At 71.1% G+C, this 223,023-nt stretch carries 192 protein-coding genes and 2 pseudogenes; 71 read left to right on the forward strand and 123 right to left on the reverse strand.

All coding sequences use genetic code 11. From position 1 onward, the window contains the following. Window positions 1–131: 131 nt before the first annotated feature. Complete coding sequence (locus ACIRRY_RS37585; RefSeq protein WP_403982056.1) at window positions 132–1,157, reverse strand: Lrp/AsnC family transcriptional regulator; 1,026 nt, start codon at window positions 1,155–1,157, stop codon at window positions 132–134. 113 nt (window positions 1,158–1,270) lie between these two features. Here ACIRRY_RS37585 and ACIRRY_RS37590 point away from each other — a divergent pair. The 3 genes and pseudogenes from ACIRRY_RS37590 to ACIRRY_RS37600 all read left to right on the forward strand — a co-directional run bounded on the left by ACIRRY_RS37590 (window position 1,271) and on the right by ACIRRY_RS37600 (window position 4,755). Continuing rightward, window positions 1,271–2,682 (forward strand): annotated as a pseudogene (locus tag ACIRRY_RS37590) (AbgT family transporter). Between the two features lie 36 nt (window positions 2,683–2,718). Further along, window positions 2,719–3,936 carry a M20 family metallopeptidase gene (locus tag ACIRRY_RS37595; protein WP_403982058.1) on the forward strand — a complete coding sequence of 406 codons (1,218 nt, stop codon included), beginning with the start codon at window positions 2,719–2,721 and terminating at the stop codon, window positions 3,934–3,936. A gap of 75 nt (window positions 3,937–4,011) precedes the next feature. Continuing rightward, a complete protein-coding gene (locus tag ACIRRY_RS37600; protein WP_403982059.1) occupies window positions 4,012–4,755 on the forward strand; it encodes a hypothetical protein in 744 nt (247 codons plus the stop codon). Window positions 4,756–4,834: 79 nt separating this feature from the next. On the opposite strand, the gene ACIRRY_RS37605 is transcribed toward ACIRRY_RS37600, so the two are convergent. Further along, the gene (locus ACIRRY_RS37605; protein WP_403982060.1) at window positions 4,835–6,058 is read right to left on the reverse strand and encodes a chitinase; all 1,224 of its coding nucleotides are present in this window, start codon (window positions 6,056–6,058) and stop codon (window positions 4,835–4,837) included. Window positions 6,059–6,293: 235 nt separating this feature from the next. On the opposite strand from ACIRRY_RS37605, the gene ACIRRY_RS37610 reads away from it, so the two are divergent. From ACIRRY_RS37610 to ACIRRY_RS37625, 4 genes are all read left to right on the forward strand, one after another. Then, entirely contained in the window at window positions 6,294–9,668 is a 3,375-nt protein-coding gene (locus ACIRRY_RS37610) for a pyruvate carboxylase (RefSeq protein WP_403982062.1), read from the forward strand. A gap of 100 nt (window positions 9,669–9,768) precedes the next feature. Then, the gene (locus ACIRRY_RS37615; RefSeq protein ID WP_403982064.1) at window positions 9,769–10,368 is read left to right on the forward strand and encodes a cysteine hydrolase family protein; all 600 of its coding nucleotides are present in this window, start codon (window positions 9,769–9,771) and stop codon (window positions 10,366–10,368) included. Window positions 10,369–10,378: 10 nt separating this feature from the next. Next, window positions 10,379–11,287 (forward strand): GlxA family transcriptional regulator, encoded by a 909-nt coding sequence (locus ACIRRY_RS37620; protein WP_403982066.1) that lies wholly within the window; start codon window positions 10,379–10,381, stop codon window positions 11,285–11,287. 75 nt (window positions 11,288–11,362) lie between these two features. Beyond that, a complete protein-coding gene (locus ACIRRY_RS37625) occupies window positions 11,363–11,977 on the forward strand; it encodes a DinB family protein (RefSeq protein WP_403982068.1) in 615 nt (204 codons plus the stop codon). A 3-nt stretch (window positions 11,978–11,980) separates the two neighbouring features. Here ACIRRY_RS37625 and ACIRRY_RS37630 read toward each other — a convergent pair whose 3' ends face one another. Next, window positions 11,981–12,232, reverse strand: a complete 252-nt coding sequence (locus ACIRRY_RS37630; RefSeq protein ID WP_403982070.1) for a hypothetical protein — start codon at window positions 12,230–12,232, stop codon at window positions 11,981–11,983. A gap of 7 nt (window positions 12,233–12,239) precedes the next feature. Between ACIRRY_RS37630 and ACIRRY_RS37635 the strand changes: the two genes are divergently transcribed. Next, window positions 12,240–12,740, forward strand: a complete 501-nt coding sequence (locus ACIRRY_RS37635) for a PucR family transcriptional regulator (protein ID WP_403982072.1) — start codon at window positions 12,240–12,242, stop codon at window positions 12,738–12,740. Window positions 12,741–12,768: 28 nt separating this feature from the next. Here ACIRRY_RS37635 and ACIRRY_RS37640 read toward each other — a convergent pair whose 3' ends face one another. Further along, window positions 12,769–13,761: a phospholipase D-like domain-containing protein gene (locus ACIRRY_RS37640; RefSeq protein WP_403982075.1), complete on the reverse strand. Its 993-nt coding sequence runs from the start codon at window positions 13,759–13,761 to the stop codon at window positions 12,769–12,771. A gap of 453 nt (window positions 13,762–14,214) precedes the next feature. Here ACIRRY_RS37640 and ACIRRY_RS37645 point away from each other — a divergent pair, with 453 nt between their 5' ends. The 4 genes from ACIRRY_RS37645 (at window position 14,215) to ACIRRY_RS37660 (ending at window position 17,796) form a co-directional block, all read left to right on the forward strand. Continuing rightward, window positions 14,215–14,763 carry an FABP family protein gene (locus ACIRRY_RS37645; RefSeq protein ID WP_403982077.1) on the forward strand — a complete coding sequence of 183 codons (549 nt, stop codon included), beginning with the start codon at window positions 14,215–14,217 and terminating at the stop codon, window positions 14,761–14,763. Between the two features lie 157 nt (window positions 14,764–14,920). After that, on the forward strand, window positions 14,921–16,318 hold the full coding sequence (locus tag ACIRRY_RS37650; protein WP_403982079.1) for a condensation domain-containing protein: 1,398 nt from the start codon (window positions 14,921–14,923) through the stop codon (window positions 16,316–16,318). Window positions 16,319–16,730: 412 nt separating this feature from the next. After that, window positions 16,731–17,435 (forward strand): DJ-1/PfpI family protein, encoded by a 705-nt coding sequence (locus ACIRRY_RS37655; protein ID WP_403982081.1) that lies wholly within the window; start codon window positions 16,731–16,733, stop codon window positions 17,433–17,435. A 55-nt stretch (window positions 17,436–17,490) separates the two neighbouring features. Beyond that, the gene (locus ACIRRY_RS37660) at window positions 17,491–17,796 is read left to right on the forward strand and encodes a hypothetical protein (protein ID WP_403982083.1); all 306 of its coding nucleotides are present in this window, start codon (window positions 17,491–17,493) and stop codon (window positions 17,794–17,796) included. A 51-nt stretch (window positions 17,797–17,847) separates the two neighbouring features. Here ACIRRY_RS37660 and ACIRRY_RS37665 read toward each other — a convergent pair whose 3' ends face one another. Then, entirely contained in the window at window positions 17,848–18,783 is a 936-nt protein-coding gene (locus ACIRRY_RS37665; RefSeq protein ID WP_403982085.1) for an ADP-ribosylglycohydrolase family protein, read from the reverse strand. Between the two features lie 56 nt (window positions 18,784–18,839). Between ACIRRY_RS37665 and ACIRRY_RS37670 the strand changes: the two genes are divergently transcribed. Continuing rightward, entirely contained in the window at window positions 18,840–19,361 is a 522-nt protein-coding gene (locus ACIRRY_RS37670) for an adenylate kinase (RefSeq protein WP_403982087.1), read from the forward strand. Between the two features lie 4 nt (window positions 19,362–19,365). Here the strand turns inward: ACIRRY_RS37670 and ACIRRY_RS37675 are convergent, their stop codons facing one another. The 11 genes from ACIRRY_RS37675 to ACIRRY_RS37725 form a co-directional block, all read right to left on the reverse strand. After that, on the reverse strand, window positions 19,366–20,541 hold the full coding sequence (locus ACIRRY_RS37675; protein WP_403982091.1) for an acyl-CoA dehydrogenase family protein: 1,176 nt from the start codon (window positions 20,539–20,541) through the stop codon (window positions 19,366–19,368). Between the two features lie 67 nt (window positions 20,542–20,608). After that, window positions 20,609–21,694, reverse strand: a complete 1,086-nt coding sequence (locus ACIRRY_RS37680; RefSeq protein ID WP_403982093.1) for an MSMEG_0565 family glycosyltransferase — start codon at window positions 21,692–21,694, stop codon at window positions 20,609–20,611. Beyond that, on the reverse strand, window positions 21,691–22,527 hold the full coding sequence (locus tag ACIRRY_RS37685) for a carbon-nitrogen hydrolase family protein (RefSeq protein WP_403982096.1): 837 nt from the start codon (window positions 22,525–22,527) through the stop codon (window positions 21,691–21,693). Before ACIRRY_RS37685 ends, ACIRRY_RS37680 begins: the two co-directional genes overlap by 4 nt. Beyond that, window positions 22,524–23,378: a carbon-nitrogen hydrolase family protein gene (locus ACIRRY_RS37690; protein ID WP_403982099.1), complete on the reverse strand. Its 855-nt coding sequence runs from the start codon at window positions 23,376–23,378 to the stop codon at window positions 22,524–22,526. The genes ACIRRY_RS37685 and ACIRRY_RS37690 overlap by 4 nt, the downstream gene beginning before the upstream one ends. Then, window positions 23,375–24,814 (reverse strand): MSMEG_0567/sll0787 family protein, encoded by a 1,440-nt coding sequence (locus tag ACIRRY_RS37695; RefSeq protein WP_403982101.1) that lies wholly within the window; start codon window positions 24,812–24,814, stop codon window positions 23,375–23,377. Before ACIRRY_RS37695 ends, ACIRRY_RS37690 begins: the two co-directional genes overlap by 4 nt. Further along, window positions 24,811–25,917 carry an MSMEG_0568 family radical SAM protein gene (locus tag ACIRRY_RS37700; protein ID WP_403982103.1) on the reverse strand — a complete coding sequence of 369 codons (1,107 nt, stop codon included), beginning with the start codon at window positions 25,915–25,917 and terminating at the stop codon, window positions 24,811–24,813. Before ACIRRY_RS37700 ends, ACIRRY_RS37695 begins: the two co-directional genes overlap by 4 nt. Window positions 25,918–25,927: 10 nt before the next feature. Then, window positions 25,928–26,449, reverse strand: a complete 522-nt coding sequence (locus tag ACIRRY_RS37705; protein WP_403982106.1) for an MSMEG_0572/Sll0783 family nitrogen starvation response protein — start codon at window positions 26,447–26,449, stop codon at window positions 25,928–25,930. A 42-nt stretch (window positions 26,450–26,491) separates the two neighbouring features. Next, window positions 26,492–27,307 (reverse strand): amidohydrolase family protein, encoded by an 816-nt coding sequence (locus ACIRRY_RS37710; protein WP_403982109.1) that lies wholly within the window; start codon window positions 27,305–27,307, stop codon window positions 26,492–26,494. Window positions 27,308–27,328: 21 nt separating this feature from the next. Continuing rightward, window positions 27,329–28,645 (reverse strand): MSMEG_0569 family flavin-dependent oxidoreductase, encoded by a 1,317-nt coding sequence (locus ACIRRY_RS37715; protein WP_403982111.1) that lies wholly within the window; start codon window positions 28,643–28,645, stop codon window positions 27,329–27,331. Next, window positions 28,642–28,947 (reverse strand): MSMEG_0570 family nitrogen starvation response protein, encoded by a 306-nt coding sequence (locus ACIRRY_RS37720; RefSeq protein ID WP_403982114.1) that lies wholly within the window; start codon window positions 28,945–28,947, stop codon window positions 28,642–28,644. The genes ACIRRY_RS37715 and ACIRRY_RS37720 overlap by 4 nt, the downstream gene beginning before the upstream one ends. Before the next feature lie 145 nt (window positions 28,948–29,092). Continuing rightward, the gene (locus ACIRRY_RS37725) at window positions 29,093–29,584 is read right to left on the reverse strand and encodes a hypothetical protein (protein WP_403982116.1); all 492 of its coding nucleotides are present in this window, start codon (window positions 29,582–29,584) and stop codon (window positions 29,093–29,095) included. A 200-nt stretch (window positions 29,585–29,784) separates the two neighbouring features. On the opposite strand from ACIRRY_RS37725, the gene ACIRRY_RS37730 reads away from it, so the two are divergent. Next, complete coding sequence (locus tag ACIRRY_RS37730) at window positions 29,785–31,932, forward strand: MMPL family transporter (protein ID WP_403982118.1); 2,148 nt, start codon at window positions 29,785–29,787, stop codon at window positions 31,930–31,932. Here ACIRRY_RS37730 and ACIRRY_RS37735 read toward each other — a convergent pair. The 4 genes from ACIRRY_RS37735 to ACIRRY_RS37750 are packed head-to-tail and all read right to left on the reverse strand — an operon-like array spanning window position 31,929 to window position 35,685. Further along, window positions 31,929–33,206, reverse strand: a complete 1,278-nt coding sequence (locus ACIRRY_RS37735; protein ID WP_403982120.1) for an NAD(P)/FAD-dependent oxidoreductase — start codon at window positions 33,204–33,206, stop codon at window positions 31,929–31,931. The genes ACIRRY_RS37730 and ACIRRY_RS37735 overlap by 4 nt on opposite strands. Further along, window positions 33,203–33,997 carry an amino acid ABC transporter ATP-binding protein gene (locus ACIRRY_RS37740; RefSeq protein WP_403982122.1) on the reverse strand — a complete coding sequence of 265 codons (795 nt, stop codon included), beginning with the start codon at window positions 33,995–33,997 and terminating at the stop codon, window positions 33,203–33,205. Before ACIRRY_RS37740 ends, ACIRRY_RS37735 begins: the two co-directional genes overlap by 4 nt. After that, window positions 33,994–34,743 (reverse strand): amino acid ABC transporter permease, encoded by a 750-nt coding sequence (locus tag ACIRRY_RS37745; RefSeq protein ID WP_403982125.1) that lies wholly within the window; start codon window positions 34,741–34,743, stop codon window positions 33,994–33,996. Before ACIRRY_RS37745 ends, ACIRRY_RS37740 begins: the two co-directional genes overlap by 4 nt. 9 nt (window positions 34,744–34,752) lie before the next feature. Beyond that, window positions 34,753–35,685: a substrate-binding periplasmic protein gene (locus ACIRRY_RS37750; protein ID WP_403982513.1), complete on the reverse strand. Its 933-nt coding sequence runs from the start codon at window positions 35,683–35,685 to the stop codon at window positions 34,753–34,755. Between the two features lie 213 nt (window positions 35,686–35,898). On the opposite strand from ACIRRY_RS37750, the gene ACIRRY_RS37755 reads away from it, so the two are divergent. Next, a complete protein-coding gene (locus ACIRRY_RS37755; protein WP_403982128.1) occupies window positions 35,899–37,077 on the forward strand; it encodes a CdaR family transcriptional regulator in 1,179 nt (392 codons plus the stop codon). 12 nt (window positions 37,078–37,089) lie between these two features. Here the strand turns inward: ACIRRY_RS37755 and pepN are convergent, their stop codons facing one another. Together pepN and ACIRRY_RS37765 are read right to left on the reverse strand one after the other, a co-directional pair. Next, window positions 37,090–39,525 (reverse strand): aminopeptidase N, encoded by a 2,436-nt coding sequence (gene pepN, locus ACIRRY_RS37760; RefSeq protein WP_403982131.1) that lies wholly within the window; start codon window positions 39,523–39,525, stop codon window positions 37,090–37,092. 164 nt (window positions 39,526–39,689) lie between these two features. Then, on the reverse strand, window positions 39,690–40,451 hold the full coding sequence (locus ACIRRY_RS37765; protein WP_403982134.1) for an IclR family transcriptional regulator: 762 nt from the start codon (window positions 40,449–40,451) through the stop codon (window positions 39,690–39,692). A gap of 199 nt (window positions 40,452–40,650) precedes the next feature. Between ACIRRY_RS37765 and ACIRRY_RS37770 the strand changes: the two genes are divergently transcribed. Beyond that, window positions 40,651–43,494 carry a BTAD domain-containing putative transcriptional regulator gene (locus ACIRRY_RS37770; protein ID WP_403982137.1) on the forward strand — a complete coding sequence of 948 codons (2,844 nt, stop codon included), beginning with the start codon at window positions 40,651–40,653 and terminating at the stop codon, window positions 43,492–43,494. Here the strand turns inward: ACIRRY_RS37770 and ACIRRY_RS37775 are convergent. Then, entirely contained in the window at window positions 43,412–44,698 is a 1,287-nt protein-coding gene (locus ACIRRY_RS37775) for a CynX/NimT family MFS transporter (protein ID WP_403982139.1), read from the reverse strand. The genes ACIRRY_RS37770 and ACIRRY_RS37775 overlap by 83 nt on opposite strands. 138 nt (window positions 44,699–44,836) lie before the next feature. Between ACIRRY_RS37775 and ACIRRY_RS37780 the strand changes: the two genes are divergently transcribed. Continuing rightward, window positions 44,837–45,313 (forward strand): Lrp/AsnC family transcriptional regulator, encoded by a 477-nt coding sequence (locus ACIRRY_RS37780; RefSeq protein WP_403982142.1) that lies wholly within the window; start codon window positions 44,837–44,839, stop codon window positions 45,311–45,313. On the opposite strand, the gene ACIRRY_RS37785 is transcribed toward ACIRRY_RS37780, so the two are convergent. The 6 genes from ACIRRY_RS37785 to ACIRRY_RS37810 are packed head-to-tail and all read right to left on the reverse strand — an operon-like array spanning window position 45,310 to window position 53,247. Further along, on the reverse strand, window positions 45,310–46,296 hold the full coding sequence (locus tag ACIRRY_RS37785; RefSeq protein ID WP_403982144.1) for a PDR/VanB family oxidoreductase: 987 nt from the start codon (window positions 46,294–46,296) through the stop codon (window positions 45,310–45,312). The two genes, ACIRRY_RS37780 and ACIRRY_RS37785, sit on opposite strands and share 4 nt — an antisense overlap. Next, window positions 46,286–47,722 (reverse strand): glutamine synthetase family protein, encoded by a 1,437-nt coding sequence (locus ACIRRY_RS37790; RefSeq protein WP_403982146.1) that lies wholly within the window; start codon window positions 47,720–47,722, stop codon window positions 46,286–46,288. Before ACIRRY_RS37790 ends, ACIRRY_RS37785 begins: the two co-directional genes overlap by 11 nt. Before the next feature lie 5 nt (window positions 47,723–47,727). Further along, window positions 47,728–49,080, reverse strand: coding sequence for a Rieske 2Fe-2S domain-containing protein (locus ACIRRY_RS37795; protein WP_403982148.1), 1,353 nt, complete (start codon window positions 49,078–49,080; stop codon window positions 47,728–47,730). 32 nt (window positions 49,081–49,112) lie between these two features. After that, window positions 49,113–51,059, reverse strand: coding sequence for a primary-amine oxidase (locus ACIRRY_RS37800; RefSeq protein ID WP_403982150.1), 1,947 nt, complete (start codon window positions 51,057–51,059; stop codon window positions 49,113–49,115). After that, window positions 51,056–52,597, reverse strand: coding sequence for a gamma-glutamyltransferase (locus ACIRRY_RS37805; protein ID WP_403982152.1), 1,542 nt, complete (start codon window positions 52,595–52,597; stop codon window positions 51,056–51,058). The genes ACIRRY_RS37800 and ACIRRY_RS37805 overlap by 4 nt, the downstream gene beginning before the upstream one ends. Then, window positions 52,594–53,247 (reverse strand): cyclase family protein, encoded by a 654-nt coding sequence (locus tag ACIRRY_RS37810; RefSeq protein WP_403982154.1) that lies wholly within the window; start codon window positions 53,245–53,247, stop codon window positions 52,594–52,596. Before ACIRRY_RS37810 ends, ACIRRY_RS37805 begins: the two co-directional genes overlap by 4 nt. A 137-nt stretch (window positions 53,248–53,384) precedes the next feature. On the opposite strand from ACIRRY_RS37810, the gene ACIRRY_RS37815 reads away from it, so the two are divergent. Continuing rightward, the gene (locus ACIRRY_RS37815; protein ID WP_403982156.1) at window positions 53,385–54,089 is read left to right on the forward strand and encodes a GntR family transcriptional regulator; all 705 of its coding nucleotides are present in this window, start codon (window positions 53,385–53,387) and stop codon (window positions 54,087–54,089) included. 20 nt (window positions 54,090–54,109) lie between these two features. On the opposite strand, the gene solA is transcribed toward ACIRRY_RS37815, so the two are convergent. From solA to ACIRRY_RS37880, 13 genes are all read right to left on the reverse strand, one after another. Continuing rightward, window positions 54,110–56,659: an N-methyl-L-tryptophan oxidase gene (gene solA, locus ACIRRY_RS37820; protein ID WP_403982159.1), complete on the reverse strand. Its 2,550-nt coding sequence runs from the start codon at window positions 56,657–56,659 to the stop codon at window positions 54,110–54,112. Continuing rightward, window positions 56,656–58,113, reverse strand: a complete 1,458-nt coding sequence (locus tag ACIRRY_RS37825; RefSeq protein ID WP_403982162.1) for an aldehyde dehydrogenase family protein — start codon at window positions 58,111–58,113, stop codon at window positions 56,656–56,658. The genes solA and ACIRRY_RS37825 overlap by 4 nt, the downstream gene beginning before the upstream one ends. An 11-nt stretch (window positions 58,114–58,124) precedes the next feature. After that, window positions 58,125–58,976, reverse strand: a complete 852-nt coding sequence (locus ACIRRY_RS37830) for a creatininase family protein (protein WP_403982164.1) — start codon at window positions 58,974–58,976, stop codon at window positions 58,125–58,127. A 29-nt stretch (window positions 58,977–59,005) separates the two neighbouring features. Then, entirely contained in the window at window positions 59,006–59,464 is a 459-nt protein-coding gene (locus ACIRRY_RS37835; RefSeq protein WP_403982167.1) for a cytidine deaminase, read from the reverse strand. Beyond that, entirely contained in the window at window positions 59,461–60,225 is a 765-nt protein-coding gene (locus ACIRRY_RS37840; RefSeq protein ID WP_266878957.1) for an amidohydrolase family protein, read from the reverse strand. Before ACIRRY_RS37840 ends, ACIRRY_RS37835 begins: the two co-directional genes overlap by 4 nt. A 49-nt stretch (window positions 60,226–60,274) precedes the next feature. Further along, the gene (locus ACIRRY_RS37845; protein WP_403982170.1) at window positions 60,275–61,237 is read right to left on the reverse strand and encodes an ABC transporter ATP-binding protein; all 963 of its coding nucleotides are present in this window, start codon (window positions 61,235–61,237) and stop codon (window positions 60,275–60,277) included. Further along, window positions 61,234–62,247 carry an ABC transporter ATP-binding protein gene (locus ACIRRY_RS37850; protein WP_403982173.1) on the reverse strand — a complete coding sequence of 338 codons (1,014 nt, stop codon included), beginning with the start codon at window positions 62,245–62,247 and terminating at the stop codon, window positions 61,234–61,236. The genes ACIRRY_RS37845 and ACIRRY_RS37850 overlap by 4 nt, the downstream gene beginning before the upstream one ends. After that, window positions 62,244–62,933 carry an alpha/beta hydrolase gene (locus ACIRRY_RS37855; RefSeq protein WP_403982176.1) on the reverse strand — a complete coding sequence of 230 codons (690 nt, stop codon included), beginning with the start codon at window positions 62,931–62,933 and terminating at the stop codon, window positions 62,244–62,246. Before ACIRRY_RS37855 ends, ACIRRY_RS37850 begins: the two co-directional genes overlap by 4 nt. Window positions 62,934–62,938: 5 nt before the next feature. Further along, on the reverse strand, window positions 62,939–64,009 hold the full coding sequence (locus ACIRRY_RS37860) for an ABC transporter permease (protein ID WP_403982178.1): 1,071 nt from the start codon (window positions 64,007–64,009) through the stop codon (window positions 62,939–62,941). Beyond that, a complete protein-coding gene (locus tag ACIRRY_RS37865) occupies window positions 64,006–64,923 on the reverse strand; it encodes an ABC transporter permease (protein ID WP_403982180.1) in 918 nt (305 codons plus the stop codon). Before ACIRRY_RS37865 ends, ACIRRY_RS37860 begins: the two co-directional genes overlap by 4 nt. Further along, window positions 64,916–66,571: an ABC transporter substrate-binding protein gene (locus ACIRRY_RS37870; protein ID WP_403982183.1), complete on the reverse strand. Its 1,656-nt coding sequence runs from the start codon at window positions 66,569–66,571 to the stop codon at window positions 64,916–64,918. The genes ACIRRY_RS37865 and ACIRRY_RS37870 overlap by 8 nt, the downstream gene beginning before the upstream one ends. A gap of 152 nt (window positions 66,572–66,723) precedes the next feature. Beyond that, window positions 66,724–67,530: an N-acyl homoserine lactonase family protein gene (locus ACIRRY_RS37875; RefSeq protein WP_403982185.1), complete on the reverse strand. Its 807-nt coding sequence runs from the start codon at window positions 67,528–67,530 to the stop codon at window positions 66,724–66,726. Window positions 67,531–67,747: 217 nt separating this feature from the next. Next, window positions 67,748–69,949 carry a 2Fe-2S iron-sulfur cluster-binding protein gene (locus ACIRRY_RS37880; RefSeq protein ID WP_403982188.1) on the reverse strand — a complete coding sequence of 734 codons (2,202 nt, stop codon included), beginning with the start codon at window positions 69,947–69,949 and terminating at the stop codon, window positions 67,748–67,750. Between the two features lie 139 nt (window positions 69,950–70,088). Between ACIRRY_RS37880 and ACIRRY_RS37885 the strand changes: the two genes are divergently transcribed. Then, window positions 70,089–70,709 carry a TetR/AcrR family transcriptional regulator gene (locus ACIRRY_RS37885; protein WP_403982191.1) on the forward strand — a complete coding sequence of 207 codons (621 nt, stop codon included), beginning with the start codon at window positions 70,089–70,091 and terminating at the stop codon, window positions 70,707–70,709. 186 nt (window positions 70,710–70,895) lie between these two features. Next, the gene (locus ACIRRY_RS37890) at window positions 70,896–73,286 is read left to right on the forward strand and encodes an ATP-binding cassette domain-containing protein (RefSeq protein WP_403982194.1); all 2,391 of its coding nucleotides are present in this window, start codon (window positions 70,896–70,898) and stop codon (window positions 73,284–73,286) included. Window positions 73,287–73,331: 45 nt separating this feature from the next. Here ACIRRY_RS37890 and ACIRRY_RS37895 read toward each other — a convergent pair whose 3' ends face one another. The 4 genes from ACIRRY_RS37895 to ACIRRY_RS37910 all read right to left on the reverse strand — a co-directional run bounded on the left by ACIRRY_RS37895 (window position 73,332) and on the right by ACIRRY_RS37910 (window position 79,255). Beyond that, window positions 73,332–75,440 carry a bifunctional serine/threonine-protein kinase/ABC transporter substrate-binding protein gene (locus ACIRRY_RS37895; RefSeq protein ID WP_403982197.1) on the reverse strand — a complete coding sequence of 703 codons (2,109 nt, stop codon included), beginning with the start codon at window positions 75,438–75,440 and terminating at the stop codon, window positions 73,332–73,334. Between the two features lie 52 nt (window positions 75,441–75,492). Continuing rightward, the gene (locus ACIRRY_RS37900) at window positions 75,493–77,670 is read right to left on the reverse strand and encodes a bifunctional serine/threonine-protein kinase/ABC transporter substrate-binding protein (RefSeq protein WP_403982200.1); all 2,178 of its coding nucleotides are present in this window, start codon (window positions 77,668–77,670) and stop codon (window positions 75,493–75,495) included. Further along, window positions 77,667–78,509 carry a hypothetical protein gene (locus ACIRRY_RS37905; RefSeq protein ID WP_403982202.1) on the reverse strand — a complete coding sequence of 281 codons (843 nt, stop codon included), beginning with the start codon at window positions 78,507–78,509 and terminating at the stop codon, window positions 77,667–77,669. The genes ACIRRY_RS37900 and ACIRRY_RS37905 overlap by 4 nt, the downstream gene beginning before the upstream one ends. A gap of 134 nt (window positions 78,510–78,643) precedes the next feature. Next, window positions 78,644–79,255 (reverse strand): TetR/AcrR family transcriptional regulator, encoded by a 612-nt coding sequence (locus tag ACIRRY_RS37910; protein WP_403982205.1) that lies wholly within the window; start codon window positions 79,253–79,255, stop codon window positions 78,644–78,646. Window positions 79,256–79,363: 108 nt separating this feature from the next. Here ACIRRY_RS37910 and ACIRRY_RS37915 point away from each other — a divergent pair, with 108 nt between their 5' ends. The 5 genes from ACIRRY_RS37915 (at window position 79,364) to ACIRRY_RS37935 (ending at window position 85,557) form a co-directional block, all read left to right on the forward strand. Continuing rightward, on the forward strand, window positions 79,364–79,915 hold the full coding sequence (locus ACIRRY_RS37915; protein WP_403982208.1) for an ester cyclase: 552 nt from the start codon (window positions 79,364–79,366) through the stop codon (window positions 79,913–79,915). Window positions 79,916–79,989: 74 nt separating this feature from the next. Next, window positions 79,990–80,604: a VOC family protein gene (locus ACIRRY_RS37920; protein ID WP_403982211.1), complete on the forward strand. Its 615-nt coding sequence runs from the start codon at window positions 79,990–79,992 to the stop codon at window positions 80,602–80,604. 93 nt (window positions 80,605–80,697) lie between these two features. Further along, window positions 80,698–84,438: a CHAT domain-containing protein gene (locus ACIRRY_RS37925; protein WP_403982214.1), complete on the forward strand. Its 3,741-nt coding sequence runs from the start codon at window positions 80,698–80,700 to the stop codon at window positions 84,436–84,438. A 32-nt stretch (window positions 84,439–84,470) separates the two neighbouring features. Continuing rightward, entirely contained in the window at window positions 84,471–84,830 is a 360-nt protein-coding gene (locus tag ACIRRY_RS37930; RefSeq protein WP_403982217.1) for a CATRA system-associated protein, read from the forward strand. A gap of 10 nt (window positions 84,831–84,840) precedes the next feature. Then, on the forward strand, window positions 84,841–85,557 hold the full coding sequence (locus ACIRRY_RS37935; protein WP_403982220.1) for a hypothetical protein: 717 nt from the start codon (window positions 84,841–84,843) through the stop codon (window positions 85,555–85,557). A 109-nt stretch (window positions 85,558–85,666) separates the two neighbouring features. Here the strand turns inward: ACIRRY_RS37935 and ACIRRY_RS37940 are convergent, their stop codons facing one another. Then, window positions 85,667–86,053, reverse strand: coding sequence for a hypothetical protein (locus tag ACIRRY_RS37940; RefSeq protein ID WP_403982223.1), 387 nt, complete (start codon window positions 86,051–86,053; stop codon window positions 85,667–85,669). 77 nt (window positions 86,054–86,130) lie between these two features. Beyond that, on the reverse strand, window positions 86,131–86,850 hold the full coding sequence (locus tag ACIRRY_RS37945) for a hypothetical protein (protein WP_403982226.1): 720 nt from the start codon (window positions 86,848–86,850) through the stop codon (window positions 86,131–86,133). 240 nt (window positions 86,851–87,090) lie between these two features. Here ACIRRY_RS37945 and ACIRRY_RS37950 point away from each other — a divergent pair, with 240 nt between their 5' ends. Further along, entirely contained in the window at window positions 87,091–88,044 is a 954-nt protein-coding gene (locus ACIRRY_RS37950) for a helix-turn-helix domain-containing protein (protein ID WP_403982229.1), read from the forward strand. On the opposite strand, the gene ACIRRY_RS37955 is transcribed toward ACIRRY_RS37950, so the two are convergent. After that, entirely contained in the window at window positions 88,005–90,395 is a 2,391-nt protein-coding gene (locus ACIRRY_RS37955) for an ATP-binding protein (RefSeq protein WP_403982232.1), read from the reverse strand. The genes ACIRRY_RS37950 and ACIRRY_RS37955 overlap by 40 nt on opposite strands. Window positions 90,396–90,640: 245 nt before the next feature. Then, the gene (locus tag ACIRRY_RS37960) at window positions 90,641–92,842 is read right to left on the reverse strand and encodes a CATRA conflict system CASPASE/TPR repeat-associated protein (RefSeq protein WP_403982235.1); all 2,202 of its coding nucleotides are present in this window, start codon (window positions 92,840–92,842) and stop codon (window positions 90,641–90,643) included. A 92-nt stretch (window positions 92,843–92,934) separates the two neighbouring features. On the opposite strand from ACIRRY_RS37960, the gene ACIRRY_RS37965 reads away from it, so the two are divergent. The 4 genes from ACIRRY_RS37965 (at window position 92,935) to ACIRRY_RS37980 (ending at window position 99,165) form a co-directional block, all read left to right on the forward strand. Then, a complete protein-coding gene (locus ACIRRY_RS37965) occupies window positions 92,935–93,258 on the forward strand; it encodes a CATRA system-associated protein (RefSeq protein ID WP_403982238.1) in 324 nt (107 codons plus the stop codon). Between the two features lie 19 nt (window positions 93,259–93,277). Further along, window positions 93,278–97,222, forward strand: coding sequence for a CHAT domain-containing protein (locus ACIRRY_RS37970; protein ID WP_403982241.1), 3,945 nt, complete (start codon window positions 93,278–93,280; stop codon window positions 97,220–97,222). A 513-nt stretch (window positions 97,223–97,735) separates the two neighbouring features. Further along, entirely contained in the window at window positions 97,736–98,608 is an 873-nt protein-coding gene (locus tag ACIRRY_RS37975; protein WP_403982244.1) for an MHYT domain-containing protein, read from the forward strand. A 176-nt stretch (window positions 98,609–98,784) separates the two neighbouring features. Next, entirely contained in the window at window positions 98,785–99,165 is a 381-nt protein-coding gene (locus tag ACIRRY_RS37980; RefSeq protein WP_403982247.1) for a hypothetical protein, read from the forward strand. 21 nt (window positions 99,166–99,186) lie between these two features. Here ACIRRY_RS37980 and ACIRRY_RS37985 read toward each other — a convergent pair whose 3' ends face one another. The 3 genes from ACIRRY_RS37985 to ACIRRY_RS37995 all read right to left on the reverse strand — a co-directional run bounded on the left by ACIRRY_RS37985 (window position 99,187) and on the right by ACIRRY_RS37995 (window position 103,652). After that, window positions 99,187–101,250: a restriction endonuclease gene (locus ACIRRY_RS37985; protein ID WP_403982250.1), complete on the reverse strand. Its 2,064-nt coding sequence runs from the start codon at window positions 101,248–101,250 to the stop codon at window positions 99,187–99,189. A gap of 138 nt (window positions 101,251–101,388) precedes the next feature. Beyond that, complete coding sequence (locus tag ACIRRY_RS37990; protein WP_403982516.1) at window positions 101,389–103,065, reverse strand: MFS transporter; 1,677 nt, start codon at window positions 103,063–103,065, stop codon at window positions 101,389–101,391. A gap of 146 nt (window positions 103,066–103,211) precedes the next feature. Beyond that, a complete protein-coding gene (locus ACIRRY_RS37995; protein WP_403982253.1) occupies window positions 103,212–103,652 on the reverse strand; it encodes a MarR family winged helix-turn-helix transcriptional regulator in 441 nt (146 codons plus the stop codon). A gap of 72 nt (window positions 103,653–103,724) precedes the next feature. Between ACIRRY_RS37995 and ACIRRY_RS38000 the strand changes: the two genes are divergently transcribed. The 3 genes from ACIRRY_RS38000 to ACIRRY_RS38010 all read left to right on the forward strand — a co-directional run bounded on the left by ACIRRY_RS38000 (window position 103,725) and on the right by ACIRRY_RS38010 (window position 106,507). Further along, complete coding sequence (locus tag ACIRRY_RS38000) at window positions 103,725–104,612, forward strand: PfkB family carbohydrate kinase (RefSeq protein ID WP_403982256.1); 888 nt, start codon at window positions 103,725–103,727, stop codon at window positions 104,610–104,612. 80 nt (window positions 104,613–104,692) lie between these two features. Continuing rightward, window positions 104,693–104,890 carry a hypothetical protein gene (locus ACIRRY_RS38005; RefSeq protein WP_403982259.1) on the forward strand — a complete coding sequence of 66 codons (198 nt, stop codon included), beginning with the start codon at window positions 104,693–104,695 and terminating at the stop codon, window positions 104,888–104,890. Window positions 104,891–105,040: 150 nt separating this feature from the next. Then, window positions 105,041–106,507: an FAD-binding protein gene (locus ACIRRY_RS38010; protein ID WP_403982262.1), complete on the forward strand. Its 1,467-nt coding sequence runs from the start codon at window positions 105,041–105,043 to the stop codon at window positions 106,505–106,507. A 12-nt stretch (window positions 106,508–106,519) separates the two neighbouring features. Here the strand turns inward: ACIRRY_RS38010 and ACIRRY_RS38015 are convergent, their stop codons facing one another. Both ACIRRY_RS38015 and ACIRRY_RS38020 read right to left on the reverse strand, forming a co-directional pair. Then, window positions 106,520–108,292, reverse strand: a complete 1,773-nt coding sequence (locus tag ACIRRY_RS38015; RefSeq protein WP_403982265.1) for a LuxR C-terminal-related transcriptional regulator — start codon at window positions 108,290–108,292, stop codon at window positions 106,520–106,522. Between the two features lie 166 nt (window positions 108,293–108,458). After that, the gene (locus ACIRRY_RS38020; RefSeq protein ID WP_403982519.1) at window positions 108,459–109,868 is read right to left on the reverse strand and encodes a DHA2 family efflux MFS transporter permease subunit; all 1,410 of its coding nucleotides are present in this window, start codon (window positions 109,866–109,868) and stop codon (window positions 108,459–108,461) included. 190 nt (window positions 109,869–110,058) lie between these two features. Here ACIRRY_RS38020 and ACIRRY_RS38025 point away from each other — a divergent pair, with 190 nt between their 5' ends. Next, window positions 110,059–110,490 carry a MarR family winged helix-turn-helix transcriptional regulator gene (locus ACIRRY_RS38025; protein ID WP_403982267.1) on the forward strand — a complete coding sequence of 144 codons (432 nt, stop codon included), beginning with the start codon at window positions 110,059–110,061 and terminating at the stop codon, window positions 110,488–110,490. A gap of 251 nt (window positions 110,491–110,741) precedes the next feature. Here the strand turns inward: ACIRRY_RS38025 and ACIRRY_RS38030 are convergent, their stop codons facing one another. Next, window positions 110,742–111,119, reverse strand: coding sequence for an NUDIX domain-containing protein (locus ACIRRY_RS38030; RefSeq protein ID WP_403982270.1), 378 nt, complete (start codon window positions 111,117–111,119; stop codon window positions 110,742–110,744). Between the two features lie 376 nt (window positions 111,120–111,495). Here ACIRRY_RS38030 and ACIRRY_RS38035 point away from each other — a divergent pair, with 376 nt between their 5' ends. The 3 genes from ACIRRY_RS38035 to ACIRRY_RS38045 all read left to right on the forward strand — a co-directional run bounded on the left by ACIRRY_RS38035 (window position 111,496) and on the right by ACIRRY_RS38045 (window position 113,445). Then, window positions 111,496–111,708: a hypothetical protein gene (locus tag ACIRRY_RS38035; RefSeq protein ID WP_403982273.1), complete on the forward strand. Its 213-nt coding sequence runs from the start codon at window positions 111,496–111,498 to the stop codon at window positions 111,706–111,708. Window positions 111,709–111,786: 78 nt separating this feature from the next. Next, window positions 111,787–112,218, forward strand: a complete 432-nt coding sequence (locus ACIRRY_RS38040) for a hypothetical protein (RefSeq protein WP_403982275.1) — start codon at window positions 111,787–111,789, stop codon at window positions 112,216–112,218. A gap of 108 nt (window positions 112,219–112,326) precedes the next feature. Beyond that, window positions 112,327–113,445, forward strand: coding sequence for a TDT family transporter (locus ACIRRY_RS38045; protein ID WP_403982278.1), 1,119 nt, complete (start codon window positions 112,327–112,329; stop codon window positions 113,443–113,445). 5 nt (window positions 113,446–113,450) lie between these two features. Here ACIRRY_RS38045 and ACIRRY_RS38050 read toward each other — a convergent pair whose 3' ends face one another. From ACIRRY_RS38050 to ACIRRY_RS38075, 6 genes are all read right to left on the reverse strand, one after another. After that, window positions 113,451–113,897, reverse strand: coding sequence for a DUF6884 domain-containing protein (locus tag ACIRRY_RS38050; RefSeq protein ID WP_403982281.1), 447 nt, complete (start codon window positions 113,895–113,897; stop codon window positions 113,451–113,453). Then, window positions 113,894–114,937: a GlxA family transcriptional regulator gene (locus tag ACIRRY_RS38055; protein ID WP_403982283.1), complete on the reverse strand. Its 1,044-nt coding sequence runs from the start codon at window positions 114,935–114,937 to the stop codon at window positions 113,894–113,896. Before ACIRRY_RS38055 ends, ACIRRY_RS38050 begins: the two co-directional genes overlap by 4 nt. Window positions 114,938–115,037: 100 nt before the next feature. Then, entirely contained in the window at window positions 115,038–115,181 is a 144-nt protein-coding gene (locus ACIRRY_RS38060) for a hypothetical protein (protein ID WP_403982285.1), read from the reverse strand. 112 nt (window positions 115,182–115,293) lie between these two features. Next, window positions 115,294–116,298 (reverse strand): alpha/beta fold hydrolase, encoded by a 1,005-nt coding sequence (locus ACIRRY_RS38065; protein WP_403982288.1) that lies wholly within the window; start codon window positions 116,296–116,298, stop codon window positions 115,294–115,296. 50 nt (window positions 116,299–116,348) lie between these two features. After that, a complete protein-coding gene (locus ACIRRY_RS38070) occupies window positions 116,349–116,996 on the reverse strand; it encodes a molybdopterin-dependent oxidoreductase (RefSeq protein ID WP_403982290.1) in 648 nt (215 codons plus the stop codon). A gap of 156 nt (window positions 116,997–117,152) precedes the next feature. Further along, a complete protein-coding gene (locus ACIRRY_RS38075) occupies window positions 117,153–117,572 on the reverse strand; it encodes a molybdopterin-binding protein (protein ID WP_403982292.1) in 420 nt (139 codons plus the stop codon). A gap of 213 nt (window positions 117,573–117,785) precedes the next feature. Between ACIRRY_RS38075 and ACIRRY_RS38080 the strand changes: the two genes are divergently transcribed. Next, window positions 117,786–118,475 (forward strand): M24 family metallopeptidase, encoded by a 690-nt coding sequence (locus ACIRRY_RS38080; RefSeq protein ID WP_403982295.1) that lies wholly within the window; start codon window positions 117,786–117,788, stop codon window positions 118,473–118,475. A gap of 47 nt (window positions 118,476–118,522) precedes the next feature. Here the strand turns inward: ACIRRY_RS38080 and ACIRRY_RS38085 are convergent, their stop codons facing one another. The 4 genes from ACIRRY_RS38085 to ACIRRY_RS38100 all read right to left on the reverse strand — a co-directional run bounded on the left by ACIRRY_RS38085 (window position 118,523) and on the right by ACIRRY_RS38100 (window position 120,908). Then, on the reverse strand, window positions 118,523–119,146 hold the full coding sequence (locus ACIRRY_RS38085) for a dihydrofolate reductase family protein (protein WP_403982298.1): 624 nt from the start codon (window positions 119,144–119,146) through the stop codon (window positions 118,523–118,525). Window positions 119,147–119,267: 121 nt separating this feature from the next. Continuing rightward, window positions 119,268–119,636 (reverse strand): roadblock/LC7 domain-containing protein, encoded by a 369-nt coding sequence (locus ACIRRY_RS38090; RefSeq protein WP_403982301.1) that lies wholly within the window; start codon window positions 119,634–119,636, stop codon window positions 119,268–119,270. An 85-nt stretch (window positions 119,637–119,721) separates the two neighbouring features. Next, entirely contained in the window at window positions 119,722–120,561 is an 840-nt protein-coding gene (locus ACIRRY_RS38095) for a hypothetical protein (protein WP_403982304.1), read from the reverse strand. Next, entirely contained in the window at window positions 120,558–120,908 is a 351-nt protein-coding gene (locus ACIRRY_RS38100; protein WP_403982306.1) for a hypothetical protein, read from the reverse strand. The genes ACIRRY_RS38095 and ACIRRY_RS38100 overlap by 4 nt, the downstream gene beginning before the upstream one ends. Window positions 120,909–121,070: 162 nt before the next feature. Between ACIRRY_RS38100 and ACIRRY_RS38105 the strand changes: the two genes are divergently transcribed. Beyond that, entirely contained in the window at window positions 121,071–121,436 is a 366-nt protein-coding gene (locus ACIRRY_RS38105; RefSeq protein ID WP_403982309.1) for a hypothetical protein, read from the forward strand. Window positions 121,437–121,598: 162 nt separating this feature from the next. Here ACIRRY_RS38105 and ACIRRY_RS38110 read toward each other — a convergent pair whose 3' ends face one another. After that, window positions 121,599–123,245, reverse strand: coding sequence for a CocE/NonD family hydrolase (locus ACIRRY_RS38110; protein ID WP_403982312.1), 1,647 nt, complete (start codon window positions 123,243–123,245; stop codon window positions 121,599–121,601). A gap of 49 nt (window positions 123,246–123,294) precedes the next feature. After that, window positions 123,295–123,888, reverse strand: coding sequence for a response regulator transcription factor (locus tag ACIRRY_RS38115; protein ID WP_403982314.1), 594 nt, complete (start codon window positions 123,886–123,888; stop codon window positions 123,295–123,297). Between the two features lie 381 nt (window positions 123,889–124,269). Between ACIRRY_RS38115 and ACIRRY_RS38120 the strand changes: the two genes are divergently transcribed. After that, window positions 124,270–125,208 (forward strand): hypothetical protein, encoded by a 939-nt coding sequence (locus ACIRRY_RS38120; protein WP_403982316.1) that lies wholly within the window; start codon window positions 124,270–124,272, stop codon window positions 125,206–125,208. Window positions 125,209–125,229: 21 nt separating this feature from the next. Here ACIRRY_RS38120 and ACIRRY_RS38125 read toward each other — a convergent pair whose 3' ends face one another. Continuing rightward, window positions 125,230–128,091, reverse strand: a complete 2,862-nt coding sequence (locus ACIRRY_RS38125; protein WP_403982318.1) for an AAA family ATPase — start codon at window positions 128,089–128,091, stop codon at window positions 125,230–125,232. Between the two features lie 219 nt (window positions 128,092–128,310). On the opposite strand from ACIRRY_RS38125, the gene ACIRRY_RS38130 reads away from it, so the two are divergent. Further along, on the forward strand, window positions 128,311–131,148 hold the full coding sequence (locus ACIRRY_RS38130; RefSeq protein WP_403982319.1) for an AAA family ATPase: 2,838 nt from the start codon (window positions 128,311–128,313) through the stop codon (window positions 131,146–131,148). Between the two features lie 72 nt (window positions 131,149–131,220). Here the strand turns inward: ACIRRY_RS38130 and ACIRRY_RS38135 are convergent, their stop codons facing one another. After that, window positions 131,221–133,668, reverse strand: a complete 2,448-nt coding sequence (locus ACIRRY_RS38135) for a glycoside hydrolase family 2 TIM barrel-domain containing protein (RefSeq protein WP_403982321.1) — start codon at window positions 133,666–133,668, stop codon at window positions 131,221–131,223. 59 nt (window positions 133,669–133,727) lie between these two features. Next, the gene (locus ACIRRY_RS38140) at window positions 133,728–134,675 is read right to left on the reverse strand and encodes an alpha/beta hydrolase (RefSeq protein WP_403982323.1); all 948 of its coding nucleotides are present in this window, start codon (window positions 134,673–134,675) and stop codon (window positions 133,728–133,730) included. Window positions 134,676–134,797: 122 nt separating this feature from the next. On the opposite strand from ACIRRY_RS38140, the gene ACIRRY_RS38145 reads away from it, so the two are divergent. Beyond that, on the forward strand, window positions 134,798–135,730 hold the full coding sequence (locus ACIRRY_RS38145; protein ID WP_403982326.1) for a LacI family DNA-binding transcriptional regulator: 933 nt from the start codon (window positions 134,798–134,800) through the stop codon (window positions 135,728–135,730). Window positions 135,731–135,952: 222 nt separating this feature from the next. Here ACIRRY_RS38145 and ACIRRY_RS38150 read toward each other — a convergent pair whose 3' ends face one another. From ACIRRY_RS38150 to ACIRRY_RS38180, 7 genes are read right to left on the reverse strand one after another with little or no spacing between them, the layout of a single operon-like run. Next, window positions 135,953–137,416: an aldehyde dehydrogenase family protein gene (locus ACIRRY_RS38150; protein ID WP_403982329.1), complete on the reverse strand. Its 1,464-nt coding sequence runs from the start codon at window positions 137,414–137,416 to the stop codon at window positions 135,953–135,955. A 46-nt stretch (window positions 137,417–137,462) separates the two neighbouring features. Next, window positions 137,463–138,287 (reverse strand): mycofactocin-coupled SDR family oxidoreductase, encoded by an 825-nt coding sequence (locus ACIRRY_RS38155; protein WP_403982332.1) that lies wholly within the window; start codon window positions 138,285–138,287, stop codon window positions 137,463–137,465. Between the two features lie 8 nt (window positions 138,288–138,295). After that, window positions 138,296–138,928: a histidine phosphatase family protein gene (locus tag ACIRRY_RS38160; RefSeq protein WP_403982335.1), complete on the reverse strand. Its 633-nt coding sequence runs from the start codon at window positions 138,926–138,928 to the stop codon at window positions 138,296–138,298. After that, on the reverse strand, window positions 138,919–139,146 hold the full coding sequence (locus ACIRRY_RS38165) for a hypothetical protein (RefSeq protein ID WP_403982337.1): 228 nt from the start codon (window positions 139,144–139,146) through the stop codon (window positions 138,919–138,921). The genes ACIRRY_RS38160 and ACIRRY_RS38165 overlap by 10 nt, the downstream gene beginning before the upstream one ends. Continuing rightward, the gene (locus ACIRRY_RS38170; RefSeq protein ID WP_403982340.1) at window positions 139,143–139,586 is read right to left on the reverse strand and encodes a Zn-ribbon domain-containing OB-fold protein; all 444 of its coding nucleotides are present in this window, start codon (window positions 139,584–139,586) and stop codon (window positions 139,143–139,145) included. The genes ACIRRY_RS38165 and ACIRRY_RS38170 overlap by 4 nt, the downstream gene beginning before the upstream one ends. Continuing rightward, window positions 139,583–140,794 carry a thiolase C-terminal domain-containing protein gene (locus ACIRRY_RS38175; RefSeq protein ID WP_403982342.1) on the reverse strand — a complete coding sequence of 404 codons (1,212 nt, stop codon included), beginning with the start codon at window positions 140,792–140,794 and terminating at the stop codon, window positions 139,583–139,585. The genes ACIRRY_RS38170 and ACIRRY_RS38175 overlap by 4 nt, the downstream gene beginning before the upstream one ends. Before the next feature lie 4 nt (window positions 140,795–140,798). Beyond that, window positions 140,799–141,923: an amidohydrolase family protein gene (locus ACIRRY_RS38180; RefSeq protein WP_403982344.1), complete on the reverse strand. Its 1,125-nt coding sequence runs from the start codon at window positions 141,921–141,923 to the stop codon at window positions 140,799–140,801. Window positions 141,924–142,081: 158 nt separating this feature from the next. Here ACIRRY_RS38180 and ACIRRY_RS38185 point away from each other — a divergent pair, with 158 nt between their 5' ends. The 5 genes from ACIRRY_RS38185 to ACIRRY_RS38205 all read left to right on the forward strand — a co-directional run bounded on the left by ACIRRY_RS38185 (window position 142,082) and on the right by ACIRRY_RS38205 (window position 151,388). After that, window positions 142,082–142,768, forward strand: coding sequence for a TetR/AcrR family transcriptional regulator (locus tag ACIRRY_RS38185; RefSeq protein ID WP_403982347.1), 687 nt, complete (start codon window positions 142,082–142,084; stop codon window positions 142,766–142,768). Window positions 142,769–142,994: 226 nt separating this feature from the next. Then, window positions 142,995–145,988, forward strand: coding sequence for a helix-turn-helix transcriptional regulator (locus ACIRRY_RS38190; protein WP_403982350.1), 2,994 nt, complete (start codon window positions 142,995–142,997; stop codon window positions 145,986–145,988). Between the two features lie 109 nt (window positions 145,989–146,097). Beyond that, window positions 146,098–146,226: a hypothetical protein gene (locus ACIRRY_RS38195; RefSeq protein ID WP_403982352.1), complete on the forward strand. Its 129-nt coding sequence runs from the start codon at window positions 146,098–146,100 to the stop codon at window positions 146,224–146,226. A 44-nt stretch (window positions 146,227–146,270) separates the two neighbouring features. After that, window positions 146,271–150,527: a carboxypeptidase regulatory-like domain-containing protein gene (locus ACIRRY_RS38200; protein ID WP_403982355.1), complete on the forward strand. Its 4,257-nt coding sequence runs from the start codon at window positions 146,271–146,273 to the stop codon at window positions 150,525–150,527. A gap of 288 nt (window positions 150,528–150,815) precedes the next feature. Further along, window positions 150,816–151,388, forward strand: coding sequence for a hypothetical protein (locus ACIRRY_RS38205; protein ID WP_403982358.1), 573 nt, complete (start codon window positions 150,816–150,818; stop codon window positions 151,386–151,388). A gap of 160 nt (window positions 151,389–151,548) precedes the next feature. Here the strand turns inward: ACIRRY_RS38205 and ACIRRY_RS38210 are convergent, their stop codons facing one another. From ACIRRY_RS38210 to ACIRRY_RS38255, 10 genes are all read right to left on the reverse strand, one after another. Further along, window positions 151,549–151,941, reverse strand: a complete 393-nt coding sequence (locus ACIRRY_RS38210; RefSeq protein WP_403982360.1) for a hypothetical protein — start codon at window positions 151,939–151,941, stop codon at window positions 151,549–151,551. Between the two features lie 147 nt (window positions 151,942–152,088). After that, a complete protein-coding gene (locus ACIRRY_RS38215; protein WP_403982363.1) occupies window positions 152,089–154,563 on the reverse strand; it encodes a CaiB/BaiF CoA transferase family protein in 2,475 nt (824 codons plus the stop codon). Between the two features lie 37 nt (window positions 154,564–154,600). Next, the gene (locus tag ACIRRY_RS38220; protein ID WP_403982366.1) at window positions 154,601–155,455 is read right to left on the reverse strand and encodes an SDR family oxidoreductase; all 855 of its coding nucleotides are present in this window, start codon (window positions 155,453–155,455) and stop codon (window positions 154,601–154,603) included. 30 nt (window positions 155,456–155,485) lie between these two features. Then, window positions 155,486–155,890: a MaoC/PaaZ C-terminal domain-containing protein gene (locus ACIRRY_RS38225; protein ID WP_403982368.1), complete on the reverse strand. Its 405-nt coding sequence runs from the start codon at window positions 155,888–155,890 to the stop codon at window positions 155,486–155,488. Beyond that, the gene (locus ACIRRY_RS38230; RefSeq protein WP_403982371.1) at window positions 155,887–156,309 is read right to left on the reverse strand and encodes a MaoC family dehydratase N-terminal domain-containing protein; all 423 of its coding nucleotides are present in this window, start codon (window positions 156,307–156,309) and stop codon (window positions 155,887–155,889) included. The genes ACIRRY_RS38225 and ACIRRY_RS38230 overlap by 4 nt, the downstream gene beginning before the upstream one ends. A gap of 61 nt (window positions 156,310–156,370) precedes the next feature. Next, window positions 156,371–157,039, reverse strand: a complete 669-nt coding sequence (locus tag ACIRRY_RS38235) for a PaaI family thioesterase (protein ID WP_403982373.1) — start codon at window positions 157,037–157,039, stop codon at window positions 156,371–156,373. Between the two features lie 105 nt (window positions 157,040–157,144). Continuing rightward, window positions 157,145–157,876, reverse strand: a complete 732-nt coding sequence (locus ACIRRY_RS38240) for an ABC transporter ATP-binding protein (RefSeq protein ID WP_403982376.1) — start codon at window positions 157,874–157,876, stop codon at window positions 157,145–157,147. Next, the gene (locus ACIRRY_RS38245; RefSeq protein WP_403982378.1) at window positions 157,873–160,671 is read right to left on the reverse strand and encodes an ATP-binding cassette domain-containing protein; all 2,799 of its coding nucleotides are present in this window, start codon (window positions 160,669–160,671) and stop codon (window positions 157,873–157,875) included. The genes ACIRRY_RS38240 and ACIRRY_RS38245 overlap by 4 nt, the downstream gene beginning before the upstream one ends. Before the next feature lie 30 nt (window positions 160,672–160,701). Further along, complete coding sequence (locus ACIRRY_RS38250; protein WP_403982381.1) at window positions 160,702–161,976, reverse strand: ABC transporter substrate-binding protein; 1,275 nt, start codon at window positions 161,974–161,976, stop codon at window positions 160,702–160,704. A 379-nt stretch (window positions 161,977–162,355) separates the two neighbouring features. Then, the gene (locus ACIRRY_RS38255; protein ID WP_403982384.1) at window positions 162,356–162,823 is read right to left on the reverse strand and encodes a hypothetical protein; all 468 of its coding nucleotides are present in this window, start codon (window positions 162,821–162,823) and stop codon (window positions 162,356–162,358) included. A gap of 135 nt (window positions 162,824–162,958) precedes the next feature. On the opposite strand from ACIRRY_RS38255, the gene ACIRRY_RS38260 reads away from it, so the two are divergent. After that, on the forward strand, window positions 162,959–163,429 hold the full coding sequence (locus ACIRRY_RS38260) for a cupin domain-containing protein (RefSeq protein WP_403982387.1): 471 nt from the start codon (window positions 162,959–162,961) through the stop codon (window positions 163,427–163,429). Between the two features lie 63 nt (window positions 163,430–163,492). Here ACIRRY_RS38260 and ACIRRY_RS38265 read toward each other — a convergent pair whose 3' ends face one another. Continuing rightward, window positions 163,493–164,920: an SRPBCC family protein gene (locus ACIRRY_RS38265; protein WP_403982389.1), complete on the reverse strand. Its 1,428-nt coding sequence runs from the start codon at window positions 164,918–164,920 to the stop codon at window positions 163,493–163,495. Between the two features lie 59 nt (window positions 164,921–164,979). Beyond that, the gene (locus tag ACIRRY_RS38270) at window positions 164,980–165,261 is read right to left on the reverse strand and encodes a ferredoxin (protein ID WP_403982391.1); all 282 of its coding nucleotides are present in this window, start codon (window positions 165,259–165,261) and stop codon (window positions 164,980–164,982) included. A gap of 257 nt (window positions 165,262–165,518) precedes the next feature. Between ACIRRY_RS38270 and ACIRRY_RS38275 the strand changes: the two genes are divergently transcribed. Further along, complete coding sequence (locus ACIRRY_RS38275; RefSeq protein WP_403982393.1) at window positions 165,519–166,502, forward strand: NAD(P)/FAD-dependent oxidoreductase; 984 nt, start codon at window positions 165,519–165,521, stop codon at window positions 166,500–166,502. A gap of 60 nt (window positions 166,503–166,562) precedes the next feature. Here the strand turns inward: ACIRRY_RS38275 and ACIRRY_RS38280 are convergent, their stop codons facing one another. Together ACIRRY_RS38280 and ACIRRY_RS38285 are read right to left on the reverse strand one after the other, a co-directional pair. Continuing rightward, entirely contained in the window at window positions 166,563–168,152 is a 1,590-nt protein-coding gene (locus ACIRRY_RS38280) for an FAD-dependent oxidoreductase (protein ID WP_403982396.1), read from the reverse strand. An 86-nt stretch (window positions 168,153–168,238) separates the two neighbouring features. Then, a complete protein-coding gene (locus ACIRRY_RS38285) occupies window positions 168,239–168,793 on the reverse strand; it encodes a VOC family protein (RefSeq protein ID WP_403982398.1) in 555 nt (184 codons plus the stop codon). A 139-nt stretch (window positions 168,794–168,932) separates the two neighbouring features. On the opposite strand from ACIRRY_RS38285, the gene ACIRRY_RS38290 reads away from it, so the two are divergent. After that, on the forward strand, window positions 168,933–169,409 hold the full coding sequence (locus ACIRRY_RS38290) for a hypothetical protein (RefSeq protein WP_403982401.1): 477 nt from the start codon (window positions 168,933–168,935) through the stop codon (window positions 169,407–169,409). A 31-nt stretch (window positions 169,410–169,440) separates the two neighbouring features. Then, window positions 169,441–169,947 carry a MarR family winged helix-turn-helix transcriptional regulator gene (locus ACIRRY_RS38295; RefSeq protein ID WP_403982404.1) on the forward strand — a complete coding sequence of 169 codons (507 nt, stop codon included), beginning with the start codon at window positions 169,441–169,443 and terminating at the stop codon, window positions 169,945–169,947. 22 nt (window positions 169,948–169,969) lie between these two features. On the opposite strand, the gene ACIRRY_RS38300 is transcribed toward ACIRRY_RS38295, so the two are convergent. From ACIRRY_RS38300 to ACIRRY_RS38375, 16 genes are all read right to left on the reverse strand, one after another. Beyond that, a complete protein-coding gene (locus ACIRRY_RS38300) occupies window positions 169,970–170,701 on the reverse strand; it encodes a histone-like nucleoid-structuring protein Lsr2 (protein ID WP_403982406.1) in 732 nt (243 codons plus the stop codon). Between the two features lie 93 nt (window positions 170,702–170,794). After that, window positions 170,795–171,940, reverse strand: coding sequence for a homoserine O-acetyltransferase (locus tag ACIRRY_RS38305; protein ID WP_403982522.1), 1,146 nt, complete (start codon window positions 171,938–171,940; stop codon window positions 170,795–170,797). Beyond that, the gene (locus ACIRRY_RS38310; RefSeq protein ID WP_403982409.1) at window positions 171,937–173,298 is read right to left on the reverse strand and encodes a bifunctional o-acetylhomoserine/o-acetylserine sulfhydrylase; all 1,362 of its coding nucleotides are present in this window, start codon (window positions 173,296–173,298) and stop codon (window positions 171,937–171,939) included. Before ACIRRY_RS38310 ends, ACIRRY_RS38305 begins: the two co-directional genes overlap by 4 nt. Window positions 173,299–173,424: 126 nt before the next feature. Beyond that, window positions 173,425–173,565, reverse strand: coding sequence for a hypothetical protein (locus ACIRRY_RS38315; protein WP_403982412.1), 141 nt, complete (start codon window positions 173,563–173,565; stop codon window positions 173,425–173,427). A gap of 23 nt (window positions 173,566–173,588) precedes the next feature. Then, complete coding sequence (gene ssuE, locus ACIRRY_RS38320; protein ID WP_200677855.1) at window positions 173,589–174,146, reverse strand: NADPH-dependent FMN reductase; 558 nt, start codon at window positions 174,144–174,146, stop codon at window positions 173,589–173,591. 56 nt (window positions 174,147–174,202) lie between these two features. Beyond that, the gene (locus ACIRRY_RS38325; RefSeq protein ID WP_403982415.1) at window positions 174,203–174,958 is read right to left on the reverse strand and encodes an alpha/beta hydrolase; all 756 of its coding nucleotides are present in this window, start codon (window positions 174,956–174,958) and stop codon (window positions 174,203–174,205) included. A gap of 1 nt (window position 174,959) precedes the next feature. Continuing rightward, window positions 174,960–175,994 carry an LLM class flavin-dependent oxidoreductase gene (locus ACIRRY_RS38330; RefSeq protein WP_403982417.1) on the reverse strand — a complete coding sequence of 345 codons (1,035 nt, stop codon included), beginning with the start codon at window positions 175,992–175,994 and terminating at the stop codon, window positions 174,960–174,962. Between the two features lie 20 nt (window positions 175,995–176,014). Continuing rightward, the gene (locus ACIRRY_RS38335; RefSeq protein ID WP_403982420.1) at window positions 176,015–177,751 is read right to left on the reverse strand and encodes an FAD-dependent monooxygenase; all 1,737 of its coding nucleotides are present in this window, start codon (window positions 177,749–177,751) and stop codon (window positions 176,015–176,017) included. 36 nt (window positions 177,752–177,787) lie between these two features. After that, window positions 177,788–179,128, reverse strand: a complete 1,341-nt coding sequence (locus ACIRRY_RS38340) for an LLM class flavin-dependent oxidoreductase (RefSeq protein ID WP_403982422.1) — start codon at window positions 179,126–179,128, stop codon at window positions 177,788–177,790. 65 nt (window positions 179,129–179,193) lie between these two features. Next, on the reverse strand, window positions 179,194–180,030 hold the full coding sequence (locus ACIRRY_RS38345; RefSeq protein WP_403982425.1) for an ABC transporter ATP-binding protein: 837 nt from the start codon (window positions 180,028–180,030) through the stop codon (window positions 179,194–179,196). Next, window positions 180,027–181,007, reverse strand: coding sequence for an ABC transporter ATP-binding protein (locus ACIRRY_RS38350; protein ID WP_403982427.1), 981 nt, complete (start codon window positions 181,005–181,007; stop codon window positions 180,027–180,029). Before ACIRRY_RS38350 ends, ACIRRY_RS38345 begins: the two co-directional genes overlap by 4 nt. Next, the gene (locus tag ACIRRY_RS38355) at window positions 181,007–181,912 is read right to left on the reverse strand and encodes an ABC transporter permease (protein ID WP_403982430.1); all 906 of its coding nucleotides are present in this window, start codon (window positions 181,910–181,912) and stop codon (window positions 181,007–181,009) included. The genes ACIRRY_RS38350 and ACIRRY_RS38355 overlap by 1 nt, the downstream gene beginning before the upstream one ends. Window positions 181,913–181,914: 2 nt before the next feature. Next, window positions 181,915–182,946: an ABC transporter permease gene (locus ACIRRY_RS38360; protein ID WP_403982432.1), complete on the reverse strand. Its 1,032-nt coding sequence runs from the start codon at window positions 182,944–182,946 to the stop codon at window positions 181,915–181,917. A gap of 47 nt (window positions 182,947–182,993) precedes the next feature. Then, the gene (locus ACIRRY_RS38365) at window positions 182,994–184,556 is read right to left on the reverse strand and encodes an ABC transporter substrate-binding protein (protein ID WP_403982434.1); all 1,563 of its coding nucleotides are present in this window, start codon (window positions 184,554–184,556) and stop codon (window positions 182,994–182,996) included. Between the two features lie 486 nt (window positions 184,557–185,042). Continuing rightward, a complete protein-coding gene (locus tag ACIRRY_RS38370) occupies window positions 185,043–185,972 on the reverse strand; it encodes a DsbA family protein (protein WP_403982436.1) in 930 nt (309 codons plus the stop codon). Beyond that, on the reverse strand, window positions 185,969–186,421 hold the full coding sequence (locus ACIRRY_RS38375; RefSeq protein WP_403982438.1) for an RrF2 family transcriptional regulator: 453 nt from the start codon (window positions 186,419–186,421) through the stop codon (window positions 185,969–185,971). The genes ACIRRY_RS38370 and ACIRRY_RS38375 overlap by 4 nt, the downstream gene beginning before the upstream one ends. A 152-nt stretch (window positions 186,422–186,573) precedes the next feature. Between ACIRRY_RS38375 and ACIRRY_RS38380 the strand changes: the two genes are divergently transcribed. The 4 genes and pseudogenes from ACIRRY_RS38380 to ACIRRY_RS38395 all read left to right on the forward strand — a co-directional run bounded on the left by ACIRRY_RS38380 (window position 186,574) and on the right by ACIRRY_RS38395 (window position 189,519). Next, on the forward strand, window positions 186,574–187,080 hold the full coding sequence (locus ACIRRY_RS38380) for a cupin domain-containing protein (protein WP_403982440.1): 507 nt from the start codon (window positions 186,574–186,576) through the stop codon (window positions 187,078–187,080). A 61-nt stretch (window positions 187,081–187,141) separates the two neighbouring features. Beyond that, window positions 187,142–187,759, forward strand: a complete 618-nt coding sequence (locus ACIRRY_RS38385) for a TOPRIM nucleotidyl transferase/hydrolase domain-containing protein (protein ID WP_403982442.1) — start codon at window positions 187,142–187,144, stop codon at window positions 187,757–187,759. Next, a complete protein-coding gene (locus ACIRRY_RS38390; protein ID WP_403982444.1) occupies window positions 187,756–188,418 on the forward strand; it encodes a class I SAM-dependent methyltransferase in 663 nt (220 codons plus the stop codon). The genes ACIRRY_RS38385 and ACIRRY_RS38390 overlap by 4 nt, the downstream gene beginning before the upstream one ends. A gap of 65 nt (window positions 188,419–188,483) precedes the next feature. Further along, window positions 188,484–189,519: pseudogene (locus ACIRRY_RS38395) on the forward strand (hypothetical protein). Here the strand turns inward: ACIRRY_RS38395 and ACIRRY_RS38400 are convergent. Beyond that, window positions 189,512–190,318: a class I SAM-dependent methyltransferase gene (locus ACIRRY_RS38400; RefSeq protein WP_403982446.1), complete on the reverse strand. Its 807-nt coding sequence runs from the start codon at window positions 190,316–190,318 to the stop codon at window positions 189,512–189,514. The pseudogene ACIRRY_RS38395 and the gene ACIRRY_RS38400 overlap by 8 nt on opposite strands. A gap of 105 nt (window positions 190,319–190,423) precedes the next feature. Beyond that, window positions 190,424–191,386 (reverse strand): nitronate monooxygenase, encoded by a 963-nt coding sequence (locus ACIRRY_RS38405; protein ID WP_403982448.1) that lies wholly within the window; start codon window positions 191,384–191,386, stop codon window positions 190,424–190,426. Window positions 191,387–191,475: 89 nt separating this feature from the next. Between ACIRRY_RS38405 and ACIRRY_RS38410 the strand changes: the two genes are divergently transcribed. Beyond that, window positions 191,476–191,925 (forward strand): ankyrin repeat domain-containing protein, encoded by a 450-nt coding sequence (locus tag ACIRRY_RS38410; protein WP_403982450.1) that lies wholly within the window; start codon window positions 191,476–191,478, stop codon window positions 191,923–191,925. A 333-nt stretch (window positions 191,926–192,258) separates the two neighbouring features. Here the strand turns inward: ACIRRY_RS38410 and ACIRRY_RS38415 are convergent, their stop codons facing one another. The 3 genes from ACIRRY_RS38415 to ACIRRY_RS38425 form a co-directional block, all read right to left on the reverse strand. After that, window positions 192,259–192,471, reverse strand: coding sequence for a hypothetical protein (locus ACIRRY_RS38415; protein ID WP_403982452.1), 213 nt, complete (start codon window positions 192,469–192,471; stop codon window positions 192,259–192,261). After that, window positions 192,458–193,000, reverse strand: a complete 543-nt coding sequence (locus tag ACIRRY_RS38420; protein WP_403982455.1) for a sigma-70 family RNA polymerase sigma factor — start codon at window positions 192,998–193,000, stop codon at window positions 192,458–192,460. The genes ACIRRY_RS38415 and ACIRRY_RS38420 overlap by 14 nt, the downstream gene beginning before the upstream one ends. 95 nt (window positions 193,001–193,095) lie before the next feature. Then, complete coding sequence (locus ACIRRY_RS38425; protein WP_403982457.1) at window positions 193,096–193,278, reverse strand: hypothetical protein; 183 nt, start codon at window positions 193,276–193,278, stop codon at window positions 193,096–193,098. Window positions 193,279–193,552: 274 nt separating this feature from the next. On the opposite strand from ACIRRY_RS38425, the gene ACIRRY_RS38430 reads away from it, so the two are divergent. Continuing rightward, window positions 193,553–195,847, forward strand: a complete 2,295-nt coding sequence (locus ACIRRY_RS38430; RefSeq protein WP_403982459.1) for an FUSC family protein — start codon at window positions 193,553–193,555, stop codon at window positions 195,845–195,847. 72 nt (window positions 195,848–195,919) lie between these two features. On the opposite strand, the gene ACIRRY_RS38435 is transcribed toward ACIRRY_RS38430, so the two are convergent. Continuing rightward, window positions 195,920–196,513: an NADPH-dependent FMN reductase gene (locus ACIRRY_RS38435; RefSeq protein ID WP_403982461.1), complete on the reverse strand. Its 594-nt coding sequence runs from the start codon at window positions 196,511–196,513 to the stop codon at window positions 195,920–195,922. A gap of 112 nt (window positions 196,514–196,625) precedes the next feature. On the opposite strand from ACIRRY_RS38435, the gene ACIRRY_RS38440 reads away from it, so the two are divergent. The 3 genes from ACIRRY_RS38440 to ACIRRY_RS38450 all read left to right on the forward strand — a co-directional run bounded on the left by ACIRRY_RS38440 (window position 196,626) and on the right by ACIRRY_RS38450 (window position 200,716). Continuing rightward, the gene (locus ACIRRY_RS38440) at window positions 196,626–197,462 is read left to right on the forward strand and encodes a helix-turn-helix domain-containing protein (RefSeq protein WP_403982463.1); all 837 of its coding nucleotides are present in this window, start codon (window positions 196,626–196,628) and stop codon (window positions 197,460–197,462) included. 116 nt (window positions 197,463–197,578) lie between these two features. Next, on the forward strand, window positions 197,579–198,358 hold the full coding sequence (locus tag ACIRRY_RS38445) for a hypothetical protein (RefSeq protein ID WP_403982465.1): 780 nt from the start codon (window positions 197,579–197,581) through the stop codon (window positions 198,356–198,358). A gap of 765 nt (window positions 198,359–199,123) precedes the next feature. Then, window positions 199,124–200,716 (forward strand): peptidoglycan-binding protein, encoded by a 1,593-nt coding sequence (locus ACIRRY_RS38450; RefSeq protein WP_403982467.1) that lies wholly within the window; start codon window positions 199,124–199,126, stop codon window positions 200,714–200,716. A gap of 238 nt (window positions 200,717–200,954) precedes the next feature. Here the strand turns inward: ACIRRY_RS38450 and ACIRRY_RS38455 are convergent, their stop codons facing one another. Then, window positions 200,955–201,323 (reverse strand): MerR family transcriptional regulator, encoded by a 369-nt coding sequence (locus ACIRRY_RS38455; protein ID WP_403982469.1) that lies wholly within the window; start codon window positions 201,321–201,323, stop codon window positions 200,955–200,957. 55 nt (window positions 201,324–201,378) lie between these two features. Here ACIRRY_RS38455 and ACIRRY_RS38460 point away from each other — a divergent pair, with 55 nt between their 5' ends. From ACIRRY_RS38460 to ACIRRY_RS38475, 4 genes are all read left to right on the forward strand, one after another. Continuing rightward, a complete protein-coding gene (locus ACIRRY_RS38460; protein ID WP_403982471.1) occupies window positions 201,379–202,530 on the forward strand; it encodes a serine hydrolase domain-containing protein in 1,152 nt (383 codons plus the stop codon). A 331-nt stretch (window positions 202,531–202,861) separates the two neighbouring features. Beyond that, window positions 202,862–204,061, forward strand: coding sequence for a hypothetical protein (locus tag ACIRRY_RS38465; protein ID WP_403982473.1), 1,200 nt, complete (start codon window positions 202,862–202,864; stop codon window positions 204,059–204,061). Between the two features lie 85 nt (window positions 204,062–204,146). Next, on the forward strand, window positions 204,147–205,634 hold the full coding sequence (locus ACIRRY_RS38470; protein WP_403982475.1) for a sensor histidine kinase: 1,488 nt from the start codon (window positions 204,147–204,149) through the stop codon (window positions 205,632–205,634). A 4-nt stretch (window positions 205,635–205,638) separates the two neighbouring features. After that, window positions 205,639–206,292, forward strand: coding sequence for a response regulator (locus tag ACIRRY_RS38475; RefSeq protein WP_403982478.1), 654 nt, complete (start codon window positions 205,639–205,641; stop codon window positions 206,290–206,292). A gap of 34 nt (window positions 206,293–206,326) precedes the next feature. On the opposite strand, the gene ACIRRY_RS38480 is transcribed toward ACIRRY_RS38475, so the two are convergent. After that, window positions 206,327–207,286 (reverse strand): NADP-dependent oxidoreductase, encoded by a 960-nt coding sequence (locus tag ACIRRY_RS38480; RefSeq protein WP_403982480.1) that lies wholly within the window; start codon window positions 207,284–207,286, stop codon window positions 206,327–206,329. A gap of 152 nt (window positions 207,287–207,438) precedes the next feature. Here ACIRRY_RS38480 and ACIRRY_RS38485 point away from each other — a divergent pair, with 152 nt between their 5' ends. The 3 genes from ACIRRY_RS38485 to ACIRRY_RS38495 all read left to right on the forward strand — a co-directional run bounded on the left by ACIRRY_RS38485 (window position 207,439) and on the right by ACIRRY_RS38495 (window position 211,705). After that, window positions 207,439–208,281, forward strand: a complete 843-nt coding sequence (locus ACIRRY_RS38485) for a helix-turn-helix transcriptional regulator (RefSeq protein WP_403982525.1) — start codon at window positions 207,439–207,441, stop codon at window positions 208,279–208,281. Window positions 208,282–208,424: 143 nt separating this feature from the next. Then, the gene (locus ACIRRY_RS38490) at window positions 208,425–209,447 is read left to right on the forward strand and encodes an LLM class flavin-dependent oxidoreductase (protein ID WP_403982483.1); all 1,023 of its coding nucleotides are present in this window, start codon (window positions 208,425–208,427) and stop codon (window positions 209,445–209,447) included. A gap of 623 nt (window positions 209,448–210,070) precedes the next feature. Next, window positions 210,071–211,705, forward strand: a complete 1,635-nt coding sequence (locus ACIRRY_RS38495; RefSeq protein ID WP_403982485.1) for a hypothetical protein — start codon at window positions 210,071–210,073, stop codon at window positions 211,703–211,705. Between the two features lie 443 nt (window positions 211,706–212,148). On the opposite strand, the gene ACIRRY_RS38500 is transcribed toward ACIRRY_RS38495, so the two are convergent. The 5 genes from ACIRRY_RS38500 to ACIRRY_RS38520 form a co-directional block, all read right to left on the reverse strand. Further along, the gene (locus ACIRRY_RS38500) at window positions 212,149–212,415 is read right to left on the reverse strand and encodes a DUF4235 domain-containing protein (protein ID WP_403982487.1); all 267 of its coding nucleotides are present in this window, start codon (window positions 212,413–212,415) and stop codon (window positions 212,149–212,151) included. Further along, window positions 212,412–212,882: a DUF3618 domain-containing protein gene (locus ACIRRY_RS38505; RefSeq protein WP_403982490.1), complete on the reverse strand. Its 471-nt coding sequence runs from the start codon at window positions 212,880–212,882 to the stop codon at window positions 212,412–212,414. The genes ACIRRY_RS38500 and ACIRRY_RS38505 overlap by 4 nt, the downstream gene beginning before the upstream one ends. Next, window positions 212,879–213,298 carry a phage holin family protein gene (locus ACIRRY_RS38510; protein WP_403982493.1) on the reverse strand — a complete coding sequence of 140 codons (420 nt, stop codon included), beginning with the start codon at window positions 213,296–213,298 and terminating at the stop codon, window positions 212,879–212,881. Before ACIRRY_RS38510 ends, ACIRRY_RS38505 begins: the two co-directional genes overlap by 4 nt. Before the next feature lie 289 nt (window positions 213,299–213,587). Then, window positions 213,588–215,348: a thiamine pyrophosphate-dependent enzyme gene (locus ACIRRY_RS38515; RefSeq protein WP_403982495.1), complete on the reverse strand. Its 1,761-nt coding sequence runs from the start codon at window positions 215,346–215,348 to the stop codon at window positions 213,588–213,590. 36 nt (window positions 215,349–215,384) lie between these two features. After that, window positions 215,385–216,953: an FMN-binding glutamate synthase family protein gene (locus ACIRRY_RS38520; protein ID WP_403982528.1), complete on the reverse strand. Its 1,569-nt coding sequence runs from the start codon at window positions 216,951–216,953 to the stop codon at window positions 215,385–215,387. Between the two features lie 576 nt (window positions 216,954–217,529). Here ACIRRY_RS38520 and ACIRRY_RS38525 point away from each other — a divergent pair. Then, window positions 217,530–217,874, forward strand: coding sequence for a hypothetical protein (locus ACIRRY_RS38525; RefSeq protein ID WP_403982498.1), 345 nt, complete (start codon window positions 217,530–217,532; stop codon window positions 217,872–217,874). Window positions 217,875–218,010: 136 nt separating this feature from the next. Here the strand turns inward: ACIRRY_RS38525 and tkt are convergent, their stop codons facing one another. Further along, window positions 218,011–220,185, reverse strand: a complete 2,175-nt coding sequence (tkt, locus tag ACIRRY_RS38530) for a transketolase (protein WP_403982500.1) — start codon at window positions 220,183–220,185, stop codon at window positions 218,011–218,013. Between the two features lie 392 nt (window positions 220,186–220,577). Between tkt and ACIRRY_RS38535 the strand changes: the two genes are divergently transcribed. After that, window positions 220,578–220,940, forward strand: coding sequence for a PRC-barrel domain-containing protein (locus ACIRRY_RS38535; RefSeq protein WP_403982502.1), 363 nt, complete (start codon window positions 220,578–220,580; stop codon window positions 220,938–220,940). Window positions 220,941–220,983: 43 nt separating this feature from the next. Then, complete coding sequence (locus ACIRRY_RS38540; protein WP_403982530.1) at window positions 220,984–221,157, forward strand: hypothetical protein; 174 nt, start codon at window positions 220,984–220,986, stop codon at window positions 221,155–221,157. A 25-nt stretch (window positions 221,158–221,182) separates the two neighbouring features. On the opposite strand, the gene ACIRRY_RS38545 is transcribed toward ACIRRY_RS38540, so the two are convergent. After that, entirely contained in the window at window positions 221,183–222,016 is an 834-nt protein-coding gene (locus ACIRRY_RS38545; protein WP_403982505.1) for a SigB/SigF/SigG family RNA polymerase sigma factor, read from the reverse strand. Between the two features lie 254 nt (window positions 222,017–222,270). On the opposite strand from ACIRRY_RS38545, the gene ACIRRY_RS38550 reads away from it, so the two are divergent. Beyond that, the gene (locus ACIRRY_RS38550; RefSeq protein ID WP_200682075.1) at window positions 222,271–222,441 is read left to right on the forward strand and encodes a DUF5670 family protein; all 171 of its coding nucleotides are present in this window, start codon (window positions 222,271–222,273) and stop codon (window positions 222,439–222,441) included. The last annotated feature ends 582 nt before the right edge of the window (window positions 222,442–223,023 follow it).

A 223,023-nucleotide genomic window follows, 5' to 3' on the forward strand; every position in this document is an offset into this window, starting at 1 on the left:
GGTGCTTTAAATAACCCCGGGTGGCCCCCCAACCGGGGGGGCGCGGCGCGGGGGGGGGGGCCGGGGGGGGCTTTGGGGGGGGGGGGGGGGGGGGGCCCCCCCCGGGGGGGCGCCCCCCCCCCGCCGTTCGCTCACAGCAGGGCCGGTGCGTGGAACGCGCCGAGGCCGGTGGTCAGGTCGCGGTCCAGCCAGTAGCGGCGCGGTTCGGCGAGCATCACCGCGACGCTGACGCCGAGGAGTCCGGGGATGCCCGCCAGTTCGTCGTCGACGAAGAGCGCCAGCGCGGAGCGGTCGGTGACCAGGCCGGTGGCGAGGACGGACATGTCGCTGGCGACATGCGCGGCGAGCCGCGTCTGCGGCAGCCGGTCGATGCGGCGCATGACGTCGGGGGTCGCGCCCGGCGCCACCCGCAGCCGGAGGATGAACGCCGTCCGGAAGCCCAGCCACTCCGACACGATCTCGAGCCGCGGCTTGACCCACCCCTCGTCCAGGACCCGGCGGACCACACGGTGCGCGGTGGAGGTGGCCAGGTCGGCGGTGCGGGCGATGCTCGCGGCGGACGCGCGGCTGTCCTGGAGCAACCGGGCCACGACATCCCGTTCGGCCTCGCTGAGCGGCTTCGCCGGGGGCGTCGCGGTCGCGGTGCCCTCGTGGCGGGCACCGGTGAGCTTCAGCAGGCCGGCGCGCTCGGCGGCCGTGAGGAACTGCGGGTCCCAGGTCCTGCCCCGGCGCAGGGTGCTGAGCGCGGGCAGGGCGTTGACGCGCCGGACGCCGGCGACGGAGAACAGCCGGTCGATCGCCTCGCTGGTCGCCGCCTCCGACGGGGCGTGCACGACGGCGTAGAGCGGGTAGTCGCCCGAGATCTGCGCCAGCAGTTGGACGTGGGGCAGGTCGCGGAGGCGGTGGAGGACGGCGAGAGGGCTCTCGCCGGTGATGTCCAGGAAGACGTGGACGGGCATCGCCGTGGAGTGGATGCCCCAGTCGGCCTGTCCGATCACGCGCACCATACGTGCCTCGTGCAGACGGTCGTAACGGCGTTTGAGCGTGCCGGCGTCGGCGGCCAGGATCTCGCCGATGTCGTCCCAGGTGGCCCGGGGCGCCAGATGCAGCGCGCCGATGAGGCGCCGGTCGAGCTCGTCGAGGAGAGGACGGGTCATGGCCTCACTCTAAGGTGCCGTTTAATCCCACTGTTACGTGCGAGATATAGAGAATCTCTCACTTGGATGCCATTGTTCGCAGGAACATCCCCCCATCGCGCCAAGAGGTACCGATGAGTGTCACCTCCGCTCAACCTCAGCCCCCGTCCACCGAACCGGGGTCGAGAGTCCTGCGCACAGCCTTCCCGGGCCTGACGGCGATCGAGAAGATCGGCAACAGACTCCCCGACCCGTTCTGGCTGTTCTGGATCCTCGCGGGCGTCGTCGCCGTCCTCAGCGCCGTCCTGGCGGCGACCGGTCCCAGCGCCGTGCACCCCGGCACGCACGAGACCATCACGGTGCGGAACCTGCTCGGCAGGGACGGCCTCACCACGGCCGTCGAGGGCGCCGTCGACAACTACGCGGCCTTCCCGCCGCCGGCCACCATCCTCACCGTGATGTTCGGCATCGCCGTCGCCGGGAAGAGCGGACTCTTCTCCGCCCTGCCGCGCCGCATGGTCGCGCGCGTGCCGGGCAGGTACCTCACCTTCGCCCTGTCGATGACGGCCATGGTCGGCCATGTCGCCGGCGACGCCGCCTACGTCACCCTCATCCCGCTCGGCGCCCTGGTCTTCCGCGCGGCCGGCCGCAGCCCGGTCCTCGGCTGTGTCGTCGCCTACGTCTCGATCGCCGCCGGGTACGACGCCTCCCCCTCGCTCACCACCACCGACGTCCTGCTGTCCGGGATCTCCACGGCCGCCGCCCACACCATCGACGCGCACTACGTCGTCACCCCGGTCGCCAACTACTTCTTCGGCCTCGGCTCGTCCGTCCTCGTGGCGGCGGTGATCACCCTCGTCGTCGACAAGGTCCTCGCCCGCCGCTCCGACCTGGAACCCGACGAACCGCTCGCCGCTCCCGACGCCGGGGAACTCGCGGAGATCGAGGTCACCGAGCGGCAGCGACGCGCCCTGCGTGCCACCGGGTCGGTCGCCGTCGGCTTCCTCGCGTTCCTCGCGGCGGCCATGGTCCCCGCGTCCTCACCCCTGCGCGGCGAGGGCGGCGGGATCGTCAACTCCCCGCTCATCGGCGGCATGGCACTCGTCCTTGGCCTGTTCTTCGCCGTGCTCGGCACCGTCCACGGCCGGATGACCGGCACCTTCACCGCCGCCCGCGACAGCATCGGCGCGATGGTGGACGGCACCCGTTCGATGGCGCCGATCCTCGTCCTGTTCTTCGCGATCGCCCAGTTCCTCGCCTACTTCAAGTGGACGAACATCGGCGACATCCTCGCCGTCAAGGGCGCCGAGCCCCTGCGAGACCTGTACCTGAACGGCTGGACCGGTACCGCGTCGCCGACTCGGTCACCAACTGCGTGACCCCGATGAGCCCTTACTTCGTCATGGCCCTGGGCGTCATCCAGCGGTACCGCAAGTCCGTCGGCATCGGCACCCTCGCCTCCTTCACGATCCCGATCGCCGCCGTCGTCTGGGTCGCGTTCTTCGTGGCCTGGTACCTGCTGGGCATCCCGCTCGGCATCGGCTGAACCCGCACCCCACACCGTCGTACGAGAAGGCAGATCATGACCGCGTCACCCGCACCCGCCGCCCTCACCACCCGCGCCCAGGATGTCTCCCCGCGGATCGTCGAGGACATCCTGACCCTCGTCCGCCACGAGACCGGCAGCTACGACCTTCCCGGCCTCGCGAGCGGCCTGGACCTGCTGCGCGAACTGACCGTCCAGCGGCTCGGCCGCCCCGACCACGAGCAGCGCCACCCCGGTGGGGAGTGCGGCGACACCCGCACCCTGACCTACCGCGGCACCGGCGCCGGACATGTCGCGCTCGTCGGGCACTACGACACCGTGTGGCCGACCGGGACCCTCGCCGGGTGGGCGCAGCCAGGGCCGTCCGAGGACGGTCGGGAGAGGCTGAGCGGCCCGGGCATCTTCGACATGAAAACCGGTCTGGCGCAGGGCATTTGGGCCCTGAAGCTGGCCCGGGAGGGCGGCGGGCCGCTGCCCACCGTGACCTTCCTCTTCAACGGCGACGAGGAGATCGGCTCGCTGTCCTCACGGCCGGTGATCGAGGAGGTCGCGCGGAAGGTCGACGTCACGCTGGTCCTGGAACCGAGTGCTCACGGCGCGGTGAAAACCGCCCGCAAGGGCACCGGGATCTTCCAGGTCACGGCCACCGGTGTCGAGTCCCACGCGGGGCTCGCGCCGCAGGACGGGGCGAGCGCGATCACCGCGCTGTCCGAGTTCGTGGTCGCCGCTGCCGCCGTGGCCGCCCCGGACAAGGGCACCACGATCAACACCGGGCTCATCAAGGGCGGTTCGGCCGTCAACGTCGTCGCCGGGCAGGCCACCGCGGGCGTCGACATCCGGGTCAGCAGCGCGGCCGAACAGGCCCGTGTGGACCAGGAGTTGGACGCCATCGAGGTCAGCGACCCACGCGTCCGCATCGAGATCGACCACGCCTGGAACCGGCCCCCGATGACCCTCAACGCGGCCTCCGCCCCGCTGCTCGACCTCGCCCGCGAGGTTGCCCGCGCACAGGGTCGCGACGCCCTGCGCGACACCGCCGTCGGTGGCGCGAGTGACGCCAACTTCGTCGCCGCGCTGGGGCTGCCGGTGCTGTGCGGCATGGGGGCGGTCGGTGACGGGGCGCATGCGCAGGGCGAGTTCATCTATCCCGACACGGTGCCCGGGCAGACGGCCCTGGTCGCGGGGCTGTTGGGGCGGCTGGTGGAACCGCTGCGGGGCCGAGCCGTCGGGTCCCGCCCGCACCGGGCAACGTGACCAGCCCGAACATCCGCGGGCATCCAGGGTGGGGCGCGTCGTGCGAGCGACACCCGACCGGGGACAATCGGTGCCATGACGGACGGTACGGACGACAGGGACGACCCCGCGAGCCGCTTGACCAGGATCGAGCGGCTGCTGGAGGACGGCAGTCGCGATGTGGTGCCCGCGTGGCGGCGGGTGACGCACGGGGAGACGCGGTGGGCCGTGTCGGCCGTGATCCTGGTGGCGGTCGCCGTGCAGCTGATGCTGCCGCTCCGGCTCGCCTTCCGGCCGTCCTGGCTGCTGCCGGCCCTCGAACTCGTCCTGATGGTCGGTCTGTTCGTCGCCAATCCCCGGCGGATCGAACCAGGCACCCGGTGGCTGCGCTGGCCGAGTCTGGTCCTGACGGGCGTGATCACCCTGGCCAATGGATGGGCGGCGGTCCGACTGGTGGTGGGCCTGGTCAGGGGCACCGACGAACTGGCCGCCGGACCGCTGCTGCTGAGCGGCGGGGGCATCTGGCTGACGAACATCATCGTGTTCGCCCTGTGGTACTGGGAGTGGGACCGGGGCGGGCCCATGGCGCGGGTCATGGGCAACCATCCCTACGCCGACTTCCTCTTCGTCCAGATGCAGAGCCCGGAGACCGCGCCACCGGACTGGGAACCGGCGTTCCTGGACTACCTGTACCTGTCCTTCACCAACTCCACGGCCTTCAGCCCGACCGACGTGATGCCGCTCTCGCGCTGGGCCAAGATGCTGATGATGGGACAGTCCTCGGTCTCCGTGTCGATCGTCGTCCTGGTGGTCGCGCGGGCGGTCAACATCCTTCGCTAGCAACGGACGGCGACGTCGAGAAGGCCCTTCCCAAGGCCTGCTCGACGTCGCAACCCGTCTCCCTGTCGATCCCGCCGGATCAGCAGGCGCCCTCGTCCTGCCAGGGGCCCCACTGGGAGGCACCGGGCACCTCGTTCTGGGTCCACCACTTGGCGACCCAGTTGTGGTTGCCGTACGACACCTCGTTGCCCTGCGTGTAGACGGCCGTGGAACTCCACGCCGTCTTGCAGGTGCCGGGGGTCGGCGTGGGAGTCGGGGTGGGCGTCGGTGTCGAGGTCGGCGGGGTCACGCCCGCGAACTGCACCGAGTACTTGGCGAAGTCCCACGCGTTCTGCGCCACGCTGGAGCAAGTCCCGGACGTGGTACCGCCGTTGTCGACCGGGCTGCACTGCCGGTCGCGGTTGAGGGACCAGAACGTGAAGCGGTCCATGTTGTGGCTGGTGGCGTAGTTCAGGACCGTCTGGAAGTCGGCCTGGGTGAAGTACTCGCCGGTGTCGCTGCGCCCGTTCATCCCCGAGAAGCCCTCGTGGGCGTACGCGGTCGCCTGGTCCCAGCCGAACGTGGACTGGAGGATGGAGTTGAAGTTGGTGAGCGCGCTGGTCTGCGAGGCCGCGCCGCTGAAGCCGCCGTCGAACGGCATGATGGAGAAGTTGTTCGGCGTGAACCCCTGCGACTTCGCCTCCAACAGCATCTGCTTGCCGAACCACCCGGTCCCGTCCGCCGTACCGGCCGTGGTGACGGAGACGTACAGACCCGCGTTGTTCTGCTGGAGGATCTTCGCCGCGCCGATCTCGTTGTGGATGGCCGCGGTGTTCTCGTACTCGGGCTCCTCCAGGTCGAAGTCGATCGCGTGCAGACCGTACTTGGTGATCACCTGCTGGTACGCCGCCGCCGTCGAGGCCGGGTCGGAGCAGGCCTGGCCGAGCTTGGTGCCGCCGTAGCCGCCGATCGAGACGGAGACGTCGCCGCCCTTGGCGCGGATCGTGTTGATGACCGACTGGACGGCGGTGTCCGAGGAGACCGGTGAGGTGCCGCCCCAGGTGGGGGTGCAGCCGCCGCCGTTGGGGGCGAGGACGAAGGCGAGCTGGAAGGCCTTGAGGCCGGTGGCGTCCATGATGGTGCCGGCGTCCGGCGGGTTGTTGTCCGTCGGCATCAGATAGGGGGCCGCGGCGTACCAGCGGTTGCTCAGCGCGGTGGCGGCGCTGGTGGCGCCCTGGGCGTTGGTCGCGACCAGTGCGGTCGTGCCCGCGGCGGCGGTCGTCACGGCGGCCGCCGCGACCAGACATGCACGAAGACGTGTCACGTTGTGCCTCCGGTGGGAGTGGGGGAGGCGCCCAGCTTCTGACCGTGTCGCGGCCACGTCAATGGATTGGACTGGACCAAAGCCCACTTTGGACTAGACCATACGATTTCTTTACCGGCGGCCCGGTGGAGCGCGTCGCGCGACACGTTTGCGACTAGTGTCCCGGCTCACATGGCGTTATAGGGGCGGCGCCGACACCATGGTGCACGTCACCGGCAGGCTGAAGGGATCGGGAATGTTCCGCAAGGTGCTGGTCGCCAACCGTGGAGAGATCGCGATTAGGGCGTTCCGCGCCGGCTACGAGCTGGGCGCGCGAACCGTCGCGGTCTTCCCCTACGAGGACCGCAATTCGCTGCACCGGCTCAAGGCCGACGAGGCCTACGAGATCGGCCAGCCCGGGCATCCGGTCCGCGCCTATCTCTCCGTCGAGGAGATCGTCCGCGCGGCGCAGCGCGCGGGAGCGGACGCGGTGTACCCGGGCTACGGGTTCCTCTCCGAGAACCCCGAACTCGCCCGTGCCTGCGAGGAGGCGGGCATCACCTTCGTCGGTCCCAGCGCCCACATCCTGGAGATGACCGGCAACAAGGCCACGGCGATCGCCGCCGCCCGCGCGGCCGGCGTACCCGTGCTCGGCTCCTCGGCGCCCTCCACGGACGTCGACGAACTGGTCCGCGCCGCCGAGGAGATCGGCTTCCCGGTGTTCGTGAAGGCCGTCGCCGGTGGCGGCGGTCGCGGTATGCGCCGTGTCGAGGACCCGGCCACCCTGCGCGAGTCCATCGAGGCGGCGGCCCGCGAGGCCATGTCGGCGTTCGGCGACGCCACGGTGTTCCTGGAGAAGGCCGTCGTCGACCCCCGGCACATCGAGGTGCAGATCCTCGCCGACGGCGAGGGCAACGTCATCCACCTCTTCGAGCGCGACTGCTCGCTGCAGCGCCGCCACCAGAAGGTCGTCGAGCTGGCCCCCGCGCCCAACCTCGACCCCGAGCTGCGTGACCGTATCTGTGCCGACGCCGTCCGCTTCGCCCGCGAGATCGGCTACCGCAACGCGGGCACCGTGGAGTTCCTCCTCGACCCGCACGGCAAGCACGTCTTCATCGAGATGAACCCGCGCATCCAGGTCGAGCACACGGTGACCGAGGAGGTCACCGATGTCGACCTCGTCCAGGCCCAGTTGCGGATCGCCTCCGGGGAGACCCTCGCCGACCTCGGCCTCTCCCAGGAGACGGTCACCCTGCACGGCGCGGCCCTGCAGTGCCGTATCACCACCGAGGACCCCGCCAACGGCTTCCGCCCCGACACCGGCCGGATCAGCGCCTACCGCTCGCCCGGCGGCTCCGGCATCCGGCTCGACGGCGGAACCACCCACGCGGGTACGGAGATCAGCGCGCACTTCGACTCCATGCTGGTCAAACTCACCTGCCGGGGACGGGACTTCACCACCGCCGTCAACCGCGCACGGCGTGCCGTCGCCGAGTTCCGTATTCGCGGTGTGTCCACCAACATCCCGTTCCTGCAAGCGGTGCTGGACGACCCGGACTTCCAGGCCGGGCGGATCACCACGTCGTTCATCGAGCAGCGCCCGCAGCTGCTGACGGCTCGTCAGTCCGCCGACCGCGGCACCAAGTTGCTCACCTACCTCGCCGACGTCACGGTCAACAAGCCGCACGGCGAACGCCCCGACCTGATCGACCCCACCACCAAGCTGCCGCCGGTCCCGACGGGCGAACCCCCGGCCGGTTCACGGCAGTTGCTCACCGAACTCGGCCCCGAGGGCTTCGCCCGCCACCTGCGCGAATCGCCCACGATCGGCGTCACCGACACCACCTTCCGCGACGCCCACCAGTCGCTCCTCGCCACCCGCGTCCGCACCAAGGACCTCCTCGCGGTCGCCCCGGTCGTCGCCCACACCGTGCCCCAACTCCTGTCCCTGGAGTGCTGGGGCGGCGCCACCTACGACGTGGCGCTGCGCTTCCTCGCCGAGGACCCCTGGGACCGGCTGGCCGCCCTGCGCGAGGCCGTTCCCAACATCTGCCTCCAGATGCTGCTGCGCGGCCGCAACACCGTGGGCTACACGCCGTATCCGACCCAGGTGACCGACGCCTTCGTGCAGGAGGCCGCCGCCACCGGCATCGACATCTTCCGCATCTTCGACGCGCTGAACGACGTCGGCCAGATGCGCCCGGCCATCGACGCCGTACGCGCCACCGGGACGTCGATCGCCGAGGTCGCCCTCTGCTACACCTCGGACCTGTCCGACCCCAACGAGCGCCTCTACACGCTGGATTACTACCTCCGGCTGGCCGAGCAGATCGTCGAGGCGGGCGCTCATGTCCTCGCGGTGAAGGACATGGCGGGCCTGCTCCGCGCACCCGCCGCCGCGACCCTCGTCTCGGCGCTGCGCCGCGAGTTCGGTCTCCCGGTGCATCTGCACACCCACGACACGGCGGGCGGTCAGCTCGCCACCTACCTCGCCGCGATCCAGGCCGGCGCGGACGCCGTCGACGGCGCGGTGGCCTCCATGGCGGGCACCACCTCGCAGCCGTCCCTCTCCGCGATCGTCGCCGCGACCGACTACTCCGAGCGCCCCACCGGCCTCGACCTCCAGGCCATCGGCGACCTGGAGCCGTACTGGGAGAGCGTCCGCAAGATCTACGCCCCCTTCGAGGCGGGCCTCGCCTCACCGACCGGCCGCGTCTACCACCACGAGATCCCCGGCGGCCAGCTCTCCAACCTGCGCACCCAGGCGATCGCGCTCGGCCTCGGCGACCGCTTCGAGGACATCGAGTCGATGTACGCCGCCGCCGACCGCATCCTCGGCCACCTCGTCAAGGTCACCCCGTCGTCGAAGGTCGTCGGCGACCTCGCCCTGCACCTGGTCGGCGCCGGTGTCAGCCCCGCCGACTTCGAGGCGTCCCCCGACCGCTACGACATCCCCGACTCCGTGATCGGCTTCCTGCGCGGCGAGTTGGGCACCCCGCCCGGCGGCTGGCCCGAGCCGTTCCGCACCAAGGCGCTCCAAGGCCGCGCCGCCCCCAAGCCCGTACAGGAACTCAGCCCCGAGGACCGCACGGCCCTCGACAAGGACCGCCGCGCCACCCTCAACCGCCTGCTGTTCCCCGGCCCGACCCGCGAGTTCGAGACCCACCGCCAGACCTACGGCGACACCAGCGTCCTCGACAGCAAGGACTTCTTCTACGGCATCCGGCCCGGCAAGGAGTACACGGTCGACCTGGAACCGGGCGTCCGGCTCCTCATCGAGCTGGAGGCAGTCGGCGAGGCCGACGAACGCGGACTGCGCACCGTCATGTCCGCCCTGAACGGCCAACTCCGCCCGGTCCAGGTGCGCGACACCGCCGCCGCCTCCGACATCCCCGTCACCGAGAAGGCCGACCGCGCCAACACCGGCCATGTGGCAGCCCCGTTCGCGGGCGTGGTCACCCTCGCGGTCGAGGAAGGCGACGAGGTGGAGGCCGGTGTCACCGTCGCCACCATCGAGGCCATGAAGATGGAGGCGGCGATCACCGCGCCCAGGTCCGGCCGGGTCTCCCGCCTCGCCATCAACCGCATCCAGCAGGTGGAGGGCGGCGACCTGCTCGTCGAACTGAGGTAGCGGCGACGGCGACAGGCCGCCTCACCGGTGACCGGATCGGTCCGCACCCGGACCCGATGCGGCCTGTCGCCGCCCCACCCGTACGGCGCAGGCTTGGGACATGACCCGAGCACTGATCGTCATCGATGTCCAGGAGTCCTTCCGCGCCCGCCCGCTGTGGGAGACCATCTCCGACCCGAAGATCGCCGAGCAGGCGAACCGTCTGGTGCGGCTCGCGCGCCGGGCCGGCGACCTCGTGGTGTGGGTACTGCACTCCGAGCCCGGCAGCGGCGACGTCTTCGACCCGGCCCTCGGACATGTCCGCCTCATCGACGGACTGGAGCGCGCGGACGGCGAACCGCTCCTCCACAAGACCTCGCACAACGCCTTCACCACCACCAACCTGCAACAACTCCTCACCGAACACGGCGTCCGCGAGGTCACCGTCTGCGGCATCCGCACCGAACAGTGCGTCGAGACCACCACCCGCGTCGCGAGCGACTTCGGCTACCAGGTCACCTTCGTCACCGACGCGACCGCGACGAACCCCATCCCGCACCGCGACGCCCCCGCCGACCAGACCGTCGCGCAACTCCTGGCCGACCCCCGCACCCTCCCCGCCGACGAGGTCATCAGGCGCACCGAGTACGCCCTCGCCGGCCGCTTCGCCACCATCGCGACGGTCGACGAACTGGAAGCCGCCGCCGCACATCAGGCATGATGACCGGATCGTGAGCCACGTCGTCTTCCTCCTGGTACCCGGAGTCCATCTGCTGGACCTGGCCGGCCCCGCGCAGGTCTTCTCCACGGCGGCCGACTTCGGACACCCGTACACGCTCTCCTACGTCGCCGAGCAGCCCCAGGTCACCAGCGCCCAGGGGCTGCCGCTGACGGCCGTGCTCGACTGGCCCGAACTGGATCCCGACGACCTGATCGTGGTGCCCGGCTGGCGTGCGCTCCGCCTCGCCCATGGGCCCGCCATCGGTGCTACGGCCCTGCGGGCCCTCCGGGACCACCACGCTCGCGGCGGAACGGTGGCCAGTGTCTGCGCCGGAGCCGACGCGCTCGGCCGGGCCGGACTCCTCGACGGCCGCCACTGCACCACCCACCACGACGTCCAGGACGAACTCGCCCGGCGCCACCCGAAGACGACGGTCGTACGCGACGTCCTGTTCACCACCGACGACCGGGTCATCACCTCGGCCGGCATCGCCAGCGGCATCGACCTCGCCCTGCACCTCGTCGCCACCCGGCACGGCCCCGCCGTGGCCGCCCAGATCGCCCGCGACATGGTCGTCTACGCCCGCCGCAACGGCCACGACCCGCAGACCAGCGCGATGCTCCGGCACCGCTCCCACCTCGACGACACCGTGCACCGCGCCCAGGACCTCATCGACACCCGCTTCGACGAAGCGCTGCCCCTGCCCGCCCTCGCCTCGGCGGTCGGCGTCAGCGAACGCACCCTCACCCGTCTCTTCACCCGGGCCACCGGACTCACCCCGCTGCGCTACCAGCAGACCCTCCGCGTCGAACGCGCCGAGCACCTCATCAGCCACGGCGCCACGATCGACACCGCAGCGCGCTCGGTGGGCTTCGAGGACCCGCGCATGCTGCGCCGACTGCGCGCCCGCAGCCAGTAATCGACGGGCGCTTCGGCGGGGACGCTGTTAGGTTGCCGGGTCGACGACCGACCGGCTCGCCCCCAGGAGTGCCCAGTGATCCCACCCCGTCTCGCTCCACTGCTCGACCAGTTCGACTTCGCGTGCGAGCGCCTGTCCGGCCGTCTGACCGGACCCGTCATGGACAGCGGCGACGGGACGGACACCCGGGTCGGGCCCATGACGGACGAGGAGTACTTCTGGGAACCGGTGCCCGACTGCTGGTCGGTGCGACGGCGCGCGGACGGTCCCGGAGCACGGGCAACTCTCCTTGCGGGACAGGGTGATTGGGGCCGGGACGCCGCCGCCTACCCGCATCCCTGGCCCCCGCCCTTCACCACCCTCGCCTGGCGCCTCAGCCATCTCACCGAGATGCTCGCCCTCCGCGCCGACCACACGGCCGGCAGCCGCACACTGACCCGCGACGTCCACTCCGTCAGCGGCGACGCCGCCGGTGCGGTCGCGGCCTTCGACGCCGCCGCGGGCGCCTGGCGGAAGGCACTGCTGAGCGTCGACGACACCGCGCTCGACACCGTCGGGTACTGCACCTATCCGCACGGCAGCGACGCGGAGGAGCCGTTCGTCGACATCGTGTGGTGGGTCAACCAGGAAGTGCTGCACCACGGAGCCGAGATCGCGATGCTGCGCGACCTGTACCGACAACGCGGCTGACCGTCACAGGACCGCTCCCATCCGCCAGGGGACGATCTCCTCCGTACCGAACCCGAGCGCCTCCGACTTGCTCTCCGCACCGGAGGCCATTTCCACGAGTGCCTCGAACAGGGCGGTGCCGTATGTGAGTTGATCGGCGTGGCTCATCGCGGGCCCGGCGTCGAAGTCGATGTCGCCGCGCATCCGCTCGTACAGCCCGCTGGTGGTGCTGATCCGGTCCGCCTGGCGACTGCGCCCCGAACTCCAGCTCGGCATAGTGCACTTGCGTACCTCACGGGATCTGCGCGCCCTGATCGAGGTGCTGCGGGACAGGGCCGAGCGGCGCGTGGGAGTGAGCCCCGCCTACGACGACCTGGACCACACGGGAGACGCCCTGCGCTTCGCCAAGGTCGCCCTGCGCGGCGGCGACGCGGGCGGCAGGGCCGTGACCGTCTTCGACGACTCGCCGCTCGCCGTCGCCACCGCCGGAGCGCCCGATGTCATGGCCCGCGTCGCCGCCAGGGTCCTCGGCCCGATCGAGGCCCTGCCCGCCGACGAACGCGCCCTGCTGCTGGACACGTTGGAGGCCTGGTTCGACTGCGGCGGATCCGCCGAGGAGGCCGCCAAGCAGCTCTACGTCCACCCCAACACGGTGCGCACCCGCCTGCGCCGCATCGCCGAACGCGCCGGCCGCTCACTGACCGACCCCCGCGGCATCACCGAACTCGCCCTCGCCCTGCGGGCCGTACGGCAGACTCCGAGGCCCCCGACCCCGGAGTCGTAGCGCGACAACCGTACGGCGCACTCTCTCCCTAGGCGGCGGTACCGCCCGCGTAGTCGCTCTTGAACGTGGTCTCGATGGTGGTGGCGACGGACTGGGCCACCCCCGTGCCGGTGAGGATGATGCCCAACTCCCGGTTGTTGGAGAGGGAGTTGCTGCTGATGTTCATCGAACCCGCCTCCACCTCCTGGGTGGACAGACCGTAGTCGGCGACCATGGCCTTGGCGTGGATGTAGAACCCGTCGGGGTCGGAGTACCCGACGACCGTACCGCCGGCCGCCTTGACCGCCGACACCTCGCTGGCGTAGCTCGACGGCGTCTCCAGCACCACCCGCACGGTCACGCCGGCCTTGGCCCTCGCGACGATCGCGTTGACCACCGTGCTGTCGCTGAACTCGAGTTCCTCCACGTCCAGCGTCTTGGTGGCCGCGTTGATCACCGTCAGCAGCCGGCTGCGGGAGTCGGTGGGGGACCAGAGCAGATGGTCTCCGTCGGTCGGGGTGATCGAGGTTCCGGCGTAGTCCGCGTTGAAGACCTTCTCGATCGCGGCGACATCACGGGTGTCGTCGGTGAAGACGCCGTAGTCGCGGCCGGTCGCGTAGTACTGCGAGGTCAGATTGCCGGTCAGGACAAGGGACTTGGCGGCGTCCACGGTGATCGTCTTCTGGTGTGTGTAGACGAAGCTCGACGGCGACCACACCACGCCGACGCCCGCGTTCGTCAGGGCCGTGTACGCGGAGCTGTTGGCCGACTGGTGCGCGCGGTCCAGGACCACCCGCACGGTCACGCCCTTCTTCTCCAGGGCGATCAGGTCGTTGACGGCGGTCGTGTCCTCCAGCTCGTACATCGTCATGTCGAGCGAGGAGGTGGCCGAGTCGATGAAGTCGTAGATGGTCGGTTCGCTGCTGCTCTGCGAGAAGGCGAACGCGGTGTAGGTCGCCGCGTTCGCGGGGACGGCGGTGACGAAGACGGCGGCGCCGGCCACCAGGGTGACGCCGGCACGTCCGAGGAACGTCCTCAACATGCGTGACTCCTAGTCGAGTTGATGCCCACGTGGGGTGTGGCGGGCAGGTGCATGACACCACGCGCGTAGAACGTGGAGGAAGGGAACCTCGGTGAACTCGGGATTACCCGCCGCGGACGCGACTGGACAAAGAGGACTTCGTGCAGGTGGGGGGTGGTTCATGGGGTCCCCGCGAGTAGGCAAAGACTTCGTAGCACGCGGTTTCTGCAGTGCCCTGGAGGAGTGCGGGGCTGTATCGATGTGCGGCTCCGCCGCGTGCGCGCGACCGGCGCCCTGGCGGATCGGGCAAGCTCGGCAGCGCCCCGAAGGGGCGCGGGGAACTGCGCGACCGGCCACGACGGCGCGGCAGCGAAACGACGGCCTGTCGGGGCCCGGCGCAGCCGAATACCACCACAGCCGGCGGAACGCCTACGCTGCGGCCCGACAGCCACCCCAAAACTCCCAGGAGCACCCATGCCCCACCCCGCACCGAAACCCCCGTACCCCGACGCCCACCACCCGGACGAACACCCCGCACCACACCCGCTGTTGGAACCCGTACTCGGCCTCCTCGGTCACTGGCACGGCCAAGGCCGAGGTGAATACCCCACACTCGCCGGAGACTTCACCTACGCACAGGACGTCACCTTCAGCCACGACGGCCGCCCTTTCCTGCACTACGAGGCCCGCGCCTGGCTCCTCGACACAGACGCCGACGACGCACCCCTGCGTCCCGCCGCCCGCGAGAGCGGCTGGTGGCGCCTCCAGCCCGACGGCCGGGTGGAAGCGCTCGTCACCCAGCCCACCGGCATCGCCGAGATCCTCGTCGGCCACGCCACCGCCGGCACGGTCGAACTCGCCACCCACGAGGTCGCCCTCACCCCCACCGCCAAGAAGGTCACCGCCACCCGCCGCCGCTACACCCTGACCGACGACACCACGCTCACCTTCGAGCACGATCTGGAGGCCGTGGGAGAGCCGCTGCAACACCACCTCTCGGCACGGCTGCGACGAACGCCTTGAAATGAAGTGATCAGCAAGCCTGTTCACAGCGTTGCTTTCCGAATATCCGATCGTTGATCTCCCATGCAGTGAGCGGTGCCCGAGCGGCATGGAGGCATGGATCGACAGTGGTGCCCGGCGGCCTCCCGTGGGCAGGCGAACGGAGAGCCCTGTGCGCATGAGTGACCTTCAGCGGTGCGAGATCCGGCCCGGACGACTCGTCGAGTGGACGCTGCACCCGGCGGCCGTGGGAGCCGCGCGGGCCCTCCCGGACGACGCGCGGCCACCGGCGTACGTGCAGGAGTCCCACATCCGTACGGCGCGTACGGTGCGTGAGGACGGGCTGTTCGTGCCGACCTGGCTCGGTACCGCCTTCGACATGCCGGGGCGGATCGAACTCGACGTGCTCCAGGGCGCGTTGAGATCCTGGATGCTCCGGCACGAGACGCTGCGCAGCGGCTTCCGGTGGGCCGGTGACGACATGCGCCGCTTCACCCTGGACGCCGACGCCGTGGCCCTGCACCGCGAGGACGTAGGGGAGTTCGCGGACGCGGGGACGCTGACCCGTTACATGCAGGACCGTTTCGATGTGGCGGCGGACGCGCTCACCTGGCCCAACTTCCTTTTCGCGGCGGTCGTGCGCGACGACGGGACGAGCGTCTACCTGGCCTTCGACCACAGCAACGTCGACGCCTACTCGCTGCACCGCATCGCGGGCGAGGTCCACGAGCTGTACGCGGCCGGCCTCGCCGGGAACGCGGTCGAGTCGGCGCCCGTCGCCAGCTACATCGACTTCTGCGCGGGCGAGCGCACGGACGCCGACCAGATCGACGACACGCACACCGTCGTCAACCGCTGGCGCGAGTTCATCGCCCGCTGCGACGGCAAACTGCCGAACTTCCCCGTCGACCTCGGCCTCGACCCCGAAGGGCCGCTGCCCACCCAGAAGTTCCTCCAGGAGATGCTCGTCGACGACACGGACGCGGCGGCCTTCGAGGCGTACTGCCGCCCGTACGGCGGAAGCCTGGTCGGCGTCCTGGCGGCCGTCGCCCTCGCCGCCCGCGAGATCAGCGGCCTCGACGTGTACCGCACCGTCGTGCCCTTCCACACCCGCGCCAAGTCCCGCTGGGCCGACTCGGTCGGCTGGTACGTGGGCGGCGCGCCGATCGAGATCCCCGTCCAGCACGCCACCGACTTCGACCACGCCCTGCGCATGGTCCGCGCCACCCTCCGCGAGAACCGCTCGCTGGCCCGCATGCCCATCGCCCGCGTACTGCGCCTGCTGGGCGCCGACTTCAGGCCCACGTCCCCCGACCTGTACTCGATCGTCTCCTACGTCGACTCGCGCGCCCTGCCCGGTTCGGAGCGCTGGCAAGAGCTGAAGGCGTACGGACTGATCCGGGTCTCGTACGGCGACCAGGTGTGCGCGTGGGTGACCCGGGTCCACGAAGGCCTGCAGTTCGCGTGCCGCATCCCGGACAACGACATCGCTGACAAGAACATGCGGCTGTGCATGGAGCTGGTGCGGGAGCGACTGGTCGCGGTGGCCCAGCGGGCGTTGGCCGTGCGTCTCTAGAACCCCCTCCATGTACGGCCGTTGAGGCCGAGAGCCGACCCGGGGCACAGATACCGACCGCGGTATCCGTGCCCCATGTCCGAACAAACATGTGCCGCAGCACCGTTGACCGACCGGACGGACGGGATCTACGTTCTTTGCAACGCGAAAGCGCTTGTCATGTCGTCGGTCCGTTCCCCCCACCTTCCCCCGGACCTGGTGACAACTCCTGACCTCAGATTCGCCTGGTGGGGCGACGACGACCGCGCCCAGCGCACCAACGACGCCGTGGCCCTCTTCGAGAAGCGCCACCCGGGTGGTGGCGGGATCCCGTCGGAGCCTGTCACCGAGCCTTCTGGCTGCCTCCCGCACGGGCTTCTACCGTCGAGGGACAGGCCGGTGATCGCCGGTCTTCCTCTATGGGAGATGCCCTATGCACGTCCAGATCGTTCTGTTCGACGGCTTCGATCCGCTCGATGTCGTCGCCCCCTATGAGGTCCTGTATGCGGGCGGCAGCGCCTCGGGTGGTGCCGTGACCGTGGAGCTGGTATCGGCCGAAGGCCCCCGGGACGTCGTCAGCGGTACCGGTGGCCTGACGCTGCGGGCCATCGGCGCACTCGACCCCGCCCGCGCCGGCCTTGTCCTCGTGCCGGGCGCCTCCGGCCGGGTCGGGGAACCGGGCGAGGTGCCCGACATCGACGTCGACAGCGACGCCGACGTCGAACAGGCCTGGCAGCAGGACGAGTTCATCCCCGTACTGCTCGGACGCACGCTGACCACCGGGCTGCCCGGTCTGCTGAAGGACGCCCTGGACAATCCGCGGATCACCATGGCGGCGGTGTGCGGCGGCTCGCTCGTCCTGGCCATGGCCGGGCTCATCGAGGGTCGGCACGCCACCACCCACCATCTCGGCCTGGACATGCTCGAAGCCACCGGCGTGCACGCCGTCCACGCCCGGGTCGTCGACGACGGCGACCTGGTCACTGGCGCCGGTGTCACCTCCGGCCTCGATCTGGGTCTGTATCTGCTGGAGCGCGAGATCGGTCCGCGAATCGCCCACGCCGTCGAGGAACTGTTCGCCCACGAGCGCCGCGGCACCACCTGGCGGGCGCAGGGGCCGACCCCGGTCACCGTGTGACGCCCGATCGGCATCCGTACCGACTCCACGACCTCACGGCAAGGAAGAACCACTCATGTCCATCGAAGGCGTCTGGGACCTGACCATCGCCACACCCGTCGGCCGCATCAAGCCCGTCGTCGAACTGCGCCGGGAGGGCGCGCAGTTCACCGGCATCGCGCACGGCACGGGCGAGGAGGTCCCCCTCCGGGACGTCGTCGTCGACGGCGACCGGATCACCTGGAACCAGGCGGTCACCAAGCCGCTGCGCCTGAACCTGACCTTCGCGGTCACCGTCGAGGACGACACTCTCACCGGCACCTCGAAAGCCGGCCGACTCCCCGCGTCGAAGGTGACCGGACGGCGCCGACCGGGATCATGAGCGGTGTGCAGAGCCCGAGCATGGACCACATCCACGAGGCCGCCGCCCGCTCTACTCGCTGCCCTGGTCGGCCGCCGCGAGCGAGTCCCAGCCGCTCCACGCGGGGATCGCCTCGCACGCCTCCCGCCAGGCGGACGGGACGCCGCCCGTGCCGGTGCGGGCCGCGACGACACCTCCCACGATCGCGCAGGCGGTGTCCCGGTCGCCCCACCCGGCGACGGTCTGCCACAGCGCCTCGGGCAGGTCGTCCGGATGCCCGGCGGCGGACCACAGGGCGAACGGCACGGTGTCCGGAGCCGAGATGAGCGTGCCCGAGCCCAGCACGGACGCCGCGTGCCGTACCGACGTCCGCTCGGAGAAGTTCGCCGCGACCAGCAGGCCGGAGCGGACATCGCTCTCCGGCACGTGCGAGGCGACCTCCCGCAGGAACTCGGCGCGGGGCGCGGTCGGTTGGCCCTCCCCGGCGGCCGCGAGCGCGGCGGCGACCGCCACGGCAACCGCCCCGGCGACGGCCTCCGGGTGGGCGTGGGTGGTCAGCGCGGACAGCCTGGCCTGCTCGGCGGCGACCGTGAGATCGTCCCGGAACCAGGCGCCCAGCGGCGCGATCCGCATCGCGGCACCGTTGCCGTAGGACCCCTGTCCGCCGAACTGTCCGGTGGTGACCGCCCGCCAGTCCTCACCCGCGCCGACGCGGCGCAGCACGCTGTGCATGGACGGGCCGTACTTCCGCCCCGGCTCCCGCTCGTACTCGGCGGCGAACTCCCGTGCCAGCACATCCGGTCGGACCTCGCCGTGGGCCACCAGATGGGCGAACAGCACGAACGCCATGGCCGAGTCGTCCGTCCACAACCACGGCACGGGGCGCAACTCCCGTGCGGCCCACAGCTCCTCGGCGGGTTCGTCGGAGCGGGTGAACCAGCCGTCACCGAAGGCGTCCCCGATCACCAGCCCGTCGAGGGAGGCGTGGGCGTGGCGCGGACTGCTCATGGTGCTGCTCCTGTTAATGATCGGCGGGCTCGGCACATCGTAGTTAAGGTGCGGGGATGGAGCGGATCTTGGTGGTCGGGGCGACGGGCGCGGGCAAGTCCACGCTCGCCCGAGACGTGGGCGAACGGTTGAAACTGCCGTACCACGAGATGGACGCCCTGTACTTCATCGGCCCCGACTGGGCCGTCAACGAGCGCCTGACCGACGACGTGCTGCGGCTCACCTCCGCACCCGGCTGGATCATCGACTCGATCGGCTCGCCCGAAGTCCGCGATCTGCTCTGGGAGTCGGCCGACACGGTGATCTGGCTGGACTACACGAAACGCGTGATCATGCCGCGCGTCCTGCGCCGCTCACTGCGGCGCACGGTCACCCGCGAGAGCGTCTTCGGCGGCAACAGGGAGACCTGGGCCGGGTGGTTCAGCCGGGAGCACCCGGCGTGGTGGGCGTGGTCCCAGCACGCGGGCAGGCGCGCCGAGATCGAGCGCCGTACGAACGACCCACGCTTCGCTCCGCTCACCACACTCCGGTTCGCCCAACCCCGCGACACCGCAGCCTGGTTGGCGACCCTGGGCTGAGCCGTCAGAGGAACGGCGTGCCCGCGTCCAGCCCGGAGAGGACCCGGCCGTAGAGCTCCAGGTTGGTGGTCGGGTTGACGAACGAGTGCAGGCTCAGCGCGTGCAGATCGCGTACGGCTCGCTGGACGGGGACGTCCCGGTGGAGGGACGAGGCTCCCGAGGCGGAGGACAGCAGATCCACGGCCTCCTTGCACAGCCGAGTCGTATAGCCGCTCTGCGCCCGGATCCTGGCCCGCTCCGCCTGCGTGTACGACACGCCGCTCTCCGCCGCTGCCTCGATCCGCGCGACGAAATCGGCGGTGAGCAGTTCGGCGCAGGAGATCTTCAACGCCGCCTCGGCGACCTGGAGATGGGTGACGCCCGCCTCGTACTGCCGCTCGTGGAAGGTGTAGGTGATGCCCCGCCGGTGGATGCGCTCGGTGAACTCCGCGAGGGCCGCCCGGGCCAGACCCAGCGCGTTCGGTGCCGTCCAGGCGCAGAACAGCAGCAGGACCGGCATCCGGTAGAAGAGGTCGCCGGCGTTGGCCTTCGAGGCGAACTCGCCTGCCAGCAGGGGCCCGACGGGCAGGACGCGGTGCGCGGGCACGAACACGTCCCGTGCGACGACGCTGTTGCTGCCGCTCCCCGCCAGCCCGGACACATACCAGTCGTCGAGGATCTCGAGATCGGCCATCGGCACTGCTGTCCAGAGCAGTTCGGGCGGGCCGCCCTCGGACGCGGCCCGGGCCGTCAGCAGATGCCAGTCGGCGTTCTGGCAGCCGGTGGCGAAGCCCGAAGTGCCGTTGAGGACATAGCCACCCTCCGCGGCGACCGCCACGGCGTCCGGGACGAGCGTGCCGCCGATCCGCACGTCCGGACCGGTGAAGATCTCGTCCTGGGCCTCGTCCGGGAAGAGCGCGGCGATGAACGAACACCCCGCCTGGATCAGGGCCATGAAGCCGGTCGAACCGCACCCGGCGGCGATCTCGCCCAAGACCTCGACCTGTGTGCTCAGCCGGCTCTGGTAACCCCCGTACCGCCGGGGGACGTTCATCCGGTACACCCCGGCGTCCGTCAGCGCCGACACCACGTCCTCCGTCACCCTTCGCTCCTGCTCGGTGCGCAACGCGCGCTCGCGGAGCAGGGGTTGGAGCACCCGTACGCGTTCGACGAGGCCGGCATCGGACGGGGGCGGAGCCATGGGCGACCTCCGAGCGCTACGGGGACCTCACCGTGACGCGGATCGCACACGGTGTCAACGCCCGTGCTCAGACAGGTGAGTTGAGGGAGCGGTAGAAGTCGAGATGGCTACGGGCCGCGGTGTCCCAGGTGTGCCGGGCGGCCAGCTCCCGCCCGGCCGATCGTCGCGTCGGATCCTCGGCGGCGAGGGCGTGACCGAGCTCGGCGGCCAGCTCCTCGGGGGTGGCCCCGAAACGTGCGGCGGGCCCGAACACCTCACGCAGCACGGGCAGATCCCGCACGACCAACGGAACACCCGCCGCCAGCGCCTCCATCGCGGCGAGCCCGAAACCCTCCTTCAGGGAGGGGAACGCGAACACGTCCGCCGCCGCGACCAGGGACGGCAGTTCACCTTCGTCGACCTGCCCCAACACGACTGGTTCCACGGCGAGTTCGGTGGCCCGCGCCTCCCAGCTCGCCCGGTAGTCGCGGTAGTCGAAGAGCGTCTCGCCGCCCGCGATCACCAGCCGGACCTCGGGACGTTCGGCGCGCAGCAGGGCGTAGGCCTCCAGCAGGTCCAGTGAGCCCTTGCGGGGTTCGATGCCGCCGACGGTGAGGATGTAGGGGCCGAGGCGGGATCGCCAACTCGCCCTCGCGGCAGGGTCGGTGGTGGCGAAACGGTCGTAGGCGACCCCGTTGGGGATCACCTGCGCGTCGATGCCCCACCCGCCGGACAGTTCCCGCGCGACCGACCCCGACACGCACACATGGGCGTACGGCTCGACGATCGCGCGCTCGTGGCAGGTGGCCAGTTCGGGGGTGGTGAAGTGGTCGAGGTGGTGGACCGTGCGGACGCAGCGGCCGGCCGCGTTGGCGCTGATGCAGTCCTGGGCGTGGACGACGTCGTAGGGCGTGGGGTCGAAGGCGGTGCGGAGGACGGTGATGGAGCGCAGGATGCGGGCGCCGACCGTCTCGCCGGGCGGGCCGTCCGGGAAGGGCACGATCTCGACCCGTACCGCCGGGTTCACTGGGCGGAAGAAGCCCGCGTCGCCGCCCCGGCCCAGGGTCCACACCGTGACGTCCTCGCCCAGCGCCGCGAGGGCCTCCGCGAGGGCGAGGGTGTGGACGACCCCACCGCGCGGCCGGGTGGAGTAGCTGAGCAGGGCGATCTTCACGTACGGGACTCCCGGTAGGCGTCGGGGCGGCGTTCGTCGAGGTGGCGCAGGACACGGCGGGCCCGGTCGGTCTCGGCGGCCACGTCGATCTCGGCGACGGCGAGCCCGGCCTTGGACCAGGTGCGGGCGAGGATGTCGCCGCCGGGCCCGACGACCTTGGCCTGGCCGAGGAAGCGCATGCCGCCCATCGCGCCGGTCTGGTTCGAGGAGGCGAGGACGACCTGGTTCTCGGCGGCGCGGGACTGGTCGTAGAGGTCGAAGAGCCGGGCCTGGCGGTCCTGGGCCATGCGCGGGGCGCGGTTGGTGATGCTGGTGGGCCAGGCGGACAGGCAGGCGAGGATCTCGGCGCCGTCCAGGGCCAGTGAACGGGCCGACTCCGGGAACGTCTTGTCGTAGTCGATGAGCATGCCCAGGCGGCCGACCGGGGTGTCGAAGGCATCGAAGCGGTCGCCCGCCGTGTACGCGGCGACCTCGCCCGCCGGGAGGTGGACCTTGCGGTGCCGGCCGAGGACGCCGTCGCCGCTGACGCAGACCGCCGCGTTGTAGCGCTCGGTCCCGCCGTCCTCGCAGTACCCGACGCACACCACCATCTCGGCCGCCAGCCGGGCGACTTGGAGGATCAGCGGGTCGTCCGGCTTGAGGGCCGGGGGCAGGGCCCGGGGGTCGGGGTCGCGGAGGTCGGCGAGGTAGCCGCCGAGGGTGGCGTCGGGCAGCACCAGCAGCCCGGCGCCGTGGCCGCGGGCGTCGTCGACGAGTTTGCCGACGCGGGCCAGGTCGAACTCCAGGTCGCGGCCGAAGTGGGCGGCCGCGGCCGCGATCCGGATGGTGCTCATACGGTGACTGCTCCCGGGGCTGGTCCGTAGGTCTCGGGCCGCCGGTCGCGCAGGTGTCCCATCGACCGGCGGGCGGTCTCCAGGGCCTGTGCGACGTCGAGTTCGGCGACGGCGATGCCGGCCGTCACGCCCGTGTCGGCGAGGATCTCACCGCCCGGGTCGACGACCTTGGCACTGCCCACGAAGCGTAGCGACCCGAAGGTCCCCGCCTGGTTGGCGGACAGCCACACGATCTGGTTCTCCAGCGCGCGGGCCCGGTCGAACAGGTCGAAACGCCGCTTCCAGCGGTCCTTCTCCAGGTCCGCGCTCGCGTTCGTCCGCGCGCCCGGCCACGCCGACACACACACCCCGATCTCGGCGCCGTCCAGCGCCAGGGCCCGCGCCGACTCCGGGAACGCCTTGTCGTAGCAGATCATCATGCCGATGCGGCCGACCGGTGTGTCGAAGGCGTGGAAGCGGTCGCCGGACGCGTAGCTGGCGTCCTCGCTGAGGGGTTGGTGGACCTTGCGGTGGTTGCCGAGGACGCCGTCACCGCTGACGCAGACGACGCTGTTGTACTGGCGTCCGTCCCCGGCGGCTTCGCAGTATCCGGCGACGACCGTCAACTCCCCGGCCAGGGCGGCGAGTCGGCGGATCTCCGGGCCGTCGAGGGCGAGTGCGGGCGGGCCCTCGTCCAGTGCGCTGTCGTCGTCGAGGCTGAGGAGATAGCCGCCCAGGCACGCCTCCGGCAGCGCGAGAAGCCGCACTCCCTGCTCACCGGCCTCCTTGATCAGCCGTTCGGCGATCGCGAAGTCCTCTTCCAGGTCGCGGCCGAACTCGGCGGCCACGGCCGCCATCCGCAGCGTGCTCATGCCGTCCCCATTCCGGTCACCGTCGAGGTGACCGCCTCGGTGATCTCTCCGTCGGGCCAGCGCAGCCCGACCCCTTGCCCGGCCGTCAACTCCCCGCACACGGCGCCTGTCGCGGGCCCGGCGGGCAGCGCCGCCGCGTCGGGCTCGTCGGCGGTGAGCATCCCGAAGCCCGGGAAACAGGTCAGCCAGTCGCCCGTGGACGCACCCGCCGGACGGGGCACGGCGGCCACATCGAGCACGGCCCCACAGCCACTCGCCTCGGCGAGCATCCCCAGCGTCCCGGCGATCCCGGCCATCGACACGTCCTTCGCGGCGGCCGGCCGTCCCACGGCCACCGCCCTTGTCATCGTGCGGAGTTCGTCCGTACGACGACAGGTCGTCGAGTCCCACTGGCGGCCCCGGTAGCCCGCGCGCCAGCCGCCGCCGAGGTCGGCCGTGAGCCGTACAACGTGTCCTGGGCGTCCGCCGCCACCGGGGACCGGCCGGTCGGTGCGGCCGAGGGCGGTCACCGACAGGGCGGCGGGGACGCCGAGTTGGGTGTGCCCGCCGAGCACCGGGACGCCGTAGGCCCGCGCGGCCCGGGTCAGTCCGGCGAGGACCAGCGCGGCGTGCGCCGCGTCGCGCGCGCCGACCGCGTCGAGCAGCCCGACCGGTGAAGCGCCCATCGCGGCAAGGTCGTTGACGTTCACCAGGACCGCGCACCAGCCCGCCCACTCCGGGTCCCGTTCGACCATCGACGGCACGATCGCGTCGCACGCGGCGATCATGTCGGTGCCGGGGACGGGCGCGCCGTCGTCGCCGACGTAGCCGGGCGGGGCGGGGAGTGCGGCGAGCAGGGGGCCCAACGCGGCTTTCGTGGCCGTTACTTGGGCCGCTATTCGGTCGATGGGCCACCGCATCAGGACGTGCGGGGTGCCGACGACTGCCGTGGCCCGCACCGACTGCCAGCCGAGCCGCCGGAACAGCACCTCGTTGCGGGTCTGCACGGTCGCGTCGAAGCGCAGTGCGCCCTCGGCCTCCGCCCGTGCGCAGGCCGACCGGACCAGCGCCGCGCCAACTCCGCGCGGACCGCGCGCCTTTGGGGCGACGACCAGTCGGCCCCCCTGCCACCAGCCGAGGTCCGGGCCGTCGTCCACCGGGCCCAGCCGCACCCCGCCGATCACGGTGTCGTCCGGGGCGCGGGCTACCAGTACGACGGTGCGGTCGTCGGCGTCACGGTCGTCGAGGTCGTCGCCGCTGAAGAGCCCCTGTTCGTGGACGAAGGTCTCCGTGCGCAGCCGTCGGTAGGCGGTCAACTCGGCCGCGCCGGTGGCCTGTTCGATGTGGAACGCGGGGCGGCGGGCGAGCGTGCTGCGGTCGCCGAGGAGCGCCAGGATGTCCACCGGCCCGTCCGCCGCGAACGGTGTCGTGGAGCCGTCGAGGTACACGCCCGTCACCCGCCCGCCGTGCGCAGCACACTGCACGCCCCGCAGGCCGCGCAGCCCGCTTTCTGGTCGGCGCCGTTCATCCCGGCGGCCCGCAGCTTGGCCGCGACGCCCTCGGTGACGTACGTCAGGAGTTCGGCGCTCGGTGCCGGGATACCGTCGCGGGCGGCGAGCGTGCCGGCCATCGGGCGGAACGGGACGACGAACGGGTACACCCCTCGGTCGATCAACTCGCCCGCACCCGCGATGAGTTCGTGCGGATCCTCGCCGAGTCCGACGAGCAGATACGTGGAGACACGGTTCGGCCCGAAGACCCGCACCGCCTCGTCCCACGCGGCCTCGTACTCGGCCATGGGGACGGTCGACTTGCCCGGCATCCAGCGCCGTCGCACCTTCTCGTCGAGGGACTCGACATGGATGCCGATCGCGGTGGCCCCGGCGTCGTGCAGTTCACGGATCCAGGCGGGGTCGCCGGGCGGTTCGCACTGCACCTGGATCGGCAGGCCGGGCACCGCTTCGAGGACCGCGCGCACGGAGCGGACGAGATTGCGCGCGCCCCGGTCGGGGCCGGTCGTCGTGCCCGTGGTCATGACCATCTGCTTGATCCCGTCCAACCGCACCGCCGCCTCAGCGACTTGGGCGAGTTGCGCCGGCGTCTTGGCGGCGACCGCCGCGCCCGAGCGCAGGGACTCCTCGATGGTGCAGAAGCGGCAGCGGTCGGACTCGGCGTAGCGGATGCAAGTCTGGACGACGGTGGTGGCGAGGACATCGGCGCCGTGGAGGCGGGCGATGTGCTCGTAGGGGATGCCGTCGGCGGTGGTGAGATCGTAGAACTTCGGACGGCTCACGGCGGTCAGGGCGAGCCCGGTGTCCTGCTCGCCCAGCCACACGCTGCCGTCGCGGACACGGTAGGGGCTGGCGGGGTTGGTGGGCAGCGCGGCGTTGGCACCGCCGACGAGACCGTGCCCGATCAGGAAGTGACCGTCGCCGCTCGGACCCGCGCCGTCGGGCCGCCGTACGGGGGCGTCCAACGCGACGCCGTGCAGGGCGAGTTCGGCTCGGGTCAGGATGCGCACATCCACCGCCGTACTCGTCGATTCGGTGCCAACGCTCACAGCGGCCCCCTTACAGCTGGTAGGTGGAGTTGATGATGGCGCCCTTGCGCGCGTAGTGGATCAGCGCGTCCTGGACGTCCAGGGGGTGGGTCGGGATGACGCCCTCGATGAGATCCTCCTCGCGGGCGCCGTGCAGGGAGAGGCCGAAGCGGCAGCAGAAGACCTTGCCGCCCTCGGAGATGAACGTCTTGAGCTGGTTGTTGATGTTGTGCTCGCCGGGGAAGGCCGAGTTGCCGGTGGTCGGGAAACCGCGGGTGGCAAGGCAGTTGAGGGAGCCGGGGCCGTAGAAGTAGATGGCCGTCTCGAAGCCCTTGCGCAGCGCGCGGGTCGCCTGGAGGACGGCGACGAAGGAGACCGACGACTCGTGGGCGATGCCGTGGACGAGCGTGAAGTACGTCTCGCCGTCCTCGGCCTTGTAGTCGGGGAACACCTTTGTGGCGCCGTAGATGCTGGTGCCGTCCGGGAGGGACGGGTGGGGGATCTCATTGAGGGACTGCTGCTCGATCTCGCTGAGTTCGACGGTTTCGGACATGGCTGTCTCCTTGTGCGTGCCGGACTGGAGAGGGGAAATGGGTCAGTCGTAGAGCGCGGCGAACGTGTCCCTGAAGACCAGGTCGCCGAGTTCGCCGCCGCCGGTCGCTTCGGCGAGGCGGGCGTACTCGCCCGTGAAGTCGCCCCACGGCTGGTCGCTGGCGAAGAGCACCCGGTCGTGGCCAGTGCCGCGGTGCTCGATCTCCCGGGCCAGCCAGCGGGGAGTGAAACCGATGGCCCAGGAGAGGTCGGTGTAGACGTGCTTGCCGGCGGTGATCCAGTCGAAGAACCGGGAACCGGCGAGCTTGATGTGGCCGCTCATCCCGCCGCCGAAGTGCACGAGATGGACGGGGACTTGATCGGCGTACCAGTCGACCAGGTGGCCGACCTCGTCGATGTCGGAGGCGGCACCGGGGGAGGTGTGGACGTGCACCACCAGCCCGTGCCGGGCCGCCACGGCGAAGATGCGGTCGAGGTGCGGGCGGCAGGCCGGGTCGGTCGGACGGCCGCCGAGCAGGAAGCTCAGCTTGAGCGCCTTCACGCCCCGCTCGCCCGCCAACTCCAGCGCCTGGGCGGTGCGTTGCTCGTCCTCGGGGCGCGGGGAGACCCACAGTCCGGCCCGGATGCGGTCGTCGGTCTGGGCGGCCTCGATCGCCAACTCGTTGAAGGAGAAGGCGATCGCGGGGTCGGGCACGCCGTAGTTCGGGATGACCAGGGCGCGTTCGGTGCCCTCCGCGTCCAGGTCGGCCACGAGTTGCTTGACGGTGGCGCGGGCGGTGGTGTCGGGGTTGACCGGCGGGCCGCCGTAGAAGGGGTAGGCGGGCAGGACGCCGATGTGGCGGTGTGCGTCGTAGACCATGGGGTTTCCCGTTCCTCTTCCTCAGCCGATCGGGAGCGCGGAGGCGAGTTCGGTGGGGGCGCCGGTGAGGGTGCCGCAGACGTCGGCGAGGCGGCGGGATGCCTCGATGTGGTTCGCGAGGAACTCGGCGTCCCTGCCCACCGCTTCGAAGCGTCCCGAACCCCACGAGTGCTGCCAGGGCAGGCCCAGGAAGTACAGGCCGGGGACGCTGGTGGCGCCGCGCCAGTGCATCGGGTAGCCGCGGCCGTCGAAGACCGGTGCCTCGATCCAGCGGTGGTCGCGGCGGAACCCGGTCGACCAGACGACGGACGTGATATCGGCCTGGACCAGGTCCAGTTCGCGCGGCTGCTCGTCCGGTTCCCACACGGGCAGGTAGCGGGGCTCGTCCGGTGCCGCGATGCCCTGGGCGGTGATGTGGGCGTCGATGGCGTCCTTGATGCCCTCCGCCACGGCGTCCGCGTGGTCGAGGTTCAGCTTGAGGTCGTCCGCGAACTCCAGTGCGCTGCCGCCGACTTCGGTGAGCCGGCCGTAGAGGCGCATGCCGTCGCGGGCGAAGGCGCGCAGGTCGATGTCGCGGCCTCCGTCGCGTCCGGTGACGTAGTGGTTGACGCGCATCCGGACCGCGCCTGCGTCGTCGAAGTCGTCGATGCTCTTCGCGTAGTGGCCCATGTCGTCGAGCCAGGCCACACAGTCACGGCCGCGGTAGAAGCGGGCCACGCGCGGCGCGCTGCCGACGGCCAGGTGGACCTGGCGTCCGGCGAGGTGCAGGTCCTCCGCTATCTGGCAGCCGGACTGGCCGGTGCCGACCACCAGGACGGCGCCCGGCGGGAGTTGGGCGGCGTTGCGGTAGCGGGAGGAGTGGACCTGGGTGAGGGAGTGGGGCAGTCGTTGGGCCATCGAGGGCAGGGAAGGGGTGTGGTAGGGGCCGGTGGCGATCACCACCTGGTCGGCGGTGAAGTCCCCTTCGGTGGTGGTGAGTTCGAAGACCCCGCCCGGGGCGCGCCGCAGCCTCGTGACCGTCACGCCCTCGACCAGCGGCGGGCGGAAGCGGGCCACGTAGCCCTCCAGGTAGCGCACGATGTCGGCGCGGACCATGAACCCGTCGGGGTCGTCGCCCCGGTAGGGGTAACCGGGCAGCCTGCACTGCCAGTTGGGGGTCACCAGACAGAAGGAGTCCCAGCGGCGCTCGCGCCACTCGTGTCCGACCCGGTGGGCCTCGACGACCGCGTGGTCGATACCTCGTTCGCGCAGTTCGTGGCTGACGGAGAGTCCCGCCTGACCACCACCGACCACGGCCACCGGGAAGTGCGCGCCGGGCAGCCGTACAGCCGGGCTCATCGCGGACTCCCGTCGGCGCCGAGGAGCGACTCGACCGTGACCTTGGCGCCGCCGACGTCGCCGTAGGCGGCGGCCGTCCGTTCTATGCGCGCCAGTTGGTCGGAGGCGCCGGTGCAGTGGAAGCCGAACTTCTCCTTCACCCGTTCCCCGGCGATACCGAGGGCGGTGCGACTGCGCTCGACGAATTCGGCGAGTTCGTATTCACCGCCCGGGGTGAAGTAGTCCTCGACTATCGTGGAGGGGGAATAACAGCGCTGGGTCAGACCGTCGGGCCAGCGCACATCGAAATACATCTCGGGCATGACATCCTCCATGCCGCGCGCCGAGGCCTTGCCACCTCGCCGCTCTCCATGGCGACCAACTTCAGCCCTGAGAATTTCCGAACGAAGTCATCGGGAACAAAGGGGAGTTGCGAAAACCTCACCGTTGCCCGAGAGGCAAATACCGCTATTGGGTGAGCCTGGTGCCGGCTTCCACGTTCGGCCAGCGCGCGAGCGAGATCATCGCCATGACCCGGTGGATCAGATAGCCGGCCAGGGGCAGTTCGGCGAAGACCGCGAGGGCCGCGGCCGACCAGACGTCCGAGGTGCCGAAGGCGAGCGACACGTCGAACCACGCGTCGCAGATCAACAGCGCCGCCGAGAAGATCGCCGCCACGATGACCCCCCGGTGCCGCCGCCAGCCGAGCAGCGCGGTGGCCGCCATCGCGAGCACGAGGAGGACGTCGAACCCGACCCAGGTCGTCCGCCACTGGTGGACCTCGTAGCCGGACGGCAGCGTCACCGCAAGCAGGACGGTCCAGGGGACGAGCCCGACGGCACAGACGGTGAGCAGCTCCAGGGTGTGGCGCCGATGCCGCCGTACCCGCTCCAGCGTCTCGGGCGTCGGCGGCGGGACGTCTGCCACCTGGCGTATGTCGGCCTTCGACGCGTCGTTCACCTTGACTGCTCCGTTCTCAGGAGTCCGGCGATGATTCGGTGCCGACAGGCTAAACAGCCCTGCGCCGTGCTCTCTTCCCGAGGGGCGCGAACCCGGATTCTGTGCTTCCGGATCCCATCAAACCGGATGGATTATCCCGATAGAGGATGAACGGGGCGGCGGGCTAGACTCGCGCAACCTACGACCCGGGAAGGTCCGGCATGCGACGGTGGGCCGAATTCGTTCTGCGGCACCGCAAAGCGGTGGTGGCGTTCTGGGGCCTGGTCCTGATCGCCGGCATCGCGCTGGCCGGTCGGACCACGGACCGGCTGACGATCGACTTCTCCCTGCCCGGTCAGCCAGGCACCGTGACCGCGCACAAGATCGAGAAAGCCTTCGGCAGCGGGGGCGACACCAATCCGTATCTCGTGGCGATCACCCTGCCGGCCGGACAGACCGTCACCGGCCACGAGTCGGACGTCGGACGCGTGTTCACCGCCGCCGGCACGGCCGCACCGGGACTGCGGGTGATCGACGAGGCGAACACCGGCGACAAGGCGTTCCGGACGAAGGACGACCGTACCGCCTACGCGCTGGTCTTCTACCGGTTCAACCCGTCGCCCAGCCAGACACTGCTGACGGACCCGATCAAGGCGGCAGCCGAGAAGGCCGCGCCGGCGGGCGCGAAGGTCGGCGTGACGGGCGAGGACCCACTCGCCTCCGGCGGCGACGACGGCGGCGGGCCCGGAGTGCTCGGCGAGACGCTCCTCGGAGCCGTCGGCGCGCTCGCCGTCCTCGCCTTCGTGTTCGCGTCCTTCCTGGCCCTGCTGCCACTGCTCGTCGCCGCGGTGTCGATCCTCGCGACCTTCGTGATGCTGCTGCCGCTCACCTACGCGACCGACGTGTCCTTCATCGTGCAGTTCCTCGTCGCCCTCATCGGCCTGGGCGTCGCGATCGACTACTCGCTGCTCTTCGTCACCCGCTGGCGCGAGGAGCGCGACCGCGGCCGGGACAACCACGAGGCGGTCGTGGTCGCGATGGAGCACGCCGGGCACGCGATCGTGTTCAGCGGGGTCACGGTCGCCATCGGCCTGCTCTCCCTGGTCGTGCTGCCCGTCCCGTTCCTGCGCAGCATGGGCTACGGCGGCGCGCTCATCCCGCTCGCGAGCGTCCTGACGACGCTCACCCTGACCCCCGCGATCCTGGGCGGCATCGGGCCGAAGGTCGACTGGCCGAAGATCCGCCACGAGAACCGCGCGAGCCGCTTCTGGAGCCGTTGGACCGCCGCCGTCGTACGGCGCCGCTGGATCGCGGCCGGCGCCGCACTGGCCGCGCTCGCCGCCCTGGTCGGTGTCTTCCTCGGCATCAAGATCGGCCTCGCCTCCTCGGAATCACTGGCCAAGAGCGGTCCGGCCTACGAGACCCTCCAGACCCTGGAGCGCGGCGGTGTCCCGACCGGCGCGCTGACCCCGATGGAGGTCCTGGTCAGCACCGACCAGGCGAAACCGGTCGCCGCCGCGATCGCCAAGGTCGACGGCGTGAGCAGCGTGTTCGTGCCGTCCGGGCCGGCGGGCAACCAGGGCGGGCAGAGCATCGTCGTCGTCATCCCGGACACCGAGACGGTGAACTCGCAGAGCGTCGACGTCGTCAGACGGGTCAAGACCGTCACCGAGCACCTGCCCGGGGCCGTCGGCGTCGCCGGTGTCGGCGCGGCCCAGATCGACTTCCTGCACGCCGTCTACGGCAACTTCCCGCTGATGCTCACGATCATCGCGTTGCTGACGTACGTCCTGCTCGTACGCGCCTTCCGCTCCCTGCTGCTGCCGCTGAAGGCGGTGCTGCTGAACCTGATCTCGCTGGCGGCGACCCTGGGCCTGATGGTGCTGTTCTGGCAGGACGGCCACGGTTCCGACGCGATCTTCGGCATCGCCGCCACCGGGGCCGTCACGTTCTGGATCCCGATCATGATCTTCGCGTTCCTGTTCGGGCTGTCCATGGACTACGAGGTGTTCATCCTCTCCCGCATCCGCGAGGAGTACGACGCCGGCCTCTCGACCGACGAGGCCGTCGTCGAGGGCATCGGCCGCACCGGCCGGCTCGTCACCAGCGCCGCACTCATCCTCTTCCTCGCCTTCGCCGCGCTCGCCTCGGGACCGGGCACCGACCTCAAGACCCTCGCGACCGGCCTCGGCATCGGCATCCTGCTGGACGCGACCATCGTGCGGATGCTGCTCGTCCCGTCCCTCGTCTCCCTGTTCGGCGGCTGGAACTGGCACCTGCCCGCGTGGGCGGCCCGGCCGCTGCGTGTGCAGCCCTCCTTCCCGCACCCGGAACGGTCCGCTCCCGAGCCGACGCCACCGGCGGACTAGGCCCAGGCCCCTCGGCCGAAGCGGAACGGTATGAGCGCGTCCGGACGGTGGCCGGTGCGCACATACGCGGCGAGTCGATGCCCGGTCACAGGGCCCAGAGTGACGCCGAGCATGCCGTGTCCGGTCGCCGCGAACGCGTTGTCGTGCCCGGGAACACGGTCGATGACCGGAAGCCCGTCGGGCAGGAACGGCCGCCCACCGACCCAGGGATCGCGGATGAGGCTCACCAGGTCGTCCGGGTCGTCAAACCAGCGGCCCAGATAGTGCCGGCTGGCGAGCGCGACGGCGACGATCCGGCGCCAGTCGAGGCGGTTGTTGTTGCCGCTGAGCTCCATCGTGCCGCCGATGCGGGTGGTGGGCCCGATCGGCGAGGCGACGGCCCTGCGCTCGCCGAAGTACAGCGTGTGCCGGGGTGCCGGATCCAGGTCGACCGAGAAGCTGTAGCCCTTCCCGGCCTGCAACGGCAGGGGATGACCGAGTGAGCCGAGGAGGTCCGAGGAGCGCGTGCCGGCCGCGATGACGGTGGCCGAGCACGGGATCTCGCCGGTCGCGGTGCGCAGCGCGGTGACACGGTCGCCCTCGGTACGGAACCCGGTGGCCTCCGTGTTCTCGTGGATCTTGACCCCGGAGGCGGTGAGCGCCTCGCCCAGGGCGCGGGCGAACGCCTCCGGATCGACCACGCCCTCGCCCTCCACGAGATAGGCCGCGCGGACCCGTTCGGACAGCGCCGGATCGAGGAGGCGGGCCTCGTCGCCGGTAACGACGTCGTCCGGCATCGGGTAGCGGCCGTGCGCCATCTGCCGCTGGACGGCGAGATGGTGGCGGGCCTCGGCGGGGGAGAGGAACGCGTGCACCATGCCGGGCCGGGTCAGGCCCGTCTCGACTCCGGCCGCGCGCAACCCGTCGAAGAGGTCGAACGTGGTGCGGTTCAGCTCGGCGATCGCCGTGTAACCGCTTCTGAACGCGGCCGGGGTGCTGCTGCGCCAGAACCGCCACAGCCACCGTACGAACGCCGGGTCGGGCAGCGGTCGTAGATACAGGGGCGAGTCCGGGCGGCCCAGGGAGCGGAGCGCGTAGCGCACCACGCCGGGTGCGGGGACCGGGGTCGAATGGCTGAGGCAGACCCAGCCCGCGTTGCCCCGGGACGCCCCCGAGCCCAGCGCGCGCCGCTCGATGAGCTCCACCTCCAGGCCGGACTCGGCCAGGTAGTAGGCCGTGCACAGTCCCACGACACCGCCGCCGACCACGACGACCGGACCACCGAGCCCGGTCATGACGTGGATCCGTAGGCGGCCAGGAACGCGCGGGTGCGGGCCTGTTCGGGGTGGTCGATGACCTGTTGTGGTCGGCCCTCCTCGACGATCCGGCCGCCGTCGACGAAGACGACGCGGTCGGACACCTCGCGGGCGAAGGGGAGTTCATGGGTGACCAGCAGCATCGTCATGCCGTCGGCGGCCAGTTCGCGCATCACGCTCAGCACCTCGCGGGTTGCCTCCGGATCCAGGGAGGAGGTGGGTTCGTCGAAGAGCAGCACCTCGGGCCGCAGCGCCAACGCCCGCGCGATGGCGACGCGTTGCTGCTCACCGCCGGAGAGCCGGTCGGGCAGGGCGAGACCGCGATGGGCCACGCCGACCCGGCGCAGCAGGGCGACGGCCCGCTCCAGGGCCTCCAACTCCGGTACACCGGCCTTGCGTTGGGCGACCACGACGTTCTCCACGGCCGTGAGGTGCGGGAAGAGGTTGAAGCGCTGGAAGACCATGCCGACCGTACGGCGCAGCCCGGGCAGGTCGCGGCAGACCGTACGGCCGTCGCGGTGCACCACCTCCCCGGCGACCTCGACCGTGCCCCGGTCGGGTCGTTCCAGCAGGTTCACACAGCGCATCAGCGTCGTCTTGCCGCCGCCGCTCTGCCCGATGACGCTGACGATCCGGCCGCGGCCCACCTCAAGACTCACGTCGTCGAGCACGAGCCGCCCGTCGAAGGACTTGCTGAGTCCCTCGATCCGAACGACCGCTTCCGCGTGGGCGGTTGGGTCGGCCTTCGCCGTGGTGACGGGCTCGGTCATACGGCCGGCTCCTTCATGTGCGCTCCGAGGTCGGCGGCGAGCAGCGCCCGGGCCGCCCGCATCCTGCGCCGTCGCCAGGGGGACAGGGGGACGCCCGCCCGGACCTTGCGTTCCAGCAGGAGGAGGAGTTGGGAGAGCGGATAGCACAGGGCGAAGTAGATGGCGGAGATGACCAGATACACCTCCAGCGCACGGAAGGTGGCCGAGGTGATGAGCCTGCCCTCCGACATCAACTCCGCGGCGGACACCGTGACCAGCAGCGAGGTGGACTTCAGCAGGTCCACGAGCATGGTGTTGGTGCCGGCCAGCGCCTGCCGGACCGCCTGCGGCAGCACGATGTGGACGAAGATCCCCGCCTTCCCGATGCCCAGCGCCTCACCGGCCTCGGTCTGCCCGTCGTGCACCCCGCTGATCGCGGAGCGGAAGATCTCGGAGAGATAGGCGGCGTAGAAGACGACGAGGCTCAGGCACCCGGCGGTGAACACGTCCAGCCGGATGCCCGCCGAGGCCAGGCCGAAGTAGGTCAGGAAGATGATGGCGAGGAGCGGGACGTTCTTGAAGAGCTCCGTGTAGACGGCTGCGAGGGCACGCGCGGGCCACGCCTTGCCGAGCCGCAGCAGCGCCACGACCAGCCCCAGCAGAACCGCGCCGATGAAGCTGACCACCGTGTACGAGATCGTCCGCCACAGCGCGTCGATCAGGTCGGAACGGTAGTCGGACCAGGGGACTTGGAAGAGACCCGACATGTCAGCGCCTCACTTCCCGATGGACGGCGGCGTCCAGTCGCTCGGCCGGTCCACACCGCGCCGGGAGGTGGCCACATCGGCGGCGGGGGTGAGGAACTGCTCCGGATCTCCGCCGTACTTGGTGACGAGCTTCGCCAACTCGCCGTTCCGGTACATCGCGTCGATCTGCGCGGAGACCGCGCGCTCCAACTTCGTCGCCTTCTTGGGGAGATAGAAGCCCGTCTGGTACGGCTGGAAGTACTGGAGCGCCGGCTTCGCCTTGACTTCGGCGGCAGTTGGCGGGGTGAGGTACTCGGTGGCGATCTTCAGGTCAGGGCGCTGTTTCTGCGCCGCGATGATGATGAGGGGGTCCAGGAAGCCGACGTCGACGCGGCCCGCGCCGAGGTCGTCGAAGACGCCGTTCGCGTCCGGGTAGGCGTGCAGCTTCGCGCCGGGCACGGCCTGGATCGACTTGACCCAGACATAGCCGTCGACCGTGCCGAGGTTCAGGCCCTTGAGGTCGGCGAGCGTCTTGTAGGTCTTGCCGCTGCGCACCGCCATCGCCGGGGGCGAGTAGTACGGCGGATCGGTGAACAGGCCCTGTTTCTGCCGGTCGGCGGACCAGGCGACACCGCCGATCGTGATGTCCACGCGGCGGGACTGCACCCCGGCGAGCATGCCGGCGAAGTCCGTTACCTGGGGCTTGATTTCGAGCCCCAGCTTCTTGGCGACGTAGGTGAGGATGTCGCCGTCCAGCCCGACGATCTTCCCGCCCCGCACGGTGGTGTACGGCGCGTACGGCTGGACGGCGACCTTGAGGACGCCGGGGGTGAGCGTGCCCAGGGCGGCGGTCTTCGCGGAGACGTTCTTCGGGGCGTCGTCGCCGCCCGAACCACAGGCGGCGACGGTGGACAACATCAACGTCGCGGACAACGCCACGACGAGCGAGCGCACACGGATCATCGGCACGGGCCTTCCGTATCGGCACTGAGGGATCGGCACTGAAGGGACCCGCCGTTCACCGCGCTGTGCCCTCGGCGGGAAGTGATTGGGCCCAAACGCTAGGCACCAACGCGCCGTGCGTCATCGTCCACTTCGTACGAAGTTGTGGCCGGATTCATGCGGTCGCCTGTACGGTGCGTCCAATCCGGCTCGCCCGCGACGGGAGGAAAGCCCGTGCTCAGCCCGTCACTCGCCCAGGAGATCGCCGGGGACACCTCCGCCGTCATCGGTTTCAACGTGCTGATCACGGATGCCGAGGGGATCGTCATCGGCAGCGGCGACAGCAGCCGCGTCGGCAGCTTCCACGAGGCGTCCGTGGACGTCGTACGGACGAAGGAACCGGCCACGCACAGCGCGTCCCAGGCACAGCAACTGCGCGGAGTGCGCCCGGGAGTCACCCTCCCGCTGATCACCAACGGACAGGCCGTGGGCACGGTCGGCATCACCGGCACCCCCGCCCAGGTCCGCCGCTTCGGCCTGCTCGTCAAACGTCAGACGGAGATCCTGCTCCGCGAGTCCGTGATGCTCCGCTCCCGGCTCCTCGCCGAGCGGGCCGCCGAGAAACTCCTCGCCGACATCGCGTCCTACGACCCCCAGGTCGTCGAGGGCGACTTCCTCGTGTTCCGCGCCGCCGAACTCGGCTACGACCTGCGCCTACGACGGGTCGCCGTGGCCTTCGAGGTGACCGTGCCGCACCCCGCGCCCCGCCGGCAGGGCGGCACCCGGAACCGGGACATGACCCTGGTCCGCTCCGAACTCCTGCGCACCGTAGGGGAGTTCTTCGCCGACCCGCAGGACATCGTCGCCTCCACGGCGCCCGGCTGGATCGGCGTCCTGCACCGGCTGCCCGCCGGACGCTCCACGACCTCCCTCGTCGCCGACTGCCGACGGGTCACCGAGCTCATCGCCGCCCAGGACGGCCTCGCGGCCCGCGCCGGCATCGGCGAGGCGGCCACCGCCGTCGGCGGACTGCACGACTCCTACCAGGACGCGTGCGACGCGCTGCGCCTCGGCGCCCGGTTCGCGGACTCCGACCCCGTGCACCTGATCACCGACCTGCGCGTCCACCAGATGGTGACGGCGATGAGCCAGTCCGCCCGCAGCCGGCTGCTGGAACTCACCGCCACCGAACTGCGCGCCCAGCCGGACTGGCCGGCCCTGCGCGACACCGTCACCGCCTGGTGCGAGAGCGGCTTCAACCTCGTCCGTACCGCCGAGACCCTGCACATCCACCGCAACACCGTCGTCTACCGGATGAACAAGATCGAGCAGATCACCGGCCGCCCGCTCCGTGAGTACCGGACGGCCATGGCGCTCTATCTCGCTTGCCTGGCCGACCGGTTGGGGCGTTGAGTCGACGTCGGATCAGGGCTGCACCGTCCGGGCGCGGAGCATGCGGCCCACCTCGTCCGAGCGCTCCAGGAGGGTCGTACGGACCACCGGGACCGCCTCCCGGGACGCCTGCCGGGCCCGCTCGATGTACGTGGCGTCGATGGCGTGCGGCGGGAAGAGCCGGCTCGTGTAGCTCATCGCGAGGATCATGCCGCCCTGGTGCAGCTTCGGCACCGCCTCCAGGTAGCGCTCGGCGTAGGGGGACAGCAACGTGTCCTGTCCGGGACGCCAGAAGGAGGCCGCCACCAGGCCGACCGAGTTGATGGGGACGGTGCGGTCCACGACCAGTTGCTGCCAGACGTCCGCCTTCGTGTCCGCGTCCGGCAGGGCCGCCCGTACGGTGAGGGCACGGAGCCAGGCGTCGGGGTCCGGGTCACGCGCGAGCAGCCGGTCGGACTCCGCGGCGACGTCCCCGCCCAGTTCCGCCTCGCGGGCCAGCGCGCGCCAGCTCAAGTCCACGTCGTCACCGGCCTGTTCGCGGAGCCAGGCGAGATCGTCCGCCGACGTCGCGGTACGGGCCAGCCCGCGCAACGCGACCTGACGGCGGCCGGGGTCCTCGGCGAGACTCCGGCAGGCCGCCGCCACCTCCGCCGACAACGCGACGCGCTCGGCGGGCGGCGCCCACAACTCCGCGACGTTCGCGGCGAGGGTGATGTACGGCTCGATCACCGCGTCGGAGGTCTCGGCCCTCAGCACCGAGGTGAGGCACCGCCCGGCCTCCGCCGCCGTGGCCTCGCCGGTCGTGAGCATGTCCCACACGGTGGCCGAGGCCACGCCCCGGGAGATGGCCGTGGGCAACCGCGCCGCCGTACGGAAGAGGGCGTCCCTGGTCGTGGGATCCGGGCGGGTCGTCGCGAACGTCAGATCGTCGTCGTTGATCAGCAGCACGTCCGCGCCGGACGGCAGGCCGGTGATCGCGGTACGGGGCTCCGTCACCTCGACCCGCACCAGCGCCCGGCGTTCCAGCGCGTCACCGTTCTCGACGTACGCGCCCACCGCCAGCACCTGCGGACGCGGGCCCTCGGCGGCCACCAGCGTGACGGCGTCACCGTCGCGCTCCAGCGAGAAGCGATCGGTACCCGCCGTCTCCAGCCAGGCGGTGCGCCAGGCGTCCAGGTCGCGGCCACTGACCTCGGACAGGGCGTCGATCAGGTCCTGGAGCGTGGTGTTGCCCCACGCGTGCCGAGCGAAGTACGCGGCCATGCCGGTCCTGAAGTTCTCTTCGCCGACGTACGTCTTGAGCTGCTGGAGGACCGACGCGCCCTTGGGGTACGTGATGTTGTCGAAGATCGACGCGGCCTCGGCGACATCGTGGATGGGCTGGTGGATCGGGTGCGACGCGGGGCCCTGGTCGGACAGGTACGCGCTGATCTTGCCGATCATCAGATGGCTCGCCCACGCGTCCGTGTGCCGGGTGGCGCGCTCGGCCGCCCAGTGGCAGGCGAACTCCGCGAACGCCTCGTTCAGCCACAAGTCGTCCCACCAGCGCATGGTGACGATGTTGCCGAACCACATGTGCGCCATCTCGTGCAGCAACACCCGTGCCAGCAGCCCGTGTTCGGCGGGAGTCGGCTCGGCCCGGCGGAGGAAGACGTCCGACCAGGTCACACAGCCGTAGTTCTCCATCGCCCCGCCGAACTCGGGCACGAACACCTGGTCGTAGCGGCGCTGCGGGAACGGCATCGCGAAGGCCTCGGCGTAGAACGCGAGGCCCTGGCGGGTGAGGGTGAGGATCTCGTCGGCGTCGCGTTCGAGGACCTCGGCGAGCGAACGGCGGGCGTACAGGCCCAAGGTGTGGCCGTCGGTCTCGCGGCGCACCTCGTGGAAGGGACCCGCGTTGATGACGGTGTTGTACGTCGACAGGGGCGGGGTGTCCGGGAAGGTCCAGCGGCGGGTCCCGTCCAGCTCCTCGACGCGCGCGTCACCGGAGTTGCTGGTGACGGTCCACGCGGCCGGGGCCGTGACGGTGAAGGCGTGCGGGGCCTTGAGGTCGGGCTGGTCGAAGCACGCCCACACGAAGCGGGCCTCGTCCGGCTCGAAGCTCATCCACACGTACACCTCGCCGTCGGCGGGGTCCGTCGCCTTGTGCACGCCCTCGCCGGTCGTCGTGTCGGCCTGGACGCTCTCCACCCGCAGCACGTTGCGCCCGGCGAGGCCGTGGAGGTGGATCCGTCCGTCCTCGGCCGGACCGAGTTCGGCCCCGTTGAGGGTGGCGCTCACCACCCTGGCCGCACAGTCCACGAAGGTCTCCGCGCCCGGCTCGTGACAGGTGAACGCCACGGTGGACACACAGCGGACCTCCGCCCCGTCCGGCAGCGCGGTCAGATCGACGTCCACGTCGTACCGCTCGACCGCGACCAGCGCGCCCCGGCGCTCGGCTTCGGTGCGGGTCAGGCTTCGGATCCCCATGTGTCCTCCCTCGGCAGACAGCGGCCGTCAGCGTACGACGCGGATCTACGGCGAGCGCAGGGGTTTTCGCGTGTCCCCAGGCGTGCGGGTGCCGGTGCGGTCGATGCTCGACCCCGCACGAGCACCCGGCCGCACCGACACCCCGTTCCGTCACCCCCGTCCCGTCACCGCCTCCGGAGCCCCGCGCTGATCACCCGGCCCGTCCGGCGGGCGGTCTCCGCCAGCCGTTCCAGGTGGTGCGCCGGATCGGTGAGGACACACAGGGCCGCCACGGGGGTACCGCGCACCCCCAGCAGCGGGACCGCCGCGCAGCACACCCCGGTCACCACTTCCTCCCGGTCGAACGCCGCACCGCGCTCCCGTATCTCCGCCGCGTCCCTCGGCCAGGACGCGGGAAGCGGACCCAGCAGGGGTGCAGGAACGGCCGTGGCCACCAGGATCTTGCCCGCCGCGGTGAACCACGGCCAGGTCATCCGGGTCTCCAGCGGATCGGGCCGTTGGGCGTCCTCGGGACACCACTCCACCATCAGCGTCTCGCCCTTCCACAACACGGCGATGCCCACCGTCGACCCCGTGAGCTTCGCCAGCCGGCGCATCGGTTCCCGCGCGGCGGCGCGCAGTCTGGGATGCGGCTGCCACGCGCGCCCGAGGCGGAACATCCGCGGGCCCACCCGGTAACTCCCTCCGCACCGTTCCACCGCGCCCAGGTCCGCCAGTTGCTCCAGCAGCCGGTACGCCGTCGTCTTGGGCAGCCCGCAGTCGGAGGCCAGCCTGGTCGGCCCCGCCTCCACGGCCCGCTCCACCGCCTCCAGCAGTGCGAACGCGCCTTCCAGCACGCTCCGTCCGCCGGCGTTCCCCGTGGCGGCCGATGTGGCGGCCGATAAGGTCTCCGGCCGCCGTACCGGCACCCTTGTCGCAGGTGCCATCACTCCTTGTGTGATCACACGTCTCGCCCCCGTTTGCCTGTTGCGCAGCCGCCAGGCGACGGCCTTGCCGTCATGGCCGGACGGGACGCGGTCGGCGGCCCGTCCGTTCCCCAGCAGATTCGCATCGGGGTGTGACGGGAAACCTTGTCGAAGGCTTGTCGCGCCGCGTACACGTCCGTGGAGAAAGAGAGGAGGCTCTGTGCAGGGGGAGGCGCACACCATGGTGGACGTGCAGTTGCTGGGGCCGGTGGAACTGTCGGCGGAGGGGCGCGCTGTGGAGGTGGGACCGCCTCAACGCCGCACCGTGATGGCCGCGTTGGCGGTGGACGTCGGCCGGCCCGTCGCGGTCGACGTGGTCATCGAGCGGGTCTGGGGTCCCCGTGCTCCGGACGGCGCGCGCGGCGCGGTGCACGCCCATGTCGCCCGGATACGGCGGATGTGCGAGCAGGCCGCCGAGGCCGTGCCTGAGCCCTTGTTACTGGTACGTCGTTCCGGCGGCTACCTTCTGGAAGCCCGTCCGGAACAGGTCGACGTGTACCGCTTCCGGCAGTTGGTCGACCAGGCGCGGGCGGCGGGACCGGCCGACCCGGCGCGGGCGGGGCTGCTGCGCGCGGCACTCGACCTCTGGCGCGGGGAGCCGTTGTCCGGTCTGAACGGGGAGTGGGCGGCCCGGATGCGCGAGGCCTGGCGGCGTCAGCACCAGGACGCCGCCGTCGGCTGGGCCCGCGCGGAACTGCGCCACGGCGATCCGGCCCCCGTCATCGGCCCGTTGACCGGTCTGCTCGGCGAGTACCCGCTCGCCGAACCCCTCGCCGAGGCGCTGATGCGGGCCCTGCACGAGACCGGCCGCAGCGCGGAGGCCCTGGACTGCTACGCCGCCGTCCGCAAACGGCTGGCGGAGGAGCTGGGCACGGACACCGGACCGGCACTGCGCCAACTCCACCAGTCGATCCTGCGCGGCCACCGCTCCGCGTCGACCCCGCCCCCCGAACCGTCGGCGGTGACACGCCGGACCGAACTCCCCGCCCAACTCCCCATGGCTGTACGCGGATTCACCGGCCGTGACGGCGAACTGGCCCGGCTCGCCGCGATCCTCGCCTCGGCCGAGGGAGAGTCCGCCGCCGTGGTCATCTCGGCGGTGTCGGGCATGGCGGGAGTGGGAAAGACCGCGCTCGCCGTGCACTGGGCCCGCCGGGTGGAGAGCGCGTTCCCCGACGGGCAGTTGTACGTGAACCTGCGGGGATTCGACCCGCAGGGATCGGTGGTGCCGCCGACCGAGGCGGTCCGCGGGTTCCTGGACGCGCTCGGGGTACGACCGGATCGGATGCCGCCCGGGCTGGAGGCCCAAGTCGGTCTCTATCGAAGTCTGTTGACGGGGCGTCGGATGATGGTCGTCCTCGACAACGCCCGCGACGAGGAACAGGTCCGCCCGCTGCTGCCGGGCGCGGTCGGCTGCATGGCGCTGGTGACCAGCCGGAACCGGCTGACCGGTCTGGCCGCGACCGAGGGCGCCCATCTGCTCGCGGTGGACCCGCTGACACCGGCCGCCGCACGCGACGTACTCGCGGAGCGGCTCGGGGCGGTCCGGGTCGCGGCCGAACCGGCGGCGGTGGCGGACGTCGTCACCTGGTGCGCGGGACTGCCCCTGGCGCTGGCCGTGGTGTCGGCCCGCGCCGCCGCGCAGCCCGGCCAGTCGCTCGGCACCCTCGCGGAGGAACTCCGGGAGGCGGGCGGCCGGTTGGACGCCCTGGACGGGGGCGAGGAGTCCAGCCGGGTACGGGCGGTGTTCTCCTGGTCCTACAGCGCGCTCAGCCCGGCCGCCGCCCGACTGTTCCGCCTCTTGGCCCTGCACCCGGGACCCGACCTCGACCAGCGCGCGGCGGGCGCCCTGGCCGGAGCGCCCACCGAACGCGTCCGCGCACTGCTCGCCGAACTGACCGGCGGCCACCTGCTCGTGGAGCACGCTCCGGGTCGGTACGCCTTCCACGACCTGCTGCGGGTGTACGCCGCGGAACTCGTCACCGCGTACGACGACGAATGGGAACGCCGGTCGGCACTGCACCGGATGATGGACCACTATCTGCACTCCGCGCGGGCCGCCGACGTCCTGGTGACCCCGCAGCCCAATCCGGTGGAGTCGCGCGCGCCCAGAGCCGGCGCGAACGCCGTGGAGTTCGAGGACTACGACCGGGCGCAGGCCTGGCTGCTGGCCGAACACCCGGTGCTGCTGGCGATCGTGCGACAGCCCCAGCCCGGCTTCGACGCCCACGTGTGGCGGCTGGTCACCGTGCTGACCACCTTCCTGGACCGGCACGGATACTGGCAGGCACTGCTCACCGCCGGGCACCGCGCGCTGGCGGCGGCCGAGCGGGAGGGCGACCTGGCGGGCAGGGCGGGTGCCCACCGGGGTCTGGGGCTGGCCCTGGACCGGCTCAAGTGCCCCGAACCGGCCCGGGAGCACTACCTGCGCGCACTCGAACTCTTCGCCGCCGTGGGCAGCGACGCGGGTCAGGCCCGCACCCATCAGCATCTCTCGCGGATGTCGGGGGCCCAGGGCGACTCCGGACTCGCCCTGGAACACGCCTACCTGAGTCTGGAGCACTACCGCGCCGCGGGCGACCGGGCGGGACAGGCCGCGGCACTGAACCACATCGGCTGGCGGCAGGCGCACCTCGGCGACCATCTCCGCGCGCTCGCCCACTGCGAGCAGGCCCTCGAACTCGCGCGGGCGGCCGACGACGTGGACGGACAGGCCCACATCTCCGACAGCCTGGGCTACATCCATCACCAACTGGGCCGCTTTCAGGAGGCGGTCGACCACTACCGGCAGGCGGCCCAGCTCTTCCACGCCACCGGGGAGCGCCGCAGCGAGGCCGCCTGTCTGAGCTGCCTCGGCGACAGCCACCACAGCGCCGGCCAGTCCGACGCGGCCCACGAGGTCTGGTCCCGCGCCCTCGCCCTCACCGCCGAACTCGGCCTGCCCGCCGACGATCCGCTCCGTGTCGATCTCCAACAGCGGCTCCGGGAGCGGAAGGTGCCGTAGCGGATCCGGACCGGTCGCCGAGGCGGAGACCGAGGGCGATGCCAACTGCCGCGCAGGCACAGGTGATCCACCAGGTGGAGTGCCAGTCGCCGGTGCGGGTCGCCAGCCACGCGGCGAGGGTCGGGCCGATGAGACTGCCCGCGTTGAACAGTTGCTGGATCAGCCCCATGGTCGCGGGTGCGGAGCCCCCGGCCGGCGTCAGCTCACCGATCGTGCGCAGCAGGGTCGCCGGTATCGCACCGCCGGTCAGCGAGAACACCGCGACACACGCGAACTGCCCGGCGGTGCCTGCCGGGAGGCGGTGCCAGTCGACGGCGAAGGCCGGCACGGACGTGCCGGCCATGACGACGAACGCCGGGACGAGGAGGACGCGGGTGGGCAGCCCGCGGCGCATGAGCGCCGCCGTGGCGATCGAGCCGACGGCGTTCGCCGCGCCGACCAGCGCGCTGAGCACACCCGGCCAACCGCCCGTCATCCTGCCGTCGCGGTAGATGGTGGGCAGGAACCCGACCACCGCCATCCACGGCAGCGTGTAGCAGGCGAAGACGAGCCCGGCCGTCCAGGGGGCCGGTGCCCGGACGGTACGGCCGATCCGGGCGAGGGCCTCGGCAGCGCCTCGCACACCGCCCGCGTCGTCACGGGGAATCCGGGCCAGGACCCACGGCAACGGCAGCAGCGCGATCACGGCCATGCCCCACCACCACACCCGCCACAGCACCACCTGGAGCACCAGCGCGCCGACGACGAGCCCGGCGAAGGTGGAGATGCCCTGGTAGGCACCCCAGAAGCCCATCGCCGTGGTGAAGCGGCCGGGTGGGGCGGTGCGCCGGATCAGCCCCGGGCCCATCACCGCCACCAGGATGAAACCGGCCCCCTCGACCGCCCGCGACACCAGCAGAGGCGCCGCCGACCACGCGAAGCCGCCGCCCGCCGACCCCAGGAACAGCAGGACCAGCCCCGCGCTCAGACAGCGCCGCTCACCGATCAGCTCGGCCAGCAGCGATACGGCAAGTCCCCCGAGCATCCCGGCCAGTTGGACGATCCCCAGCAGGGTCCCGGCCTCGACCAGACTCAGCGACAGATCGTGCCGCAGGAACGGAACAGCCGGCGGCATCTTCCACACCTGCAACCCGGCAGCCACCCCGGCGGCAACGACGACGATCCAGGCGGTGCCGGTGCCGGAGGGGTGGGTCTGCTCGGGCATGGCGGGCGGTCCTTCATCAAGGAGGAGAGGTGAATTCCCCACCACCTTGACCACAGGACAGGGCAGTCGCGCAATACGTGCCCGAGCGACTGCGACAGATGCTCAACTGTATGGGCATGTGCTGACAGAATGCGCACCATGACTCTGATGGACCCCTTGGACGCCCGGATCGTTCTGGCCCTCGACGACGACCCGGACGCGACGATCCTCGCCCTCGCCCAGACGCTGGGCGTGGCCCGGAACACCGTGCACGCCCGGCTGCGGAGGATGGCCGCCGACGGCGTGCTCAAGCCCGTCAGCCGACGTGTCGACCCAGCCGCCCTCGGATACGGCCTGATCGCGTTCATGTCGCTCGCGGTGAGCCAGGCGGAGCCCGAGAGCGTCCACGAGGGCCTTCTCGACCTCCCCGAAGTCATCGAGGTGCACTACACCACCGGCGACGCCGACCTCCTCGCGCACGTCGTCGCGAAGGACACCGCGGACCTGCACCGCGTCACCAAGGCGATCCTCGCCATCGACGGAGTCGACCGGACCAGCACCGCCATCTCCCTGGCCGAGGTCATCCCGTACCGACCCCGGGCGCTGCTACGGCGTCTGGCCAAGGGCCGCGCCTAGAGGTCCAGCTCCAGCACGGGGGAGAGGCAGCGGCTCACACAGATCATCATCGTGGTGGCGGTGGGTCGTTCGGACGGCTCGATCACCGTGTCGCGGTGGTCCGGCAGCCCGGCCGTGACCGGTGTCTCGCAGGTGCCGCAGTAGCCCTCCTCGCAGGAATAGGGCACGTCCGGGAACTTCTCCCGGACGACATCCAGTACGGAACGGTCGGCGGGCACGGTCAGCCGCAGGCCGGAACGGGTCAGTACCACCTCGAACTCCCCGCTCGGGGCGCCGAGTTGATCAGGCTCCGCGTCGCCCGCCGAGGTGAAGCGTTCCAGGTTCGGTGACCGCGCAGGGTCTGCCGTACGGCAAAGAGCCGTCACCGCGTCGAGCATCGGCTGCGGGCCGCAGGCGTACACGGCGTGCGCGGGCGGGGTGGCGGCGAGTTCGGCCGCCAGGTCCGGGAGGCCCCCCTCGTCCTGCGGCAGAAGCAGCACCCGGTCGCCGCCCAGCCTCACCAACTCCTCGGCGTACACGAGCCGGGAGCGGTCGCGCGCGCCCAGGACCAGTCGCCAGGGCAGACCGCGAGCCGTGAGTTCGCGGGCCATCGGCAGCAGCGGGGTGACGCCGATGCCGCCGGCCAGCAGGAGATAGCCGGGGGCGGGCACGAGCGGGAAGCGGTTGACGGGCCCGTGCACCTCCAACTCCCGTCCCACCAGAGCCGTTTCATGGATCTCCCGGGAGCCACCACGCCCTTTGGGCGCGCGGTGCACGGCGATCGTCCACACCTCTCTGTCCGCCACGTCCCCGCACAGCGAGTAGGCCCGCCGCAGACCCGAGGGCAGGGTCAACTCCACGTGTGCGCCCGGCTCCCAGGGTGGGAGGACGCCGCAGGTGGGCCGGGTCAGGCGCAGTTCCAGCACGTCGTGGGCGATCCAGCGAGCCTGGCGGACCAGGAGGCGCTCGGTGTTCGCGCGGGGGGAGTCGAGGTCAGAAGACACGGAAGTACTCCCGCTGTTCCCAGTCGGTCACCTCTTGGCTGAAGCGGTCGATCTCGGCGCGCTTGATGCCCGTGTAGTAGGAGACGAAGTCCTTGCCGAGCCGGGTCGCCAGCGCCTGGTCCGCCTCCAGCGCGTCGAGGGCCTCGCCCAGCGAACGGGGAAGGGGTTCGGCCTGGGCGGCGTACGGCTCGTCGGCCGCGGGGCCCGGGTCGAGGCCGCCCGCGACCCCGTCGAGACCGGCGGCGAGCTGGGAGGCGAGGTAGAGGTAGGGATTGGCCGCCGGTTCCCCGATCCGGTTCTCCAGACGGGCAGTTGACGGACTGTCACCCAGCACCCGCACCATCGCCCCGCGATTGTCGCTGCCCCACACGGCGCGGTCCGGCGCCAACGACAGTGAGCGAAAGCGCTTGAAACCATTGAGAGTCGGGGTCGAGAACGCGCTGGTGGCCCGCGCGTGCCGCAGCAGCCCACCGAGAAAGGCGGTCCCGTACGACGACAACGGCGGCCCGGGCGTGGTCAGTTCACCGTCGTCCGGTGCGAAGACGCCCACGCCGTCCCGCACCATGCTCTGGTGCAGATGCCAGCCGCTGGAGAACACGCCGGGGAGGTGGGGGCGGCACATGAAGGTGGCGTGGTGGCCGTGGCGGGCGGCGACCTGCTTCACTGCGCTGCGCAGCAGCACCATCGCGTCGGCGGTGCCGAGACCGTCGGCGGGCTGGAGGGTCAACTCGACCTGGCTCGGGCCGAATTCCACCTCCAGGCTGCGCAAGGGCAGTCCGAGCCCCTCGATGTTGGAACGCAGGATGTCGAGGATGGGGTCGAGTTCGTCGTAGCGCAGCTCGCTGAGGTACTGGTAGCCGTGGTTCAGCATCCCGACCTCGGGCGCGGCGCCGGGCTGGCCCTGGTCGCCGGGGCCCAGCCGGGAGTCGTCGAGCCGGAAGAGGTGGAACTCCACCTCCAGTCCGGTGCGGTAGGTCAGCCCGTCGGTCTGGTCGAGGACCGAGCGCAGCAGCCCGCGCGTGCACAGCGGGACCGGCGCGCCGGAGGTGAAGCGCAGGTCGCACAGCAGCCAGCCGGTGCCCGGCGACCACGGCAGCATCCGGAAGGTCAGCGGGTCGGGCACCATCACCATGTCGGCGGCGCCGCGCAGTTCGGGCAGCCCGAGCGGAGTCTCCTTGGTGAAGAGTGGGAACACGGTCCGCCCCGAGGTGTCCTTGGCGAGCAGGGACGAGGCGATGCCTGTGCCGTCCCTCAGGACGTTGGTGAGCTCGCCCAGGGTGACGGTCTTGCCGCGCAGCAGACCGTGCTGGTCGGCGAAGACCAGTCGTACGACCGTCATCCCGCCGCTCTCGGCGCGCGCCTGTATCTCCCGTGCGGCGGCGGCCTGTTCGGCGTTCCACAGGCCGTGCCGTTCGATGAATCCCACGCGGCTCAGCCGTCCGTTCCCAGCGGCTGCGCCCAACCGCTGTCGGCGCGCTGCTTGTCGGTGACGGCGGCCCAGTGCTCCAGCCAGCCCTCGGTCGGGCCGATCCCGTCCAGGGCGACCGGTCCGTGCAGCCGCCCCGCCTCCTCGGCCGGCAGCACCAGGAGCGGTTCCTCGCCGCGCTCGACGGCGGCGATGGCCTCGCCGAGCATCCGGCGGTACATCACGATGGCCTTGTCGGAGCGGCCCAGATGCTCGCGGGTACGGTCCTGGACCGCCCCCTGCCCCTCCACCGCCCACTGGTCGTGCACGTTGATGTCGAAGCCCAGCCCGGTGTACGTCGTCGTGCGCTGTTCCGCCGGGTCGTAGCCGTAGCCGTTCGCTCGGCCGAAACGAGGCCGGTAGTCGGGCAGGGTGACCGCGCCGACCCGCTGACGGCGCATCTCCGCCTGGTCCACCGGACCGCCGACACTGGTGAACAGGGCATACCAGTAACTGGAGTTGTCGTCGATCGGCACATGCCACTGGGTGATCGCCGTCTGCGCGTCCAGCGGGATGTGGAAGGCGTGCGGGAACACCTGGTGGGTGATGCGGACATGGGTACGGCTGCCGTCCATCGGCAGGCCCTGGGTGTCCGTGCCGTCCAGCGTGCGCCGGGCGGTGAGGCGGATGCCGTACGGCGTGCGGACGGCGTCGATGTCGGGGCGGCCGTACTCGCGCAGGACCTTCGTCATCGGGAGGTCGGTGCCCTGGGAGGCGGCGCGGAACTGTTTGCCGTAGCTGTCGGCGGGGTCCTCGTCCTGGAAGAAGCGGTGGAGGTAGGAGGCGTGGGCGGGGTCGATGCCGACCTCAAGGGCCTGGAGCCAGTTGCACTCCAGCAGCCCTTTCCAGGCGAAGGCGTGGTCCGAGGGGGCCTGGAAGCAGTCCAGGGCGGGGAGTTCGGGCGGTTCGCCGGGGCCTAGGTAGCCCCAGATGATGCCGTTGATCTCACGGACCGGGTAACTGCCCAGCCGCACACGGGACTTGAGCGGGCTTTCGGCGGGCTCGGCCGGGGTGTCGAGACACGAGCCGTCGCGGGCGAACAGCCAGCCGTGGAAGCAGCAGCGCAGTCCGCCGTCCTCCAGCCGGCCGAGCGCCAGATCGGCGCCGCGGTGCGGACAGCCCCGGTCGACGAGACCGAGTCCGCCGTCCTCGTCGCGGAACAGGACCAGGTCCTGGCCCATCACCTTGGGCGCCACCAGCGGTCGCTCGCCCGCGAGTTCCTCGCCGAGGGCGATCGGCTGCCAGTAGCGGCGCATCCACTCACCGGCCGGGGTGCCGGGACCGGTCCGGGTGAGCCGGGTGTTCTCTTCCTCGCGCATGGGACGCCTTTCTGATGAGGGGACGGGCGCGGTCAGCCGCAGCAGTGGTCCGGTGCGGTGGGGCCAGGCGTGTGGCAGGAGACGGGGGCGGGCACGTCCAGGGCCGGGTTGCGGTCGAAGAAGCCGTCGGGCTCCAGGCGCAGCCGCGCCTTGGCCACCGGCATCACCGGCCACTCCTCGGGGCGCGGGAAGTGGTGGGAGCCGACCGTGGCCCACAGCACCAGGTCCGTGCCGTCCAACGACCGGTTCTCCTCCTGCCACTTGTGGACGCCGTCGGCACCTGGCTCGGCCTGGTTCGGGTACTCGCCGCCGACGAACCGCCGCTCCGCGTCGTAGGCCGTCGCCCACAACTGCCGTCCCACGAACGGCGCCCGGCGTGCGCAGACACTGTCCTCGCGCACCGGCAGCACCGCCGTGTTCTCCAAGTGCACGCGGTACGCGGTCGGTTCACCCATCCGGTTGCGGGACTCGGTGCTCTCCACCCGCCAGTGCAGCGCGCGTGATGGGTCGGTGCGCCTGGCTCCCTCCGCCTCGCTGAGGATCGGCCGCAGCACGGTCCTGGCCGCGTTGCCGTACGGGTCGAGGACCGGGTCGGGCTCGTGCTCGGCGGTGACCTCGACCAGCCGGTTGGGATCGCCGTCCACCGCCATGTCGAGCCGGACGCTGAAGAAGTGCTGGTGGTTGGTGACCGCGACGTTCGGCGCGACCCGGCGCGCGTACGGCGTCGCCTCGTCCTCCTCGACGCCGGTGGCCGAGAGGATGCCGGTCATCTTGATCTCCAGCATCACCGAACCGTCCTGGTACAGCGACCAGTAGAAGCCGTAGTCGTAGTTGGCGACGGTCGCGAACGCCGAGATGATCAGCCGGCGGGAGCGGCGCACTTCGGTACGGCCCGTGCGGCCGTCGTGGTGCTTCCAGAGGATGCCGTCGTCCTCCTCGTGCACACAGACGGCGTTGGGGATCAGCCGGGGAACACCGTCGCCGCCGATCACCGCCGCGTCGAAGTACTGGATGACACCGAGGCAATCGCAGCCCAGGGCAAGGGAGTTGGTGAGCGGGCCCGCGCCGTACTCGCCCCAGTCGAAGAAGTTTTTCCGGTACTGGGTGGAGGCGGTGTCGAAGTAGGGGACGTACATCTCGTTGACGGCCGCACGCCGGATCACCTGACGGGGACTCTTCCCGGCCGCGGCGAAGGCGAGGTCGTGCAGCACGAGCCCCTCGCGATGACTGAAGCCGACCCGCACCGACCACCCCTGCCAGTCGATCCGCTGCCCGGTGACGGTGAAGCTCGGTCCCTCCGGCTGGACGACCTCCAGCGGCTTCAGCCCCGGCCGCTCGGCCACCGTCCCGGCCGAGAACACGCCCGACTCCTCCGACAACGGGATGACCCCGTGGTCCTCGATGTGCAGGATCTCCATGGTCTCCATGTCGATGATCGGCACCACGCCCTGCACCGGACGGGCATAGCCGTTGTCGTCCTCGGAGACGCGATGCCAGACGCTGCCCCAGGTCAGCCGACGGCCCGCGTACTCGGGCGGCTCGAAACCGCCGATCGACTCCGGGTCCACCATCACCAGCGACACGTCGTGGATACCGCGCAGCGCCAGCGCCTCCCGGAAGCGCGAGTCCGCCCGGCACATGGCCGCCGCCTGCCTCGCCTCCTCGGAGGAACAGCCAGGGCTACGGATGTCCAACTCCCGCCAGGCGGTGGTCTGCGGCTTGTCGCCGAGTTCGAGATCGACCTCGAAGGCATGGCGTACGGAGGGGGAGAACACCACCGCGCGGGCCCGCCGGGTGTCCCCGGGCGAGGCCCGGCGCGCGTGGTCCTCGTCCAGCGCCACACCCCAGAAGCGCGAGTCGTCGGGCACCCGGGTGTCGGCCCTCAACACCCCTACGGCCGTGGCGAGTTCGGTGACGGTGAGGGGGTCCAGCGGATGCGGTGCGCCGGCCGGTACGGGTTCGGGGGCGAGAGCGCTCACAGGGAACTTCCTTCCAAGGTGGTGCCGCCGTCGGCGCGGGGATCGGAGGCGCCGTCCAGCCGACCGCCGACGGACAGTCGTACGGCCTGGGTGTGACCGGCCAGATCGGTACGGCCCGGCGCCACGACGACCGGAACCACCGACGGGAACGCGCCCGCCGGTACGGAGCCGGGCTCGGCCAGCAGGGTCTGTGTCTCGTGGCCGATGTCGCGGGCGCCGATCACCCAGCGCGGGCGGTCCAGTACGGCCGTCGGATCGGCGGCCGGGTCCATCAGGTCGGGCGCGGTCTGGGCGAGGATCTGCGGCTGCGCCCGGCCGCCCTGGCAACCGGCCGCGAGCAGCAGTTCGGCGGACCGGCCGAGCACCGGGCACAGGGTGTGCGGGGGCCGAAGCCCGGGGCCGATGAGGGCGGGATGGCCGGGGATCAGGCTGAACGCCGAGCCGCGGTTGTGCAGCACGATGCCCGTCTCCGGGTCGCAGATGCCGGAGCCGAAGGTCTGGTAGACGCTCTGGATCAGGGAGACGGCCAGTCCGGACGCGTCCACGGCGGTGATCGCGACGGTGTCCCCGGCCGGCCGGAAGGACGGCTCGGGAGGCTCCGTACCGGCGAGCGGCGCCGGGTGCAGCAGCCCGTCCAGGTCGAGGGGCGCGGGGCCGAGCGGATCACCGAGCAGCAAGTCCCTTGCCGCCGAGGCGTCTTGGCAACGGGTGGCCAGCGCGCCGGTGTGCTCCGGCTCGGACAGCTTCGCCACCGAGGCGGCGGTCTCCAGTACGGCCAGCAGGCTCGCCCCCTGGCTCGGTGGTGGCGCGGTCCACCAACGGGTTCCGGCCACGTCCAGCGTCAACGGCTCGACGTCCGCCGCCTGATGGGCCGCAAAGTCGCCCGCGGTGAGTGAACTCCCCGCCCGGCGCAGGCCGTTCGCCAACGCCTCGGCGACCGCGCCCCGGTAGAAGGACGACGGATCGTCGGCGAGCGTGCGCAGTACGGCGGCCAGTTGGGGCTGGGGGAGCGGGTCGCCCTCGTCGAGCGGTATGCCGTCGGGGCCGGTCAGCAGCCCGGTGAGACCGGGGTCGGCCGCGATCTGCGGGGCCCGTTCGCGGACGGCGCGCGCCAGACCGGCCGAGACGCTGGCCCCGTCCTCGGCGAGTTCGGCGGCGTCCCACAGCGCGGCGGCCAGGGCGCCGGGTGTGCCATGGGCCTCGGCGAGCGCGGTCCAGCCCGCCACCACACCCGGCACGGTCACCGTGTGCGGCCCCTGCGCGGGCATCCGCCGGTCGGCGGCGCGCAGTGCCCCGACGTCCACGGCCCCTGCCGCCGCCCCCGCCGAGACGATCGCGCGCACCGAGCCGCCCGAGGCATGGACGAGCGCGATCAAGTCGCCGCCCAGGGAACACTGGTGGGGGTAGACGACGGTGAGGGCGGCGGCCGCCGCCAACGCCGCGTCCACGGCGTTGCCGCCTCGCTGGGCCGCGCGGCGGGCCGCCGCCAGCGCCGCCGGGTGCGGGGCGGCCAGGATCAGTGGCGAGGCGGCCGTCATGCCTCGTCCCTCGGGAACAGCACGGTGCGGGAGGGGGCGGCCTCGGCGCCCTGGAGAGGCAGGGGGAGGGAGATCATGTCGTAGACCCCGGCGGGTGTGTGCAGGAGGTCGACGACCTCCAGGATCAACACATCTGCCGCGCACAGGAGTTGGTGGGTCTCCCAGTGGGTGGTGTAGGCGACGGCCTCGATGCTGAGGTAGTCGATGCCCGCGGTGCGCACCCCGGCCTCGATGAGCCGTTCCGCGCCGTCCGGGGCCAGGCCGACCCACTGCCGGGCCTTCCACGGGCTGCGCAGCACACCCTCGGAGTTGCTGGTGCGCAGCAGCACCCGCTCCTCGCTGCCGAGGCCGGCCGCGTCGAGGTCGGCGGCGGTGATCTGTTCCTTGACGTGGGTGAGGTCGAGGACGCGCGCGCTTCCGTTGAGGGCGGACAGGTCGAGCCGGTCGACCGTCTTCCCGCCGTCGATGAAGTGGGCCGGAGCGTCGATGTGGGTGCCGGTGTGGGCGCCGATCCGCCAGCGGCTCACGTTCGACGGGTCGCCGGCGGTGCGGGACTCGACGATCTCCACCTCGGGGCGACGGCCCCAGTGCAGCATGCCGGGATGGATGGGAACGGACACGTCGATCGCCTTGGCGAAGTCCAGATTCATGCGGCCCTCCTATTGGATGCGGATATGATGGAAGTGGATCCAAAAACGAGCGGCTGTGGACGCCCCGGGCCGCGTGGGAAACTGCTCCACCACCGCGCACCCCCCGACCGCCCCCGAGAAGGGTTTGACCGACTCCGATGACCTCCCAGACTGACGAGAGTCCCCTCGTCGACGACATCGCGGCCCGCATCCGCGCGCGGATCATGAACGGCGAGCTGGCGATCGGCAAACCGCTGCGCCAGGCGGCGCTGGCCACCGAGTTCGGGGTCAGCCGCACACCGGTGCGCGAGGCGCTGCGCCAGCTCCAGAACGGCGGGCTGATCGAGATGCAGCCGAACCGCGGCGCCGTGGTCCGGGTGCCCGCGCCCTGGGAAGTGCGCCAGGCGTACGAGGTGCGGGCCGAGCTGGAGGGCATGGCCGCCCGGCGCGCCGCCTCCCGGATCGCCGAACGCGGGCTCGCCGCGCTGCGCGAGCACAACGCCGTCCTGTGCGAGGCGGTGGCGCGAGCCGCCGGTGAGGGGACCGGGGGTGGCAACACCGCCACCACGGCGGCGAACGACTGCTTCCACACGGTCATCTGCGAAGCGGCCGACAACCCCTGGCTGACCCGGATGATCGACCGGATCAACGAGAGCTTCCCGCGCAACGTCTCCTCGCTCGCCCTCGCCGGAGACGAACGCCATCGACAGCTCAACATCCGTCAACACGAGGCCGTGATCGAGGCGTTGGCCGCGCACGACGCCGACCGTGCCGACGCGTTGATGCGCGAGCACGTCATCAGTTCCGGTGAGCATCTGACGGCCTGGTACGAGCGCCGCTCCCAGACGGTGTTCCACGGCTGAGCGGACCTCGTGGTGCCGCCTCACGAGGTTCCGCCGGGGAACAGTCGGGCCGGGGACAGGAAGTCCAGGTCCGGGCGGGCGGTTCCGCACACCAGGTCGGCCAGTGCCTCGCCGATCGCCGGTCCGAACTTGAACCCGTGCCCCGAGCACGCCGACGCGACCAGCACCTGCGGTACGCCCGGCACCTCGCCGACCAGGAATCGTCGGTCGGCGGTCATCGTGTAGAGGCACGTCAGGCTCTCGGTCACCGGCCCGGCGCCGGGCAGCACCTGGGCCACCGCCTCGGCGAGCAGGGCGAGTTCGGCGTCGGTCGCCTCGGGGCGGGGTGCCCGCGGGTCCCAGGGCGGACCGCTGTCCAGCCCCGCCTTGAGGCCGCGGCCGTCGGTCGCGGGGAACCCGTAGAGCAGGCCCTGCGGCAGGTCGACGGAGAAGCTGCCCAGACCGGACGGGCCGAGCGGGCCCGCGGGGTCGGCGGCGAAATAGGCGTTGACGATACGAGTGACCGTCAAGTGGGGTGCGAGGGAGGGAACTTGGGCTGCGGTCCAGGGGCCGGTGCACAGCACCAGGCGGCGGGTGCGCAGGGCGGCCTGGCCGGTGCGGACCACGATGTCGTCGCCGTCCGGTTCCCAGCCGAGGACGCGGGCGTGGTGGTGAAGGTGCGCTCCGGCTCGTTCGGCCAGGGTCAGTTGGGCGCGGAGCGTCTCCTGCGCGTCGATGATTCCGGCGCGCGGGTCGTGCACCGCTGAGAATCCGGCCGGCAGCCGCAGCCCCGGGAAGATCCGTGCCGCTTCCTCGCCGTCGACCTGTCGGCAGCCCGGGCCACGCAGCGGATCGGGGCGGTCCCGCGGTGCCGCGTACAACCCGCCGGTGATGTCGAGCAGTTGGGCCTTCGAGGCGCCCTCCAGCTCCGTCCAGGCCCGGTAGGCGGTGTCGACCAGCGTGTCCCAGTCGGGGTGGGGGTAGGCGCGGCGGATCATCCGGGTCGCCCCGTGCGAAGAGCCCAAGTCGTGGTGCAGGCCGTACTGTTCGAGGCCGATCACGTCGAGTCCGCGTGTGGCCAGGTGACGTAGGGCGGCACTGCCGTGGACGCCGAGGCCGACGACGATCGCGTCGTGGGTGTGGTGGGGGGTGCGTGTGGCTGCGGGTGAGGAGTGGAGCCCGATGGCCGGTGCCGGTGCCGGTGCCGGTGCCGGTGCCGTGGTCCGAGGCGCTGACAGCGACGGAGTGGGCGTGGGCATGGCGCGATCGGCCTCCGGCTCCCCGTTGCCCCGCCCCGCGTCTCCCGCCCCCCGCTCCCGTCGCCCCGCACCGGACCCCGTACCGCGCCCCTGCAAGCAGACGATCTCGCGTACCGCCTCCACCAGCGCGTCCAGGTCGTCCTGGTCGTTGTAGACGTGGACGGAGGCTCGGACCACCTTGGTCAGGCCCCGGTGATCCATGTCCCAGCGGCCGTGGCCCGCCGGGACGGCGATCAAGTGGACGCGGCGGTAGGTGAGTTGGCGTTGTACCTCGGAGGCGTCCAGGCCGTCGACCACGAAGGTGACGATCGCGCCGCCCGCGGCCGGGGGGTCGGTGATGTACACGCCCGCGAGGGCGGAGAGGCGTTCGCGGAGTGCGGCGGCGAGGGCTGTCAGGTGGTGGGAGACGGTGTCGACGCCCAGTGTGCCGAGGTCGGTCAGCGCGGCGCCGAGGCCGAGGCGGAGGGCGTGTGCGGCCTCCCAGAGTTCGAAGCGTTTGGCGTCCGGCACCAGTTCCCAGGTGCGTTCGGCGGTCCATACGGCGCCCCGGACATCGGGCGCCTCGGGGGCGAGCCGGTCCAGGAGCGGGCGGCGGACGGCGAGCAGGCCGGTGCCGCGCGGGCCGCGCAGGAATTTGCGGCCGGTGCCGATGAGCAGGTCGCAGCCGATGGCGGCCATGTCCACCGGCAGTTGACCGAGGGACTGCGTGGCGTCCAGGAGGAAGGGCACCCCGTGGGCGCGGGCCAACGCGCCGATGGAGGAGGCGGGTTCGACCAGCCCCGAGGACGTCGGGACGTGCGCGGCCGTCACCAGCGCCGCCGGTCCTGCCCGCAGCGCCGTCTCCAACGCCTCCAAGTCCACCGCTCCGTCAGGGCCGTTGGGCAGCAGCTCGACCCGGACACCGTGGTCGCGTTCGACCGACAGCAGATGCAGCGCGCTGCTGACGTAACTGGAGCGGGCCGCCAACACCCGGTCACCGGGGCGCAGTCGGAGTGCCGACACGGCCCGCTGCCAGCCGGCCGTCGCGCTCTCGACGAGGGCGACCTCCTCCAGCCGGGCGCCGAGGAGTTCGGCGGTACGCGCGTAGACGGCCTCCAGGGCCGGAGCCGCGTGCTTCGCGGCCTCGTAGCCACCGGACAGGCTCTCGGCACGGAGGTGGTCGATGACCGCCTCTACGGTGCCGTTGGCGAGCAGGGCCGCACCGGCCGCGTTGAAGTGGTGACCGGTGAACGAGCCCGGCGTACGGGCCCGTTCGGCCGCGACGTTCAGGGTGCGCGGGGGCGGTGGGTTCGGGGGCGAGGTGGCCGTCGTGGCCGTCACGGGGGCGCTCACAGGGCGATCGTCACGCTCTTGAGCTCGGTGAACCCGTCGACGGCGGCGTCGCCGAGGTCCCTGCCGAGGCCGGACTGCTTCATCCCGCCGAAGGCCACGGCGGGGTCGAACTCGTTGTACGTGTTGACCCACACGGTCCCCGCCTCCAGCGCGGCGGCCGTGCGATGGGCGCGGGCCAGACTGCCTGTCCACACACCGGCGGCGAGCCCGTACTCGCTGTCGTTGGCCAGCGCGATCGCCTCCTCCTCGCCGTCGAAGGGCAGGATCGTGGCGACCGGCCCGAAGATCTCCTCCCGGGCGATCCGCATGTCGGGGGAGACCCCGGTGAACACCGTCGGCGGCACGAACCACCCGGGCCCGGGCAGCGGTTCGCCGCCCACGGCCACCTCGGCGCCCTCGGCGCGGCCCAGTTCGACGTAACCGGTGACGCGGTCGTACTGCTCCTGCGACACCAGCGGACCGATGTTGACGCCGCCCGAGAGCCCCGGGCCGATCCGCAGCGCCTCCACCGCCGGCACCAGCCGGTCCAGGAACTCCTTGACGATTCCGCGCTCCACCAGCAGCCTGCTGCCGGCCGTGCACATCTGCCCGGAGTGCCCGAACACCGCGCGCACGGCGTTCGGTACGGCCGCGTCGAGATCGGCGTCGGCGAAGACGATGTTGGGTGACTTGCCGCCGAGTTCGAGGGTCAGTCGCTTCAACGAGGGTGCCGCCGCGGCCATGATGTGCCGCCCGACCTCGGTGGACCCCGTGAAGGAGACCTTGGCGACGCCGGGATGGGCGACCAGCTCCGCGCCCGTACGGCCGTCACCGGTCAGGACGTTGACGACGCCCTCGGGCACGCCCGCCTCCAGACAGAGCGCGGCCAGCCGCAGCGCGGTGAGCGGGGTCTGCTCGGCCGGCTTGACCACGACGGTGCAGCCGGCGGCCAGCGCCGGGGCAAGCTTCCAGGCCGCGATCATGAACGGGAAGTTCCACGGGAGTACGGCGGCCACCACGCCCACCGGTTCACGGACGCTGTACACGTGCCGGTCGGGGCCGGCCGCGTGCACGGAGCCCTCCAGCCGGGTCGGGGTCCCCGCGAAGTGGCGGATGGCCTGAAGCCCCAACTCCACGTCGCCCCGGGCGCGTTCGATCGCCTTGCCGTTGTCCAGGGTGTCCAGCACGGCCAGTTGCTCGGCGTCTCGCTCCACCAGGTCGGCGAGGCGCAGCAGGACGTCACGGCGCCGCCGGGGTGGCAGCCCGCGCCAACGGCGGTCCCGGTGCGCGGCGTTGGCGGCCTCGACCGCCGCCGACACCTCGGCCGGGCCCGCCTGGGCGACCGTGGTGAGCTGTTCGCGGGTGGCGGGGTCGAGCACCGGTATCCGCTCCGTCGCGGTGCCGGCGGTCCACTCGCCGCCGATGAGCATGGGCTCGCAGTCCGGCAGCCGGGGGATCACGATGCTGGGGTCCACGGTGTTCTCCTTCACGCCTGGCGTCCGGGACGGTGAGTGGGGTCGGGCCACGGCTCACGGACCGCCGTGGACACCGCCCCGGCGGTGGTCAGGACACAGCGGTCGAACTCCGCCTCGCCGTGCTCGGGGTTCGCGTCGGCGACGTCCCGGCCCCAGACCCCGGTCTCGCTGACCTGGTCCATGCGGTAGTCCCAGAACGAGTCGACGTCGACGTGGGAGGTGGCCCGGTCCATCCGGACCAGTTCCGGCGCCAGGTGCAGCATCACGGACGTCTCGAAGAAGTTGGCGTGCATCAACGCCCGCCCGTAGGTGACATGTCCGTCGACCTCCGGCCCCGGGTACATCGTCACGTACCCCAACGCCCTCACCCGTGCGTCCTTGTGACGGACCCTCAGCTTCTCGGCCGACACATCGAGTGCGCCGTTGTTCCAGATGTGCCCGTTGAGCAGCACGAACTGCCGTACTCCAGAGGCGTAGAGGGAGTCGATGACGTCCTCGACGACGGCGATCATCGTCTCCGGCCGCAGCGCCACCGTCCCGGCGAAGTCGCCGTGCGACGCGGACACCCCGAAGCTCAGCGGCGGCACGACGGGTACGCCGGTCAGGGCGGAGACGCCGAGGGCGACCGCCTCGCAGATCCGGGTGTCCACGGCCAGGGGGAGATGGGGGCCGTGCTGCTCGGTGGCGCCGATGGGGATGATCACGGCGTCCTGGGCGGCGGCCGTGGACTCCGCCTCCGGCCAGGTCAGCTCCTCCCACAGCACCGGCGACCCGGAACCGCCCAACTGTGCGGCGAGTTCGGGGACATCGAGCCCGGTGGGGACGGTTCGTCCGGACGGACCGGTGACGAAGACGGACGACATGGCTCTCCTCTCCTCGGGACCGATGGCGCTCACCATCGGCGTCGGCTCTTCTCGGGCAGCAGGTCCAGGGCGCGCAGCGGGACCGGCTCGTCCCCGTCGACCGTGGTGACCCACACGGTGGCGTCCGGGCAGTAGTCGCTGATCAGTTCGCGGCACACCCCGCACGGCGCGATGATCCGGAACCACCCCGCCGGCTTGATCTGCACCGAGACCACCGACGTGACGCTCAGCTCCGCACCGGCGGGCAGGGCACCCCGGGCGGTGCCCATGGCCACCCCCTCGGCACAGATCGAACTGCGCCGGCAGGAGCCCTCCACATGGACCCCGGTGTGCACCCGGCCGTCCGCCGTGCGCAGCGCGGTCGCGACCTCGTGACGGCCCGACTGCCACACGCGGGTGAGCAAGTGCTGTGCGGTGGCGAGGAGTTCGACGTCGTCCTCGTGCATCGACGGCGGTACGGCCACGGGGCGGACGTTCGAGGCGCTCATACCGTGAGCCCCAACAGCCGGGCCATGTTGCCGCCTTCGACGAGCGCACGGTCCTTCTCGTCCTCGACCGCCTTGGCGATCTTCATGCGTTCCAGGTCGAAGTCCGACCCCGGCCACTCGCTGCCCATCAGGATCTTCTCCGGGCCGAGCCGCGCGTAGGCGCGCTTCACGTCGCTCATCAGCGTCGCGGACGTCTCCAGGTACACGTGCGGCTGCCGTTCGGCCACGATGATCGCCTCCGGCACGTTCCACACCGCCCCCATGTGCGCGATGATCGTGGGGACTTGGGGGTGGTCCCGGGCGATCTCCTCGATGGCCAGCGGCGCGCAGAACGCGTCGTCGAGAGCGTTGATCAGCACCAGCAGTCCGCGCCGCGCGCACGCCTCGAAGACCGGGTCCAAGAGGCCGTGGTCGGCGACGTGGTAGCCGTGCAGGCTCGGGTGCAGCTTCAGCCCGACCAGCCCCGCGTCGGCCATCCGGTCGATCTCGTCGAGCGCGTCGTCGGCCTGCGGCATCACCTGTCCGAAGCCGAAGAAGCGGTCCGGGTACGAGGTCACGAGCGAGGCGATGAAGTCGTTCTCGATGCGCTGCGCGAGCGAGCACACCATCGCCATGTCCACTCCGGCCGCGTCCATCCGGTCGAGGATGCGGCGCGGTTCGAAGGGTTTGTACGGCGGTGGGGCCTGGCCCTTGCGGGCGCCGGTGAGGTAGTCGGAACGGCCGCGGACGTCCTGGGTGGTGTTGTACGCGTCGATGATCAAGGCGGTTCGTCCTTACTGAGTGCCGACCAGGTGCCGTACTCGCTCTTCGCTACTCGCTGGAGACCAGGGGGAGGTGGCAGCGCACACTGCGGCCCGGCGCGATCTCGCGCAGCTCGGGCGCGCTGGTGCGGCACCGCTCCGTGGCGAGGGGGCACCGGGTGCGGAACAGACAGCCCTCGGGCGGATTCGCCGGATCGGGCAACTCGCCCTCCAGCACCTGCTGTTCGCGGGTCTCTCCGGGCCGCAGCACGGGAACCGACGACAGCAGCGCCCGGCTGTAGGGGTGTGCGGGGGCGGCGAAGAAGTCGTCGCGGGAGGCGACCTCGATGATCTGGCCGAGGTACATGACCGCGATCCGGTCGGCGATGTGCCGTACGACGCCGAGGTCGTGCGAGATGAACAGCATCGTCAGGCCGCGGTCGCGGACCAGGTCGGAGAGCAGGTTCAGCACCTGGGCCTGGATCGACACGTCCAGCGCGGAGACGGCCTCGTCGGCCACCACGAACTGCGGTGAGGAGGCCAACGCCCGTGCGATGCCGATGCGTTGGCGCTGGCCGCCGGAGAACTCGTGTGGCCTGCGTCCGCCGGCCTCCGCGCCCAGACCGACCAGGTCGAGCAGTTCGGCCACCGTCTTCGCGGCCTCGGCGCGGGTGGCGCCGCGTGCCCGCAGCAGGGGCTCCGCGACGATGTCGGCGATCCTGCGGCGCGGGTTCAGCGAACCGAACGGGTCCTGGAAGACCATCTGCAACTCGGCCCGGGTACGGCGGAGTTGACGCCCGCGCAGCCGGGTGAGGTCGGTGCCGTCGAACTCGATGCGGCCCGAGGCGGGTTCGATCACCCGCAACAGGGCCCGGCCGAGCGTGGACTTGCCGCACCCCGACTCGCCGACCAGGCCGAGGATCTCGCCCTGGAGGATGTCGAGGTCGACGTCGCGCAGTGCCCGAACCCGGCCGCCCGCTCGGCCCAGGTACTCGACCCGCAACTCGCGGGCCTGGATGAGCGCGGCGGTCATGCGAGGCCTCCCTGGGAGCGGGCCGTGGCACGGGCGGGGGAGGGCAGCACACAGGCGTCGAGATGCCCGTCGTCGCCGTGCCGTTGCCGCAGCACGGGCCGCTCGGCACACGCGTCGTGGACGAAGGGGCACCGGGGTGCGAACGCACAGCCGGACGGCCGGTCGACCCCGGTGAGCGGGCTGCCCGCGATGGTCGGCAGCCGTCGTACGACAGGGCCGTCGATCGGTGGGACGGAGCCCAACAGGCCCATCGTGTAGGGGTGTTGGGGCTGAAATAGCACCTCTTCTCGCAGGCCCTGCTCCACGATCCGGCCCGCGTACATCACGGCCACCCGGTCGGCGACCTCGGCGACGACGCCCAGGTCATGGGTGATCAGGAGGACGGAGGTGCCGTGGTCGCGCTGGACGCGTTTGAGGACGGCCAGCACCTGGGCCTGGATCGTGACGTCGAGAGCCGTGGTGGGCTCGTCGGCGATCAGTACCGCCGGGTCGTTGGCCAGGCCCATCGCGATCATCACGCGCTGGCGCATGCCCCCGGAGAGCTGGTGCGGATAGGCGCGTGCGGTGCGGTCCGGGCCTGCGATGCCGACCTCGCCCAGCAACTCCACGGCCCGGAGCGTCGCCTGACTTCGTGTCATATCGCGGTGTGCGCGGATCATCTCGGAGACCTGGGCGCCCGCCCGGTGCAGCGGGTTGAGCGCGGCCAGCGCGTCCTGGAAGACGACCGTGATGTCCTTACCGCGTACCCCGCGCAGCTCCCGTTCCGACGCGGCGACGAGGTCACGGCCCTTGAAGACCGCCTCGCCGCTGATGTGGGTGCGCGGACCGCGGTTGAGGCCGACCAGGCTCATCGACAGGGCGGACTTCCCGGACCCGGACTCGCCGACCAGCGCGAGGACTTCGCCCTGGTGGAGGGTGAGGTCCACACCGTCCACGGCGGGCAGTCGGCCCGCCGGAACGTCGAACTGGACGCGCAGGTCCCGGACTTCGAGCACGGGGGCGGACGTCATGAGCTCTCGCCCACGGCCAGGGCCGCCGTGTGGATCAGGTCGGCGACGCGCTCGGGCCACACGAGGGTCGTGTAGTGGCTGCCCGGTACGTGTTCGACGGTGGCCTTCATCCGGGCCGCCATGTCGTTCTGGATCTCCGGGCGCAGCGTGCGGTCGTCGTCGGCGACCAGATACCAACTGGGCAGTGCGCGCCAGGCCGGTGCGCCCGTCGGCTGGGTGAAGATGAGGTTCTCCGCCTTGCGGCCCTCCGCCTCCACCACGGCCCGCTGCTGGGGGGACAGGTCGGAGCCGATCTCCGCCCAGAACTCCTCGCTCGTCTCGGACTTCCACTCGCCGTTCGGGCCGCGCCGCATGTACTTGGAGATCTCCGCCTCCTCGTACCGCTCGACGATCCCGTTGACCGTCTCGCCCTCGTCCGGCCCGAACGCGGCTATGTAGACAAGCCCCTTGACCCGCGGATCACGGCCGACGTTGCTGATGACCGCGCCGCCGTAGGAGTGCCCGGCGAGCAGTACCGGACCCGTCGTCTCCGCCAGCACGGCCGCCGTGTTGGCGACGTCGTCCTCCAACGAGGTCATCGGGTTGGTGACGGTGAACAGCCGGTGGCCGCGGGCGGCCAGCAGGGGCTGGACGGCCGACCAGGTCGTCGGCCGTCCGCCGGCACCGTGGACGAGCACGATGTCCATGCGGGTCATCCTTTCCGTAGCCGCGGATCGAGGACCGTGTACAGCAGGTCCACCGCGTGGTTGACCAGGGTGAAGAGGAGGGCGATGGCGAGGGCGGCGCCCTGCACGACGGGGTAGTCGCGTTGCAGGACGCCCTGCACGAGCAGGCGGCCGACACCGGCGTACGAGAAGACCGTCTCGGTGATCACCGAACCGCCCAGCAGGGAACCGAACTGGAGCCCCAGGACGGTCACGATGGGCAGCCAGGAGTTGCGGAGCACGTGGTGGCGGACCACGACGCTCTCGCTGAGGCCCTTCATGCGGGCGGTCCGTACGAAGTCGTCGTCGAGGACCTCCAGAACCGAGGCGCGCACGATGCGCGTGATGAACCCGGCCATCGACAGCGCCAACGTGACGGCGGGCAGGATCAGATGCTGGATCCAGGGCCACACCAGCTCGGGGCGGTTCTGCAGGATGGCGTCGAGGAGAACGAAGTTGGTGGTCGGGTTGTAGTCGAGCGAGCTGGGCAGCCGGCCCAGGACCGGGAGCCAGCGCAGCCACACGCCGAACACGACGATGCCGAGCACACCGAGCGCGAACCAAGGCAGTGAGAAGCTGACCGTGGCGACGGCCCGGGTCGAGTGGTCGATCCAACTCCCCTTGCGCAGCGCGGCGATGACCCCGGTGACGACACCGAGGAGGACCGCGATCGTCATCGCCGCGAGCGTCAGCTCGATGGTGGCCGGGAGCGCGTCGCCGAGGAGACCCAGGACGCTGTTGGAGCCGTAGAACGAGGTGCCGAGCCGTAGGTGCACCAAGTCGTTGAGGAAGCTGCCGTATTGGGCGAGGAGCGGTCGGTCGAGGCCGAGTGCCTTGTTGACGCGTGCCTCGTTGGCTGCCAGTTCGGTCGCGGACAGGTTGTTGCCGCCGGCCGCGAGCGAGGTCGCCGGTGAGCCGGGCAGCAGGCGCATCGCGAGGAACACCAGGCTGGCCAGCGCGAACAGCACGACGGGGATCAGGGCGAGCCGTCGTAGGAACAACAGGGCTGTTCCCGCTGCCCACTTGGGGCGGTGGACGGGGAGGAGTGCGGTGGTCACGCCGGCCCCCGTACGTCGAGTGCGTCGCGCAGGTCGTCGCCCACGAAGTTGCAGGCGACGACGAACAGCAGCGTGAACGTCGCGGGCAGGACGACCAGTCGGGGTGCCGTGTAGAGGAACTCCTGGCCCGCCTGGACCATGTAGCCCCAGTCGGGCTGCGGGGGTTGGATGCCGAGGCCGAGGTAGGAGAGACCGGCGGCGAAGCCCGCCGCGATCGACAGTGTCATGACGACCTGCGCGAGCATCGGTCCGGCGATGTTCGGGAGGAGTTCGCGGGCGAGGATGCGTGAGGTGCGGGTGCCGCCCAACTTGGCGGCGACGACGTAGTCATGGGCCGCCTCGCGAGCCGTCAGGGCACGGGCGAGGCGGGCCAGACCGGGTGCGAGGGACACTCCGATGCCGACGATCAGACTGACCGTGCCCGGGCCCGCGGCCGCCACCAGGAGGATGACGAGCAGGATGGAGGGGAAGGCGAGGGCGAGGTCGACGATCCGCATCAGGATCTGCTCGACGACACCGCCGAGGTATCCGGCGAGGAGGCCGATCCCGGTGCCGGCGACGGCCGCGAGTGCCGTTGCCGCGAATGCCACGAGCAGCAACGGCCGTGCGCCGTGCACCAGTCGGGCCAGTTCGTCGCGGCCCAGGTCGTCCGTGCCGAAGAGGTGACCCGCCGAGCCCATCGGCAGCAGCGCCGACGAGGTCTGACGCAGCGGGTCGGCCTGGATCAACAGCGGCCCCACGAGGGCCACCAGGACCAGCACGACCAGGACGAGCCACGACAGGACGGCAGGCCAGGACCGCCCCAACCGGCGCCGGCGCCAGGCGGAAAGGACGGTCCGCACGGCCGCGCGGGAAACGGGCGTCGGAGGCCGTGCGGTCGCCACGGGCGCCGGAGCGGCCGTCGTCTCAGACACTGGCTTTCTCCATGTAACAGCGGTGGTTGGCCAGTGCGGCGGTGTTCATGTGCTTCACGTGCGAGCCGCTCACCACGAGGTTGGCGAAGCAGGCCAGCATCGACAGCACCATGTAGTCCTCCGCCCAACGGCGTTGGATCTTCGTGTAGGCGGCCGTGCGCTGCGCGCCGAGGGGCAGGTTCTTGGCCGTGTCCAGTTCCGTCTGGAGCGACGCGGCGTCCTTGAGCGTGTCCATGCCGGTGATCGTCGCGCCGTAGAGACCGGTGGGGCTGGCCATGGCGCCGACCATGTCGTTGGCGTCCGGGACGTAGGTGTTGCGCTCCCAGATCATCAGGTCGTGGTAGTCGTCCTTGCCGTCGAGGAGCCGGGTGAAGTACGTGGCCGGGTCGACGGAGGTGGTGACCACCTTGAAGCCGACGTCGGTGAGGTTCTGGGCGACGATCTGCGCGGCCTTCGGGTGCCAGGAGTCGCTCGCCGCCATGAGCCGGATGCGTCGGCCGCCGGCACCGGCCTCGGCGAGGAGCTTCTTCGCCTTGGCCGTGTCCTGGGTGCTCAGGTCGGCGAGGCCGGTGTCGTAGCCGCTCTGCGCGGGCGGGATGGCGTAGCCGCCGGGCAGCGCGCCGACGCCGTAGAAGGCCTGGTCGAGGATGGACTTGCGGTCTATCGCGAGGTTGATGGCCTGACGGACCTTGAGCTCGGGGACGCGGCGGGCGTCGATCATCAGGATCGCGTTGGCGTTGTACGGCGTCTTGTAGACCGTCACCGAGTCGTCCTTGCGGAGCTGCGCGGCGGCCGAGTACGGGGTGAACTGGGTGGCCGAGATGTCGCCGCTGAGCAGTGAACTGACGATCGTCGAGGGGTCCTGGACCTGGCGCAGCACCAGCCGGTCGACAGGCGGTCTGCCGAGGCGGAAGTCGTCGAAGGCCGTGAGGGTGATCGACTGGCCGGAGGTGGCGGCGGAGAAGGCGAAGGGGCCGGTGCCGACGAGGTGCTTGCCGATGTCCGCGCCGTACTTCTTCAGCGCGGCCGCGGAGATGATGCGGCCGCCGATGTCGGAGAGCTGGCCGAGGGCCGTCCGGTCCGGCTTCTTGAGGACCATCTTGACGGTGAGGTCGTCCGGGGCCGTCAGCGAGGCGACGTTCGCGCCGAGGTCGGACAGCGGGCGGGTGGCGCCCTTGGGCAGCGTCTTGTCCTTCTCGTCGAACTGCCGCCCCAGGCTGGCCAGTACGTCCGCCGAGGTCAGTGTGGTGCCGTCGTGGAACTTGACGCCCTCGCGCAGCGCGAAGGTGTAGGTGAGCTGGTCGTCGGAGATCGTCCAGCTCTTGGCCAGGTCGGGGGTGGGCTCGTTGGTCTCGAAGGAGATGAAGGTCAGGCCGCGGCAGATGCAGTCGACGGCCATCCAGTCGCCCAACGAGGTGTAGAACGACGGGTCGTTGACCGCGCTGGTCGCGTCGATGGCCAGGGTCAGCGTGCCGCCCTTGCCGCTTCCCTTGGCGTCGTCGGCCGCGGCACCGCAGGCACTGAGCAGGGCGGGGAGTCCGAAGCCGACGCCCACTCCGAGGAGTCCCGCGCCCCGGAGCATGGTGCGGCGCGACGCCGTCGACGGGGCGGAACCGGGTGAGGACGATCCAGCTGACTGGTCCGGCATGTGGGCCTCCTTGGGTACCGATCCTCAGGTGTTGGATCTCAAAGTGTCAAGATTGGATCCAAAATCATGTTCACGGGCCACAGGCCATCTCTCGTGTCCCGGGTGTTAAAGGCGTGTGAACCGAGTTGTTGGTGCGATCCGGCCAGGGCGGGCTAGGTGCCCGGCACGCCCCTGCGGCGCATCAACTCCGGCCAGACCACGGGGTCATGACCGGGGACGAGTTCGTAACCGCGTTCGGCGGCGATGCTCTTGAGGCGGCGGATGGGCTCCACCGTGCGTTCCGGGTCGACGCCGATCGAGGCGCCGATCGGGAGCTCGTGCTCGATGTTCTCGGTGAGATCGGCGGCGTCGAAGGCGAACACGAAACCGCCGCCGTCCGCGAGGTCGACGACGAAACTCTGGTGCCCGGGGGTGTGTCCGGCCGTCAGTACGGCGGTGACGCCGGGCGCGATCTCCATGTCCCCGTCGGCCTGTCGCCAGTCGATGCGCGGGTCGTCGAAGTCGACGCGGAAGATGGAGTGCCGCTCGACCTCCGGCTGCCCGGAGAGGCCGTAGGAGAGTTCCTCGCGCTGTACGTGCACCGGCACCCGGCCGGCGAAGTGCTTGAGTCCGCCCGCGTGGTCGGCGTGCAGATGGCTGACGGCCACGGCGTGGATCGCGTCCATCGGGATGCCGGCCGCGTCGAGGGCCTCCTCCAGCGGCTCGCCGGGACCGGGCAGGATCGGCCGGTAGTTGGGGGAGCCGTAGAAGCGGCGGCGCAGGGCCGGGTCCCGGATCAGTGCCGTGTTGAAGCCGGTGTCGAGCAGCAGCCAGCCGCCGTCGCACTCCAGGAGCACGGCCGGTACGGGTTCACGCAGGCGTTCCTCGTACGGGGCGCCGTGCACGGAGACGGACTTGGGGAGTTCCTCCCAGCCCAGCAGCAGGGGCACGATCCTGCGGACACCGTGGCGTGATGTCATGAGGGCTGCGGGTGGTGCGGCAGGCGCATGGGCGAGATCCGTTCAGAGAGCGCGGGTGTTCAGGTTCGGGTGTCGGGTCCAGGGTCGGTCCGGGGGATCGGTGGCGGGCGGCGACGGTGGGTGTCGATGCTGGGGATCCACACTTTAAGTATGTGGATCCAAAGGGCGGTTGCGGGGAGGTGAACAAGTTCTCTCTTCCCCCGGGTGACGAGCGCGGTCACGGGTCGGTGATGGCGAGGGTGACCTTGGACATCGGGCAGCTCACGCATGCCAGCACATAGCCGTCGGCCTTCTGTCGCGGGGTGAGGCAGTTGGGCTCGTTCTGCGTGACCTCCCCCTCGCGGAGCCGCACCATGCAGTCGCCGCAGTTCCCGACCGTGCAGGAGTACGGCATCGGCAACCCCGCCGCGAGTCCCGCGTCGAGGAGTGTCTGGCCGGGCTCTACGACCACCGTGCCGACGGCGCGGCCGTCCTCCTCGACGACCAACTCGTGCGGTGCCGTGCTCACGGTTCCGGTGTCCGCTCGGCTGGTGTAGCGCTCCTGGTGGACCAGTTCGTCCGGGACTCCCAGCCCGGTCAGGACGTCCTGGACGGCATCCATCAGCGGTACGGGACCGCAGGTGTAGAAGTGGGCGCCCGGCGCCGGGGAGAGGCCGGTGATCCAGTGCCGTACGCCGTCCGCGTCGAGGCGCCCGTCCCGGCGGGTCAGGACGTGGGTGACCGACAGCCGGTCGGGGTGGTCCTTCGCCAACCGGGTCAACTCCTCGGCGAAGATGGTCTCTTGGGTGCTGCGACTGCTGTGGAGCAGCGCGATCCGGTCGTGGCCCGACTCGACGGCGAGCCGGGAGCGGATCATGCTCATCATCGGTGTCACGCCGCTGCCCGCCGCGACGAGCACGATCTCGTCCGGGGGCCGGTGCTCGGCGTGGAACGACCCCGACGGACCGCGCACCGCGAGGCGGTCACCGACCCGGAAGCTTTCGTGCACGTGGGTGGAGAACCGGCCGCCCTCGACGCGCTTGACGGTGACCTCCAGCCGGGGCGAACCGGGTGCCGACGACGCCGAGTACGCCCGCCGCACCGGGCGTCCGTCGATGTCGGCGACCAGGGTGAAGAACTGGCCGGGACGGAAGTCGAACGATCCCGGGTTCTCGCCCACGGCCTCCAGTACGAGGGTGACCGCGCTCGGAGTCTCGGCGCGCACCTCGGTGACGCGCACCTCCCGCAGGGGGTCCTCCGGCCGTCCACCGGAAACCGGGCGCCCGGCGTCGGCGGGGCGGCGACGCGGGAAACCCCGGCGCCGGCCGCCCGTGCCGGGCCCGTCGTCCTCGTAGCCCTCCTTCCGCAGTCCGGAGCGGTAGAGACGGTTGATCACCAGGCGCAGCAACCGGGTCATGCCCGGGATCGCTCCGACGGCCTTCAGCAGGAACGCGGGCGGGCCGCCCTCGGCCGCTGCCGAACGGGCGGCGAGGTGCTCTCCGCCCAGCGCGATCAGGTCGGGCACCGTGCCCCGGTCGGGGTGGGCGCCGGGGGTCCACAGCCGCGAGCGGGCCACGGCGTCGTTGCCGGTCACCTCGGCGTGCTCGACGTCGATGAGCAGCGCCAGATGCGGCGGCATCCCGCGCAGGGCCATCGTCTCCAGCAGCGCGGGATCGTCGGTGATCGCGCCACGGCCGCGGACGTGCAGCACACCGCTGCGGCCCGGGACGAGCGCGGCGAACGAGAGCCGGTCGTCCCGCAGCAGGTTGTGGAGCGTGTCGGCGCGCTTGTTGCCCTTCCGGTCCGGGACGACGAGCGTGCGACTGTCCAGGACACGCGCCACCGCCTGCCGGTCCCCGCGCGGACTCGTGTCGCTGCCACGGGAGTTGTCCCACGTGGACAGGGCGAGGAAGGGGGCAGCCGCCAGGAACTCCACGACACCTGGTCGACACAGGGGCCCGTCTCCGGCCATCTCGGCGACCGGCTGTGAAGGGGCGGGCGGCTGCCACAGGCGGGACCGGAGGACGGCCTGTGCGCAGTGGACGTACGCCTCCTGGATGTCGACGCTGGTCTCGGCGCCTTTCCGCACGGCCACCGAGCCGTTGACGCGCAGGACCTCCCCGACACCCGGCAGGAGGAAGAAGAACGAGACCGGACCGTGCGGGGCGCCGGGGCCGGGCAGGGAGAACGAGAGGCGCGTCGGCGAGTGGACGCGGGCGAACCCCGGTGTGCCGCCGATGAAGGTCGTCCTGCTGGTGCCGTCGGCGTCCCGGTAGCCGACGGCCGCGATCGGGCACCGGGCGAGGACGGTCCGGCAGCCCTCGTCGAGCGCGCTGATCTGCTTGAGCATGATCGTCGACGCGGGGTGACCGACCGTCGCCTCGACCTCTGCCTCCGTCGTCAGTCGACGCAGGGCGCTGAACCGGTTCGCTTGCCGCACGGGGATTCCTCTCGGACGGAGCCCGAGCGGCCCGGGCCGCGATCGGCCATGGCCTTGTTCTCGCAGCTCATGGCTATATTGTGAGCAATAGCTCAGCTCCTTGGCTACTCGCTTTTCGCGCCCCCAGGAGGCTCCCGGGATGCCGTCGGCCGACGACCGTCTTCAACCACGTCGCAAGCCCCGCCAGGTGCGCGCCGAACTCACCCGCGAGCGCATCCTCACCGCCGCTGCTCACGTTTTCGCCGAGTACGGCTACGCCGCCGGGACCACCAACCGCATCGCCGAACGCGCCCGCGTCTCCATCGGCTCGCTGTACCAGTACTTCCCGAACAAGGACGCCGTCCTCGCCGCGCTGCTGGTCCGGCACATCGACCGCGGTGCCTGGACGCAGGCCGAACAGCTCGACCTGTCTCCCGGCACGCTGGAGGCGACCGTGCGGGCGCTGGTCCGGGACGCGATCGACAACCACCGTGACGATCCGCAACTGCTGCGGATCATGATGGAAGAGGCACCGGTCTCGCGGGAACTGCGCGACACGGTCGAGCGGCACGGAAAGGCGCGCGTCGGTCAGGTGCGCGACCTCCTCGCCCGGCACCCGGACGTCCAGGTGCGACACCTCGACACCGCGGTCGAGCTGATCGTGTTCACCGTGGAGATCAACATCCACAAGCTCATGGCGGACCCGCGGGCTATTCCGGTCGAGACGTTCGAGACGGAGCTGGTGGACATGGTCACGCGCTATCTGCGCGGCGATCGGTAGGCGGGTCGGGTCCCCGTTCCGGTCAGGATTCGAGAAGCGCGAGGCCACATGGTGCCCCTAGCGTGACTGCCAGGTGCACCAGCGTGTACCGGAAGCGGACGTACCGCTCGAAGCCTGGTTGGATCGAGCCGGGCGATGGCCGCCGAGGGACCGTCGGCGGCCCGGCGCAATCGGAGGGAAGGCACGATGAGCAAGGCCACGAGGACGGACACGCGGTCGTCCGCACCGCACGCTGCCGACAGCCACGACCTGATCCGCGTGCACGGGGCGCGCGAGAACAATCTCAAGGACGTCAGCATCGAGATCCCGAAGCGCCGGCTGACGGTGTTCACCGGTGTCTCCGGCTCGGGCAAGAGCTCGCTCGTCTTCGACACGATCGCCGCGGAGTCGCAGCGGCTGATCAACGAGACGTACAGCGCCTTCGTGCAGGGCTTCATGCCGACGCTGGCACGCCCCGAGGTGGACGTCCTCGACGGACTGACGACCGCGATCATCGTCGACCAGCAGCGGCTGGGTGCCGACCCCCGCTCCACGGTCGGCACCGCCACCGACGCCAACGCCATGCTGCGCATCCTCTTCAGCCGGCTCGCCAAGCCGTACCTGGGCTCGCCCAAGGCGTACTCCTTCAACGTCGCCTCGATCAGCGGCGCGGGCGCGGTCACCATGGAACGCGGCGGACAGAAGGTCAAGGAGCGCCGCAGCTTCAGCATCACCGGCGGCATGTGCCCGCGCTGCGAGGGGCGCGGCTCGGTCACCGACCTCGACCTCACCCAGCTCTACGACGACTCCAAGTCCCTCGCGGAAGGCGCGATCACCGTCCCCGGGTACACGGGAGGCGGCTGGAACTCCCGGCTCTACAGCGAGTCGGGTTTCTTCGACCCGGACAAGCCGATCCGGAGGTTCACGAAGAAGGAACTCCAGGACTTCCTGCACCGCGAACCGACCCGGATGAAGATCGCGGGCATCAACATGACCTACGAAGGTCTGATCCCGCGCATCCAGAAGTCGATGCTCGCCAAGGACCGGGAGGGCATGCAGCCGCACATCCGCGAGTTCGTGGACCGGGCCGTCACCTTCACCACCTGCCCCGACTGCGACGGCACCCGCCTGAACGAGGGCGCCCGCTCGTCGAAGATCAAGGGGATCAGCATCGCCGACGCCTGCGCGATGCAGATCAGCGATCTGGCCGAGTGGGTCCGCGGCCTCGACGAGCCGTCGGTGGCGCCGCTGCTCACCGCGTTGGGGCAGGCCCTCGACTCGTTCGTCGAGATCGGCCTCGGCTATCTCTCCCTGAACCGGCCGGCGGGCACGCTGTCGGGCGGTGAGGCGCAGCGCGTCAAGATGATCCGCCACCTCGGTTCCTCCCTCACCGACGTGACGTACGTCTTCGACGAGCCGACCATCGGACTGCACCCGCACGACATCCAGCGCATGAACGACCTGCTGCTGCGCCTGCGCGACAAGGGCAACACCGTGCTCGTCGTCGAGCACAAACCGGAGACCATCGCGATCGCCGACCATGTCGTCGACCTCGGCCCGGGCGCCGGTACGGCGGGCGGCACCGTCTGCTTCGAGGGCACCGTCGAGGAACTGCGCACCGGCGGCACCATCACCGGCCGGCACTTCGACGACCGGGCGTCGGTGAAGGAGTCGACGCGCAAGCCCACCGGCAGTCTGGAGATCCGGGGCGCCGCGACCAACAACCTCCAGGACGTCGACGTCGACATCCCGCTCGGTGTCCTCGCCGTCATCACCGGTGTCGCGGGCTCCGGGAAGAGCTCGCTGGTGCACGGGTCGATCCCGGCAGGCGAGAACGTGGTGTCGGTGGACCAGGGCGCCATCCGCGGCTCACGCCGCAGCAACCCGGCGACGTACACCGGACTCCTCGAACCGATCCGCAAGGCCTTCGCCAAGGCCAACGGTGTGAAGCCGGCCCTGTTCAGCGCCAACTCCGAGGGCGCCTGCCCCACTTGCAACGGCGCGGGCGTCATCTACACCGACCTGGCGATGATGGCGGGCGTGGCCACCACCTGCGAGGAGTGCGAGGGGAAGCGGTTCGACGCGTCGGTCCTTGAGTACCACTTCGGCGGGCGTGACATCAGCGAGGTGCTCGCGATGTCGGTGACCGAGGCCGAGGAGTTCTTCGGCGCGGGCGAGGCGGCAACTCCGGCCGCGCACAAGATCCTTACCCGCCTCGCCGACGTGGGCCTCGGCTACCTCAGCCTCGGCCAGCCGCTCACCACCCTCTCCGGCGGCGAACGCCAACGCCTCAAGCTGGCCACGCACATGTCGGAGAAGGGCGGCGTCTACGTCCTCGACGAGCCCACCGCCGGTCTGCACCTCGCCGATGTCGAGCAACTGCTCGGCCTGCTGGACCGGTTGGTGGACTCCGGGAAGTCGGTCATCGTCGTGGAACACCACCAGGCGGTCATGGCGCACGCCGACTGGATCATCGACCTCGGCCCCGGTGCGGGACACGACGGCGGCAAGATCGTCTTCGAGGGGACGCCGGCCGACCTGGTCGACGTGCGCTCGACGCTCACGGGGGAGCATCTGGCGGCGTACGTCGGCGCATGACAGTCGTACAACTCCTCTCGTTCTCAAGGGGAGTTGTACGACCGCTCAGGTCTTCTTGCCGATGTCGTCGGAGCGCGCCACGAAGCGGGCGGTTCCGCCGGTCACCCGGTACAGGAACCCTCCGCCGTCGTCGCCCGTCGTGAAGTACTGCGTGGCGGCGTCGAAGTCCATGAGGCGGGTGATGCCCTGCCAGGGGCGGCGCAGGAGTTCCGAGCGCAGGGCGGTGCGGCCGTCGTCGCCGACGGAGGCGAGGCCGTGGGCGGCGAACCGGACGGCGTCGTACGCCTCGGCCGCCCAAGGCCCGGGCGCGTGTCCGTGGCGGGCGCGGAACGCGGCGGCGAACGCCTTCGTACGGGTGTCGGCGTTCGCGTCGGTGTAGCCCGTACCGATCCGCCAGTCCTCGCCGACAGCGAGGAAGGGGGCGCCGAGGACGTGCTCGCCCGCGACCCGGGCGCCCCGGTGGCCCGCGTCCCGCAGCGCGCGGGCGCAGGCGGCGGCGCGGTCGGTGTCCACCCCGCCGAAGAAGACGGCGTCTCGGGGGTGCGCGGCGATACGGCGGGCGGCCCCGGTGAAGTCCTCGGCCGCGGCGACCTCCTCCACCGACGTCTCGCCGTCGACCTTGCCGTAGACGGTGATGATCCGGACCGTGGTCAGACTCTCCACCTCGGTGGCGAGGTCGTGCACGATCACCGTGCGGGCGGCTTTGGCGACCCGGTTCAGATAGATCAGTGCCGCGAACGGGCCGACGGTCCGGGTGGCGCGCAGGACGAGCGCGCTGGTGACGTTGACGGTGTCGAGGGCGTCGGTGTCGGCACGGGTGACCAGCAGGGTCAGCCGGGCATTCGTACAGGGGTCAAGAGCGGCGGGCACGGTTTCGTTCGGGCCCGCGGCGATCACCACGGACACGTCCGGGTCGGCGGCCAGCCGGGTGGCCGCCGCTGCGGTGCCCTTCGCGGTGCCGGCGTCGTCGGCGGTGCGCAGGACCAGGTCCACGGTTCGCTCGGCGTCCTGGTTGTGCTGCTCGACGGCGAGCCGGGCGCCGCGTTCGTGGTCGGTGAAGAAGGGGTCGTCCGGGCTGCCGAGCAGGGCGACCACATGGCGGGAGCGCCGTACGGAACCGGTGTTCGCCGCCGCGGCGCCCCGGCCCCACTGCCACCACGCGCCCGCCCCGGCCGCCGCGGTGACACCGAGCGCTGCCCCCGCGACGAGCAGGCGGCGCCGGGTGGGCGAGGGCGGGGCGTCCACGGGGGAGGGCCCGGTGAGCATGGTGGGGTCGGGAACGGGCAGGTCCAGGACGCGTGCGGCACGGGCGGCGACCAGGGCCGGGAGTCCTTCGGGCAGCCACTCGGCCACGGCGAACTCGCCGTAGGCGGCGCGGAGTTCACGGGTGCTCGGGCGGTGCTCCGGTTCCTTCGCCAGACATCGTCGTACGGTCCGGCCGAGGCTTTCCGGGATGCCGTCCAGGTCCGGTTCCTGTCCCACTGTCCGATACAGGACGGCCGCCGCGCCGCCGGTGCCGAACGGCGGGCGGCCGGTGGCCGTGTGGGCGAGGACGCAGCCGAGCGAGAAGACGTCGCTGGGCGGGCCGACGGTGAGCCCGCGGGCCTGCTCCGGGGAGAGGTAGCCGGGGGAGCCGACGACGGAGCCGTCCGTGGTGAGGGCGGTCGCGCCGACGGCCCGCGCGATCCCGAAGTCGATCAGCCGTGGCCCGTCCGCGGCGAGCAGCACGTTGGCGGGCTTCACGTCCCGGTGGACCAGCCCGGCCGCGTGCACCCCGTCCAGCGCCTCGGCCAGCACGGCGCCGAGGCCGCGAAGCTGCGCCTCGGGCCAGGGTCCGCGCAGCGCGACCGCCTCGGCGAGGGACGGGCCGGGCACATAGGCGGTGGCCAGCCACGGGGAGCGGGCGTCGGCGTCGGCCGCGACGACCGGCACGGTCCATCGGCTCGTCAGGCGCGACGCCAGCTCGGCCTCACGGCGGAAACGGGCGCGGAAGCCGGGGTCGTCGGCGTACTCCTCGCGGATCACCTTCAGCGCGCACCACGCGCCGTGCGGCGAGCGCGCCAGGTAGACGACGCCCATGCCGCCAGCGCCGAGCCGCCCGGCGAGCCGGTGCCCGCCGATCAGGGACGGATCGGTGGGCAGAAGCCGTTCCACGTCCGCCGCCTCCGTTTCCCCGTGGTTCCCGCCCGCCGACGCCGGATCTCCGTCAACTCCGGCTCTGCGCCGCGCGATTCAGATCGCCGAGCGATCCCAGCTGCCGGAACCGCCCGCCGCGCACCTCGTGGACGAAGGTCTCGTCCGCCCAGCCCGTCGAGCTGTTGTCGTACTGGTGGAAGTCGCCGAAGGCGTACGTCCGCGCGATGCCCTGGTACTTCACCTTCGCCAGCCGTACGGCGAGATCGGTCCGCACCGGCCGCCGGCGCGCCCCGGCCGGGACCGTGCGGGCGAACTCGGCGAGCAGCATCCCCACGCTGTCGTAAGCCTCTGTCGCGTACGGCTCGGGAGTGGCGCCGTAGCGCTTCCGCCAGGCCGCGGTGAAGTCCCTGGCCCGCTTCGTCGTCAGGACGGAGGGGTCCACGGAGTCCGTCACCACGTACCAGCCGTCGCCCGCCGTGCCCGCGAGGCGCGGGAAGTCCGAGCCGTAGAGCTGGTGCTGCATCCAGCGCGGGCCGGTGAAGCGGGCCGTGGCCAGCTCCTGGGCCGTGCGGACGGTGGCGTCGAGGGTGCCCAGGTAGACGAAGGCCCTGACATCGGCGGCGAGCAGTTGGCGTACCGCCTTCGGGCCGTCGTCCGTGTCCTCCGCGACGACGCGGGGCACGACCTCGCTCTTGAGGATGGTGCGCCAGTTGCCGACCACCTGGGTGCCCTCGGCCTGCATGGCGGGGCCCCCGTCCCGGTCGATCACGACGCCGGCCCGCACCACCTGCCCGGTCACGTAGGCGTGCAGTCCGATCCAGCCGCCGAGCGCGGCGTGGGCCGGGCTGGTCTGGAACGAGGTCTTGGGCGAGGTCAGGAAGTAGTCCTGCTGGCCCGTACTGCTGGAGACATGGGTCAGTCCCGCCACGCCGTAGACGGACGCGGCCCGCAGCATGGGGAGTTCGGCGACCGGTCCCAGCACGGCGACGACGTTCCGGTCGGCGGTGAACGTACGGGCCACCGCCTGCGCGGTGTCCGCGTCGCCCTTGTCGGCGAGGACCTTCACCTTCAGGTCGTAGGAGCGCTTCGGAGCGGCGTTGTGCTGGGCGACGGCGAGGCGGGCGGCGCGCTCGGAGGCCCGGCTGACGGCGGCCTCGGCCGCGGTGGCGGTCGTGTGCACGCCGAGGACGTACACGGGACGTCCGACACTCGCCGCCGGTTTCCCGTCGTCCCCCGACGCCCACACCGCCGCTCCGGTCCCACCGCCCGCGAGCAGCAGCGCGCCACCGGCCAGCAGCAGGCGGCGCCTGCCCGGGTGCCGGGCGGGGTCGGCCGGATCGTTCACGACCGTGGGTTCGACGTCCGGGAAGGCGAGGCTCTCGGTGGCCCGCGCGGCGACCATCCGGGCGACGGGATCGGGGAGCCAACCCCCGGAGTCGTCCGGAGCGTCGTCGGTGAACACGCTCCGTAAGTCGTCGGCCGTGGGCCGCGCGTCCGGGTCCTTGGCCAGACAACGCTCCACCAGGGTCCGCAACTCGCCGTCCACGGTGTCGAGTTCGGGCTCGTCGTGGACCGTGCGGTACATCAGGGCATCGGGTGTCCCGGTGCCGAAGGGAGGCGTGCCGGTCGAGGCGTACGCCAGCACGCAGCCCAGCGCGAACACATCGCTGGCGGCGGTGGCGGGCCGCCCCTCGGCCTGCTCCGGGGCGAGGAAACCCGGGGTGCCGACCACGAGCCCGGACGCGGTCAGTGCCGTGTCGTCGGCGGCGCGCGCGATACCGAAGTCGATCAGGCGCGGTCCGTCCAGGGCGAGCAGTACGTTGCCCGGCTTGACGTCCCGGTGCACGAGCCCGGCCGTGTGCACGGCGTCCAGCGCCTCGGCCAGCACCCGGCCCAGGACGCGCACGGCCGGCGAGGGCAGCGGTCCGTGATCGGCGACCGCCTCGGCGATGGACGGGCCGGGGACGAACGCGGTGGCCAGCCACGGCTCGCGTGCCTCGGCGTCCGCGTCCAGGACGGGGACCACCCAGGGGCTGTCCACCCGCCGCGCCAGCCCCACCTCGCGCGCGAACCGGGCCCGGAAGCCGTCGTCACCGGCGCTCTCGCCCCGGATCACCTTGACCGCGGCGAGTGCGCCGGAGTCGGTGCGTCCGAGGTAGACGACACCCATGCCGCCCGCGCCGAGCCGCCGCAGCAGCCGGAACCCCGCGATGCGGGACGGGTCGGAGGACCGCAGCGGTTCGCTCACTGTCCCGCCCCCTTCGTCACGGTCGGTTCGGCGGTGGCGCCGTCGCCCGCCCTGCCCCGGCTGTCGATGCTCGCCGCGACGAAGGTCATTCCCTTGCCCATGTCGGTGGTGACGGTGGAGTCCTCGGCCTCGGTCCGGCCCGCGCCGTGCCGCGCGGTCGCGGCCACGGTGACCGGCCCCATCCGGAACTTGTACCAGTCGAAGGGATGCGCCCTGCCGCCGTCGGCGATCCAGGTGCCGGACTCCGTCAGGTCGTCGTCGGAGATCACCGACCGCCCGTCGGCGAACGCGTCGGCCCGTGAGAACAGGCCGAGCACCCGGTCCGTGGCGTTCAGTCGCTGCCCGGGGCAGCGCAGCGCCTCCTCCAGCGACCCGGCCATGTCGCGCCGCGCCGCCACGACGTCCTGGTGCACGGTGACGGTCAACGACAGGTACACCGGCCCCTTGCCGCCCTTCGCCGGCAGCTCGTACGCCCGGGTGAGACTGGCCAGTACGGTGCCGGGCAGCGCCTCGCGCCGCCACAGACAGTCCTCGCCGAGTACGGCCCACTCGGCCGGATCGCTCTCGAAGGGATCACGCTTGCGATATCCGGTGCCGAAGTAGTCGGGGCGCACGGTGAGTTCGGACACGAACTGGACCGCCTCGGCCCGCGTCCTCGGCGCCCGGTCCTGGGCGAGTGTGTACGGCTCGTTCGCGGGTGTCGCCGAGGCCGAGGGCGACGCTCCGGCGCTCTTCTCCGGTGTCTTCCGCGCCTCGGGCCCGTCGTCCGACCCGCTGCTGCACCCCGCCAGCAGCAGCACCCCCGCCGCCGCGGCTAAGACTGGTCTCCACTCGGCCATGCGTCGCTCCCGCCCCTGTGCCCGCCACCGTTGCCACGAGTGTGGCGCACGCCAACGCTCTCGGTTGCCAACTGCCCTTATGAACCAGAGCAGTTACGGGTTCTGACGAGGACGCGCGGTGTTCCGGTTGCGCGTCAGCGAAGCGTGGCCACCGCCGTGCCGCGCAGGACCTCCTCGGCGCGGTCCCACGACCAGCCGTTCTCGACCACGAGCGTGCGCCAGCCGGTGGGCCCGAACCAGTACCAGAGGAGATCGCCGGTCTCCTTCGGCGAGTGGGACGGCGGGGGAGTCAGGGTGTGCAGATGCCGGGCGGCGGCGTCCAGGGCGTCCCGGTACGCGGCCGTCGCGCGCGCCCACAGCTCCTCGCCGTCCTCGTGCACGGGCAGTGCCTTGCGGATCGCCTCGTGCACCGCGAACTGCCCCTCGTTGCCCAGCCGCGTGCCGTGGGCCAGCGCCCCGAGGACCGCCTCCGGGGTGCGCAGTTCGAGCAGGTCCGTCATGGCCCGTTCGTAGCCGGAGGCGAGCACGCCCTGGTCGACGATCAGGTTCAGGATGTCGCTCTTGCTGCCGACGCTGGCGAACACGGTCTTCGCGGCGACGCCGGCCGCCGAGGCGATGTCGGCGACGGTGACCCGGCCGTAACCGCGCTCGGCGAACAGCTCCGTGGCATGTTCCAGGATCAGCGCGCGCGTCCGCGCGGCGGCCTGTTCACGCAGCGGAGAGACGTAACGGCGCTTGGCGGGCATGGCGCCATCGTACGGCGATGAATTCAATAGGCGTGCTGTAACCTCAAATGCGTCGATCGGCAGCACACCTCTCGGATCGCACCCCCTGAAAGGGATCACGCAATGGGCATGGACGCCGCACAACTGGCCCACGGGCTCTTCCGCATCCTCGAGACCGGCGACCCGGTACTGGCCGCCGAGGTGGTGCACGAGGACTTCCACAACCGCGAGGCGGCCGTCTCGCCCACCGCCTGCGCGCTCCCCGGGCCCGCAGGGGTGCTCGCCTCCAGCGCGTGGATGCGCTCCGCCTTCAGCGACCTGGCCTTCCCCGTCCTGGGCATCGCCCACAACGACGAACAGGTCTGGCTACGGCTGCGCATGCGGGGCCGTCACACCGGGCCCTTCGTCCGCTTCCGCGACGGCGCCCTCGACCAGGCGATACCTCCCACCGGGCGCGACATCGACTTCGAACAGATCCATGTGCTCGACCTCCGCGACGGCAAGGTGGCCGGGCACGAGGCGGTGCGCGACGACGTGACCATGCTCGGCCAGCTCGGCGTCTTCCCGCCGAGCCCCGCCGTCGGGCTGGGCATGCTCGGCTGGCGGGTGACGGGACGAGCCGCGCGTGCCGCCGCCGACGTGACGGCGAAAGCCGCCGAGGCGGCGAGATCCGCGCGGTAGTCCCGGCGCGAACCGGGGCCGTAGGGGCGAAGCTGGTGGAGTCGGAAGTTCGTCCGAGAACGGAGGCACACCCCATGGACATGAAGCTCGAAGTCGTCGTGGTGCCGGTCGGGGACGTGGACCGGGCCAAGGACTTCTACACGGCACTGGGCTGGCGGCTCGACGCCGACGTCACCACCGGCGAGGACTTCCGGGTGGTACAGGTGACCCCGCCGGGCTCCCCGGCCTCGGTCATCTTCGGCACCTCGGTCACCGACCAGGTGCCGGGCTCGGCGCAGGGCCTGCACCTGATCGTGGACGACATCGAGGCCGCCCACGACGAACTCAAACGGCTCGGCGCCGACCCCGGCGACGTGTTCCACGACGAGGGCGGCGTCTTCCACCACGCCGGGACCGACGCCCGGGTGCCCGGCCCGGACCCGCAGCGCAGCAGCTACGGCTCGTTCGTGTCGTTCAGTGATCCGGACGGCAACGGCTGGATCCTCCAGGAGATCACCGCCCGGCTTCCGGGCCGCCTGGACCCCGCGACCACGACGTACGCCTCGGCCGAGGACCTGGCGGCCGCGCTGCGCCGCGCCGCCGCAGCGCACGGCGAGCACGAGGCCCGCATCGGCGCGGAGGACCCGGACTGGCCCGACTGGTACGCGCGGTACATGGTGAGCGAGCGGGCGGGCACCGAGTCGCCCTGACGGACCGTCAACGGCCTTGAGCACACGGCGGGTTGTTTGTCGGAGATTTCCGGATGACGACCGAAGCGGGCCGCGGCCGGGAAGACTGGCGGTGTGTCAGAGATACGAACGGTCGTGGAACGCCTGCTGGCGCGCTGTGAGGCGCGGTGGACACCGGAGGTCGAGCGGCACCTGGCCGGCGCCGGTCCGGACCCCGACGGCTGGCTGCCCGCGGCGGCCGCACTGCTGCGCGCCTCCTGGACCGCGGGCGGCCGGGACTGCGCGGTCGCCGCCGTGGCCGTCCTGGAGCACGCGCTCGACATGGGGGAGAAGCGGGATCCGCGGCGACCGCGCTGGGTGCTGCACCTGTGGCTGGCCGAGCGCACGCTGTCGCTGCGGTTCGAGGACCACCGGCTGTCGGAGGAGACCCACTACTACCTCGCCGCCCAGACCCAGGGCCGGCCGGCGGACGATCCGGTGGCGGTCGCGGCGACCTACCCGGAGGAGCCCCCGCCCCGCCACTTCGAGCCGCCCCGGCCCTCGCATCCGCACGCCGTACGGCTCGCCGAAGGGCTCCCCGCGGACGATCTGGTCCGGCCCTGCCTGCTGACGCGCCTCGCGCAGTCCGCGTTCTTCCGCATGGAGTCGGGCGACACGGACGCGCTGACCGATGCCGGGCGCCGGGCCGACGCCGCGTTCACCGGCATCACCGCCGACCACCTGGAGGCGGGCCTCGTCAGTTGCTCCGTCGTCTACGCGGCACTGGCGCGCCAGCGCGACAAACCGAGCGACACCCGCCCCGTCGAACTGGCGCTGCGGGCCGGCCGGACGGCGGTGCGGGCGGTCGAGCACTCCCGGCGCCACGGCACCGCCCCGGTCGACGCCGAAGCGGCCTCGGCCCACCTCATGTTCTCGCTCGCCCTCACCGCGTCCGTACCGCTCCATCCCGAGGAGGAGGTGGTCGACGAGGCCATCGCCCAACTGGAGGCGTTCCGGGCGAGCGCGCCGCCCGACGACAGCGGGATCTACGCCGGGAACATGCCGGCGCTGCTGAGCGCGCGGGCGTTCCTCACCAACTCGCCGGCCGATCTGCGGCACGCGGACGAACTGTGGGCCGCGCTCCAGCGGGACCTGCCACCGGACCACCCCCTGACGCCGCACATCGCCGAGAAGCGTGCCGCGTGCGCCAAGATGGGGCAGATGCTGAAGTGGTCGCCGATCAGCGGCGCCCAACTGCTCAAGCTCGTAAGCCCGATGATGGGACCGCTGCTGAGCGGGGTACAACTGCCGCCCATCCAGATGTACGTCCCGCCGAGTCGCCCGGGAGTGCGCTCACCGGGTCCAGGACCGGCGGACTTCGCGCCCTTCACCGGCGGCCCCCGGCCCGCCTCGGCGGACGCCGGACCCGGCCGCACCGGAGCCTCCCGCCTGGTATGGCCGCCCGGGCCGCCCGCCGACGCCGGGCCCGCGGAGCCGGCGTACGCGACGGACCTCGACGGGCTGCCGCCGGACGTCACGGCCGTCCGGAACGCCCTGCTGGGCTCCGGCGTCAGCGATCCGCGTCGACTGGCCCTGGCCGTCGACCAGTTGAGGGCCGTGCTGGCCGGGCGGCTGCCGGACGGACAGCGGGGCTTCTTCGCCGCCACGCTCGTGGGGTTCCTGGCCGCGCAGTTCACCTTCAGCGAGCGACGGGAGGACCTGGAGAAGGTCGTGCGGTGCGGGGACGAGCAGTTGGCGCTGCTGGCGCCCACGAGTCCCAGGTACATCGAGCTGCTGTGCGCGGTGGAGACGCACCGCGGCGACTACGGAATGCTCCACCAGGACGAGCCGACCGTCACCCGGGCGTGCGAGGCGCTGGCCTGGGCGATGGGCCGGCTGCCCGAGATGTCGGCGAGCTGGCTCGGCTGCGCCATCTCGTACGCGCACGCCCTGGCCGGTGCCTCCTGGATGCGCCGGGACGCGACCGGCACCCAGGAGGCGAAACGGCTCGTCGAGCTGGCAGCGCGGAGCCTCGAAGACCTGCCGGGCCGGCCGGAGTACTCACCCGAACTGGCCGCGCTGCGCGAGCAGTTGCGCCCCGCCCTGGCGACCGTCACCGAACTGGTCAACACCGCCCACGACGACCTCACCTGGTACCGCTACGGCGACCCCGAGCCCAGCTCCTGGGACCCGGCCACCGAACGGGTGCTGCCGCCCCGGGCCCGCTTCGAGAACGCGCGGACCGCGCTCGACTCGGCGGTCGCCGGCCGTAACTGGGCCCGGGCCACCGACGCCGCCGAGGCCGCGCTCGAAGCGCTGCCGCTGATGGTGTCCCAGGCGCTGAGCCGGGACGACCGCCAGAACGTCCTGCGCACCGCGCTGCTCGGCCGCCGCTATCCCGGCCCGGGAGGCGACGGCCGCACCGGAGACCTCCCGGACCGGATCGCCGGGACCAGCCTGGCCCGTACCGCCTGCGCGGTCGCGCTCGCCGCGGGCCGCACGGAACAGGCGGCGGCCCTGCTGGAACAGGGGCGGGCCGTACTGATGGGCCAGGACCTCCAGGCCCGTAGCGACGACGCCGACCTCGCCGCGGCCCATCCCCAGGTGGCCCGCGAGTTCACCGCCCTCGCCCGCAGGCTGCGGGCGACGGAGACGCCGAGCGCTTCGGGCGGTCCGGGCGAGGCCGCGCGGATCCGGGAGCAGCACGCGGTGACCGAGGATTGGCAGCGGCTGCTGGCCCGGATCCGCGAGCTGCGCGGGTTCGAGCACTTCCTGCTGCCGCCGAGCACCGAGCAGATGCGGCGCGAGGCGAAGGAGGGGCCGATCGTCCTGATCAACATCGACCGGCTGCGCTCGGACGCCCTGGTCGTCACCACCCGGGGCATGGTGCCGGTGTCCCTCGATGTCACCGAGGGGCGGCTGGCGCTCGAAGCACGGCAGTTCCTCGCGGCGGTCTCCGTGGACGGCGGCGACTCGCTCGCCCGGCGCGAGGAAGCAGCCGGGACCGTGTTCGACACCCTCGAATGGCTCTGGGACACCATCGCGGAACCGGTGCTGAAAGCCGCGGGCCTGACCCGGCCGATCCCCGAGGGCACCCCGCGCGGATCCGTACCGAGGCTGTGGTGGTCGGCGTCCGGGCCGCTGGCCCATCTGCCGCTGCACGCGGCCGGGCATCACCGGGCGGCCGAACTCGCCGACGGGCGCTCGGTGTTGGACCGCGTCGCCTCTTCGTACACACCTAGCATCAGGGCGCTGCGGCACGCCCGGCAGGCCCCGACGGGCGGGGGTCGTGGGCCCTTCCTGGCGGTACGGCAGCCCACCGGCGCCGACGGCAGGGACGGCGCGTCCGTGGCGGAGGTGAAGGCGATGGCCCACACCTTGGGCGGACTGCGGACCGTGGAGGGCTCCGACGCGACGGTCCGCCGGGTGCTCGCCGAGCTGTCCTCGGCGGCCACCGTGCACTTCGCGTGCCACGGCCTCAGCGTCGCCGAGGACCCGTCCAGGAGCCATCTGGTGCTCGCCGACGGACAGCTCAGCGTGCGGGACGTGGCCCGCGGGCACCTGCCGCACGCCCGGCTCGCCGTGCTGCTGGCCTGCCACACCACCCGCACCGACCGCCTCCCCGACGAGGCCGTGCACCTGACGTCGGCGTTCCAGACGGCCGGGTACCCGCAGGTGGTGGGCGCCCTGTGGGAGGCGACGGACCTGGTGTCGGTACGGCTGACGGACCGTCTCTACCGCGACCTGCGGTCCTACGGCGGCGGACTCGACGTCACCGACACCGCGCGGGTCGTGCACGGGATCGTCCGGGGTCTGCGCAAGCGGCACCCCGGCTCGCCGGGGGTATGGGCGCCGTACGTCCACACGGGGCGTTGACCGGTGACGACGTACAAGGGAAGGAACAGGGCGTGAGCACAACGGAGGGGGCGGCCATGATCGACCGCGAGACGGCCGGCGAGGCGAGTCTGGCGCTGCGGCTGATGCTGGAGGAGTGGCGGCAGACGCCCGAGGTATGGGTGGAGATCGCCAAGGTCCTGGACGACCTGTCGGCGGCCGTCGCAGCCGGAGAAGCGGCCGAGGTCGCCGTGCTGACCGGCCGACTGGAGGTGCTGTCGGGCCACAGGGTCACCCGGATCACCGAGCCCGAGAGGGTGCCGCTGCCCGAGGAGGAGCGGGGGCGGGTCGTCGCGCTCGTGCACACGCTCGCCCCGGACTCCCCGCCCGACGGACGGTCACCCGCGCCCCCCGCGCGCGCCGAGCGGACCTGACGGCCGGCCGATGCTGTCGGTACTCGTCAATGTCGCGATCGGTCTGCTGACCAGCCTCGTCGGTCTCGGTCTGGGCACGCTGTGGGAGCGCGGACGGCGGAGACGGACGCTGTACCGCAGGGCCGCGTTCTTCGGCACCCGGCCCGGCGAGCACTGTGTGATCGTCGTCGGCACCAAGCACGGGCAGCGGGGCACCACCCAGCAGCGGGACCTGCGGGCGGTCGTCGAACTGACCGTGCTGCTCAGCGAGTTGGGGTGTCGGGTGAGCGTGGAGTCCGGCGAGCTGCGCGGCTCGAACGGCGACCGTACCGAGTTCTGTGTCGGCGGGCCGATCGGCGGGTCCAATCCGCGCACCGGCGGGCATCTGACGGCCCATCTGCCCGGGGTGCGGATCATCCCCTTCAGCGACCGGCGCGACTCGGTGGCCATCGCGGTCGGCGGGGAGCGCTACTACTTCGACCGGGGGCACCAGGAGTACGCGGTGGTCGCCAAGTTCACGCCGCCCGAGTCGAGCCGCCCGGTGCTGCTGGTGTGCGGACAGAGCTCGGTGGCGAACCAGGCGGCGATCCACTTCCTGCGCCGGGAGTACGCGCAGGTGGTCCGGTCGGTGGCGTCGACGGATCGGTACTGCCTGGTGGTGAAGGTCTCCGACATCGGCGTCTACTCCTTCCACCGGTCGGTGCTCGAACGGGACGTCTCCGCCGAGGCGTTCGCCGCCGCCGGCTGAACTCCGGGACGCGACAGGCCCGTTCACGGCGACGAGCACCCGGTCCCCTGCGCCGGGTGCTCGTCGGACCGACGGGGACCGAAGGCCCACTCGGATTCCCGTGTGCTTCTCAGATCCCCGTGTACTTCATGGACGGATCGAGTTCCGTCAGCGTGTCGACGAACCGGCGGATCTTGCGGTTCGCCTTGATGCCGAAGGCGCCGAGGTTGCGGCCGACGCCCAGCGCGATCTCGCGGTGGGCGCCCCGGTCCCACATGTACATGTGCACCGCGGACTTCTGGATCTCCGCTCCCCGCCCGCCGAGCAGCGCCATCACGCTGAAGTCGGGCCGGTCCTGGGCCACGGTGTCGAAGACCGAGCCCCGGGGCTCCTCGAAGGAGGTGCCCGCGCCCGTGATGTTCTCGCTCCACCAGCTCACCCGCATCGCAGCGCGGAAGACGTCGGCCGCCTCCGCCATCGACAGCTGGGTGGTTATCTCCACCGGTGTCTTGGCCATGCTCTGTTCTCCTTACTTGTTCCGGTTCTCGCAGTCGAGGCCGTTGGTCATGTCCCCGTCCTCGGGGGCCGGTCGGCTCACAGCCGGGACGGTGGCAGGGGGATGAACGGACGCAGTTCGTCGGCGACCCAGTGCACGGGCGTCTGGAACGCCTCGCCGACCTGGGTGTAGAGCTCGTGCAGGGTGTCCGCCGACATCCACTCGAAGCGCGCCCGGCTGGGGTCGGTCTCGCTGGTCGGCGCGTCCACCACGGTCACGAAACGGCCCTCGCGCGCGGCGGTGACGTAGAGGACGTTCGAGTTCGAGGCCTCGGTGATCCGCGCGATCTGGCGCAGTTCTCCCGGCGCGAGGGCCGGGATGTGCGCAGACTCGGGCGCCGGCCGGGGCCGGCCCACGAGCCAGGGTTCGGAGCGGTTCTCCTGCCAGAACTGCCAGTCGGCGGCCGACAGCCGGTTGCTCGGCACCCCGTTCGCCCGGAAGAACTCCAGCGCGGCCATCCGTACGGTGTCGTAGGCCGGGCTGGTGAAGTCGGAGCCGACCAGGTTCCACACCGTGCGCGCGGCGCCGAACAGCGCGAAGCCGCCGACCGGCAGCACGGCGTCGGCCAGTGCGCGGGCGAAGCCCTGCGGGTCGGACTGCGCGAACGGCAGGTACGGCGCCTGGAGTTCGCCCCATACGTCCGAGGCGTCGATGTCGGTGCCGACCGGGTCGAACTCGAAGCGGCCGAACCGCTCCATCCGCGACACGACGTCGCCCGGCAGCCGTGCGGCGCGGGGCGTCCTGGGGAACAAAGCCATGGTCCTCTCCTGGCACACGAGCGGGAACCGACCGATGCGGACGCACCGGAGCCGGGCGCAACCTGTGTAACAAGGGGCGGAGTTCGCACTCAACGGTTCTCCGGCGAACCGGACGATCTCCGGAAAACCCGGACGGCCGGCGGGCGGGCGAACAAGACCGGGACGACGTGTCCCGCCGTGTGCGAGACTCGGCCGCGACATCGGCGGCAACGCCGTTGCCCGGCAGGGGGGTTGCGCACGATGGGACGTCCGCAGAAGGAGATCGTCCTGGACGGATCACCGGCCCGGCTCTTCGCGTACTGGCTCCGCGACCTGCGAGGATCGGCCGGACTGACACTGGACCAACTGGCCCGGCGCACCGGGTACGGCAGGACGACCGTGAGCGACGCCATGCGCGGCGAGATCCATCCGACCCGTCCGGTCACCCTGGCGATCGTCGGGGCCTGCGGGGGCGATGTGCCGCGGTGGGGCGAGTACTGGGCGCAGGTGCGCCGGGCCCTGGACCCCGACTCGCCGGACGGTGTCGACGGAGTCGTCCCGCCGCCCTGGGACGGTCCTGCGGGCCGCGCGGGCGGAGCGCACGCCGAGCGGTGCCCGGCGGACTGCGCGCGCACCGAGCTGCACGGCTGGTACACCGAGTCCGTGTCCACCCTGCTCCGCCTCGACACCCCGACGCCCGAGGCGCTGGAGCGCCGGATCGTGGTCGCCACCTGCGACGGCCTGGCCCGGATCCCGGTCGGCGTCAGCGTCCCCCGGCGCACCGGTGACACGACGCCCCGGCACGAACTGGAGATGTCCGTCGTCCGGGGCGGCCGGCTGGCGGACGGCGGCCCGCAGTACGAGAGCTACTTCGAACGGTTCCTGGTCCTGCCCGCACCGATCGGGGCCGGCGCCCGACACGTCTACGAACTCCGGCTGCGCATCCCGCCGGACCAGCCCATGGCACCCCACTTCGTACACGTCCCGCTGACCCGCAGCGAGCACTTCCGGCTACGGATCGCCTTCGACCCGGCGAAGCCGCCGCGCACGGTATGGCGGCTGGCCGGCGTGCCCACCGCCGTCATCTACCAGCGGAACCCGGGCACACCGACCCTGCGCCCCGACGAACACGGTCTCGTGGAGGCCGAGTTCGGGGCCATGAAGGTGGGCTACGGCTACGGGCTGAGCTGGCTGGAGGCGGGTACCGGAGGATAGTCCGCCGCCGCGCACAGCTTTCCGCGGACCGGCTCGGCGTCGGGGTGGTGCAGATCCTCGAAGAGCGCGAGGGCCTCCTCCCACAGGGCGCGCGCCACCTCGCCCCGGCCGAGTGCCGCGTGCGCGTCCCCGAGGTGCTCCAAGGCGTGGGCCTCGCGGAACCGGTCGCCCAGGGCCCGGTCCAGGTCCAGGGAGACCTCGTAGTGGCCGATCGCCGCCTCGGGCCGCCCGAGCCCCTGTTCGGCGCGGCCCATGCCGAACAGGATGCCCGCCTGTCCGTCGAGGTGGCCGAGCCGGGTGTAGAGCTCCAGGGCGCGGTGCGCGTGGTCGAGGGCGACGGTGTGTTCGCCCAGCCGCTCCCACTGCTGGGCCACGGAGGTGAGGCCGTCCGCGAGGGCCACGGGGTCCTGGGTGCGCTCCGCCATGGCGAGGGCGAGCCGGGCGTGCGGCATCGCCCTGCGCGGGTCGCCGCAGGAGCCGTACACCCGGACCAGCGAGAGGCGGACCTCTCGTACGCCCTCCGCGTCGCCCAGCGCACGACAGGCGCGCAGGGTCGCGTACAGCAGGTCGAGCGCCTCCCCGGTGCGGTTCAGGCGGGAGAGGGCGTCGGCGAGCCGGCGGGTGGCGGTGGCCTGCGCGGCGCGGTCCCCGGCCCGGTCCGCGGCGTCGCGGGCCAGCGCGTGCACGGCGGCCCGCTGGGCACGGCGGCCGGAGCGGCGCAGGTGCAGGGCGCAGGCGTCGGCCAGCAGCCAGGCGTACGGCTCCAGACCCGGGGTGGCGGCGGCCTGGGCCATGAGGGCCTGGAGCGAGGACAGTTCGGACTCGAACCAGGCGGTCGCCGAGGCGTGGTCGCCGATCGGCGGCTGCGCCCCGGTGGGCTTCGGCGTACGACCCGGTGTCTGTCGCCAGGGTTCGAGGTGGTGGTCGGCCAGGCGCGCGATGTCCAGACAGTGCCGCAGCAGCCGTTCGGTGCCGTCCCGGCGTTCCTGCGGCGAGCCGCCGTCGAGGAGCTCCACGGCGTACAGCCGCAGCAGGTCGTGCAGCGTGTAGCGGCCGGGGGTGTGCTGGCGGACGAGGTGGGCGGCGGTGAGGGTGTCGAGCAGCGCGAGGGGCGGGTCCGCGTCGCCGGTGAGTCCCGCGCAGGCGGCGGCGTCGATCTCGGGTCCGGGGTGGCAGCCCAGCAGCCGGAAGAGCCGGGCGGCCGGCGCCGGCAGCAGCGCGTACGAACCGTGGAACACGGTCCGCAGATCGACATCCGCGTCCTGCACCCCGAACAGGTCCAACGGCGCCCGGGCGCGCCGCAGTTCACGGACCAGGGCGCCCACGGAACCGGCCGGGGCGCTGGCCGTGCGGGCGGCGGCGACGCTCAGCGCGAGCGGCAACCGGGCGCACAGGTCGACCAGTTCGTCCACCTCGCGCGGCTCCAGCGCGATCCGCTCGGCGCCCATCTGACGCTCCAGGAGGGTGCGGGCGGCGTAGCGCGGCAGTACGTCGAGGGCGATCCGCAGGGCGCCTTCGCGGATCACCAGGCCGTCGAGACGGTTGCGGCTGGTGACGACGGCGACGGAACCGGCGTCGGTGGGCAGCAGCGGCCGCACCTGGTCGGTGGAGCGGGCGTTGTCCAGGACCAGCAGCACCCGGCGACCGGTCAGCAGCGTGCGCAGCAGCCCGGAGGCCACGGCGGTGTCGGTCGGCACGGCGGCCGGGGTGACACCGAGCGCCTGGAGGAAGCCGTGCAGGGCCTCACCGGGATCCATGACCGCCTCGTCGCCGAAGCCCCGCAGATTGACGTAGAGCTGGCCGTCCGGGAAGAGGTGCTGCGTCCGGTGCGCCCAGTGCAGGGCGAGCGCGGTCTTGCCGACACCTCCCGTGCCCTCGACCACGGCGACTCCGGCCCGGCCCGGCGCGGAGTCGTCGGAGGGGCCCAACAGCGCGTCCAGCCGGACGAGTTCGGCGTCCCGGGCGACGAACACGGGGTGGCTCAGCGGGAGATGACGGGGGACCGCGGCAGCACCCGGCGACCGGCGGGCGGAGCCGCGGGCGGCGGCCGGACGCAGCCGCCGGGCCGCGTCGACCTCGTCCCGCAGTGTGGCGAGCCGACCCGCCTCGGGTCCCTCGACGCCCAACTCGGCGAGGAGCGCGTCGAACATTCCGGTGCCCGGCAGGGTGGTGCCGTTGAGATACGCGTACAGGCTGCTGGCGGACACGTTCAGACGCCTGGCGAGTTCGCGGCGGTCCAGCGCTCTGCCGAACCGTTTCTCGGACCGCACGACAGCGCGGGTCAGTTCGAGGGCCAGCCGCTGTCCCAGCGCCCCTCCGTCGTGGCCGGGCGGCCGGGGAACTTCGTTCACCACCGTTCCTCCGCGGGGACGTTGACGGATCCGCACCGCACGGATCCAGACGTTTCCAGTGTGTTCCAGGACCCCGGACGGCCGGACGGATCCACGTGTTTGCCTGCGGATTCCACGCCGAGGGGATACCGGCCCTCGGCCGGCCGCAGGAGGACGACAGCCGTGCAGACCCACTGAACACCCCGTAGCCGCAATTGACTCCGGCCCTCCACGTGACAGGGGAGACGTGGAGGGCCGGTCGCGGCTCAGGCGGAGTCGTCGGGGCGGAGGCAGTCCAGCACGGCGGCGGCGGCCGTGGCCCAGGAGCAGCGGGCGGCCATCTCCTCCCGCAGTTCGGCGGCGTCGCGGAAGGCGGCCGGCAGGTTCCGCATGACGGCGTGGACGGACTTCTCCCACAACCGGACGTCCGCCTCGAAGTCCCGCACCGTGGCGGCCACATCCACCACGGCCTGGTGGGCGACCGGCAGGTGATCCTGGTTGAGCAACAGCATGCCGAGCCCACTGCGCCCGCTGACCAGCACGGGTACCCCCGCGGCGATCGCCTCCAGACCGACCAGGCCGAACGCCTCGGCACGGGAGGGCATGAGGACCAGGCTCGCCCGCGCCACGTCCGCCATGATGTGCCGGGGATTCTCGGAGAACGGGCGAAGTGCCACATCCACCGCCGGGTTGCCGATCCACTCCTCCACCTGCGCGTACAACTCCCGCGACTTGTGGGCGGGCACTCCGCGGATCAGCAGTTCCCAGGCGCCGTGCCGCGCCCGTTGCGGTACGGCCGCTCCCAACGCCCGGCAGGCGATGTCGAGCCCTTTGAGGGGGGCGTCGTCCAGCCGGCCCATCATCAGGATCTGCGGGGTCTCGTCGCGGCCGGGAGCCGTGGCGGCGGGCCTTCCGTCGAATCCGGGGTCGACGCGCAGCAAGGGGGCCAGTTGCCGGGTGCGCAGATCACGCCGCAGGTTCCTCGCCAGCCGAGGGCCGACGGCCACCGAACGCAGGGCGCCCTCGCAGAGTTCGAGCTCCCGCTCCGTGCGTTCCTGGGCGCGGACCGCCAAGTCGGCCTCCGCCTGCGGCTTCTGGGCCTCCGCCCGGTCCGGTTCCACGTGCAGGAAGTGCAGTCGCCCGGCGTCGGGGAAGTACTCCTCCACCTGCGCGCGGGCGGCCAGCCCCATGTCCCTCCCGTGGCCGATGACGAGGGCGGGCTCGAATCCGTCGGCGAACGGCGGCCTCAGGAACAGTGATTCCTTGCCCTGGACGCCCGGCCGGGCGGCGTCCACGAGGAGCACGTGGTGTTCGGCCGCGTCCGCGCGTTCCTCGGGAGTGGAGGACACCACCAGGACGCGGACGGTCGCACCGGCCTCGGCGAGCGCGATGCACAGCCCACGGTTGAAGGCGCTCAGCCCGCCGTGGGCGGGGAACCACTCGTCGACGACGGCCAGGACCTGATCCGGTCCCGCCGCCCGCGGGCTCCGCTCCGGTGCCGGGACCCGCAGCGGGTCCGCCCGGCCTCGTATCGGTTCCGCCGGGCTCGGCAAAGGCTCCGCCGGGCCGGTGAGTTCGCGGAGGGCGAGGAGGTCGTCCAGCCGCTGGACGAACGACGAGCCGAACCGTCGGTCCGCGCCCAGCACGGCCTCGCCGTCGAGACCCGAGTCCTCCAGCGCCTGCCGGGCGTTGCCCTGGAGCGTCCACACCATCCGCCGCATGAACCGGAGTTCGGCCTCGGCGCCCGCCAACTCATAGGGCTCCGTGCCCCAGTACGGCAGGCGCACCTCGGCGAGTGTTCCGTCCTGCCCCGCGGCCCGTGCGTAGCCCAGCGCGTGATGGGTCGCCCACTGATGACGCAGCGCGGTCATGTACATCAAGTAGCGGACGAAATGCGGCATTTCAGGGCGATGGTTGTCCGACCACGCCCAGGCTCCGAGCCGCGGATCGGCGCCGACCCGCCCCAGCATCCGCAACAGCCGCCACCGCTGCGACTCGTCCCCGCCCGCCGGCTCCGACAGATCGACGACCCCGGGTGCTTCCTCCGGCAGTTTCCCCAACTCCAGCGTCACCGCGCCCAGATGGCACAACCCGAGCGGGCCCACGATCGTCGCCACCCGCTCACGCAACCCGGACCACTCCCGGTCCGGGCCGGCGCCGAGCAGGACCGACAGATTGAGGATCTCCCCGTGCCGTCGCAGAACCGCCTGGTCGAGCCGGTCGGCTGATTGCACACCGGCCACCACCACCGAACCGTGCGGGGGAGCGGTGAACAGCGCGTCCGGCACCGGGACCGGCAGCGTGTCGTACAACTCCCTGTCCGCGTGCTGGAGTTCACGAAAGCGCCCCCACATCGCCCGGACGGAGGCGGCTCCTTCCGCGGCGCGCCTGCCGTGCAGCGGAACGAAGACGTGAACCGCGACCTCCTCCTCCGTGACCTCACGCCCCGTCACTTCACCCTCGGCCACGTACCGGTACACCCCCGCCTCGCGTCGCCACTCCCGGCGTTCTCGCTACAGTTGAGCCCATGCAGTCTAGGGCGGATTCACCCGGAACGAACATGGATGCCGCATTGCTCACGCGGGCCCGTGAGTTGCTCCTCGACATCTCCAAGGGGCGGCTTCCCCAGGCCGCGTGGTCGCGGCCCGCCGCCGCGGTCGAGGCGCTCGCGGCGGCCTACGACGCGGGGGACGAGTCGGCATTCCAAGTCGCCGTCGCCCGGCTCGAAGTCCTCAGCCCGAACCGGGTGGACCGCATCGCCGACCCGGCCGACATCCCACCGCCGGAGCCCTTGCAGGATCGGGTCACCGCTCTGGTGCACCTCATCCCCGAGCAGGTCGAGGCCACGGCGGGAGAAGCCGACGACGCCGCCGACCGACGCTGAGCCGGTACCGCGCCCTCCGGTGAAGCCGTCGCCGTACCGCCGCCTGCGGCTGGCCCGGGCGCTGCGGCGTGCTCGCCGGGTGACCGTGGACGGCCGCTTCCCCCGCCGTGCGGACCGGGCTGTCGCCCTCCTGGAGGCCGCCCTCGGGTGTGCCGGGCGGGAGGACCGGGTGGCGCTGCTGGAAGCGATCGCCGCGCTGCACGCCGAGTCGGCCCGGCGCGGTGGAGGCGCTGCCGCCGGAGTGCGGTCGGTGGAGGCGCTACGGCGTGCCCTGGCCGACGCGGGACCGGACGAGGCGCTGCTCCTCGCGCAACTCGCCGAGGCGCAGGCCGCGTTGCACGCCTTGACGGACGACCCCGGGCTGCTGCGGGAGGCCGTCGCCACCGCACGCCGGGCGGCGGACCGGGCCCCGGACGACCCGCTGCCCCGGATCATGGTCCTCTCCTCGGCCGCCGAACTGCTGCTCCAGGCCGGGTCGGACCTCGACGATCCCGAACTGTTCGAGGAGGTCGTCGTGATGATCGAGAACTCCCTTGCCGCGGGCGGCGGTTCACCGCTGCATCTGGCCCAGGCCCACCGTATGCGGTACGAGCACGACGGCGCGGCCGAGACGCTCGCCCGTGCCGAGACGGCGGCCCGGGACGCCGTCGCCCAGTGCGAGGAGCACGGCCTCGACGCGGCTGACGAGTACGCCGAACTCGCCCAGGTCCTGCGCTACCGCTCCGGCAGCAGCGACGATCCCCACCTCGCACACGAGGCCGCGACCGCGGCCCGCGAGTCGCTGAACCGCACAGCCGAGAACGACGAGGAACACGCCAAGCGGGCCTGCCTGTTGGCGGGCGCCCTGACCGAGTGCCACTTTGCGGGGGACCCGGGGGCGCTGGCGGAGGCGGTGGCGGTCGTACGCGGGGTGATGGCGTCGGAGGCAGTGCCCGATGCCCCCGCAACGGCCGATCACTCACCCGCCTCCCTCACCGCTCCCACCCGACCCCGCAACCGTTCCGACGTCTGGCAGATCTCCGCCGCCGTGTTGTGCGAATGGGCCGACCAGCACGAGGACTTCGGCGTTGCCGAGGAGGCCGAGCGGGCGGCGCGGGTCGCGTTGGGGCTGGCCGGGGGTGACAGGGAGCGGCGGGCCGACGCGCTCGACACGCTCGGCGATGTGCTGCGGTGCGGGTATCTGCTGAGTGACGACCCCGGGTTGTTGGACGAGGCGATCAAGTGCGGCGAGGCGGCCGCCCTGATCGAGGTCGGGTCGCCCGGCGACCGGGCCGGGCGGGTCGGCAACCTCGGTGTCCGGCTGGTGCTGAGGTACGAGGAGAACGGCGAGCCCGCCGACCTGGACGCGGCGATCGGCCGGTACGGCGAGGCCTTGGACCTGGTCGGCGACGACCACCCCGACGCCGGGATCTACTTGAACAACCTGGGCGCCGCCCTCGCCGCCCGCACCCGCCTCCATGGTGCCGACGACGATTTGGACGACGCGATCGACGCGGGCCGGGCGGCCGTACGCGGTGACGGTCCCGCCCACCAGCGGGTGCTGCGGCTGAGCAACCTGGGCGGGGCGCTGTACGCGCGCTACACCCGTGATGGCGTCCTCGCCGACCTGGACGAGGACATCGACCTCCAGCGCGAGGCGCTGCGGCTGGTTCCGGAAGGCCATCCGGAGCGTCCCGGCCTGCTCAGCAATCTCGCCACCGCTCTCACCGAACGCCATGAGTCGCTCGGTGTCCGGGACGATCTGGCCGAGGCGCTCACACTGCTGGAGGAGGCGATGGCGTCCGGGCCGGCGTCCCGGCGGCTGGCGACGGTCGCGGGCGCCCACGGTCTGGCGTTGCACGCGCGGTACGGCATCACCGGCGACCAGGACACGCTGGAACGCGCCCTCGCCAGTCTGCGCACGGCCGTCGCGGCCACCGCGCCCACCGACCCGCATCTGCCGTTCCAGCTCGCCAATCTCGCGGTCTCGCTGCGGGAGGAGTCGACGCATCGCACCGCGGCGGCGACGGAAGCCGTCGACGCGGCGCGCGGTGCCCTGACCGCCCTCGACGAAGGCCGGTCCGCCACCGCCGTCCGGGGCAGTCTGCTGCTCGCGCTGGCCGCCCGGTCCGGCGACGACGACCTCGACGAGGCGGTGACGCTGGCCCGCCGGGTGGTCGCGGACACCCCGCCGGACGATCCCGACCTGAGCCGCTCGCTGTCCAACCTCGCCTACGCGCTGAACCTGCGGCACGAGTCCACCGGCGACGCGGACGACCGGGCCGGAGCGCTCGACGCACTGCGCGCCGCGGCCCGTACCGGCACCGGACCTGCGGACGTGCGGCTGTACGCGGCCCGCGAGTGGGGCCGGCTCGCGGCGCTGACGGGCGACGCGCGAGCTGCGGCCGAGGCGTTCGCGCTCGGTGTGGAACTGCTGCCGGACGCCACGCCCCGCCGGCTGGAGCGGCCCGACGCCCAGCGCCGGCTCGCCGAGGCCGCGGGGCTGGCGAGTGACGCGGCCGCGATGTGGCTGGCCTGTGGGGACCCCGCGCGGGCGCTGAGCCTGCTGGAACTCGGCCGCGGGGTGCTCCTCAACCGCCGGTCGGGAATCCGCGCCGACCTCGCGGACCTCCACGACACCGACGCCGGCCTGGCCCGGCGCTTTGAGCAACTGCGCGACGCGCTCGACCGGTTGGACCATCCCCCGCTGACCCCGCCGACGGGGTCAGCACTGGTGACGGAGACGGAGACGGTGACGGAGACGGGGGCGGCGGGTCGGGAGCGGGAGCGCCGCCGGGACCTCGAGGCCGAACTCGCCCTCGTCGTACGGAGGATCAGGGCCTTGCCCGGACAGTCCGCGTTCCAACTGCCGCCGTCGGTCGAGTCGTTGCTCGCCGAGGCAGCGCACGGTCCGGTGGTCGTGGTGAACGTCAGCGAGTACCGCTGCGACGCGCTGATGCTCACCCCCGAGGGGCTGCGGCACATGCCGTTGGAGGGACTGGACGCGGACGAGGTGGAGGAGGCGGCGGACGTGTTCCACACGGACGTCGTCACCGCGCTGGACGTGCGGGCCGCCCAGGACGAGGTCGACGCGGCCAACGAGCGCGTCACCGCGACACTCGACCTGCTGTGGCGGGAGGTGGCCGCCCCGGTCCTCGCCGAGCTGCGGGTGACGGATCCGGACACCCGGATCTGGTGGGTACCGACCCAGGCGCTGTGCCGACTGCCGTTGCACGCGGCGACGGCGACGGACCCTCAGGAGACCTCGGACAGCCCGCACGACACTGCGGACATCCCGCAGGGCGCCCCGGACCTCCCGAAGTCGTTGGTGGACCGCACCGTTTCCTCGTACACGCCGACGGTCACCGCCCTGCACCACGCGCGGGCCCGCGCCGTGGCAACGGACCGTACGGTGGCGGCCGTAGTGCACGCCGACGTGCGCAGGCCGGGACTGCCGGAGCTGCCCGCCGCGCGCCGCGAGGCCCGCGCGGCGGCGGACCGCCTCGGCGTCGAACCGCTGGACCTCGCCGAGTGCGGGCGGGAGGTCCTCATCGCGGCGCTGGCCACCTGTACCCATCTGCACATGGCGCTGCACGCGGTGGCGGACCAGGACGACCCCGGCACCAGCCGCTTCCTGCTGCCCGACCTCGATCTGACGTTCGCCGAGATCGCCGCGCGCCGGGGCGGCTGGGGCCGGCTCGCGTATCTCTCGGCGTGCGAGACGACGTACACGCCCCGCCTGCTCGCCGACGAGGCGATCCACCTCACGTCCGCGTTCCTGCTCGTCGGGTTCTCCGGGGTGATCGGCACCCTGTGGCGGGTACCGGACGCCGTCGCCGAGCGGACGGCCCGCGCGTTCTACGACGCCCTGGACACCGCCCGCGAGGAACCGGCCGTGGCGCTGGCCCTGACGGCACGACTGGTCCGCGTCCACTACGGCGACGCCCCGGCTGCCTGGGCGGCCCATCACCACGTGGGCATCTGAGACATCCGAGGCATCCGGGACGGCCGAAGTATTCGGTAATTCCGGCGTTCACCCGGAGTTGTCCGAGCCCTGAACTCCCCGTCCTGGTGGGCTTTGTGGGCAGTCGTGGCGATGTATCGATTCGGCTAACACCTATCCAAGTTGTGCAGGATATGTGCGCGAGTCGTGATTGAATCATGCACAACTCGGCCAGGTGGCCAGATCTCGACCGCTCGGTTCCCCGTGTCCTGTCGTTGATCAGCAGGATGTCCGCGCGCTCGCGCAGGTCAGTCCGCCCGGCCGAGCCGGTACGAACGTGCGGTGGGGGCGGGAGTGGTCGATCCGCGCGTGCCCCTGCCGTAGCGCATCCTGTGTCGCCGCGCCCTTCCCGACCGGAGGTCCGGACACCGGCCCGTGCTCGGCATGGCCCGCGACTGCCCGCGGTCCGCCGGACGGGAACGCGCGTCACGTCAGCGTGCCGGCACACCGCGACTGCGCTGCCGTCCGTCGGCACGTACGTGAAGGGAACCGCGCATGACCGTCACAGCCACCGCCGCCACCGTCTCCGATTTCTACTACGGTGCGGTGACCCCCGTCGCCGCCTATCTGATGGCGTGCCTGGGAGCGGCCCTCGGGCTGCGCTGCACGACCCGATCGCTGCGCCGCCCGCAGCACAGAGCCCGCTGGCTGGCGTTGGGCGCCATCTCGATCGGCTGCGGCATCTGGACCATGCACTTCATCGCGATGATCGGCTTCAGCGTCGAGGGCGCGCTGGTCAGCTACGACACCACGAAGACGATCCTGAGCCTCTTCGTGGCGATCGCGGTGGTCGCGATAGGGGTGTTCCTCGTCGGCTACCGCGGCGGATCGCCGCTGAACCTGGGCGTGGCCGGCACGGTCACCGGGCTCGGTGTCGCGGCCATGCACTACCTCGGAATGGCCGCCATCCACACGAACGGCACCATTCACTACGCCGTTCCGACCGTGGTGCTCTCCGTCGTGATCGCCATCGCCGCCGCCACCGCGGCGCTGTGGGTGGTGGTCTCCATCCACGCGCTGTGGGCGAGCCTCGGCGCGAGCCTGGTGATGGGCGTGGCCGTGACCGGTATGCACTACACAGGCATGGCCGCGGTCTCCGTCCACCTCACGAACCTGGCCGGGTCCTCGCAGTCCTCGGCCGACCTGGTCGCGTTCCTGCTGGTCATGCTCGCCGGTCCGCTCATCGTCCTCCTGGTCGCCGCCGTGATCGTCATGTTCGACCCCGACATGATGATCGGCGACGCCGAGGCGAAGGCCCTGGAGTCCACGGCCGCCCCGCTGTTCGGCGGCGACTCCGCCTTCCCGCCCAAGGAGCCGGCCCAGGCCGCCCAGTCGGCCCCGCAGTCCCAGGGCCGTACCTCCTGGTGACCTGACGCGGCACCCGCGCGGACAGCGCGGCCTCCCGGACGTCGTCCCGGGAGGCCGCGCTGTCGCTTTCCTGGAGGGGAAACGGTCGGGGCGGCAGGCGATCTGTCCGTGGCAGGTCCCGTCTGGGATGGTGAGGACCGGGCTCGACAGGGGGGCGGACGATGTACACGGAACCTATGGCGCGAGCCGTTGTGGAACCGGCGGTACGCGAGTTGGTACGGCAGTACCCCCGTGGCAGGTCGTTCTCCACGACCGTCACGCTCGGCGGGGACGACTTCAGCATGTGCGCCCACATACGGGCGCGGTGGGCGGCACCCGGGCAGGTGAGGATCGCGCTGGCCTGCTGGGTCGTCAACAGGGACACCGCGCGCCATCTCGGCGACAACCCGCCTGCAGAGGAGGAGATGCGCCTGCCACCGGACGGCACGGCGGAGTGGGACGAGGAACTGACCAGCCGGGTGATCGGCCACCTCGCAACGCGCATGGACGCCCTTGCCACCGCGCTGCCGACCACCGACGGACACCTCACCATCACCGTGCCGCTCGTCCTGACGTAGTCATGGGCGGATCTAGTCGATCTAGTCCACGTCGATGCCGAAGTCCCGAACGAGTTCTTCCAGGCCGCCCGTATAGCCCTTGCCGCCGAGCACGAAGTCCCAGTCCCCGCTCGACCTTCGGCGGAACGAGCCGAGCACGAGAGCGGTTTCGCGTGGCCGGCCGTCGGAGACGTCGAGTCGTCCCAGTTCGTTCAGGCCCGGGTCGCGCAGGCGGATGCAGGCGTCCGTGAAACCGGAGAGATCCGCCTCGGGGTTTGCCTCCGGATCGATGGCCGCTACGAGGACGAACCGGTCGGCCTCGTCCGGCAGGCTGTCGAAGGACACACAGATCGCGGCCTTGTCAGGTGCCGTGGGAGCGAGGGCGCGGACCGAACCGTCCGCCGTCCGGGGGTTGTTGAAGAATACGAAGTGCTCGTCGCTGAGGACGCGGTTGCCATGACAGACGAGAGCGCACACGTCCAGCACGACGCTGCCGGTCCACGACATGCCCAGGACGTTGTAGTCGTCGGGCAGCCGGGTGGCCGAATCGGCGGACGGCACGGCCCGCGCCGGAGCCCGGCGGGCGGATTCGCCGAGGCGTCCACGCAATCCATGGCGGTGCAACAGGTCGACAAGCTCAGCGCCCGGGATCAGTTCGAGCGGCTTTCCGTTGGCGAAGGCGTGCGAACCGGGACCGAAGCCCGACGTCGTCACGAGAACGCCCTTGTTGGCACCGGCGTCCTGGACGGTCCCGTACAGGTCGCGTACGGCGGTGGGCGGAACCGTGTTGCGGTAGCGCTTCACCTGTACGACGATCTTGCCGCCGCGGATCGGTGTCGGGTCCAGCGCGTCGACGTCGACGCCTCCGTCGTTGGAGCGTTGGGTGGTGACCGCCTGCATCCCCATGGCCCGGAAGAGATCGGCGACGAGGTTCTCGAAGAGGATCGGATCCATGCCGTACAGGTCGGGTTCCTCGTCGCCGCCGTGCGCGACCACGCGGTTCCCGACTTCCACGGGCAGGCGACTCGGGCGTACCGGCGTCAACTGGTCCGGGCGGGCCGAGAGTTGGCCGCGCAGCGCGTCGGCCAGGCAACTGCCCGCGTCCACCTGCGCCAGGTGCAGGTCGTGGAACGTCGAACGCGAGGCCATGACGGTGGCCAGGTAGATGTGTCCCGGTCGGCCCGTCGTGGGATCGTGCCCGTCCACGAACCCGTTCATCGCCACCGAGTCGAGGGCACCCAACTCGTCCGCGGCGAAGAGCTGGTGCAGGACGAGCAGCGTGCACTGTGCGAGCACCTCTCGGTACAGGGCCCGGCACTGTCCCACCGGGCGGGAGGTCTCCTTGTCCTGGTCCGTGCCGGAGACGTACCGAACGGACTTGACCTCGGGGATGATGCCGTAGGCGGGCAACTCCCAGTCCAGCACCAGTTGTCGGGCCGCCGGGTCGTAGGCGGCCACCACCTGACGGGGGAACTCCTCCGGCCACGCTGTGGAGGCGTAGAGAGCGCCCGAGAAGTACTCGACCACGGATTCGGGCTCGCGGCGCCTCACCCCCTCGGTCACCTCGACGATGCCGGCGTTGTACCGACGAACCTCGGCCAGCTGGGCATCGGCCCACCGCTGGTACTCCCGCTGGTAGTCCGCCAGTTGCTGCTGTCGGTGGGCCTCCGCCGTCTGAGCCGTCTGCCAGTCCCGCTCGAAGCGCGCCCGCGCCTCGGTCTGCGCCTGCGCCCGGCGACCGGCGGTCCACCCGCTCTGCGTCTGGTACGTGTTGAAGTCCGGCATGGGCACGGGCTGCGCCAACGGTCCCGGAGCGAAGGGCTGGACGTGCTCGGAGCGCAGGAGCGAGGAAGCCCTGAAGGCCGGAGCCCGACAACCCGAGGCGAGAAGGCCTTGCAGCGACGCGACTTGTGCGTCCAGTTCCTCCGTACGACGCAGCGCCTCCGCCTGCCGGTACTCACGATGGCTCTGCGCGGCCCGGCGCTGATAGGCGCGCGCCTGCTGCACTTCCTGTCTCTGTCGTCTGGCTTCCGCCTGCATCTGGCGCTGCTGCTGCCGTTGCATTTCAGCCCAGACGCCGACAACGCCGGTAGAACGACGACTCATGAGGTGCTTGCCCTCCCCGAGGCATTCCGGTTGTCCCCACAACCAGCTGTAACCAGACAACTCTACCCAGCAATTGCCGTGTCGCATATCCACCCGTCAAGGGCGGCCTTCGCGCCTGACCTCGTACGAACCCGCGTGCTACGACGGCCCGTTGGGCCCCGACTGTGAGGCCTCGGGTGTCCCCGCGGGCGTAGGAGGCCGGTCCGTCGGTGACGGTTCCGGGTCGGGTTCGGTCCTGTGGCCGCCGCGCAGCGCCGAGGCGACCGCGGAGACCAGGGCCATGCCCGCGGCGACGCTGAAGACGATGGTCAGACCGTGGTGGAACGGGCCGGAGACCAGGCGGGGGAAGAAGGTGTGGCCGGTGAGGACGGCGCGCTGGGCGGCGGTCACGTGGGCGAGGGTGCCGTTGGACGCGAGCAGGTGCTGGATGGGGTTGTTGCCGAGGAAGGTGGCGAACAGGGTGCTCACCGGCGGCAGCGACGCGGCCTGTTCGGCGGCGCCGGTCGGCACACCGTGAGCCTGGAGCCCCTTGCTCAGTGTCGCGGGCAGCGAGGACGCGAGCCCGGACACCATCAGGGAGAAGAACACCCCGATGGACAGGGCCGTACCCGAGTTCTGGAACGTGGAGCGCATGCCCGATGCGACGCCCCGGTACTCGCTCGGCACGCTGCCCATGATGGAGGACGTGTTGGGCGCGGAGAACATGCCCTGGCCAAGACCGTTGAGCAGCAGCAGCGCCGCGAACGTCCCGTAGTCGAAGTCGATGGGCAGCGCGAGCAGACCGAGGAAGGAGACCGCCACGACGACCAGCCCGACCGTGGAGAACATCCGCGCGCCGAACCGGTCCGACAGGTAGCCCGAGATGGGCCCGGCGACGAGGAAGCCGACCGTGAGCGGGAGCATGAAGATGCCCGCCCACAGCGGGGTGTCCTCGTAGTCGTAGCCGTGCAACGGCAGCCAGATCCCCTGCAACCAGATGATCAGCATGAACTGGAGCCCACCCCGCGCGATCGCGGTGAGCAGGGCGGCCAGGTTGCCCGCGGCGAAGGCGCGCACCTTGAACAGGGCCAGGTTGAACATCGGTTCGGCGATGTGCGTCTCGACGTAGCAGAAGATCAGGAGCAGGACGACGCCGCCGATGAGGCCGCCGAGTACCCAGGGATTTCCCCAGCCGGTGGCGCTGCCGCCGTAGGGCTGGATGCCGTAGGTGATGCCCGCGAGGAGGATTCCGGCGCCCGCCGCGAAGGTGAGGTTGCCCAGCCAGTCGATGCGGCCGGGGCGGCCCGCCGAGGTCTCGCGCAGGCTCAGGTACGACCAGATCGTGCCGGTGATGCTGATCGGCACGCTCACCCAGAACACCGCGCGCCAGTCGACGACGGCCAGCAGACCACCCGCGAGCAGACCGAGGAACTGGCCGGCGAGCGCGGTGATCTGGTTGATGCCGAGCGCCATTCCGCGCTGCCGGGCGGGGAAGGCGTCGGTGAGGATGGCGGCCGAGTTGGCGGTGAGCATCGAACCGCCGAAGGCCTGCACGACGCGCCACAGGATCAGCCACATCGCCCCCGCTCCCGCGCGGAACGGGTCGAGGGACAGCGCGACGGACGCGCACGCGAAGATCAGGAAGCCGATGTTGTAGATCTTCACCCGGCCGAACATGTCCCCGAGCCGGCCGAGCACCACGACCAGCACCGCCGAGACCAGCAGATAGCCCAGGATCATCCAGAGCAGATAGCCGATGTTGCCCGGCGCGAGCGGATCGAGGCCGATACCGCGGAAGATCGCAGGCAGCGAGATGATCACGATCGAGGCGTCCATGGTGGCGATCAGCACGCCGAGGGTCGTGTTCGACAGCGCGACCCACTTGTAGTTCGGCCCGGGAGGCGTGTCCTTACGACGCCCCGAGCGCACGGCACCCGACAGGGACGGCCGAGCACCGTCGCCGGGTATGTGCCCTGTCCCGCTCACAGTCGCTCCGCCAGTCGGTCGAGGAGGGGCAGGGCCGACGCGAGGGCCGCCCGCTCCTCCGCGGTGAACTCGTCGAGGACGGCCCCGAGCCGGTGCACCGACGCGGAGCGCCGCTCGGCCAGCACGGCACGTCCCTCGTCCGTGATCTCCAGGATGCTGCGCCGCCCGTCCGCCGGATCGGGGCTACGGCGGACCAGCCCGCGCTGTTCGAGCAGCGCGAGCGTGCTCGCCATGGCCTGCGGGCGGACCCGTTCCGCCTCGGCGAGGGACGTCGGCGACTCGGAGCCGTCACGGGCGAGCCGGGCCAGGACCGAGACTCCGGAGAGCGACACATCGCCCACGGCGTGCGCCTGGCGCAGGCGCCGCGTCAGCCGGCCCACCGCGAGCCGTAGCTCGGACGCGAGCCGTGTGGTGTCGTTCGGACTGTCCACCTTCATGGGTACTAACACTAGATTTATCAGCCTGGACTGCTCAACCAATTGTTAGTAAATCGAGCGAGGAGGTCGTCGGTGGAGAGCGGACGCCCCACAGGACTGTTCGTCGGGCTGTGCACCCTGGACGTCATCCAGCTCGTGGACCACGCCCCGGGCCCGAACGAGAAACTCACCGCCCGGGACCAGGTGGTCGCCGCGGGCGGCCCGGCGGCGAACGCGGCCGTGGCCTTCGGCCATCTCGGCGGTACGGCCACCCTGCTGACGGCGATCGGCCGCCACCCGTTGGGAGCCGGCGTGGTCGCCGACCTGAACGCCCTGGGCGTGACCGTGCGCGACCTGGCCGCCGACTCGACGCGCCCGCCCGCCGTCTCCACCGTCCTGGTGACCGCGTCCACCGGGGAACGCGCCGTCGCCTCGACCAACGCGACGGCACACCGGCTCGCCCCGCCCGACGACCTCGACGCGCTGGTGGCGGCCTGCGACCTCGTCGAGTTCGACGGCCACCACATGCAACTCGCCGTCGCGGCGGCCCGTTCGGCGCGTGCCGCAGGCCGCAAGACCCTTTTCGACGGCGGCAGTTGGAAGCCCGGCACCGAGAACCTGCTGCCGTTGCTCGACGTCGCCGTCTGCTCGGCCGACTTCCACCCGCCCGGCACTCGCACACCGGCGGACACGCTGCGCTTCCTGCGGGACCACGGGGTCGGCTGGTCGGCGGTCAGCAGGGGAGCGGACCCCGTTCTGTGGGCGGGCCCCGACGGCGAGGGCACGATCGAGGTGCCCACGGTCCACGTCGCCGACACGCTGGGCGCGGGCGACGTGCTGCACGGGGCCCTCGCCCATCACCTCGCACTCCAGGACCGCCTGACCTCGGAGGGCTTCACCGAGGCACTGCGCACGGCGGCCACCGTGGCTTCGCGGGCAACCGGCTCGTTCGGCACGCGCGTGTGGATGCGGGAGGGGTGACCCGGGCCGACACGTCCAGACCTGAGAAGATCATCAGGAACGTACGCGTCACCGGGCCGTACGAACCAGGGGTGGGAAACATGACCGTTGTGCTGCTACTGCTCGGCGTCCTCGTGCTCATCATCGGCGGGTGCGCCTGTGTGGTGTGGGCCGAACGCGGCGGGCCCCGCTGGGCGCGTGTCGTGGCGACCGTGACCCTCACCGCGAGCGAACTGCTGCGCAGCTCCGACAAGAAGCGTCGGCGGGGCCTGAACTCGGGCAGCCAGGGCGACGACTAGCGGGGCGGGCCGTCGCGGCACGTGCCGAACCGGTCGGGGGAGGCATCGAACGGGTCGGGGAACGCGCCGCGACGGAACCCGGTTCGGCACCCCAACATGCCTAGACTGAGCCGTCGTTGATCGTTTGACGGACGGTCTCAGGAGGACCACATGCCCCGCACCCCGTCTCGACGCACCGCTCTGCGCGGCCTGGTCGCAGGCTCAGCCGTGGTGATCGGCTTTGATCCCTTCTCCCGCAGTTGGGCGGTGACCGACTCCGGCGGAGAACTGAGCGGACTTCCGCACCTGGACGGGACGCTCCGCACCGACGACGCCTCGCTCGCCGCCGACGCGGACGACTTCGGGCACATCGTGCACCGGCGTCCGGCCGCGGTGCTGCGGCCCGGTTCCGTGCCGGACGTCGTCGCGATGGTGCGGTTCTGCAATCTGCACGGGCTTCGCGCGGCCCCGCGCGGACAGGGCCACGGTACGAACGGACAGGCACAGGCCGAGGGCGGCCTGATCATCGAGACCGAGCCGCTCGCCTCCATCGGGCCTGTGCGGACGGGCAGTTCACGTGTCACGGTCGGCGCGGGCGCCAAGTGGAGCGACGTCGCCAAGGCGGCCATCGCCCACGGTCTGACCCCGCCCGTCTTCACCGACTATCTCGAACTCTCCGTCGGCGGCACCCTGTCCGTCGGCGGCCTGGGCGGCCAGAGCCACCGGCACGGCGCCCAGGTCGACAACGTCCTCGAACTCGAAGTCGTCACCGGAGCAGGGGAGTTGCTCCGCTGCTCCCCGACCCGCCACCCCGGCCTCTTCCACGCCGTGCTCGCCGGCCTCGGCCAGTGCGCGGTGATCGTCGGCGCCACCCTGCGACTGGTGCGCGCCCCCGAGACCGTACGGCACTACCTCCTGCCGTACGAAGACCTGCGGACCTTCCTCGACGACCAGCGGCTCCTCGCCACCGAGGGCCGTTTCGCCTACGTCGAGGGCCAAGTGAGCCCGGACACCGCCGGTGCCTTCAACCAGTTCGCCATCGAGGCCGTCGCCTACGGACCGCCGGCGGGGGACACCCCGGACGACACCGTCCTCCTGCGGGGCCTGCGCCACAACGCGTCCGGCGCCCAGATCACCGACCTCGGTTACTACGACTTCCTCGACCGGCTAGCCCCCTCCGTCGCGGCCCTGAAGGAAGCGGGCCTGTGGGCCTACGCCCACCCCTGGCTCAACCTCGTCCTGCCGGGCCGTAGCACCGCGGACGTGGCCGGCACCCTGCTGGACGCACTCACCCCGGCCGACCTGGGACCCGGTGTCGTCCTCCTGTACCCCCTGTTGCGCGAGCACCTCCACGCCCCGCTGCTGCGCATGCCCGACGACCCGGTGCCCTACCTGTTCGCGGTCCTCCGCGCCGCGCCGCCCGAGGACACCGCGACCGTACGACGTCTGCTGGGCGCCAACCGGTCCGCGTACGAGGCGGTCCGGGCGGTCGGCGGAACCCAGTACCCGGTCGGCTCGGTCCCCTTCGAACACGCCGACTGGAAGCGGCAGTTCGGGCCGGTCTGGAAGCGTTTCGCCGAGGCCAGGAAGACGTACGACCCGAAGGGGATCCTGGTGCCCGGGCAGGGCATCTTCTGATCGCCGGCGCCCCTAGGACTGGTCCGGTGGCAGCTCGGCCAGCGCGTCGCGCAGTGCGGCGCGGCTGGCCACGCCCAGTTTGGGGAAGAGCTGGCGCAGATGGGCGGCGACCGTGCGCGGGGAGAGGAACAGGCGTTCCGTGATCTGCTTGTTGGTGAGTCCGGCCGCCGCGAGGAGGGCGATCTCCCGTTGCTGGGGTGTCAGTGACGCCGGGCCGGTGACCCCTGCGGCGCCGACGGACAGGCCGGTCGCCCGCAGTTCGTTGCCCGCCCGGGCGGTCCAGGGGCGGGCGCCGAGGCGCTCGACCGTGTCGATGGCCTCGGCGAGTTGGGTGCGTGCCTCCGTCGTGGACTTCACCCGGCGGAGGCGTTCGCCGTAGGCGAGGCGGACCCGGGCCAGTTCGAAGGGCCAGCGGTCGGTGCCGGGGACCGCGAGGGCCTCCTCGAAGAGATCGATCGCCTCGTGGTCCACGGCCGCGACGGCCGCCGACGCCTTCACGAGCAGGGCGAGCCGCGGCGAGATCGCGGCGACACCCGCCTCATCTGCCGCCGCCGTGTGGGCAGTTGCCTCCTCGGTCCGGCCCGTCCGGACCGCGGCCTCGACGAGATCCATCATGACGAACAGCGCCGGCGGGACGTGCGAGGCGAGTTCCCCCGCGCGGCTGATGGCGCACGGGTGCCGGTAGGCGTCCTCGAAGCGTCCCTGGCCGAGCGCGGCGAGCGCCCGCGCGTGCGAGGCGCACGACAGGTAGGAGCCGACCCCGCGCGGTCTCGCCCACAGGGTCATCTCGTCGGTCAGGGCACGGGTGGCGGTCTCGTCGCCACGGGCCGCGGCCACCAGCGCACGCTGGTACAGGAACTCCTTCGACAGCAACTGGTAGCTGTGGGCCTCGCCCAGATCCCGGCCCTGTGCGGCCTGCGCCTCCAACTCGTCCCACTCGCCCGACACGAAATGGTCCCGGCCCAGATACACCAGCCCCTGGATCTCCACGGTGAGCGAGCTGTTGTCCCGCCCGTCGCGCAGCACACGCCGCAGCGCCGTCCGGCACGCCGGCAACCGGTCGACGTAGAGAGAGGTCATGGCGAGCCGGATGACGCGGACAGGGTCGGCCTCCCGGTCGAGAGCGGCGATGGCCTCGTCGAGCTTCCCGAGCGCGGGCGGTGCCGTGCGCGCCGGGTCGGCCATCGTGCTGAGCGTCAGGGCGAGTTGGTCCGGGACCTCCGGTTTCAGCAGGCCGAGCGCCCGGTGCAGCGGCTTCCACAACTCCGTGCGCTGACTGCTCTGGCACAGCCAGGCGAGGGTGTACAGCGCGTCGATCATGGTGGGGTCGGTGGCGTCGTAGGGCTGGTGCTGCATGTCGATCGCGCCGACGAGCAGCCGGTGCGCGGTGTCGAGGTCGCCCTCGCCGCTGAGGAGGATGTGGTGGGCCGCCGCGACGGCCGCGACCAACGGCCCCGCCCGGCCGCCGTCGGCCAGCCGTGCCTCCTCCAGCAGCCGGGGCACATCGCGCAGATCACCGGTGAGATCCGCGCCGAGATAGGCCGCCTCGGCGATGCGGCGACTGCGCTCGTAGCCGCGTGGACTCAGCTCGGCGGCGCGCAGCAGGGCGACGATGGCGCCGCCCTGCTGCGCGCCGCCGAACGTTGTCCTGGCCAACCGCGAGTTGGGCCCGGAGAAGATCATCGCCCTGGCCGAGGGGATCGGCGGTCCGGTGCCCGAGGAGCAGGCGAGGGCCGTCTCCCAGGGGTACAGGGAGCTCGCCGGGTGCACGACCGCCGTGCTCAACTCCCGGGAATCCTGGCCGGTTTCGCCGGTCGGCTCGTGAGGACGGCGACCGGTGCCGCCGCCTCCATCAAGGCTCTCCTGGAAGGGACGTCGCCTCCACCAGGACTTTCCCGAAGGGGACATCGCCTCCATCACGGCTCTCGCGAACAGGACTTGGTACGCCTGCTCAGTGCGCCTCCTCGTGCCGGCGTCGTAGCGGAGCCTTCCCGCCGCCCGCCGCGGTGGTGCCGCGGGCCGCGGCACGGGCCGGGCCGTCGGGGATCGTGAAGGCGAAGACGGCGGTCGCCGCGGCGAGGGCGGCCAGCGTCAAGTAGGCGTGCTGGTAGGCGGAGATGGGCGGATTCGCCGCGGCCGCCGTGGGCGTGCTCAGGACCAGGGCCGTGGTCACCGCCGCCGGTGCGAAGGCGCCCCCGGTCTGCCGTACGACCGTGTTGAGAGTGGAGGCCTGGGCCAGGTCCTTGCGGGAGAGGGTCGCCAGGGAGGCCACCGTGGTCGGCATGAAGACCCCGCCCATGCCGACGCCGAGCAGGAACATGTAGCCGCGGAAGGTCCACAGGCTCGTGTCCTGGTCGCAGGTGGCGAGGAGCAGCAGGACCGCGCTCACCATCGCCAGTCCGCTGCCGATGATGATCCGGGGGCCGACCCGGGAGTAGAGGATTCCGGCGATCTGGACGGTCAGCAGGACGCCGAAGGCCTCGGGGAACGTGCTCGTGCCGGACTCCAGGGCGGAACGCCCCTGTCCCTGCTGGAGAAAGAGCGGGCCGAGGTACATCGCGCCGAGGATCGGCACCAGGCCCACCAGATTGATCAGGTTGGTGTCCCGGAAGAGCCGGTCCGCGAAGAGGCGGAGCTTCAACAGCGGCTCGGAGACGCGCAGTTCGAAGACGACGGCGGCGGCGAGCAGGACCGCGCCCAGGACGAGGGCGGTGACGACGGAGGGGGAGGACCAGCCGCGGTTGGGACCCTCGCAGACGCCGAACATCACCCCGCCCAGCGCCGCCGCGCTCAGCAGCAGCCCGGTGAGGTCGAAACGGCCGGGCCGGTGGCCGCGGTGCCCGGCGAGGAACAACACCCCGAACAGCACGGCGGGCAGGCCCAGCGGCAGATTGACGTAGAACACCCAGCGCCAGGACAGATGGTCCACCAGCAGTCCGCCGAGCATGGGGGCGACGGCCGGGGCGATCTGCTGCGGGATGATCATGTACCGCGAGATCCGCACCTGCTCCCAGGAGTTGAAGGTGCTGTAGAGCAGCGACGACGCGGCCGGGAACAGCAGCCCGGAGGACAAGCCCTGCACCGCGCGGGAGGCGACGAGCTGACCGAGGTCGGCCGCCGCGCCGCACAGCAGGGACGAGGCGAGGAAGGCGCCGAGGGCGGTGAGCAACACGCGTTTGGCGCCGAACCGTTCGACCAGCCAGGCGGAGGCGGGGATGGCCATGGCCAGGCAGACCGGGTAGACCACGACGACCCCGTCCAGGGCGGCCGTCGTCAGGTGGAACTGGCGGGCGATCGACGGGAGTGCCACGGTCGTGATCGCTCCGTCGACGATCGCGATGAACGTCACGCAGACACACATGACGGGGACGACCAGCCGCTGGCCGGGGCGGAAGCGGAGCGGTATTCGGGAGACGAGCGGGACACGGGGGACACGAGGGACGGGAAGGCGTCGGAACGGCAGCACATGCTGAGCATACTCACTATGTGAGTGCTCATTGTCGCCGGCCGAGGCTCGTACAATCGGCCCTCATCACGGAACGGGGAACGCCATGGCAGTGCACGGCAGCAGCGACATCCTGGTCGACGAGCTCTACGAGACGACGCACCAGTTGCGCCAGTTCGTCGAGACCCGGCTGCGGGCGGGCGGTGCCTCGGTCGCGCGGCTGCGTGCCCTGCGGATGCTCGCGCTGTCCGAACGGCCTCTCCGTATGCGGGACTTGAGCGAGATGACCGACGTCGCGGCACGGACCACGACCAGCATCGTCGACAGCCTGGAACGCGACGGGCTGGTGGAGCGCCTACGTCATCCGGACGACCGCCGCGCGTTCCTGCTGCGCCTCACCGACAAGGGCCGGGAGTGCCACCGCGAGGCCGAAGAGGTCGACGGCCTCGCGCTCGCGGAGGCGACGGCCGAGCTGGACGCGGAGGACCGGGCGCAGTTGCGGACCCTGCTGGCGCGTATCCGGAAGGCGACTTCCTGACGCCGGTTAGCGAGGGTCGGACAGCGGTCCGGTCGCGGAGCCGGCGGGCGATCCGGGCGGCCGAGGCGGACGCCCTGCGTGAACTCCAACGAGGGGGGCACGCCGCCTGACCCGGCCCGAACCACCGCACTCCTTGAAGCCGTCGAGGAGCCGCTCCTCGACGGCGGTCGCGCGCGGAAGGTTATGACTTCCGCCGTGTTCGGCATGGCGTCCGCGGTACGAGTGGTACCCCCTCCGGGAGCCGGAGCTTCTTACACCGGCGTGTGGCCTTCCAGATAGGTGCGCACGGATCCCGGCAACCCGGCCGCGACGGCGTCGGCGAACGACGCCCAGCGCACTTGCCCCGCGGTGAGCTGGGCCTCGCCCGACGGGTCGTCGCTCAGCAGCTGGCACACCACGGCCGGCCCGCCTCCGGACCCGGCTCCCAGAAGGCTTGTGCCGTCCACGAGATAGCCGGTGAGTTCGTACACCACCCGCGCGGCGGTGGCCTGCGCCGTCTCGGCCTCCTCGGGGACGCCGGACGGCAGGCTCCACCCGCCTTGCTCGTCCACCAGCAGCAGGCGTCCGTCGTTGATGACGACCGCGTCCACCGCGCCCTCTACGGCCTCGGCGGCCTGTTCCAATGCCATGTCCCAACTGTCCTCTCACACAAGGAGCGACCGCCCGTCCGGCCACGTCCGAGCCCCTTTCCTACCCGGGACACACCGGTTCACGCGATACGCGGCCACCCGGTGGTCGCCCCCAGGATTCCGGCCACATCCCAGAGGGCATTCTCAGCCTTGGGCATCACGTGGAACACGACACCCTCGCCCGCACGGGGGCGACGCGCGACCCGGCCGCGCTCTGCGGCCGGCACGAAGCGCGGGCAACGGCACCATCGGAATCCGCAAGGGCGGCATGAACGATGAGCGTGACCGGAATCGGCAACAACATATCCGGCGGAGTCTTCTTCTCCATGACGCCCTGAGCGCCCTCTTCGCGCGGGACACGAGGAAGGGCGGTCCCGTGGCGGTCGTCGGTGGCCTGGTCGGCAGCGGCAAGACGGAACTGGTCCTGACGGCCGCTCACCAGGCACTCGCCCAGGGCCGGTTCCCCGGCGGTGGTCTGTTCGCCGACGTGGCACGGCTGCACCTGGTCGAGTCCGGTACCGAGCCGGACAGTTGGCGCCTGCGCGCACTCGTACGCCTCTATGTACGGGGCAGACCCGACACTTCGTGACGGACGGGAACCGGGACCCCCCGCCGCGCGTTCCCTCTTTGCACAGGAGTGGTGACGCCCCGTCAAGGATGGTGCCAGATGGACCCGGTGTCGGTAGGACTGCTCGCGTCGCTGGCCGGCGGTGCGGGCGGCGAGGTGGGACGACAGGTGTGGACCGCTCTCACGACTCTCGTACGGCGACCGTTCCACCGCGGCGAAGACAGCCCGGTCGGCCCGGTTCCGGGCGAGGACGAACTGGCGCGCCTGCAACAGGCCCCCGGTGACGGGACCCGGGCCCACGCGCTGAGCACGGCCCTGGCCGTCCGCGCGGCACTGGACCCCGACTTCGCCACCGCCCTCGCCGCCTGGCACGAACAGGCGAAGCTGGTCCGCACCGGCGACGGCTCGGTCAACAACTCGATCAGCGGCGGCAGTTACTACGCCCCGGTCCTCATGGGCCGCGACTTCCCCAACGCCACGGTCACACCCGCACCGCCGCCACGGCCCGGCGAGCCGGACGCGGGGGAGTGACGACCGCCGCCTGACAGTGCTGCCGCCCGCCCCTCGTTTTCTGCCACGGCAGCCTCGCATCAGGACATACCCGACAACGTGGCCCCAGCCCCGTCCTACGTTGGGCCCATGATCCGCCGCTCCTCGTCCACCCGCCCCCTGCCGCCGACGACACCCGGCACGGCACGTCCACCCCTCAGCCCCAGCTGGTTCGCGGCCGTGATGGGCACCGGCATCGTCGCCAACGCGGCGGCCACCCTGCCCCGGAGCCTCCCCGGACTGGGAACCGCCGCCACGGTCGTCTGGGCGGGCGCCGCACTGCTGCTGCTCGTGCTGGCTGTCCGCTGCCTCCGGGACCGGGCGCTGCGGACGCACGCGGCCGATCCCGTCATCGCCCAGTTCTTCGGCGCACCGCCGATGGCACTGCTCACGGTCGGTGCCGGGACACTGCTGCTCGGCCGCAAGGTGATCGGGTTCGACGCCGCGCTGGACGTGGACCGGGTGCTGTGGTCGCTCGGCACCGTACTCGGCCTGGCCACCGCCTGCGCGGTGCCGTACCTGATGATCACCCGGCACCGCTTCGCGCCGGACGCGGCCTTCGGCGGCTGGCTGATGCCGATCGTGCCGCCGATGGTCTCCGCCGCGACCGGCGCCCTGCTCGTCCCCCACACCCCGCCCGGCCAACTCCGGCTCGCCCTGCTCCTCGGCTGCTACGCGATGCTCGGCCTCGGCCTCGTCGCCGCCCTACTGGTCCTGACCATGCTCTACGGCCGCCTCGTGCACCACGACGCACCCACCGGCGCGATGGTGCCCACGGTGTGGATCGGCCTCGGAGCCCTCGGCCAGGCGGTGACGGCACTCGCCGCCCTGGCCACGGCGGCACCGAGCGCACTGCCCGCCCTCTACGCCCGGGGCGCCGAGGCCCTCGCGCTGCTGGGCGGTGTCCTGGTGTGGGGCTTCGCCCTGCTGTGGCTGGCGCTGGCCACAGCCCTGACCGCACGGACGATCCGGGCCGGGCTGCCGTTCGCGCCCACCTGGTGGTCGTTCATCTTCCCGTTCGGCGCGCTGGTGACCGCGACCAGTACTCTCGCGGCGCGCACGGACTCGGCGCTGTTCGTGTGGCCCGCCGTCGTGTTCTACGCGCTGCTCGTCCTGGCCTGGATCGTCGTGGCCGGCCGCTCCCTGCGCCACGCCACCACCCGGACCGCGCCCTCGGCACCACGGGAACTGAGCAACTCCCGCGGCTGATCGGGCTAGTTGGCGACACCCTTGCGCAGTGCCGCGAGGCGGGCCATCTGCTCGCCCATGCCCCTGGTTCCGGCCAGCGGGGTGAGGGCGTGCGGCCAGACGGAGTGGACCAGGCCGACGTGCCGTGCGCCACCGAGGGCGAGGACGGGGTCGAGGTGCACGATGCCTCTCAACGTCGCCTGTTCCAGGACGAGTTGGGACGTCACGGCGTCCGTCGTGCCGTGCGGGGTGTCGTACGGCTCGACGACGTCGTCGAGGTCGAGCAGGCCGTAGCGCGCGGAGAGGATCAGCAGCCGGTCGGGGCGCAGCGCCTCGGCCGCCCCGCGGCACGCGCGGTGGTACGAGCCGATGTACAGGTCCGCCGCCCGTGCGGGGCGGTCCAACTTGCGGCTGCCGCACGGGATGACGACGAGTTCCGGCTTGACGAGGTAGAGATGGTCGTACGCGGTCATGCCTGTCCGTCCTGTTCTGTTTCTTCTTCTCTTTCGTCGGTGATCGAGCCGGTCCCGCCCACGCCGGTCGTCCGGAAGCTGGTCCGGAAGACGCCCGGTGTCACCCCCAGGTGCCGCACGAAGGCCCTGCGGAGCGACTCGGCCGAGCCGAACCCGGTGCGTCGCGCCACCACCGGCAGCGGGTCGTCACCGGTCTCCAGCAGCACCTGGGCGGCCTCCAGCCGTACCTGTTCCACATACCGGGCCGGGGTGGTGCCCACCTCTTCGTCGAAGAGCCGGCTCATGTGGCGGACGCTGAGGCCGGCGCGGCGGGACATGGCCGCCAGGGTGTGCGGGGCGCCGGGGTTCTCGGCGACCGCGTCCAGCACTCCGCGGAGCGTCTCCTGCCGGGGGTGCGGGACCTGGGAGCGGACGCTGAACTGGGACTGTCCTCCCGGCCGTTGCATGAAGACGACCATGTCCTTGGCGACCGCCCGGGCCACCCGCGCACCCCAGTGCTCCTCGACGAGCGCCAGGGAGAGGTCGATACCGGCACTGACACCCGCCGAGGTCATCATCGGCCCGTCCCGCACGAAGACGGCGTCCGGTTCGACCCGAACGGACGGGAAACGCACGGCGAGTTGGCGTGACTGGCGCCAGTGCGTCACGGCGCGCCGGCCGCGCAGCAGCCCGGCGGCAGCCAGCAGAAACGCGCCGGTGCACACCGACGCCGTACAGCGGGCCAGGCCGTGCAGTCTCCGGACGGCTTCAAGGAGCGCGTCGTCCTTGAGCAACGTCTCCCATTCCGGACCGCCCGGGACCACCAGCACGTCGTACGGCTCACGCACGTCGTCCACGCGGACGTCGGCGCTGATCCGGATCCCTGCGGAGGTGATCACGGCCGCCCCGTCCTCGGACGCGATCCGTACGCGGTACCGTCCGCCGAAGTCGTTGGCCGAGGTGAACACCTCGATCGGGCCGGTCACATCGAGCAGCCGCACACCCGGGAAGACGAGGACGGTGACGGTGAGGGGGCCTGCTCCGGGACGGTTGTGGTTCATCGCACGCCCAGGATGCGTCAGCGACCGGCGCCGATGCCATGACCGACTTCCTCCCTGCTGGGAGGAGCTGCCTCCCAGGCGGCTCCCGCCCCCCCCCGCATCAGGTCGCCCGCCCGCCGAACTGCCAAATGTGCACCTCGATTTCGGCATACCGGTCCTGCGTCAGCACGGCGCGTGCCGTCTCCCGGTCCGGTGCGCGGAGCAGCGCCGCCGTGCCCAGCCACGCGGCCCCGTCGTCGGACAACAGCGGCCCGTACGCCCGCCTCGCACGCGTCCGGCGGACGCCGTCGACCTCGTCACGCTTTCGGGCGGCTACCTCCTCCTTGCCTTACGTCAGGATGAGGTGGCCGCGGTGATCACGAAGGCGCTGAACCCGTTCCCGCGTCACCGTCGGCGTCGCGCTCGCAGGTCGTGAGGAAGTCGATGAGCGCCGCGTTCACCTCGGCGGGGCGTTCCTGCTGGGTCCAGTGTCCGCAGTCGGGGAGCTCGATGGGCGGGCGCACCAGGCTGGGCATGAAGTCCGGTAGCTGGTCGATGACGTCGCGGGCGCCGGGGAAGGCGGGCACGAGGTCGCGGTCGCCGAAGATGTACAGGGCGGGCCGGGTGACGACGGCGTTGTTCCACGGTGCGGTCAGGTCCCAGTTGCGGTCGAGGTTGCGGTACCAGTTCAGGGCGCCGGTGAAGCCCTTGGTGAAACTCTCGGTGAGCGCGTCGAGATCGTCCTCGGTGAGCCACTCCGGCAGCACCTCGGGGTCCTCCATGGCCGCGAGCCAGCCCTTCTCGGGGTCGACCAACGGCTGCATGATCTCGCCGGAGGGAGACGCGGCGGCGGAGGCGGAGTAGAGGAACTTGCGGAGCGTGGTACGGGTGTCGCGGCCGAACTCGGCGTCGGCGACCCCGGGTCGGTCGAAGTAGTTCCAGTAGAACCGGCCCCCGAAGATCTCCTGCATCATCGCCATCGGCCGCTGTGTCCCCCGGTACGGCGGCGGCACGCTCAGCCCGGCCACCCCGAGCACCAGGTCCGGCCGTAGCAGCGCGGTGTGCCAGGCGACCGGCGCGCCCCAGTCGTGTCCGACGACGTACGCCTTCTCCTCGCCCAACTCCTGGATCAGGCCGACGACATCGCCGACCAGATGCAGGATGGTGTACGCGTCGACCTCGTCCGGATGATCGCTGGTTCCGTATCCCCGCTGGTCGGGGGCGACCACCCGGAACCCCGCGTCGGCCAGCGGGCCGATCTGGCGGTGCCAGGAGTGCCATGACTCCGGGAAGCCGTGCAGGAGCACCACCAGAGGGCCCTCGCCCTGCTCGGCGATGTGCAGCCGGATGCCGTTCACGTCCACGAACCGATGCGTCGCCATGCGGACGAGGCTACGTGTCGGGCCTGTTGAGGCGAGTGGTGGGTTTCCGCCTAAGGGCCGGGAGGCTGTACGCCGTTGTCGTCCTGCTCCTGGTAGGAGTAGCGCTGCTCTTTCCAGGGGTCGGCGATGGTGTGGTAGCCGCGCTCCTCCCAGAACCCGCGCCGGTCCTCGGTGAGGTACTCGATGGCGCGCAGCCACTTGGGGCTCTTGTAGCCGTAGAGATGCGGCACGACCAGGCGCAGCGGGAAGCCGTGTTCGGCGGTGAGGGGCTCGCCGTTGTGGTGGGTGGTCAGCAGGGTCCGCGGGGCGGTGAAGTCGGCGAGGCGGAGGTTGGTGGAGTAGCCGTACTCCGCCCAGGCCATGACATGCGTGACCTCAGGCGCGGGCGGCACCAGTTCCAGGACGGTGGTCGCGGGGATGCCGTACCACTCGTGGTCGGTGGAGGTGGGGCCGGACGCGCAGTGCAGGTCGGCGACGACCGTGACATGCGGCAACGGCGCGAGTTCGTCGAACGTCCAGGTGCGCTCGGCGCCGTCGGCGGTGGCTCCGTGGACGCGCAGGTTCCAGCGCTCGGGGCGGAAACGGGGGACGGGCCCGTAGTGCGAGACCGGCCAGCCGTGCACATGACGCTGCCCGGGCGGGACGGGCCGGGACGCGTCGGCGGCGGCCTCGGCCGTGTCCTGTCGGTCGCTTGCCACGCGTGACGCCCCTTCTTCGCTGGTCTCCGGGTCGGGACTGCCTTCCCGAGCCAGCGTAGGCGCTCACGCGGAACGGGCCCGACGGCGGGTCCCGGTCCGTGTCCGCGCCTCGCCGCACGGAGGAATTCCGGCTACGGCGCCCTGTCCCGGCCCGCGTCAGACGGTCGCCAGGGACACCTCGGTCGACTTGATCAGCGCGACGACCTGGGAACCGGTCCGCAGCCCCAGGTCGCCGACCGCGTCCTTGGTGATCGCGGCGGTCAGCTCGCCCCCGTCGACCGTGACCTTGACGACGGCCATCGCCCCACCGGTGGCGACATCGCTGACGGTGCCGGGCAACTGGTTGCGGATGGACAGCCCCTCCACCCGGCTCGTGGCGAGCGCGACCTCGGTGGACTTCATCATGGCGCGCACGGCAGTGCCCTCGGTGAGCCCGAGGTCCTTCACGGCCTCCAAGGTGATCGCCGCGGTGAGGTCCTGGCCGCCGTCGAGGCGCACCTTGACGGTCGCCATCACCGCACCGGGCGTGACGGCCGTGACGGTGCCGGGGATCTGGTTGCGGATGCTCAAGCTCATGACGGAACGCCTCACAGGGAAAGGTCTGGATTGTCGGACTTGTCGCCGACTGTGCGTCCACAAGCTAGCCCCTCGGGCCACGCCCGTCACCGATCCCCTCGCATCCGCCACCTGGGAGTTCGCCGCGTCCTGGCAGATCAGAGAAACCTCCCTGGCCGCCGCCTCCGCCGGAATCCCATTGCCGACAACGATCTACCTGGCTAGGTTCGCCCCATGGCTGATGACGAACCCACGCGGGCCGCACGCCTGCTCGATGCCCAGGCCAAGGCCGCGCAGCTCTTCGCGGAGATCGAGGAGCGCGGGCTGGTGGCGCCCGGCGAGGGGGAGCGGGCCGTCAGCGACCGGATCCGTGACCTCGCGAACGAGATGTTCGGCACGACGAAGCACTGGCACAAGCGGATCGTGCGCTCGGGACCGAACACCCTCAAGCCGTACAAGGAGAACCCTCCGGACCGGGTGATCGGCGCGGACGACATCGTGTTCGCCGACTTCGGGCCGATCTTCGAGGAGTACGAGGCCGACTTCGGCCGGACCTTCGTCCTGGGCGACGACCCGGTCAAGCACCGGCTGCGCGACGACCTCCCCGAGGTGTTCGCGGCCGGCCGCCGCTTCTTCGAGAACACCCCGGACATCACCGGTGAACGCCTGTACAGCGAGGTCGCCCGCCTTGCCGAGAAGGCGGGCTGGGAGCTCGGCGGCTGGCACGCCGGGCACCTCGTGGGCGAGTTCCCGCACGAGACGATCGAGGGCGCGCACGTCGAGTCGTACATCACCCCCGACAACGACACCCCGCTGCGCCGCACCGACAAGGCCGGCCGTACCTCCCACTGGATCCTGGAGATCCATCTCATCGACCGCGAACGGGGATTCGGCGGTTTCCACGAGGAGCTTCTGACCCTCTGACGGCGATCTCCTCCCGAAGCCCGGCCGCGTGACCCGGCCACGAAGGGTCAGCCCTCGGCGCTGCCCAAGCGGTACTTCAGATGGGTGGCGAGGGGTGTTTCGACCACCCTGATCGGTTCGACGCGGCGCGGTCCCGGGCCCGGTCCTTCGAAGAGCCGCAGTCCCGCGCCGAGGAGTGCGGGCACCACATGCAGTTGGAGTTCGTCGATGAGGCCCTCGGCGAGGTACTGCCGGACCGTGTTCGCACCGCCTGCGATGTCGACGTTCCGGTCACCGGCGACCGACTTGGCCCGGTCGAGCGCGCTGTGGATGCCGTCGGTGACGAACGTGAACGTGGTGCCGCCCTCTTTGACGAGGGTCGGTCGGGGGCGGTGGGTGAGGACGAAGACCGGGGTCCGGAAAGGCGGGTCGGCGCCCCAGAACTCCTCACCGGTGTCGTACATCATCCGGCCCATCACCACCGCTCCGGTCGCGTCGAACCACTCGCGCATCAACTCGGAGTCGCGGTTCTCCACCCCGCCGGTCATGCCCTGGCGCTCCCGCCAGCTCGCGAGGTTGTGGATCCATTCGAAGAGCGGCTCGGCGCCGTCGCCGCCAGGGTTGTCGACGGTCACGTCGGTGCCGGCGATGTAGCCGTCGAGGGAGATCGCCAGATCCGCGGTCACGGTCACGAGGGTGCTCCTGAGTCGTGGAGGTACTGCTGCTTCCACTCTCACGTCGATCGGGAACCGGCGCATTCGACATGCCGTCCCTCCCTGCCGGGGCCGGCGCGGTGACGGCCGGTGAACCCGGCTACACGTCCTCGTCGAGATGCCGCCGCAGTCTCGCCGTGACGGCCGGGATCTCACGGCGGAACGCCGCCTCGTCCAGGCCGTCGTCCGCGACCACGGCGAGCAGCGCCCGGTCGCCGACGGCCGTCACGATGACATGCCCCGTGCTGCAGCGCGCGCTGATCTCACGCAGGTGCCCGGTGCCGCCCTGGTCGGCGAGCCGGTGGCCCAGAGCGAGGGTCGCCGCCGCCACAGCGGCCATGGACTCGGGGTGGGTCTTGGTCGTGTCGCTCGCCACGACGAGCCCGTCACTGGTGGCCAGCGTGGTTTCGGTGACTCCCATTACGTTGTCCCGCAGGGCGATGAGGAGGTCGGTCACGGGGTCGCTCATGGCGTCTTCTTCCTGTTTGCGTGCAGGCGGTGGGGCAACGAGGCAGGAGGGGAGCCGGGTGGGGGCGCGGCCGGGGGAGGGTGGTTCAGTCGTGGGGCCGCTGAGTCGGCGCGGAGTTCCGGCCGGGGAGGCGACGCGGGAGCGATACGGGGTCGAGCACGGCGGGCGCCACCGCGGAGGGCGCGATACGCGGTGCCGTACTCGGCCGCCGGTCCGTCGAGGGTGTGTACGGCCGGACGAGACCGCGGTCCAGCAGGTGCCGTAGGTCGAGCATGACGGCGAAGAGGCCACGGCCGAGAGCGAAGGCGATGTCCCTCGCCGTCCGGCGGCCGTCCGCGGTGGCCAGGACCTCCTGGTGCCGGACCGGAAGTCCGCCGACGGTTCCGGGGAGGGGCGCGGTGGACGTCGGCTGCATCCGGGTGCGGGCGAGGGCGGCGGCCGAACCGGGCTCCCCGGCCAGCAGGTCGATGCGCCGGGACACCTCGCCCAGGAGTCGCTCGGGGGTGACACCGGCATTGCGGTACAGCGTCGGCACGGGGTCGGTCACCTCCCAGCTGTCGGGTACGGCGAGGGAGAGCGCGAAGGCCGCGTCGAACAGCGCGCTCAGGCTGATGACCTCCAGCTCGCCGGCGCCGATGAGCCCGCGCTCCACGAGTTCGGCGGCGAGGCGTTCATGGCTGGTGTCGGAGGCGCGGACCGCCGACCAGGCCTGTTCGCCGATCCGGCCCGACCTGAGCAGCAGGCCCTCGATGCCCGGGGCGCCAGGGGTCTCCATGGCCACCACGAGTCCGTCCCGCACATGGATCGAGCCGCCCGGGGTGCCGGTCACGAGCACGGTGCAGGAGCGCCGTCGGTTCCGCAGCGCCGCCAACAGGGCCGGAACGTTGCGGGAGTCGGCGAGCGGTATCTCGGTGCCTTCCGTCATGCCAGCAACTCGTCGGCGTGCCGGTTCAGTTCGCGCATCGCCCAGGTGAGGTTGGTGCGCTCGCGGTCGACGGTCGCGCACAACAGCAAGGGGTCACCCTGCCGCGGGAGTTGGATCGTCACGAGATGCCGGGTGGAGGTGGTCACGACGACGCTCTCCAACTCCCCTGCCGCGCCTGCCCGAGTAAGGCGGGTACGGGCCAACTCCGCTATTTCGCTGGAGTCCTGACTGGCACTCACATCACCGGACTCCGCATAGGAAAGGCCGGTGACGGCATCGAGCACGGTGGCACCGCTGATGCCGGGTGTGGTCAGGGCACGGCCGAGTACGGCGTCGAGCGATGACAAAGGTCCCCCCTTCAGTCACTCCGTGAGCAGACTACTTTGTTTGCCAACTATCGCAACTCTGACCAAAGATGGTGTTGTCTGTTATCCGCACGGTTCGCATTGGGACCGTTTTCGTGGCGAGATGCCGAATCTTGCCGGGGCGTGAGGGGAACGAGGCACCACGTGAACATTGAGGCGACACTCAAGGAAGCGATGACTATCGACGGGGCCCTGGGGGTGTCCCTGGTCGACTACGAGAGCGGCATGACGCTGGGGGCGTTGGGCGGCGGCCCGCATCTGGACCTGGAGATCGCCGGGGCGGGCAACACCGAGGTGGTGCGGGCGAAGCAGCGCACGCTGAAGTCCATCAACCTGGACGACCGGATCGAGGACATCCTGATCACTCTCGGTCAGCAGTACCACTTGATCAGGCCGCTGGCGAGCACCCGGGGCTCGCTCTTCCTGTATCTGGCGCTGGACCGGGAGCGCAGCAATCTGGCACTGGCGAGGCATAACCTCAAGCGTCTTGAGAGCACCCTGGAGGTATAAAGACGCCTGGGCATATGACAATTGACTAGTCGTCATGTCGGTTCGGTCTCGGTGGGCAATATGCGCGCCGAGACCGGCCGGGTCTTGGGAGGCTGCATTCCGGGGCCGCGAACGGCGGCTGAAGCGGCATTAATTGTCTAGTCCAGTAATGTCTAGTCCACTTTAGAGGTCTGGCAAGTCGTTTTTCGGCGTTGTCGGGCAGACCGGCAGAAGTATCGCGGACGGGTGTTCGGGGTCGTGGAACACCTCTTGGTTCCCGGCGCGCAGAGTCGTGGCCGTCGCCCTGGGTTCACCGGTGCCCGGATTGCGGTTGTAGCGCGGGAACGCACCGCTGGACACCTGGACGCGGATGCGGTGACCGCGCCGGAAGCGATATGCCGTCGGCCACAGTCGTACCGTCGCGCAGGACGTCCGCTCGGCGCCGGTCAGACCGACCAGGCCGTCGCACACATTCGTCGAGCGGCCCTTGGTGTCCACGTCGCACAGCCGGACGAACACGTCTGCGTGGGGCAGCTCCGAGCGGAACCAGATCTCGGCGCTCACCTCGCCGATGACTTCAACGTCCGTGTCCAGTACGGCAGTTGTGTAGGTCAGTACGTCCGGCCGGGCTTCGAGTCCGGAGTTGTCGACGCGGCCGCCCCTCACCCCGAGGGCCAGCCGCACGCCGCCGACGGCCGGAGTCGGGTCGGCCGGGTCGTAGCGGTAGCGGTCGGGCTCGGACGCGCCCGCCGTGTCGGTGGACAGGAGGCCGTCCGGGTGGAGGTGGAAGCGTCGCGGTGTGCGGCCCGGTGGCGGCCAGGACGGGAAGTCCCGCCAGGTGTCCTCGCCCATGACGAACAGCCGGACGGGGGCACGCTCCGGTGGCTGCTCGCCGCGCGCGAGGGCCAGACCGAAACCGAGGGCCTCGCCGGCCGCCGTGACGCCCACGCCCCGGGAGGTGTGCGACCACGGTCCGACCGTGAGCCGGGCCTGTCGTCCTGCCGCCACCAGGGCCTGGTGGTCGCGGAGTTGGCCCGGCAGGAAGATGTCGTACCACCCGCCGACCGAACTCACCGGCACGGCGATGTCGGCCACCCGACGACGATGGTCGAGGTCCGCCCAGCGCGGCGTACCGGCGTCGTGGGCGAGGACGTCCTGGATGTAGTCGGAGCGATGGCCGAGGGCGGCGAAGTCGGCCTCGCTCAGCGGTAGTTCGGACATGGCCCGGCGTACCCGCCGCGCGCCCAGCAGTTGGCGCGGAACGGCCCACCGGCGTTCCTGCCCGGCGACCATGACACCCCAGCCGAACGGCGTCTCCAGCGAGAACCCGTCCGCGCGCAGGAACTCCAGGGTGAGCGCCGATTCCGACACCGCCGGGATCATCGCCTTGACCTGCGGCGGCAGTTGGTCGGCGACGGCCCACTGCGCATAGCCGAGGTAGCTCATGCCGTACAGCACCATCGCCTCGCCGAACCAGGGCTGCGCGATCACCCAGTCCACGGTGTCCAGCCCGTCCTCGCGCTCCCGCCGCATGGGGTCGAAGACGCCGCCGGACCCGAATGTCCCGCGCGTGCTCTGGATCATCACCTGGAAGCCGCGTTCGGCAAACGGCCGGACCATCGGCCCCGCGGCCATGCCCGCCCTGCCGTAGGGGATCCGCAGCAGCAGCGTCGGCAGGCCGTCTCCGCCGGACCTCGGCCACCAGCGGTCGGCCAGCAGGACGGTGCCGTCGCGCATCGGCACCCGTAGATCGTGCTCGACGACCAGATCACGGGTGAGGGGCGGAGGAAGGCTCAGCAGACGCTGAGTGAGGTGGCTGCCCAGGTTCACCGGTGTCTCCTTCGTCGACTCCCGTGCCGGAGACCGATGGTACGGCGACTCAGATCAGTCCGGCCCGTATCGCGTACGAGACGGCGTGGGCGCGGTTGCGGGCCCGCAGGCGCTTCATCGCGCCGTAGAGGATGTATCGCACCGTACGTTCGGAATAGGCGAGTTCGGTCGCGATCTCGTCGCACTGTCTGCCCTCGGCGATCAGGCGCAGTACGGCAACCTCGCGCGAACTCAGTGCCGTTCGGTCGGTGGTCTGTCGTTGCGGCGCGGGGGGCTCGGTCCCGCCCTCGCCCGCCACGGCGCGGACCGTGCGGACGAAGACGTCCGGGCTGCAGAAGTCCCACCACACGACGGCTCGGACGCCCCGGTGCCGGGCAGCCGACACATCGGCCTGCCAGCGCTTGCTCACGACCACCAGGAAGCGGGCGCGCGGGTTGTCGCTCAGGCTGGGGAGCAGGTCCAGGACCGAGGCGTCCGCCACGTCCACGGCGACCACGATCGCGTCGGCCTCCCGGCTCCTGTACGGCGGCACCTCGCGCAGCCGCGGCTCCATGGCGACGAAGCCGGCCAGCCCGGCGCGGATCAGCGGAGCGGGGGCGTGGATCGCCACGCGCAGGCTCTCGCCGAGTACTTGCTGAGGCATGTGCCCCCCAACTCGCAACTGAGATCGTCCATGAGGTTCGGGAGGACGATGGTGTCACCGGCCGGGACCCCGCATTCGCGCCACCGGCCCCGCGCCCGCGAGCCGAGGGAAACCTGGCGCGAGTCGCCGAGGTGTCCTGACCTCGGGCCGCCACGTGGAGTCGTCCTCGGCCGGGAAGATCCCTGCAACTCTCTGTACGGACCGGCAAGGTTGGCGGTTTCGGCTTTCGCCGGAAACAGCGGGCGCGCGACGATGCCGTAGGAAGCGCGTTCTGACGCCCTTCGTCCACCGGTTCGCTCCGCCGTCGCCGTGCCACGCCGACGGCCGCGTCCCCACGGCCGGTGACTGTCTCTGGCAACTTCTAGCAACAAAGGTGGCCGCATGATCGCGTCCATTGCCCTGTGCGTGGTGCTCGGCCTGTTACTGCTCGGGGCCGCAGCGATCAGGCGGGGGCGCAACTCCTCCTCCGCGCAAGGCCGTTCGACACTGTCGGGTGCCAACCGCAGGGCACTCGAAACAGTCGCGCTGGGCCTGCGGGCCGTGGCCGCGGGACGTCCGCAGGGCGGACGACCGCTGCCGGACATACACGTCGTCGTCCACTCGGGGCAGCGGCTGACCGTGCGGCTCGCCGAGGCGGACCGGCACGCGCCGGCGCCCTGGACCGCGGACGTCTCCGGAAAGGAGTGGTCCGTGGACACGGCGAAGCTACGGCGAGGGGGCAAGGGGGGCGACGGGCCCACGCATCCGTACTCCCTGACCGTCACCCTCGGCCTCCACAGAGGCGAGCGCATGCTGGTCGATCTCTCGCGGCTGAGCGGGCCGATCGCCCTGACCGGAGACGACAACGATGTCCTGCTCCTGGCGCAGGCACTCATCTCCGAACTGGTCTCCGGGCCGGTCGGGACCCTCGCCACGGTCGTCCTGGTGGGTTCGGCGGCCACTCCCTCGGTGACCGACGGACTGGGCGCGCGATCGGCGCGCCTGCACACCGCGGCCACCCGGGGCGAGGCACTGGCCGTAGGAAAGAACACGTCGTCGCCCGGACAGGGCGGGGGAGCGTCGGCACTCCAGACCCTGCACATGGGCAGGGACCGCGGTGCGGCCAACGCGCGGACCCATGCCCGCCGGCTCTTCGTGGTGACGGCGGCGCAGTACCGCGACGAGCGTTGGGGCGACACCCCGTTGCGCGGGACCGACGCGCTGCTGGTGCTCGGCTACATCCCCGCCCTGGAGTGGAACCTCCAGGCGCAGCCCGACGGCTCCCTGCTCACCGGCCGGCTCGGTGTACCCGTCGACACGCACGCGGCGCACCTCAACTGACCTGACGGGCACCGCCATTGGCTACGGCCGCCGCGCTCCGCCAGGGCCCGGCACGGGACCGCCGGTCCTGGGCGGCGCGCCGTCCGGCGCCGGCGCGCGGCGGGCGAGGCTGCCGTCCAGCCAGGCCGCGGCCAGCTCCACCCGGGAGCGGCACCCGGTGCGCTGGAAGAGCCGGCTGAGCCGTCGCTCCACGGTCTTCTCGCTCCACGCGAGCCGCGCCGCGATCTGCCGGTTCGTCGCTCCCTCGCTGACCATCGCGGTCAGCCGGACGTCCTCCTCACCGAACGTGTCGCCGACCGGGCGCGTCCTCGGCAGTCCGAAGGTCCGCCGCCGTGTCATGTGACCGAGCGTCGTACGGGTGGCACGCCCGATCCCCAGCGACTGCGCGATCCGCGAGGCCTCCGCCAGCCACGGTTCCGACCCGTCGCCGATCTCCATCAGACACAGGCAGCAGAGCAGCTCCAGGTACGCGTCGCCCCGGCCGCGCACCGACCGGAGCGCCGCCATCGCGCTGTCCGCGTCGCCGTGCACCAGACCGCGCCCGAAGAGCATCGCCTCGCGCGTCATGGGAGAGCCCACCAACTCGTCCAGCGCCTCCAGTTCGGCCAGCGCCGCCGGCATGACCTGCGGCAGCCCTGCCACCAGAGCGAACGAGACGTACCGCAGCAGCACCTTCTCCGCGCCCGAGTGCAGACCCCGCTCGCGAGTTCGTCGTACGTCTCTGAGGGCCCCCGCCAGCGCCTCCTCCTGCTGGCCCGACCAGTACCGCACGCCCAGCCTGGCCCACACGACCAGCGAGTGCGACACGGCCTCAGGGATCAGCGCGAGCCAGTCCTGAGCGGGCCCCAACTCCCCACGCGTGCAATGAATTTCGGCCGCGAGCGCCCGGGCGGGCTGAGCCGCGCCCGCCGTCGTACCCCGGGTCCGGCTGCGCGCCTCGATCCGACGGGCGGACACCAGGGCCCGGTCCCAGTCGCCGTCGAGGTAGTCGCGGACCATGGCGTGGTACCAGGCGGCGGTGCTGTTCCCCGCCCCCGTGTACCGGTCACCGAGCACGGCGGACAGCGCGCCGGCCAGGTCCCCGTGGACGGCCGCGGTCCGCAGCCGGTCCAGGTCCGGTGCGCTGTCCGCGTCGGCCGGCAAGGTGTGCGGAGCGGCCGACAGGTCGGCGCGGCTGCCCGCCGAGGCGGCCAGCAGCCGTAGCTCCGGCGCGGACGGCAACGGCCCGGATCCCGTCCCTCGTCCGATGGCTGAAGGCCTGTGGGGCTTGCTCCCCGGCCGGGGCGACACCGCTCCGAGCCCGAACGGCCCGACCAGCTCCGCGAGTTGGGCCACGGCGGGCATCGGACCCCGGGCATCGACTTCAGGGTTGTCCGGCAACCGGTGTTCATGCAGAGCCGCCAGGGCCCATACCTCGGCTACGAAGTCCAGGCTGCCCCCGTCCTGTTCCTCGGCCGGTGTCGTCGCGAGGTGGGCGAGCAGCGGGTCGCCCAACGCCAGGGCACCCGCGTGGTCGGCGTGGCGCAGGCTCAGTTCGGCGGACTCGCGCAGGACACCGGGCGTCCGCTGGTCGTGCGGCTCCAGCCGCCGCAGCGCGGACGCATAGGCGCGGACCGACCGGGGCCAGTCCGACCTGGCGTCCGCACGGGCCGCCGCGAGCAGCACGTCCACCGCGAGGGAGTCGTCGACGTCCGCCCCGGCGGCCGCCACATGTTCGGCCAGCCGCGGATAGCAACTGCCCGCCGCCACCGCGCCCAGCCGATCGGTCAACGACCGGGTGATCAGGGCGTGCAGCGACGACACGTCGTGGTAGGTGGGCAGCGCCCGCAGCGTCGCCGCCAGCGCCGGCACGGCGAACGCCATCCGGCCGTCCTTGTCCACGGTCAGAATCCCGTCCCTGACCAGCGGGGTGACCGCCCGGTCGACCAGGCCGGCCCGGCGCGGACCGCCCGGCTTCAGCCGGAGCAGATCGTCCAGCCGGACCTCGGCGTGTTCGAGGCTGCGCGCCACCGCCGCCGCGTCGTCCAGACTGTCGGCGTCCGGCGGGGCATCGGGCCAGCAGAGTCGGCTCAACTCCGTTGTGCCGGTGGCGAATCGCAGCGCCCGCTCCGGCTCGGTCAGGCACACATGCCCGTCGAATTCCAGGAAGTCGCCGTGCTCGTCCATCGCGTCCAGCATCGACAGTACGGCCGCGGGGGTCCCTGCCATCGGGCCCAGCGCGGCCAGCACCGCCGTCATCAGCGCCGGCTCGACCGGCCGACCGAGCCGCCGTACGACGAGGACTTCGAGGTCGGCGGGCCGCAGCGGCGGCAGTTCGAGCAGCCGGTCGGCCGCCGCCGTGAGGGGTGAGGCACCGTCGGCTCCGGGGCGGATCGGGCGGCCGGCCATCACCATCGGCACCCCGGCCGGCCGGAAGACGCGCAGGAGCAGGCCGAGGGCGGACGCCGTCGGACGCGGCATCCGTTCGACGTCGTCGACCACCACGGCAAAGGGGATGTGGGCCGCCGCGTCCGTGAGGATCTCGCTCAGTACGGACAGCAGCGCCAACTCGCCGTCCTGGCCGCTGGATTGCAGCCGGATCCGACGGACGGCGCCGACGCGGACCGGGCTGCGACGGTCGTGGAACTTGGCGAGCACCGAGTGCACGCCGTCGGCCAGGGCGACGGCACCGGGTGGGCTCCCCGTGTCGTGACAGCGCAGCCGCAGGACATGGGCGCCTTCCCCGGCCGCCGCTCGGCGGGCCTGTTCCAGCAGGGCGGTCTTGCCCGTGCCCGGGCCTCCGACGAGCAGGAGGCTACGGGCCGAAGCGCCGGTGGACAGCAGGGTCTGTGTCACATCCCGGAGTTCGGCGTCCCTGCCGATGACGGGGTCTCCTTCCCGCACGTCCACCCCTTCCGGGTTCGGTGCTCCACGGGTGAACGGCCAACAGGGGCAGGTGAGTTGGTGGCGGTGCGTGCGGAGTCGGCCGTCCGACGGAAACGGCCGTGTGAATGTGATCATAATGTGGATGCGGGGCCGGTTTCCGAACATACGGCCGACCGGAGGGGTCCGGGTCTGGCCTTGCCCGCCTTGCTCATGTCGTCGAAGAGAGAGCGGTGGACCGTGACCGTTCCGTCCGAGAGTTCGTGGTCGGTGCGGGGCGGTACGGCTGCGACCGGCCATCTGGTGGGCCGTGGGCGGGAGTTGGATGCGGTCCACGACTTGCTGACGGACATGGGTGGGCCGCGACTGGCGCTCGTCCGGGGTGAACGAGGCGTCGGGCGCACCGCGTTCGTGAACGCGCTCGCCGAACGGCTGCGCGCCGATGGGGTGTTGGTGCGCTCAGTGAGCTGTGTACCCGGTGACGACGCCCAGCCGTACCTGCTGGCGCTGCGGCTCGTCATGGCGGTGGAGGAGCGTCGGCCCACGGAGGCGCTCCGGGCGGCCGGGCGGGGTGACGGGGCGGTGATGGCCGCGCTGCTGCGTGCCGCTCTGGCGCGGCCCGCTCCGGTGGTCGTGGTGCTGGACGACATCCAGCACGCCGACCCCGAGTCGCTGGCGCTGCTCGGCGGGATCGACCTCGCGGTGCCCTCCGGTGTCCGGCTGTTGGCCTCTGCCGTGGGGCGCGGTGAGGGAACCCCGGCGCATCTGGCGGGTGTTCAGGGCGCCCGCGTGATCGCGCTGTCCCGACTTACCCCGGACGAGACCACCACCGTGGTGACGGGGCGGCTGGGAGCGGTCCCCGACACCGGGCTGGCCCGGCGGGTGCGGGACCTCACGCGCGGGGTGCCCGGGGCTGTCGACACGCTGCTCACCGACTGGGCTCGGCAGGGGGCGATCAGGGTGGCGGACGGGCACGCCTTCGTCGGGGTGCGCACGCCGACGCCCGTGCTGCGGGACAGCGACCGGTTCGTGCGGGCGCTGGACGCGCTGGGGGAGCCGTGCCGCACGGTGGCCGGAGCGCTGAGCACCCTGTGGCCCCTGGGCATACGGGCCGTAGCGCTGATCGCGGGGTCGGCCGGGCTGTCCACCGGCCAAGTCCGGTACGCCATCGCTGAGTTGGTCGAGGCGGAAATCGTCGAGGAACTGTCCGGTCCGGAGGGCGGTGCCGAGCAGGGGTGGACGTTCGGGGTTCCGCTGGTGGCACACGCGCTGCGGGAGCGGCTCGGGCCGCTGGAGCGCAGTCGGCTGTCCGCCACGGCGGTGGAGACATTGTGGGCGGACGCGGACGCGGCGGGCATCGCGTCCGAGGGGAAGCCGCCGACGACGGTCGGGCTCGACGCGGCGGACGCGGTGGCCTACCTGGCGGACCGGATCGCGGAAGCGGGGACTCTCGTCGAACGGGGCCGCGCGGTAAGCGAGTTGACGGCCGCAGTGGAACGCCTGCATCCCGACTCCGAGGGCCGGGGAACGCTCCGCTGGTGCCAGGCGGCCGGCCACCTCGTCGAACGTCCCGCCGACCGGGTCCCGGCCCTTCAGCGGTACGCCGTCGCCGCCTACTTCGCGGGGGACTTCTGGTCCGCGCGGACCATCGCCGAGTCGATCCTGCGCAACCGCCCGGACGTCGTCGGCCGACTCGAACTCCAGGAGACGGCATCCCTGATGGTGGCGGCGACGGCGAACGACCTGGACTGGCGCGCACTGTCCCGACTCGCCACGGAGCAGTGGTGGGACGAACTGCCGCTGCCCGTCCTGGCCGTCACGACCGGCCGGGCGCTGGCCCTGTGCCTCCTGGCGAGATGGCGCGAGGCGCTGGACGTTCTGACCCGCACGGAACCCGTCTGGACCACCGAGGTCCGCGCCCGCACCAATCCCGCCTGCTTCCGCGACGCGGCCGAACTCGCCCTGGGCCGGCCGGAACGCTTCATACGCTCACTGACCATCCCGGAAGCGCCGCACATCGGTTCCGACCACGCGTACACCCTCACCGCCACCAAGTTCGACGAACTCCTCAACGGCGGTGACCTGCTCGCAGGGGAGGCTCTGTTGGCCGCGCAGGGTCTGACCCCCGAAGTGTTGCCCCGGGCCGGCCAGTTCCTCCGGCACCACCTCCGGGGCGAGTGGGACGAGGCACTGGAGCCGAGCCGCTGGATGCTGGCCAACAACCAGTTCCACACCCCCGCGATCGACAAGTACCTGATTCCCGCGCGGACTTCGGCGATCCTCCTCGCCCGGGGCCGCGTCACGAGCGCCCGCCGCGTGATCGACAGCGTGCGCGCCCCGGGGGAGGGCCCGCCGGATCACTCCCTGGACGCGGTCCAGGCAGCGGTACTGCGGACCCTGGGCGATCCGGCCGGCGCCGAGCAGTCGCTGCGGCGAGGACTGGACGCGGCAGCCGCACACGAGCAGATCGCCAGCACCGATGAACTCTGGGCCCCTCTGGCGGAGTTGCTCACGGACGCGGGACGCGCGGCGGAGGCGATGACCTGCCTGGACCGCCTGGAACACATCTCCGACCGAATGGGCACCGGAAGGACCCGGCTGCGCCACCTGCTCGCATCGGCCCGGGTCCTACGACAGGACAGTCCCGCCATCGCTGACGAGCAGCTTCGGGAGGCCGTGGAACTGGCACGCACGCGCGGCCAGCCGTACGAGACCGCGATCACCCTCGTCGCTGCCGCCGACGCGGGCGCGGGCCCGCCCACGCTGCTGAGCGAGGCGTACGAACTGTTCGGCCAGTGCGGTGCCGCACTGGACCGTTTCCACACCCGGACCGCCATGCGCGCGGCCGGGATCACCGTCCCCGGCCGGAAACAGGCCACCGTCGAGAGTGAGTTGCTGCTCGCGACGCTGATCGCCGAAGGCCTGACCAACCGTCAGATCGCGACGGTGCTACGGCTCACCGAGGACGCGGTCGCCAACCGGCTCTCCCGGCTGTTCACCCGCACCGGACTGCGGTCCCGCACCGAGGTGGTCACCGCTGTACTCACCGGCTACCTCGCCGTCACTCCGGCCGGATGACCGACACGGTCCGGTAACGCCGGACCGCGTCGATGCCCGCGCGGCGATCGGGCGCGATCAGCGACTGTCTGCCTACTCGACCGTGACAGTGACGCCGACTGGGGCGCAGTCCGCCGCTGAGGCGGTCAGGTGGATCTTGCCGGGGCCGGTCGGGCGGAGGACGGCCAGGGCGCGGCCTTCGTAGGTGCGGCGTTCGGTGGCGTCGAAGCGTTCCGCGGAGGCCGGATCGGCGCTGCCGAAGCCCAACAGCACGCCCGCGCCCGTGACTTCGAGGCGCACCGGACGGTCGGCCGCGGTGTTCGGGGTGCCGACCGGGTCCGTCAGGGTGAGGGAGACGTACGCGAGGTCGCCGCCTTTCGCGGTGACGACCGGGCGGTCGGCCTCGGCCAGCAGGTGCAGCGGGCCGGTCGCGGAAGGCAGGGTCGTACGGCCGGTCTCGACGCCGTCGCGGTAGGCGATCGCGAGAAGTTCACCGGGCTCGTACGACGTCTCGAACTCGGTACGGAAGCGGTGCTCCGGGCCCACCGGCCGTCGTCCCAACGAGCGTCCGTTGACGAGGAGTTCGGCCTCGTCGGCGTCGCCGTAGACCTCGACGGTGATCGGTTCGCTCGCGAAGCCGGGCCAGGTCCAGGTGGCGACGGTGTCGCTCCACGCCCAGGGCGACCCGGCGTAGGCCTTGCCGTGGTGCTCGGGGCGGCGGACCGCGACGTAGGGCTCGGTCCGCAGGCCGAAGACGATCTCGCGGTAGTAGGAGGCGGGGCGCCGGTGGCCGGTGATGTCGAGGTCGCCGCAGCCCGCGAGCAGGTAGGGGTAGGGCGCGGTGTGGACGGGGCGGGGCGTCTCGGGGGTGAGGTACTGGGGGCGGCCGATGCCGACCTCGCCGAGGTAGTCCCAGCCGGTCCACGTGAAGTCGCCGATGACGTGGCCGTGTTGCTCGACCAGACGCCAGTTGCCGTCGATGCGGGTGGGGAAGGTCTCGGTGCCGACGATGATCCGGTTGGGGAACAGGTCGCGGTCCAGGGTGTAGCGGGCCTCGGCGTAGTTCATACCGGCGACGTCGAGCACGGCGAACGACTCGGCCGTCTTCTCCGTCACGAGGCTGGAGGCGCTGATCGCGTTCATCATGTCGCCCGCGTCGGACATGAGGGTGTTGACGCCGGCGCCCTCCTCCGGAGCCGGCTCCTGTGCCTGCCGGCGCATTTTGCCCAGTTCGGCCATGACGGCGAGCATGCCGTTCACCGCGTTGGTGACGTAGCGCGTTCCGTCCAACGAGCGGACCTTCTCGGCGAGTTTGCGCCCCCATTCGGCGCCGGAGGGCGAGCCGGTCTCGGGGATCTCGTTGCCGATCGAGTACATGATGACGCTGGGGTGGTTGAAGTCCTTGATGACCATCGCCTCGATGTCGCGCTCCCACCACTCGGGAAAGTTCAGGCTGTAGTCGAACTCGCTCTTCCCGGATGTCCACACGTCGAAGGTCTCGTCCACCACCAGCATGCCGAGGCGGTCGCAGGCGTCCAGCATCGCCTTGCTCATGGGGTTGTGGGACATGCGGAGCGCGTTGAACCCGGCGTTCTTGAGGAGGTGGACCCGCCGTTCCTCGGCGCGGGCGAACGTGGCCGCGCCCAGCACTCCGTTGTCGTGGTGGACGCAGGCACCGCGCAGCTTGACCGTCTCGCCGTTGATCCGCAGACCGTGCTCCGGATCCAGGCGCAGCGAACGGATGCCGAAGGTGACGGTGTCGGTGTCCAGGTCCGTCAGGGCGACCGTGGCGGTGTAGAGGGCGGGCGTGTCCGTGCTCCACAGCAACGGGTCGCGGACGTACAGGCGTTGACGTACGGTAGCGGGCTCACCCGGCAGGACGGTGACCTTCGAGAGGTCGCTCGCGACGACGCTCCCGCCGCTGTCGCGGATCTCGGTCACGACGTCGACCGTGTGGATCGCGATCGAGTCGTTCTCGACCCTCGTCGCGATCTCGACCACCGCGCGCTCCCCGTCGATGTCCGGGGTGGTGACACGGACCCCGTCGGGCGCGATCCGCACCACCTCGCCGACGAGCATCCACGCGTCGCGGTAGATCCCCGCGCCGGTGTACCAGCGCGAGTCCTGGTGGGTGCGGGCCTCGACACGGATTTCGTTGTCGCCGTCGTCGCCGTAGCGCAGGAAACGGTCGGCGTCGATGACGAACTGCGAGTAGCCGAAGGGGCGTTGGCCGGCGTAGTCCCCGTTGATGTGGACGACGGCATCGCGGTAGACGCCCTCGAACTCGAAGAGAATCCGCTTGCCCCGGTGCTCCTCGGGAACCGTGAACGTCTTGCGATACTCGTACGTCCCGCCCGGGAAATAGGCGCCCGCGCCGCCCTCCATCGTGACCTCGCCGTCGGGCGCCGTGCGATCCTGTCCGATCATCGCGTCGTGCGGCAGCGTCACCGGCAGGTAGGGGACCCTCGTGCCGGACAGTTCGGCGAAGGGATTGACCTTGGCTCGGGCCTGCCACTCGTCGTTGAACGAGGTGCGCTTCATCGGATCTCCGTGAGGTGTGGGTCGGGCATCGGTCCGGAGGGGCGGTGGTACGTGGAGATCTACGCTTCGCCGGGGACGGTCGTGGCCGATCCGGCCAGCCGGGCATCCAGCCAGGCGCGGCTGCGGTTCAGCAGTTCCTGGGCGATACGGGTGTCGGGGGCCCAGGCCTCCAAGCCGTGGGGAGCGCCGGGGACAAGGTCGAAGGCGCAGTCCACGCCCGCGTCGCGGAGCCGCTCGGCGTAGGTGCGGCACTCGTCGGCGAACAGGTCGATGTCGCCCACGCTGATCCAGGCCGGCGGCAGACCGCTCAGGTCGGCGCGCCGGGCCGCGACCGCGTGATCGGGGGCCTGCGGGCCTCCGGGTCCGGTGCCGAGGTAGGCCGCCCAACCGATCCGGTTCGAGGCGTTGTCCCACACCCGGTGTCGTACCGGGTCGAGTTCGCGGCGGGCGGCGGTGCGGTCGTCGAGCATCGGCGAGAACAACCACTGCCCGACAGGCTGGACCCCGCCTTCGTCGTGCAAGCGCTGTACCAGGCAGGCCGCCAGCCCCGCGCCGGCGCTGGAGCCTCCGATGACGACACGTTTCTGATCGACCCCTAGATCCCCGGCCGACGCCTGCAACCATCGCCACGCGTCCGCGGTGTCGTCGAGCGCGGCCGGGAAGGGGTGCTCGGGGGCCAGACGGTAGTTCGCTGAGACGACCGTGATGCCGAGTTCGTGGGAGGTGGCGGAGCAGAAGGCATCGTCCTGGACGACATCGCCGATGAGATAGCCACCGCCGTGCACCCACAGCAGTGCCGCCCCCGAGCCACCGGCCGCAGGGGTGTACACCCGTATGCGCTCTCCCAGGTCGACATCCCTGATCCCGACGCCCTCGGCCGGCACGCCGAGCCCGCGCCGCCGGACCAGGGCACGCACGACGCGCCGCCCCCATGTGCGGCGGATCGGCAGGCGTGGCATCCGCGAGACGCTTCGGCGCAGCTCCGGGTCGATCTCGTCGAGGTTCATGTGCGCCTCTCCTGGCATCCGGTCCGGGGTGCGCGCACCCCGGCTGGTAAATCGTATTACTAGCTGTCTGCGGTACGGTATCCAGCGCACCCCGCACCCCACAAGCCCCGAGGAGCCCGTGAGTGAGCAGGTCCACGCGTGCGACGGCCAAGGACGTCGCCAGGGCCAGTGGTGTCTCACAGACCACGGTGAGCTTCGTGCTCAACGGGGCGGCCGGGCACGTCTCCGAGGAGACGCGGGAACGGGTACGACAGGCCGCTCGCGACCTCGGTTACGTCCCCAACGGCTCGGCGCAGGCGCTGCGCAAGGGGGCTTCCCGCATCGTCCTGCTGAACATCGAGGGAGTCCCCACCGGCAGCGGCCTCGGCAACTACATCCGGGGCCTCGACGCCGAACTCGCCGCACACCAGCACGTGTTGCTGGTGATGCACGGCCACCTCTCTTCGCAGGCGCTGTCCGACGTGGCGCAGACTGTCTCCGCGCGGGCCGTGATCGATCTGGGCGACGCGGGCAGTGCGGACGAGATCGTCGCCGACGCGGAGACAACCCCCGACGCGTTCTCCGCACAGGCCGACGTCCCGGTCAAGTACCTGGTCGGCCGAGGCCACCGGCACCTCGCCACCGCCATGCCGGACACTCCGGAACTACAGGCCCTGGCCGGTCTGCGAGGGCGGCTGATCAGGCAGGCCACTCATGCCGCGGGCCTGGCCGACTGCCCGACACTCGTCCTTCCCAGCAGCCTCGGAGCCGCGGAGGAACGGCTTGGGGCCTTCCGTGCCGCGCACCCGGAAGTGACAGCCGTCCTCGCCTACAACGACGACCTCGCACTCGTCATGCTCGCCGCGATGCGGAACATGGGACTGCGGGCACCGGGGGACCTCGCCGTCATCGGGTTCGACGACACCCCGCACGGAGCACTGTTCTCACCCGCTCTGACCACCGTGCACCTTGACGCGGAGGCCATCGGCCGCATCGCCGCACGCAGCGCGCTGGGCCTGCCGGCGGCCGACACCACTCCCGAACCGGCACGAGTGATCGTTCGGCAGTCCGCGTGACAGGCCCCCTCCACACCGGCGGAAACGACGGGGACCCGCCGACTCCCGGAGTGATGCCAGGGATTGTGGAACACCTCCTGATCTGTGACACGGAGGGTCGTCCTGGCGGCTGTTCGCCGCGTGGGTCAGACCGAAGCCGAAGGCGAGGGCGTCGACGGCCCAGGCCCCCGGCGCGGCCGACGGCCCCGGCCGCGACCACATCGCGATGTGGACCACCGGTCGTCACTCCGGCGGGATGATCGACACGGTCTTGTAGCGCAGGAACTCGTCGATGCCCGCCCGGCCGCCCTCCTTGCCGTAGCCGCTGAGGCCGAGGCCGCCGAAGGGGGTGTGCGGAAGGTTCTGCCGGGCTCCGTTGACGTAGACGCCACCGGCCTTCAGTCGTTCGGCGACGCGGTGGACGCGGGTGAGGTCCGTGGACTGGATGTTGGCACCGAGGCCGTACGGCGTGCTGTTGGCCAGGGCGACCGCCTCGTCCTCGGTCGCGAACTTGAACACCAGCAGCACGGGTCCGAAGACCTCCGTCTGCGCGATCTCGTGGTCCGGGTCCACGTCGGCGATGATCGTGGGCTCGACGAAGTTCTTGTCGGCGAGGTCACCACCGGCCCGGTTGCCGCCGAGGGTGATCCGCCCGGCCTTGTCCCGTCTGGCGCGGTCGAGCATCCCGCAGACCCGTTCGACGGCGGCGGCGTTGATGAGCGGACCCACCTTGACCCCGGGATCGAACGGATCACCCATCCGGTAGGTCGCGGCGACCTCGGTGACCCGCTCGACCAACTCGTCGTAGATGTCCTCATGCACGATCAGTCTCGTCGGCACCACACAGCCCTGCCCGGCCAGCACCCCGATGCTGTCCCGGACGGCGCGGCTCGCCACCGCGTCGAGGTCACCGGCGTCCGGGAAGACGATGCTGCCCGTCTTGCCGCCCAACTCCAGGACGGCGGGCTTGAGTTGTTCCGCGCAGGCGTGCATGATCCGGCGGGCCGCGACGGGGCCGCCGGTGAAGCTCACCTTCTCCACCTTGGGGTGGCGCACCAGGGCCTCTCCGGCCTCGGCGCCACCGCTGAGGATGCTGCACACGCCGTCCGGTACGCCTGCCTCGCGCAGGAGTCGGGCGTACAGGTGCGGTGCGAAGGGGGTGAACTCCGAGGGCTTGACGACCACGCAGTTCCCGGCCGCCAGCGCCGGGATGACCTTCATGCCCAGCGAGACGACGGGGCCGTTCCAGGTGACGATGATGCCTACGACGCCGTACGGCTGGGGTGTGGTGTAGGAGAAGTAGCCGCGGGTGTCGAGCGTGGAGATCAGCTCGCCGGAGAGTTTGTCGCACCAACCGGCGTAGTAGCGCGTCCAGTTGATCGAGTTGTCGACGATGCGCTCGCCGAAGTGGGTCGGGGTGCCGCCGTCGAGCGCCTGGAGGTCGACGAACTCCTGACGGTGTTCGCCCAGCAGTTCGGCGAACCGCGTCAGGACGTCGCGTCGCGCCTCCGGTGTCCAGCGGCGCCAGGACTCGGCCTGTGCGGCGGCCAGTTCGACGGCCTCGTCGATCTCGGCGGCGCCGGCCAAGGGGATCGCCGCCTGTATCTCGCCCGTGTAGGGGTTGCGGTGTTCGAAGACACCGCCGGACCCGGAGTCGAGAACCTTGTCGCCGTAGCGGAGTTGCACGTGCGGAGCGGTCGCGGGCATGGGTGGTGTCCCTAGGAATGGTGGGCGGTCCGGGGTACCGCGAGGCTCAGCGGACGGCGAAGCCCGCGTCGAGGGGCAGTTGGATGCCGGTGATGTAGGCGGCTTCGTCGGACACCAGCCACGCGACGGCGTTGGCGATGTCCTCGGCGCGGAGGATGTCGATCGGGAGGGCGTTCCGCATCTGGCTGATCGGGTTCTTCTCGCCCTGGGCGGCCTGCGCGTGGAGCGCCTCCATGGCGGGGTTCTGCGTCATCCCCGACAACACCCCTGTGGGATGGATGGTGTTGACCCGGATCCGCTCGCCCGCGTACTCGTTGGCGAGCACCTGCATCAGGCCGACCAGGCCCCGTTTCGCCGCCGTGTAGGCCTGGCCGCCCGCCTTGTCGTTCGCGCCGCCCTTCAGCCCGGCCACCGAACTCGTGATGACGATCGACCCGCCACGCTCTCCGGCTCGTATCGCCGGCAGCACCACCTCGATCGTGCGCCACACGCCCGTCAGGTTCACGTCGATGACGTCGGTCCAGGTGCGGTCGCGGTCGCCGCCGGGGGAGAGGCGGATGATGCCGGCGTTCGCGATCAGGACGTCGACCCGGCCGAAGCGCTCGACGCCGTGGTCCAGGACCCGGCGCAGATCGTCGAAACTGCGCACGTCCCCCTTCTCGGCGACGATCGACCCACCCGCCTCCTCGACGGCCTTGACCGTCGCCCGGAGGTCGTCCTCGGTGGCGTTCGGGTAGTCCATCGACTCGATGTCCTCGCAGATGTCGAGACCGATGACGTCCATGCCCCGGGAGGCGAGTTTCACCGCGTGCGCGCGGCCCTGACCGCGGGCGACACCGGTGATGAAGGCGACCTTCCTGCCTGACTCCATGTCAACCCCTATCTGTAGGTGACGAGTTGAGGGGGCAGGTGGGAGTGCTCGTTGAAGGTGAGGAGCGTGCTGCCCCGGCTGCCCACGACGACCTTCGTGACCCCGCTGTTGACCACCACGCGGTTCAGCGCGAGCCATTGAGGCGTGCCGCCGCCGAGCAGTGTCGCGGCGACCCACCCGATCACCCCCGCGCTGGTGAAGACGACAGCGGTCTCCCCCGAGGCCGACTCGGCGGCCAGCGTGTGCAACGCGTCGTCGACGCGCTTCGTGAACGCGGGAAACGGCTCCGTGTACTCGTGGTCGTACAGTCCCGAGGACCAGCGGGGGATGGCCCGGTCGAGCGGCTCGGCATCAGGGGTGGCGACTTTGCGTTGCGCCGCGACGACGTCTTCGTGGTTGAACTCGTTCCATGCCTCGTCGACCTCTGGGGACGCCGACCATTTCGACGCGCGACGCGTGCAACGGGCCGTCTGTTGCTGCCGGTTGAGACGGCCGGTCAGGATGCGGGTCGCGGTGACACCGCGTCGGGAGAGTTCGGTCCCGAGCAGCTCGGACTGGAGTTCACCGGTGTCGGACAGTACGTCGTAGTCGGCCGTGCCCACCGATGCCTTGCCGTGTCGGACGAAGAGGATCACACCCATGACCGCGCCCCCGCCGTGGACGTGTGGAGACGGGCAAGTCGCAGTCCCTCGGACTGAGTCGGTGCCTCGATGTTCCAGGATTCGCAGGAACACCAGCACCGGTAGCGGTCGCCGTCCGGGACGATGGCCTGGCCGTCGCAGGATCCCCCGCTGTTCGCCACGCTCGCCAGGAATTCGAGCGGCTTCTCCTCCAGCGCGCTCTCGTAGTCGTCGCTCATGCCTCACCCTCCTCGGCCACGCGGAACACGGGCAGCAGCCAGCCGTCGGTGATGGGGTGGAAGTCGACCGTCAGCGCCAACCCGATCCGTACGTCCGCCGGTTCGGCGCCGACGATGTTCGTGACCAGCCTCGCCCCGGGTGCGTCCGGCAGTTCCACGACGGCGGGGACCAGGGTCAGATCCGGCAGCCCGGGGTAGCCGTGCACCACGGCGAAGCTGTAGACCGTTGCGCGGCCGGACAGTTGGGGCCAGTCGACGGCGGTGGACTGGCACTCGGGGCAGAAGGGGGTGGGAGGCAGCCGGAAGGTTCCGCAGTCGCCGCATCGCGGTGCCACCAGGCGCCGTTGCTTCGCGGCCTGCCAGAACGGTTCGGTGACGTAGTCCGTCTCGATCCGTACGACGTCCGACGGCAGGGCCGTCGCGATGCGCGCCCCGGTCACCGGTCGCGGCCCAGGATCAGTCCGCTGACCGGCAGGCTCGCCGGACCGCCGGTGCACAGGGCGAACTCGGCGTCCTCGACCTGGTTGACCGCGGTGCCGCGCATCTGCTCGACGCCCTCGACGATATGGGTCATACCGATGACGTACGCCTCGGAGAGCTGCCCGCCGTGCGGGTTCACTGAGACAGTGCCGGGCTTTCTGCGGCGGGCGTAGCGGATCGCGCCGCTCTCGACGAAGGGGCCGCCGTCGCCCTTGGCGCAGAAGCCGTAGTCCTCCAGTTGCATGAGCACCATCGGGGTGAAGTGGTCGTAGATCAGGGCCACATCGATGTCCTGGGGGGTGATGCCGGCCTGTTTGAAGAGGTGTCCGGCGATCGGTCCGTGCCCCGAGGAGGTGAAGGTCTCGTCGGGCATGCCGTACCAGGAGAAGGCGCGGCCCCAGTCGCGGGTGCCGCCGTGGGCGACGGCGACCACGGGGACCGGTTTCTGGCGCAGGTCGCGGGCGCGGTCGGCCGAGGTGGTGATCACGGCGACCGCCCCCTCCGTCTCCAGGCAGAAGTCGTAGACGCAGAGCGGTTCGGCGATCATCCGTCCGGTGAAGTACTCCTCGCGGGTGAGGGGTGTCTTCTTGATCGCCTTGGGACGGTTGAGGGCGTTCTGCCGGGTGGAGATGGCGATCTCGGCGAACGCGTCCCGGGTGGTGCCGAATTGATGCATGTGGCGGCGGGCCAGGACCGACATGAGGTGGCCCGGGCCCGCCAGTCCGGACGGCTGGAGGAAGGAGCTGACCGGGGTCACCGGCTTGGCCGCTATCACCGTGCCGAGTCGCTGCCGTTGCTGTTGCAGGGCCATGACCGTGACGACGGCGGTCGCGTCGCCCGCGACAATGGCGGCGCGAGCAAGGCCGATTGCCCCCGCGGAGCCCCCGCCGCCGTTCGTGAGGGACGCCGAGAAGCGGACCTCGGGGATGCCGAGGGTCTCCATGAAGTCGACGGACTCCATCTTGTCGCCGTAGCCGGCACCGGCGCCCGAGTAGAAGGCGAAGCCGTCGATCTCCCTGACGGAGAGACCGGCGTCGGCGCAGGCGGCGAGGATGGCCTCGCCGGCGAGGTGCGTGATGCTCTTGCCCGCCGACTCGCCCCGCCGGTAGTAGGGCGTGGCGCCGACGCCGACGATCGCGACGTCGCGCAGTCCGGAATCCCGCGGCATCGGCTCAGACCCCGCTCGTGGGGACCGGGGGCACATCGGGGAAGAGCTCGAAGAACGCGCCCTGGGTGATGCGGAGTCGGGTCTCGTCCGAGACTCCGTCGAACAGGGTCTTCAGGGTGTCCTGCGTGTGGCCGAAGGTGCCTTCCATGTGCGGGTAGTCGGAGCCGAACATGACGTTCCGGTAGCCCATCGCGTCGAACGCGGCGACCGCCGTCTCGTCGTGCTGGAAGGAGGCGTACACCTGGGTCATCAGGGTTTCCTTCGGGTCCCGCTGGAGTTTCGGACGCACCGCCAAGTGGTGCTGGCGGTAGCCCTCCCGCATCCGGTCGCCCAGGAACGGGACCCAGGTGGCGCCGCCCTCGGAGATCAGAACCTTCAGGTCCGGGTGGCGGTCGAGGGCACCGGAGGCCACCAGTTTCATCGCGGCGCGCTGGCCGGAGAACGTCGTCTCCGCGTAGTTCATGACCGCGCCGCCGGGGCCGCGGTAGACCAGGCCCGCGCCGCCGGTCGTCATGTCCACCGGGTCGGTGCCGATGTGGAAGGCGAGGACGATGCGGGCGCGTTCGGCGGCGGCCCAGAACGGCTCCCAGTCCGATCGGTGCCAGTCCGGTGCGCTGGGGTGCGGGGTGGTGGGCAGGAAGACGGCCTTGAAGCCCTGTTCTGCGGCCCATTCCAGTTCGGCGATCGCGTCCTCGACCACCAGCGTCGACACCTGGGCGGTCACGACGTAGCGGTCCGATACTGCCGTGATCTCCTCCAGCGCCCACTCGTTGCTCGCTCGCATGCACGCCTTGAGCAGCTCGGGCGTCCGGAAGGTCGAGGACCACATGCCCAGCGACGGGAAGATGACCTCGCCCCAGACGCCCTCCTGGTCCAGATCACGCAGCCGTGCCCGGGCGTCGCGGATGCCCTGCGCCTTGCGGCTCTCCTCGAGGAACTCCCTGGCCACCGAGGTCGGCAGTTTGCGACGGAAGGACTGACCGTCGACGTGCACCGTCTCGTACTCCCCGTCCGGGTCCTTCTCCGACTTGGGGGTGAGGTCGGCCAGCCGTTTGGGCAGCCGCGACTCCCAGAGATCGCCCGGTTCGAGGAAGTGGGAGTCGCCGGAGTTGGTCCAGATCTTCGGCATCGTGTGAAGTCCTCCGGAAGTAGGGAGGGTTGAGGCCTGCGTCGGCAGGTCTTCGCATCGAACTGTTCCATCGACCGGGCCCCGTGTCCATACTTTCTAATACATCTCCATTAGTTTTCACGTTGCGCGTGCCCCACCACATCCATGAACATGAGGCCATGGCAGTGGACGAGAAGGCCGCGGGCCGCAGACGCCGGCACACCACGGGGGAGGCGACCCGTGAACTGCTGATGACGACCGCCGAGCGGCTCTTCGCCGCGCGCGGGGTCGAGGGCGTCACACTGCGGGAGATCCAGATGGAGGCGGGGCAGTCGAACTCGTCGGTCATCACGTACCACTTCGGCTCCAAGGCGGGCCTGGTCCGGGACCTGATCGCCTTCCGTTACCGCACCATCGACGCGCGCCGGGCCGTACTCCTGGAGGAAGCCCGCGCCGACGGTGTGGCCGAGGACCCTCTCGCCGCGGTGTGGCTCGTCGTGCGCCCGCTGATCGAGAGCATCGAGGCCGGCGAGATGTTCGTACCGTTCCTGGCCCGGCTGGCGCCCGCGACCGCCGACGCCGAGTACTGGCCGCGCCAGATCGAGGACGCGACCGACGTACTCCAGGAGTTGGTGCCCGAACTGCTCGGCGCGCTGCCCGACCGGGTACGGCGTGGCCGCGAGGTGCAGCTCTACAACAGCGTGCTCAACCTCCTGGGCGACCACGCGCGCAACCGGCACCCGATCAGCGACGCACAGCTCAACAACTACATCGACGGCTGGGTGGGGATGCTCACCGCGCCCGTCTCGGCGGTGACGTACGACCTCATGGACGACGAGGCGCGGGCGAAGCGCGGACGCGGCTGACCAGGGCCCGGGGAGGGCGCTGACCTGGTCAGGGTCGGCGAGGCGGGGGGCGTCCCGGCGGCATGCCCAATATTGACGCAGGGTCAGAAGTGCTTGGGGAGAATGTAGTTGTGGCGTACCCGGGCACGATCGGTACGGGCGTCGTGGCATGCTGCGGTGTCGGGACTCGCACACGTGGTCGGCGCCCGGGTCGCGCACACCTTGGGCGGCGTGGGAAGGCGGTCGGATGGAGCGCTCTGCGGACGGCGGCATTCCGCGCGTGCCGCCCGGCGTCAGCGTTCCGCGCTTTGTCGGCCGGGCGGTCGAACTGCACGGGCTCAGGGGGGCCTTGGCCCGGCCGCCGGCAGTCGTTCTCGTCGAGGGCGAGGCCGGAATCGGCAAGAGCCGGCTCGTCCAGGAGGCGCTGGACGAGCCCGGTGTCGCCGCCCGGCGGCCACTTGCCGCCGTATGCCCTCCGTTCCGGGAGGCGCTCACCCTGGGCCCGGTCGTCGATGCCGCTCGCGAAGCCCGGCCCGATGTCGCCGAGTTGGCCCTCACCTCGCTCGCCGGGGTGCTGCGGCCCCTGTTCCCCGAGTGGGGGCAGGATCTGCCGCCGGCCCCCGAGGCGCTGTCGGACGCGGGCGCCGCCCGGCACCGGCTCTTCCGGGCGCTGGCCGAGCTGCTGGACGCCATGGGAGTCGGTGTGCTGGTCCTGGAGGACGTCCACTGGGCCGACGAGGCCACCCTGGACTTCCTGCTGTTCCTCGCCTCCCGTCGCTCCCGCCGGATGAGCCTGGTGCTGACCTACCGTCCCGAGGACGTGGCGCCGGAGTCCGCGCTGATGCGGCTGACCTCCCGGCCCCAGGCCGGCACCGGACACGTACGGATCCGGCTGGGCGCGCTGGACGTGCCGCAGACCGCCGAGTTGATGTCGTCGATGCTCGACGGCGAACACGTCTCCGAGGCTTTCGCGTCGTTCCTCCAGGAGCGGACCGACGGTGTGCCGCTGGCGATCGAGGAGTCCGTACGGCTGCTGCGCGACCGGGCCGATCTGGTCCGGCGCGACGGGGAGTGGGTGCGCAGGACGCTCGCGGACATCGCTGTGCCCCCCACTATCCGGGACGCGGTCGCCGAGCGCGCCTCGCGTCTCACCCCCGTCGCCCAACGCGTGCTGCGCGCCGCGTCCGTGCTGGCCGAACCCGTCGGCCCGGCCGTCCTCGCGTCGGTGAGCGGGCTGCCGAACAACGTTGTCAGCGGGGCCGTGGACGACGCTGTACGCAGTGGACTGCTCGGCGAGGACCGGGCCGGCCGGGTCAGTTTCCGGCACGCGCTGGCGGCCCGCGCGGTCTACGACATGACGCCCGCGCCCGACCGCCGTGCCCTGCACCGGGGAGCGGGCCGCTCCCTGCGGGCCATGACGCCCGAGCCGGTGGCCCGGCTCGCCCACCACTACCGGGAGGCGGGGGACACCGGGCAGTGGCGTGAGTACGCCGAACGGGCCGCCGACCTCGCACTCGCCTCCGGGGACCACCGCACCGCCGTAGGACTGCTGCACGAGTTGCTCACCGAGAGCGATCCGCCCGCGGCCTCGGTGGCCCGGTGGGCACAGAAGATGCCGGTCCTGGCCTTCTCCGGGCTCGTCGGCCGCGGCGATCTGACCCGCGCGCTGCGCGAGGTGCTGGACGGGGAGGCGCTCTCCCCGCACGAGCGCGCGGCCGTCCGCACCCAACTGGGGAGGATGCTGCTGCACACGGGCGAGTACGCGGCCGCCGCGGCGGAACTGGAGAGGGCGCTGCCGGATCTGGCCGACGAGCCGTTCCAGGCGGCCTGGGCGATGAACACGCTCGGCAGCCCGCCGAGCACCCTGATGTCCGCCGGGGAGCACCGCCGTTGGCTGGACCGGGCGGCCGACGCGGCCCGGTTGCCGATGACGGCGGACCAGCGGCTGGCTCTGGTGGTGGACCGGGCAACTTCCTTGCTGGACATGGGCGATGAGGTCGGCTGGGCCGTGGCCGCGGAACTGCCCGACACCGCGACGACCCCGGAAGGAATGATGCAGCTGGCGCGCGGCGGACTCAACATCGGGAACTCGGCGATGCGTTGGGGCCGCTACGACGAGGCCAGAGCGCTGCTGACGACCGGGCTGGCCAGGGCCGAGGAACACCGGTACCAGCGGCTCCACGACATGATCCTGGTGACGCTGGCGCACCTGGACTGGTTCACCGGTGCCTGGGACGGACTGGCCGAGCGAGTCGCGGCCCTGGCCGGGGTGGAAGAGGAACCCGTGGTCCAGCTGGACGCCCTGCTGATCACGGCCCTGCTGGACCGGGCGACCGGCGGCGGAGTGGATCCCGGCCCCGAGGCGGTGGCCGAAGGCGTGGCCGGGACCGTCGAGGATCGGCTGCGCCAGGTGCTCGACGCGGGGCTGCGGCGCGGCATCGTGGATCTGCCGCTGGAGCCCGCGGCCGCCCTGGCGCGGATCCGGCTCGCCGAGGGATCGGCCGCCGAGGCAGTGGAGTTGACGGAGGGACCGGCCGACGTAGTGGCCCGCAAGAACATCTGGCTGTGGGCCACCGAGTTCGCACCGGTGCGGACCGGCGCGCTTCTCGCGGGCGAACGGCCGCACCAGGCACGGCAGTTCGTCGCGGACCTGGCGGCAGGGCTCGCCGGCAAGGACCTGCCGGCGGCGGACGCGGCCCTGGAGACATGTCGTGGAGTGCTGGCGGAAGGAGAGGGGCGCAGCGCCGAGGCAGCCGCGGCGTTCGGCCGGGCCGTCACCGCCTGGCAGCGCCTGCCCCGACCGTACGAGGCACTGCTCGCGGCCGAACACCGGGCCCACTCCCTGCTGGCGGCGGGGGACAGGGATACCGGACTGGCCGAACTCGCCCGCGCGCAGGCCGGATTCACGGCTCTGGGCGCTCGGAAGGACGCCGACCGGGTGCACGTCGCGCGCCGTGCGGCCGGGGAGCCGGTTCGAGAGGTGTGGCGCGGTGGGCGGCGCGGCTATGGCGACCAACTGTCCCCGCGCGAGCTGGAAGCGGTCCGGTTGATGCTCACCGGTCTGACCAACCCGGCCATCGCACGCGCACTTTCGCGTTCCCCGAAGACCATTGCCGCGCAACTGAACTCCGCGATGCGCAAATACGGAGTGACCTCGCGTACCGCACTCGCGGTCAGCCTGACACAGGCCGGAATCACCCCGTCGGAAGGCGACGCCACCGGCGCCGGCTCCGATCTTTAGGTCATCCGCCCCATCGCGAAGCCACCCGGCAGCCGTCGATACTCAGTGCGCGCAGGGTCCGCAGGCCGGCCTGCACCTGGACATGACCGGAGAGGCGTCCATCCGTCGGATGAGCAGCACACCCCCCGAACCGACATCCCCCGAACCGACGCCCGCCGCACCGGGTGTACCCGCCGACGACACGACGGCGGACCCCGCCTGCGAGGACGACTCGTACAGCGGTTACGAACCCCTGTGATCCCGGCCCGACCGGGTCCCGAACGCGACGAAAAGGGTGCCCCCTTGCTGTCCTCCAGACGTGCGCGCGTACGCGCGCCGCTCTCCCTCCTCATAGCCGGCTGTCTCGCCGCCGGAGCTCTCGCCGCGATACAGCCGGCCACCGCCTCCGCGGCCACCCCCACCTCCTCGGCCTCGCCCACCTCTTCGGCCGACGCCGGCTCCTCCAAGGTCTCCGACCTGCTCAACGCCGTGCCGCAGGACAGCGTCCCGCAGAACTACGTCCCGGCCGGCTGCAACAACCCGAGCCTCAAGGACGGCGTGGCCCAGTGCTTCGCCGATGTGCGCACCGGCTCCGACCACATCGTCCGGCCGCAGGCGGTCGCGCCCCCGTCCACGGCGCTGGGCCCGACCGACATCCAGGCGGCCTACAACCTTCCCGCCGGGGGCGAGGGCAGGACGGTGGCGATCGTCGACGCGTACGGCAACTCCCACGCCGAGGCCGACCTCGCCGCGTACCGCGAGCACTACGGGCTGCCCGCGTGCACCACCGCCAACGGCTGCTTCCGCAAGACCGATCAGAACGGTGGCACGGACTACCCCGCCGACGACGCGGGCTGGGCACTGGAGACAGCGCTCGACCTCGACGCGGTCTCCGCCGCCTGTCCGGCGTGCAACATCCTTCTCGTGCAGGGTGATTCGGCGAGCCTGGACGACCTGGGCACCGCGGTCGACACCGCCGTACGCCTGGGCGCCAAGTACGTGTCCAACTCCTACGGTCTGCCCAACGAGATCGCCGGCGAGACCGCGTACGACCACCACTACGACCATCCCGGTGTGGCCGTGGTCGCGTCCACCGGCGACACCGGCCATGTCCAGAACTGGCCCGCCACCAACCCCAATGTGGTGGCCGCAGGCGGCACCCGGCTGACCCGTGCCGCGGACACCGCGCGCGGCTGGACGGAGTCCGCCTGGACCTCCGGCGGATCGGGCTGCTCGCTGTACGAGGCCCAACCGGCCTATCAGAGGGGGCTGGCCACCGGCTGCGACACCCGGGCGACGGCTGACATCTCCGCGGTCGCCGACCCCGCGTCCGGCCTGGCCGTGTACGACACGATGAGCAAGGACGGCTGGTTGCAGGTCGGCGGCACCAGCCTCTCCGCACCGCTGATCACGGCGATGTACGCGCTGGCGGGCACCCCCGTCGAGGGCACCTACCCGGTGACCTACCCGTACATCAACGGCTCCGGGCTGACCGATGTCACGACAGGTTCCAACGACGACTGCGGCACGGTGGTGTGCACCGCCGGCGCCGGCTGGGACGGCCCGACCGGTCTCGGCACCCCGGACGGCGTGTCCGCGCTGGCCTTCGGCGTCCATGGAACGCTGTCCGGACGAGTCACCGACAGCGAGTCCGGCGCCCCGCTCGCCGGTGCGGCACTGGCCATCTCCGAAGAAGCGGCAGACGGCCGGGAGTACCACGTCACCACCGACGCCGACGGCGCGTACGACCTCCCCGTCGCGGTGGGCAACTACCGGATCAGCGCGACCGACTTCGGCTACCAGGAGAACACCCGGTCCGGAGTGGCTGTCGCCGAGAACGACAGCACCACCGCCGACCTGACCCTGGTGAAACTGCCCACCCGCACGGTGTCCGGCACGGTGAAGGACGGCAGCGGGCACGGCTGGCCCCTGTACTCGAAGATCACCATCGACGGCTACCCGAACGGCGCCGTCTACACCGACCCCTACACCGGCAAGTACAGTGTGGAGCTTCCGGAGAAGACCACCTATGCCCTCCATGTGGCCCCGGTCTACCCCGGCTACCTGAGCACGGACCTGAGTGTCCCGGTGGGCACGGCCGACGTACGTACCGATGTGGCCCCGGACGTGGACCTGACGGCCTGCGTCGCACCCGGTCACGCCTACCCGGCCGAGACCGGCTTCGAAGGCTGGACCGGCACGACGCCGGAGCACGGCTGGACGGTCGTCAACAACGAGACGGGCGGCCCCGGCTGGGACTTCGCCGATAAAACGGTGTGGAACTTCACGGGCGGAACCGGGAACTGGGCCTCCGCGTCCCCCTACACCCAGGGCGGTGTCCCGGAGGACACCGAACTCGTCTCACCCACCTTCAGCCTGGTAGGCCAGACCTCACCCGTCCTCGGCTTCGACGCCGCCTACGCCCCCAGCAAGGACTCGACGGCAACCGTCGACCTCAGCCTCGATTCGGGCGCGACGTGGACCACGGTGTGGCACCAGGACACGGCCGAGTACCTGGGCCACGCCGAGGTTCCCCTGACCCAGGCGGCAAACGCGAAGCACGTGAAGGTGCGCTTCCACTACTCCGGCAGCGGCCTGTCGCTCTGGCAGCTCGACACCGTCACCGTCGGCTCCTGCGCCGCCGTGAGCGGAGGCATCGTCGCCGGAAAGGTCGTCGACGGCAACACCGGCGGCACCATCACGCCCGCCACCATCACCGACACCGCCGACAGCTACGCGACGGCGACCACCGTGGCGACCCCCGACGACCTGGCGTTGGCCGACGGCTACTACTGGCTGTTCAGCGCCCCCGCCGGACGCCACACCTACACGGCGGCCTCCGCCCGCTACACCACCTCGACCGGCACCCTCACCACGCGGCCCGACAAGGTCAACCGGTTCGACCGCACGCTCAAGGCGGGCCGCCTGGCGGTGAGTTCGGGCAGCCTCTCCGTCAGCGAGACGCTGGGCGGATCAAGCAGCAAGAAGGTCACCTTCACCAACAAGGGGCAGGCGCCGCTGCACGTCAACCTCGGTGAGCAGAGCACCGGTTACACCTCACCGGCCGGCACCTCCACGACCACGTCGGACTCCTCGGCAGGCGCACCGACGCTGCGCGTCAAGGGCAACTACTCACCCGGACCGATGAGTTCCACCTCCTCGGCCCCGAAGAGCCCGTCGACCGAGCCGCCCGCCACGGCGGCGACCGGGCCCTGGACCGGCATCGCCGACTACCCCGAGACCGTCATGGACAACGCGGTGGGCACCTACCAGGGCAAGGTCTACTCCGTCGCCGGAGTCTCCGGCATCTTCGGCGGGGAGTACCTCAAACACAGCTATGTGCACGACCCGTCCACCGACGCCTGGACACCCATCGCCGACCTCCCCGCGACCCTGGAGTCACCGGGAGGGGCGTTCATCGACGGGACCATGTACGTCGCCGGAGGCTGGGCCGGGGACAGTGCCAGCGCCGCGCTCTACGCATACCACCCCACCACCGACACCTGGACCCGCCTCTCCGATCTGCCCCAGGCGGTCGGCATGCCCAATGTGACCGTGCTCGACGGCAGCCTGTATGCCATCGGAGGCTGCACCGGATCCGGCTGTAATGACATGGTCAGCACCGTCTACCGCTACACCCCGGCCACCGACACCTGGACCCGCCGCGCCGACTACCCGTTCGTCATGGAACGCGCGGCCTGCGCCGGCATCACCGGTGAACTGGTCTGCGCCGGGGGCCTCTCGGGCAGCATCCCCAGCGGACAGACCTACCGCTACAGCCCCTCCGCCGACACCTGGACCCGTGCGGCCGACATGCCCGACACGCGCTGGGGCGCCATCGCCAGTGGGAACGACGGCAGGCTCCAGGCCGTCGGCGGCATCGCCGCACAGGACGCGGTCAACACCGTCGTCGAATACGACCCGGTGTCCAACACCTGGTCCGACCTGCCCAACAGCACCTCCACCGTCTTCCGGGCCGGCGGCGGCTGCGGGATCTACCGCGTCGGCGGCATGATCTCGCTCTCCGAGACCGCCTCCTCGGCCGAGGTCCTGCCCGGGCACGACCAGTGCGACGGCGACAACGTCACCTGGCTGTCGGCGAACAAGACCTCGTTCGACCTCGCCCCCGGCCGCTCCACCACGGTCACCGTCCGCACGGACGCCTCCGCCGTCGCCACGGCCGGCACCTACACCGCACGGCTCACCTACAGCACCGACACCCCCTACGCGGGAGCGTCGGTCAAGGTCAGTCTCAAGGTCACGATCCCGCGGACCTGGAGCCATCTCGCCGGAACGATCACCGACAAGCGCACGGGGGCACCGCTCGCCGGAGCCACTGTCCTGATCTGCCCGGTGGCGCACTCCAGGACGACCGGCTGTGACCGCCTCGCGCACACCGTCCGCACCGACTCCGACGGCCACTACGACCTCTGGTTGGACGCCCGCCAGGGCCCGCTGCGGATCACGGCCTCGGCCGCCGGCCACCGGCCGGCGTCCAAGGAGGTGACCCTGCTGCCGGGCCGCGCCACGACGGCCGACCTGTCGCTCACCGCGACCTGACCCCACGCCACCGGCTCACGCCGCGCCCGCCCGGACACGCTGTCCGGGCGGGCGCGGCATCGCCTTCTCTCTGTGTGTGAACCCCACAACGGGAGCGGCCGGACGATCAGGACCTCAACGGGGTCGCGGAGGAGCTTCCTCGGCCGTTGGACTGTTGCCATTCCGTGAAGATCCGGGCCAGGTCCGATCACATGGCGAGCCCAGTCTGAACCACCACGGCCTCCCGAGGCCTGCTCCGGTGGGCAGGCCCTGGCGCCGTACATCTGTCCTCGATCTTTGGGAGCAACCATGCGACGACTCGGAACCGCACTGACGGTTCTGATGCTGGCGGGAGTCGGCATCGGAGGAACGGTGGGGACGGCACAGGCCGAGAGCAGTGCGTCGGCAGTGTGTGAGACCGGGTGGGGGAGCCTGGAGAAGCAGGTGTCGCCGACGGAGGACTACAAGCCCCCGCTGGTGGACATCAGGACCGCTCAGCACGAGTGCTTCGACCGCATGGTCCTCGACTTCAAGGGTTCGGCGGCCGGGCCGATCGGCTACCGCGTCAAGTACGTCGACAAGCTGACCACGCCCGGTGCGGGGGAGATCCCCGTCGACGGCGGGGCGATCCTCCAGATCTCGGTGGGCCCGAACTTCGACCCGTCGACCGGCTCGACGTCCTACCCGGGGCAGCACGGACAACCGCTGCCCGGGGTGGACCTCACGGGCTACCGGACGTTCAAGGACACACGCTATGTCGATGCCCCTGAGGACGATGTGCTGATCGGCGTCGGTGTGCGTGCGCGGCTGCCGTTCCGGGTGACGCAGCTCGACGACCGCGTGGTCATCGACGTCGCGCACTCCTGGAACGCCGTCTCCTGAGCCACGTCCTGCGCACTACGGGCCGGGTGCCCGCTCAATGGGCCGCCTGGAAGCGGCAGTTGGAGCGGGCCCCGGCCCGTGGGCAGAGCATCCTCGTTCCGGAGCGGTTCGCTCACACCGACCGCGTCGACGTCCTGCGCGGGCCACCACGACGTGAGCGTCAGCTGGCGATCGTCGGTTCCGCTGGCGCTGACCAGTGGCCGCGTACCCACGTGGCCAGGGTGGTCAGCTCGAGGCTGTGTTCGCGCAGGGCCGCCGTATCGGCGCGGAAGCCCACTGTGTTGAACCAGTCGAACATGGCGGCCATCTCCTCGCTGCGGGCGCGGAGTTGTTCGATCGGCAGGGCGTGGAACCGCGTCGTGGCACCCAGGCGGACGACCGAGCGGGGCCCGGAGACGGCAGTCCCGCAGTGCGGGACAGAGTCGTCGACCGACTGAAAACGCTGCCCCCGGACCTCTTCCCGATCACGGTCGCGTCGGCGGAGGAAACCCACTCCGGCGAGGGACACGAACGCTTCGACCACACGCTCCGGCTGCTCTTCGGGGGGACGCACCGAGCAAAGCGGGGGACTGACCTCATGAGCACGGGGACACCGTTACGTGACTCATGGTTGAGCTGATTTCGACCGTCGGGGACCACGCCGGACGCACGCGCCCTGGGGTGTCGGTTCCGCCGGTACGTCGAGCCGCGTCATGTCACCTCACCGTACGACGCGTGCGTCGCGGAGACGGGCGATGCGGGCCTCGTCGTAGCCGAGCGCGCGCAGCAGGGCGTCGGTGTGCTGGCCCACGGTGCAGCCCGCCTCCGGTTTCGTCGTCGAGCGGGAGAAGCGGTTGAGCGGTGCGAGCCGACGGTGTGCGTCGAAGACGGGGCTGACCGCGTCGACCGCGTAGCCCGCGGTGTAGAACTCGTCGCCCTGCATGTGCCGTTCGGCCGGTTCCTGGGTCACGGCGACGCAGCCGACGTCCTTCGCCGTCAGGTCGGCCTCCCACTCGGCCCTCGTCCGGGTGGCGAAGATCTTGGTGAGTACGTCCGCGAGCGCGTCGTCGTCGGCGGCACGCGCCCGGCTCGTGGCGAACCGCTCCTCCGCGAGATCACCGGGGTCGCCGAGTGCGGCGACCAGGGGAGCCCACTCCTCTTCCTTCGGCGCCGCGAGGAACAGCCAGCCGTCGGACGCGGGATACATCCGGTAGAGGGCGCTGGTCCCCCGGAAGTCCGGGTCGACACCGGGGTGGGCGGGGCGCCCCTCGTAGCTGGTGTTGTGCGCGATCAGTGCTTGCGTGCTCGTGCCGAGCATTGTGGCGACGACGTCGGTCAGTTCGATCCCGCGCCGCTTCGCGTAGATCCCGAGGAGCAGGGCCGAGGCGACACCGAGGGCGGCCATCCCGTCCGACTGGACCGCCGGTACCGTCCCGCCGGCGTACAACTTGCGGGCCTGGTCCAGCAGTTTGTTCCGATCCTCGGTGGGGTTGCCCACCACCTGCGCGTCGGTCACGGAGACCCCCGAGGCCGCGCCGATGGACGGCGCGTAGGCGGGCTTGGAACCGTACGGGCCGTCGATCCCGTAGCCGGGAGCGTTGACATAGACCAGATCCGGGTTGATCGCCTTCAGTGAGGCCTCGTCCACACCCATCCGGGCCGCGACGCCCGCCCGGTAGCACTGGAGCACCACGTCCACCTGCCCGACCAACTCCCGCAGGATCTCCAGGCCTTCGGGGGAGCGGAGGTCGACGGCGATGCTCTCCTTCCCCTGGAGCACCTTCGCGCCACCCGCCTCCGGGAACGCCATGATCGTGCGGATCAGGTCGCCGTCGATCGGCTCGACCTTGATGACCCGCGCACCGAGATCCGCGAGGAGAGTGGCGCCGTACGGTCCGGCGTACATGGCGCCCAGTTCGAGCACGGTCACGCCGGTGAGGGGAGGACCGCAACGGCCCTGCTGAGCGGTGGAGTTGGAGGGAGCTGCACCATGGGCGAAGGTGCGCAGCTCCCGGCTGTGCTCGCCCAGGCGAGGCGCGCGGCGGATTCTCGTGAGGGGACGGCCAGCCGCGTGGACCAGGGTCGAGGGCTGGCGCACCGGGCCGAGGTCGGGATCGTCCACCACGATCCTGCGTCCCTCGTGGACGAGTTGGGGGTGGTCGAGCGCCTCGTCCGGCGTGCGGAATTGCTCGCCGAAGACGTCCGGATTACGGGCGAACGACTCCTCCCACTCCTTCAGCGTCCGCTCCCCGACCTTCGAGATCATCTTGTTCCACCACTCGAAGCGCAGCTCGGGTGTCGGAAGGAGGGGAAACCCGTCCCACTTCGGGTCGGTGAGTTCGGCGCTCAGGTCCAGTTCGGCCAGCCAGGCCTGCATGAGCCGTGGCGCCGTCTGCGCGAACTGGAGCCAAGTGCCGTCCGCCGTCGCGGCGATGAGCAGGGCGTACAGCAACTTGGTCTGCGGTCGGCCCTGTTGGTCGAAGGCGGCGCCCATCGGCTGGAACGCGTCCGGGTAGCGGCCGAGGACCAACTCGTAGAACCAGTTGTACGGGTCGTAGGCGCCGACTCCGGTCACCAGATCGGACTCGACCAGCTGGCCCAGGCCACTCTCCTCGCGTTCGAGCAGGGCGGCCAGGATGCCGTGGACCGCTGCCTGCGCGGCGGCGAACGAGGCGTAGGGAGTGGTGACATAGGCGGGATCGGGGCCGGTGGTGAGCTGGTGCTTGGAGTGGAGGACACCGCTCTTGGCCAGGATCAGCGCCTCGTAACCCTTGCGGTCGGCCCAGGGGCCGCGGGTGCCCCAGCCGGTGATGAGCGCCGCGACCAGGCGCGGGTACCGGGCCGCCAACTCCTCGGCGGTGAAGCCGAGTCGAGCCGCGGCGGCCGGGCGCATCGTGGCGACGGCGACGTCCGCCCTCGCGAGCAGGCCGTCCAGCGTCGCGCGATCGGCGTCCTCGCGCAGGTCGAGGGTGATGCTCCGTTTACCGCGCAGCAGGCCCGGCCAGCCGGGGTTCGCGCGCAGCCGGCTGCCCTCGGGCGGCTCGACCAGAATGACGTCCGCCCCCGCGTCCGCGAGGAACTGGGTGGCCTGGGCGCCGGGCAGAGTCGTCGAGAGATCGACGACGACGATGCCGTGGAGCGGGCCTCCGTCCGGGCCTTCGCCGAGGTCGTCGTCCCTGTCGATCCGGTCGGGCATGCTCGTCTCCCTTGGGCGGTGCCGCTCCACGGCACGTTCAGTTGAACCGGGTCGTCGCGAGGATGCCGCCGTCGACCAGCAGATCGGTTCCGGTGATGTAGGAGGCCCGGTCGGACGCGAGGAACTCGATGGCGTCGGCGGTCTCGGTCATCGTGCCCTCGCGGCCGAGGGGTGACCGGCGCAGCATGCCCAACTTGACCTCGCGGTGCGGCCCTTCGAACTCCAGCGCACCCATCGGGGTGGCGATCGGGCCCGGCGACATCGACACGATGCGGGCCCCCTTCGTCCCCCAGGCCGCCGCACGCCTCCTGCACATGCGGAGCAGCGCGAACTTGGTGAGCCGGTAGGCCTGGAGCGAGGTCTGCTCCGGCACCAGCTTCTCCAGGCGCTCGACGAAGTCCGGTACGAGTGGATCGTCGAGCACGGCGGTGATCTCGGGAGTCGGCGGTTCGGCCAGGTGCCCGGCGGAGGAGGACACGAACACCGCGGCCGTGCCCGGTACCGCCCGCTCCAGGCTCATCCGCTCGACGAGTGTCGCCCCGACGAGGTTCACCTTCAGCAGGGTGTTCCAGTCACCCATCGACGGGGAGAGCGCCGCCACGTGTGCGACCGTGCGCAACCGGCCCCGGGACGCTACCAGTTGACCGAGTTCCGCGACCGAGTCGGGCTCCGTGATGTCGCACCGTGTCACCACCGCGTCGATTCCGTCCGCGCGCAACGCGGCCTCCCGCGCTGTGTTCTTGCCGGCCGACAGGCTCGCCAGCACGAGGCGATGGGACTGGCCCAGCCGGCGCGCAGCCGACATGCCGATACCGCCCCCGCCGATCACCAACGCGACGGGCAGATCCGGACGTTCGCTCGTCCCGGTGCGCAACTCACCGTCAGAATTCATACGTTGTCCCTTCTCGGCACCGAGGACTCATCACGTCAGCGCGAACTCGGCGGAACCGTCGACCACGAGCGCGCCGTCGTCCTTGCGCAACCGGATCGCGAGCTCCACCCGTTGCTCCTCGCCCTGCTCGAAGAGCCGTACGACCTCGGCCGACGCGATCAGCCGGTCCCCGCGGTACACCACCTGTGTGAAGCGGGTGCGGAAGCGCCGCACGCTCTCCTCGCCGAAGCGGTCCGTGCAGTACGCGGCGAGCCAGCCCGCGCCGAGCATCCCCACGCTGAAGGCCGCCGGATACCCGGCGGAGCGGGCGAGTTCGTCGTCGTGGTGCATCGGGTTCAGGTCGCCGCTCGCACCCTGGTAGCGCACGATGTCGGTCATCGTGACCGGCCCGAACACCCGCTCCGGAAGCCGGGCACCCGGTACGAGGTCGCTCACGACGCCTCCTTGCGCACATAGGCGGACGTGTACCGGCACTCGGCGCGCAGAAGTCCCTCGGCGTCGTGGAAGGACACCAGGAAACGGACCATCACCATCGGCCCCCGCCGGCTCTGCTTGATCCGGACGTCCTGGAGGCGCTCGGAGTTGTGCAGCGTTTCCCCCGCCCGGGGCACCGGACCGTGGAAGACGTACTCCTGCTCCAGCGAGAGCAGATTCCGTACGTCGGCTTCGATGCCGACCGTCGCGCACGCCTCGGCGACCTCGGGTGCGCGGACCGTCTCGCCGATGGTGCTCCAGTGGACCACCGTGGCCAGGAAGGTCGGTGGGATCGGGGCGTTCGGGTCGTCGAGGTAGGCGGGACGGGCCGCCGCCGTCGCGGTGGCGTACTCCCGCACCTTGCCCCACTCGATCGGCATGACCGCCATAGTCCCCGCCCTTCCATTTTCTAAGAAGTGTTCATTATCTTTTGGTTCCCGGTCAAGGCTGCCCGGGCTTGAGGACGATGAACAGACCCTCCGCCTCCGCGCACAGGACCCCGTCGTGACGGATCTCGGCCCGCAGGACGCGCTTGCGGCCCTCCTCGCTCACGAACCAGCCGTGCACGTCGAGTTCGGGTCCGATCGGGGTGATCGAGCGGTAGTCGGTGTGCAGATAGGCGGTTCGGGCCCGGCTGCGGCCGCCCGAACCCGACAGTCGGCCCAGCACCTCGTCGAAGAGCAGCGGGACGGCGCCGCCGTGGACCGCGCCGTTTCCGCCGAGGAAGTACCGGCCGAAGCGGACCGTGCCCCGGACGCTGAACCGGTCGGCCTCGTGGACCCGGAGGGCCGGTGCCATCGTCTGGCCTCGGCCGGGCATGTCGTCCCGGTGTCCGAAGACCTGCTCGCGCTCGGGAACGGCCGCGTCGGCGAGCCGCTCGGACCAGGCGCCAAGGTCGTCCGACAGCGCGGCCACCGTGCCGGGGTCCAGTCGTGCCGCCGCGACATAGTCGAGGAAGCCGCGCAGGCGCGCGATCATCTCGCCGTACCCGTCTCCATTCGGGCTGTGCTGTCCCGTCGCCCGGGGCCACGGCGCGGCCTTCGGGGTCCGCTCGGGCTCGGGGAGGTCCAGGCCGAGCGTCGGGTCGTCGTACGGGCTGCTGTTCCTCATGCTTCGCCCTTCGTTCGTGGGTCCCCGTGTCGCGAGACCCGTGACGATCCCTCCGTACCCGATCAACCTAATGAGTATCCCCATTGCGGGAATTCGGGAGCGTGGTCACGAGACCGACTCCGCTGCCCGCTCGCCGAGATAGGCACGCTCCAACAGGCCGGGATCCGCCGCGAGTCGCGCGGCGGAGCCGCTCAACACCGTCTCGCCGTGCACCAGGACCACCGCCCGGTCCGCCACGTCGAGCGCGAGCCGGACGTGCTGCTCGACCAGCACGACCGCCGTGCCGGTGTCTTCGGCGATCCGCCGGACGATCGGCAGCAACTCCTCGACGATCACCGGTGCCAGCCCCATGCTCAACTCGTCGACGAGCAGCACCCGAGGGTCCTGGATCATGGCCCGGCCCAGGGCCAGCATCTGCTGCTCACCACCCGAGAGCATCCCGGCCGCGACCTTCAGCCGCTTTCCCAGCGCCGGGAAGAAGTCGAGCACCTGGTCCACGGTGCTGCCCCTGCGCCGTCGTGCGAGGGTCAGGTTGTCGCGCACGGTGAGCTGGGTGAACAGGGACCGGTCGTCGGGCACGAGGACCAGGCCCCGCCGGGCGGCCTCGCGCGCCCGGCCGCCACGGATCTCCCGTCCGTCGAGAGCGACCGCCCCGCCCAGACGTGGCAGCAGACCGGCGAGGGTCATCAACAGGGTTGTCTTTCCCGCCCCGTTGGGACCCAGCAGCGCCGTGACCTCGCCGGGCGGCAGCTTCAGGTCGAAGCCGCGCACCACCGGCCGTCCCTTGGTGTAGCCCGCGTCCACGCCCTCGCACGTCAGCAGTTCCTGCCCGGTCACTGGACGACCTCCCCACGTACCTGGTCCGTTTCGGCGTGCGTCGCGCCGAGATAGGCGGTGGCGACGCGTGGATCGGCCTTGATCTCGGCGGGAGTTCCGTCCGCGATGACCTTTCCGATGTCCAGGACGACGATCCGGTCGCACACGTCGAGCACCAGCCCCATGTCGTGGTCGATGAGCAGGACCGTCACGCCGTCGGCCCGTACGGCCCGCAGCCGGTCACCCAGCCACCGGCTCTCGGAGCTGTCCAATCCCGCCGCGGGCTCGTCGAGGAGCAGCATCCGGGGGCGGCCGGCCAAGGCGCGCGCGATGGACACCAACTGCCGTCTGCCCTGGGAGAGTTCGCGCGCCGGCTGGGTACGGAACCGGCTCAGGTGCAAGGTCTCGAACAGTCGGTTCCGCAGTTCAAGACCCTGCATGGTGCCGACATGGTCACCGCCGTGCCGGGCCGCCGCCTCACCGACCAGGACGTTCTCCTCGACGCTGAGGTCCTCGTAGAGCTCGATGCCCTGGAAGGTGCGTCCGAGGCCCGCCCGTCCGCGCTGGTGCGGCTTCAGCGAGGAGATCGTCCGGCCGTCGAACTCGACTGTTCCCGTACTGCGGTTGTAGCCGCTGATCGCGTCCAGGAGGGTGGTCTTCCCGGCGCCGTTGGGACCGATCACGCCCACGATCTCGCCCGAGCGCACATCGAAGGAGACCGCGTCGACGGCCACCACACCGCCGTAGCGCACCCCGACCTCGCGGACCGAGAGGACCACCTCGCCCGGCTCGGGGACCGGTGGCCGGGCGGCCGGTGCCGTTCCGGTGAGCACGTCGGTGTCCTGCTTGTCGGCGGAGTCCTCGGAGTCGACGGTGGCTGTGCGGCGCAAGCGCCGTAGCCGGGCCGTGAGTTCGTGGGCCGGGCCGACGACGCCCTCGGGGTTCGTGATCACGGTGAGGACGAGGCCGATGCCCATGATGACGCCGTACCACTCGCCGATGGACAGGGCCCGGTCCAGGAGGACGGGCAGCAGACCGCCGGCCCCCATCACCCCGGCGACGAGGCCGCCGGACAGGGAGGTGATGCCGGCCAGGTAGGCGGTCGCGAACAGGCCGAGACCGCCGATCGCGGTGAACATCTCGGCGTCGGCGACGGTCTGTTGATAGCCCAGCAGGGCGCCGCCGAGCCCGGCGATGAACGCTCCGATCGCGAAGGCGACGATCTTCGTACGGGCGACGTCGATGCCCGCCGCCGCGGCCGACCGCTCGTTGGCGCGCACGGCGAGCATCGCGGCGCCGAGCCGACTGCGGCGCAGCCATGCCACGCCCAGGCCGACCAGCAGCAGCACCACGAGACACAGCAGCGCGAACGGGATCCGCGGATAGTCCTCACCGGCCCCGATGCCCAGGTCGATCCCGAACAGACGAGGCGAGGGCACCTTCGAGCCGCCGAGGCCGCCGTTCAGTTCGGTGTTGCGGAACCAGAACGCCTCCAACGCCACGGCCAGCGCGACCGTCACCACCGCCGCCGGCAGACCGCGGATCCGCAGCGCGGGCAGCCCGATCACGACGCCGATCACCGTCGCCGCCAAGGCCGCCAGCAACGGGGCGAACGGAAAGGGGACACCCCATTCGACGCTCAGCCTGCTCAGACTGAACGCGCCGACCCCGGCCAGGGTCAGTTGCGCGAGTGAGATCTGCCCGGCGAACCCGGTGACCACCACCAGCGACAGCGAGATCACCGCCAGGGTCAGCGAGGTGATCACCGCCGCGCGGATGCTTCCGGTGGTCGCGAACAGCACGACGACACCCAGGGCCGTACTCACCACGGCCGGAACCACGATGCTGTCGGGCCGTGGCGCCCGGCCCAGCGCCTGCTGGATCAGCGAGCCGCGCGTGGGCAGCGGCCGGCCGCGGACCACCAGGTAGGCCAAGATGACGGCCAGCGGCACCAGTTGGGCCAGACCGGTCTGGGGGAGCCACGGCCATTTCCCTTGCAGGAACTGCAGTTCCGACTGGAGCATCCCGATTACCAGGCCCGCTCCCACGGCCGGGATCAGCGCCGTGAAGTTGCCGACCAGCGCCGCCGCCAGGGCAGGCACGATGAACAGCGTGTAGGAGACCGGGACCAGCGGCACGATCGGCGCGATCAGGATGCCGGACAGACCGGCGATGGCCGAGCTGAGCGCCCAGTTCGCCACCGCGATCCGTTCCGGTGACAGTCCGCTGACCAGCGCGCCCTTCTCCGACTCCGCCGCCGCCCGGGCCGTTAGACCGAACCGGGTCAGCCGGAACACCAGCGCCAGGACGACGGTGAGTACGACGATCACCGCCGCGAACCACAGCCGGTCGCCGGGGATGAGCGAACCGCCCCAGGACACCGGGTCGTTGGGCAGGATCGCCTTGACCGACACCGCCCCCGTGCCCACCGCGGCGGCGAGCACGGCCTGGATCACCAGCATCACCCCGATCGAGGCGACTGCCTTCGCCACCGGGGGCGCGGTGCGCAGCGGCCGGAAGACCAGCCCGTACAGCGCAACCCCCAACAGGGCAGTGAGGACAAGGGAGATGACCACCGCAGGGAACAGCCCGAGCGGACCGCCGAGGTCGACCTTCTTCGGTACGCCCGGCAGCGGCACCAGCAACTCGCCCTGGCGCAGGAACGCGTAGGTGTACGCGCTGTACAAAGCGATCGCCCCGGTGGCGAAGTTGACCACCCCGGAACTGCGGAAGGTGAGCACCAGGGCCAGCGCGAGCGCGCCGAACACGGCACCGCTTCCCAGCCCCAGCAACAGAAACACGACGTACTGGCTCATCGGCGAGACCGTTCCTTCCGGCTGCTGCGACTACCGTGCGAACAACGAACTGGGATCGACGACCCGCATCTGCCCCAACTTGCCGTCGGAGACCGTGCCGGTGACCTCCTTCGCCGAGCAGGCCGCGGGCAGCCCCGGTACCGCCTTGGAGTCACAGGTGAACGTGATGCCGTGACCGGCGGGCAGGACGACGTTCTTCGCCGAGTGCAGGGTCGCCGTGATCGTCTTCGGGGTGACCGTGCCCGTCAGACCGTGCAGCGCGCGCACCAGGGCGAGCACGCCCTGGTAGCCGATCGCCGCGTATCCCGAGGCCGAGGTGTCGGGGCTGTACTCCTTCATCACCTGCCGGTAGAGCTGGGCCTCGAGGTCGTTGCTGGCGACGTCGAAACTGCTGAAGACCTGCACGCCGTCCATGCCCGCGCCCACGGCCTCGACCACCTCGGGGGACACACACGACTGGACGGTCATCCGGGCGATTCCGGCACCGAGCGTGCCCATCGCCTGGAGCACCGATGTGCAGACAGTGGGATCCGCTACGACGGCGACGGCATCGGGCTTCTTCTGGAGTGCGGCGCTCACCTGCGGAGACGCGTCCGGTGTCCCGGCGGCCACCGTCACGATCTGGAGGCCGACGCCCGCCTTGGCGAAGACCGGCTTGCCGATGGCCTCGATACCGGCCACCGCGGCCGGAGAGTCGATCACGAACGCGGCGACCTTCTTGTAGCCCTTGTCCTTCGCGTACGCGGCCATCGACGTCATGGTCGTCGGGAAACCGCCCGTCCAGGAGAAGGCGTTGGCGGTGGTGCCCTCGGAGTTGCTCGCGGCGATGGCGGTCGTCCAGGGAATGCCGGCCTGGGTGACGATCGGCACCATGGAGTCGCCGAGGCCACTGCTGGTCAGGACGACCGCGTCGACCTTCTGCTCGACCATCTGGTTCGCGCAGTCCCGCGCCGTCGCCGGTTCCTCCTTGGTCTTGCAGATCACGAACTCGATCGGCCTGCCCGCGATACCGCCGAGGTTGGCGTTGGCGTACTTCATGGCCGCCTGGGCGGCCTCCCTGGTCTCGGGCTGGCTGATCGCGGAGCCGCCCTCGTTGGTGATGAGGCCGATCTTGACGGCTGCGCCGGTGGCCTTCGTCCCGGGGAAGGCGCTCGCCAGTGCGGCCGGGACTTTCGTGCTGTCCGTGGCGGTGGTGGCGTCGTCACCGCCGCTGCCGCATCCCGCGAGCAGGGCCGCGGCCGACACCAGCGCGAGAGACGCGCGTGACCTGGGTGAGGAGATGGCTCGTCCGACCGACTCGATCATGTCTGGGTCCCAACGTGTCGGCGAGTGCCCGGCACTCGCTGCGATCAGCGACCGGCGGCGCCGCGCGGCGACGCTGCCGTCCGAGAAAGTGAAGTGAGAGCCGCGAGTGGAGGTCGAACGGCACGAGGGCCGGGCGCCGCGGCAGACCATGCCGGCCGGCGTGCCGAGGGCTTGCCGAGGTTCCACGACCGGCGACGAGACGGACCCTGCTCCGAAGCGGGGAGAGGGGCGGCCGATTCCCGCAAGGAGTGGCCGCAAGCAAGAAGAGTATACGTAATTGCGTCACGCTGGAATGGGTCGTACGGGACTTGTCCATGTAGTCGGCCCCTCTTCCGGCGTGACGCCTGGAATGAGGGGCCGAAATATGCGAGTGGGCTGGTCAGTGGCCGCGGTGCACCCAGCCCGCGTCGTGCCAGTACGTCTCGAGGTTCTCCATCGGCTCGGGCCAGGTCTCGACGTAGGTGACGCCCTCGGGTCCGGCCGTCATGAGATAGGGAGTTCCGGCCTTGCTGATCCAGAACTCGCCCGGACCGATGGTCCGGCTGCCCTCCTCCCCGTCCTTGCCCCAGGCGACATGGAACGCGCCGCCGAAGACGATGATCAACTCGTCGAGGTTGTGATGGTGGCGGGGGACCGCGAAGTCCGGTGCGCACCGCAGTCCGTTCAGGTTGAACGACGGGTCCACCTTCGTCGACCACCACATGTTCCCTTTGAAGGTCTGCTCCATGTCGACCGGCGCATCGGCCAGGAGACCGCCCTCGCTCCACAGATACGTGGGAGCGGACTGGTCGACCGGCAGCTCGATCCAGCCCTCGTCCGACAGCAGATTGAAGAACTCGATTCCCATGCCCCGATAGTGGGGACCGGTGTGGGACGTGTCATGCGTGAATCCCGTTGGCCGGGACCGGAGTTCCCGGTGGGTGGGTCCCGATGAGCGGAACCTCTCCACGACACCGTGTTCGGCCGCGCATACGGTCGCCGCGTGACTCTTACATTCGGTGACTTGGTGGAAGACGCGGACTGGGTTCCCATGGGCCTGGAGCAGCAAGGCCATCCCCAGTACTTCTGGAACGACGGCGGTCTGCTGCGGGACGCGCCCGTGGACTTCGCGGCGACGTTCGACGGGGCGATGTGGGTGACCACGAAGCCGATCGACGTGGCCCGCTTCAACCGCAACCCGCTGCGCGTGCGGCCGAACTTCACGGTGCCCCGGCACCACCACAACGTAGACGAGATGCTCTTCGTCTTCGCCGGCGAGTACCACATCGAGCACTACGAGTCGGGCGAGCCGCAGACCGTGCGGGTGGGGCCGGGGGAGGTCTTCCTCAGCCGGGCCGGCACGCCGTACACGATGACGGCGGGATCCGAGGGGGTCACCTACATCGAGACCTGGCCCAAGCCGGTGCGGGAGTTGGAGACCTACTGGCACGACGTCGGCTGGGTCCGGCGGTAGCTCGCCGACACGATCGTGTCCCGGCTCCTGGGAGCCGGGACCACGGATCGGGCGTCGGACGGGTCAGTCCGTCCAGAGGAACCGGTCGGCAACCCGGTGATGGTTGTAGATGGTCATCTCCTGGTCCTCGCTCAGCCGGTGCCCGTCGAAGCTGGGGGAGTGCATGCCCACGGTCACCTCCTTGGCGTTCATCAGGTCCTGCGTGAAGATCTCGCCGAGGTCGGCCTCACGGAAGTCCTCGAAGAACTGGGGCTGGAAGTCCCGCTTCTTGCCGTAGTCGGCGACGGGGACCTGGTCCAGGCTGAAGATCTCGAACAGGCAGCTGTCCGGGTCGAGTCCGTCGGGGCGTGCCCGGTAGCCGAACACCGAACCCTGGTTGGGCAGCAGGATCGTGTTCGGGAACACGTTCCACGCCGTACCGGCCTCCGCCCACTGCTGGGGCGTGATGTCCGGCCAGTCGTAGCCCTCGGCGAGCGACAACTCCTTGTACAGCTGGAGGTAGTGCTGACCGGCGCTCATCCCCTCCGGCACGTCCGCCGTCTTCAGCGCCTCGGCGGCCCGCCAGCTCCGCTCGTTCTCCAGACCGCGCATGTCGTCGGCGATGTACTGCACGCTCAGCGCGACACTCAGCCGTTCGTCGGTCACACCCCCCGTGCCCCGGTTGGCCGGGTCCTTGGCGACGTCCTTCTTCTTCGGGCCGACACTCGAATAGTGCGCGTGCCGCTCGTACACGGTCGTCGGCGCCCACATCCGGTTCTCGAGTTCCTTCATCGAGGCGATGTTGGTGTTCGACTTGTCGAAGCGGTACAGCTGCGGATGCGTCCCCGCCACGTGATAGGCCTCAAGGAAACCGTCCAGCGCGGTCTTCCAATTGCACGGCAGCAGCACGCTCTTGTGCCACCGGTACCGCATGTTCTCGAACTGGAACGGCGCGAAGATCCGCGGGATCGGGTCGAGGTACTCGAGGAGCGGTTTCGCCTCGGGGTCCATGTTGATGAACACGAACCCGCCCCACTGCTCCGCCCGTACCTGCACCAGACCCAGGTCGTCGTCCGAGCGAGGCACGAACTCCTCACGGTCCAGCACCAGCCTGATGGAACCGTCCAGGTTCCAACGCCAGCCGTGGAAGGGGCAGATGAGCGAACCGACCCGGCCACGGCCCCGCGCCAGCCGCGTACCGCGATGCCGGCACGCGTTGAAATAGGCGCGGATCGAGTCCCTGCCCTCCCGCACGATCAGGATCGAATGACCACCGATCTCGTACTCGACGAAACACCCGACACCGGGCAGCTCTTCCAGCCGGCAGGCCAGCAACCACGCCCGCGTGAACACCTTGTCCAGTTCCAGCTTGAGGAACTCGGCGTCCAGATAACGCCCCTTGGGCACGAACGCACGCGAAAGCCGATACTTCTCCGGAACCTTCTCGGCGGGCACATCGCCCTCGAACCACGGGACGCGACGCTCCACTTGGGGCTCAACCACTGCAGACACCTCTGACCACTCCTCCACTCGACATGCGTGTACGGCTCCAGGCCCGGCCGCAAGATGGGTCAGCCGGCGTCGGGCCCGGCGACCTCGGTCCCGTCGGCGCTCCGCACCACGTGGATGCAGTTGCCCGGGCACTCGTCGGCGGCGTCGATCACATCGAGACGCAGCCGCTCCGACACATCGGCCTGCGCGCCCTCGGGCGTCAGCAGTTCCCCGTCCTCGGCGTTCTTGACGTAGGCCAGTCCGTCGCCGCCGAACTCGAAGACATCGGGGGCGTATTGGGTGCACAGACCGTCACCCGTGCAGAGTTTCTGATCGATCCACACCCGCACCTCATCGCTCACGAGTGTCGCCCTCCTTGTCCCTGTGGACGCCGTGCCGTCATCGCGGTGGCGGTGAAAACGACTCTCCACTCGGCGTCCGGGGCCGTCCACCGGCCGTCCCATCAGCCGGGACCGGAGCCGACGGACCGGTTCGGAGCCGCCCTACACTCGCCCGGCCGACGACCTTCGAGGTCTCGTGCCGGCCCCAGCCCTCCTCGCGGCGCGGGAGTCCGCCGTCGGCGGGGCGCCCCCAACCACTCTCCCCAGGAGGTCGGCCCGTGGCCGAGACCGTGACCACAGACATCCTCATCGTCGGCGCCGGCCCGATCGGGCTCTACGGCGCCTACTGCGCGGGTTTCCGCGGACTGCGGACCGTCCTGGTCGACGCGTTGCCACAGTGCGGCGGCCAGATCACCGCGCTCTACCCGGAGAAGGAGATCCGCGACATCGCCGCAGTCCCCGGCACCCGCGGCCGCGACGTCGTCACCGCCCTCAAGGACCAGGCCGACGCGTTCGACCCGACCTATCTCCTCGGCCGCCAGGCCGTAGACCTCACGCACACCCCCGAGGGGCGCCCCCGGGTCACCCTCTCCGACGGCACCACGGTCGACGCCGGAGCGGTCGTACTGACCGCCGGGATCGGCACGTTCACCCCGCGCACCCTCCCGGCCGGGGAGGAGTTCCTCGGCCGCGGTCTGAGCTACTTCGTCCCGGACCCGGTCGAGCACACCGACCGTGACGTCCTCGTCGTCGGCGGCGGGGACAGCGCCGTCGACTGGGCCCTCGCCCTGCACCCGATCGCCCGCTCGGTGACCCTCGTGCACCGGCGCGGCACGTTCCGGGCCCACGCGGCGAGCGTCCGCGAACTGCACGAATGCGGTGTCGACATCGTCACCAACGCCCAGGTGGAGATCCTGGCCGGCGACGACCTGCTGCGCCAGGCGCACCTGAAGGTCGACGGGGAGGAGGAGCCCCGGGTGCTGAAGGTGGACGCGGTCGTGGCCGCCCTCGGCTTCATCAGCAACCTCGGACCACTCGCCGACTGGGGCGTCGAACTGGAGCGGCGCACGATCGTCGTCGACACCAGGATGCGCACCACGGTCGACCGGGTCTACGCGGCCGGCGACGTCACCGCGTACCCCGGCAAGGTCCGGCTGATGTCCGTCGGCTTCGGCGAGGTGGCGACCGCGGTCAACAACGCGGCCGTCGCCCTGGATCCGGCACTGTCCCTGTTCCCCGGCCACTCGACCGAGTCCGCCTGAACACGCGACTCCCTCTCGAAGAGACCGCCTTCGAGAGGGAGTTGACCGTACGCCTCGTGACTACCGGTCCGCTCCCGCGATGTCGACGGCGGCGATGTAGGAGAACGCCATCGACGAACCCACGGGACCGCCCGCGCCCGGGTAGATCCGGCCGGACATCGGCGCCATCGTGTTCCCCGACGCGTACAGACCGGAGATCACCGAACCGTCGGGCCGCAGCACGCGCGCGTGCTCGTCGGTCTTCAGGCCACCCTTGGTCCCCAGGTCGGACAGCACGATCTGTGCCGCGTAGTACGGCGGTTTGTCGATCACGCCCAGGCAGGGGTTGGGCCCGTCGGTGTGGGACCCCGCCATGTGCGTGATCATCAGGTCCCAGGGGTCCTCACCGCGACCGAACTGCTCGTCCTTGCCGTTGCGGGCATACCCGTTGAACTGCTCGACGCTCTCGGTCAGCGCACCCTCGGGCAGGCCGATCAGCTCCGCCAGTTCCTCCAGTGTGTCGGCCCGCTTCAGCACACCGGCGGCGACGAACTTCTCGACGTCGAACCAACCCGGAACCTGCGGTGCGACCGGCAGCCCGGCGAACGCCCGCCTGTTGTCGAGCTGGCGCTGGTCGAACACCCAGTGCGTGGGCAGGTGCGACACGTGCGAGGACCGGTGCGCCTTGAGCATCTCGTGCCCGGCGCGGTCGTAGGGGAGACGCTCGTTGAGGTAGCGCCGGCCGGCGGAGTTGACCCAGATGCCGCTCCAGACCGACGTGTAGAACACCGGGCGCGTGTCGGGTACGACGAGGCCGGGCGCGAACCACGACTCGTCGAGCAGGTCCGTCGCCGCGCCGATGTCGATGCCCGCGGTGAGGGCGTCGCCGGTGTTGCCCTCGCAGCCCTGGGTCCACTCGTCGGCGACCCCGGGCTGGAAGCGCTCACGCAGCTTGCCGTTCCGCTCGTAGCCACCGGCGGCGAGCAGGACGCCCCGTTCGGCGCGGAGGGTCACCAACTCGCCCTCGCTCAGGGCCTCGACGCCCACGACCCTGCCGTCCTCGACGACGAGGCGTTGCAGCGCGGTGTTCGTGAGCACGGTCCCGTTGCCGGTCTCCATGAACGCGAGCAGCGCGCGGCCGATGAGAGCCTGGCCCCCGATCATCTCCGTGCCGGGATCGACACCCCAGCGCTCCGTCCACAGCGGCCTGCGCACCAGCGGTTCCAGCTCGCCGAGTTCGGATCGGTCGAGGTTCTCGGGGAAGATCGTGCGGCCCTGGGGCAGGCTGCCGGGCCGTCCGGCGAAGTAGTCGGGCACGCCCTGCCAGAAGAACCGGCCGAACCGCGGGTTCTTCTCCAACTCGTCGATCAGCGTGGGCCCCACCTGGAGGAAGGCCTCCCGCAGCGCGGCCGGTGAGTCGTCCCCGACGATCGCGTCCAGGTAGGGGCGTGCGACGTCGGGGCCGTCCTCGACGCCGGCCCGCTGCTCGGCCGCGTTGCCGGGGAGCCAGATCCCCGCGCCCGAGTAGGCCGTTGTCCCGCCGACGTACTCCGTCTTCTCGATGACCAGCGTGCGCAGCCCGCGCGAGGCCGCGGCGTACGCGCCGACCAGCCCCGCGCCCGAGCCGACGACGATGACATCGTAGGAATCAGCTGTGCCTGCGCCGCTCATGACGGTTCCTCTCACCAGGTGTCGAGCATGGGATGGACACGGGCCGACTCGCGCGGAGTCGGGCCGTGCCGAATGAATCAGTGCACTCAGTTCCGGCCCGCGTTCGACGCCGCCTCAAGGTGCGCGAACCCCTGCGCGGCCTCCTCGTCGAGCTCCATGATCTCGACGAAGTGCCCCAACTCGGCCGTCATGTCGAGATATCCGAAGCGGATGGCACCGCTGTCCCCGTACTGCTTCCACGACCTGCCGCTCGCGGCGACGATCGCGGACGCCTCGTCGAAGTCGTCGACGCGGAAGCCCAGATGATGCAGCGTCGCCGGCTCGCCGGGCCTGACGGCACCGCGATAGAGGTCGACCTTGCCGCCGACCGGGCGGATGATCTCCAGGTTGGTCGGACCGGCGTTGACCAGGGCGACATCGATGACCCACTCGTCGGCGGGCACCCCGTCCACCACGACGAAGGTGCCGCGCGGGTCGTCGGCACCGGCGGGCGGGAGGCCGCCGCCCAGCGACGACTTGAAGTGCTTGACGCACTGGACCGTCCCCAGCCTCGACTCCAGGAACGCCGCAGCGGCGTCGATGTCGTCCGTCACGTATCCAAGCTGCATGAAATTACGGAAGAGGTCACTCAACTGCCGCATTCCGTACCCACCTTGCCCTGGTTGTCCCGGTTGACCACGGGGCACGACTGTCCCCCCGGCGGCAGCGGTCGTCCATCGCTTGTCCCACCAGACGGAATCGGGGACCGGTCGCGAGGTCCGGGCGTGGCACGCTGCGGCGATGACCACAACGAGGGCAGAGGCGGCGCCGGTGACCGTGGACCGGGCGGCGATCGAGCACCGGCTCATCACCATGCGCAAGTCGGTCGTCCAACTCGACTCGCTCGGACGGCTGGACAGTGCGCGCCTGGAGAACGACCCGGGCACCGGACTGGCCCTGGAGCGCGTCCTGGCGCTCCTGAACGACCTCGCCTTCGCCATCAACCGGCATGTGTCCGAAGGGGTGTTGGGCGAGGCGCCGCCGCAGACACCCACCGCCTCGTTCGGCGCGGCCGAGCGGGCCGGGCTGATCGACGCGGAGCTGGCGGCGGCCCTCGCGCCGACGGACGGGCCGCACCATGTCCTGCTGCAACTCTGTCTGGACGCGGAACCCGAGGAGGTCGCCGGAGTCGTGTCCGCCGCACGGTCCGGATACGGGGAGTACGTGCGGCAGGTCACCGACTGGATCGCCGCGAGGACGTCCGGCCCGGTGGTGTGAAGGTTCAAACGGCGGCGGCTACAGTGCGACCATGACCGAGACGCCACGCTGGCTGGATGCCGAGGAGATGCGGGCCTGGCTCGCCTATGTCGAGTTCTCCACGCTCCTCTCCGACCACCTGAGCCGCCAGCTGCGGCGCGACGCGGGCATGACGCACGCCGACTACATCCTGCTGGCCCACCTGTCCTCGGTCCCGCGGGCCACCCTGACCATGTCGGAGCTGGCCGAGCGCCTCAAGATCACCCGCAGCCGGCTGACCCACGCGGTGACCCGTCTCCAGGAGGCCGGCTACCTGGACCGCTACGAGGACCCCGCGAACCGGCGCAGCCAACTCGCCGAACTCACCACGCAGGGACGCGAGTTCCTGGAGCGAGCGGCCCCCGGCCACGTCGCGGCCGTACGCCGAGGGGTCTTCGACGCGCTGACGCCCGAGCAGGTACGCCAGTTCGCGGAGATCGGCGAGGCGATCAACGCCGCGCTCCATCGCGAGGAGGACGCCGGGGACGACCAGGAGGCACTGCCCTGGCGTCGACGCTAGGGGCCCGCCGCGGAGCGGATGCTCACATCCGCGCTGCCTCGTAGGCATCACGGATGGACGCGGGCACACGCCCACGATCATTGACCGAGTAGCCGTTGGCCCGTGCCCAGAGACGTATGGGCTCGTCCTGCGGACGGGGTTCGAGACTTTGAGGTCGAGCGGACCGGCCGGGTCCGCTCCAGTCGCCCGAGGACACTCCTTCCAGACGGTCCGCCGTCTCGTGGAAGAAGGCGGACAGCGAGGCGTACACGCCCTCCCCGGCATCTTCTGCCTCGGCCCAGTTTCCGACGGTTCCGGTGCGCGCGTCCAGGAACGTCCCGTACAGACCGTCGGTCTCCGCGGCGATGGGCACCCACTCACGACGCCAGAACGGACAGTCGGGGTCCGCGGACGGCTGCATCTCCTCCAGGCCCATCCGGCTGAGGTAGACCCGCTGAATGTCCGTCAGCCCGAGAAGGGTGTGGCCGCCGGGAAGGTCGATCTCGCACCCCAGCGCCACCAGAGGGGAGCGGGCGGAGGGTTGTCTGCCGGCATCGCTGTCGTTCGCCAGCAGCCACTCCCGCAGCTCCGCGGGCAGGACCAGACCCATGCGCGACTCGGCTTCCCTGATGCCGCATCGCTCCCCGGGCCGCCGAGCGCGGCGAGAGCCACAGGGTCGTTGCGTCCAAGCCACGCGGTGACCCGGCCCCACGCCTCTCGCACTTCTCCGGTCCGGTGCATCGGAGTTCCGCGCATGTGCGATCTCCACCCCCACAGGCGGAGCTGGCCCACCCAAGTCGCCGACGCGCAGGGAGCGTTGCCCGATCTCCAGGACGTACGGTACACAGCGCGCCCTCAGTAATGCTCCCTAGCCCATGAGTTCGCGCACCAGCCCGCCGACCTGCTCCGTCTCGATCAGGAACCCGTCGTGGCCGTACGGCGACTCGACCACCCGGAGCCGGTCCGCCCCCGGGATCCCCGCCGCCAACTCGGCCTGCTGGGACGGCGGATAGAGTCGGTCGGAGTCCACTCCGGCGACCAGCGTCCGCGCGGTCACCCGGCGCAGCGCCGCGCGCGTGCCGCCGCGATCGCGACCGATGTCGTGGCTGTTCATCGCCTCGGAGAGGGTGACATAGCTGCCCGCGTCGAAACGGCGCGCCAACTTGGCGGCGTGATGGTCGAGATACGACTCCACCTGGTACCGGCCGCCGTTCCACGGGTCCTCCGCACCCTGTGCCGTACGGCCGAAGCGGACCGCCAACTCGGGTTCGCTGCGGTAGGTGACGTGGGCGAGGCGTCGGGCGAGGCCGAGTCCCGCGAGCGGTCCTCGGCCGGTGTCGTGATAGTCGCCGCCGTGCCAGTGCGGATCCGAACGGATCGCGTGGAGCTGGATGTTCGCCCACGCGATCTGCTCGGCGCTCGCCGCGGCGGTGGTGGCGAGCAGCAGGAGCGCGTCCGTCCGCTCCGGGTAGGTCACGGCCCACTCCAGCGCGCGCATCCCGCCCATGGACCCGCCGATCACCAACGCCCAGCGTTCGATGCCCAGTTCGTCCGCCAGTCCGGCTTCCACGGCGACCTGGTCGCGCTGGGTCAGGAACGGGAAGGCCCCGCCCCAATGCCGCCCGTCCGGACGGAGCGAGGACGGCCCGGTACTGCCCTGACAGCCGCCGAGAATGTTCGGCGCGACGACGAACCACCGCTCCGTGTCCAGGACTCGACCGGGCCCGACGAGCGCGTCCCACCAGCCGGGGGTGGGGTGACCGGGCTCGGCGGGTCCGGCGACATGACTGTCGCCGGTGAGCGCGTGCAGCACGAGCACGGCGTTCGAGCGGTCCGGGGCGAGCCGCCCCCAGGTCTCGAACGCCAGCCGTACGCCGGACAGTTCACCGCCCGCTTCGAGCGCGAGCGGCTTCTCCCGGGCGTGCCACTGACGGCGCCCGGGCGGATCCCCCTCCCGCCAGGCCCCGGAGGCCGGCGGAAGGGGAACCGCAGACGGAGTCGGTACGGTGTTCAGGACGCGCCCTTGGCCGCGCGGAACCCGGCCTCCAGGTCGGCCTTCAGATCGGCGAGGTTCTCGATGCCGACGGAGAGTCGCACCAGACCCGGCGAGGTACCCGTCGCCGCCAACTGGGCCTCGTCCAGCTGACTGTGGGTCGTCGACGCGGGGTGGATGATGAGACTGCGTACGTCCCCGATGTTGGCGAGATGGCTGAAGAGTTCCACGGCGTCCACGAAACGCTTGCCGGCCTCGACGCCGTCCCGCAGTTCGAAGGCCAGCACCGCCCCGGCACCGCGCGGAAGGTAGCGCTGTCCCGCCTCGTACCACCTGTTGGACTCAAGTCCCGGATAGTGGACGGCGGCCACCTCGTCGCGCTGCTCCAGCCACTCCGCGAGGGCCTGGGCGTTGGACGAGTGGCGCTCGATACGCAGGCTGAGCGTCTCCACGCCCTGGAGGAGCAGGAACGCGGAGTGCGGCGAGATCGCCGGGCCGAGGTCGCGCAGCAACTGCACGCGCAGCTTGATGGCGAAGGCGCCCGGGCCGAGCGCCGGCCAGTACCGCAGGCCGTGGTAGCTGGGATCCGGCTCGCTGAAGTCGGGGAAGCGCTCGGCGTGCGCGCCGAAGTCGAAGGTGCCGCCGTCGACCACGACACCGGCGATGGTGGTGCCGTGCCCGCCGAGGAACTTCGTCGCCGAGTGGACGACGATGTCGGCGCCGTGCTCGATCGGCCGCAGCAGGTACGGGGTCGGCACGGTGTTGTCGACGATCAGCGGGACGCCCGCCTCGTGCGCGACGTCGGCCACGCCGCGTACGTCGAGGACGTTGCCGCGCGGATTGCCGAGGGTCTCCGCGAACAGGGCCTTCGTGTTCGGGCGGATCGCCGCGCGCCAGGCGTCGAGGTCGTCCGGGTCGTCGACGAAGGACACCTCGATGCCGAACTTCGGCAGGGTGTGGCGGAACAGGTTGTACGTGCCGCCGTACAGGGACGTGCTGGAGACCAGGTGGTCGCCCGCGGACGCCAGCGTGAGGATCGCGAGGGTCTCCGCGGCCTGCCCGGAGGCGAGGGCGACGGCGGCGACTCCGCCTTCGAGGGCGGCGACGCGCTGCTCGAAGACGTCCTGCGTGGGGTTGTGGATGCGGGTGTAGATGTTGCCGGGCTCGGCCAGCGAGAACAGGTCGGCGGCGTGCTGGGTGTCGCGGAAGACGAACGAACTGGTCTGGTAGATCGGCGTCGCCCGCGCCCCGGTCGTCGGGTCCGGCGCGGCACCGGCGTGGATCTGCTTGGTCTCGAAGGACCAGGCCGAGGTGTCCGGACCTGCGGGCTCGTCCTCGGGCGTGTGGCCCCCGGTGACGGAGTCGATGGGCTGGCTCATGGTTCTCCCTTGTGCGGCGTGCGTGTGCGGGGTGCAGGGTCGATCGGGAACCGCGGGGCCGCGTGCCGCACCCGGACAGGGCGGCGGACGGCGGGATGCGGCGAGGCGGGGAAGGGGAGCGGGGCGTCAGCTCACGGCGGAACAGGCCATGGTGGTGACACGCACATAGTCGACGTGGCGACGGGTCACGAGCACGGTCATGCAGTGAGCGAACCACAGCCGGTCATAGAGGACCAGCGGCACAAGGGGGCCGAACACGACTGCCATATCCACACCGTCGCCGACCCCGTTCACCCCGTGGACGCGAGCACCGCTGTACGCCCTCCGAGCGCTCGGGAGAAGTGATCCGTGACCTGCTCCAGCGCCGTGGCCGTGGCGGAGGCGACGGTCAGCGAGCCGTCCTCGCCGACCGTGATGTCCTTGTCGAGCGTGAACCACCCCGGCACGATGTGCGAGGGCCCCATGGAACTCAGCACCGGACGCAACGCGTAGTCGATCGCCAGCACATGGGCCGTACTGCCGCCCGTGGCCAGCGGCAGGACCGTCTTCCCGGTCAGCGCGTACTGCGGGAGCAGATCGAGGAGCGACTTCAACAGGCCCGAGTAGGCGGCCTTGTAGATCGGCGTACCGATCACCACGCCGTCCGCCTGCTCGAACAACGCCGTGGCGGCGGCGATCGCCGGATGCCCGAAGTCGGCGCCCAGCAACGCCTGCGCGGGCAGCGTGCGCACCTCCAGCGGGGTCACGTCATGGCCCTGGCGGCGGAGCCGGTCGTCCAGGTGACGCAGGAGTCGGGTGGTGCGGGAGGTGGGGGAGGGGCTTCCGGAGACGGACAGGATCGAGGCCATGACGGGACCTTTCGAGGTCGGGGTTCAGACGGCGTACCGGGTCGGCGGAGGGACACTCACCAGGCGCTCGACCGCACCGTGACCAGCGGCCGCAGCTCGTTGCGCAGGGTCTCCAGGAAGGTGACGGCCTCGGCGGCCACCGAGCGGTGTTGGAGGTCGTTGAGCACGTCGTGGTGAGCGCCGTGCACGACCGAAAGCCGGGCCTTTGCAAGGGACTTGGCGGTGTGCGCGAGCGCCTCGTGGTCCGCGAGGGGGTCCGCGTCGCCGACGAGGAGCAGGACGGGGACGGCGGTCTCACTGTCGTAGGCGGCGGCGAGCACGGCCTCCGGCACGGCGTCGTCGAGCGAGCCGCGCCGCACCTCGGGGTCCTGGGTGAGGTTGCCCCGGTGGGCGGGGCAGGAGGTGCGGACGTCGAGTTCCTCGTCCCAGGTGCCGGCCGTCGCGGTGGTGCCGGGGGCCTGCCCGGGCAGGCCAGCGAGGACCACGGCGTCGGGCGGAGTGGCGAGTGCCTGACCGAGCAGCGCGGCTACGGCGGCTGCGCCCGAGTCGGCTCCGACGAGGACGAGGGGCCGTACGACACCGTTCTCGGCGGCCGTGTCCTCGGCGGCTTCGGCGAGGCGGGTGGCGAGGGCGGTCAGGTCCTCGGTGTCCAGGTCGGGGGCGTCGACGACGCGGACCCGGTAGGCGTCGGCGGCGAGCCGCCTGCCGAAGCGGGTGTACGTGGCCTGCGTCTCGCCACGGCCGGGGACGACGATGATCGTGCCCCGGACGAGAAGGCCCTCGGGGCCGAAGTAGTCGGTGTACTGGGTCATTTCACACTCCTGCTGATGCGGGTTCGGCCGCCCGCGTGGGCTTCCAGCCCAACGCGGGTGCCACTTCGGTGGCGATGAGTTCGAGGGCGCGGACGGCGGCGTCGTGGTCGGGGACCGCGGGGTTGAACTGGGTGATCAGGTCCGTCGCGACGGGCAGCACCCGCTCCTGCCCGAGCGCCGCGACGATCTCCTCCGGGTGGCCGTAGAAGGAGTGGAAGCGGCGCAACGCCTCGTCCTGGTCGAGGTCCTTGGGGAACGCGCCGTGCTCCGCCATGCGCAGCGCCGCCCGGTGGACGTCGTCGCCGATCGCCGCGAGCGCCGTACGCCGGTCCTTGGCGGGGAACACGAAGCGCGAGAGGCCGATGCGCGGTGCGTGCGGCTGGTTCCAGGTGGCCAAGTAGGCGTCGGCCCAGGGACGTTGGACCTCGTCGGTGGGGGCGTCGAAGCCGTAGGCCGCGCGGTTGAGCAGTAGATTCGAACCGTTCTGCGCGGCGAACTCGGCGCCCTGCGCGCTGAACACCCCTTGCCAGACACGGTCGTTGAAGTCGCCCGGCCGGGGCTGGATACGGAAGCCGGGCGTGCCCACCTCGCGACGGTCCAGGGCCTGGCGCACGATGTCGAGGTTCTCGCTGGTCAGTTCACGCTTGCGGGCCACGTCCTTGCCGAACGCCGCGTACTCCACCTCGCTCGATCCGCTGCCCGCGCCGAACTCCACGCGGCCCCCGCTGAGCGTGTCGACGGTGGCGATGTCCTCGGCGAGCCGGACCGGATCCTCCAGCGGAAGGACGGTGATCGCGGTGCCGAGCCGGATGCGAGTGGTACGGGCCGCCGCGTGGGCGAGGAAGGTCCACGGGGAAGACAGCCCGCCGCCCCCGAGGGGGACGTGGTGCTGGGCGACCCAGCCGACGTCGAAGCCCAACTCGTCTGCCACGACGAAGAGTTCCTGCGCGTTGCGGTAGGTGCGGGCGATGTCGTCGTCGCGGCCTTGGACGTGGGTGAGGAAACCGAGCCGGAAGCGTGGTCTCTCGCTCGTCATGGGGTGATGGCCTTTCGGTGTCAGGCTGCGGTGGAGACCGGGGTGGGTGTGCGCGCCGCCGTGGCCCCGGCCTGTCCCAGCACCTGGTCGAGTACGGCGGCGGCGCCCGCGTCGGGCAGTCGGGTACCGCGCCAGACGACGTGCTGGTCCGGGCGGATCAGGACGTTGGTCGTGCCGTAGACGGCCCGCGCCGCCGGGTCCGTGAGGTGGACGACCGTGAACGGCAGCCCGCGCGTGGCGACTTCGGCGGCGAAGGCCCGCTCGACGGTGCGGTCCTCGGTGAGGACGAGCAGGCCGAACGAGGTGCCGAGGCGGTCGTAGAGGGTGCCGCCGCTCGGGTCGACGGGGCCGTCCGGCGCACGGTGACCCGGGCGCGGGTCGTCCTCGTACACGTCGGCGCGCCAGGGCTGTTCGGCGTCGAGCTGGCCGGGTTCGTACCAGACGACCGCCGAGGCGTCGTACCGCTCGTCGAAGGCGACCCCGTCACTGCCGAAACGGTCCCGGCGCAGCCGCGCGCCGATCTCCGCCCGTCGCCGTACGGCGTCCTCCCCGAGGTCCGTGTCGTCGGGAATCCCGCCGGCCCGGATCTCGGCCAGGGTGGCCTGCGAGCGCCGCGCCCGCTCCAACGAGTGCTCGGCGACACGCCAGTTGTGCGGGCGGCGCTCCTGGTCGTAGGAGTCGAGCAGACTCGCCGGGGCGTGCCCGTCGAGCACCGCCGCCAACTTCCAGCCCAGGTTGACGACATCGCCGATGCCCTCGCCCAAGTTGCCGCCGGGCGTGCGCACATGGGCGGCGTCACCGGCGAGCAGGACCCGGCCGCGGCGGAACGTCTCCGCGATCCGGGTGGCGTGGTAGAAGGTCGTCGCGGACACCAGCTCGAGATCGACGTCCAGACCGAACGCGGCCCGCCCGACGTCCAGCAACTCGCCCTCGCTGGGCTCGTGTTCGAGCGGGTACGGCCCGGCGTACACCCGCCATTCCCGTGCGCTCACGGCGGCGAGGAAGCCGGACGCGTGCGCGTTGACCACGATGTTCGTCGCACTCGGCGCAGGTCCGACCCGGTCCGCGATGTCGCCGGTGCGGACGATGAGCCGCAGCCGCTTCTCGGTGGCGTGCTCGCCCGTGCGGTCGATGCCGGCGAGGCGCCGGGTGGTGCTGCTGCCTCCGTCGGTGCCCAGGACGTAGGCGGCCCGAACGGTGTGCGAGCGCCCGGAGTCGACCTCCACGACCTTCGCGTCGACGCCGTCCTCGTCCTCGTGGAGATCGGTCAGCTCCCAACCGCCACAGACGCTGACGCCCTGTTCTGCCAGATGGTCGAGGAACACCCGCTGGAACACGGTCTGCGGGCGGCGCAGCGCCTCGTCGGCGGAGTGCCCGGCGGTACTCGCCCGGTCGGTGAACGACGGGGCGGGCACCGGCACCAGCTCGTGCCCGGCGAGGGAGGTGACCAGCCGGGTGCCCCGGTGCCACTCCGGCGGGTACGTCCACGCGTCCCGGACGCGCTGGAGCAGTCCCCAGCGCCGCAGATGCTCCACGACACGCGGGGTGTGGCCCATCGCGCCGGCCCGTACCAGCGTCGCGGCCGGGGCGCGTTCGACGACGGCGACCTCGACGCCCCGCGAGGTGAGTTCGACGGCCGCCGCGAGGCCGACCGGGCCGGCGCCGACGACGAGGACGTCGACGGTCGCCGGGGGAGTGGCGGCGGGGAAGCGGACGGTGTGGACGTCACGGCCCCCCGTCGCCGACAGTTCGCTCATCGCGTGGCCTCGATCAGTTCGGTCATCGCGTGGCCCTCAGTCGTTCACGAGCTGGCGCTCGCGGGAGTGGCGGTTGGTGGGGATCGGCAGGCCGAGGTTGCCGCGCAGGGTGTCAGACGTGTACTCGGTGCGGAACAGGCCGCGCTTCTGCAGGATCGGGACGACACTGTCGACGAAGTAGTTCAGCTCGTCCTCGGTGCGGAAGGCGAGGTTGAAGCCGTCGAGAGCGCGGGCGTCGAACCACTGCTGGATGGTGTCGGCCACGGTCCCCGGGTCTCCGACGAACGGCGACTGACGGAACTGGTTGACGGTCTCGGCCACTTGACGCAGCGTCAGCTTCTCGGTCCTGGCCCGTTCGATGAGCTGCGTGGCACCCGTGCGTCCGCCCTTCTCGGCCAGGTGGGCGACATCGGGGAAGGGCGCGTCCAGGTCGTGCACGCTGAAGTCGTACGCCCCGAAGGAACGGCCGAGCAGCGCCAGGTTGCGGCCGAAGTCGTCGTCCTCCTCGAAGATCTCCCGCTCGCGACGGCGGGCCGCCTCGTCGGTGGCGGCGACGACCGGGCCGCCGTGGATGAGGATCTTGACGTGCTCGGGGTCGCGGCCGTAGGCGGCCGCGCGCTTCTTGACGTCGGCGTAGTAGTCCCGTGAGGACTCCAGGGTGCCCCCGGGTGCGAAGATGCCCTCGGCGACCTGCGCGGCGAGATCACGGCCCTCCTCGGACACCCCGGCCTGGAAGATCACCGGCTGGCCCTGCGGGGAGCGGGAGAGGTTCAGCGGGCCCGCGATCTTGAAGTGCTCACCCGCGTGGTTGAGTTCGTGCAGCTTGGCCGGGTCGAGGAACACGCCCCGCTCGACGTCGGCCGGGAACGCGTCGTCCTCGTACGAGTCCCACAGTCCCCGCGCGGCCTGCACGAACTCCAGGGCGCGGCCGTAGCGGGTGGCGTAGTCGAGGTGCTCGTCGAGCCCGAAGTTCCGCGCGGTGCCGGTGTCGAAGCTGGTCACCACGTTCCAGCCGGCCCGGCCGTTGCTGATGTGGTCGAGCGAGGCGAAGCGGCGGGCGAGGTTGAAGGGCGAGTTGTACGTCGAACTCGCCGTGCCCACCAGGCCGAGGTGCTTGGTGTGGGTGGCGACGGCCGACAACAGGGTCAGCGGTTCCAGGCGGTTGAGATAGTGCGCCGGGTAGGTGGAGTTGATGAACTGGCTGTCGACGATGAACAGGGCGTCGAACAGGGCGTGTTCGGCCGCCTGCGCCAGCCGGATGTAGTAGTTGATGTCGATGCTGGCGTTCTTCGCGACGCGCGGGTCCTTCCACAGACCGTGCTGGCCGGGACCGCCGACGCCGTAGGGGTGGAGGGCGAGGTGGAGCGTGCGGGACATGGCTGTTCCTGTTCTGTCAGGGGAAGTCGAGGGAGCGTCAGGCGCGCGGGTGTCGGGTGTGTGTGTCAGGCGTGCAGTAGGGCGCGCAGGGCCTCGCGTTCGGCGCGGTCGGCCGCCGCGCTGTGCAGGGTCGGCGCGGAGCGGACGAGCAGGCGCGTGTAAGGGTGCTGAGGCTGGTTGATGACATCGCCGGTGGCGCCGACCTCGACCAACTCGCCCTGGTAGAGGACGGCGATGCGGTCGGCGACCCCGGCGACGGAGCCGAGGTCGTGGGAGATGAAGACGAGGGCGACGCCGTCGGCGCGGAGTTCCTTGAGGATCTGGAGGATCTGTACGCGGTTGGCCGAGTCGAGCGCGCTGACCGGCTCGTCGAGGATGACGAGGCGCGGTTCGGTCACCAACGCCCGTGCCACCGCGACGCGTTGACGCTGGCCACCGGACAACTCGCCCGGCAGCCGGTCGAGCAGCTCCTCGTCGAGCCGGACCCGGTCGAGGAACGCGCGCACCCGCGTCGCGGCCTCCTGCTTGGACACGCCCTGGATGAGCAGCGGTTCGGCCAGGGACGTCTCGACCGTCACGTCCGGGTCGAGGCTGCGCAGCGGGTCCTGGAAGACGTACTGGATCACACCCCGGCGCCGCAGCGCGCGCCACTGGCGATGGCCGTACGCGCCGACCTCCTCGCCGTCGATCACGATCGACCCGGCCGAGGCGCCCACCAGACCGAGCGCGGCCCGTGCGAGCGTCGACTTGCCGGAGCCGGTCTCGCCGATGATCCCGACGGTCTCGCCCGCCGCGATGCTCAGCGAGACACCGTTCAGGGCCTGACGGCGGCGTCGGCGCAGGCCGTAGTGCACGTCCAGGTCGGTTATCTCAAGGACGGGGCCGGCGGATTCCCCGCTCATGAGTCCTCCTCAACTGTGTTCACGGCGGCGACGGTTGCCGTGGGCTCTAGGGCTTCCAGCGCGTCCGCGCCGAGGAACTTGTCCAGGCCGTACTGCTCGTGCTCGGCGATCAGCAGCCGGGTGTACTCGTGCTGCGGGTTGTGCAGCACCTCGTGCGTCGGGCCCTGTTCGACCACCTCGCCCTGCCGCATGACGAGGACCTCGTCGCAGAGCTGGGCGACGACGGCCAGGTCGTGGGAGACCAGGACCAGGGCAAGGCCGGTGCGTTCGCGCAGATCGGCCAGCAGGTCGAGGATCTCCGCCTGGACGGTGACGTCGAGCGCGGTGGTGGCCTCGTCGGCGATGAGGATGCGCGGGTCGGCGGCGATCGCGGCCGCGATGAGGACCCGTTGGAGCATGCCGCCGGAGAGCTCGAAGGTGTACTGGGTGTAAACCAGCTCCGGGTCGCGCAGATGCACCGCGTGGAGCAGCTCGATCGCCTGGCGGCGCGCGTCGCGGCGCTTGAGGCCCTTCTTGACGCGGAGCACCTCGGCGATCTGTGCGCCCACGCGGATCGAGGGGTTGAGATACGACGCCGGGTCCTGGAAGACGGCGCTGATCGTGGCGCCGCGCAGGGCCGTCCACTGGGCCGACGTGAAGCCGGAGATGTCCTGGCCGTCGATCTCGATCGAGCCCGCGGTGACCTCGAAGTGGGCGGGCAGGATACCCAGCGTGGCCCGGCAGGTGAGGGTCTTGCCGCTGCCGGACTCGCCGACGATGCCGACCGAACTGCCGGGTGTGAGCGTGAAGCTGACGCCGTGGACGATCTCCTGTCCGGCGGCCCGGTCGCTGATGCGTACGTCGCGGACGGACAGCACGGGCGTCGAAGTGCCTGGGCGGTGTCCGGGCTCGGCGGCCGTACCGGTGCCGGTCTCCTCGGCCACGGTCGCGGTGGGGCGCTCGGCCTCGGTGAGGACTTTCTCGGAGAGAGTTGCCATCACGCACCTCCGGCGTGGACGTGAGCGAGGTCGGCATCGGAGTCGGTCGCGGCGAGCCGATTCGCGCGCGCCTTGCGGTTGTTGACCAGGGCGCGGCCCGCCTCGCCGGAGACGTCACGGATCGCGTCGGCGAGGAGGTTGCAGGCCCAGACGGTGATCATGATCAGCAGGGCGGGCACCAGCGGCGCCCACGGCTTCTGGGTGAGGTAGCCGAGGTCCGAGGCGAGCAGTCCGCCCCAGGTGGGCGCGGGTGGCTGGACGCCGATCCCCAGGAAGGTCAGGGACGAGACGATGACGAAGCCGACGCCGATGGTCTGGGCGAGCGCGACCGCGATCGGCGGGAGCACCTTGACCCAGACGTGCCGGCGGACGACCCACCCGATGGAGGCGCCGGAGATGAGCGCCGCCTCCACGTACGGCGACCGGGCCACGGCCAGGGTGGCGGCGCGGGCCACCCGGTAGAACAGCGGGGACACGAGCACCCCGGTGACCAGCATCGCCTGTGTGATGCCGTTGCCGAGCAGCGCGACCACGGCGACGGCGAACAGCAGGAAGGGCAGCGCGACCAGCGTGTCGGTCAGCCGCAGGGTGACCCACTCGAAGACCCGCCCGAGGTAGACGGACAGGATGCCGGGAATCGCGCCGACCCCCAGTGCCGTGAGGGCGACTTCGAGGGCGCCGAGCACGCTGACCCGGGAGCCGTCGAGCAGTCGGCTCAGCACATCGCGGCCGAGATAGTCCGTGCCCAGCCAGTGGCTGCCCGAGGAACCGGCGAGGGTGTCGGAGCTGGTGGCCAGCGGGTCGTGCGGGGCGATGACCGGGCCGAGGAGGGCGAGGAGGGCGATCAGGGTCAGGATCACCAGGGCGATCCGGCCGGACGTCAGGGAGAGCACGCGGCGTCCCATGGTCACACCCCCCGCTGCGAGGCCGGCGTCACGCGTGCCAGCACCAGGTTGACGATCAGGTTGAAGACGACGACCAGGACGATCGACACCACGAGGACTCCCTGCACGGCCGGTACGTCACCGGCCTGCGCGGAGTCGTTCGCGAAGCGGCCGAAGCCCTGGAGCCCGAAGATCCACTCGGTGACGACGGAGGCGCCGACCAGAGTCGGGAACTTCAGACCGAGCGTGGCGAGCGCCGGGCCGAGGCCGTTGCGCAGCACATGCCCGAAGAAGATCCGCCGTGGACTCAGTCCCCGTACCACCGCGCCCGTCACGTAGTTCTCGCGATAGGCGGCGATGAGGCTGGAGCGCAGTTGGCGGGCGACGTCGGCGACGACGTCGAAGCTCAACGCGACGGCGGGCAGGGTGATATGGGCGAGCCAGGGACCGAACCCCTGCGCCGCCGGGATGTATCCGGCGGACGGGAACACATGCAGTCCCACCGCGAACACCGCGACCAGCACGATGCCGACGACGAAGGCCGGCATCACCGAGATCACCGTGACGAAGCCCGTGATCGCGCGGTCGATCCACGTCGTGCGGCGCAGCGCGGCGAGTGTGCCGAGACCGAAGCCCGCGACCACGCCGATGAGCAGCGCGAAGAAGGCCACCGACAGACTCACGCCCAGGCCGAGGCCGATGAGGGTGGAGATGTCCGCGCCGTTGGTCCAACTGGTGCCGAGCTGTCCGTGCAGGACGCCGCCCAGCCAGTCCACGTACTGCACGAGGAAGGGCCGGTTGAGGCCCCACTGTGCTTCGACTCTGGCTACCGCTTCGGGAGTTGCTTCCTCGCCCAGCTGGATCCGCGCCGGGCTGAGCCCGCTCAGTGACCGCAGCGCGAACGTCACGAACGTCGCGACCAGGAACACGGGCACGAAGATCGCGATCGACCGGGCGAGGGTGACCAGGACGCGGCCCAGCGTGCGCCGCGCCCCGGTCGTGGCGCCCCGATGACGGACGTCGGGTGATGTGGCCGGTGCCTCCGTCGTCGTCATGGCTTGCCCCCTCTCTGTAGTGACTCTGTCTGGAAGTTGACGGAGTGTCAGTTGCTGCCGGAGATGGTCACGCCGGTCCAGTCGATGTGGGCCGGGTTCTTGGGCAGGGCGGAGATGGACTTGCTCTTGGCGATGAGGTTGGGCGAGGAGTAGGTGAAGACCAGTGCCTTGCTCTGCAGGCCGGCCCGGGTCGCCGCCTGGAGGACCGTCGTGTAGTCGGGCGAGTCCAGCGGGGTCTGGCGGACCTTGGCGATGGCCGCCTCGAAGCCCGAAGGCTCGTACGGCGAGCTGAGGTTGAGCGGGCCGTTCGGACCGAAGTGCGCGGTCAGCGTCTGCGCCGCGGAGTCACGCCCCGTGGTCCCGTACAGGGAGAACGTCAGGTCCTTGGCGAAGAACGGCGTGGCCCAGTTCTTGTCGACCTTGATGGTGACGGTGATGCCGACCTTCGCCAACTGCGCCTGGACGATCTCCGCTTGGGGATCCTCGGCCGGGATGACGAGGTTCAGCTTGATCTGGCCCGACTTGTAACCGGCCTCGGACAGCAGCTGCTTCGACTTGGCCGGGTCGTAGGCGTAGTCGTTCGCGGACTGCGGGTCGTAGGCCACATAGCCCTTGGGGAAGGGCTGGTTGGTCGCCGAGCCGTAGCCGAAGGTCAGCTTGTCCACGAACTCCTGGCGGTTGATCGCGTAGCGGACCGCGTCCACGACCTTGGCGTTGTTGAACGGCGCCTTGTTGACGTTCAGGCTCAGGTTGGCGGCGTTGAAGCCGGGCTGGACGAAGACGTCGAGGCCGGCCTTCTTCGCGGCCTCGGCCTGACTGGGCGCGATGTCGGCGAAGTTGTAGACGCCGGTCTGGAGTCCGGAGACGACCGTCGCCGCGTCGGGGGCCGAGGTCAGCTCCACGTTGTCGATGTGGATGTCCTTGGCGTCCCAGTAGTCCGGGTTCTTCTTCAGGAGGACCTTGGTGCCCGGGACGAGCTGCGTGACGATGAACGGACCCGCGCCGACCGGGCTCTGGTCCAGCTTGGTCGGGGACGCGGCCGCCTTGGGGCTGGCTATCTGGAGCACGCGCTCGCCGAGGAGCTGGGGGATCTGGTAGTCGACCTGGCTGAGGTGGAGCACCGCGTCGAGCCCGTTGGCGTCCACCGACTTGATGGAGGTGAGGTCGCCGAAGAGCGCGGAGTTCTTCTGCTTCTGGGCGCGGACGATCGCGGCCTTCACTGCGGTCGCGTCGACCGGAGTACCGTCGCTGAACTTGAGTCCGGAGCGCAGGTGGAAGGTGATCTGGTCGCCCTTGGCGTTGTACTCCCAGCTCTTGGCCAGGTCGGGCACGGCCTTGCCGGTCGCGTCCGTGCGGGTCAACGAGGCGTAGACCAGGGCGAGTTCGCGGAACTGGGCGCCACTGCCGCTGACGACCGGGTCCCAGTGGGTGGGGAAGTAGGAGGAGGCCCACTTCAGCGTGGCGCTGCCGCCGGCCGTCGAGGCGTCGCCGCCGCAGGCGCTGAGGGCGGGGACGAGCACGGTGGCGAGGGCGGTCCCCAGGGCGGCGGCGCGCAGCCGGCCGGAGCGGAGGGCCGACCGGGGTCTGCGAGGCGTGAGTCGTCCGGACATCTTGATTTCTTTCTTCGAGGGCTCCCGGCCGCGCCGGGGCAGCGGAAGGAGAGCGAGGGCGGCTGACCCGAGGGGCCGGACACCGCTGACCGGGACGGGAGACATGCCGATGCGGCTTCGAGGCGCACGGAGGCATGCCGCGCCCAGGACATGAGGCGTCGGCGGAGCACGGGGGAGAACCGGGATACGGAGGCGGAGAGACGGCGACGAAGCGCGAAGGGAGCGGCGCGGGAAGACGGGCGCCGGTCGGCGAGGCGGTGGGGCGCCGATGCCTACGGGAGCGGGGTCAGGCGCCTGTGGGCCGGGGGCGGCGGGTCAGCGACAGAGAGCGCTACAGGTGCGCCGCAGGTCCACGTAGCGGCACACCACACCGGGGTGCGTCGTGAGCATGCTGCACATCCTGGGGCCAGCCGTCCGGGACTGTCAATGGACACCAATTGGTGTCTCATTGGGCGGGACGGTCTCTGACCGCTGATCAGAGCCCTGTCAGGGCCCGGAGGAAGGAGCGGGGGGCACGGCGGGACGCGCCGCGGCCTCCTCCGGGTGCAGCCACAGCGGCCCGTTGCCGGTGTCGACCCGGACGGCGCCCGCCGGAGGCCACGAGCCCCCGTCGGTCAGCAGCGCGCGCTCCGGATCGGTCAGGGTCCGGTACCGCGCGAGCGCGTCCGCCGGGGTCGGAGTCCTGTGCGCGGGCAGCAGTGCGGGGCTGAGTTCGATGACGGCGGAGACGTACTCCTCGTACGGCCGCCAGCCGGGTACGACACGGTGCTCGGTGGCGGTGCGCAGGAGCAACGTCGGCAGCGCGTACCGGTGTTGGCCGTCCGGGGTCTCCTTGGCGGTGCCCGGATGGGGCGAGGTGCCGGCGCGCACCGACAGCACCTCCGCGATCGGCCTGCGCGCCTCGGCACGGTCGGCTCGCACCCGCTCCAGTACGTCGGCCGACGCCGCGTCGGCCGCGAGCCTGCCGGCATCGAGGCCGGGCACGCCGGACACCGCGGACAGGGCCGACCCGGGGGTGTCCGCGGGCTCCCCGAGCACGAACACGCTCTCCCGCAGCCGCCGTAGCACCCGGTCGGCGACCTCCGTGCCCTGGGCCTCGGCCGCCTTGGCGACCAGGGAGGCCGGCCAGGAACTCGCGGCCACACGGCTGAGGTGACGTGCTCGCGGTGCGTGCGTGTGGGCGCTGATGTCCTGGACGTAGCGCGCGTACCAGGCGGTCTCGGCTGCGGAGTCGGGCGCGGGGTCGTCGTCGTGGTCGAAGAGGATGCAGTACACGCGACGCCAGTGGACGCGGTCCGCGAGGACCGCGCGCAGCCTGCGGAACACGGGCTCGGATCCCCAGGCCCAGGGACACAGGGGGTCGGTGTACTCGACGACTTCGAGGAGTCGGGCGGTGTGCCGGTCCGGGGCCGTCATGCGGCTCCCCGGCGGCTCAACTGCTCGTCCGCCGCGTGGTGTTCGTCGGTCGTGGCGGGCAGCAGCGTGGCCAGGGTCGTGCCGCCCAGGACGGCGGCGGCGTCCGCCTCGATCTGGCGCCACACCCCGGGCAGACCGCCCGCCGGACCGGGGTAGTCGAGCCCGGCCAGCGGTTCGCCGCGCAGGGTGATCAACTCACCGTCCACAGCGCGGGCGACATCGAGGAGCGTGATCTCGTGGGCGGGCCGGCCGAGCCAGTAGCCGCCCTCGCAGCCACGCTGGCTGCGCACCAGACCGGCTCGGCGCAACTCGCCCACCACGGACTTCAGGAACCGGAACGGGATCTGCTGCGAGGAGGCGATCGCCTCGCACGTGAGCGGACGGGCAGGTTCGCAGGCGAGCTCCAACAGGGCCCGCGTGGCGTAGTCCGCCTTCGCGGAGATATGCATACGCACATAATGCCCGACGCGGCCCGGGTCGGGAGCGCTTCCGGCGCTTCTCCCCGCATGCTCCCCTCGTACATTGCGGGAACATTGCCGCAGGTGAAGGACAATGGACACCTCTTGACATCCTTTTCGGAGCGGCTCTAGCGTCCCCAACCATGAGCGAGCCGTTGACAACCCCCGGCGAAGGTTTCCACCCCCATCTCCACGACGCCGCAGGGCAGTCGACATCCTCCCTGCGCAGTCGCCTGCACCACATCCGCGCCGAAGCCCTCGACGGTGACACGGCGCAGAGCGGCGGCATGCGCAGGTTCGCCGCGGTGAGCGGCAGGACGGTCGGCTCCGACAAACTGTGGATGGGCCAGACCCACGTGGCGCCCTCCACCTCCTCCTCCGACCACCACCACGGCGAGTCCGAGACCGCCATCTACGTGGTGAGCGGACACCCCGAGTTCGTCTTCCTCGACGACACGGGCGCACAACCGGAGGAAGTACGCCTGCGCACCTCGCCCGGCGACTACATCTTCGTCCCGCCGTTCGTGCCCCACCGCGAGGAGAACCCGGACGCCGCCGACGAGGCCGTGGTGGTGATCGCGCGCAGCACACAGGAGGCGATCGTGGTGAACCTTCCGGGGCTGTACGTGCTGGGGGCCGAGGAGCACTGACGGGTGCGGGTACTGCGGAAATTCGCTCGCGGTGCGGGCGGAACGGGCTGAGACTCGTGCCATGACAGACATGGCGGCGTTCCGCGACGCGGTCACCGCGTGGGCGACGGGTGGCCCCGGTGACTCCGCGCACGAATTGGCCGCGCGTCTGCCCGTCCGGACGGCCGTCCTGCTCGAAGGCCCCAGCGACGTGGCGGCAGTTGACGCGCTGGCGGAGCGCCGAGGCCGGAACCTGGCCGCCGAGGGGGTCTGCGTCCTGTCGATCGGCGGCGCGATGAGCGTCGGCCACTACGCCAGACTCCTCGGCGCACCCGGCCTGGGCCTCCGCCTTACGGGCCTCTGCGACGAGAGGGAACGCGCCTACTACGCCCGGGGTTTCGAACATGTCGGTGCGACACAGGACAGCTTCTTCGTCTGCGCGGCGGACCTGGAGGACGAACTCATCCGCACGTTGGGCGTGCCCCGGGTCGAGGAACTCGTCGACGCGGAAGGCGAGTCGCGCGCCCTGAAGACCTTCCTGCGCCAGCCCGCCCAGCAAGGCCGCGCCCCGCAACAGCAGTTCAGACGCTTCCTCGGCACGAAGAAGGGGCGCAAGATCCGCTACGGCCGCGTCCTCACCGAGGCCCTCGACCCGGCGCGGGTTCCGGCGCCGCTCGACGGTCTGCTCGCGAGCCTGTGACCACCGACGGGCGCCAGGCTCCGTACTGGGACACCGTCGCGGCGACGAAGACGTTCACCCATCCACTCCATCCGCCCTGGCTGGACGGGATCAGCAGGCACGCGGCGATTCTCGACCACGGCTGCGGTTACGGCCGCGTCATGAAGGAACTCGAACAGCACGGCTTCGGCAACCTGACGGGCGTCGACACCTCACCGGCAATGATCGAACGGGCCCAACACCTGTACCCCGCCCTGCACTTCGCCACCCTGGACACACCACCCGCGCTGCCCTCCCCGCCCGCCGCCTACGACGCGGTACTGCTCTTCGCCGTGCTCACCTGCATCCCCGCCGACGACGCCCAACGTCGTCTGATCACCGAGCTCAACCGCCTCCTCAAACCCGGCGGAGTCCTCTACATCAGCGACCTTGTCCTCCAGGACGACGACCGCAACCGCCGCCGCTACGACCGCTGCGCAGCCCTCCGCGACAACTCCGGCCGCTACGGCGTGTTCGAGACCGGCGACGGCGCCGTCTGCCGACACCATTCCCGTGACTGGCTCACCACCCTGCTCGGCGGTTTCGAAGCCGTCGATACCCGAACCATCACCGTGCCCACGATGAACGGCCATGAGGCGACGGGGATCCAGATCCTCGCCCGGAAACCCGGCGCGGCGTGAACGCGGCTCACACCGCGCACGAGGGCGCGGCGTCAGAGTGCGGTAGCGGGCCGGGACGGTACGCGCTGACGGACACGGAGCACGGCCGGGTCTGGGGCGTGTGCGACGCCGTGGACGGGCTCTTCGGGGAACCTCGGCGTGGGACCTACGAGCTGTTCGGCTGGGTTTCAGAGGCAGTTGAGGCGGGGGACCGGGTCGGCAGCAGGGTGTGGCTGGTGCCGGACGACGCGTCGCTCGGCCCCTGGCTGCTGGAGGACGTGGAGAGCGCGGCGGGCCAACTCCGGGGGAGGGGCAGCCTCGTCCTCACGGGCCTGGGCGACTACGAAGGTCCGCCGGAGGGGCACCGAGGCCGCGTTCGAGTGCACGACGGGCACCAATGGCTGGGCTCCTGCCGGGAGTTCGCCCGCATTCTGCCGGCGGCTCGGGTGGCGCCCCCACTCGTCCTGCGGGGACTTGCCCCGGGTGACCGACTGCGGGCCGCCCTCGCGAAGGGCACCCGGCGGTCACTGAACCTGGAGGAAGCAGCCCTGGAACTACGGGACGAGCAGGGCGAGTTGCTCACCGATCGACTCCTCTGGACCACCGTCAGCGCCTGGCGCCCGTCCTCCTACGGGCCGGATCTCATCGACCTCGAACTCGACGGGGAGTTCTTCGACCCCGTTCCCGCACACGCCAGGCCGATCTGGGAGCGCTGGCTCGCCGGGCCGCCGAACAGTCCGGATGCCTGGGCCGGCCTCGACACCCGTGGCCGTGAGGTCTGGCTCGCACTCGTCCGGGAGCGAGGATGCCGACGCGCCCGCCGTGACCGCCCCGCAGGCCACGTCTACGAACTCGACGGCCGGCACATCACCGACGTCCCGGGCCTCTACCTCGCCCTCGGCGAGGCGGTGAACGGTCCGGGCGGCTATTTCGGCGGCCCTCGACGACTGCCTGAGCGGCACCTTCGGCTACTCCGCCCCGGCGACCCTGCGCTGGCGGAACGCCGCGACCGCGCACGAGTACCTGTCCCACCTCCTGACCTCGGACGGTCGGCCGTACGACCTGATCGCCGAGACTCTTGATGTTCTTGCCGCGGGCGGGATGCGGGTCACCGTCACGTGAACCGGCCATCCCCGACCTGTCCGACGAGCGTGGTCACCCGCACCTCCTCAGCGAACGCCTCGTCCGCCGGGAGCGCTTGGCGGATACGTTCAGCGAAGGCGGGTCGGTCGTCCGGACCGGGCAAGCGATCGACGGGCATGGCCGAGCAGACCCCGCCGAAGAGTTGGTCGAAGCTCAGCTCGTCACGGTATTCGACGACCAGCTCCCGCACACCGTCGAAGCCCGCGGCCCGCAGCGCCTCCGCGTACCTCAGCCGGTCATGACCGCTCGTGCCACAGGTCGCCGTCAGTGTCGTCCCGAGCCACTCTTCGAGACATCCACGCAGGGCCCGGGACCATGAACTGTCCTGCTGCCACAAGGGAGTTCCGTTGGAGATCACGGCGATGCCTCCGCCCGGACGCAACAGCGGTACGACAGCGCGGAAGAGCTCGTCGTGCCGCATCCAGTGGAGCGCCTGCCCGATGACCGTCAGTGCCACCGACCGCTCTCCCAACAGCCCGCGCAGCGCCGGGAGATCGGTGTCGGCGCCCAGCATCCAAGTCACGTTCCGAATGCCCTGGGCCCGGGCCGCGTGCCGGGCCAGCCGCAGCATGTCCGGCTCCGGATCCACCCCGACCACCGAACGAACCCGGGAGGCGAAGGGGAGCGTGAGCTGGCCGGTGCCACACCCCAGGTCGAGCACGGCATCGGCCCGTGAGAGTCCGAAGGCTTCCGCCAGGGCGTCGAAGACCGGAGGAGGGTAACCCCGGCGGAACTCCGCGTAGTACTCGGCCACAGCGCCACTGAATCCCACTGTCATGGCCTCACTCTGCCGGGCACCCGCGACACCGGAAACCATGTGTGCGGGGCTATCGCCATCGGCGGAATCCGGGAACCGCCGCGAAATCCGGCGAAACGCTTCGGCTCATCCCTTTCCGGCGCGGGCTAGCGCGACGTCCGCCTGTGCGGCGAGGTCGGCGACGAGATCCGCTGCGGACGGTAGATCATCGATGAGGTCGACGGCTTCGCCGGCCCACACCGGCAGCGGCGGTATGTCGCCCTGGGACAGGGCGAGTTGGTAGTCCTGTCTCGCGTGGGGATCGGTGGCGAGTTCGGTCTCACGGCCGCGCCATGCGTCGAGGAAGGGGTGGCCGAGAGTCCGGGCGGTGTACTTCGACGGCCAGCGGGAGCCCCGGGCGAGGTCGAGAATCCTGTTCCGCTCGGTGTCTCCGCCGTGTCCCTCCACGATGGCCGCGGCGGTCGAGGCGGTGATCAGAGCTTCGGTCGTGGCCTGGAAACGGGTCCCGATGAGCGCTCCGGCCGCCCCGAGGGCGAGAGCGGCGGCCACACCACGGCCGTCGGCGATACCGCCGGCGGCCAGTACGGGCACGGGCGCCGCCAGATCCACGACGACCGGCACGAACGGCAGCGTGGAGCGGCCGTACCGGGCTCCGTGACCGCCGCTCTCGGATCCCTGGGCCACGATGACGTCGGCGCCCAGGTCCACCGCCCGCCTCGCCTCCTCCAGATCGGTGACCTGAATGATCAATGTCGTACCGGCTTGGTGGATCCGTTCGGCGAACGGGCTCGGGTCCCCGAACGACAGCATTACCGCAGCGGGGTTGTGTTCCAACGCGTGCTCGACCGCGTCCACATCGATCTGCCAGCTGAGGAAACCGATTCCCCACGGCTCCGTCGTGTTCTCGGCGACGATCGCCAACTCGCGGGCCAGCCAACCGCGTTCACCGTTGCCGCTGCCCAGCAGCCCCAGCCCACCACCACGCGAGACGGCCGCGGTCAGCGCACCACCGGCCGATCCACCCATCGGCGCCAACGCGATCGGGTGCCGCACACCGAACAACTTCGTGAACGCCGTCGACAATGCCATGGCGACCATCATCGCCCTTTGCCGCAAGGGGAGTTGGGGTGCTGCGGATATGAGTGGCTCCGCCCGCGCCCCCACCCTAGTCTCGGCCCATGAACCGGCGGCGGCAGAAGAAGCTCTCCAGGCGTCTCTTCGGAGCAATTCAGGGCGGTGACACCGCTGTTGTGACCGCGGTACTGCGGTCCGGAGCCGACCCTGAGCGAGCCGACAGCGAGGGCACCACACCTCTCTACGCGGCCGCGGTGAACGGAGAGGCCGCGATCACGGGCCTGCTCCTGGCGGCCGGCGCCTCCCCGGCCACCGAGAGCAGCGGAACCGGAGCGGAGGGAACGCCGTTGTGCGCGGCGGCCTGTTGGGGGCACACCGACACGGTGCGCGAGCTGTTGGCCCACGGCGCCGATCCGAACGTACGGGAAGACCACGGCACCGGCTGGTCGCCCTTGGACTGGGCGGACAACGGTTCCCATCCCGAGACGGCCGCCTTTCTCGCCGCGGCGGGTGCTGGTACGGGCTGCGGACGACGATCGACACGTACCGGGTGAGTGGGCGGGACGGCGCGGGAGTTCCGCAACTGGCCCAAGGCGTCGGCTTGTTGACCGTGAGGTCGGCCGGGATCTTGACCCTGGTCCCGAAGGAGCCGGTGGCGAGTGCGTCGGCCGAGGGCGGCTCGTACGTACCGGGAGCCGAGGCGGTTGGCTGTGGTTGTCCCGGGAACTGCTTCTGTTCCTCCATCGAGGGGTTCAACTTCGCGCCGCGCTCCCAGCGGATCCCGAGAGTGACCGCCTTGCCGGGTGCGCAGCCCGTGCCGGTGAGAGTGATCGTGCCGCCCGGGACGGTCTCGGACGGTGAGGCGAGCAGCGGGCTCGCGGGGCCCGTCACCTCGGGCCGGGCGCGGTGGTTCCGGAGCGTTTCCAGGCGACCAGGGGGAAGGCGGCCAACACCGCGGCGGCCACGGCCGTGACCGTCGCGACCTCGCGGAAGGTGCGGCGGCGCCGGGCGCGACGCCGTAGGTCCGCGAGGGGCGGGCGGCGGGCGGAGCGGGTGCCCTCGTCGACGAGTTGTCGTAGACCGCGTTCAGGGTCGGGCATGGTGGGACAGAGCTCCTTCCGGATCGGCGGCGAAGTGGCGGGCCATGTTCGCGCGGGCTCGGGAGGGTCTGCCGCGCACGGTGCTCACCGGCAGGCCCAGTTGCTCGGCGACCTGCTCGATCGGCAGATCCAGTACGTCGTGCAGCAACAGCACAGGGCGCTGGTTCACCGGCACCCTGCGCAGCATCTCGGCGACCTCGACCGTCTGCGGCGTGAGGTGGGACGGCGGGCGCTGGGCACCCAGGCGCAGCCGAGCCGCCGCACGTCGGCGCAACCGGCGGATCTCGCTGACCGCGAGGTTGATCGCCACCCGGCGTACCCACAACTCGGGCACGTCGTAGGCCTGGATGCGGGGCCAGCGGTCCAGGGCCCGGATGAACGCCTCCTGTACGACGTCCTCGGCCTGTTCGAGACTGCCGGTGACCGAGAACAGCTGACCGACCAGTCGCGCGTACGCCGACTGGTAGAACTCCTCGAAGTCCGTCACACCGGCCTGCTGGCCTCGGGCACCGCCACTGTCACGCTCCACTCAGTTCGGGCCCACCGGTGCAGCCTGCACGCTCTTCTCGGCGGGAGACAACGCCAGCCACGCCAGTTGCGCGGCGGTGGCCTTGCCCTGCGCCTTCAACTGGCCGACCAGCGTGTCGGCTTCGGTTTCGCGGCCTCCTCGGCCACGGTCCGCGCGTGCTCGACGGCCTGCGGCGCGGTTCCGTGGTTGGACGAGGCGAGCGCCGTCGTGGCGAACACTGCGCACAGGCCCGCGGCGGCGACGCCGACAGCGGCGAATCCCAACGTGCGGTGCTGCATGGTCCATCCTCACGTTCGTAGGGGAGAGCAGGTCCGAGGGCCTGACCCGTCGGGGCGAGCCCGACCGCCGTTCCACCACCCCCACGCCCCGGACCCCGACGTGGCGCACACTCCGCGGCCCTTCGTCATCGAACCGTGACCGGGCCGCCGCGGCCCGGTCACGGCGACCGGTCCCGGCCCGGTACGACGGTGCCGTGTGCCCGCACCGCGAATGGCGGATACTCGTGATCGGCGGGGCACGTGGGTGCTGTGCCGACAGGAGGTGCGCGGGCGCATGCGAACACCTTGGCGCGTCCTGGCCGGGTGGATCCCCACCTGGTTGCGGGACCACGATCCGGGACTCGTGGCGACCCGCCGGGCCGCGCGCACCGCGCTGGTGATGCCCGCGCTGTTCGCCCTGTGCAGCCAGGTGCTGCACTCCCCGACGATGGCGACCTACGCGGCGTTCGGTGCGTTCGCGATGCTCCTGCTGGTGGAGTTCACCGGCCCGATGGTGCAGCGTCTGCGGGCGCACGTGGGGCTGGCCGTGGCCTGGGTGGTGCTCATCTGCCTCGGCACGCTGGTGGCCCGGACGACGTGGCTCGCGGTCACCGTCATGGTCCTGGTGGGCTTCCTGGTGCTCTTCTCCGGTGTGGTCAGCTCCGTCCTCGCGGGCGCGACCACCGCGCTGCTGCTGGCCTTCATCCTCCCGGCGACCTCGCCCGCACCGTTGTCGCAGTTGCCCGACCGGCTCGCCGGAGCGGGCCTCGCAGCGGCGGCCGCCATGCTCGCGATCTCCTTGCTGTGGCCCCGGCCCGCCGCGGACCCGCTCAGCGCACCCGCCGCCCGGGTCTGCCGCGCGGCAGCCGAACAACTGCGTACAGACGCCTCGTGGCTGGCCGGCGGACCGGACGCGGCCACCACCCGGCAGTGCGAGGTCACCGCCGGTCAGGCCGCCGCCGCGGCGGCGGACCTGCGCACCGCCTTCGACGCCACGCTCTACCGGCCCACAGGTCTCTCCGCCGGCTCCCGCGCACTGGTCCGCCTCGTCGACGAACTCACCTGGCTCAGCGCCATCGTGGCCGACAGCGGCCCGCCGAAAGAGGACCCCGCGGCCTGCGACGCCGACGCCCACGCCGTACGACGAGCAGCCGCTACGGCCCTGGACGCGGCGGCCGACATCCTCGACGCCCCGCGCGGCGCGCCCGACGCCCTCCGCGCCGCCCTCGACGACCTGCGTACGGCCATGGACGGCATGGAACTCCGCGCCACCCACCGGCTGCCCGTGCACCGGCCGACGCCGGGCACGGAGTCGGAGGTCCGCGCCTTCATCGAGATCCTCGACCTGTCGTTCCGCGCCCAGGAACTGGGGTACGCCACCCTTCAGATCGCCGGCAACGTCGACCTGGCCGCCGCTGCCGAGCGCCGCAGCTGGCCGGAGCGGTTGCTGGGCACGGAACCCGGCGCGCTGACGCAGCCGCTGGCCTCCGCCGTGGAGCGCGCCGCCGCCCATCTGGAGCCGCGCTCGGTGTGGCTGCACAACAGCCTCCGGGGTGCGCTCGGCCTCGGCATCGCGGTGGCCCTGGCGAACGCGACCAGCGTCCAGCACTCGTTCTGGGTGCTGCTGGGAACCCTGTCGGTGCTGCGTTCCAACGCGCTCAACACCGGGCAGAACGCGCTCCGGGCGCTGGGCGGCACCCTCGCCGGTTCACTCATCGGGACCGGACTGCTCCAGCTCATCGGGCACCACAGCACCGTGCTCTGGTTCCTGCTCCCGGTCGCCGTGCTGATCGCCGGCATCGCGCCCGCCGCCATCTCGTTCGCCGCGGGCCAGGCGGCCTTCACCGTCACGCTCGTCATCCTGTTCAACATCGGCCAGGACCCCGACTGGCACATCGTGCTGCTGCGGATCGAGGACATCGCCCTCGGCTGCGGGGTGAGCGTCCTGGTGGGCCTGTTCTTCTGGCCGCGTGGCGCCGCCGCGGCCGTCGACCGGGCGCTGGCGGCGGCGTACACCGAAAGTGCCCGCTACCTGGCCGACACGGTGGAGTACGCGGCCAGCCGTTGCAGCATCGGCTGCATTCCGACCGATGCCCCGCTGGAGGCCGGCCGACAGGCGGCCGCCGCGTCCCGCCGGCTCGACGACGCCTTCCGCAGCTACCTCGCCGAACGCGGCGCCAAGCCGGTACGGCTGTCCGACATGACCACGCTGGTCACCGGGATCGTAGGACTGCGCCTCGCCTCGGACGCGGTACTGGAACTGTGGCAGCGCAACGGCGGCGAGGAACGGATGGAACCCGACCGTTCCGAGGCCCGGCTCACCCTGCTCGAGAACGCCGTCCGGGTGGCCGACTGGTACCGCGACCTGGCCGAGGGCCTCGGCCGGCACACCGCCGTCCCCGATCCGCTGTCACGTGACGCCGGGGAGGAGGCACGTCTGGTCCACTCCCTGCGCCGTGACCTGCGTGGCGACGACGGACACGCCACGGCGACCGCCGTCCGCATCATCTGGACCGCCGACCACCTCAACGTGGCCCGCCGCCTCCAACCCGGCCTGGCAGCGGCGGCGAAACCGACCGAACTCGCCTGAGCACGCGAGCGGTTGAGGGTACGGGAAGGGCACTCGGTCGCAGGGCTGCCGCCGGTCGCAGGGGCGCCGTGTTCACGCGGGGAAGGGAACGGCGTCGCGCGCCGACCGGAGCGCGCCCGCCCACCAGGCCAGCCGGTCGAGCGCGGTGCGGGCGTTCGCGGCGGACTCGGGATCGAGCGGACGGCCGTCCTCCCACGCCGTGAAGTAGTTCGGGAAGACGAGGCCGTCGCGGATCGGCACGGCGTGCAGTTCGGTCAGCACGTTCTCCAGGTGCAGGGCCGCGTGTCGGCCACCGGCCGCACCGCCGTAGCTGACGAAGGCGACGGGCTTGGCCGCCCACTGGGTGAAGTGCCAGTCGATGGCCGCCTTCAACGACGCGGGATAGCTGTGGTTGTACTCCGGCGTGACCACGATGAAGGCGTCGGCGTTCGTCAGGGCCGACGTCAGCGCCGCCATCCCGGCCGGGCGGGGGTAGTCGTCGCGAGCGAGCTTCGGTGATGCCGCGGGCAGTGCCAACGGGATGTCGATATCGGCCAGATCGACGACTTCCACATCGAAGTCACCGTGCAGATCGGCCTGTTGGGCGACCCACGAGGCCACGACGGGGCCGAACCGTCCTTCACGCACGCTTCCGACGATGATCACCAGCTGAGGTCTGTTCTCCATGCCCACCACGATCGGACGGCACCGCGCCCCCAGCCAGACCGTGCTCAGGCTGGCCCCCGCAGGGCCACGCTGAGCACTCCGCCGGAAGCGGGCGACGCCGTAAGCTCACGCCATGGGTTCGCCGTTGGGGGATTTCATCCGGACCGCGCGAGACAGCATTCAGCCGCAGACATTGGGGCTGCCCGATCACGGCCGCCGCCGGTCACCCGGCCTGCGGCGCTCGGATCTCGCCGCGCGGGCCGGCATCAGCGTCGAATACCTGACGCGCATCGAACAGGGCCGTGACCGCAATCCCTCGGTGGCGGTGGTGAACGCGCTCGCCGACGCGCTCACTCTCAACGCGTCGGAGCGCGACCACCTGCGCTACCTCACGAAGATCACCGGCGGCGAGTGCTCCGCCCACACGCGACCCGAGCCACCGCGCCGCGAGGTCCGCCCCACCGTCCTGGAGACGCTCCGTCTGCTCGAACCGGGCATCGCCCTGGTCACCAACCGGCTGGGCGACGTCCTCGCCCACACCGGTGGCTACGAGTCGGTGACGCGCGGCACCGGACTGCTCGACGCCGATCCACCGAACCTCACGCGCTACGTCTTCACCGACCCCCGCGCGCGGATGTTCTTCATGGACTGGGACGATGTCGCGGACGAGCAGGCCTTCGACCTGTGGCTCGCACCGTCCGTGGGCAACTCCGAGTGGTTCACCACGGAACTCGCCGGTGCCGCGGGACCCGACTTCACGCGTCGCCTGAACCGGCATGTGGTTCCCCGACGCGGGGTGCTCCGCCTCAGCCACCCGTCCGGGTGCGAACTCCGACTGCTCCGCGAGACCCTCGAACTCGCCTCGGACGCACAGCAGTTGACCGTCCTCCTGCCTGCGGACGACAGCACGGCCGAGGCCCTCGGCCAACTCCGCCGCAGCTCCCATGGCCGGTTGCGGGTCATCTCCTGACGAGCCTTCTCCTGACGGGCTTTCCAGTGGCGGGCCGACGCCTCGAAAAGCGGAGGATGTCGGAAAGTCCCTGATCACATAGCCTCTCCTGGCACGCACACGACAAGGGGAGGATCATGAGAGGCAGAACGGCCTGGGCCGCGGCCGGTGGGGCCGCGGCCCTGGTGCTGGTGACGGCGACCGGGGCACACGCGGAGGGGCGGGGTGACGTCCGGGTGGTGAAGACCGTCGTCAACGGCGGCGGCAACGTCATCGTGGGCACGGCGAAGACCATCCGCTACCCGGTCGACATCACCGTCAAGGACAACTCGGGGGTGAAGGGGCTCACGGACGTCAGCACCTTCAACAAGACGAGCGCCTACACCTTCGCGACCTGGAACGATGACTCGTCCTGCACGAAAAAGAGCACGACGACCTCGGTGTGCCGGGCCACGCTGACCATCGACCCCGCCTGGATCGCCGACAGCGACGACATCGACACCAACAAGGTCGCCGGCGTCTGGCAGATCAACGCCACCGTCAAGGCGAACGACGGCGACTACTGGATCTCCGACCACATCGCCGAGTACAAGGTCAAGCGGGCCGCCCAGCTCACCACGGTGATCGCGCCCGAGAAGGTCGCCAAGAACGCCGAGGTGACCGTCACCGGCAAGCTGTCGCGGGCCAACTGGGAGGACCGGAAGTACCACGGATTCCCCGGCCAGCAGGTCAAGCTCCAGTTCCGGAAGAAGGGCGCCGCCCACTACAGCACGGTCAAGACCGTGACGACGGGCAACACCGGGCAACTGACCACCAAGGTGACCGTCACCTCGGCGGGCAGCTGGCGCTGGTACTTCGCGGGTACCACGACGACCTCACTCAAGGCGTCGACCGGGGACACGCTCGATCTGAAGTAGCCGACGGGGGTCAGAGGCCTCTCTGTCCACGGCACATCCACCTCGTCGTCGGCGGGATGACGACGAGGTGGATGGTGGCCGCGCCCTGCCCGGTCTGCGCCGCACCGATGCCGGACGGAGTTGATGCGTCTACCGCAACACCGTCTGCTTGGAGTCCCCGGTCCTGGCGGGCGGTACGAGGTGGCGGGCGGTATGAGGTGATCGACGTCCGGTCTGCTCGCGCCGTTGAAGTACTGGTCGTCGTAGGGTGAGTGTCAACTGCCGCCGATCGGAGCGCAGTTGGGAACCCTGGGTCGGGGCGGCCGCGGCTTCGGCCCTGAGGACCTCGGCGCAGGCACCGGAACCGGAGATGGACCCCGTACAGCACGGGGGATTTCGACGGCTGATGAACAGTTCCGCGGATGACGACATCCGTGCGGTGGTCGACGCGTGTTCCGTCCGCCGGCCGCTCGACCCGACGCAGAGCGTGACGTCGCGTCAGTAAGCCACACCTACGCCCCCGCAGTCGCGCTGAAGCCGTCCCGCTCAACCGTCACGCTGAAGTGGATCCCGGCAGGTCAGTGCGGGTGTCGTCCCGCGATCCCATCAGATCCCGACTCGCTGTGGACGCGGGCCCGACCGGGGTCCAAAGATCACCTGCAGCGCTGCTTTCGACCGGCACCGCCCACGCGCTGGACAGGCGGCTCCGGCAGGACTCGAATGCCGCGTCGCCCAGCGGCTCCCGCGTTGATTACCGCCACCGGACGTCAAGGATTGGAACGTGTCATGAACCTGTTTGACCCCAGCCATCGATTGTCTCGACGCAGGCTGCTGACACTCGCTGGCGGCGCCGCGGTCGCGACCGCGGCCGGTATCGGATTCGCCCAGTCGGCCTCCGCGTCGTCCGCGGTGTCCGCGGCGACCGGTTACGGGATCGACTACTCCGACGCGTCGCTCACCGCCGGTTCGGTCGCCGGGGCGGGCTACGGCTTCGTGTGCCGTTATCTCAGCTGGCTGCCGAACCCGAAGGTCCTCACCCTGTCCGAGGCTCAGGCACTGACCGCCGCGGATCTGGGCATCGTCTCCAACTGGGAGTCCGACGGGCTGCAGGACTGGCAGAGCGGCGTCCCCGCCGACCCCTACGCCCAGGGGGCCGGGCATGCCACTGAGGCGCAGCGGCAAGCACTGGCCAACGGGATGCCGTCGTCGCGGCCGATCTACTTCAGCGTCGACTTCGACCTCCAGTCCTCGATGTATTCCGCGCTCAACTCCTACTTCGACGGCATCGCCTCGGTGATCGGCCGGTCCCGGACCGGTGCGTACGGCGGCTACCACGTGATCAAGGAACTCTTCGACAGCGGGAAAATAACCTGGGGCTGGCAGACGTACGCGTGGTCCAGCGGGAGCTGGGACAGCCGCGCGCAGTTGCGGCAGGTCCAGAACGGCATCTCGGTCGCCGGGCACGACGCGGACCTCGACCAGGCGATGGCCGCCGACTACGGGCAGTGGGGCGGCACGGGCGGCGGCGGTACCGGCGTCATCCTGCCGTCCTGGCCGAACATCACCGACGGCATGACGGGGCCCAGCGTGCAGGCGGCGCAGTATCTGCTGCGCTATCACGGTGCGTCGATCACCGCCGACGGCCAGTTCGGGGCGGGCACGCTCGCCGCGACGAAGAGCTTCCAGTCCGCGCACGGTCTGGGCGTGGACGGTCAGATAGGTCCGCAGACCTGGTCGGCGCTGATCGTCCAGGTTCAGTCCGGCTCCAGCGGCGATGCCGTCCGGGCCGCCCAGGTGGAGCTCAACCGGTTCGGCTACGGCCTCACTGTCGACGGCGGTTTCGGCTCCGGCACGGAAAGTGCCGCCCGGGCTTTCCAGTCCGCGCACGGTCTGGGCGTGGACGGCCAGGTGGGACCGCAGACCTGGCAGATGCTCGTGGGTACCGGGACCGGTGCCACGGGCGGTGGCACCGTAGCGCCGCCCTGGCCGAATGTCATCGACGGCGACACCGGGAACAACGTGCTGGCCGCGCAGTATCTGCTGCGCTACGACGGTGCGTCGATCACCGCCGACGGCCAGTTCGGGCCGGCGACCCTCGCCGCGACCAAGAGCTTCCAGTCCGCGCACGGCCTCGGTGTGGACGGTCAGATAGGTCCGCAGACCTGGTCGGCGCTGATCGTCCAGGTTCAGTCGGGTTCCAGCGGTGACGCCGTCCGGGCCGCCCAGGTAGAGCTGAACAAGTTCGGCTACGGCCTCACTGTCGACGGCGGTTTCGGCTCCGGCACGGAAAGTGCCGCCCGGGCTTTCCAGTCCGCGCACGGTCTGGGCGTGGACGGCCAAGTGGGGCCGCAGACCTGGCAGATGCTCGTCGGCAGCTGACCGCCGAGCACCTCCGGCGGCGAGTGTGCGGGGCGGGGTGACCACGAGGGTTCGACTTCGTCCCGCACTCGCTCGCCGGTGCCGAGCGCACACACGGCCGACGTGAAGGCGCCGGTGCGCACCACCACAGTGCTGAGCCAAGGGCGGTCAGGTGGATGGTCGACTTTCCGGGATCGGTCGGTGCGTGCCCGTGATCATCCGGAGGAGACGCTCGGATGCCGTAGATGCCGCTCGTGGATCAGACTGCCCGCTCTTGGAGCGCCGCGAGGTAGTCGCCGACGGCGTCACGGTTGCGGGTGAGGACCGCGATGCGCTCGGTCAGCCGGTCGCGTTCGGCTGCCAGTGCCGTCACCGTTTCGGGCAGGACGCCGGCGAAGACGATCGGGTCACGGGGAGACTCCATGCAGGGCAGGATCGCGCCGATCACGTCCGTCGACAGGCCGGCTCCCAGCAACTCGCGGATCTGCTGGACGCGGCCCAGCGTCGTCGGGCTGTAGTCCCGGTAGTTGTTGGCCTCGCGCGTCGAGGCGATCAGGCCCTTCGCCTCGTAGAACCGCACCTGCCGCGGAGTGGCGCCCGCCCGTGCGGCCAGCTCGCCGATACGCATGACCGCAGATTACCCCTTGACCTTGACACCGGCGTCAAGGTTCGAGGCTGGAGACATGACCGAACTCAACGGAACCGTCGGCGCGCCCTTCGAGCCCGTCCGCCACGCCGTCCTCCAGCAGTTGCGCAGCGGTGCCGAGGTGGGCCTGTCCCTCCTCGTCGACCTGGACGGCGAAAAGGTGGTGGACCTGTGGGGCGGCCACCGGGACACGGCCCGCACGCGGCCCTGGCGGCGCGACACGATCACCAACGTGTGGTCGATCACCAAGACCGTGACCAGCCTCGCCGCTCTGCTGCTCGTCGACGCGGGCGAGTTGGACGTACACGCCCCGGTGGCGCGCTACTGGCCCGAGTTCGCCGCGAACGGCAAACAGGACGTCGAGGTGCGGCACCTGCTGTCCCACACCTCCGGAGTGTCCGGCTTGGACCACCCGGCCCGGCTCGAGGATCTGTACGACGTGCGCGAGGCGGCGGCACGGATGGCTTCCCAGGCGCCCTGGTGGCGGCCGGGCTCGGCCGCCGGCTACCACGTCCTCAACTACGGCCATCTCGTAGGGGAGTTGGTGCACCGCCTGACCGGTCTGTCGCTGCGCGACTTCGTGCGCCGGCACATCGCCGAGCCACTCGGTGCCGATTTCCGGATCGGGGTGGAGGAAGCAGACCTTGAGCGGGTCGCCGACATCATTCCTCCCGCCCTCGACTTCGACCCGTCGCTGCTCGACCACGACACCGTCGCGTACAAGACCTTCACCGGCCCCGGCTTCCGTGCGTCGGCGGCCAACTCCCCGGCCTGGCGCGCCGCGGACCTGGGCGCGGCCAACGGACACGGCAACGCCCTGTCCGTGGCCGACATCCTTGCGACCATCTCCCGCGAAGGCGCCACCGCCCACGGCAGACTCCTGCGACCCGACACCGTCAAGCTCATCTTCGACGAGCAGTTCCGCGGCTCGGATCTCGTCAACGGCCTGCACCTCAGGTGGGGCATCGGATACGCACTGCCCGACCGGCGCACCCTGCCCTGGATCCCCGACGGACGCGTCGTGTTCTGGGGCGGCTGGGGAGGCTCCATGGCCATCATGGACCTCGACCGGCGCATGACGATCAGCTACGTCATGAACTCGATGGGGCCCGACATCCTGGGCTCCCCACGAGCCGCCGCCTACGTCACCGCCGTCTACAAGGCCCTCGCAATCGACACGCCGTCCTGACGGCTGCCCCCTGTCCTTCTTCGCTTGGGCGCTAGCGGCCAAGGGCGGCGCAGGAACAGCCGTACGCCCTTCGACGTGTCTGTCCGGGTGGACGACGACGGCGCGTCTGCGTCGGTCAACGAGCCGACCGAGGGCCGGAGTTGGCGACACGGGAAACGGACGGTCGTCGTACGACGGGGTACTCGCCGCTGTTCCGTGGCGCGGTCCGCCGATCGGACCGTGAGTGTGGCCGGTCGGCCGACGCGGTGTCGTGGAGGGCGCGTCTAGCGTCGTTCGGACCAGCCACCGTGATCGAGGGGAATGCCCGATGGACCAGCGAGGGACGACCGAAGTGCACGTCGGCGCCACGGCCTTGGTCGGAGCGACCACGGAGTTCGAGCCGGACGTCATGGACCTGCTCGTGGTGACGCTGCGTCGTGCGGTCAGGAGCGAGGTGCCGGTCGTGGGGACGGACACCCTGCTGGGCGCGCTCGTGATGGGGGAGACGGACGCCGGTGCGGCGATCGCCCCGGGGATGCGGAAGGCCGGTGCGCTCAGCGGGGTGATCTCCGGCCGCGCGGGCCGCGGTTGGGTCAGCGACGACGAGGCGCATACGGCGCCGGTCGCGGAAGACGACGCGGCGGAGGTCGATGCCGCTTGGCGTGAAGCCCGGTGGCGCTTCGGTCTCGGCTCGCGCGCATTCGATGCGCAGAGCCGCCCGGTGCTGCCTGGGATGACTGGAGCCATGCGCGCGTGCCTGCTGCTCGCGCTCGCGTCGGCCCGCGCCGAGGGGACGATCTCGGTGCGCTGCCGGCATGTGGCCCGTGCCCTGCTGGACCTGCCGGACAGCAGGGCACGGGAAGCTCTGCTGCTGCGGAGGCTGGACGCGGCCGCCGCGTCGACCGCGCTCGCCGGCCTGGACACGAGCACCCCGGCGGAGGTCAAGAGCGCGGAATCCCGCGGCGTCACCCTTCTTCGCCGGGCCGGAACCCTGGGCAGGAGCGGAAACCGCCTTACGCGCGCGCTGACTTCGTGGACCTCCGGGGCTGCCGTGAACGGCTCACCGGTACTGTTCGCGGTGAACGTCGAGGCCGTGCGACAGGCCGTACGGTGCGGGCGTGCGGCGGCGGAGCCGGTGGATCTTCTGTTGGGGATACTGGCCCTGGAACGGGCGCTGTCCGTTGTCGGGCGCTCGCTTCCCGATAGCCTTTCGGACGCCAACTCCGCTGCTGCCCTGTTGCGTCGACATGGCGCAGGACAGACTTCCCTGCTCACTGCGGCCTCGGCGGCAGTCCCGCCCGAGGCCGCTCCCGACGGTGACCGCGTGCGGCTGTCCGCCGCCGCCGACCGGCTCATGGCGGTCGCGCGACTGTCCGCGGCCGAGCACGGTTCGCCCACGGTCGGTACGGTCCACCTGCTGGCCGCGCTGCTCGACGGATCGGCGACGGATACGGACGCCGGGGCCGGTGGCGCGGTCTCAGCGCTGCTGACCGCCGGTCAGGTGGACGTGGCCGCGTTGCGGGCAGAGCTGAGTTCCCGGCTGGGCGCATGACAACCGGGGGCCGCCGTGCGGCGATCGGCACTGTCGCGGCTACCGTGCCTCCTGGGAGATCATCAGTGGCGGGGCAGGGGCGATCATGAGTCAAGTGGCCGAGGAGAAACCGTCGTTGGGCCCGTTCGCACGGCTGGGACACATCCTGACCGGTGTGCCCGGGTGGGTGCGCCGCGAGGTGGCCGAGAGCTGGGCGGCGGTGCGTGCCGCCGAGCGCCGTACGGTCGTCGTCGAGGCGCTGCTCTGTGCCTTGGCGGCTGCCTGCTGCCTGTTGCCGCTGCTGGCAGCGCACCCGGAACGGCCGGTGCCGGCGGTGCTGGAGGGGGTGTGGGCGGCGCTGGTCGTCCCCGCTCGACGCGGCAGGCCGATCGCGGCGGTTGTGGGCGCTTCTCTGCTGCTCGTGGGGGCCAACGTGTGGACGGCGGCGGTGGTGCCGCTGGTCGTGCTGTCCGCCACCCGTCGTATCGCACCAACCCGGCGTGCGTGGCGGGCCGTTGGGGCTGCCTGCGCCGCCGTCGGTGTGCTGACCGTCGTCCATGCGCTGGTCCGCTCCGATGCCCTGCCGGTGGAACTTGCGGGCAACGCGGTCTCCGCCGTACTGCTGGTGCTGCTCCCCACCCTGGCCGGAACCCTGTTGGGGCGGCGGCGGCCTCTGGTCAGCCTGCTTCGGGAACGCAACGCCTATCTGGAACGGACCCGCGCGCTGACCGCCGCGGCTGCCCGAACGCAGGAACGGAACCGGATCGCGGGGGAGATGCACGATCTCCTGGGCCATCGGCTGAGCCTGATCTCCGTGCACGCGGGAGCGCTGGAACTCGCCACCGCGCGCCAGGCACCCGCCCTCGTCCAACAGGCCGAGCTGCTGCGCACGACCGCCGGTACGGCCATGGGTGAACTTCGCGACATCCTCGGTGTCCTGCGGCATGTGGACACTGCGGCTCTGCCGGGCAGTACCGGGGACGAGCGGGGAACGCGTGCGGACATCACCGCTCTGGTGACGGAATCCCGGCAGACAGGCAGCACCGTCGAGCTGGACTGGTCCGTTCCCGACACGGTCGAGGTGGACCTCCGGACGCGGCACGCGATCCACCGGCTGATCCGCGAAGGATTGACGAACGTGCTGAAACATGCGTCCGGCGCGCGCACCAAGGTGGAGGTCAAGGGCACCGCCCAGGGGATCGAGGTGTCCGTCACCAACGAGGCACCGCGCACGGCGGCCCCCTCGCAGGGCGGAAGCCGCAGCGGGCTGGCCGGCTGCCAGGAACGGATCTCGCTGCTCGGCGGAACGTTCGAGGCGGGCGCCTTGACCAACGGCGGTTTCCGCATGGCGGCTTGGCTGCCCACTCACGGGAAACCTCTTGAACTCGCCGCGTTCGAAGGGGACTTCACCTCCTCGCGCACGACGGCCCGCTCTCCCTCCGGCGGCACCGGAGGGGAAGGGGCCCGTGCCCCGCTGTCGGACGAGATCCTGACCTGGCCGCGCGTCCTGGGATCCGGCTGCGTGGCGCTGCTCGTGATCCTGCCGACGGCCGGCTTCCTCGTAGTACTGCTGACAACGGCAGCCCTAAGATGAGCCGATGATCCGAGTCCTGATCGCCGACGACGAGGCGCTGATGCGTGCGGGAATCCGGCTGATCCTGGAGAACGCCGACGACATCGAGGTGGTCGCCGAGGCGGGCAACGGTCAGGAAGCCGCCGCGGCATGCCGTACCCAGGACATCGACGTCGCCCTCCTCGACATCCAGATGCCGATCAGGGACGGAATCGCGGCGGCCGAGGACATCGCCCGGCTCTCGCCCCGTACCTGTGTCGTGATGCTGACAGCGTTCGGCGAGGAAGCGAGCGTGACGCGTGCCCTGCGGGCCGGGGCGAGCGGATTCCTCCTCAAGGACACCGGTCCCGCCCAGCTGATCCACGCCGTCCGACTCGCCGCGCAGGGCGAACCGGTCCTGGCCCCCACGATCACCCGCCAACTGCTGGAACGGCACGTACGGTCCGGCCGGGACACCGAGGCCGCTCGTCGCAGGACCGATGAACTGACCCCGGCCGAACGGGATGTCCTGCGTCTGCTCGCCACGGGCCTGTCCAACACGGAGATCGCCGATCAGCTGTATCTGAGCGCCGGCACGGTCAAGGCCCACATCAGCCGGATCCTCACCCGCACCGGCTGCGCCAACCGCGTACAGGCCGCCGTCCTCGCACACGACGCCCAACTGCTCACCGACCGTTGAACCTTGTCCGTCGATCCTCGCCCCTCGGCCTCGGTCACAGGGCGCTGCGCGGGACCGTCAGCACGTGCTTGCCGACGACGCCGCCGCGTTCGAAGGCCTGGTGCGCGGCGGCGATGTCCGCGAGCGGGTACACGCTGTCGACCACCGGGCGCAGCGCACCCGACGCGACATGGCCGGCCACATCGCGCAGCACGGCGGTCTCGGGGTTGGCGCTGAAGGTGCGGATACGACGGGAGCCGTGCACGCTGGAGGCGGCGATCGCGGCAATGGCGGACGGGGACAGTCCGACGGTGACCATACGGCCCCCCTTCGCCAACCGGCTTCGGTAGCAGTGCAGTTCCGTGCCCACCGTGTCGACGATGACATCGAACGGCCCGATCTGCTCCGAGGTGACGGAGCCGTAGTCCAGCACCTCGTCGGCGCCGAGGTCGGTGAGGATCTCGGCGTGCCGGTCGCGGGCGAGCGCGGTCACGTGGCCGCCCATGGCGTGCGCCAACTGCACGGCAGCGGTGCCGACTCCGCCGGCCGCGCCCCGTACCAGGACCCGTTCCCCGTCCGCGAGGCGCACGCTGTCGCGCAGGGCGATCAGCGCCGTGGAACCCGTGACCACCAGGGAGGCCGACTCGACCGAGGAGAGGTCCGCCGGGGCGTGCGAGAGGCGGTCCGCGGAGACCACGACGTACTCGGCCGCTCCGGCGATCGCGTGCCGCTGCCGGGGGTGCACCATGCCCCACACCCGGTCCCCGACCCGATATCCGTCGGCACCGGCGCCGGTCGCGGCGACCGTGCCCGCGAAGTCCAGCCCCGTACCGATCGGGAACCGGCGTCCCGACACCATCTTCAACTGCCCGGTGCGGACGATGACGTCGTGGCCGTTCACGCTGGTCGCCTCGACCGCCACCAGTACCTCACCCGCGCCGGGGGCGGGACGGTCCACGTCGTTGATCCGCAGAACGTCCGCAGTGCCGAAGCTCGTGATCTGAACGGCCTTCATGTCGCTGTTCCTTCCGTAACCGGCTGTGGTGCGTCCGATGCTGGACCCGATCCGCGACATCACGGTCGTTCTCCTTTTCCTGGGTCTGGCAGACCCACCCTCAGCGGTTCCGCCGGCGGCATACTGACGCAGTGACCGACACCTCCCACGCCATGAGTGACGACCCTCGACGCGAACTCGCCGACTTCCTGCGTACCCGCCGAACTCGGCTGCGGCCACAGGACGTTGGGCTGGAGCCCGGTGGGAGGCGGCGCGTCGCCGGGCTGCGGCGCGAGGAGCTGGCCCTGCTGGCGGGGGTGAGTTCGGACTACTACCAGCGCATGGAGCAGGGACGCGACGTCCGCCCCTCCGAGCAGGTACTGGACGCCCTCGCGCGCGCCCTGAACTTCTCCGCCGAGGAGTCGCGGCACCTGCACAGCCTCGCCGCCGCCGCGCGTACTCCGGGCCGCCCGCCGCGTTCGTACGAGCCGGAGGAGGTACCGGACACCACGCTACGACTGCTGCGCACCATGACCTCGCCCGCTCTGGTTGTCGGCCGTTTCCTCGACGTGCTGGCCTGGAACCCGCTCGGCGGCGCCCTGTTGGGCGACTTCACCCGACAGCCGCAGCCGCAGCGGAACCTGCTGGCACTGTTCCTGCACCCCGAGGCCGACCGGACCTGCCCGAACCGGGCGGCCACCGTCGCCGAGCTGATCGGGATGCTGCGGACACAGGTCGCCGCCGATCCCGGCCACCCGCGCGCGGTCGAGCTGGTGGGTGAACTCGCCGTCCGCAGCGACGAGTTCGCGGCGCTGTGGGCCCTCCACGACGTGGAGGAACCGACCCGGGGCCAGATGCGCCTGAACCATCCCCGGGTCGGCGAACTGAACCTGGACTGGGACGCCTACCCGATACCGGGCAACCCCGGCCCCGCGCTCATGGTCTGCACCGCCGCCGAGGGCAGCCTCGACGCCGAGCGACTCCAACAGCTCGCCGGCCTGCTGGACGCCGGCTGACCCGACGCGGAATCCGGCCTCCGGGGCGAAGAGGCAGCCGCACCTCCGAGGCCGGGATTCCGATGGACACGCCGTCCCGCCGGCCTGGTCACGGTCCGCCGGCGCGGGGGAATCAAACGTGGCCGCCAAACGCTCTGGCCTGCGTGAAGAAGATTGGATTTCTCTCGTTCGGTCACTGGTCGCCGACACCGCACTCCAAGACCCGGTCCGCCGCCGACTTCCTGCACCAGTCCATCGACCTGGCGGTCGCTGCCGAGGAACTGGGCGTGGACGGCGCGTACTTCCGCGTGCACCACTTCGCGCAACAGGCGGGCAGCCCCTTCCCGCTGCTCTCGGCCATCGGCGCGCGGACCTCGAAGATCGAGATCGGCACCGGCGTGATCGACATGCGCTACGAGAACCCGCTGTACATGGCCGAGAACGCGGGCGCGGCCGACCTCATCTCCGGGGGCCGACTCCAGCTCGGCATCAGCCGTGGCTCACCGGAGCAGGTGATCGACGGCTGGCGCTACTTCGGCTACGCCCCCGAGGAGGGGGAGACCGGCACGGACATGGCCCGCCGGAACACCGAGACGTTCCTCAAGGTGATCGAGGGCGAGGGTTTCGCGCGGCCGAACCCGCGGCCGATGTTCCCCAACCCGCCGGGGCTGCTGCGCGTCGAGCCGTACTCCGAGGGGCTGCGCGAGCGGATCTGGTGGGGCTCCAGTTCGAACGCGACCGCCGTCTGGGCCGCGAAACTGGGGATGAACCTGCAGAGTTCCACGCTCAAGGACGACGAGACGGGCGAGCCGCTGCACGTCCAGCAGCGCAAGCAGATCGAGGCGTACCGCGAGGCGTACAAGGAGGCGGGCCACACGCGAGAACCACGCGTGTCCGTCAGCCGTAGCATCTTCGCCCTGACCGACGACGTGGACCGGGCCTACTTCGGCCGCGACCGTGACTCACGGGACCAGGTCGGCATGATCGACGACACGACCAGGGCGATCTTCGGACGCTCGTACGCCGCCGAGCCGGACGCGCTGGTGAAGCAACTCCAGGAGGACGAGGCCATCCAGGCTGCCGACACCCTCCTGCTGACCGTCCCCAACCAGCTCGGGGTCGACTACAACGCCCATGTGCTGGAGAGCATCCTGACCCATGTGGCACCGGAGCTCGGCTGGCGCTGAGTGCTCTGCCGCCCTGCGTGCGGGGCGGCTCGGCACCATGGTGGTCAGGCCGCCTCGCACGCCCGACGGACCAGCGGGCACGACTTCGCCAAATCGGCTGCCGAGGAGACGAGCATTTCCAAGTCGCCCGTCCCGAGGCAGCCGATGCCGTGCCGCGTATGTCACGCGAGAAGCCTTTTCCAGGTCCGGTGGCTCCTCCAACGACCGTCCCGACGTCCAGCCTTGGGTGGATGAGGCGCAAGAAGCGCCCACTCATCTGGCTCACCCAGCGCCCGTCCGGACGCAAGGTCAACTGGGGCCAGGTCGGTCAGTCCGCCGCCACCGGCTGCCTGGCCGGGATGCTGGGCGAAGGGCTCGGCGCTCTGGCCGAAGGCAGAGCCGGTTCCAGACTCGGGAGCTGTGGCCTCTCCAACAGCTTCACCGGCGACACCCCCGTCCTCATGGCCGACGACACCCGCAAGCCGACGGAACGTGCACTATCCCCGAGGACTCCCCGCTGTACCGGCCACCAGGGGTGGGCCGGGTCGGGCAGGGTAGGTTCGTACGTGTCCTCGACAAGCTGCCCGAGATGCACCTGCCCGGGCACTTCCGGGCTCGGGCTGACACGCGAGGTGGGGGCTCGAATGGATCCGCGTGTGACGGTGGAGGCGTTGAAGCGCCGCGCCGAGGAAGGCGAGTCGCCGGAAAGCCTCTCCCACTCCGCGCTCGATCTCGTCGCGCGGTCGGCTGCCGGGGCCTCCGTACCGTTCGACGACGACATCCGGCGGATGGCCGTGCGTCTGGCGGGCGGCACCATGATCCATGGCGGCCGGGTCGCGGGGGAGGACCGACTGCGCGGGGCCAGGCTCCTGGCCGGGCTCCTGCACGCACAGGCCGGGCGCGGAGTCCATCTCATCACCCCCGACGAGCCTCAGGCGGCGGAGGAGGGGGAACGGGCGGCAGCGCTGTACGACCCGCTGGGAGTGACCGTCGGTGTCCTGCGGGACATGGACCGGGCAGAGCGCAGAGCGGCCTACGGCGCCGACGTCACCGTCGGGGCCTACCCCAGGTTCGGCCTGGACCTGCTCCACGACCGGCAGATCATGGCACCGGAGGACTGCGGTCGCCGGGATGCTCCCGCCGCGGTGGTGAAGGACCCCGGACACGTCCTGGTCGCCTCTGTCGCCGAACCGCTGACGCTGGTGGAGGACGACGTGTCCCCGGCGCACGAACTGCGCGAGGTGGCCCGACTGACAGCTGTCTTGAGCGACGACCAGGACTATGCCGTCGATGCGGACCGAGGAGTGGTACAGCTGACTCGCAAGGGCCGGATCCGACTTCACGACGCTTTCGGAGTCACCGATCCGGCGGGCATGGAGACCCTGCTGCTGGAAAAGCGCGTCGGGGAAGCGGTCCTCGCGAACCACCGTTACGCACGAGGACGGGACTACGACGTTGCCGGCGCCGAGGTGGTGCCCGCCTCCTCCGGGGAACTGCCCAAGGGGGTGCGCCTGCGCGGCGGGCTGCTTCAGGCGATCGAGGTCAAAGAGGGCCTGGCGGTGAGCGATGCCCAGTGGGTCACGACGACGGTCTCGGTCTTCGAATACTTTCGGCGGTATTCCCATGTGGGCGGGACCTCGCTGGCGGAGCTGATGTTCACCGCCGAGCTGGAGGAGCTGTTCGGGCTCACGGTGTGGGATCTTCGAGGACCCGACGAGTTGAGCAGCCAGCGGCAGTACGCGCAGCAGATGGCTGTCCACCTCGACCTGAACCGTCGGATCGCCAGGTGGAGCCGCCTGGGCGAGCAGCAGCGAGCCGAGCTGGACGGTCTGCGTGACCGTAGCCGGGAGCCGCACGAATTGCGGACCCTGTTGCGTCGTTCGGTCGCCGAGGCCGTACGGGAGGAGCTGCGGCACAGTGCCGGCGATCCCCGGCGACTGCGCCGTGGACTCGGCGAGTTGGCCACCGGTCTCCCACCGGAGCGGCTCACAGGTACCGGAGATCCGCAAAGGATCGCGGAGACCGTGCTCACGAACGCGCGAAGCGTCTGTGACGACCACCTGCTGGCGGATCCTGACACCCAGCGCGCAGGTGTGCGGTCCGCCGTCGACCAGGCAGCCGTCTATCAGGCCCAGGCCGAGATGTACTACCGGGATCGCCACTGGCCCGATGACCTCGCGGCCTTCGAGGAGGCGCTGATGGGGCTCCATGAGGAACTCCGGACGCAGTTCGGGCGTGCGGTGGCCCGCCACGCGCTGCGCCGCAACATCAATTCCTGAACGACGGCTCACTGAAGTTGCGAAGCAGACGTGGAGTCCTGCGCACCTCTGTTGCCGCTGCCGTCGGAGTCGGTGCCCTGGGCGTTGTCGGTTCTGCCGCGCTGAACGGCGCTTTCCTGCCGGCCCGTTGGAAGGCACGCTCGACGTTGGCGCGCAGCGACAGGCGGGACAGTTTGCCGCGCACGCCCAGTCCGTGATCGTGGTGTCGATGTCGCCGACGGGGGAGAGGGCGCCGTCTTCGGTCTGGAAGCCGGTCCAGGACCGGGCGTCGGTCCTCCGGCGGCACTGATCGCCGCGTCCCCCTTACGAAGAGCTTCCCGACCTGCGTAAAGGCCGCTGAGCCGTGCCTCCTGGAGGTCCGGATACCGCGCTCTTCTGGGAGTCGGCTATCTGCGGACGTCCGCCCGGGTTCTCGGGCTACGGGGGGACGTCGGCAGCGCTGGTCAGCCGGGCCAGGTGCCGGTCAGTCGGCGGATGGCGGTGGCGCCCCCGCGATCGACGGCGGCTTTGACCCCGGCGAAGATCGCTCCCTGTAGGGCGGCTGCCGACAGAACCTCGGGCCAGGTGCGGTACTCGTCGGTGGCGTCCGGAGTGTCGTCGTCGTGGCCGAGCCGTTTCCAGACCTGCTTGAACGCCGCACCGGCCAGCATGCCGCTGAGGGCGCCCACGGCCATGCCGAACGGTTTGTAAGCGATCCTGCTCGCTTTCATCGGTGTTTCCTGGAGCGGCGGACGATCAGCAGCGCGATGAACGCGCCGGCCGCGGCGAGCAGCGGAGCGCGGTTGGCGCGTGCCGCCCGGAGGCTCTGGCCCGCCTTTTCGCGGGCCGGCTCCGGGGTGTTCTCCCAGGCGCGCTGACCGGCGTGGACTGCCTTGTCGCGGATCTGCTCCGTGGCCGCGGCGGCCTTGGCCCGTACCGGCTCCGGGGTCCTGTCCTGCACCACATGGACGACATGTGATGCCGTGTCCCGCAGTTGGGCCTTCGCCTGTGCCGCTTTCTCCTCGACCTGTTCCCTGACGGCGTCCGTCTTCTCCTGGGCGCGGGCCTTGACATCGGCCTTGGCCGCGAGCGCTTCGACGGTTTCGCCGAGTTCCTCGCGGGTCGCCTCGACCTGCTTGCGCAGTTCCTCCGTGGAGGGTGCTGCCTCGTCGCCCGTGTGCGGCTTGTCCTGGGTCATCGCTGAGCCTTCTCCCTGATTTCGGCTACGTCGGCCTTGACGCTGTCGATGGTCTGATCCGGTGCCGGCGGGGATGCCTTGCTGATCTGCCGCTTGCCGAGCACCGCCATCAGCGCGGTGACGACGGCCAGGACGGCGGTGACGATCAGCGCCGCCGCCCACACATCCATGACGAGCGAGAGCGCGGCGATCGCGGTGGCCGCCAGCGCCTGCAGCGTGAGAACGCCCATCAGCCCGGCGCCGCCGAACAGCCCGCCGCCCTTGCCGAACCGCCTGCCCTTCTCGGTCATCTCCGCCTGCGCCAGGCGCATTTCCTCGCGGACCAGCTGCGACAACTGCTGCGAGGCACGGTGGACCAGGTCGCCGACCGGTTCCGGTGCTCCACTGTCGGTGCGTGGGGAACCCTCTGCGGTCATGGGCGCTCACCTGTCCTTCGTCGGCGTTTCGGCGGGTCCCGCGATGTTCGGCGTCCGTTGGTGCTCGCCGGAGATCGTGAATCGCCGTGGGCGGCGACCAACCGGCTTTCTCCTGCCACCGTTTGGTCCTGTGTCCGTGTACCCGGGCAACGGCGCCTCACCGCCGGTCGGGGCAGATGCCACCGCAGCGGTCCTGAGCCGACACCGGGACTGCCATTCCGGCGCGTCTGTTTCCCGAGTTCCCGAGGAAAGGAGAAACCCGCCGCTGAACCGTGCCCCTCGTGGTCGGTCAGTGGTGGGTCTCGTCGCCGTGACTGCGCAGCAGTTCCTTCATTTTGGCGACGGCGAAGCCCCAGCCCTGTTCGACGGTGGGTTTGGCGGGGACGGCGACCTCGTCCGGGTTGGTGAGGACGTCGAGGAGGACGGGGCCGGGGACGGCGAACGCGCGGTGTACGGCGTCGTCGAGGTCGGCGGGGTCGGTGACGCGGATGCCGGTGAGGCCGATGGCGGTGGCGACGGCGGCGAAGTCGGGGTTGTCCAGGACGGTTCCGAACTCGGGGAGACCGGCTTGTTCCTGTTCCAGCTTCACCATGCCCAGGCGGCGGTTGTCGAAGACAACGAGTTTCACGGGCAGTTGGTAGGACTTGAGGGTCATGAGGTCGCCCAGGAGCATGCTCAGGCCGCCGTCGCCGCAGAAGGCGACGACCTGCCGATCCCGGTCCAGGTACTGCGCGCCGAGTGCCTGCGGCATGGCGTTGGCCATGGAGCCGAGGTTGTAGGAGCCGAGCAGGCGGCGGGTCCCGCGCATCTCGACGAAACGGGAGAGCCAGACGGTGGCCATTCCCGTGTCCGAGGTGAAGATCGCGTCGTCGGTGGCGCTGCGGTCGACGGCGGCGGCCAGTGCTTCCGGGCGGATGCAGCGGTCGCGGTTGTCGAGTGCGGAACGGACCTTGCCGACCAGGCTCCTGTCGTGTGCGGGGTCGGCGAGGCGTGCCTGCTCCTTCTGCCAGTTCAGGAAGCGCTCCCGTGCCCGCTCCAGGTGGCCGCGGTCGCGTGGAACGCCAAACTCGCCCGGCTCGGTGGGTAGTTGGTCGAGCAGGTCTCGTACGGTGGCGCCCACGTCGCCGACGAGTCCGAGGTCCACCGGGACGCGGCGGCCGATGTGCGCGGGTTCGGTGTCGACCTGGATGACCGTGCGGCCCTCGGGATACCAGTCGCGGTAGGGGAAGTCGGTGCCCAGCAGGAGCAGGGTGTTCGCGGACCGCATGGCGCCGGCCGCCGCGGGGTTGCCGATCAGCCCGGTCTGGCCGACCTGGAAGGGGTTGTCGCCCTCGAAGCCCTCCTTGGCCTTCAACGTCAGCACCATCGGGGCCGCGAGGCGGTCGGCCAGAGCGAGGACGTCCTCGCGGGCGGCGCGGGCGCCCTGCCCGACCAGCAGGGTGATGCGGTCCGCGTGGTCGAGGAGGTCGGCGGCCCGTCGTACGGCGGCTGCTTCGGGGCGGGTGGTGGGTGTGGTGAGGGAGAAGCGGGCCGGGCGGTCGGAGTGCAGTTCCCGGCCGCCGATGTCGCCCGGCACGGTGAGGACCGCGACGCCCTTGTGGCCCAGAGCGTTGCGCACGGCCGTCTCCAGGAGCTGCGGGAGTTGGTCGGGGTCGGTGATGGTGGCGCGGAAGACCGCCACGTCACGGAAGAGCAGGTCGTTGTCGATCTCCTGGAAGGCGTCGCTGCCCAGCTCGGACAGGGGGACCTGGCCGGCGATGGCCAGCACGGGCGTGCGGCTCTTGGCCGCGTCGTAGAGGCCGTTGAGCAGATGGACGGAGCCGGGGCCGACCGTGCCCATGCAGACGCCCAGGCGGTCGGTGAGCTGGGACTGGGCGCTCGCCGCAAAGGCGGCGGCCTCCTCGTGGCGGCAGCCGACCCACTCCACGTCGTCCGTGGTGCGGATGGCGTCGGTGAGAGGGTTGAGCGCGTCTCCCACGACGCCGAACACCTGACGGACGCCGAGTTCGCTCAGGGCGTCCACGATGACGCGGGCGACGGTTCGTGCCACGGGTTCCTCCAGGTCGTACGGTGCGGCGGGTGCGGGTCAGACGGTGAAGTGGTCGGGGTCGGCGGCCTTCCAGTCGGCCGCCCAGTCGGCGGGCGGCTCGACCAGCAGTTGTCCGGGGGCGAGCCACTCGTACAGGTCGTCGTAGGAGCGCACGGTCTGCGGGTCGACGCGCCGCCGCAGCATGTGCGGCCGGAGCTGCGCGGGGTCGGTGACCCCCATGGACGCCATGATCTGGAGGGCGCTGCCTACGGTGGCCTCCTGGAGGCGTCGTACACGCGCGGCCTTGTCGTCGACGTCCAGCGCGCGGGCCCGGCGCGGGTCCTGCGTGGTGACGCCGACGGGGCAGGTGTTGGTGTGGCAGCGCTGGGCCTGGATGCAGCCGACCGCGAACATCATGGCGCGGGCCGCGTTGCCGTAGTCGGCGCCCTGGACCAGGCGTTTGACGAGGTCCGCCCCGGTGGCGATCTTGCCGCTCGCGCCGATCCGGATCCGGTCCCGCAGTCCCGCGCCGACCAGGGCGTTGTGCACGGTCATCAGGCCCTCGGTGAGCGGTGTGCCGATGTGGTCGGCGAATTCGAGCGGGGCCGCGCCCGTGCCGCCCTCCGCGCCGTCGACGACGATGAAGTCCGGCGCGGTGCCCTCCTCGATCATCGCCTTGCACACGGCCAGGAACTGGCGCCGGGAACCGACGCACAGCTTGAAACCGGCCGGCTTGCCGCCGGACAGCTCCCGCATCCGCGCGATGAAGCGGACGAGTTCACGGGGAGTGGAGAAGACCCGGTGGTACGGCGGTGAGATGACCGTTTCTCCCTGGGGGACGTCCCGCACCCGGGCGATCTCCGCGTTGACCTTGGCGCCGGGCAGTACACCTCCGATACTGGGTTTGGCGCCCTGCGACAGCTTCAGCGACACGCACTTGACGCTCTCTCCCGACGCCTTCTCGGTGAACTCCCCGGCGTCGAAGTCCCCGTCCCGGGTCCGGCAGCCGAAGTAGCCGGTGCCGATCTCCCACACCAGGTCGCCACCCGGGCGCAGGTGGTATTCCGACAGCCCGCCCTCGCCGGTGTCGTGCGCGAAACCGCCCGCCGCGGCCCCCTGGTTGAGCGCCAGGACGGCATTCGCGGAGAGCGAGCCGAAGCTCATCGCGGAGACGTTCAGCAGTGCCATGTCGTACGGCCGGGTGCAGTCCGGGCCGCCGATCCGTACGCGCGGCGGGTGTTCGGGCACCGGGCGTGGTGCCATCGAGGGCACCAGGTACTCGTAGCCCGCCTGGTACACGTCGCGTTCGGTGCCGAACGGCTCCTCCGCGGCGGTGCCCTTGGCCCGTTCGTACACGATGCTGCGGATGTCCCGGTCGAAGGGCCGGCCGTCGAAGTTCCGCTCGACGAAGTACTGCTGGAGCTCGGGACGAAGGCGTTCGAGGAGGAAGCGTGCGTGTCCGATCACCGGATAGTTGCGCAGCACCGAATGCCGACGCTGGGTCAGGTCCCACACCCCGATCACACCGAGTACGGCCAGCGGCACCGCCGCGGTCCACCACCAGGGCGACACCGCGACGGCGACACCCGCTCCTGCTAGGGCGGCGGCTACGACCGCCGCGATCATTCCGGTTCTCAGCACGCACCCCGGGTTACCCGCACGGCTCGTCTCATGCGGACCGGCCGCGTCGACCTCCGGAAAGGGCAAGCGACATCGCTGTGTTGATTCCTGCGCTTCTTTCGAGCAGGTCGGCGGCTGCTACGGAGACCACCGAGCCCGACCGTCACGCCCCTGTGTGCCCGGTGGTCCGGTACCCCCGGGTCCGGAGTGCCGGGTCCGCATTGTCGTCGGCCGCCGGGGTACTCGCGCCTGACACCCGCCCTGCGCGAGGAAGCGAGAACACCGTGAGCGAGCGCCGCCCGGAAGCCCCCGGAAACACAGGAGGGCCGAAACCGAAGCCGATACCGAGGGACCTGCCCGATCAGCAGGCCGGCGCCGACGAAGGGCGCGAGCCGGAGGGGCGCGATCCGGTGGTCCCCGTGCCGGACGAATCGACGGGTTGACCCCGAGCGCCGGGGAGCCGCGCCGGGATCCATTCTGCCGTCTGCCGTCTGCCGTCTGCCGTCTGCCGTCGCCACCCGTGAACGGGTGCGTCCGATCATCCACGTCCCGCCGTATTCAAGTTTGAGGAGAGCGAACCCGATGGCCACTGTGTCTCTGACCGGAGCGTCCAAGGAGGACGCCGCCACTGTCTTCGACGTCCTGCGGACGGCGTTCCCCACCGGCCGTTCCTCCGCAGATGTCCCGGAGGAACAGCCGGGCGACCACTCCGCCGTGTGGACCGCCGAGTTTGAGCCCGCGCAGGAGCGGGTCCCGATCGATCCGCTTCCGCTGGACGGCTCGGTCTCCGCCACACTCCAGGGTGCCTACGTCGCCGTTGACCAACTGTTCGAGGCCCTGAGCACGGCGTTCGCCGTGGACCACTGGGGTGTGGCGTCAGGAGACCAAGAGAAGGAGGTCGACCTGCGGCTCACGACGAAGCGGTGACGGGACAGGACACCGAAGACGCCGGAGTCCAGGCGTCCTCTCCATCGACGGCCGACGGTACCCGGGGGTCTCCGTTCCCAGTCGGGACGTGATGTTCCAACGGCTGGGCGGGGAAGCCGGCGCCGCCGGTGGGGAATTACGTGACGTTCCGCACCGCCGGGGCGCGTTCGGCGTCGTGGATGCTGCCGTGTGCGGCTGCGGCGACGGCCTCGGGGGTGATGCCGAACTCGGAGTACAGACGCTCGTAGTCGGCGGAGGCGCCGTAGTGCTCCAGGCCGACGATCCGTCCGGCGTCACCGACCACGTCGCGCCAGCCCTGGCCCACCGCGGCCTCGACGCTGACCCGGGCCCGCACGGACGGCGGGAGCACCTCGTCCTGGTAGGCCGGGGGCTGGGCGGCGAACCACTCCCGGCAGGGCATCGACACGACCCGCACAGAGAGGCCGTCGGCCGCCAGCAGCCCGCTCGCCTCCAGGGCGATGTGCACCTCGGAGCCGGTCGCCACGAGGATGACGTCCGGCGCCGTGCCGTGCGCGGTGTCGGCGAGGACGTATCCGCCGCGGGCCGCCTCCCGGGTGGGAGCGCAGGCACCGTTGCTGCGGTCGAGGACGGGCACGTTCTGCCTGGTCAGAATCAGCGCGGCAGGGCGGTCCCGGTGTTCGAGGACGGTGCGCCAGCAGGCGGTGGTCTCGTTGGCGTCGGCGGGGCGGACCACGTCGAGACCGGGGATGGCGCGCAGTGCGGCCAGATGTTCCACGGGCTGGTGGGTGGGGCCGTCCTCGCCGAGGCCGATGGAGTCGTGGGTCCACACATAGGTGGTGGGCAGTTTCATCAGCGCGGCCAGGCGTACGGCCGGGCGCATGTAGTCCGAGAAGGTCAGGAACGTACCACCGTAGGGGCGGGTCAGACTCTGCAGGGCGATGCCGTTGAGGATCGCGCCCATGGCGTGCTCGCGGATGCCGAAGTGCAGGGTGCGGCCGTAGGGTCCGCCCTTGAAGTCCTTGGTCTGGCGGTCGGCGGGGACGAAGGACGGCTCGCCGTCCATGGTGGTGTTGTTGCTCCCGGCCAGGTCCGCCGAGCCGCCCCACAGTTCCGGCAGCACCGGCGCGAGCGCGCTGAGCACCTCGCCTGACGCGGCGCGGGTGGCCATCCCCTTCGGGTCGGCGGGGAACTCGGGCAGGGCCTCGGTCCAGCCGTCCGGCAGCCGCTGCGCCTGAAGGCGGTCCAGCAGTTCGGCGCGCTCGGGATGGGCCGCCCGCCAGGCCACGAACCCCTCGTCCCACTCGGTGTGGGCCTGGCGCCCGCGGTCGGCGGCTTCGCGGGTGCGGGCCAGCACGGAGTCCGCTACGGCGAAGTGCTGCTCGGGGTCGAAGCCGAGCAGCCGCTTGGTCGCGGCGACCTCGTCCTCGCCCAGTGCGGAGCCGTGGGCCTTGCCGGTGTTCTGCTTGGTGGGCGCGGGCCAGCCGATCAGCGTGCGCAGCATGATCAGCGAGGGCCGGCCGTCCTCCTCGCGCGCGGCGCGCACCGCGGCCAACAGCGCGTCCACGTCCTCGACGTAGTCGCCCGTGCTCGTCCAGTCGACGGTCTGCACATGCCAGCCGTAGGCGGCGAAGCGGCCCGGGACGTCCTCGCTGAAGGCGACGTCGGTGTCATCCTCGATCGAGATGTGGTTGGAGTCGTAGAAGACGACGAGGTTGCCAAGCTCCTGGTGCCCGGCGAGCGACGCGGCCTCGGCGGTGACGCCTTCCATCATGTCGCCGTCGGAGGCGATGACGTAGACGTGGTGGTCGAAGGGGCTGTTGCCCGGCTCGGCGTCGGGGTCGAGCAGACCGCGCTCCCTGCGGGCCGCCATCGCCATGCCGACCGCGCTGGCCAGCCCCTGGCCCAGCGGGCCGGTGGTGATCTCCACGCCGCGGGTGTGCCGGTGCTCGGGGTGTCCGGGGGTGGCCGAGCCCCAGGTGCGGTAGGCCTCCAGGTCCGGCAGTTCCAGGCCGTAGCCGGTCAGGTAGAGCTGGATGTAGAGGGTCAGGCTGGAGTGCCCGCAGGAGAGGACGAACCGGTCGCGGCCCAGCCACTGGTCGTCGGCCGGGTCGTGCCGCATGACGTTCTGGAACAGCAGGTGCGCCAGCGGGGCGAGGCTCATCGCCGTGCCGGGATGGCCGTTGCCGACCTTCTGCACAGCGTCGGCGGCCAGCACTCGTACGGTGTCCACCGCCCGTACGTCCAGCGCGTCCCACCCCGCGCGATCCGCCAGCGGCGGCGTCACGGATCGGTCCGGTCGGGTCGTATTGCCGGGCTGTTCACTCGTCATTGCTGTTGCTCCTCGGAGATATGGGTGATCGGTTCCGTCGTTCACGGAGGCGCACCTCGGGTCGTACGGAGCCGGGCTGCCTCGTGGATGTCATTCCTGCGTGCTGGGGACCCGGAGCGGGAGCGGGTCATGGGGAGCGTCGGGCTTGGCCGCGGCCGGCCGATCGCCGCTCGGTGTTGTGGGCACGGTCCCCGGCCTGTTGTCCGGCCGTCCCGCGGGACCGCGGGATCTCGTCGCCGGTGGAATACCGAAAGCCGACCGGCTCCCACGTTCCGGCTACCCCTGGCATCGCGTCCAACCCACCTGAAGCGCACCTTTTGCCGGGTTCGTTTGTGGTGTCACCGTCGATCTCCGGGGAACCCGTTCTGTACCAGCGGCTCAGGAGACAGAACATGAAAACGATCCATGCGGCCGATATCCGCGAGTGGCGCAACCGTGACGTCGTCGACTCCGAGGGGCACAGGATCGGCGTACTCGAATCGGTCTACGTGGACACCGCGACCGACGAGTCGGCCATGGCCACGGTCCGCATCGGACTGCCCACGCGTCAACGGCTGGCTTTCGTTCCCCTCGACGACGCGATCCTCGGACCCGACTACGTCAAGGTCACCTACGCGAAGGCGCAGGTGAAGAAGGCACCGTCGATCGGCACGGACGACATCCTGCCGGCCGAGGGGGAGGAGGCGATCTTCCGGCACTACGGCATGGAGTACCGGCCCGGCGCGGGCGGCGAGAGGCAACTCGCGCGCCGCTGACCCGCTGATAAATCCGAAGTCCGACGTCCGAAGGTGGTGTTCCGTGATGGTTCTCTTCCTGCTGCTTCTCCTGATCGCCGTCGTGCTGGGAATCGTCGGGGTGGCCGCGAACGGCTTGGGCTACCTGCTGGTGATCGGCATCGCGGTTCTTGTCGCGGCCTTGGCCCTCGTCGCCGTGCGCTGGTCCCGGCACTCCGGCAACCGTCCCGTCCGATAACGGCGACAGCGCGGTAGGCGGGGGACTACGTTTCCAGGAGACCGGTGCGGAGCTTGGCCAGGATGTGGCTGAGCAGGCGGGAGATCTGCATCTGGGAGACGTTCAGTTCGCTGCCGATCTCCGCCTGTGTCATCTCCTGGCCGAAGCGCATCTCGATGATGGTCCGCTCCCGCTCGTCGAGTTGTCGGAGGAGCGGGGCGAGCGTGTGCAGGTCCTCGAACAGTTCCAGGGCGGGGTCGGCGTCGCCCACGGTGTCCGTGTACCTCGGCCTGCTTTCGCCGGCTTCGTTTTCGCTGCTCGGGGTGTCGATGGAGCCGGCGACATAGCCGTTCGCGGCCACGAGACCCTCGACGACCTCGTCCTCGGTGAGACCGAGATGGGCGGCGAGTTCCTTCAGGGTCGGGCTGTGGCCGAGCGTCGTGGTGAGTGATTCCTTGCCTTTGGCGAGGTCGACGCGGAGTTCCTGGAGGCGGCGCGGGACGTGCACGGCCCAGGTGGTGTCACGGAAGAACCGCTTGATCTCGCCGACGATGTACGGGATCGCGAAGGAGGTGAACTCGACCTCGCGGGTCAGATCGAACCGGTCGATGGCCTTGATCAGACCGATCGTGCCGACCTGGATGACGTCCTCCATGTCGCCGCTGCCCCGGTTGCGGAAGCGGCGGGCGGCGAAACGCACCAGCGTCAGGTTCATCTCGATCAGTGTGTTGCGGACGTACTGATACTCGTCGGTACCCTCTTCCAGCGAAGGCAGCCGGTCCAGGAACAGCCGGGACAGCACGCGCGCGTTTTCCGGGGCGACCTTGTCCGCGTCCTCGATCCACGGCAGTGCTTCGACGACGTTCACGGAGGGCGTCATGGCGCCGCCTCGGGTGCAAAAGCAGGATGAACGCCTTCTGTGCGCTCTGATCGCATCCGTCTCGGCGAGGCCCCGCCAGTCCGTCGGGGGTTGGAACGCTCGGCACGGTGATTCCGACCACACTACTCCTGGGCTCTCATCCGGCCACCCAATGAGAAATGCGAATTCCCCGGAATCGCAGGAATATACGCTCGAAATTCCAGGGCGTTAAGCGGGAATCGCGGGGCAGATGAGGGGGCGGAGGTTGATAAATCATGGTTCCCCTGCTTGTTGTTCTGCTTCTCGCGCTGATCCTTTTCGGTGCCGGTTTCGCCCTCAAGGCCCTGTGGTGGATCGCTGTCATCGTCCTGGTGGTCTGGGCGCTGGGCTTCGTGGTCCGGCCCGCAGGCAGCGGCGGCCGTAAGGGCCGCTGGTACCGCTGGTAAGAAAACCCAGCTCATGGGCCCCGTCGACCGCCGTCGACGGGGCCCGTCGGCATGCGGTGAGACACTGATCCGCCGAATTTCCCGATCTGACCGGTAGGGGCGTTTTTGTGGGGCAGGAGTACCCCGTGCGGCCGGAGCGATCGGTGTTTCGCGGGGAAAGATCGGTGTTCCGCAGGGATACTCGCGGCCTCCAGCGCCTTCCGCTCCGGCCGCTTTTCGGCGCTCGGAGCGGAAAGCGCCTCTCGTGGCCGTTGCGGCAGCCGCCGCCTCGTGAGCGGGCCCGCGCGAGGTGCACGCGGGCCCAGGGCTGTTCCAAAGTCCTGCCGGGTGGGTGAATGTGCTGGTCACGGCGTGGTGACGATGTCGGCGCGGGCCGCTACGAACAGATCGAGGCTCCTGTTGTGGACGGATGACCTTGCCAGTCACCGTCTCGAACCGGAGCCTCGATGTGCCGTCAGTCTGCCACCGTCTGTCTCGTCAAGTCGCCGTTGCTGGCGGGGTGTTCGGAGCTGTCGTTGGCGGAGCGGCTGGTCAGGCTCCCGGACCCGCGCCATCGCCGGGGCGTACGTCACCCGTTCGTGG

The organism is Streptomyces sp. NPDC101776 (assembly GCF_044766845.1).
Classification (GTDB): Bacteria; Actinomycetota; Actinomycetes; order Streptomycetales; family Streptomycetaceae; genus Streptomyces.

Bases quoted from the DNA above. Each gene is read 5' to 3' on its own strand.
- ACIRRY_RS37585 (WP_403982056.1), bottom strand. From the start codon at position 1,157: ATGACCCGTCCTCTCCTCGACGAGCTCGACCGGCGCCTCATCGGCGCG.
- ACIRRY_RS37595 (WP_403982058.1), top strand. From the start codon at position 2,719: ATGACCGCGTCACCCGCACCCGCCGCCCTCACCACCCGCGCCCAGGAT.
- ACIRRY_RS37600 (WP_403982059.1), top strand. From the start codon at position 4,012: ATGACGGACGGTACGGACGACAGGGACGACCCCGCGAGCCGCTTGACC.
- ACIRRY_RS37610 (WP_403982062.1), top strand. From the start codon at position 6,294: ATGTTCCGCAAGGTGCTGGTCGCCAACCGTGGAGAGATCGCGATTAGG.
- ACIRRY_RS37615 (WP_403982064.1), top strand. From the start codon at position 9,769: ATGACCCGAGCACTGATCGTCATCGATGTCCAGGAGTCCTTCCGCGCC.
- ACIRRY_RS37630 (WP_403982070.1), bottom strand. From the start codon at position 12,232: ATGCCGAGCTGGAGTTCGGGGCGCAGTCGCCAGGCGGACCGGATCAGC.
- ACIRRY_RS37640 (WP_403982075.1), bottom strand. From the start codon at position 13,761: ATGTTGAGGACGTTCCTCGGACGTGCCGGCGTCACCCTGGTGGCCGGC.
- ACIRRY_RS37645 (WP_403982077.1), top strand. From the start codon at position 14,215: ATGCCCCACCCCGCACCGAAACCCCCGTACCCCGACGCCCACCACCCG.
- ACIRRY_RS37650 (WP_403982079.1), top strand. From the start codon at position 14,921: ATGAGTGACCTTCAGCGGTGCGAGATCCGGCCCGGACGACTCGTCGAG.
- ACIRRY_RS37655 (WP_403982081.1), top strand. From the start codon at position 16,731: ATGCACGTCCAGATCGTTCTGTTCGACGGCTTCGATCCGCTCGATGTC.
- ACIRRY_RS37660 (WP_403982083.1), top strand. From the start codon at position 17,491: ATGTCCATCGAAGGCGTCTGGGACCTGACCATCGCCACACCCGTCGGC.
- ACIRRY_RS37665 (WP_403982085.1), bottom strand. From the start codon at position 18,783: ATGAGCAGTCCGCGCCACGCCCACGCCTCCCTCGACGGGCTGGTGATC.
- ACIRRY_RS37670 (WP_403982087.1), top strand. From the start codon at position 18,840: ATGGAGCGGATCTTGGTGGTCGGGGCGACGGGCGCGGGCAAGTCCACG.
- ACIRRY_RS37675 (WP_403982091.1), bottom strand. From the start codon at position 20,541: ATGGCTCCGCCCCCGTCCGATGCCGGCCTCGTCGAACGCGTACGGGTG.
- ACIRRY_RS37685 (WP_403982096.1), bottom strand. From the start codon at position 22,527: ATGAGCACCATCCGGATCGCGGCCGCGGCCGCCCACTTCGGCCGCGAC.
- ACIRRY_RS37690 (WP_403982099.1), bottom strand. From the start codon at position 23,378: ATGAGCACGCTGCGGATGGCGGCCGTGGCCGCCGAGTTCGGCCGCGAC.
- ACIRRY_RS37705 (WP_403982106.1), bottom strand. From the start codon at position 26,449: ATGTCCGAAACCGTCGAACTCAGCGAGATCGAGCAGCAGTCCCTCAAT.
- ACIRRY_RS37710 (WP_403982109.1), bottom strand. From the start codon at position 27,307: ATGGTCTACGACGCACACCGCCACATCGGCGTCCTGCCCGCCTACCCC.
- ACIRRY_RS37715 (WP_403982111.1), bottom strand. From the start codon at position 28,645: ATGAGCCCGGCTGTACGGCTGCCCGGCGCGCACTTCCCGGTGGCCGTG.
- ACIRRY_RS37720 (WP_403982114.1), bottom strand. From the start codon at position 28,947: ATGCCCGAGATGTATTTCGATGTGCGCTGGCCCGACGGTCTGACCCAG.
- ACIRRY_RS37730 (WP_403982118.1), top strand. From the start codon at position 29,785: ATGCGACGGTGGGCCGAATTCGTTCTGCGGCACCGCAAAGCGGTGGTG.
- ACIRRY_RS37735 (WP_403982120.1), bottom strand. From the start codon at position 33,206: ATGACCGGGCTCGGTGGTCCGGTCGTCGTGGTCGGCGGCGGTGTCGTG.
- ACIRRY_RS37740 (WP_403982122.1), bottom strand. From the start codon at position 33,997: ATGACCGAGCCCGTCACCACGGCGAAGGCCGACCCAACCGCCCACGCG.
- ACIRRY_RS37745 (WP_403982125.1), bottom strand. From the start codon at position 34,743: ATGTCGGGTCTCTTCCAAGTCCCCTGGTCCGACTACCGTTCCGACCTG.
- ACIRRY_RS37750 (WP_403982513.1), bottom strand. From the start codon at position 35,685: ATGATCCGTGTGCGCTCGCTCGTCGTGGCGTTGTCCGCGACGTTGATG.
- pepN (WP_403982131.1), bottom strand. From the start codon at position 39,525: ATGGGGATCCGAAGCCTGACCCGCACCGAAGCCGAGCGCCGGGGCGCG.
- ACIRRY_RS37765 (WP_403982134.1), bottom strand. From the start codon at position 40,451: ATGGCACCTGCGACAAGGGTGCCGGTACGGCGGCCGGAGACCTTATCG.
- ACIRRY_RS37775 (WP_403982139.1), bottom strand. From the start codon at position 44,698: ATGCCCGAGCAGACCCACCCCTCCGGCACCGGCACCGCCTGGATCGTC.
- ACIRRY_RS37780 (WP_403982142.1), top strand. From the start codon at position 44,837: ATGACTCTGATGGACCCCTTGGACGCCCGGATCGTTCTGGCCCTCGAC.
- ACIRRY_RS37795 (WP_403982148.1), bottom strand. From the start codon at position 49,080: ATGCGCGAGGAAGAGAACACCCGGCTCACCCGGACCGGTCCCGGCACC.
- ACIRRY_RS37805 (WP_403982152.1), bottom strand. From the start codon at position 52,597: ATGACGGCCGCCTCGCCACTGATCCTGGCCGCCCCGCACCCGGCGGCG.
- ACIRRY_RS37810 (WP_403982154.1), bottom strand. From the start codon at position 53,247: ATGAATCTGGACTTCGCCAAGGCGATCGACGTGTCCGTTCCCATCCAT.
- ACIRRY_RS37815 (WP_403982156.1), top strand. From the start codon at position 53,385: ATGACCTCCCAGACTGACGAGAGTCCCCTCGTCGACGACATCGCGGCC.
- ACIRRY_RS37830 (WP_403982164.1), bottom strand. From the start codon at position 58,976: ATGTCGTCCGTCTTCGTCACCGGTCCGTCCGGACGAACCGTCCCCACC.
- ACIRRY_RS37835 (WP_403982167.1), bottom strand. From the start codon at position 59,464: ATGAGCGCCTCGAACGTCCGCCCCGTGGCCGTACCGCCGTCGATGCAC.
- ACIRRY_RS37845 (WP_403982170.1), bottom strand. From the start codon at position 61,237: ATGACCGCCGCGCTCATCCAGGCCCGCGAGTTGCGGGTCGAGTACCTG.
- ACIRRY_RS37850 (WP_403982173.1), bottom strand. From the start codon at position 62,247: ATGACGTCCGCCCCCGTGCTCGAAGTCCGGGACCTGCGCGTCCAGTTC.
- ACIRRY_RS37855 (WP_403982176.1), bottom strand. From the start codon at position 62,933: ATGGACATCGTGCTCGTCCACGGTGCCGGCGGACGGCCGACGACCTGG.
- ACIRRY_RS37870 (WP_403982183.1), bottom strand. From the start codon at position 66,571: ATGCCGGACCAGTCAGCTGGATCGTCCTCACCCGGTTCCGCCCCGTCG.
- ACIRRY_RS37875 (WP_403982185.1), bottom strand. From the start codon at position 67,530: ATGACATCACGCCACGGTGTCCGCAGGATCGTGCCCCTGCTGCTGGGC.
- ACIRRY_RS37885 (WP_403982191.1), top strand. From the start codon at position 70,089: ATGCCGTCGGCCGACGACCGTCTTCAACCACGTCGCAAGCCCCGCCAG.
- ACIRRY_RS37890 (WP_403982194.1), top strand. From the start codon at position 70,896: ATGAGCAAGGCCACGAGGACGGACACGCGGTCGTCCGCACCGCACGCT.
- ACIRRY_RS37905 (WP_403982202.1), bottom strand. From the start codon at position 78,509: ATGGCCGAGTGGAGACCAGTCTTAGCCGCGGCGGCGGGGGTGCTGCTG.
- ACIRRY_RS37910 (WP_403982205.1), bottom strand. From the start codon at position 79,255: ATGCCCGCCAAGCGCCGTTACGTCTCTCCGCTGCGTGAACAGGCCGCC.
- ACIRRY_RS37915 (WP_403982208.1), top strand. From the start codon at position 79,364: ATGGACGCCGCACAACTGGCCCACGGGCTCTTCCGCATCCTCGAGACC.
- ACIRRY_RS37920 (WP_403982211.1), top strand. From the start codon at position 79,990: ATGGACATGAAGCTCGAAGTCGTCGTGGTGCCGGTCGGGGACGTGGAC.
- ACIRRY_RS37935 (WP_403982220.1), top strand. From the start codon at position 84,841: ATGCTGTCGGTACTCGTCAATGTCGCGATCGGTCTGCTGACCAGCCTC.
- ACIRRY_RS37940 (WP_403982223.1), bottom strand. From the start codon at position 86,053: ATGGCCAAGACACCGGTGGAGATAACCACCCAGCTGTCGATGGCGGAG.
- ACIRRY_RS37945 (WP_403982226.1), bottom strand. From the start codon at position 86,850: ATGGCTTTGTTCCCCAGGACGCCCCGCGCCGCACGGCTGCCGGGCGAC.
- ACIRRY_RS37950 (WP_403982229.1), top strand. From the start codon at position 87,091: ATGGGACGTCCGCAGAAGGAGATCGTCCTGGACGGATCACCGGCCCGG.
- ACIRRY_RS37965 (WP_403982238.1), top strand. From the start codon at position 92,935: ATGGATGCCGCATTGCTCACGCGGGCCCGTGAGTTGCTCCTCGACATC.
- ACIRRY_RS37975 (WP_403982244.1), top strand. From the start codon at position 97,736: ATGACCGTCACAGCCACCGCCGCCACCGTCTCCGATTTCTACTACGGT.
- ACIRRY_RS37980 (WP_403982247.1), top strand. From the start codon at position 98,785: ATGGCGCGAGCCGTTGTGGAACCGGCGGTACGCGAGTTGGTACGGCAG.
- ACIRRY_RS37985 (WP_403982250.1), bottom strand. From the start codon at position 101,250: ATGAGTCGTCGTTCTACCGGCGTTGTCGGCGTCTGGGCTGAAATGCAA.
- ACIRRY_RS37990 (WP_403982516.1), bottom strand. From the start codon at position 103,065: ATGGACGCCTCGATCGTGATCATCTCGCTGCCTGCGATCTTCCGCGGT.
- ACIRRY_RS37995 (WP_403982253.1), bottom strand. From the start codon at position 103,652: ATGAAGGTGGACAGTCCGAACGACACCACACGGCTCGCGTCCGAGCTA.
- ACIRRY_RS38005 (WP_403982259.1), top strand. From the start codon at position 104,693: ATGACCGTTGTGCTGCTACTGCTCGGCGTCCTCGTGCTCATCATCGGC.
- ACIRRY_RS38010 (WP_403982262.1), top strand. From the start codon at position 105,041: ATGCCCCGCACCCCGTCTCGACGCACCGCTCTGCGCGGCCTGGTCGCA.
- ACIRRY_RS38020 (WP_403982519.1), bottom strand. From the start codon at position 109,868: ATGTGTGTCTGCGTGACGTTCATCGCGATCGTCGACGGAGCGATCACG.
- ACIRRY_RS38025 (WP_403982267.1), top strand. From the start codon at position 110,059: ATGGCAGTGCACGGCAGCAGCGACATCCTGGTCGACGAGCTCTACGAG.
- ACIRRY_RS38030 (WP_403982270.1), bottom strand. From the start codon at position 111,119: ATGGCATTGGAACAGGCCGCCGAGGCCGTAGAGGGCGCGGTGGACGCG.
- ACIRRY_RS38040 (WP_403982275.1), top strand. From the start codon at position 111,787: ATGGACCCGGTGTCGGTAGGACTGCTCGCGTCGCTGGCCGGCGGTGCG.
- ACIRRY_RS38045 (WP_403982278.1), top strand. From the start codon at position 112,327: ATGATCCGCCGCTCCTCGTCCACCCGCCCCCTGCCGCCGACGACACCC.
- ACIRRY_RS38050 (WP_403982281.1), bottom strand. From the start codon at position 113,897: ATGACCGCGTACGACCATCTCTACCTCGTCAAGCCGGAACTCGTCGTC.
- ACIRRY_RS38055 (WP_403982283.1), bottom strand. From the start codon at position 114,937: ATGAACCACAACCGTCCCGGAGCAGGCCCCCTCACCGTCACCGTCCTC.
- ACIRRY_RS38065 (WP_403982288.1), bottom strand. From the start codon at position 116,298: ATGGCGACGCATCGGTTCGTGGACGTGAACGGCATCCGGCTGCACATC.
- ACIRRY_RS38075 (WP_403982292.1), bottom strand. From the start codon at position 117,572: ATGAGCTTGAGCATCCGCAACCAGATCCCCGGCACCGTCACGGCCGTC.
- ACIRRY_RS38080 (WP_403982295.1), top strand. From the start codon at position 117,786: ATGGCTGATGACGAACCCACGCGGGCCGCACGCCTGCTCGATGCCCAG.
- ACIRRY_RS38090 (WP_403982301.1), bottom strand. From the start codon at position 119,636: ATGAGCGACCCCGTGACCGACCTCCTCATCGCCCTGCGGGACAACGTA.
- ACIRRY_RS38095 (WP_403982304.1), bottom strand. From the start codon at position 120,561: ATGACGGAAGGCACCGAGATACCGCTCGCCGACTCCCGCAACGTTCCG.
- ACIRRY_RS38115 (WP_403982314.1), bottom strand. From the start codon at position 123,888: ATGCCTCAGCAAGTACTCGGCGAGAGCCTGCGCGTGGCGATCCACGCC.
- ACIRRY_RS38120 (WP_403982316.1), top strand. From the start codon at position 124,270: ATGATCGCGTCCATTGCCCTGTGCGTGGTGCTCGGCCTGTTACTGCTC.
- ACIRRY_RS38135 (WP_403982321.1), bottom strand. From the start codon at position 133,668: ATGAAGCGCACCTCGTTCAACGACGAGTGGCAGGCCCGAGCCAAGGTC.
- ACIRRY_RS38140 (WP_403982323.1), bottom strand. From the start codon at position 134,675: ATGAACCTCGACGAGATCGACCCGGAGCTGCGCCGAAGCGTCTCGCGG.
- ACIRRY_RS38150 (WP_403982329.1), bottom strand. From the start codon at position 137,416: ATGCCCGCGACCGCTCCGCACGTGCAACTCCGCTACGGCGACAAGGTT.
- ACIRRY_RS38155 (WP_403982332.1), bottom strand. From the start codon at position 138,287: ATGGAGTCAGGCAGGAAGGTCGCCTTCATCACCGGTGTCGCCCGCGGT.
- ACIRRY_RS38160 (WP_403982335.1), bottom strand. From the start codon at position 138,928: ATGGGTGTGATCCTCTTCGTCCGACACGGCAAGGCATCGGTGGGCACG.
- ACIRRY_RS38165 (WP_403982337.1), bottom strand. From the start codon at position 139,146: ATGAGCGACGACTACGAGAGCGCGCTGGAGGAGAAGCCGCTCGAATTC.
- ACIRRY_RS38175 (WP_403982342.1), bottom strand. From the start codon at position 140,794: ATGCCGCGGGATTCCGGACTGCGCGACGTCGCGATCGTCGGCGTCGGC.
- ACIRRY_RS38180 (WP_403982344.1), bottom strand. From the start codon at position 141,923: ATGCCGAAGATCTGGACCAACTCCGGCGACTCCCACTTCCTCGAACCG.
- ACIRRY_RS38185 (WP_403982347.1), top strand. From the start codon at position 142,082: ATGGCAGTGGACGAGAAGGCCGCGGGCCGCAGACGCCGGCACACCACG.
- ACIRRY_RS38190 (WP_403982350.1), top strand. From the start codon at position 142,995: ATGGAGCGCTCTGCGGACGGCGGCATTCCGCGCGTGCCGCCCGGCGTC.
- ACIRRY_RS38195 (WP_403982352.1), top strand. From the start codon at position 146,098: ATGAGCAGCACACCCCCCGAACCGACATCCCCCGAACCGACGCCCGCC.
- ACIRRY_RS38205 (WP_403982358.1), top strand. From the start codon at position 150,816: ATGCGACGACTCGGAACCGCACTGACGGTTCTGATGCTGGCGGGAGTC.
- ACIRRY_RS38215 (WP_403982363.1), bottom strand. From the start codon at position 154,563: ATGCCCGACCGGATCGACAGGGACGACGACCTCGGCGAAGGCCCGGAC.
- ACIRRY_RS38220 (WP_403982366.1), bottom strand. From the start codon at position 155,455: ATGAATTCTGACGGTGAGTTGCGCACCGGGACGAGCGAACGTCCGGAT.
- ACIRRY_RS38230 (WP_403982371.1), bottom strand. From the start codon at position 156,309: ATGCCGATCGAGTGGGGCAAGGTGCGGGAGTACGCCACCGCGACGGCG.
- ACIRRY_RS38235 (WP_403982373.1), bottom strand. From the start codon at position 157,039: ATGAGGAACAGCAGCCCGTACGACGACCCGACGCTCGGCCTGGACCTC.
- ACIRRY_RS38245 (WP_403982378.1), bottom strand. From the start codon at position 160,671: ATGAGCCAGTACGTCGTGTTTCTGTTGCTGGGGCTGGGAAGCGGTGCC.
- ACIRRY_RS38250 (WP_403982381.1), bottom strand. From the start codon at position 161,976: ATGATCGAGTCGGTCGGACGAGCCATCTCCTCACCCAGGTCACGCGCG.
- ACIRRY_RS38255 (WP_403982384.1), bottom strand. From the start codon at position 162,823: ATGGGAATCGAGTTCTTCAATCTGCTGTCGGACGAGGGCTGGATCGAG.
- ACIRRY_RS38280 (WP_403982396.1), bottom strand. From the start codon at position 168,152: ATGAGCGGCGCAGGCACAGCTGATTCCTACGATGTCATCGTCGTCGGC.
- ACIRRY_RS38285 (WP_403982398.1), bottom strand. From the start codon at position 168,793: ATGCGGCAGTTGAGTGACCTCTTCCGTAATTTCATGCAGCTTGGATAC.
- ACIRRY_RS38290 (WP_403982401.1), top strand. From the start codon at position 168,933: ATGACCACAACGAGGGCAGAGGCGGCGCCGGTGACCGTGGACCGGGCG.
- ACIRRY_RS38295 (WP_403982404.1), top strand. From the start codon at position 169,441: ATGACCGAGACGCCACGCTGGCTGGATGCCGAGGAGATGCGGGCCTGG.
- ACIRRY_RS38310 (WP_403982409.1), bottom strand. From the start codon at position 173,298: ATGAGCCAGCCCATCGACTCCGTCACCGGGGGCCACACGCCCGAGGAC.
- ACIRRY_RS38315 (WP_403982412.1), bottom strand. From the start codon at position 173,565: ATGGCAGTCGTGTTCGGCCCCCTTGTGCCGCTGGTCCTCTATGACCGG.
- ssuE (WP_200677855.1), bottom strand. From the start codon at position 174,146: ATGGCCTCGATCCTGTCCGTCTCCGGAAGCCCCTCCCCCACCTCCCGC.
- ACIRRY_RS38325 (WP_403982415.1), bottom strand. From the start codon at position 174,958: ATGACCCAGTACACCGACTACTTCGGCCCCGAGGGCCTTCTCGTCCGG.
- ACIRRY_RS38330 (WP_403982417.1), bottom strand. From the start codon at position 175,994: ATGACGAGCGAGAGACCACGCTTCCGGCTCGGTTTCCTCACCCACGTC.
- ACIRRY_RS38335 (WP_403982420.1), bottom strand. From the start codon at position 177,751: ATGAGCGAACTGTCGGCGACGGGGGGCCGTGACGTCCACACCGTCCGC.
- ACIRRY_RS38340 (WP_403982422.1), bottom strand. From the start codon at position 179,128: ATGTCCCGCACGCTCCACCTCGCCCTCCACCCCTACGGCGTCGGCGGT.
- ACIRRY_RS38345 (WP_403982425.1), bottom strand. From the start codon at position 180,030: ATGAGCGGGGAATCCGCCGGCCCCGTCCTTGAGATAACCGACCTGGAC.
- ACIRRY_RS38350 (WP_403982427.1), bottom strand. From the start codon at position 181,007: ATGGCAACTCTCTCCGAGAAAGTCCTCACCGAGGCCGAGCGCCCCACC.
- ACIRRY_RS38355 (WP_403982430.1), bottom strand. From the start codon at position 181,912: ATGGGACGCCGCGTGCTCTCCCTGACGTCCGGCCGGATCGCCCTGGTG.
- ACIRRY_RS38360 (WP_403982432.1), bottom strand. From the start codon at position 182,946: ATGACGACGACGGAGGCACCGGCCACATCACCCGACGTCCGTCATCGG.
- ACIRRY_RS38365 (WP_403982434.1), bottom strand. From the start codon at position 184,556: ATGTCCGGACGACTCACGCCTCGCAGACCCCGGTCGGCCCTCCGCTCC.
- ACIRRY_RS38370 (WP_403982436.1), bottom strand. From the start codon at position 185,972: ATGACGGCCCCGGACCGGCACACCGCCCGACTCCTCGAAGTCGTCGAG.
- ACIRRY_RS38375 (WP_403982438.1), bottom strand. From the start codon at position 186,421: ATGCATATCTCCGCGAAGGCGGACTACGCCACGCGGGCCCTGTTGGAG.
- ACIRRY_RS38380 (WP_403982440.1), top strand. From the start codon at position 186,574: ATGAGCGAGCCGTTGACAACCCCCGGCGAAGGTTTCCACCCCCATCTC.
- ACIRRY_RS38385 (WP_403982442.1), top strand. From the start codon at position 187,142: ATGACAGACATGGCGGCGTTCCGCGACGCGGTCACCGCGTGGGCGACG.
- ACIRRY_RS38400 (WP_403982446.1), bottom strand. From the start codon at position 190,318: ATGACAGTGGGATTCAGTGGCGCTGTGGCCGAGTACTACGCGGAGTTC.
- ACIRRY_RS38405 (WP_403982448.1), bottom strand. From the start codon at position 191,386: ATGGCATTGTCGACGGCGTTCACGAAGTTGTTCGGTGTGCGGCACCCG.
- ACIRRY_RS38410 (WP_403982450.1), top strand. From the start codon at position 191,476: ATGAACCGGCGGCGGCAGAAGAAGCTCTCCAGGCGTCTCTTCGGAGCA.
- ACIRRY_RS38415 (WP_403982452.1), bottom strand. From the start codon at position 192,471: ATGCCCGACCCTGAACGCGGTCTACGACAACTCGTCGACGAGGGCACC.
- ACIRRY_RS38425 (WP_403982457.1), bottom strand. From the start codon at position 193,278: ATGCAGCACCGCACGTTGGGATTCGCCGCTGTCGGCGTCGCCGCCGCG.
- ACIRRY_RS38430 (WP_403982459.1), top strand. From the start codon at position 193,553: ATGCGAACACCTTGGCGCGTCCTGGCCGGGTGGATCCCCACCTGGTTG.
- ACIRRY_RS38435 (WP_403982461.1), bottom strand. From the start codon at position 196,513: ATGGAGAACAGACCTCAGCTGGTGATCATCGTCGGAAGCGTGCGTGAA.
- ACIRRY_RS38440 (WP_403982463.1), top strand. From the start codon at position 196,626: ATGGGTTCGCCGTTGGGGGATTTCATCCGGACCGCGCGAGACAGCATT.
- ACIRRY_RS38445 (WP_403982465.1), top strand. From the start codon at position 197,579: ATGAGAGGCAGAACGGCCTGGGCCGCGGCCGGTGGGGCCGCGGCCCTG.
- ACIRRY_RS38450 (WP_403982467.1), top strand. From the start codon at position 199,124: ATGAACCTGTTTGACCCCAGCCATCGATTGTCTCGACGCAGGCTGCTG.
- ACIRRY_RS38455 (WP_403982469.1), bottom strand. From the start codon at position 201,323: ATGCGTATCGGCGAGCTGGCCGCACGGGCGGGCGCCACTCCGCGGCAG.
- ACIRRY_RS38460 (WP_403982471.1), top strand. From the start codon at position 201,379: ATGACCGAACTCAACGGAACCGTCGGCGCGCCCTTCGAGCCCGTCCGC.
- ACIRRY_RS38470 (WP_403982475.1), top strand. From the start codon at position 204,147: ATGAGTCAAGTGGCCGAGGAGAAACCGTCGTTGGGCCCGTTCGCACGG.
- ACIRRY_RS38475 (WP_403982478.1), top strand. From the start codon at position 205,639: ATGATCCGAGTCCTGATCGCCGACGACGAGGCGCTGATGCGTGCGGGA.
- ACIRRY_RS38480 (WP_403982480.1), bottom strand. From the start codon at position 207,286: ATGAAGGCCGTTCAGATCACGAGCTTCGGCACTGCGGACGTTCTGCGG.
- ACIRRY_RS38485 (WP_403982525.1), top strand. From the start codon at position 207,439: ATGAGTGACGACCCTCGACGCGAACTCGCCGACTTCCTGCGTACCCGC.
- ACIRRY_RS38495 (WP_403982485.1), top strand. From the start codon at position 210,071: ATGGATCCGCGTGTGACGGTGGAGGCGTTGAAGCGCCGCGCCGAGGAA.
- ACIRRY_RS38500 (WP_403982487.1), bottom strand. From the start codon at position 212,415: ATGAAAGCGAGCAGGATCGCTTACAAACCGTTCGGCATGGCCGTGGGC.
- ACIRRY_RS38505 (WP_403982490.1), bottom strand. From the start codon at position 212,882: ATGACCCAGGACAAGCCGCACACGGGCGACGAGGCAGCACCCTCCACG.
- ACIRRY_RS38510 (WP_403982493.1), bottom strand. From the start codon at position 213,298: ATGACCGCAGAGGGTTCCCCACGCACCGACAGTGGAGCACCGGAACCG.
- ACIRRY_RS38520 (WP_403982528.1), bottom strand. From the start codon at position 216,953: ATGATCGCGGCGGTCGTAGCCGCCGCCCTAGCAGGAGCGGGTGTCGCC.
- ACIRRY_RS38525 (WP_403982498.1), top strand. From the start codon at position 217,530: ATGGCCACTGTGTCTCTGACCGGAGCGTCCAAGGAGGACGCCGCCACT.
- tkt (WP_403982500.1), bottom strand. From the start codon at position 220,185: ATGACGAGTGAACAGCCCGGCAATACGACCCGACCGGACCGATCCGTG.
- ACIRRY_RS38535 (WP_403982502.1), top strand. From the start codon at position 220,578: ATGAAAACGATCCATGCGGCCGATATCCGCGAGTGGCGCAACCGTGAC.
- ACIRRY_RS38545 (WP_403982505.1), bottom strand. From the start codon at position 222,016: ATGACGCCCTCCGTGAACGTCGTCGAAGCACTGCCGTGGATCGAGGAC.
- ACIRRY_RS38550 (WP_200682075.1), top strand. From the start codon at position 222,271: ATGGTTCCCCTGCTTGTTGTTCTGCTTCTCGCGCTGATCCTTTTCGGT.